The sequence below is a fragment of the Alkaliphilus hydrothermalis genome (assembly GCF_016908555.1).
GTDB classification, from domain to species: Bacteria; Bacillota; Clostridia; order Peptostreptococcales; family Natronincolaceae; genus Alkaliphilus; species Alkaliphilus hydrothermalis.
This window is the reverse complement of record NZ_JAFBEE010000005.1, coordinates 1-170,046: the sequence shown is the minus strand read 5'-3', so window position 1 is coordinate 170,046 and position 170,046 is coordinate 1. Positions and strand designations below refer to the sequence as shown.

The 170,046-nt window shown below is 36.3% G+C and carries 171 protein-coding genes, 1 tRNA gene, 1 other RNA gene, 1 pseudogene, 1 CRISPR repeat array and 1 other annotated feature; of the genes and pseudogenes, 163 read left to right on the top strand and 11 right to left on the bottom strand.

Going from position 1 to position 170,046, the window contains the following annotated elements; genetic code table 11:
- The first annotated feature begins 168 nt into the window (after window positions 1-168).
- Both JOC73_RS05845 and JOC73_RS05840 read left to right on the top strand, forming a co-directional pair.
- Complete coding sequence (locus tag JOC73_RS05845; protein WP_204401104.1) at window positions 169-870, top strand: lysophospholipid acyltransferase family protein; 702 nt, start codon at window positions 169-171, stop codon at window positions 868-870.
- A 124-nt stretch (window positions 871-994) separates the two neighbouring features.
- The gene (locus JOC73_RS05840; protein WP_204401102.1) at window positions 995-1,780 is read left to right on the top strand and encodes an REP-associated tyrosine transposase; all 786 of its coding nucleotides are present in this window, start codon (window positions 995-997) and stop codon (window positions 1,778-1,780) included.
- Window positions 1,781-1,924: 144 nt separating this feature from the next.
- Here the strand turns inward: JOC73_RS05840 and rpsT are convergent, their stop codons facing one another.
- Window positions 1,925-2,188 carry a 30S ribosomal protein S20 gene (gene rpsT, locus JOC73_RS05835; RefSeq protein WP_204401100.1) on the bottom strand — a complete coding sequence of 88 codons (264 nt, stop codon included), beginning with the start codon at window positions 2,186-2,188 and terminating at the stop codon, window positions 1,925-1,927.
- Between the two features lie 360 nt (window positions 2,189-2,548).
- Between rpsT and gpr the strand changes: the two genes are divergently transcribed.
- The 10 genes from gpr (at window position 2,549) to dnaJ (ending at window position 13,690) form a co-directional block, all read left to right on the top strand.
- Window positions 2,549-3,538 carry a GPR endopeptidase gene (gene gpr / locus JOC73_RS05830; RefSeq protein ID WP_204401098.1) on the top strand — a complete coding sequence of 330 codons (990 nt, stop codon included), beginning with the start codon at window positions 2,549-2,551 and terminating at the stop codon, window positions 3,536-3,538.
- A gap of 144 nt (window positions 3,539-3,682) precedes the next feature.
- A complete protein-coding gene (gene spoIIP, locus JOC73_RS05825) occupies window positions 3,683-5,005 on the top strand; it encodes a stage II sporulation protein P (RefSeq protein ID WP_204401096.1) in 1,323 nt (440 codons plus the stop codon).
- A gap of 78 nt (window positions 5,006-5,083) precedes the next feature.
- Window positions 5,084-5,401 (top strand): hypothetical protein, encoded by a 318-nt coding sequence (locus JOC73_RS05820; protein ID WP_204401094.1) that lies wholly within the window; start codon window positions 5,084-5,086, stop codon window positions 5,399-5,401.
- 100 nt (window positions 5,402-5,501) lie between these two features.
- Window positions 5,502-7,310: a translation elongation factor 4 gene (gene lepA, locus JOC73_RS05815; RefSeq protein WP_204401092.1), complete on the top strand. Its 1,809-nt coding sequence runs from the start codon at window positions 5,502-5,504 to the stop codon at window positions 7,308-7,310.
- Between the two features lie 205 nt (window positions 7,311-7,515).
- The gene (gene hemW / locus JOC73_RS05810) at window positions 7,516-8,652 is read left to right on the top strand and encodes a radical SAM family heme chaperone HemW (protein ID WP_204401090.1); all 1,137 of its coding nucleotides are present in this window, start codon (window positions 7,516-7,518) and stop codon (window positions 8,650-8,652) included.
- Between the two features lie 116 nt (window positions 8,653-8,768).
- Window positions 8,769-9,794, top strand: a complete 1,026-nt coding sequence (gene hrcA, locus JOC73_RS05805; protein WP_204401088.1) for a heat-inducible transcriptional repressor HrcA — start codon at window positions 8,769-8,771, stop codon at window positions 9,792-9,794.
- Window positions 9,795-9,888: 94 nt separating this feature from the next.
- The gene (gene grpE, locus JOC73_RS05800) at window positions 9,889-10,464 is read left to right on the top strand and encodes a nucleotide exchange factor GrpE (protein ID WP_204401086.1); all 576 of its coding nucleotides are present in this window, start codon (window positions 9,889-9,891) and stop codon (window positions 10,462-10,464) included.
- Between the two features lie 62 nt (window positions 10,465-10,526).
- Window positions 10,527-12,353 (top strand): molecular chaperone DnaK, encoded by a 1,827-nt coding sequence (dnaK, locus tag JOC73_RS05795; RefSeq protein WP_204401084.1) that lies wholly within the window; start codon window positions 10,527-10,529, stop codon window positions 12,351-12,353.
- A gap of 62 nt (window positions 12,354-12,415) precedes the next feature.
- Window positions 12,416-12,559: a hypothetical protein gene (locus tag JOC73_RS05790; RefSeq protein ID WP_204401082.1), complete on the top strand. Its 144-nt coding sequence runs from the start codon at window positions 12,416-12,418 to the stop codon at window positions 12,557-12,559.
- On the top strand, window positions 12,560-13,690 hold the full coding sequence (gene dnaJ, locus JOC73_RS05785) for a molecular chaperone DnaJ (protein WP_204401080.1): 1,131 nt from the start codon (window positions 12,560-12,562) through the stop codon (window positions 13,688-13,690). It abuts the gene before it with no gap.
- Here the strand turns inward: dnaJ and JOC73_RS05780 are convergent.
- A complete protein-coding gene (locus tag JOC73_RS05780; protein ID WP_204401078.1) occupies window positions 13,687-14,004 on the bottom strand; it encodes a hypothetical protein in 318 nt (105 codons plus the stop codon). The genes dnaJ and JOC73_RS05780 overlap by 4 nt on opposite strands.
- A gap of 180 nt (window positions 14,005-14,184) precedes the next feature.
- On the opposite strand from JOC73_RS05780, the gene prmA reads away from it, so the two are divergent.
- The 31 genes from prmA (at window position 14,185) to rpoD (ending at window position 44,761) form a co-directional block, all read left to right on the top strand.
- Window positions 14,185-15,141, top strand: a complete 957-nt coding sequence (gene prmA / locus JOC73_RS05775) for a 50S ribosomal protein L11 methyltransferase (protein ID WP_204401076.1) — start codon at window positions 14,185-14,187, stop codon at window positions 15,139-15,141.
- Window positions 15,134-15,895, top strand: coding sequence for a 16S rRNA (uracil(1498)-N(3))-methyltransferase (locus tag JOC73_RS05770; RefSeq protein ID WP_204401074.1), 762 nt, complete (start codon window positions 15,134-15,136; stop codon window positions 15,893-15,895). Before prmA ends, JOC73_RS05770 begins: the two co-directional genes overlap by 8 nt.
- On the top strand, window positions 15,895-17,196 hold the full coding sequence (gene mtaB, locus JOC73_RS05765) for a tRNA (N(6)-L-threonylcarbamoyladenosine(37)-C(2))-methylthiotransferase MtaB (protein ID WP_204401072.1): 1,302 nt from the start codon (window positions 15,895-15,897) through the stop codon (window positions 17,194-17,196). The genes JOC73_RS05770 and mtaB overlap by 1 nt, the downstream gene beginning before the upstream one ends.
- A gap of 80 nt (window positions 17,197-17,276) precedes the next feature.
- Complete coding sequence (locus tag JOC73_RS05760; RefSeq protein ID WP_204401070.1) at window positions 17,277-17,624, top strand: histidine triad nucleotide-binding protein; 348 nt, start codon at window positions 17,277-17,279, stop codon at window positions 17,622-17,624.
- Between the two features lie 129 nt (window positions 17,625-17,753).
- A complete protein-coding gene (rpsU, locus tag JOC73_RS05755; protein ID WP_204401068.1) occupies window positions 17,754-17,936 on the top strand; it encodes a 30S ribosomal protein S21 in 183 nt (60 codons plus the stop codon).
- A 32-nt stretch (window positions 17,937-17,968) separates the two neighbouring features.
- Window positions 17,969-18,415, top strand: coding sequence for a GatB/YqeY domain-containing protein (locus JOC73_RS05750; RefSeq protein WP_204401066.1), 447 nt, complete (start codon window positions 17,969-17,971; stop codon window positions 18,413-18,415).
- Window positions 18,416-18,541: 126 nt separating this feature from the next.
- On the top strand, window positions 18,542-19,636 hold the full coding sequence (locus JOC73_RS05745) for an endonuclease/exonuclease/phosphatase family protein (RefSeq protein WP_204401064.1): 1,095 nt from the start codon (window positions 18,542-18,544) through the stop codon (window positions 19,634-19,636).
- A 548-nt stretch (window positions 19,637-20,184) separates the two neighbouring features.
- Complete coding sequence (locus tag JOC73_RS05740) at window positions 20,185-21,474, top strand: NfeD family protein (protein ID WP_204401062.1); 1,290 nt, start codon at window positions 20,185-20,187, stop codon at window positions 21,472-21,474.
- Window positions 21,475-21,485: 11 nt separating this feature from the next.
- Window positions 21,486-22,487 carry a flotillin-like protein FloA gene (gene floA, locus JOC73_RS05735; protein WP_204401061.1) on the top strand — a complete coding sequence of 334 codons (1,002 nt, stop codon included), beginning with the start codon at window positions 21,486-21,488 and terminating at the stop codon, window positions 22,485-22,487.
- 28 nt (window positions 22,488-22,515) lie between these two features.
- A complete protein-coding gene (locus JOC73_RS05730; protein WP_204401059.1) occupies window positions 22,516-23,049 on the top strand; it encodes a hypothetical protein in 534 nt (177 codons plus the stop codon).
- 210 nt (window positions 23,050-23,259) lie between these two features.
- Window positions 23,260-23,535 (top strand): sporulation protein YqfC, encoded by a 276-nt coding sequence (gene yqfC / locus JOC73_RS05725; protein ID WP_204401057.1) that lies wholly within the window; start codon window positions 23,260-23,262, stop codon window positions 23,533-23,535.
- A gap of 39 nt (window positions 23,536-23,574) precedes the next feature.
- Window positions 23,575-24,744 (top strand): sporulation protein YqfD, encoded by a 1,170-nt coding sequence (gene yqfD / locus JOC73_RS05720; RefSeq protein ID WP_207755058.1) that lies wholly within the window; start codon window positions 23,575-23,577, stop codon window positions 24,742-24,744.
- Between the two features lie 3 nt (window positions 24,745-24,747).
- Complete coding sequence (locus JOC73_RS05715) at window positions 24,748-25,761, top strand: PhoH family protein (protein ID WP_204401055.1); 1,014 nt, start codon at window positions 24,748-24,750, stop codon at window positions 25,759-25,761.
- 24 nt (window positions 25,762-25,785) lie between these two features.
- The gene (locus JOC73_RS05710) at window positions 25,786-27,894 is read left to right on the top strand and encodes an HD family phosphohydrolase (RefSeq protein WP_204401053.1); all 2,109 of its coding nucleotides are present in this window, start codon (window positions 25,786-25,788) and stop codon (window positions 27,892-27,894) included.
- Window positions 27,878-28,333, top strand: coding sequence for an rRNA maturation RNase YbeY (gene ybeY / locus JOC73_RS05705; protein ID WP_204401051.1), 456 nt, complete (start codon window positions 27,878-27,880; stop codon window positions 28,331-28,333). Before JOC73_RS05710 ends, ybeY begins: the two co-directional genes overlap by 17 nt.
- Before the next feature lie 14 nt (window positions 28,334-28,347).
- Window positions 28,348-29,046 carry a diacylglycerol kinase gene (locus JOC73_RS05700; RefSeq protein WP_204401049.1) on the top strand — a complete coding sequence of 233 codons (699 nt, stop codon included), beginning with the start codon at window positions 28,348-28,350 and terminating at the stop codon, window positions 29,044-29,046.
- A gap of 36 nt (window positions 29,047-29,082) precedes the next feature.
- Window positions 29,083-29,679, top strand: coding sequence for a DUF502 domain-containing protein (locus JOC73_RS05695; RefSeq protein ID WP_204401047.1), 597 nt, complete (start codon window positions 29,083-29,085; stop codon window positions 29,677-29,679).
- Between the two features lie 42 nt (window positions 29,680-29,721).
- Window positions 29,722-30,834 (top strand): DUF3048 domain-containing protein, encoded by a 1,113-nt coding sequence (locus JOC73_RS05690; protein WP_204401045.1) that lies wholly within the window; start codon window positions 29,722-29,724, stop codon window positions 30,832-30,834.
- A 32-nt stretch (window positions 30,835-30,866) separates the two neighbouring features.
- Complete coding sequence (locus tag JOC73_RS05685; RefSeq protein WP_204401043.1) at window positions 30,867-31,277, top strand: cytidine deaminase; 411 nt, start codon at window positions 30,867-30,869, stop codon at window positions 31,275-31,277.
- Between the two features lies 1 nt (window position 31,278).
- Window positions 31,279-32,166: a GTPase Era gene (gene era / locus JOC73_RS05680; RefSeq protein ID WP_204401041.1), complete on the top strand. Its 888-nt coding sequence runs from the start codon at window positions 31,279-31,281 to the stop codon at window positions 32,164-32,166.
- Window positions 32,167-32,388: 222 nt separating this feature from the next.
- On the top strand, window positions 32,389-32,532 hold the full coding sequence (locus tag JOC73_RS05675; protein ID WP_204401040.1) for a YqzL family protein: 144 nt from the start codon (window positions 32,389-32,391) through the stop codon (window positions 32,530-32,532).
- 42 nt (window positions 32,533-32,574) lie between these two features.
- The gene (recO, locus tag JOC73_RS05670) at window positions 32,575-33,327 is read left to right on the top strand and encodes a DNA repair protein RecO (RefSeq protein ID WP_204401038.1); all 753 of its coding nucleotides are present in this window, start codon (window positions 32,575-32,577) and stop codon (window positions 33,325-33,327) included.
- Between the two features lie 16 nt (window positions 33,328-33,343).
- Window positions 33,344-33,886: a DUF4342 domain-containing protein gene (locus JOC73_RS05665; RefSeq protein ID WP_204401036.1), complete on the top strand. Its 543-nt coding sequence runs from the start codon at window positions 33,344-33,346 to the stop codon at window positions 33,884-33,886.
- A gap of 55 nt (window positions 33,887-33,941) precedes the next feature.
- Window positions 33,942-34,112, top strand: a binding site (T-box leader).
- 65 nt (window positions 34,113-34,177) lie between these two features.
- The gene (locus tag JOC73_RS05660; protein WP_204401034.1) at window positions 34,178-35,566 is read left to right on the top strand and encodes a glycine--tRNA ligase; all 1,389 of its coding nucleotides are present in this window, start codon (window positions 34,178-34,180) and stop codon (window positions 35,564-35,566) included.
- A gap of 149 nt (window positions 35,567-35,715) precedes the next feature.
- Window positions 35,716-36,354 carry a helix-turn-helix transcriptional regulator gene (locus JOC73_RS05655; RefSeq protein ID WP_204401031.1) on the top strand — a complete coding sequence of 213 codons (639 nt, stop codon included), beginning with the start codon at window positions 35,716-35,718 and terminating at the stop codon, window positions 36,352-36,354.
- 10 nt (window positions 36,355-36,364) lie between these two features.
- Window positions 36,365-37,207: a pyruvate, water dikinase regulatory protein gene (locus JOC73_RS05650; RefSeq protein ID WP_204401029.1), complete on the top strand. Its 843-nt coding sequence runs from the start codon at window positions 36,365-36,367 to the stop codon at window positions 37,205-37,207.
- Window positions 37,208-37,238: 31 nt separating this feature from the next.
- Window positions 37,239-39,863, top strand: coding sequence for a pyruvate, phosphate dikinase (gene ppdK, locus JOC73_RS05645; RefSeq protein WP_204401027.1), 2,625 nt, complete (start codon window positions 37,239-37,241; stop codon window positions 39,861-39,863).
- Between the two features lie 269 nt (window positions 39,864-40,132).
- Window positions 40,133-41,146 carry a deoxyguanosinetriphosphate triphosphohydrolase gene (locus JOC73_RS05640; protein ID WP_204401025.1) on the top strand — a complete coding sequence of 338 codons (1,014 nt, stop codon included), beginning with the start codon at window positions 40,133-40,135 and terminating at the stop codon, window positions 41,144-41,146.
- A 116-nt stretch (window positions 41,147-41,262) separates the two neighbouring features.
- Window positions 41,263-41,709 carry a YaiI/YqxD family protein gene (locus tag JOC73_RS05635; RefSeq protein WP_204401023.1) on the top strand — a complete coding sequence of 149 codons (447 nt, stop codon included), beginning with the start codon at window positions 41,263-41,265 and terminating at the stop codon, window positions 41,707-41,709.
- Between the two features lie 85 nt (window positions 41,710-41,794).
- Complete coding sequence (dnaG, locus tag JOC73_RS05630; protein WP_204401021.1) at window positions 41,795-43,612, top strand: DNA primase; 1,818 nt, start codon at window positions 41,795-41,797, stop codon at window positions 43,610-43,612.
- Between the two features lie 18 nt (window positions 43,613-43,630).
- Window positions 43,631-44,761 (top strand): RNA polymerase sigma factor RpoD, encoded by a 1,131-nt coding sequence (gene rpoD, locus JOC73_RS05625; RefSeq protein ID WP_204401019.1) that lies wholly within the window; start codon window positions 43,631-43,633, stop codon window positions 44,759-44,761.
- A gap of 44 nt (window positions 44,762-44,805) precedes the next feature.
- Here the strand turns inward: rpoD and JOC73_RS05620 are convergent, their stop codons facing one another.
- Window positions 44,806-45,006, bottom strand: coding sequence for a hypothetical protein (locus tag JOC73_RS05620; protein WP_204401017.1), 201 nt, complete (start codon window positions 45,004-45,006; stop codon window positions 44,806-44,808).
- Between the two features lie 96 nt (window positions 45,007-45,102).
- Between JOC73_RS05620 and JOC73_RS05615 the strand changes: the two genes are divergently transcribed.
- From JOC73_RS05615 to JOC73_RS05600, 4 genes are all read left to right on the top strand, one after another.
- Window positions 45,103-45,804: a tRNA (adenine(22)-N(1))-methyltransferase gene (locus JOC73_RS05615; RefSeq protein WP_204401015.1), complete on the top strand. Its 702-nt coding sequence runs from the start codon at window positions 45,103-45,105 to the stop codon at window positions 45,802-45,804.
- Window positions 45,789-46,907 carry a Nif3-like dinuclear metal center hexameric protein gene (locus JOC73_RS05610; protein WP_204401013.1) on the top strand — a complete coding sequence of 373 codons (1,119 nt, stop codon included), beginning with the start codon at window positions 45,789-45,791 and terminating at the stop codon, window positions 46,905-46,907. Before JOC73_RS05615 ends, JOC73_RS05610 begins: the two co-directional genes overlap by 16 nt.
- 92 nt (window positions 46,908-46,999) lie before the next feature.
- Window positions 47,000-47,374, top strand: an RNA gene (rnpB, locus tag JOC73_RS05605) — RNase P RNA component class A.
- Between the two features lie 140 nt (window positions 47,375-47,514).
- Complete coding sequence (locus JOC73_RS05600; RefSeq protein ID WP_204401011.1) at window positions 47,515-49,527, top strand: MASE3 domain-containing sensor histidine kinase; 2,013 nt, start codon at window positions 47,515-47,517, stop codon at window positions 49,525-49,527.
- Between the two features lie 288 nt (window positions 49,528-49,815).
- Here JOC73_RS05600 and JOC73_RS05595 read toward each other — a convergent pair whose 3' ends face one another.
- The gene (locus tag JOC73_RS05595; RefSeq protein WP_204401009.1) at window positions 49,816-50,073 is read right to left on the bottom strand and encodes a hypothetical protein; all 258 of its coding nucleotides are present in this window, start codon (window positions 50,071-50,073) and stop codon (window positions 49,816-49,818) included.
- A 149-nt stretch (window positions 50,074-50,222) separates the two neighbouring features.
- Window positions 50,223-51,902, bottom strand: coding sequence for a flavin monoamine oxidase family protein (locus JOC73_RS05590; RefSeq protein ID WP_204401007.1), 1,680 nt, complete (start codon window positions 51,900-51,902; stop codon window positions 50,223-50,225).
- A 237-nt stretch (window positions 51,903-52,139) separates the two neighbouring features.
- Here JOC73_RS05590 and JOC73_RS05585 point away from each other — a divergent pair, with 237 nt between their 5' ends.
- The 18 genes from JOC73_RS05585 to pduL all read left to right on the top strand — a co-directional run bounded on the left by JOC73_RS05585 (window position 52,140) and on the right by pduL (window position 69,639).
- Entirely contained in the window at window positions 52,140-52,640 is a 501-nt protein-coding gene (locus JOC73_RS05585) for a hypothetical protein (protein ID WP_204401005.1), read from the top strand.
- A gap of 552 nt (window positions 52,641-53,192) precedes the next feature.
- Complete coding sequence (locus JOC73_RS05580) at window positions 53,193-55,004, top strand: ABC transporter substrate-binding protein (protein WP_204401003.1); 1,812 nt, start codon at window positions 53,193-53,195, stop codon at window positions 55,002-55,004.
- 89 nt (window positions 55,005-55,093) lie between these two features.
- Complete coding sequence (locus JOC73_RS05575) at window positions 55,094-56,119, top strand: ABC transporter permease (protein WP_204401001.1); 1,026 nt, start codon at window positions 55,094-55,096, stop codon at window positions 56,117-56,119.
- The gene (locus JOC73_RS05570; RefSeq protein ID WP_204400999.1) at window positions 56,119-57,141 is read left to right on the top strand and encodes an ABC transporter permease; all 1,023 of its coding nucleotides are present in this window, start codon (window positions 56,119-56,121) and stop codon (window positions 57,139-57,141) included. The genes JOC73_RS05575 and JOC73_RS05570 overlap by 1 nt, the downstream gene beginning before the upstream one ends.
- The gene (locus JOC73_RS05565; protein WP_204400997.1) at window positions 57,142-58,134 is read left to right on the top strand and encodes an ABC transporter ATP-binding protein; all 993 of its coding nucleotides are present in this window, start codon (window positions 57,142-57,144) and stop codon (window positions 58,132-58,134) included. It begins immediately after the preceding gene.
- The gene (locus JOC73_RS05560) at window positions 58,127-59,305 is read left to right on the top strand and encodes an ABC transporter ATP-binding protein (RefSeq protein WP_204400995.1); all 1,179 of its coding nucleotides are present in this window, start codon (window positions 58,127-58,129) and stop codon (window positions 59,303-59,305) included. The genes JOC73_RS05565 and JOC73_RS05560 overlap by 8 nt, the downstream gene beginning before the upstream one ends.
- Window positions 59,302-59,514, top strand: coding sequence for a hypothetical protein (locus JOC73_RS05555; protein WP_204400994.1), 213 nt, complete (start codon window positions 59,302-59,304; stop codon window positions 59,512-59,514). The genes JOC73_RS05560 and JOC73_RS05555 overlap by 4 nt, the downstream gene beginning before the upstream one ends.
- A 766-nt stretch (window positions 59,515-60,280) precedes the next feature.
- Window positions 60,281-61,834 carry a glutathione ABC transporter substrate-binding protein gene (locus tag JOC73_RS05550; RefSeq protein ID WP_204400993.1) on the top strand — a complete coding sequence of 518 codons (1,554 nt, stop codon included), beginning with the start codon at window positions 60,281-60,283 and terminating at the stop codon, window positions 61,832-61,834.
- Window positions 61,835-61,943: 109 nt separating this feature from the next.
- Window positions 61,944-62,870 carry a nickel ABC transporter permease gene (gene nikB, locus JOC73_RS05545; protein ID WP_204400992.1) on the top strand — a complete coding sequence of 309 codons (927 nt, stop codon included), beginning with the start codon at window positions 61,944-61,946 and terminating at the stop codon, window positions 62,868-62,870.
- A gap of 26 nt (window positions 62,871-62,896) precedes the next feature.
- Window positions 62,897-63,796, top strand: coding sequence for an ABC transporter permease (locus tag JOC73_RS05540; protein ID WP_204400991.1), 900 nt, complete (start codon window positions 62,897-62,899; stop codon window positions 63,794-63,796).
- A 26-nt stretch (window positions 63,797-63,822) separates the two neighbouring features.
- Entirely contained in the window at window positions 63,823-64,803 is a 981-nt protein-coding gene (locus JOC73_RS05535) for an ABC transporter ATP-binding protein (RefSeq protein ID WP_204400990.1), read from the top strand.
- 20 nt (window positions 64,804-64,823) lie between these two features.
- The gene (locus JOC73_RS05530; RefSeq protein ID WP_204400989.1) at window positions 64,824-65,795 is read left to right on the top strand and encodes an ABC transporter ATP-binding protein; all 972 of its coding nucleotides are present in this window, start codon (window positions 64,824-64,826) and stop codon (window positions 65,793-65,795) included.
- A 231-nt stretch (window positions 65,796-66,026) separates the two neighbouring features.
- Window positions 66,027-66,560: a cob(I)yrinic acid a,c-diamide adenosyltransferase gene (locus tag JOC73_RS05525; RefSeq protein ID WP_204400988.1), complete on the top strand. Its 534-nt coding sequence runs from the start codon at window positions 66,027-66,029 to the stop codon at window positions 66,558-66,560.
- Between the two features lie 114 nt (window positions 66,561-66,674).
- Window positions 66,675-67,202, top strand: a complete 528-nt coding sequence (hpt, locus tag JOC73_RS05520; RefSeq protein WP_204400986.1) for a hypoxanthine phosphoribosyltransferase — start codon at window positions 66,675-66,677, stop codon at window positions 67,200-67,202.
- 77 nt (window positions 67,203-67,279) lie between these two features.
- Window positions 67,280-67,444, top strand: a complete 165-nt coding sequence (locus JOC73_RS05515) for a hypothetical protein (RefSeq protein ID WP_204400984.1) — start codon at window positions 67,280-67,282, stop codon at window positions 67,442-67,444.
- 115 nt (window positions 67,445-67,559) lie between these two features.
- A complete protein-coding gene (locus tag JOC73_RS05510; protein ID WP_204400981.1) occupies window positions 67,560-67,823 on the top strand; it encodes a YkuS family protein in 264 nt (87 codons plus the stop codon).
- A gap of 123 nt (window positions 67,824-67,946) precedes the next feature.
- Window positions 67,947-68,957: a restriction endonuclease gene (locus tag JOC73_RS05505; RefSeq protein WP_204400979.1), complete on the top strand. Its 1,011-nt coding sequence runs from the start codon at window positions 67,947-67,949 to the stop codon at window positions 68,955-68,957.
- 103 nt (window positions 68,958-69,060) lie between these two features.
- Window positions 69,061-69,639: a phosphate propanoyltransferase gene (gene pduL, locus JOC73_RS05500; protein ID WP_204400976.1), complete on the top strand. Its 579-nt coding sequence runs from the start codon at window positions 69,061-69,063 to the stop codon at window positions 69,637-69,639.
- Between the two features lie 87 nt (window positions 69,640-69,726).
- Here pduL and ychF read toward each other — a convergent pair whose 3' ends face one another.
- Window positions 69,727-70,821, bottom strand: a complete 1,095-nt coding sequence (gene ychF / locus JOC73_RS05495) for a redox-regulated ATPase YchF (protein WP_204400974.1) — start codon at window positions 70,819-70,821, stop codon at window positions 69,727-69,729.
- A gap of 476 nt (window positions 70,822-71,297) precedes the next feature.
- On the opposite strand from ychF, the gene JOC73_RS05490 reads away from it, so the two are divergent.
- From JOC73_RS05490 to JOC73_RS05285, 42 genes are all read left to right on the top strand, one after another.
- Complete coding sequence (locus tag JOC73_RS05490; RefSeq protein ID WP_204400972.1) at window positions 71,298-71,822, top strand: YhcN/YlaJ family sporulation lipoprotein; 525 nt, start codon at window positions 71,298-71,300, stop codon at window positions 71,820-71,822.
- Between the two features lie 130 nt (window positions 71,823-71,952).
- The gene (locus JOC73_RS05485; protein ID WP_204400970.1) at window positions 71,953-73,098 is read left to right on the top strand and encodes a CbiX/SirB N-terminal domain-containing protein; all 1,146 of its coding nucleotides are present in this window, start codon (window positions 71,953-71,955) and stop codon (window positions 73,096-73,098) included.
- Window positions 73,099-73,154: 56 nt separating this feature from the next.
- A complete protein-coding gene (gene yfmF, locus JOC73_RS05480) occupies window positions 73,155-74,423 on the top strand; it encodes an EF-P 5-aminopentanol modification-associated protein YfmF (RefSeq protein ID WP_204400968.1) in 1,269 nt (422 codons plus the stop codon).
- Window positions 74,424-74,435: 12 nt separating this feature from the next.
- The gene (gene yfmH, locus JOC73_RS05475; RefSeq protein ID WP_204400967.1) at window positions 74,436-75,719 is read left to right on the top strand and encodes an EF-P 5-aminopentanol modification-associated protein YfmH; all 1,284 of its coding nucleotides are present in this window, start codon (window positions 74,436-74,438) and stop codon (window positions 75,717-75,719) included.
- A 205-nt stretch (window positions 75,720-75,924) separates the two neighbouring features.
- On the top strand, window positions 75,925-76,659 hold the full coding sequence (lgt, locus tag JOC73_RS05470; protein WP_204400965.1) for a prolipoprotein diacylglyceryl transferase: 735 nt from the start codon (window positions 75,925-75,927) through the stop codon (window positions 76,657-76,659).
- 173 nt (window positions 76,660-76,832) lie between these two features.
- Window positions 76,833-76,973: an aspartyl-phosphate phosphatase Spo0E family protein gene (locus tag JOC73_RS05465; protein ID WP_204400963.1), complete on the top strand. Its 141-nt coding sequence runs from the start codon at window positions 76,833-76,835 to the stop codon at window positions 76,971-76,973.
- Between the two features lie 273 nt (window positions 76,974-77,246).
- Window positions 77,247-77,678 carry a division/cell wall cluster transcriptional repressor MraZ gene (gene mraZ / locus JOC73_RS05460; RefSeq protein ID WP_204400961.1) on the top strand — a complete coding sequence of 144 codons (432 nt, stop codon included), beginning with the start codon at window positions 77,247-77,249 and terminating at the stop codon, window positions 77,676-77,678.
- Window positions 77,679-77,713: 35 nt separating this feature from the next.
- Window positions 77,714-78,649 carry a 16S rRNA (cytosine(1402)-N(4))-methyltransferase RsmH gene (gene rsmH, locus JOC73_RS05455; RefSeq protein WP_204400959.1) on the top strand — a complete coding sequence of 312 codons (936 nt, stop codon included), beginning with the start codon at window positions 77,714-77,716 and terminating at the stop codon, window positions 78,647-78,649.
- Window positions 78,650-78,682: 33 nt separating this feature from the next.
- The gene (locus JOC73_RS05450) at window positions 78,683-79,180 is read left to right on the top strand and encodes a cell division protein FtsL (RefSeq protein WP_204400957.1); all 498 of its coding nucleotides are present in this window, start codon (window positions 78,683-78,685) and stop codon (window positions 79,178-79,180) included.
- Between the two features lie 14 nt (window positions 79,181-79,194).
- Window positions 79,195-81,384 (top strand): stage V sporulation protein D, encoded by a 2,190-nt coding sequence (locus JOC73_RS05445; protein WP_204400955.1) that lies wholly within the window; start codon window positions 79,195-79,197, stop codon window positions 81,382-81,384.
- A 148-nt stretch (window positions 81,385-81,532) separates the two neighbouring features.
- Entirely contained in the window at window positions 81,533-82,999 is a 1,467-nt protein-coding gene (locus tag JOC73_RS05440; RefSeq protein WP_330613119.1) for a UDP-N-acetylmuramoyl-L-alanyl-D-glutamate--2,6-diaminopimelate ligase, read from the top strand.
- The gene (locus tag JOC73_RS05435; protein ID WP_204400951.1) at window positions 82,996-84,384 is read left to right on the top strand and encodes a UDP-N-acetylmuramoyl-tripeptide--D-alanyl-D-alanine ligase; all 1,389 of its coding nucleotides are present in this window, start codon (window positions 82,996-82,998) and stop codon (window positions 84,382-84,384) included. Before JOC73_RS05440 ends, JOC73_RS05435 begins: the two co-directional genes overlap by 4 nt.
- 4 nt (window positions 84,385-84,388) lie before the next feature.
- Window positions 84,389-85,384 carry a phospho-N-acetylmuramoyl-pentapeptide-transferase gene (mraY, locus tag JOC73_RS05430; RefSeq protein WP_243427863.1) on the top strand — a complete coding sequence of 332 codons (996 nt, stop codon included), beginning with the start codon at window positions 84,389-84,391 and terminating at the stop codon, window positions 85,382-85,384.
- A gap of 15 nt (window positions 85,385-85,399) precedes the next feature.
- The gene (murD, locus tag JOC73_RS05425; RefSeq protein ID WP_204400949.1) at window positions 85,400-86,767 is read left to right on the top strand and encodes a UDP-N-acetylmuramoyl-L-alanine--D-glutamate ligase; all 1,368 of its coding nucleotides are present in this window, start codon (window positions 85,400-85,402) and stop codon (window positions 86,765-86,767) included.
- Window position 86,768: 1 nt separating this feature from the next.
- Window positions 86,769-87,887, top strand: coding sequence for a putative lipid II flippase FtsW (gene ftsW, locus JOC73_RS05420; protein WP_204400947.1), 1,119 nt, complete (start codon window positions 86,769-86,771; stop codon window positions 87,885-87,887).
- Between the two features lie 4 nt (window positions 87,888-87,891).
- Window positions 87,892-88,989 carry an undecaprenyldiphospho-muramoylpentapeptide beta-N-acetylglucosaminyltransferase gene (gene murG, locus JOC73_RS05415; protein WP_204400945.1) on the top strand — a complete coding sequence of 366 codons (1,098 nt, stop codon included), beginning with the start codon at window positions 87,892-87,894 and terminating at the stop codon, window positions 88,987-88,989.
- Between the two features lie 118 nt (window positions 88,990-89,107).
- On the top strand, window positions 89,108-90,358 hold the full coding sequence (gene murA, locus JOC73_RS05410; RefSeq protein ID WP_204400944.1) for a UDP-N-acetylglucosamine 1-carboxyvinyltransferase: 1,251 nt from the start codon (window positions 89,108-89,110) through the stop codon (window positions 90,356-90,358).
- Window positions 90,359-90,457: 99 nt separating this feature from the next.
- Window positions 90,458-91,231 carry a cell division protein FtsQ/DivIB gene (locus tag JOC73_RS05405; RefSeq protein ID WP_204400943.1) on the top strand — a complete coding sequence of 258 codons (774 nt, stop codon included), beginning with the start codon at window positions 90,458-90,460 and terminating at the stop codon, window positions 91,229-91,231.
- A gap of 11 nt (window positions 91,232-91,242) precedes the next feature.
- Window positions 91,243-91,968: a DUF881 domain-containing protein gene (locus JOC73_RS05400; protein WP_204400942.1), complete on the top strand. Its 726-nt coding sequence runs from the start codon at window positions 91,243-91,245 to the stop codon at window positions 91,966-91,968.
- A 23-nt stretch (window positions 91,969-91,991) separates the two neighbouring features.
- Complete coding sequence (locus JOC73_RS05395) at window positions 91,992-92,714, top strand: DUF881 domain-containing protein (RefSeq protein ID WP_204400941.1); 723 nt, start codon at window positions 91,992-91,994, stop codon at window positions 92,712-92,714.
- 2 nt (window positions 92,715-92,716) lie between these two features.
- Window positions 92,717-93,061, top strand: a complete 345-nt coding sequence (locus tag JOC73_RS05390) for a small basic family protein (protein ID WP_204400940.1) — start codon at window positions 92,717-92,719, stop codon at window positions 93,059-93,061.
- Window positions 93,062-93,315: 254 nt separating this feature from the next.
- Complete coding sequence (gene ftsZ, locus JOC73_RS05385; protein ID WP_204400939.1) at window positions 93,316-94,413, top strand: cell division protein FtsZ; 1,098 nt, start codon at window positions 93,316-93,318, stop codon at window positions 94,411-94,413.
- A gap of 305 nt (window positions 94,414-94,718) precedes the next feature.
- A complete protein-coding gene (gene spoIIGA, locus JOC73_RS05380) occupies window positions 94,719-95,609 on the top strand; it encodes a sigma-E processing peptidase SpoIIGA (RefSeq protein ID WP_204400938.1) in 891 nt (296 codons plus the stop codon).
- 33 nt (window positions 95,610-95,642) lie between these two features.
- Window positions 95,643-96,377 carry an RNA polymerase sporulation sigma factor SigE gene (gene sigE / locus JOC73_RS05375; protein ID WP_204400937.1) on the top strand — a complete coding sequence of 245 codons (735 nt, stop codon included), beginning with the start codon at window positions 95,643-95,645 and terminating at the stop codon, window positions 96,375-96,377.
- A gap of 275 nt (window positions 96,378-96,652) precedes the next feature.
- Window positions 96,653-97,426 carry an RNA polymerase sporulation sigma factor SigG gene (gene sigG / locus JOC73_RS05370; RefSeq protein WP_204400936.1) on the top strand — a complete coding sequence of 258 codons (774 nt, stop codon included), beginning with the start codon at window positions 96,653-96,655 and terminating at the stop codon, window positions 97,424-97,426.
- A gap of 166 nt (window positions 97,427-97,592) precedes the next feature.
- Window positions 97,593-97,958, top strand: coding sequence for a YlmC/YmxH family sporulation protein (locus tag JOC73_RS05365; protein ID WP_204400935.1), 366 nt, complete (start codon window positions 97,593-97,595; stop codon window positions 97,956-97,958).
- Between the two features lie 87 nt (window positions 97,959-98,045).
- The gene (gene nrdR, locus JOC73_RS05360) at window positions 98,046-98,507 is read left to right on the top strand and encodes a transcriptional regulator NrdR (protein ID WP_204400934.1); all 462 of its coding nucleotides are present in this window, start codon (window positions 98,046-98,048) and stop codon (window positions 98,505-98,507) included.
- A gap of 70 nt (window positions 98,508-98,577) precedes the next feature.
- Window positions 98,578-99,393 (top strand): peptidoglycan editing factor PgeF, encoded by an 816-nt coding sequence (gene pgeF, locus JOC73_RS05355; protein WP_204400933.1) that lies wholly within the window; start codon window positions 98,578-98,580, stop codon window positions 99,391-99,393.
- A gap of 11 nt (window positions 99,394-99,404) precedes the next feature.
- Window positions 99,405-100,097 carry a response regulator gene (locus JOC73_RS05350; protein ID WP_204400932.1) on the top strand — a complete coding sequence of 231 codons (693 nt, stop codon included), beginning with the start codon at window positions 99,405-99,407 and terminating at the stop codon, window positions 100,095-100,097.
- 8 nt (window positions 100,098-100,105) lie between these two features.
- Window positions 100,106-101,863 carry a two-component system histidine kinase PnpS gene (pnpS, locus tag JOC73_RS05345; RefSeq protein WP_204400930.1) on the top strand — a complete coding sequence of 586 codons (1,758 nt, stop codon included), beginning with the start codon at window positions 100,106-100,108 and terminating at the stop codon, window positions 101,861-101,863.
- Between the two features lie 209 nt (window positions 101,864-102,072).
- A complete protein-coding gene (locus JOC73_RS05340) occupies window positions 102,073-102,825 on the top strand; it encodes a DUF1614 domain-containing protein (RefSeq protein ID WP_204400928.1) in 753 nt (250 codons plus the stop codon).
- Entirely contained in the window at window positions 102,815-104,011 is a 1,197-nt protein-coding gene (gene spoIIP, locus JOC73_RS05335; RefSeq protein ID WP_204400926.1) for a stage II sporulation protein P, read from the top strand. Before JOC73_RS05340 ends, spoIIP (JOC73_RS05335) begins: the two co-directional genes overlap by 11 nt.
- A 15-nt stretch (window positions 104,012-104,026) precedes the next feature.
- A complete protein-coding gene (locus tag JOC73_RS05330) occupies window positions 104,027-104,953 on the top strand; it encodes a YIEGIA family protein (protein WP_204400924.1) in 927 nt (308 codons plus the stop codon).
- Window positions 104,954-105,148: a capping complex subunit for YIEGIA gene (locus tag JOC73_RS05325; protein ID WP_204400922.1), complete on the top strand. Its 195-nt coding sequence runs from the start codon at window positions 104,954-104,956 to the stop codon at window positions 105,146-105,148.
- An 11-nt stretch (window positions 105,149-105,159) separates the two neighbouring features.
- Window positions 105,160-105,522, top strand: a complete 363-nt coding sequence (locus JOC73_RS05320; protein ID WP_204400920.1) for a DUF3189 family protein — start codon at window positions 105,160-105,162, stop codon at window positions 105,520-105,522.
- Window positions 105,506-105,973 (top strand): DUF3189 family protein, encoded by a 468-nt coding sequence (locus JOC73_RS05315; protein WP_204400918.1) that lies wholly within the window; start codon window positions 105,506-105,508, stop codon window positions 105,971-105,973. The genes JOC73_RS05320 and JOC73_RS05315 overlap by 17 nt, the downstream gene beginning before the upstream one ends.
- Window positions 105,974-106,069: 96 nt before the next feature.
- Entirely contained in the window at window positions 106,070-107,434 is a 1,365-nt protein-coding gene (locus JOC73_RS05310) for a DUF512 domain-containing protein (protein WP_330613125.1), read from the top strand.
- 16 nt (window positions 107,435-107,450) lie between these two features.
- On the top strand, window positions 107,451-108,782 hold the full coding sequence (der, locus tag JOC73_RS05305; RefSeq protein ID WP_204401116.1) for a ribosome biogenesis GTPase Der: 1,332 nt from the start codon (window positions 107,451-107,453) through the stop codon (window positions 108,780-108,782).
- Window position 108,783: 1 nt separating this feature from the next.
- Window positions 108,784-109,371 (top strand): glycerol-3-phosphate 1-O-acyltransferase PlsY, encoded by a 588-nt coding sequence (gene plsY / locus JOC73_RS05300; RefSeq protein WP_204400914.1) that lies wholly within the window; start codon window positions 108,784-108,786, stop codon window positions 109,369-109,371.
- Between the two features lie 13 nt (window positions 109,372-109,384).
- The gene (locus tag JOC73_RS05295) at window positions 109,385-110,416 is read left to right on the top strand and encodes an NAD(P)H-dependent glycerol-3-phosphate dehydrogenase (protein ID WP_204400912.1); all 1,032 of its coding nucleotides are present in this window, start codon (window positions 109,385-109,387) and stop codon (window positions 110,414-110,416) included.
- A gap of 606 nt (window positions 110,417-111,022) precedes the next feature.
- The gene (spoIVA, locus tag JOC73_RS05290; protein WP_204400910.1) at window positions 111,023-112,501 is read left to right on the top strand and encodes a stage IV sporulation protein A; all 1,479 of its coding nucleotides are present in this window, start codon (window positions 111,023-111,025) and stop codon (window positions 112,499-112,501) included.
- A 204-nt stretch (window positions 112,502-112,705) separates the two neighbouring features.
- Window positions 112,706-112,782 (top strand) — tRNA-Pro (locus tag JOC73_RS05285).
- Window positions 112,783-112,825: 43 nt separating this feature from the next.
- On the opposite strand, the gene JOC73_RS15500 is transcribed toward JOC73_RS05285, so the two are convergent.
- Entirely contained in the window at window positions 112,826-112,951 is a 126-nt protein-coding gene (locus JOC73_RS15500; RefSeq protein ID WP_204400908.1) for a VanZ family protein, read from the bottom strand.
- Between the two features lie 267 nt (window positions 112,952-113,218).
- Between JOC73_RS15500 and JOC73_RS05275 the strand changes: the two genes are divergently transcribed.
- The 4 genes from JOC73_RS05275 to JOC73_RS05260 all read left to right on the top strand — a co-directional run bounded on the left by JOC73_RS05275 (window position 113,219) and on the right by JOC73_RS05260 (window position 117,392).
- Entirely contained in the window at window positions 113,219-114,640 is a 1,422-nt protein-coding gene (locus JOC73_RS05275; protein WP_204400906.1) for a M28 family metallopeptidase, read from the top strand.
- Window positions 114,641-114,749: 109 nt separating this feature from the next.
- The gene (locus JOC73_RS05270; RefSeq protein ID WP_204400904.1) at window positions 114,750-115,280 is read left to right on the top strand and encodes a phospholipase D-like domain-containing protein; all 531 of its coding nucleotides are present in this window, start codon (window positions 114,750-114,752) and stop codon (window positions 115,278-115,280) included.
- Between the two features lie 92 nt (window positions 115,281-115,372).
- Entirely contained in the window at window positions 115,373-115,990 is a 618-nt protein-coding gene (locus JOC73_RS05265; RefSeq protein WP_204400902.1) for an IS607 family transposase, read from the top strand.
- 4 nt (window positions 115,991-115,994) lie between these two features.
- Window positions 115,995-117,392: a zinc ribbon domain-containing protein gene (locus JOC73_RS05260; RefSeq protein WP_204400900.1), complete on the top strand. Its 1,398-nt coding sequence runs from the start codon at window positions 115,995-115,997 to the stop codon at window positions 117,390-117,392.
- 394 nt (window positions 117,393-117,786) lie between these two features.
- On the opposite strand, the gene JOC73_RS05255 is transcribed toward JOC73_RS05260, so the two are convergent.
- Window positions 117,787-118,992, bottom strand: coding sequence for an FAD-dependent oxidoreductase (locus JOC73_RS05255; RefSeq protein ID WP_204400898.1), 1,206 nt, complete (start codon window positions 118,990-118,992; stop codon window positions 117,787-117,789).
- 239 nt (window positions 118,993-119,231) lie between these two features.
- Window positions 119,232-120,227, bottom strand: coding sequence for a helix-turn-helix domain-containing protein (locus tag JOC73_RS05250; RefSeq protein ID WP_204400896.1), 996 nt, complete (start codon window positions 120,225-120,227; stop codon window positions 119,232-119,234).
- 328 nt (window positions 120,228-120,555) lie between these two features.
- Here JOC73_RS05250 and hypB point away from each other — a divergent pair, with 328 nt between their 5' ends.
- The 31 genes and pseudogenes from hypB (at window position 120,556) to JOC73_RS05095 (ending at window position 145,771) form a co-directional block, all read left to right on the top strand.
- Complete coding sequence (hypB, locus tag JOC73_RS05245) at window positions 120,556-121,221, top strand: hydrogenase nickel incorporation protein HypB (protein ID WP_204400894.1); 666 nt, start codon at window positions 120,556-120,558, stop codon at window positions 121,219-121,221.
- A complete protein-coding gene (locus JOC73_RS05240) occupies window positions 121,221-123,995 on the top strand; it encodes an FAD-dependent oxidoreductase (protein WP_204400892.1) in 2,775 nt (924 codons plus the stop codon). Before hypB ends, JOC73_RS05240 begins: the two co-directional genes overlap by 1 nt.
- Before the next feature lie 31 nt (window positions 123,996-124,026).
- On the top strand, window positions 124,027-124,368 hold the full coding sequence (locus JOC73_RS05235) for a hydrogenase maturation nickel metallochaperone HypA/HybF (RefSeq protein ID WP_204400890.1): 342 nt from the start codon (window positions 124,027-124,029) through the stop codon (window positions 124,366-124,368).
- Between the two features lie 33 nt (window positions 124,369-124,401).
- Window positions 124,402-125,328 (top strand): DUF5692 family protein, encoded by a 927-nt coding sequence (locus JOC73_RS05230; RefSeq protein WP_204400888.1) that lies wholly within the window; start codon window positions 124,402-124,404, stop codon window positions 125,326-125,328.
- Window positions 125,329-125,495: 167 nt separating this feature from the next.
- Entirely contained in the window at window positions 125,496-126,236 is a 741-nt protein-coding gene (locus JOC73_RS05225; protein WP_204400886.1) for a flavodoxin family protein, read from the top strand.
- A gap of 129 nt (window positions 126,237-126,365) precedes the next feature.
- Window positions 126,366-126,620, top strand: a complete 255-nt coding sequence (locus JOC73_RS05220; protein ID WP_204400884.1) for a TIGR03905 family TSCPD domain-containing protein — start codon at window positions 126,366-126,368, stop codon at window positions 126,618-126,620.
- Window positions 126,621-126,911: 291 nt separating this feature from the next.
- Complete coding sequence (locus JOC73_RS05215; protein WP_204400882.1) at window positions 126,912-127,376, top strand: C-GCAxxG-C-C family (seleno)protein; 465 nt, start codon at window positions 126,912-126,914, stop codon at window positions 127,374-127,376.
- A 14-nt stretch (window positions 127,377-127,390) separates the two neighbouring features.
- A complete protein-coding gene (locus tag JOC73_RS05210; protein ID WP_204400880.1) occupies window positions 127,391-128,326 on the top strand; it encodes a TDT family transporter in 936 nt (311 codons plus the stop codon).
- A gap of 254 nt (window positions 128,327-128,580) precedes the next feature.
- A complete protein-coding gene (locus tag JOC73_RS05205) occupies window positions 128,581-130,032 on the top strand; it encodes an aminoacyl-histidine dipeptidase (RefSeq protein WP_204400878.1) in 1,452 nt (483 codons plus the stop codon).
- Between the two features lie 172 nt (window positions 130,033-130,204).
- Entirely contained in the window at window positions 130,205-130,615 is a 411-nt protein-coding gene (gene mntA / locus JOC73_RS05200) for a type VII toxin-antitoxin system MntA family adenylyltransferase antitoxin (protein ID WP_204400876.1), read from the top strand.
- Entirely contained in the window at window positions 130,605-131,024 is a 420-nt protein-coding gene (hepT, locus tag JOC73_RS05195) for a type VII toxin-antitoxin system HepT family RNase toxin (RefSeq protein ID WP_204400874.1), read from the top strand. Before mntA ends, hepT begins: the two co-directional genes overlap by 11 nt.
- A gap of 95 nt (window positions 131,025-131,119) precedes the next feature.
- Window positions 131,120-131,392, top strand: coding sequence for a Ger(x)C family spore germination C-terminal domain-containing protein (locus JOC73_RS05190; protein ID WP_204400872.1), 273 nt, complete (start codon window positions 131,120-131,122; stop codon window positions 131,390-131,392).
- Window positions 131,393-131,461: 69 nt separating this feature from the next.
- A complete protein-coding gene (locus tag JOC73_RS05185) occupies window positions 131,462-131,659 on the top strand; it encodes a tautomerase family protein (RefSeq protein WP_204400870.1) in 198 nt (65 codons plus the stop codon).
- 141 nt (window positions 131,660-131,800) lie between these two features.
- On the top strand, window positions 131,801-132,226 hold the full coding sequence (locus JOC73_RS05180; RefSeq protein WP_204400868.1) for a hypothetical protein: 426 nt from the start codon (window positions 131,801-131,803) through the stop codon (window positions 132,224-132,226).
- A 530-nt stretch (window positions 132,227-132,756) separates the two neighbouring features.
- Window positions 132,757-133,158: a hypothetical protein gene (locus tag JOC73_RS05175; protein ID WP_243427862.1), complete on the top strand. Its 402-nt coding sequence runs from the start codon at window positions 132,757-132,759 to the stop codon at window positions 133,156-133,158.
- A gap of 152 nt (window positions 133,159-133,310) precedes the next feature.
- Complete coding sequence (locus JOC73_RS05170) at window positions 133,311-134,603, top strand: HlyD family efflux transporter periplasmic adaptor subunit (RefSeq protein ID WP_204400866.1); 1,293 nt, start codon at window positions 133,311-133,313, stop codon at window positions 134,601-134,603.
- Window positions 134,604-134,625: 22 nt separating this feature from the next.
- Window positions 134,626-135,303 carry a YggS family pyridoxal phosphate-dependent enzyme gene (locus JOC73_RS05165; protein WP_204400864.1) on the top strand — a complete coding sequence of 226 codons (678 nt, stop codon included), beginning with the start codon at window positions 134,626-134,628 and terminating at the stop codon, window positions 135,301-135,303.
- Window positions 135,304-135,332: 29 nt separating this feature from the next.
- On the top strand, window positions 135,333-135,773 hold the full coding sequence (locus JOC73_RS05160) for a cell division protein SepF (protein WP_204400861.1): 441 nt from the start codon (window positions 135,333-135,335) through the stop codon (window positions 135,771-135,773).
- An 18-nt stretch (window positions 135,774-135,791) separates the two neighbouring features.
- Complete coding sequence (locus JOC73_RS05155) at window positions 135,792-136,082, top strand: YggT family protein (protein ID WP_207755057.1); 291 nt, start codon at window positions 135,792-135,794, stop codon at window positions 136,080-136,082.
- A 6-nt stretch (window positions 136,083-136,088) separates the two neighbouring features.
- Entirely contained in the window at window positions 136,089-136,889 is an 801-nt protein-coding gene (locus JOC73_RS05150; protein WP_204401110.1) for a YlmH family RNA-binding protein, read from the top strand.
- 18 nt (window positions 136,890-136,907) lie between these two features.
- On the top strand, window positions 136,908-137,369 hold the full coding sequence (locus JOC73_RS05145) for a DivIVA domain-containing protein (RefSeq protein ID WP_204400859.1): 462 nt from the start codon (window positions 136,908-136,910) through the stop codon (window positions 137,367-137,369).
- A gap of 199 nt (window positions 137,370-137,568) precedes the next feature.
- Window positions 137,569-138,270 (top strand): 5'-methylthioadenosine/adenosylhomocysteine nucleosidase, encoded by a 702-nt coding sequence (locus tag JOC73_RS05140; protein WP_204400857.1) that lies wholly within the window; start codon window positions 137,569-137,571, stop codon window positions 138,268-138,270.
- Window positions 138,271-138,288: 18 nt separating this feature from the next.
- Window positions 138,289-139,122: pseudogene (locus tag JOC73_RS05135) on the top strand (bifunctional 3-deoxy-7-phosphoheptulonate synthase/chorismate mutase); the annotation flags it as partial.
- A 185-nt stretch (window positions 139,123-139,307) separates the two neighbouring features.
- Window positions 139,308-140,024, top strand: coding sequence for a TraR/DksA C4-type zinc finger protein (locus JOC73_RS05130; RefSeq protein ID WP_204400853.1), 717 nt, complete (start codon window positions 139,308-139,310; stop codon window positions 140,022-140,024).
- Window positions 140,025-140,153: 129 nt separating this feature from the next.
- Complete coding sequence (gene lspA, locus JOC73_RS05125; RefSeq protein WP_204400851.1) at window positions 140,154-140,603, top strand: signal peptidase II; 450 nt, start codon at window positions 140,154-140,156, stop codon at window positions 140,601-140,603.
- A gap of 1 nt (window position 140,604) precedes the next feature.
- On the top strand, window positions 140,605-141,540 hold the full coding sequence (locus tag JOC73_RS05120; RefSeq protein ID WP_204400849.1) for an RluA family pseudouridine synthase: 936 nt from the start codon (window positions 140,605-140,607) through the stop codon (window positions 141,538-141,540).
- A 245-nt stretch (window positions 141,541-141,785) separates the two neighbouring features.
- Entirely contained in the window at window positions 141,786-142,319 is a 534-nt protein-coding gene (gene pyrR / locus JOC73_RS05115; RefSeq protein WP_204401108.1) for a bifunctional pyr operon transcriptional regulator/uracil phosphoribosyltransferase PyrR, read from the top strand.
- A gap of 98 nt (window positions 142,320-142,417) precedes the next feature.
- Window positions 142,418-143,662, top strand: a complete 1,245-nt coding sequence (locus JOC73_RS05110) for a uracil-xanthine permease family protein (RefSeq protein ID WP_243427861.1) — start codon at window positions 142,418-142,420, stop codon at window positions 143,660-143,662.
- A gap of 266 nt (window positions 143,663-143,928) precedes the next feature.
- On the top strand, window positions 143,929-144,402 hold the full coding sequence (locus JOC73_RS05105; protein WP_204400847.1) for a DUF2975 domain-containing protein: 474 nt from the start codon (window positions 143,929-143,931) through the stop codon (window positions 144,400-144,402).
- Between the two features lie 10 nt (window positions 144,403-144,412).
- The gene (locus JOC73_RS05100) at window positions 144,413-144,631 is read left to right on the top strand and encodes a helix-turn-helix domain-containing protein (RefSeq protein WP_204400845.1); all 219 of its coding nucleotides are present in this window, start codon (window positions 144,413-144,415) and stop codon (window positions 144,629-144,631) included.
- A gap of 72 nt (window positions 144,632-144,703) precedes the next feature.
- Window positions 144,704-145,771, top strand: coding sequence for an FAD-binding protein (locus JOC73_RS05095; RefSeq protein ID WP_204400843.1), 1,068 nt, complete (start codon window positions 144,704-144,706; stop codon window positions 145,769-145,771).
- Here JOC73_RS05095 and JOC73_RS05090 read toward each other — a convergent pair.
- Both JOC73_RS05090 and JOC73_RS05085 read right to left on the bottom strand, forming a co-directional pair.
- Window positions 145,713-145,976: a hypothetical protein gene (locus JOC73_RS05090; protein WP_204400842.1), complete on the bottom strand. Its 264-nt coding sequence runs from the start codon at window positions 145,974-145,976 to the stop codon at window positions 145,713-145,715. The genes JOC73_RS05095 and JOC73_RS05090 overlap by 59 nt on opposite strands.
- Window positions 145,977-146,048: 72 nt before the next feature.
- Window positions 146,049-147,818: an Rqc2 family fibronectin-binding protein gene (locus JOC73_RS05085; protein ID WP_204400840.1), complete on the bottom strand. Its 1,770-nt coding sequence runs from the start codon at window positions 147,816-147,818 to the stop codon at window positions 146,049-146,051.
- Between the two features lie 492 nt (window positions 147,819-148,310).
- On the opposite strand from JOC73_RS05085, the gene dapF reads away from it, so the two are divergent.
- From dapF to cas2, 21 genes are all read left to right on the top strand, one after another.
- A complete protein-coding gene (gene dapF, locus JOC73_RS05080) occupies window positions 148,311-149,153 on the top strand; it encodes a diaminopimelate epimerase (RefSeq protein WP_204400839.1) in 843 nt (280 codons plus the stop codon).
- 97 nt (window positions 149,154-149,250) lie between these two features.
- Window positions 149,251-150,132, top strand: a complete 882-nt coding sequence (locus tag JOC73_RS05075; RefSeq protein ID WP_204400838.1) for a YicC/YloC family endoribonuclease — start codon at window positions 149,251-149,253, stop codon at window positions 150,130-150,132.
- 14 nt (window positions 150,133-150,146) lie between these two features.
- Window positions 150,147-150,428: an extracellular matrix/biofilm regulator RemA gene (gene remA / locus JOC73_RS05070; RefSeq protein ID WP_204400836.1), complete on the top strand. Its 282-nt coding sequence runs from the start codon at window positions 150,147-150,149 to the stop codon at window positions 150,426-150,428.
- A gap of 13 nt (window positions 150,429-150,441) precedes the next feature.
- Window positions 150,442-151,047, top strand: a complete 606-nt coding sequence (gene gmk / locus JOC73_RS05065) for a guanylate kinase (protein ID WP_334297437.1) — start codon at window positions 150,442-150,444, stop codon at window positions 151,045-151,047.
- A 15-nt stretch (window positions 151,048-151,062) separates the two neighbouring features.
- Window positions 151,063-151,353, top strand: coding sequence for a DNA-directed RNA polymerase subunit omega (gene rpoZ, locus JOC73_RS05060; RefSeq protein WP_204400832.1), 291 nt, complete (start codon window positions 151,063-151,065; stop codon window positions 151,351-151,353).
- Window positions 151,354-151,390: 37 nt separating this feature from the next.
- A complete protein-coding gene (coaBC, locus tag JOC73_RS05055; RefSeq protein ID WP_204400830.1) occupies window positions 151,391-152,581 on the top strand; it encodes a bifunctional phosphopantothenoylcysteine decarboxylase/phosphopantothenate--cysteine ligase CoaBC in 1,191 nt (396 codons plus the stop codon).
- Window positions 152,582-152,733: 152 nt separating this feature from the next.
- The gene (gene priA, locus JOC73_RS05050; RefSeq protein WP_204400828.1) at window positions 152,734-155,223 is read left to right on the top strand and encodes a primosomal protein N'; all 2,490 of its coding nucleotides are present in this window, start codon (window positions 152,734-152,736) and stop codon (window positions 155,221-155,223) included.
- A 16-nt stretch (window positions 155,224-155,239) separates the two neighbouring features.
- On the top strand, window positions 155,240-155,680 hold the full coding sequence (gene def, locus JOC73_RS05045; protein ID WP_204400826.1) for a peptide deformylase: 441 nt from the start codon (window positions 155,240-155,242) through the stop codon (window positions 155,678-155,680).
- Between the two features lie 15 nt (window positions 155,681-155,695).
- Window positions 155,696-156,640, top strand: a complete 945-nt coding sequence (gene fmt, locus JOC73_RS05040) for a methionyl-tRNA formyltransferase (RefSeq protein WP_204400824.1) — start codon at window positions 155,696-155,698, stop codon at window positions 156,638-156,640.
- Between the two features lie 64 nt (window positions 156,641-156,704).
- Window positions 156,705-157,403, top strand: a complete 699-nt coding sequence (locus tag JOC73_RS05035) for a DUF116 domain-containing protein (protein ID WP_204400822.1) — start codon at window positions 156,705-156,707, stop codon at window positions 157,401-157,403.
- Window positions 157,404-157,407: 4 nt separating this feature from the next.
- Entirely contained in the window at window positions 157,408-158,097 is a 690-nt protein-coding gene (locus JOC73_RS05030; protein ID WP_204400820.1) for a zinc metallopeptidase, read from the top strand.
- Window positions 158,098-158,637: 540 nt separating this feature from the next.
- A complete protein-coding gene (locus JOC73_RS15275; RefSeq protein WP_279381027.1) occupies window positions 158,638-158,769 on the top strand; it encodes a hypothetical protein in 132 nt (43 codons plus the stop codon).
- A 58-nt stretch (window positions 158,770-158,827) separates the two neighbouring features.
- Window positions 158,828-159,313, top strand: a complete 486-nt coding sequence (locus JOC73_RS05025; protein ID WP_204400818.1) for a hypothetical protein — start codon at window positions 158,828-158,830, stop codon at window positions 159,311-159,313.
- 450 nt (window positions 159,314-159,763) lie between these two features.
- On the top strand, window positions 159,764-160,456 hold the full coding sequence (gene cas6 / locus JOC73_RS05020; protein ID WP_204400816.1) for a CRISPR-associated endoribonuclease Cas6: 693 nt from the start codon (window positions 159,764-159,766) through the stop codon (window positions 160,454-160,456).
- Between the two features lie 12 nt (window positions 160,457-160,468).
- Entirely contained in the window at window positions 160,469-162,187 is a 1,719-nt protein-coding gene (cas8b, locus tag JOC73_RS05015) for a type I-B CRISPR-associated protein Cas8b/Csh1 (protein ID WP_204400815.1), read from the top strand.
- 15 nt (window positions 162,188-162,202) lie between these two features.
- Window positions 162,203-163,159: a type I CRISPR-associated protein Cas7 gene (locus JOC73_RS05010; RefSeq protein WP_204400813.1), complete on the top strand. Its 957-nt coding sequence runs from the start codon at window positions 162,203-162,205 to the stop codon at window positions 163,157-163,159.
- 2 nt (window positions 163,160-163,161) lie between these two features.
- Entirely contained in the window at window positions 163,162-163,908 is a 747-nt protein-coding gene (cas5b, locus tag JOC73_RS05005) for a type I-B CRISPR-associated protein Cas5b (protein ID WP_204400812.1), read from the top strand.
- A gap of 59 nt (window positions 163,909-163,967) precedes the next feature.
- Window positions 163,968-166,550, top strand: coding sequence for a CRISPR-associated helicase Cas3' (cas3, locus tag JOC73_RS05000; protein WP_204400810.1), 2,583 nt, complete (start codon window positions 163,968-163,970; stop codon window positions 166,548-166,550).
- Window positions 166,551-166,559: 9 nt separating this feature from the next.
- Entirely contained in the window at window positions 166,560-167,051 is a 492-nt protein-coding gene (locus JOC73_RS04995; RefSeq protein WP_204400808.1) for a CRISPR-associated protein Cas4, read from the top strand.
- Between the two features lie 9 nt (window positions 167,052-167,060).
- Window positions 167,061-168,059, top strand: a complete 999-nt coding sequence (gene cas1b, locus JOC73_RS04990; protein WP_204400806.1) for a type I-B CRISPR-associated endonuclease Cas1b — start codon at window positions 167,061-167,063, stop codon at window positions 168,057-168,059.
- Complete coding sequence (gene cas2, locus JOC73_RS04985; protein WP_204400804.1) at window positions 168,060-168,350, top strand: CRISPR-associated endonuclease Cas2; 291 nt, start codon at window positions 168,060-168,062, stop codon at window positions 168,348-168,350. It begins immediately after the preceding gene.
- 190 nt (window positions 168,351-168,540) lie between these two features.
- Window positions 168,541-169,935: a CRISPR direct-repeat array (repeat unit 30 nt; unit sequence CTTGAACCTCAACATAGGATGTATTTAAAT).
- Between the last annotated feature and the right edge of the window lie 111 nt (window positions 169,936-170,046).

Genomic DNA, 170,046 nt, shown 5'->3' with positions numbered 1-170,046 from the left:
GTTATGTAAATGGTGAAGTGAAGAGCCGGATGCCTTAATAGGGCAAGTCCGGTTCTGTGAGGGGTTGGAATTGCAAGGTTCCAGCCTACTCGATTGTTTGACTCCTTAGCTCCTTTATGGAGTATTTTATGTACAAGGTTATACTACTAAAGGGAGGAAAGAAATTAAATGAGCCTATTATTAAAGTTTCTCGCAATGGCATCAAGTATTGCACCAAAAAAAATAAGAGTTGAAGCGACAAATAAAATTCTGGATCGTACGATTAAGAAATATGGTAATATAGAAATTTTGAATAAAGATATAGTAGAAGCTAGAAGAGGTATACCCACTGTCTATATAGGTAATCACCTCAGTAATATTGATGGTGTATTACTTAATAATCTTCTTAAGGATAACGATATAGCTTTTATGGCAGGAGTGAAATTGAGCAAGAATCCCCTGACAAAGTTGGTTATGGATACTGTTAATACGATCCCTATCGAGCCAAATTCTCCTGATAAAAAAGCTCTAAAAAAAGCCGTTGAACATTTATCTAAGGGAGGTTCTTTGTTTATCTTTCCTGAGGGGACCAGAAGTAGAACTGGAGCTATGATTGAGTCTCGAAAAGGATTTTTGCTAATTGCTAAAATGGCAAATGTAGATATAGTACCTATTGGACTAGAGGGTACAGAAAAACTGCTCCCAATTAAAGGGGATATGGGTAGGGAAAGTTTTCAATATGCTGATGTAAAGATTATTGTAGGTAAGCCCTTCTCTATTTTAGAAAAGACAGAGGCAAATAAAGATGACTGGACTAATATTGCTAATAGAAATGCCATGGGGAAGATAGCTGAATTGATTGACAATAAATATAGGGGCGTTTATAAGTAAACAGGAGTCAAAGGGGACTAGGAGTCAAAGGGGACGGTTCCTTTGACTTTTTTACTATATATGGTATATTATACTCATAAATAATATGTAAATAAACTTATAGAAAATTGGTGGGGGGATATATATGCCTAGAAAAGCAAGAGTATATGGCAATACAGGCATCTATCATGTAATTATGAGAGGAAATGAAAGGAAGTTAATTTTTCATGATGATGAGGATCGGGAAAGATTTCTAATGATTATGGAGCAAAAGAAAAAGTTTAAAGAGTTTAAGCTATATGCCTATTGTTTAATGGACAACCATATACATTTATTAATAAAAGAGGAAGAGGACAATATCTCTAGGATCATGAAAAGAATAAACACTAGCTATGCCACCTATTACAATAAAAAATATGAAAGGATAGGGCATGTATTTCAAGATAGATATAAAAGTGAGGCAGTGGAAGATGATACCTATTTATTGGAAGTGTTACGATACATCCATAACAATCCAGTAAAAGCAAATATTGTAAATATGCCCCTAAAATATCCATGGAGTAGTTTTAATATTTATTGTGGGAAGGGAGTAGATCAATATAATTTAATGGAAGTTGATGAAGTATTAGGAATATATTCTGAGGATAGGGTTAAGGCTATTGATCTTATGATTGATTTCACCAGTATGCAGGATAGTAAGAATTTTTTAGATATAATAGAAGATGATGAAGGCAAAAAGGCTGAAGAAAAAAAGATACATGAAATAATAGAAGTTTTTTTGAAAAAGGAAGATAAAGCTTATGAGGAAGTTAAGAATAATAAACATCTAAGAAATGAGTTAATTAAAGAATTTAAACAAAGAACAAATAGCTCTATCAGAACAATAGCTAGAGTATCGGGAATAGATCGCAATAGCGTACAAAAGATATAAAAAAGTCAAAAAGAACCGTCCCCTCTGACTCTTCGTCCCCTCTGACTCTTCGTCCCCTCTGACTCTTCTGACTTTAAATAAAAAAAGCGTACATATGTACGCTTTTTTATATAAAACCCGAGACACGGTTTTTTGTATGTGGGATTAAACAGCCTTGTTTAATCTAACAGCTAATCTAGAAACTTTTCTAGAAGCTTTAGACTTATGAATTACACCCTTGGCAGCAGCTTGATGTAATTTCTTTTCTACAAATCTTAACTTTGCTTTAGCGTCTTCTAAGTTTCCAGCTGCAACAGCCTCTTCGAATCTTCTAATAGCAGTTTTAAGTGCAGACTTGATCATTCTGTTTCTTGCAGTTTTTTTAGCGATAACTTTAATTCTCTTTTGTGCTGATTTGATATTTGCCAATATGTTCACCCCCTTACGTGGTCAGTAACATTGTAATTTTATCAGAAATAAAGACAAAATGCAATAAAAAATAATGATAATAGTTTTATTTCCATAAAGGAAAACAACTATACTATTTTTAGCTATTCTAGGCAATTTATTATGTTAAAAATACGATTTTAAGTAATAATATATTGAAGATCTGCAAATGTTCTCTATTCCTAAAGTCAAAATCAATAAATACTTTTTAATATTATCTTTTTATTGGAACAAAGTCAATGAAAAAAATCTATTTGAAATAATTTAATCCATTTTTTCCAATACTAAATATAATAAAATTTACTTATTGGCATTTTATAATCTAGTATATGAGGTGATTAAATGGAAGAAAGAATAGAGCTTCAAATTAGAACTGACCTCGCTATGGAGGCACGGGAGCTTTACCAAGAGGAGAAGAAGCAGGAGATACAAGGGGTTGCCGTAGAGCAAGAGGACATAAAAGATGTAACAATCACAAGGGTAGAGGTTTTAAATGATGAGGCTGCCAAAATCATGGGAAAGCCAAAGGGAAGTTACATCACTTTAGAAAGTGGCGCTTTAAGAAGGGCAGATGCTGACTTGAAGGATGAAGTCAGCCAATTATTAGCAAAGGAATTAAGGGCACTAGTAGGGAATAAAAGACATATTAAAGCCCTAGTAGTTGGACTAGGAAATTGGAATGTTACGCCAGATGCCTTAGGGCCGAAGGTTGTTTCAAAGGTTTTTGTAACTAGACATTTATTTCAATTCTATAAAAAAGATAAAGATGATGATTTAGCAGAAATCAGTGCAGTTTCACCGGGGGTAATGGGGACTACAGGTGTGGAGACTGGTGAAATTATCAAAGGAATTGTGGATAACGTTAGACCTGACATCGTTATTGCAGTGGATGCTTTGGCATCTAGGAAAATGGAAAGGGTAAATGCCACTATTCAAATTTCCAACACTGGAATTAGTCCCGGGTCCGGTTTAGGAAATAAAAGAAAGGCTTTGAATCAAGAGAATTTAGGGGTACCAGTAATCGCCATTGGGGTTCCAACAGTAGTGGATGCTGCCACAATGACCAACGATACGATTTCAATGGTAATTGAAGCCTTTACCCGTCAATCCAATAAGGGTACAGAGTTTTATAAAATGCTTCAAGAGTTAAAGGATGATGAAAAATATAGCTTGATTCGAGAAATTCTAGAACCCTACAATGCAAATGTAATGGTCACACCAAAAGACATTGATGAAGTCGTATTAAATCTCTCTCAAATCATTGCCAATGGCATTAATATTGCTCTTCATCCTGGAATAGACTTAAAGGACGTAAATCGTTATATACATTAGTTACAATCCACCCTAAAATAAGTTGAGGGATCCCGCAGTACATTAGCTCTTATACATAGCTAATATAAAAGCAATCCCTCAAGTCATAATTTAAGCATCCCCTTCATAAGTATTTATATATTACTATAAAGGTGGGTGCTTAAGTTGTCTAACTTACAGAAAAAACTAGTGAGGGATTATCAAAACATTATTATACTGGTGCTTCTATTGGCTGTCTTTTTTTCACTGGGGAGATTAATTTTTGAGCAGAGGGCCCTAGCCGCCAGTAATCAGTTGGAGGCAATCCCAAAAGAAAAGATATCCAAAACAGTTGAGACGGACAAACAAGGAGAATTTTTACAAAGAGCAATCAATCATGTATTTCCTGCAGGAGGGTCTGCTGATGGAAAAGGCCCCATTGAAGCAATCAAAGGAATATATGAGTCTGTAATGAATAATGTGTTTTTTATTGACTTAAGTAATCCCTATACTTTTGTAAGGTCACAACTACCGGGGATTAATACATATAACAAGATGCTGGCATTACAACTTGAATATACTGATACTTCAGATGAGTCGACACCTGTTTCTATTCCCAATATCGTGTTTGAGAATATAGATGGGACAGAAGAAACGGATAAAACAGATAATGTGAAGGAAATCGGTGGGTCCAATGGAGACTCAACAGAGGTTAGTCAAGAGCAAGTAGGGGATCGAGACGACCAAAGTGAATTGGAGGAAGGGATTTATGTACCTGGTACAGAAGAAGTTGCGGTGATAGATAGCTTGACTCTCGAAGGCGAACTGTCATTAGAAAATTTACCTATTGTTCCTGAAAAAATTAAATTTGAGAAGGATAAACCCCATATTTTGATTTATCATGCCCATGGTTCAGAATCATATCTGCCTGCCACTGAAGATAACTTCCATAGTACTAGAAAACAGTATACAGTCATCGCTGCAGGGGAAATCATAAAAAAAGAGTTAGAAAAACAGGGTTTTAATGTTATCCATGAAACTACTTTCCATAGTTACCCATCGAAAAATGGTTCTTATGCCCGTTCTTTAGTAACGGCTAGTGAAATTCTTAAAAAAAATCCTAGTATTAAAGTTGTCTTAGATCTTCATAGGGATGGATACGATAATGTAGATTCCAGTCCCCATAGAGAGAGCATTATAAAAAATAATCAAGTAGTATTCAATAATTTGAAAATGACAAAGTTTCAATTTGTAATAGGTCCAGAGAATCCAAATCGCAAGAAGTTAGAAGACTTTGCCCATTATGTAAAAACAATCAGTGATTATAGGTATCCTGGATTAAGTAAACCAGTATTAGTGAAACCCTATGGGAAATTTAATCAATTTTTAGTAGATCATTATGCTCTGTTGGAACTAGGAAGTAATGTAAATACAATTGAAGAAGCAAAACTCTCAGCTCAATATTTTGCAGAAGTATTTGCAGAAGCGTTAAAATTATTGGAGGAATAAAAAATAAAAAATTAAATAAAAAGCGTTTATAAAATTAGCCTTTGGTCAAAACTACCAATGGTGATGAGAATGAGTCGAATGGAAAAAAAAAGAAGGCTTAAGAAAGATAAACGCTACGTCAATTTGATTCTAATGCTATTGCTCTTTGTTTTGATATCTGGAATTGTGGCAACTGACTATGCCCTAAGGGATATGATGGCACTTTTCGATGGAGGCCGATTATTTACCTATCAGCAACAGGGAAACCTTCACCACTTTGAGGTTTTTGGCGATCAATTCTACATAGATCAAGAGCAAGTGGTGGCAGGTGTAAAACGTTCTATCCAATGGGGAAAAGTCTATGGAGGGAATGTGATAGAAAAAGTGAAGCAACTAATCATGAAAATGTCGGGATAACCGACATTTTTTTGTAAATATTAATAGATAGACTACCAACCAAAGATGGTTTGTGATATAATTTATAAAGTTACGCAAGAAAAAAGGAGGATTTCACCTTATGCCAAGTGATAGACAGAAGAAAATTAGAAATTTCTCTATCATTGCCCATATTGATCATGGTAAATCTACCTTGGCCGATAGACTGATCGAATTTACAGGACTAGTAAGTCAACGGGAAATGCAGGATCAATTATTAGATAACATGGATTTAGAGAGGGAACGGGGAATTACAATTAAACTTCAAACCATTAAGTTAGCCTATAAAGCTAAGGATGGGGAAGTATATTACTTAAACCTAATTGATACTCCCGGTCACGTGGACTTTACATATGAGGTTTCTCGAAGTTTGGCAGCCTGTGAAGGGGCAATCCTAGTGGTGGATGCTGCCCAAGGAATAGAAGCTCAGACCTTAGCAAATGTGTATCTAGCATTGGAGCAGGATTTAGAAATTATACCAGTTATAAATAAAATTGATTTACCTAGTGCAAGACCTGATGAAATAAAGAAGGAAATAGAGGACATTATTGGACTAGACGCCAGTGATGCACCTTTGATCTCAGCTAAAGAAGGTCTTAATATTACAGATGTATTGGAGGCTATTGTTGCAAAGGTTCCATCACCTAAGGATGACGAAGATGCACCTCTAAAGGCCTTAATCTTTGACTCTTATTATGACAACTACAAGGGTGTAGTAGCCTATATCCGTGTAGTGGAAGGAAGCATCAAAAAGGGTATGAAGATTAAAATGATGGCTACCAATAAAACCTTTGAAGTAGTAGAGGTAGGGGTACTATCTCCTGGACAAGTTCCTCAAGCAGAATTAAAGGCGGGTGACGTTGGATATGTTGCCGCAAGTATTAAGGATGTAAGAAACTGTCGTGTTGGAGATACCATCACCAATGCAGAAAATCCTACACCTCAGCCATTGCCGGGTTATCGAAAGGTGACACCGATGGTGTATTGTGGTATTTATCCTGCTGAGGGACAAAAGTATGAGGATGTAAGGGATGCTCTTGAAAAGCTGCAGGTAAATGATGCAGCCCTAGTGTTTGAACCAGAAACCTCTGTCGCATTAGGTTTCGGTTTTAGATGTGGGTTCTTAGGTTTACTTCATATGGAGATTATTCAAGAACGTCTAGAGCGGGAATTTGACCTTGACATGGTTACTACTGCCCCTAGTGTAATCTATCGGGTCACGAAGACTGATGGGGATGTGGTAATGATCCAAAACCCAGCTAATCTTCCAAAGCCACAGGAAATCCATATGATGGAGGAACCAATCGTTAATGCCCATATTATGGTTCCTACCCAATACACCGGAACTGTAATGGACCTTTGTCAAGAACGACGGGGTGACATGAAGAATATGGAATATATTGATGAAAATAGAGTGACGATTCATTATGAATTACCTCTAAATGAAGTGATTTACGACTTCTTTGATGCTTTAAAATCAAGAACGAAGGGTTATGGTTCTTTAGATTATGAATTTTTGGGTTATCGGGAATCTAAACTAGTTAAATTAGATATATTAATTAATAGTGAGCAGATTGATGCCCTATCCTTTATTGTTCATGAGTCAAAGGCTTACGGCAGAGGAAAGGCGATGTGCGAAAAGTTAAAGGACGAGATCCCAAGACATCAATTCCCAATTCCACTACAGGCGGCTATTGGGCAAAAAATCATCGCTAGAGAAACCATCAAGGCATTACGTAAGGATGTACTTGCTAAATGTTATGGTGGAGATATTACCCGTAAGAAGAAGCTTTTAGAGAAACAGAAGGAAGGTAAGAAGCGTATGAGACAGGTGGGTAATGTAGAAGTACCTCAAAAAGCCTTCATGTCGGTACTAAAGTTAGATGATTAATATTTAATATAGACTAGTAACCTAGCGGAAAAAGCTAAGTTACTAGTTTTCTTTATTATTTTTAAAGTTTGTTGGGAAATTAATTGTGGGAGTAATGATTAACTATTGATTATTAATTATTAACTATTAATTATTAACTATTAATTATTAATTATTGAATATTAAGTAAAATTATGGAATGTTTAAGAAGTAGAGGGGTGAAAACATGAAACCAATCAGTATTTATATACACATTCCTTTTTGTGAAAGGAAATGCTTCTACTGCGACTTTAACTCCTATGGGGGAAAGAAGGAGTTGATACAACCTTATTTAGAAGCTTTATTAAGGGAAATAGATCTATATGAAGAAGAATTAAGGAACTATGAGGTAAAGACGATTTTCTTTGGAGGTGGTACACCTTCCTTGTTAACAGGAGAGCAAATGACTTCCCTCATGAATCGCCTTATAAAAAGATTTCATATTGGGAAAAATCCAGAAATTACGATGGAAATGAACCCAGGGACAGTGACCTATGACCAATTAAAGAAATACTATAATGCAGGAGTTAATCGACTTAGTATTGGTTTGCAAGCATGTCAAGATCACTTATTGGAGAAACTAGGACGAATCCATAATTATCAACAGTTTCTTCAAAATTTAAAAGCAGCCCAAGAGGTAGGTTTTGATAATATCAATGTTGACTTGATGTTTGCCCTACCAGGGCAAAAAATAGAGGACTGGAAAGTTAGTTTAAGAGAAATAACTAATCTAGGAATTCAACATATATCTGCCTATAGTTTGATTTGGGAGGAGGATACCCCTTTTTATGATTGGAATGTAGAGGGAAAGCTAAAGGAATTAGATGAGGAACTTGAGTTGAATATGTATCATGAGGCTATCAATTTCCTACAACAGGAGGGGTATCAGCACTATGAAATCTCTAACTTCTCAAAACCAGGATATCAATGCCAACACAACCTCACCTATTGGCATAATCAATCCTATTTGGGACTAGGGGCAGGAGCCCATTCCTATAGATTATCAAAACGATATAATAATGAAGGTGATGTTTCCACCTACATCAAAATACTCTCAGAGGGGAAACTACCTATAGTGGACATCATTAATAATAGCAGAGAGGACGAAATCAGTGAGACTATGTTCTTAGGCTTAAGATTGATGGAAGGAATCTTAATAAAGGATTTTCAAGAGCGATTTGGAGTTTCTCCACTAGAGATTTATGGGGGGGTATTTGAGAAGCTTATAAAGGAAGGATTAATTACGATTGATGATAAAAGAATTCAATTAACAGCAACAGGGATTGATCTTTCTAATCTTGTTTTTCAAGAAATGTTATTGTAAAGATTCTTATTAGAAAAATTTATAATAACTATTGACAAAAGAAAAATGAAGTGATATTTTAATAGCAGGTAGCATTAGCACTCAACGATATAGAGTGCTAATAACGAGGTGATAAGATGGAGTTAAATGAAAGGAAGCTGAAAATTTTACAGGCAATTGTTCAGGATTATATTCAAACTGCCGAGCCAATAGGCTCTAGAACCCTTACAAAGAGATACAGTATAGGGGTTAGTCCTGCGACTATTAGAAATGAAATGGCTGATTTGGAAGATTTAGGGTATTTAACACAACCCCATACTTCCGCTGGTAGGATTCCTTCTGACAAGGCTTATCGTTTATATGTTGACTATCTATTACAAATGAAAAAAATTGCAACCTTTCAAAGGGATACGATTAAATCAAGTCTGATCAAACGATTTGGAGAACTGGAGGATGTTCTACAATATAGTTCGAAAATTTTGTCTCAGTTAACCAACTATACCTCCATCGCCATGGCACCTCAAATTAAGGGGAGTAAGCTGAAGCATATCCAGCTAGTGCCAATAGGGGATGAACACATCATAGCAATGATTGTGACAGATACAGGGGTGATCAAGAAGCCTCTACTAAAAATATCCGGTGGAATGGACTATGACTTTATGATGAGGGTGTCGACCCTATTAAATGAAAAGCTAACAGGATTAACTATTCAAGACATTGAACAAAAACTAGTGGGGGATCTAAGAAAAGAAGCCCATCAGTTCAGTGATATTATTGATACTGTTGTGCCACAGGTATTTAAAACCCTAGAAGAAATAGACGACTTTGAATTATTCATGAATGGTACAACAAATATCTTTAATTTCCCAGAATTTAGTGATGTTTTAAAGGCAAAGTCATTTCTAACCATGTTAGAGGAAAAGGCTTTGATCACAAATATGATTACTGCATCGGAATCCAACGGAATAAAAATATCTATTGGTAGTGAAAATCCATTCCAAGAGGCGAAGGACTGCAGCCTTGTTACAGCCACCTTCAACCTAGAGGGAAATGTAATGGGATGGTTAAGTGTTATAGGGCCTACAAGGATGGACTACTCCCACGTCATCAGTGTGATGCAACAGATTAGCTCCTATATCAATCAGATCCTAAAGGAAAGATAGATCATTAAAAAGTGCGGGACGTGTCAAAACGTTTTGCACTGACTCTTTTGTATTTTTATCATAAATATTTACAGAAAAAAAGGCGGTGTAATGATTGGAGAAGGAAATTCGAGATGAAAAAGAGTCTCAAGAAATAGAGGAGACACAGGAAACAGCCGATAACAATCTAGAGGCTACTCATGATGTGATGGAGGAAACTGATTTTTCTGAAGAAAATTCACTAGAAGAAGAGCTAAAGAAAAAGGATGCCGAAATCCAAGATTACTTCAACAGACTACAGCGATTACAGGCAGACTTCTCAAACTTTAGAAAAAGAGTAGAGAAGGAAAAAAGTGAAATATATTTATATGCCAATGAGAAAATCGCATTAGACTTACTATCAATCATGGATAATCTAGAAAGAGCTTTAGTAGGAGCTGAAAATGCATCTCCTGAAGATGGCTTGTATCAAGGTATTCAATTGGTAACAAAGCAATTAAAGGAAACTTTATTAAAGCATGATATTGAAGAAATAGATGCTTTAAATCAAGCTTTTGATGCTAATCTTCACCATGCAGTGATGCAGGAGGAGACTGATGCAGAGTCAGATACAGTGATTGAAGTCTATCAAAAGGGCTACAAGATTAATAACCGTATTCTTAGACCTGCAATGGTAAAGGTATCCAAGTAGTATAAATTTGTAAAAAATCTATTAAAAATATAAAACTATTTCATAAGGAGGAAGTATTTACTATGGGTAAAGTTATTGGGATTGACTTAGGAACCACAAACTCATGTGTGGCAGTATTAGAAGGTGGAGAACCAGTTGTTATACCAAATTCAGAAGGTAATAGAACAACTCCATCGGTTGTAGGTTTTGGTAAGGATGGAGAGAGAATCGTAGGGGAACCAGCTAAAAGACAAGCGGTTACAAACCCTGATAGAACAATTATTTCAATTAAAACCCATATGGGTTCTGACCATAAGGTGAAAATTGATGATAAGAATTATACACCACAGGATATTTCTGCTATGATTTTACAAAAATTAAAGGCAGATGCAGAAGCTTACTTAGGAGAGACAGTAACAGATGCAGTAATTACAGTACCAGCATACTTTACAGATAGCCAAAGACAAGCAACTAAGGATGCAGGTAAAATTGCTGGATTAAATGTACAAAGAATTATTAACGAGCCAACAGCAGCTTCTTTAGCTTATGGTCTTGATAAAACTGAGCAACATCAAAAAATTCTTGTTTATGACCTAGGTGGAGGAACATTTGACGTTTCGATCCTTGAATTAGGTGATGGGGTTTTTGAAGTTCTTGCGACTAACGGTAACAACAACTTAGGTGGAGATGACTTTGACCAAGTGGTAATTAATCACATCGCAGAAGAGTTTAAAAAGCAAGAAGGAATTGATTTAAGAGAAGATCGAATGGCTTTACAACGTCTAAAGGAGGCAGCTGAAAAGGCTAAGAAGGAGCTTTCTAGTACAATGACGACTAATATCAATCTTCCCTTCATTACAGCTACTGCAACAGGACCTAAGCATTTAACGATGGATTTAACTAGAGCTAAATTCAATGAAATTACTAGCCATTTAGTAGATAAGACTTTAGAGCCAATGAGAAAAGCTTTATCAGATGCAGGTTTATCATCTGGCGACCTTGATAAGGTAATCTTAGTTGGTGGATCAACCCGTATTCCTGCTGTTCAAGAGGCAGTAAAGAAGATTACTGGTAAAGACCCCCATAAGGGAGTAAACCCTGATGAGTGTGTTGCAGTAGGAGCTTCTATCCAAGCAGGGGTATTAACTGGTGAAGTTAAAGATGTATTATTACTTGACGTTACGCCATTATCCTTAGGTATCGAGACTTTAGGTGGGGTATTCACTAAGTTAATCGAAAGAAATACGACGATTCCATCAAAGAAGAGCCAAATCTTCTCTACAGCTGCTGATAATCAACCTGCAGTTGAGATTCATGTACTACAAGGGGAAAGATCAATGGCTCAAGATAACATTACATTAGGTAGATTCCAATTAACAGGAATTGCACCTGCTCCAAGGGGAATTCCTCAAATTGAAGTTACATTTGATATTGATGCCAACGGTATCGTAAATGTTTCTGCTAAAGACTTAGGTACAGGTCAAGAGCAAAAGATTACGATTACAGCTTCAACTAACTTATCCGACGATGAAATCGAAAAGAAGATAAAAGAGGCTGAACAGTTTGCAGAAGAAGATAAGAAAAAGAAGGAAAAAATCGAAATTAGAAACCAAGCAGACTCTTTAGTATATCAATCTGAAAAAACCTTAAAGGATGCTGAAGATAAGATCAATAAAGATGATGCTGATAAAGTGAAAGAAGAGATTGAAAAACTTAAGAAGGCTATTGAAGCTGATAATTTAGATGAGATGAAAAAAGGTGTTGAAGATTTAACGAATGCCTTCCATGCCATCTCTCAGCAAATGTATCAACAGGAGGCTCCAGAGGGTGGAAATCCAGAGCAAGGTCAAGGGCAAAAGGATGACAATGTTGTTGATGCTGAATTTGAAGAGGTAGATGACGAAAAATAATTCTCCAGGACACCCTTTAGGGTGTCCTGCGATTGTTGATAATTTCAATACTCTCTAGCCTGTTGAAAAAACTATTTAGATTTAAGGAACAAGAGAACACTGCCAATGTTGCGTATAGAACATACGTAAGGGTGCGGTGTTCTTGTAGTGACGAAGAAGATCGGGTTTTTCAGCGGGTGTTACAACTATTGAAAGGCGGTGAGTAGGTGAGTAAGCGTGATTTTTATGAGGTCTTAGGAGTGGAGAAGGGGGCTTCTCCAGAAGAAATTAAAAAAGCCTACCGTAAACTGGCTATGAAGTACCATCCCGACCGTAATCCAGATAATAAAGAGGCTGAAGATAAGTTTAAAGAAGCTAACGAAGCCTATGAAATTCTAAGTGACCCAGAGAAGAAGCAAAGATACGATCAGTTTGGGCATGCAGGAGTTAATGGAAACGGTGGCGGAGGTTTTGAAGGCTTTGGTGGTGGATTTGAGGATATATTTGGTGATATATTTGATATGTTTGGCGGTGGATTTGGTGGTTCTTCCCGTAGAAGGTCTGGTCCCCAAAAAGGAGCAGATATTAAATACGAAAGCAGTATAACTTTTGAAGAAGCAGCTTTTGGTACTGATAAAACAGTGGAATTCCACCGAAACGATAATTGTGATGAATGTAATGGTAGTGGAGCAAAGCCAGGTACATCTAAGAAGACCTGTAGCCATTGTAACGGTAAAGGTGAAATCCGTTATGCCCAAAGAACTCCTTTAGGGCAAATTGTGAATGTAAAAGCTTGTCCCCACTGTCATGGTGAAGGACATATTATAGAAGAACCTTGTCATAAATGTAATGGTAAAGGTAAAGTCAGAAAGAAAAGAAAGCTTAAGGTTAAAATACCTGCTGGAGTGGACACAGGTATGGTAATTCCTATTCGAGGAGAAGGAGAACCTGGTATTAAGGGGGGACCTTCTGGCGATTTCTATGTTGTAATCAAAGTATTACCCCATAAGATATTCCAAAGGGATGGTCTAGATGTCATTTGTGAAATACCAATCACCTTTGTGCAAGCAACGTTAGGGGATGAAATGGAAGTGCCAACCCTAGAGGGTAAAGTAAAATACAAGATTCCAGAGGGCACCCAAAGCGGCACGGTATTCCGACTAAAAGGTAAAGGAATCGTAAGCCCAAGGGGCTATGGAAAAGGCGACCAATATGTAAAAATGATCGTAGAAGTACCAACTAAACTAACAGATAAGCAGAAGGATGCCCTTAGACAATTTGCTTCTGTTAGTGGTGAAGAGGTCCATGAGCAGCGGAAGTCTTTTTTTGATAAGGTAAAGGACGTTTTAAGTAGCTAGTAGCCTGTTGAAAAACTCCTACCTTCTGCGTCACTGCAAATCATCAGCACCCTAACGTATTTCTGCATACGCTTCGGTCGCTGATGATTTTTGCTCCTTGAATTTAAGGATTTTGAACAGGCTAAGCCTATTGAAAAACGCCTACCTTCTGCGTCACTGCAAATCATCAGCACCCTAACGTATTTCTGCATACGCTTCGGTCGCTGATGATTTTTGCTCCTTGAATTTAAGGATTTTGAACAGGCTAAGCCTATTGAAAAACTCCTACCTTCTGCGTCACTGCAAATCATCAGCACCCTAACGTATTTCTGCATACGCTTCGGTCGCTGATGATTTTTGCTCCTTGAATCTAGGGCTTTTGAATAGGCTAGAAAATCACTCTACTTTTGTAGGGTGATTTTTAGCACATTTGAATAAGAATTATTGGGTTTTGAGAATATTTATTGTATAATAGGATAGAACTAATGGGACATTATTTTTAGGGAAGTGATAAGATGAAGTGGATCGAAGTATCAATTAAAACCACAACTGAAGCAGTTGAGGCGGTTTCAAACATTCTTTATAATGCTGGAGTATCTGGGGTAGCCATTGAAGACCCTAATGATTTCTTTCAGCTGAATCAAGATGAAAAGGCCTGGGATTACGTTGATGAAGCCTTTTTACCACCAGATTTTGCCGAGGGAGCAGTTGTAAAGGCATATCTACCAGCTTCAGCAGATTTGTTGGATAAAATCGAGTTAATCAAGGAATTAGTGGCATTTTTACCTAGCTATGGTCTAGATATAGGGCTAGGAGAAGTGACGACTATTGAGGTTAACGAAGAGGATTGGAGTACTTCTTGGAAGCAATACTACAAACCTGTTAAAATCGGTAGCAAGATTCTAATTAAACCAACCTGGGAAGATTACCAGCCGAAAGGTGACGAAATCATCATTGAAATGGACCCAGGTATGGCATTTGGAACAGGAACCCATGAGACAACTATGATGTGTGTAATGGAGTTAGAGGAGCACGTAAAAACAAACTCTAGAGTATTTGACATTGGTTGCGGGAGTGGAATACTAGGAATTGCTGCGGCTAAACTAGGGGCGGAAGAAGTAGTCGCCATAGATTTAGATAAAGTGGCAGTCGAGGTGGCCAGAAGAAACGTATTAGAAAACCATGTGGAGAATGTTGTAATTGTAGAGCATGGGGATTTGATGGAGAAGATTTCGACAAAAGCCGATGTTGTTGTGGCTAATATTATTGCTGACATCATTGTAAGATTAGCAAAGGATATAAAGCATTTCCTAAAGGATGATGGAATTTTTATTTCCTCAGGAATTATTTTAGATAAGATTGAAATGGTTAAAGAAGGATTAATTGAAAATGGATTGGAAATCCTAAAGGTTAAGGAAATGGGAGAGTGGGCAGTAATCGTTTCTAAAATCAAGGGTGGAGCCAATGAATAGATTTTTTGTAGAGGCTTCCCAAATTAATGAGGCTACCAAAGAAATCTTGATTGAAGGTGAAGATGTTAAACACATATCCAAGGTGTTACGCCTGTCGGAGGGTGACAATGTGGAGATTTGTGATGGCATATCCTATGAGTATATAGGAAGGATTAAGAGCATTGATAAGAACAATGTTTTTCTTTCTATAGTCGAAAAAAAAGGAGTGGAAAGGGAAGCGCCGGTAAAGATTACCCTTTATCAAGGGGTCCCAAAAGCTACTAAAATGGATATAATTATACAAAAAACAACTGAAATGGGAATTGCTGAAATAGTTCCAGTAACTACCCAACGGACAGTGGTACAGTTCCACAATGATAAGGATCGGGAGAAGAAAACGGAGCGATGGCAGAAAATTGCTCAAGAGGCTGCTAAGCAAAGTAAACGGGGGATTATTCCTAAAATACATATGCCTATTTCTTTTGGGGAAGCATTGGAACATGGTCTAAAAAATCAACTAAACATAATGGCCTATGAGCTTGAAGAAGAAAAGGGACTTAAATCCCTATTACTTGATGAAAAATACTCAGGTGTAAAAGAAATCGGTATATGGGTAGGTCCAGAAGGTGGCTATTCAGAAACCGAAGTTGCTGATGGCTTGAAAGAAGGGCTTAAGTCCATTACTTTAGGCCCGCGAATATTAAGAACCGAGACAGCTGGTTTTGCTTTATTATCTATGATTATGTACGAGATAGGAGACTTAGGAGGATTCTAGTGAAGAAAGTAGCATTTCATACCTTAGGGTGCAAGGTGAATCAATATGAAACCCAAGCGATGACTGAACTGTTTGAGAAGGCTAATTTTACAGTAGTACCCGATACAGAGACGGCGGATGTTTATGTGATTAATACATGTACGGTTACTAATGTTGGCGATAAGAAGTCAAGGCAGTTTATTCGTAGAGCTAAAAAAAATAATCCATATTCCATTATTGCAGTTGTTGGTTGCTATGCCCAAACAGCTCCTAAAGAAGTGTTAGACATTGAAGGGGTAAATATTGTAGTAGGAACCAATGATCGAGGAAAAATCGTTGAGTATGTAGAAGAATGTGCTGTCGACGAAAAGATTAATGTAGTAGATGACATTATGCAGGTGAAGGAATTTGAAGAACTATCAGTTCAAGAGATTAAAGGAAAGACAAGAGCCTTTTTAAAAATTCAAGAGGGGTGCAACCAATATTGTGCCTACTGTATTATTCCCTATGCTAGAGGACCAATAAGAAGTCGTAGGGCTCCTGAAATCATTAAAGAGGTAAAGACGTTAGTATCAAATGGCTTCCAAGAGGTGGTTTTGACAGGGATTCATGTAGCCTCCTATGGTAAAGACCTAAGAGAAAAAAATGCCTTAATTGAGCTCTTAAAGGAGGTTAATAGGGTAGATGGGTTAAAACGTATTCGACTCAGCTCCCTAGAGCCTACACTGATTACGGAGGAGTTCATTAAGGAATTGGCAGGTCTAGAAAAGATCTGTCCCCACTTCCACTTGTCCCTACAGAGCGGAAGCGACAGTATATTAAAGCGAATGAATCGTAGATATACGACTGAAGAGTATAGACAGATTGTTCATAGAATCAGATGGTATTATCCAAAGATTGCCTTGACAACCGATATCATCGTTGGCTTCCCAGGGGAAACCGATGAGGATTTTGAGACAACCTACAACTTTGTGGAAGAGATGGCCTTTAGTGATATACATGTCTTTAAATTTTCCCCACGAAAAGGTACTCCTGCTGCTGATTTCTCAGATCAGGTTGATGGTATTAAAAAACATCATCGTAGTGAAAAGCTGATTGCCCTTGGTCTAAAAATGAGGGCAGAATATCAAAGTCAGTTTATTGGTGAAGTGAAGGAAGTACTTTTTGAAGCCGCTTCTAAGGACCTTGAAGGATTTTTTGAAGGTTTAACCGATAATTATTTGAAAATTGTGGCTCCATTCCAAGCTGGGCTGGAGGGTCAAATCTGCAATGTTTTGCTGGAGGAGTCAAAAGACGAATATATTACTGGAAAAATCATATAATTTTTTTGAATGAAAAAAGGAATTTTCATTTTTTTGTTGAAATAATTATAGGCAATCAAGTTGGGGTAAGGAGGTGTAGTATGTCAGAATGTATTTTTTGTAAGATTGTTAATGGTGAAATACCAGCTAAAAAAGTATACGAAAATGAAAAAGTTCTAGCTTTTCATGATATTTCTCCAGTAGCACCTATACACCTACTGATCATCCCCAAAAAACATATTCCTTCTGTCCTAGATGTTGAGGCAAAGGATGCTATGGAGATTATGCCGGAGGTTTTTGTTGCAGTATCAAAGTTAGCAAAGGATTTTAAGTTGGAGGATGCAGGTTTTAGGCTTGTCAACAACTGTGGAAGTGATGGCGGACAAACTGTAGCTCATCTTCACTTTCATTTGTTGGGGGGAAGACAATTACAGTGGCCTCCAGGTTAAAATTTATATTGCATAACTTTTTTATTTAATGTATAATAACTAGGTATTGTAGTAATCCCACTAGCAATATAGCATTATGTTGCTATAGATAAAGCACGGTTGGGTGCTAGCGGAGGGAGGGAGAAGTAAATGTCAGAGATTAAAATAAGAGATAATGAATCCTTAGATAGTGCTCTTCGTAGATTTAAAAGACAATGTGCCAAGTCTGGTGTATTATCAGAGGTTAGAAAGAGAGAGCATTACGAAAAGCCTAGCGTAAAGCGTAAGAAAAAAGCTGAGGCTGCTCGTAGAAATAAGGCTAAAAAATTCTAGTGAAAACTAGTACAAAGTAGAGGTGAAGGATAATGTCCCTCAAAGATCAATTAACTAATGATCTAAAAGAAGCAATGAAATCAAAAGATCAGCTTCGAAAAAATGTTATTACGATGGTTCGTGCTGACATTAAGCAAGTCGAAGTAGACAAGAGGGTAGAGCTTGTCAATGAAGATATCATCGACATAATTGCTAAACAAGTTAAGCAGAGAAGAGATAGTCTTGAAGAGTTTACAAAGGGAGGCCGTGAAGACCTAGCTGAGCAAGCTCAACAGGAAGTTAATATTCTTTTAACTTACTTGCCAAAACAAATGTCAGAGGAAGAAATCGTAAAGCTTGTAAGTGAGACAATTCAAGAAGTTGGCGCCAACTCCATGAAGGATATGGGTAAGGTAATGGCTGCAATTGTACCTAAAACAAAGGGCAAGGCAGATGGAAAACTAGTTAATGAAATTGTTAAAAAATACTTACAATCATAAATATAACAACCCGAGAAAGAAATTTCTCGGGTTTTGTTGCTTTTTGGTAAAAGTTTCAAATAGGTTAGGCTCCTTTTACATGATATAATTGAATTATCTAAACATTCTACCAACGGGGGACTACTTATGGTTAAAATCAGAAAAATCGCTGTCGTAATGATTGTTCTAATAGGATTTGGATTAGTAACGAAGGCCTCATCCCATGGCGGTATGGAGGTTATTAAATATGTTGATAGTCAAGGGGTATCCCACATAGAAATACAAACTCCTAAGGACATAGATCATTTAATTTTGGAGATACTTGATAATACTAATGAAATGACCCACTATTTTATTTTAGAGCATCCCTTAATTAAGACAAATGATATGGGTATTCAGCTAAACCATTTTTATATTACTAAACGAATGGCGAATTTTGATAAGTTTAGTAAAATCAGAATCTATCCTCAAAACAACTCAGGGAAAATATATGAGATGAAGGAGCTGGAGAGTATTCAAATGACTCTAGACAAGGAAAGTTCGGTAGGAGAAAAAAAGCTAAAAATCATGACCTACAATATTCACCACGGGAAAAGTTTATCCCGTAGAAATACACTAAACAAGATGACGGAAATTATAAAAGATAGTGGTGTTGAGATTGTTGGGCTGCAAGAAGTAGATAGTGGAATGGCTAGGTCAAAGTTTATTAATCAAATGAAATATCTGGGAAATCAGTTATCGATGAATTTTGTATTTGGTGTCAACTTAAATATTGCTACAGGAAAATACGGTAACGGAATATTAAGCGTATATCCGATAGAGTCTTCAGAAAATATAGCCCTCCCCAGTGGTCGTGAGCCAAGGGGACTATTAAGCAGTGTGATTAATGTAGATGGTAAAAAAATTCATTTCTTAGTGACCCACCTGGGATTAAATCAACAGGAACGCAGCAAACAGATAGATGTGATTCTCAAGTATATTCAAACCCTCCCCCACGATGTTATTTTGGTGGGAGACTTTAATGCAGGCTCAGAATACAGGGAAATGAGGGAATTAACGAAGAAAATGGTGGATGCGTCAGAAGAAATGGATATGGGGGATATCCCAACCTTTGATCTCCCCATGCTTTCGCGAAGAATTGATTTCATTTTCGTAGACCCAAATCTGAAGGTGAAAAGCTACAATGTGATTAGGAGTAGGGCTTCCGATCATTACCCCATATATAGCGAAATAACCCTGTAGGCTGTTGAAAATACCTCATCTTCTTCGTCACGGCGAAAGACCAGCACTCTCGCGTATTATTTCATACGCGACGACCGCTGGTCTTTCTTGTTCCTCGAATCTGAGGCATTTTGAACAGCCTAGTCACCTGTTGAAAATACCTCATCTTCTTCGTCACGGCGAAAGACCAGCACTCTCGCGTATTATTTCATACGCGACGACCGCTGGTCTTACTTGTTCCTCGAATCTGAGGCATTTTGAACAGCCTAGTCACCCGTTGAAAACTCCTCATCTTCTTCTTCACGGCGAAAGACCAGCATTCTCGCATATTGCTTAGCCGCGACGACCGCTGGTCTTTCTTGTTCCTCGAATCTGAGGCATTTTGAACAGCCTAGTCACCCGTTGAAAACACCTCATCTTCTTCGTCACGGCGAAAGACCAGCATTCTCCCGTATTGCTTATACGGGACGACCGCTGGATTTTTAAAACAATATTTTTTTACATATAATTTAGTTTAAGAAGGGAAAATATGCATATACATAGAATAGGTATATAAAGGAGGTGTTTGGATGGTAAAAAATAGGTTGTTAATAATATTATTATTTTGTTTTCTGTTGGTTCTTCCTGTTAGTGGGATGCAGGATCAGGAAAATGTACACGTAATTCCAGTAAAGGGAGAGATAAATTCTGCTCTTTTTCAATACGTAGAGAAGAGCTTGGAGGAGGTTGCTGAGGACCCCAATGTAAAGGCTGTAATTTTTGACATTGATACATATGGTGGTTTGATTACTGCAGCAGTGGATATCAGTGAGGCAATTGTTAATGCTAAAATTCCTACGATTTCCTTTGTAAATACGAAGGCTGAATCGGCAGGAGTACTTATAACCATTTCAGCTGATCACATTGCCATGGCTCCAGGGGGAACAATTGGCTCGGCAGAGCCCATTCCCAATACAGAAAAAAGTCTTTCCTTCTGGGCTGGAAAACTTCGTACTGTTGCCCAATTAAAGGGGCGAGATTCACAACTTGTTGTCTCTATGGCGGATTCCAATATAGAAATCCCTGAGGTGATTGAAAAGGGAAGATTGCTTAATTTAACTACCCAAGAGGCAGCTGATTTAGAGTTTACTGATGTAGTTGCATCTGATTATGAAGGAGTACTTAATGGGCTAAATATAAGCTATAGGGATATTGTTACGGTGAATACACCAGCAAGAGTAAAAATTGCTCAGATACTAACTAGTTCCTACTTGATGCCTCTGCTTTTAGCAGTAGGTTTTATTGGTTTAGTAATAGAATTGTTTGCTCCAGGATTTGGAGTAGGGGGTACCATTAGTCTTTTAGCCTTTGGATTATACTTTGGAGGTAGTATTTTAGCGGGATATGCCAGCGGAGGTATTATTTTGATTTTCCTTGTAGGGATCATCCTATTGACAATAGAGGCCTTTGCTCCAGGATTTGGGGTGGCAGGTGTAGGAGGTATTGTCGCCATTGTTGCCAGTATCATCATGTCCTCCAATAGTCTAGCTGCGGCAATTACATCTCTGTTGATTGCCTTTGTACTTACTGTAATTGCATTTGTTTTGTTATTGAAATATGGTCCTAAAAACCGATTCTTTGATAAAATTGTATTGGGAACACAAGCAAAGACAGAGCTGGGATATACTTCAAATATAGAGTATAAGCATTATCTTGGGGAAACAGGAGTTGTGAAAACTTTCCTTAGACCAGCAGGAACTATCGAAATTAATGGAGAATTATTAGATGTAGTGACAGAAGGTGCTTTTGTTGAAGCGGGTGTCACTGTTAAAATCATCAAGGTAGAAGGCAGAAAAATTGTAGTACGAAAAATAGATTAGGAGGGGTTTAGATGACAGGATTAGTGTCAATAGTTATTTTGGTGGCAGTTGTATTTATTCTTTTATCAGTATTTTTAAGCTTTGTACCATTAGGGTTATGGTTTACCGCTTACTTCTCGGGAGTAAGAGTAGGAATCGGTACATTAATCGGTATGCGTTTTAGAAGGGTTCAACCAATTAGAATTGTAAACCCATTAATCAAGGCAACAAAGGCAGGTCTAGATTTAAACATTGATAAGCTAGAGGGGCATTACTTAGCAGGTGGGGATGTAAATAGTGTAATAGACGCTTTAATCGCTGCTCAAAGGGCTGAAATTAACCTTGAGTTTGAGAGGGCAGCTGCAATCGATCTTGCAGGACGTGAAGTGCTTCAAGCAGTACAGGTAAGTGTTAATCCTAAGGTGATAGAAACTCCTAAGATCGCCGCTGTTGCTAAAGATGGTATTGAGGTAATGGTAAAGGCTAGGGTAACTGTAAGAGCCAATATTGAGCGTCTAGTAGGGGGAGCTGGAGAAGAGACGATTATCGCCAGAGTAGGTGAAGGGATCGTTACAACAGTTGGTTCTGCCGACAGTCATAAGGCAGTATTAGAAAACCCAGATTTGATTTCAAGAACAGTATTAACTAAAGGATTAGATGCAGGGACAGCTTATGAAATTTTATCGATTGATATTGCCGACATTGATATCGGAAGAAATATAGGTGCGCAACTTCAGACAGACCAGGCTGAGGCGGATAAGCGAATCGCTCAAGCGAAAGCAGAGGAAAGAAGAGCAATGGCGGTTGCTAAGGAACAGGAAATGATTGCTGCTGTTCAAGAAATGAGGGCTAAGGTAGTTGAAGCTGAGGCAGAAGTACCAAAGGCTATGGCAACTGCTTTAAGAGAAGGAAAGTTAGGTGTATTAGACTATTATAATATGAAAAACACATTAGCAGATACCAACATGAGGGAAGCTATTGCAGGAGCCACAAAAGAAGATACTGCTACAAAGGGCTATGATAATAAAAAATAAGAAGGCCTAACGTAAAGGATGTGATTCAATGAGTTGGGAAAGTATAATTGGTTTTATAGCCATTGCCTTGATTAGTTCCATATTTAATAAAGGAAAAAATCAAACCACCCAAAGAAGAACTTCAAATGACCGTAGGTCTCCGAACCCTTCGAGGCCGATGGAAGCTCCCAACAATAATTCTTCTAGACCTACAGTTGGAGGCGATAGACCTGTTAGTCAGCAGTCACCCAAGAAGTCCAGCAAGACAGTTGGGTTGGAGGAAATGATTCGAGAGTTACAGAAAAATATGGGTGATGTATTCAATCAATCTACTGCCAGGGAAGAAATCCAACAGGAAAAAGCTACAAAAGCAGTAGAAGAAGAAAAAATTAAAAAAAGAATAAAAGATGTAAAATCTCTTAAGGAAGTAGTGTCAGTAAGTAATCAATCTACAGTTAGTCCTATACTGGAAAATGAGATAGGAAGAGGGAATGTAGGTAAAGTAAAATTTAATCGCCACTCAATACTTCAAGGACTTATTATGTCGGAGGTATTAGAAAAACCCAAAAGTCTACGAAGATAGTTTTAATATAGCCAGCAGCCTTACGTATTTCTGGATACGCTATGGTCGCTGGCTTTTACTGTACCATGAGCATAAACTTTTATAAGCGATTGTTTATTGCCTTTATTAGCGACCTTCAGGTGGAGCCACGAGCTCCACCTTTATTTTTTAGGGAGAAGGTCTATAAAGGATGAAATTTGCATAAAAATTTATAGATAGGAGGTGTGCCGAATGAAAAAATCTGATGAAATTAAAAAGAGTATAGCAGACCTATTGGAACTTCCACAGGATATCATGTTAGATCTTCCAAAAATTACAGTGGTGGGCAACCTTCAAATTTATATTGAGAATCATAAGGGAATACTGGAGTATTCCTCAACTAGGATTAGAATCTATACTAAATGTGGAGTTTTAAGAATCATTGGGAAAAATTTATTGCTAAAAAATATTGTTGTTGAAGAGATTGTAATAACAGGTGAAATCAACGGAGTGGAATTTATGGATTAGGGAGTGGGTCAGGTGTTAATACTGAGACTATGGAATTATATGAGGGGTTATGTTATCATTAGAATAGAAGGACTCTATCTAGAAAAGTTTATTAATTATTGTATTGAAAGAGAGATTTATTTATGGAACATAAAGCGAGTAAATTATACCACCCTAGAGGCATGTGTAGGCATTAGGGGATTTAAGTCTTTGCGTAGGGTTGCCAGAAGAGCTGGTTGTAAAGTTTATCTTTCACAGAAAAATGGATATCCTTTTTGGGCCCATAAAATTAAAAAACGTAAAATGCTTTTAGTAGGAGCATTTTTTTCGTTAATGCTACTAATATTTTCATCTACTTTTATATACAATGTGGATGTAATAGGAAATGAACGCATTAGTGAGGATGCAATACTTGAGTATCTACAAGAGACGGGTCTAAAGCCAGGAACTAATCGATATGCAGTGGACCTAAGGGAAATGGAAAATTTCCTATTGGTGGAATTCCCTGAGTTGGCATGGGTGGGAATAGACCTAAGTGGTGTGTATGCTAGGGTAGAGGTGGTGGAGAAGGTGGCCCCGCCCCCTAAAATAGACAAAGATACACCTACAGACTTGGTTGCTACTAAAAATGGTGTAATTGATCGGGTAATAGCCCGTAATGGTGATGCTATGGTAAAAAAGGGAGATATCGTCGAGGTAGGAGATTTATTGGTTACTGGAATTGTATCCCGTCAGTATATGGAGAACCCTCTGTATGTCCACGCCTATGGAGAAGTGTATGCAAAGACCTATTATGAAGCAAATAAATCTATGTACTTAGTAGAGATTAATAAACATAAAACAGGAGAGAAATTCAGTAGGAGAGCCTTAAAATTTGGGGAGATTCAATTATCTTTAGGAGGAAATAATCTACCCTTTACAGATTATATTGTAGAACAAACTAATAAAAGTCTTTCCCTATGGAGGAATATAAAGCTACCTGTCGAAATCATTTTAGAGAACTATTACGAAGTGGTTGAGGTAGAGGAGCATATAGAGGTGGAAGCGGCTAAAGAAATGATGCATAAAGAAGCGGTGGAAGAATTAATGAATCAAATACCTCTAGAAGGGGAAATAATTCAGACTAAAGTTGATTTTAAACAGGAAGGGAATACCCTTAAGGGAAAATTCATAATTGAGGTATTAGAAGATATCGCCCAACAAAAGAAAATAATAACCGAGGAGGATTAACTTTTGAACAAAAATACATTCCAGAAAAAAATAAAAGTGGAGAATACTGAATTTACCAGAGAACTATTTGGTAACTTTGATGAAAATATTAACCTAATTAATAAGCGTCTTTCGGTGGATATTGTTCTGAGGGAAGAGGAAATTATTATTATTGGTGAAGAAGATGCTGTAGATTGTGGAGCAAAGTTAATTGCGGAATTAAAGGAAATTTATAAAAAAGGTGAAGGACTGACCAGTCAAACCATCAGCTATGCCATCAACCTTCTGATGGAGGGGAAAGAGGATCAAGCTAAGGAATTGGCTGGTGATGTCATCTTCATGACAGATAAGGGAAAGCCCATTAAGCCAAAAACCCTTGGACAAAAGGAATATGTATCCCTTATTGAGAACAAAGACTTAACCTTTGGAATAGGGCCAGCCGGTACTGGTAAGACCTACTTGGCAGTTGCTATGGCGGTGAAGGCCTTTAGAAATGAACAGGTAAATAGAATCATTTTGACTAGACCAGCTGTAGAGGCAGGAGAGAGCTTGGGTTTTCTGCCTGGGGATTTAAAGGACAAGGTTGATCCATATCTTAGACCCCTTTATGATGGACTATATGACATTCTAGGGGTGGAAAAATTTCAAAAATACATGGAGCGGGGAATGATTGAAGTTGCGCCCCTTGCTTATATGAGGGGTAGAACATTGGATTACTCCTTCATCATTTTAGATGAAGCCCAAAATACCACAAGGGAACAAATGAAGATGTTTCTTACTAGACTAGGTTATGGCTCTAAGGCTGTTGTTACTGGTGATATCACTCAGGTGGACTTGCCTAGGGGTAAATACTCTGGATTAAAGCATGCAGCTGATGTGCTAAAGAATGTGGACGAAATCGGTTTTAGTTATTTATCTGATAAAGACGTTGTAAGACACCATTTAGTACAGAAGATTATTAAAGCCTATGAAGTGGCTGAAATAAAGCAGGAAATGAAACCGGAGAAGAAGGACTCAAGCAAAAATAAAATCAAATAAGGCTTAGTCTTAGGAGGAATCCATATGGGAAAATATAAAAATATTAAGATTCGCCTTCAGCAGGGTTATGTAAAGATGCGAAAACAAAGAAAAATGCAACAAATTTTACTGGCGCTTTTTTTCTTTACATGTATTTTTGCTATTTTAATAACCAGTTTAAGGCCAGAAAAACTGAATCTAACGGTAGGACAACGGACACCAGCAGATATTTATTCTCCTAAAGAAATAGAGGATAAATGGGAGACAGAGAGGCTGAAGGAGATTGCCGTTGAAGGAGTGGAGTTGAAGTACAAACAGGACCCATCCTATCATCATGAGGTAAAAAAGGATGTTGAGAAGTTCTTTGTATTTTTATATAAAGTTAGGGAGTCTGAAGGTATGTCAAAGAGTGAAAGGAAAACTGCTCTTTCTGACAATGAATTGAATATTTCTGGAGATGTACTGGATATTGCCCTAAATGCCCCTATTGAAAAACTAGAGTATTTAGAAAATTATATATATCAAATAGTTGCACAAAATATGAGTAATGGTATTAAAATAGAAGACTTACAAAAAGAAAAAAGTAATATCAGGGCATTTATTGAGAGCCTAGAGGATTTTGATGATGGGTTGGTGGATTTAGGAACTGCAATCATCAATGCCACCATTAGACCTAATAAATTTTTAGATATAGAAGCGACAGAGCAAAAAAGACAAGAAGTACGGGAAAGCGTTGAAAGAGTCATGATTCGTAAAGGTGATATTATCCTGAGGGAGGGAGAAGTTGTAACGGCTGATCGCATGAGCCTTCTAAAGGATTTAGGCTTGTTGACGACAAATAGCAAACTGGACATTATGCTCTATGCTGGTATAGCACTACTGGTTTTGGTACTAGAGCTTATTGTCATTGCATATATAACTGTCTTCAACAAGGAGTTGCTAAACAAAGTGGGGATATTATGGATGATTGCTCTGATATTTGTATCCGTCACCATCATCTCCAAAGTGTTATCAAGTATCTCCATCTTTTTAATGCCTGTGGCAGCTGCTGCTATGCTTTGGGCAATACTTACGGATGCAAGACTTTCCTTAATTTTAAATTTAGCCTTGATACTATTAGTATCCGTGATTACTGGAAATGACATCACCTTTATCTTTATGGCATTGGTGGGGGGCACAGTAGGTATATTTAGCGTTTTAAATACCCAACAAAGGGGAAGTATATTTATCTCGGGCTTTATGGTGAGTTTGGCCCAAGTTATGACTGTAATGGGCTTTGGATTAATTAATAGTAGTGAGGTGGCTGGGGTTTTAGCAATCGCCTTCTACGGCATATTAAATGGTCTTTTTTGTGCCATCTTAACAGTGGGTTCATTACCCCTATGGGAATCTGTATTTGATGTTGTAACGCCTTTAAAACTATTAGAACTATCAAATCCAAACCATCCATTGTTGAAGAAGTTATTGATTGAAGCACCAGGGACCTATCACCATAGTATTATCGTAGGAAACCTCAGTGAAGCAGCAACCGGTGCTGTTGGAGGAAATGCTTTATTAGCAAGAACTGGAGCTTTTTATCATGATGTTGGAAAAACATCCAGACCTTACTTTTTTAAGGAAAATCAATTAACTTCCGAAAATCCCCATGATAAGATTAGTCCTTCACTAAGTAGTATTATTATTACTAGCCATGTGAAGGATGGTCTTGAATTGGCAAAGAAGTATAAATTGCCTCAAGAGATTGCCAATTTCATAGATCAACATCATGGGAACACACTGGTGGCCTATTTCTACCATAAAGCTAAAAATGGGGATAATGGTGATATGATGGAGGAGGAAAGCTTTAGATATAAGGGATTAAAACCGCAAACAAAGGAAACTGCTATTGTGATGCTGGCGGACTCAGTGGAGGCGGCAGTTAGGAGTTTATCGGCTCCAAATAAAGAAAAGATAGAAAAAATGATTAGTAAAATTATTAAAGATAAGTTGGAGGATGATCAGTTGGAGGAAAGTAATTTAACTTTAGGTGAGCTAGAGAAAATCAAGCAAGCCTTTGTAAAGGTTATTTTAGGTATTTTCCATGAGAGGATTGAATATCCTGATTTAGACATAAAAGAAGTAAAGGGGAGGAGAGCCCATGAATCTAATAATTGATGATCGACAAGAGGTGATGGAAGTTAGCGAAGAACTACTTCAATTACTGACGAAGGCGATGGAGGCTAGTTTAAAACATGAAGGATGGGACCCTGATTTCGAGGTAAGTTTATCACTGGTAAACAATGAGGAAATACAGGATTTGAATAAAAATTATCGAGGTAAGGATTATGCCACTGATGTTCTCTCTTTTCCTATGGTGGATGATGATTTCCCTATTGGAGAAGAAAAGCTCTTAGGTGACATTGTTATATCGGTGGAAAAAGCCCTAGAGCAAGCAGAAGAGTATGGCCATAGCTTTGAACGAGAAATGTCATTTTTAACAGTTCATAGCATGTTTCATCTAATGGGGTATGACCATGAAGATGAAGAGAGTGAAGGGAAAATGAGGGGCAAAGAGGAAGCTGTATTAAAGCAAATCGGCCAAGTACGGGAATAAATGGGGTTGGATCAATGAGGGTAAGAAAATTAATTGATAGCTTGAATTATGCAATTGAGGGCATTATATATGCCCTCAAAACCCAAAGAAATATGAAGATCCACTTTGCTGTAACCATTATTATACTAATTTTCAGCTTGTTTTTTGAGCTTAGTCGGGTGGAGTTTTTGATATTACTTTTGACTATATCCTTGGTGATTATAGCGGAAATGATCAATACTTCTATTGAAAGCGCCATTGACTTAATTACAGACCAGTATCATATCTTTGCAAAGATAGCAAAAAATGTTGCTGCAGGGGCTGTATTGATCGCAGCCGTCAATTCTATTTTTGTTGCATATTTTATATTCTTTCAAAGAATTAATCCCTACACCCAATGGGTATTGCATTCTGTAAGGCAATCCCCCATACATATTACTTTTATCGTATTTGTGATAGTAATCTTTGCGACAATTAGTCTAAAGGCTTATTTTGGAAGAGGAACACCTCTGCAGGGAGGGATGCCAAGTGGTCATGCGGCACTGGCTTTTTCTTTAGCGACATCTATTTCTTTTATCTCAGAAAGTACCTTTATTGCAACCTTATCTCTTCTAATGGCATTACTGGTTTGTCAGAGTCGGATTGAAGGGAAAATCCATAGCTTATTTGAAGTGATTGTAGGGGCTTTATTGGGTACAATAATAACAGTAATCTTTTTTCAGTTGTTTGGTTAATAGATGTTATTATGAGAAGGAAGTGGGTGAGGTCTTTTGTGGAAGGAAATACGTAACACGCTCATAACGGGACTATTGGTGATTTTACCAATGGCTTTAACTGCGATAGTGATTCTTTGGCTATTCAATCGAGTCGATATTGTCTTTAGACAACCAATAGAAAATATTATTGGGTTCAGGATTTATGGATTGGGGGTATTAATTACCCTTTTCTTAATCTTTATTGTAGGTTTATTGGCTAGAAACTACTCTGGAAACAAGTTAATCAATTTTACAGAACTGGTTTTAGAGCGAATTCCGCTGGTTAGAACGGTTTATTTTTCAATTAAACAACTGACTGAAACAATTTATGGAAGTAAGCATACAGCTTTTCGGAAGGCTGTACTGGTGGAATACCCGTCCCCAGGGCGATATTCAATAGCTTTTGTCACCTCTGATGGCTCAGAAGAGATTGTTGAAAAAACTGGGGAGGATGTAGTTGGGTTATTTATACCAACCACTCCAAATCCAACTTCTGGAGTATACATCATGATACCCAAAAAGGAAACAATACCACTGGAAATGTCGGTGGAACAAGCAATCAAACTAGTGATCTCTGGGGGAATAGTGAAGCCTGATCAGAAAAAATACTAATATAAATACACTAAAGAAAAACAAGAGAGAGGGTTGAGACAAATGAGGGGAGTTTTAAAGAAAAGTACTATTGCTTTGTTGATACTGTTAATGATTATTGGCATAAGTGGATGTAGGGCTGATAAGAATCTTTCTCAAGAAGAAAACCAAGGAGCAGAAGTAGTGGTGATTGAGGACCCCCAAGAAGATAAGGATAAAGAAATGAATGAAGAAACTCAAAAATTAGAAGGGTTTGAAATTAATCCATTGACGGGCTTATATATTGACGAGGAAGTGGCTAAAAGGAGACCTGTAGCCATCATGATCAATAACTTGAAAAAAGCAATACCCCAAAGTGGAATATCTCAAGCTGATGTGATATATGAGACTTTGGCAGAGGGAAACATTACCAGATTATTAGCTGTTTTTCAAGATTTTGATGCAGAGAAAATCGGTCCAGTAAGAAGTGCTAGACACTACTATATTGACTTAGCCTTCAATCATGATGCCATCTACATACATTATGGTGGTAGCCCACAAGCCTATGCTGCTGCATCCGATTGGAGGTCTGATAACTTAAATGGACTGTCCTATTTAGATGAGATCATGTGTTGGAGGGATCCTGTTAGAAAAAAACAAAAGGGAATGTATGAACATAGTGTATATACCAATGCAGAGAAGATTATGAAGGCTTGGGATGTTGTAAAGTATCGTAAGGAAGCTAAAGGGGAAGCGCAGGGGATGTTTGTTTTCAGCGAAGAAGAGCGTCAAATGGAGGGGAAAAAAGCTGAAAAGGTGGCGCTTCCCTTTACTAGTAAAATTACAACAAATTTTGAATACGATCCAGGGTCTGGATTATATAAAAGAATTCAGTTTAATCAACCCCATATTGATGAAATGAATAATCAACAGCTAATGACGAAAAATATAATTGTACAATATACGGAGATTAAGCATATTGCTGGTGATAAGGCAGGTAGGAGAGATGTCAAAACCATTGGTGAGGGGAAGGGGATGTATATTACCAATGGAACAGCTGTGCCTATTTCATGGAGCAAGGCAAATCATCAAGCTCCGACCATCTACAAAGACGAAAATGGAAATCATTTAGAAATGAATAAAGGGAAGACGTGGATTATCATCTTCCCAAGTAATAGACAAATCAAATTACAGTAATCTTCTAAATGTAAGTCAAGGAGGCAGAAAAAATGGAATATAAAGAGTTAATGGCAATGGCCATCGAGGCAAAGAAAAATGCTTATGTACCCTACTCTAACTTTCATGTGGGGGCAGCACTTTTAACGAAGTCTGGAAAGGTCTATACAGGCTGTAATATTGAATGTGCATCATATGGAGGTACAAATTGCGCTGAAAGAACGGCGATCTTTAAGGCGGTATCTGAAGGCGAAAAGGAATTTGAAGCGATTGCAGTAACAGGTGACGATGATGCTTATACGTATCCATGTGGGATTTGCAGACAGGTAATGGTTGAATTTGGAAAAAAAATAAAAGTAATCGTTGGAAAAAATGAAGATGAGTACAGGGTATATACGGTGGAGGATTTATTACCCCACTCCTTTACCCCAGAAGACTTAGGACATGAATGTGGAGGCTGCTAAAATGAATTTCAAATCAGGATTTGTAACAATAATTGGACGACCAAATGTAGGAAAATCTACTTTAATGAATCAAATTATCGGAGAAAAAATCGCAATTATTTCTGATAAGCCCCAGACAACAAGAAATAAGATTCAATGTGTCTACACAAATGAAAACTATCAAATTGTTTTCTTAGACACACCGGGAATCCATAAACCTAAACATAAACTAGGGGACTATATGGTGAAGGTTGCTAAAGACTCCCTTAGGGAAGTGGATTGTGTTTTGTTTGTGGTGGATGAAGGAAACAGTATTGGACCTGGAGACCGCTTCATCATGGAGCAGTTACAGGGAATTAAGACTCCTATTATCCTAGTAATGAATAAGATAGATAAAATGACTCAAGAGGAATTTAACAAACTTTATGAAGCATATAAAGCAACGGGGTTATTTGCTGACATAGTAGGAATATCAGCTATCGAAGGAGCCAATCTTCATTCTTTGGTACAAAAAATTTCTAATTACTTACCCGAGGGACCACAATATTTCCCAGGTGATATGATTACAGATCAACCTGAAAGAATTATTGTAGGGGAGATTATTCGCGAAAAAATTCTCCACTACACAGAACAGGAAATTCCCCATGGAGTAGCCGTGGAGGTATCTTTAATGAAAACGCGACCAGATAAAGATATTATCGATATCAATGCTACTATTTATTGTGAGAGAAAAAGTCACAAAGGTATTATTATAGGTAAAGGTGGAAGAAAGCTTAAGGGAATTGGAAAGAGCGCCCGTGAAGATATAGAAGGCTTACTAGGAACAAAGGTATTTTTAGAACTCTGGGTCAAGGTAAAAGAAGACTGGAGAAACAGCGAAAGCATCCTAAGAGGCTTAGGTTATGAATAAAAGCAGATGGCCCAAATCTCTGATTTGGTGGCAGTCGCTTTGTTAGAAACCGCAATACTCATTTCAATGGTTTTAAATTGAAAAAATGAGTATGGAGAGTTTCTAACATCCTTAATAAGATGGCCCAAATCTCCGATTAACAAAAATTACAATGTATAGTCCTCCCTAAATTACAAAAAATAAGAGTGTATTCTAAGAATACATAAAAAGGGAGGGGACTATATGCTTGTAAATGATTTATGGAAAGTTTTTGAGAGCACAGGTAGTTTGGAGGCATATCTATACTATAAAAGACATCAGGAGATTCTAAAACCTGAAGAGGAGCAGGATTATCCTGTTGCTGTGAATGAAAATATAGTTAAATAATAACTTCTCTTTGTACTTATATGATCTAATGGGGGACATGTAATGCTGATTAAGACCGAAGGCTTTGTTTTGAAAAATAAAAAATATGGTGAAACCGATAGTATGTTAACCATCTTTACCCGTAAAATTGGCAAAATTAATGCTATTGCAAAGGGTGCCCGCAAGCCAAAGAGTACCTTCCTGGCAGGCATTCAACCTTTTTGTTATAGCGATTTTGTATTTTATAAAGGGAAAAGTAGTCTATATAATTTAAGCCAATGTGATGCTAGAGAGATTTTTTATTGCATTCGGGAGGATTTAGATGCCCTAACCTATGGGGCTTACCTTTTGGAATTGGTGGAGGCAGTCACCAATGAGGGACAGACCAACAACCGACTTTTTAATCTTTTAGGTAAGACCCTTTCAATGCTGGCAAACAAAGATCAAAAAGACTTTGAGCTTCAAACCGTCGTTAGGGCTTTTGAAGTAAATCTATTGGCTTACTCAGGCTTCAAACCCCATGTCCATAGTTGTGTAAATTGTAATCAATCAAATTTTAAACAAATTAAGTTTAGTCACGAAGAAGGGGGAATACTTTGCCCCAAGTGCTTTACGGTGGATCCATTTGCTTCAAAAATTTCAGAAACAACAGTCAGACTAGCAAATTATTTATTAAATAAGGATATACTAGAAATACAGAAGTTAAAGGTTAATGAAGCTTTAAATAATGAATTAAAATTAATATTAAAGAAGTACATCATGGTACACATTAATAAATACCAATTTAAAAGTTTAGACATGTTGGATAAACTATAATAAGGAGTTGAAGGCAATGGACATTAATCTTGAAAAAATTGATACCATCAGAGAGCGTGCTGGAGTATCCTACAGAGTGGCAAAGGAAGTATTAGAAAAGCATAATGGAGACTTAGTGGAGGCTTTAATTGACCTGGAAGAACAGGAAAATGGTAAAAATTGGACTGAATCCATGAATGTAATGGGAAATGAAGTGATTGAAAAGCTGAAGAGGGTCATTAAAAAAGGTAATGTTACTAGAGTAATCTTAAAGAAGGATGGAAATGTTTTATTGAATATTCCTGTAACAGCAGGTGCCATAGGTGTTGTATTAGCTCCATTGGTTTCCATCGTTGGCGTTTCAGCTGCATTGGCTTCTAGAGCCACCATAGAAATCGTAAAGGATAACGGAGATATTGTAGACATTAATGACATTGCAGAGGAGAAAATTAATGATGTTAGAAATAAATTCTCTAAGCAAAAAGACAATGTAGTAGATGAAGCAGAAAATTTCAAAGAAGATGTTACTGAAGATATTGAAGAAACCTTAGATGATCTTAACAATGGTTCGGATTACTAAAAAAATCTTGACAAAAGAAGAATTATTTGTTAAATTATATATCAAATTAATATTTTAATGGGCTGTGAGGAAGAGGAGTAATTGTTTTAACTGGTTTAGCGAGCTGGAGATGGTGGGAGTCCAGTGCAGAAGAATCAATGAAGGGCGCTTCTGAGCTTAATATACTAAGGGGGTCCAATGGACCAACTAGGGTGGAACCGCGGAAGTAAAGTCTTTCGTCCCTAAGTTTTATGGGATGGGGGGCTTTTTTTATTTTTAAAAAATTTGAATAGGAAAATGGAGGGAGCTAATATGTCAACGGAAGTAACAATGGAGAAAATTGTATCTTTGGCTAAGAATAGAGGTTTTGTATTTCCAGGGTCTGAGATTTATGGAGGCTTAGCGAATACTTGGGATTATGGTCCTCTTGGAGTGGAACTTAAAAATAACGTTAAAAAGGCTTGGTGGAAGAAGTTTATCCAGCAAAGTCCCTATAACGTAGGTTTGGATTCAGCTATTTTAATGAATCCTCAAACATGGGTGGCTTCAGGTCACGTGGGTGGTTTTAATGACCCATTAATGGATTGTAAAAAGTGTAAGGCTAGATTTAGGGCGGATCAATTAATAGAAAACTTCGCAGCATCCCGAAATCAAGACATTAATGTTGAAGGTTGGGAAAACAAGCAAATGAAGGAATACATAGAGGAGAATAAAATTGTTTGTCCTGAATGCGGAGAATTAGAATATACAGATATTCGTCAGTTTAATCTAATGTTTAAAACCTTCCAAGGGGTTACGGAGGATAGTAGTACTGAAATTTTCTTAAGACCTGAGACTGCCCAAGGGATCTTTGTTAACTTCAAGAACGTTCAAAGAACTTCCCGCAAAAAAGTACCCTTTGGTATTGGTCAAATTGGTAAGTCCTTTAGAAATGAGATTACACCAGGTAACTTTACTTTTAGAACAAGAGAGTTTGAGCAAATGGAGTTAGAATTTTTCTGTAAGCCAGGAGAAGATATTGAGTGGTTCAACTATTGGAGCGATTTCTGTAAGAACTGGTTACTTAACCTTGGTATGAGGGAAGAAAGTATCAGAGTAAGGGAGCATGACCAAGAGGAGTTATCCCACTATAGTAACGCCACAAGTGATATTGAATATAGATTCCCATTTGGTTGGGGTGAGCTATGGGGAATAGCTGACAGAACTGATTTTGACCTAAAGAAGCATAGTGAACATTCAGGGGTTGATTTCACCTACATAGACCCGGTAACCAATGAGCGATATGTTCCTTATTGTATTGAACCGTCTGTAGGGGTAGACCGTGTTGCCCTTGCCTTCCTAGTGGATTCCTATCGAGAAGAAGAGGTGGGAGAGAATGATACTAGAGTTGTATTAAAATTACATCCTGCATTAGCCCCCATCAAGGCAGCAGTACTTCCATTAACTAAAAAGTTAAAGGATGAAACCCTTAAGGTATATGAACAATTATCAGAGAAGTTCACTGTGGATTATGATGATGCTGGTAGTATTGGTAAAAGATATAGAAGACATGACGAAATTGGTACTCCCTTCTGTATTACCTTTGATTTTGATTCTCTAGAAGACAATAGTGTGACAATTAGACATAGGGATAGTATGGAGCAGGAACGAATTGCAATTGATCAATTAGAGGCTTATTTAGAAGAAAAGATGAGATTCTAATCCATAAAAACAGCTGGAATTATTTTCAGCTGTTTTCTTTTTCATAGAAGGTGCAGAATATTACTAATAAGTGGCTATGGAAAAATTCATAAAAATATGGTAAATTAGTATATAATATAACATATATATTAATAGTGTAGCACAAAGGGGTGATTAATATCGAATTATCAAAGAGACAACAGCAGATCATCGAAATCGTTAAGGAGCAAGAACCGATTACCAGTGAACAAATTGCCAAACTACTGAATGTCACAAGGGCAACCCTAAGACCTGATTTGGCAATTCTAACAATGTCGGGTATTTTAGATGCTCGTCCAAAGGTTGGGTACTTCTACTCGGGGAAATCTGAAGCTAATTTATTTACCCAACAGATTAAGAATGTAAAGGTTTCCGATATTATGTCAGTGCCTTCTATTGTATCAGAGGAGACGCCAGTATATGAAGCCATCGTCACATTGTTTTTAGAGGATGTAGGGACCATTTTTGTTGTCTCTAAGGGGTCTTTAGTGGGGGTTGTGTCCCGAAAAGACTTCCTAAAGAGTGCCATCGGAGGAATTGATATTAATAAAGTACCAGTAGGTATGATTATGACGAGAAAACCTAACATTATTACAGTTATGGGGGATGAAAATGCCCTTCATGCCGCAGTAAAAATCATAGAACATGAAGTTGATAGTCTTCCAGTGGTGGAAAAAACTATGGTGGAAGATAAAGAACATCTAAAAGTGGTGGGAAAAGTATCAAAGAGCAATATCACAAAGCTTTTTGTGGAGCTATGTAAAGATTAGGAGGGAAAAAATGAAACAAGAGAATTTAGTGATCTATGTTTTATCAGATTCAATTGGTGAAACTGGTGAACAAGTAGCAAAGGCAGGAATTAGTCAATTTAATATTGAGGATTATGAAATTAGGAGATTTCCCTTCATAACTGAAAAATCTCAGATAGAAGAAATAATGATAGAAGCCAAGGAAGAAAAGGCAGTAATCGTTTTTACAATGGTTGTGGAGGATTTAAGAAATCTATTAATAGAAGCAGCAGGAAAGGCTAATATACCTGTTATTGATATCATGACACCTATTATTAACTCAATGGGTTCGGCGATTGGGATGTCGCCCCGTCGAGAACCAGGCTTGATTCGACGATTGGACGAAAAATACTTCAAGAAGGTGGAGGCAATAGAATTTGCGGTAAAATATGACGATGGGAAAGACCCACGGGGATTGAAAAAGGCTGATATTGTACTGGTGGGGATTTCCCGTACCTCAAAGACACCCCTAAGCATGTATCTGGCCCATAAAAATTTAAAGGTTGCCAATGTTCCATTAGTCCCAGAGGTGAATCCCCCAAAGGAGCTTTTTGAAGTAAATCCAAAAAAAATAATTGGGTTGACTACAAATCCATTAAAACTGATTGAAATTCGTCAAGAACGTTTGAAGGCTTTAGGGTTGAAGCATGAAGCCAACTATGCTAGTATGGAGAGAATTTTAGCAGAAATAGATTATGCTGAAAAAATAATGAAAAAGGTTAATTGTCCTGTAATAGATGTATCCTGCAAGGCAGTAGAAGAAAGTGCCAGTATTATATTGGAAATTTTTAAGGAAATCGGATATAAGTTTAATAATGGAGTTAGTAAATATTAATGGATAGATACATTTATGGAGGTGTAAATAGATGAAAAAGTTTATCTACGATTTTAGAGAGGGTAATATGTCAATGAAACCTTTACTGGGAGGTAAGGGGGCTAACTTAGCAGAAATGACGAGAATAGGATTACCAGTACCTCCAGGCTTTACAGTCACTACTGAAGCATGTCATGAATATTACATAAAGGGAGCCAAGCTTTGGGATGAGCTAATTAATCAGATATTTCAACAATTGAAAGTGCTGGAAGAAGTAACAGGGAAAAGGTTCGGAGGTATAAATCACCCCCTATTAGTATCAGTTCGTTCGGGGGCTGTGGTTTCAATGCCGGGAATGATGGATACCATCTTAAATTTGGGTTTAAATGATGATTCGGTGGAGGGTCTAGTTAATGCCACCAACAATGCAAGGTTTGCCTTTGATAGTTATCGGAGGTTTATTCAGATGTTCGGAGACGTGGTATTGGGGGTAAAAAAATATAAATTTGACACAGCCTTAGAAAAAAGAAAGAATGAAAGGGGATATCAGCAGGATACCGAATTGACTTCTGAAGATTTAAAAGGCCTAGTGGGAGATTTTAAGAATATTATTCGTAAAGAAACAGGAAATGACTTTCCACAGGATGTAAAAAAACAGCTTCAAATGGCAGTGGAGGCGGTATTTAAGTCGTGGAATAACCCAAGAGCAAATGTTTATCGAAAAATACATGATATACCAGACAGTTTGGGTACAGCTGTAAACATTCAATCGATGGTATTTGGAAATATGGGGAATACCTCAGGTACAGGAGTTGCCTTCACAAGAAATCCTGCCAATGGAGAGAAGAAGCTCTATGGAGAATTTTTGCTGAATGCCCAAGGAGAAGATGTAGTGGCAGGAATCCGTACACCAAAGGAAATTAGCGACCTTGAGGAGAAATTACCAACGGTTTTTCAACAATTTTTAAAGATATCTGACCTATTGGAAAAACATTATCGGGATATGCAGGATATCGAATTTACCATTGAAAAGGGTGTCCTGTACATCCTACAGACCAGAAGTGGTAAACGAAATACCCTGGCAGCCATCAATATTGCAGTAGACATGGTGGCAGAAAAACTAATTACAGAAAAAGAAGCTGTCATGAGGGTGGAACCACAACAATTGGAACAATTACTTCATCCTACTTTTGATGATGAGGCTTTAAGCAGAGCAGAGTTAATAACTAGAGGTTTACCAGCGTCATCGGGGGCAGCAACAGGAAGGGTTTATTTTACCCCAGAAGATGCTGTAAAGGCAAAAAATGCTGGAGACAAGGTTATTCTAGTAAGACATGAAACATCCCCAGAGGATATTGAGGGAATGGTGGCATCGGAGGGAATACTGACAGCTCGAGGTGGTATGACCTCCCATGCAGCAGTAGTGGCCCGTGGAATGGGTAAATGTTGTGTAGCCGGTGCAGGAGAAGTGAAGATAGACCAAGGGCTTAAATTAATTAAGGTACGGGATTTAGTATTTAGAGAAGGGGATTTTATCTCCTTAAATGGTCTAAATGGAGAGGTCTATGGGGGAAAAATTCTTACTAAAGAGCCTCAACTCACCGGTAATTTTCAGACTCTGATGAAATGGGCTGATGGTTTTAGAATATTGAAGGTTAGAACCAATGCTGATACAAGTAGGGAATCAAAACAAGCCTTGATCTTTGGAGCTGAGGGAATTGGGTTATGTAGGACGGAGCATATGTTCTTTGAAGAAACCCGTATCCCTGTTGTTAGGCAAATGATTTTAGCAAGAACCCTAGAACAAAGGAGAGATGCTTTAGAAAAACTACTGCCCATCCAAAGAAAAGACTTTATGGAGATTTTTGAAGTTATGGGGACTTTACCCGTTACAATACGTCTATTGGACCCACCTTTACATGAGTTTTTACCCCACGATGAAAAGGATATTAAGGAATTAGCTCAAAGTATGGAGATGTCTTACCATGTTTTAAAGGAAGTAGTAAAGGATTTGGATGAATTTAATCCTATGTTGGGGCATCGGGGCTGCAGATTAGCAGTAACCTATCCAGAAATCTATCAGATGCAGGCTAGAGCCATTATAGAAGCCGCTGTAGAGATTAAGGAGAAAAGTAACATTGATGTAAAGCCAGAAATTATGGTGCCATTAGTGGGGGAAATTAAAGAATTAAAGTACATTAAGCAAATTATTGTTCAGACGATTGAAGAGGTAATGGCGGAACATGAAGTCAAAATAGATTATTTAATAGGTACGATGATTGAGATACCCAGGGCCGCCATTACAGCCGACGAAATCGCCGAAGAGGCAGAGTTCTTTTCCTTTGGTACAAATGATTTGACCCAATTGACCTATGGTTTTTCAAGGGATGATGCAGGAGCCTTTATTAAAGAGTACCTAAACAAAAACCTATTAGAAAAGGACCCCTTTCAGCAAATAGATCGAAAAGGGGTGGGTAAACTGATGGAAATTGCCGTTGATTTAGGTCGCAGTGTCAAACCAAACATTAAAATGGGCATCTGTGGAGAGCATGGGGGAGATCCAAACTCCATTGAGTTTTGTCATCTACTAAAGTTGGATTATGTATCCTGTTCCCCCTATAGGGTGCCGATCGCTCGATTGGCAGCTGCCCATGCGGCGATAAAAAACGAAGAATAAATTATCGTAGATTGAGGATAGTGTATACGACCCAGCGAACTTATGATATGGATTTTTTTATCATATCAAGTTTAGCTGGGTTTTTGTTTATAATTTTGCTTGATTTTGTACATAATACAAAAAATGAAAAATGTCAAGGTATAAAAACTAAAAGAATGTAAAAAGTATGTAGGGACGGAGAAAAAATGTTCGGTTTAAAAGGATTTTTGTAATGAGTAGAGTATATATAATATATAGAAAGTATTAATATTCATTAAGGAGAATATCTTATGGTTAAAAACCTGAGGGAAGTTACTGAAGCCTTTGAAACTGAATATTTGTCAGAATTCGCGCAACCCAGTAGAAAATCAGTGGGTCGAAGAGAGGCGGAGGAAGAATGTGATATTAGAACCGCCTATCAACGGGATCGAGATCGTATTATACATTGTAAATCATTTAGGGCATTGAAGGAAAAGACACAGGTGTTTATTGTAAAGGATGATTTCTTTAGGACCCGCTTGAGTCACACCTTTGAGGTCAGTCAAATTTCTAGGACCATTGCTAGAGCCTTGAAGCTCAACGAAGATTTAGTAGAGGCAATCGCCCTGGGCCACGATTTAGGGCATACTTGTTTTGGACATGGGGGAGAGGATGTACTAAATCAAATCACAGGTCATTTTCGACATAATGAGCAGAGTTTAAGGATTGTGGACGTATTGGAAAGGGACGGCAGAGGACTAAACTTAACGGAGGAGGTTAGGGACGGCATTCTAAATCATACAGGACTAGGCATTCCTACAACAATGGAGGGAAAGCTGGTGAGGATTGCCGATCGGATCACTTACCTATGTCATGATATTCAAGATAGTGTCAGTGCGGGCATACTCAAGGAAAATGATATTCCGAGGAAGTTTTTAGCTGTTTTAGGGGATGCCCATAGTAGGCGAGTTAATACCTTTGTAAAAGATATGATACTGGAAACTTCTTTGCAAATTCAAAAAGGTAATCACTTTGATATATATCAAAGTGATCTAATTCGTGAGGTAATGCATGAGTTAAGGAACTTTATGTTTAAAAATGTTTATCATGCAGAAGTATGTTCAATAGAAAAAGAAAAAGCTAGCTTTATTGTAACAACATTATTCGAGTATTTTATGGAAAACCCCCATGAAATGCCTAAAGAGTATTGTGCTAGGCTGGAGAAGGAGGAAAAAAAGAGGGTAGTGACGGACTTAATCGCTGGATCCACGGATGCTTATGCTATTCGAGTATTTCAGACGAAGTTTATACCTTCACCAAAGTAAGGTGATAACCTACGGTTGAATTAATTTTCTGAATTCATTTTTTTTAAGAGCTGGGAAGGAATTGGCGAGATTTATGTCGAATAAAGTTTTCCAAGCCCAATAAAAGGGGAATTATTATGAGAATGATTGTAGACGCAGATGCCTGTCCAGTGAAAGAAATCATTGCAGGTTTATGTGCAAAATATGGCATTAAACTAATTTTTATTCATAGTCTAGATCATATTTCTAGTCAATATAATGATGTTGAGAAAATAATCGTTGATAAGGGATTTCAGTCTGCAGATATGGCTATCGTGAACAATGCTCAAAGAGGTGATTTAGTTATTACAGCAGACATTGGATTGGCGGCTATGGTCATTGGAAGAGGAGCTTTTGTGTTGAATCCCTGGGGGGGATTTTATACTCCAGAAAATATAGATCAACATTTACATCAGAGATATCTCAATCAAAAAATTCTTTCAGCCAAAGGACGGTTGAAGGGACCTTCTAAAAGAAATAAAGAAGATGATAAAAAGTTTGCTGGTATTTTAGAGGATTTTTTGAACAAATCCGAGAAAAACTAGAAGAATACACGAAAATCTTAAAACGCTAGAAGGAGATTAAGAATTAAAACAGAACTAAATAAAGAAAGAAAATTTAGGTGATTATATGGGAGGCTTTTTTCCAGACGAGATTATTGATGAAATAAAAGATCGAAACAATATAGTGGATATCATTGCCCAATATATACAAGTTAAGGCATCGGGAGGAGCTACCTATAAAGCTCTTTGTCCTTTCCATAATGAAAAAACCCCATCCTTTGTAATCAATTCCCAAAAACAAATATTTAAATGTTTTGGTTGTGGTGAGGGGGGAGATGTTATTGGCTTCATTATGAAAATGGAGAATCTCGACTTTATTGATGCCATCAAATTATTAGCTGAAAGGTCTAATATCCACTTAGAGGAACTAAACAACTCTGAAGAATTAAAGAAGGATATTCAACAAAAGGTGTTGTATTTTGATATACATAAAAAAGCAGCAATCTATTATTATAACAATTTAACAAAAGGGAAAAATCCAGCTTTAAATTATCTTTCTAAAAGAGGATTAACACCTAAGATCATTAAGTCCTTTGGGATTGGCTATGCTTATAATAGTTGGAAAGATTTAATGAATTATTTAGTTAATGAAGGATATCAAATTCAAGATATTGAAAAATGTGGACTGATTCTAAAGAATAAAGATGGAACTGATTATTATGATCGCTTTAGAAATCGAGTCATTTTCCCTATTTTTGATATTAGGGGCAATGTTATTGGATTTGGTGGAAGAGTGTTGGATGATTCACTACCTAAGTATTTAAACTCGCCAGAAACGCCAGTGTTTAACAAAAGTAGCACCATCTATGGACTAAACTTTGCCCGTAAACATATTACTGATGGGAAAATCATTTTAGTAGAAGGTTACATGGATGTAATTGCCTTATGTCAAAGGGGTTTTAACAATGTAGTAGCAGCCCTAGGGACTTCACTAACAAAATATCATGCTCAGATATTAAAAAAGTATAGTTCTGAAGTCATTATAGCCTTTGATGGAGACGAAGCAGGCATAAAAGCAACTCTTCGTAGTGTTGATATCATGAAGGAAGTTGGTTTAAACTGTAAAGTATTATTACTTCCCTCCAATAAGGATCCAGATGATTTTATAAAGGAAATGGGGAAGTATGCATTTCAGAATCAATTGGACAAGGCGGTTAGCCCAATTGATCTTAAAATCATTCAAGCGAAAAAGAAGTTCAATTTAGACAAACCAGAGGGGAAAATTGATTTTGTAAAGGAACTGGCTGAGATTCTAAAACAAATTAAAAGTCCTGTCGAAAGGGAAGTGTATGTTCAAAAAATTGAAAAAGAGATCGGTGTCTCCCAACAAGCAATTCATATGGAGATATACGGAAATAAAGGAACAACACCTTTTGATAAGAATCCAAAGTATAGTTCTAGCTACAAAAGAGATAATAAATATATAGAAGCAGTACCGCCAGTTGAACAAAAGGGGCATTTGACGGCTGAAAAGCAATTAATCAAGTTAATGCTGGTGAAGCCGGATGTTCGACCTCTGATTATTAAGAAGGTACAGCCAGAGGATTTTTCATTAGGCAAACATCAAATAATCGTTGAATATATAGTTGATCATTATCAATGGGGCCCACAAGAAATCGTAAAAGGACTCCCCCAGTTGCAACAGGATATAGAGAATATATTACAAATCGATATAGAACATATAAATATAGCAAAAACTCTAGAGAAATATGTAGTTAACATGAAAAGATTTAAGCTTATGTATCAAGCTAAGGAGCTTCAACATCAACAAAAAGTATTGAAGGAAAATAAGAAATTAGATCAGGAAGAGGTTGAGAAGGAATTGCTTAAAATCGGCATGGAGATTGTGAGAATTAACACTGAAATACAGAGACTACAGCTTTAATGAAGGGAGGGGACTTATTTGAAGGAATCAACGGAAGCAAAAAAGGAAAGTGTGAAAAAATTAATAGAAAAAGCTAAAAAAAGAGGAATGATTACTTATACCGAAATAATGGATACATTTGAGGAGATTAATATTGATAAAGATCAGATAGAAGAACTATATGATCATCTAGCCTCTCTTGGTATAGAAGTAGTTGGTGAAAAGGACGAAGATATAGATTTAGAGGATATTGATGTTGACGTAGAAATAGATTCAGTGGATATAGAAGAAGAGCCCATCGAAGAAAATATTGAAGATGATGCCGCATTATTAAAAGGGATCAATATAGATGACCCTGTAAGAATGTACCTAAAGGAAATAGGTAAGGTGCCTCTACTAACTGGAGATGAAGAAATTGAATTAGCTAAGAAAATGGAGGCGGGTAGTGAAATAGCTAAAAAAAGACTTGTTGAGGCCAACCTTCGTTTAGTAGTAAGTATTGCAAAACGATATGTAGGCAGAGGAATGTTATTCTTAGACTTAATTCAAGAAGGTAATCTAGGATTAATTAAAGCAGTTGAGAAATTCGATTACAGAAAAGGATATAAGTTCAGTACTTATGCCACATGGTGGATTAGACAGGCCATCACAAGAGCTATAGCAGACCAAGCTAGAACAATTAGAATACCTGTTCATATGGTGGAAACCATTAATAAGCTCATTCGAGTTTCAAGACAATTATTACAAGAGTTAGGAAGAGAGCCTAAGCCTGATGAAATTGCTAAAGAAATGGATTTATCAGAGGATAAGGTTAGAGAAATATTAAAAATTGCTCAAGAGCCAGTTTCTTTAGAAACACCAATCGGAGAAGAAGAAGATAGCCATTTAGGAGACTTTATACCAGATGACGATGCTCCAGCACCTGCTGAAGCTGCAGCCTTCTCTTTATTGAAGGAACAGTTAATAGAAGTGTTAGATACATTAACTCCTAGGGAACAAAAAGTGCTTCGTTTACGTTTTGGATTAGATGATGGTAGAGCTAGAACATTAGAAGAAGTAGGAAAGAAGTTTGATGTTACCCGGGAGCGTATTCGACAGATAGAAGCTAAAGCCCTTAGGAAATTAAGGCATCCAAGCCGAAGTAAAAAGTTAAAGGATTATTTAGAATAAAAATAAGAAAGATAGATTCGCTTAGAGCGAATCTATTTGACTTTCTACCAATATTGCTTTTGTTTAGCATATTCGATCTTTTTCCTTTTCTCTTCATTGGTTTCTTGCTCATCGATTTGATCTTGAAGGGTGTGCATGACTTGATCAGCTTCTTCTTCCCATTCTTGGGTACGGCCACCCCATTTAAAATGAACCATTTCATTAGGTGAGACGATTTCTTTCTCTTTCTTTTTGATATGTGGCATAGTTTAGCCTCCTCATGGAAGTTTGGTTTAAAAACTAGCTTTATTGGAGAAAAATAAAAGATCTTATATTTAGTCTGAAATAAAGGAGACAATAATATGCAGGTAAAATTAACCCCAAGACTGGAGAAGATAGCTAGTCTTGTTGAAAATCACAGTAGAGTAGCTGATATAGGCACAGATCACGGATATATTCCCTTATATCTTTTACAAAATAGGATTAGTTCTTTTGCCATAGCCAGTGATGTCAATAAAAAGCCTTTGGAAAGTGCTGAAGCAAATATCAAAATTTATGGGTATGGTGGGAAAATCGAAACTAGATTAGGTGGAGGTTTGGCTACTTTAAGGCCAGGGGAAGTTGACACCATCATCATAGCTGGGATGGGAGGCCTCTTAATATCAGATATTTTAGAGGAAGCCCAAGATATTGTAGAGTCAACTAAAACCTTTATTCTACAGCCAATGCAGGCCCAAGAGGAGTTAAGAAGATATCTTGTAAAAAATGGTTTTTGCATTAAGCTAGATCAATTGGTGAAGGAGGATCATCGTATTTATGAGATTATCGTTGCTGAAAAAGGGACGCAAACAGTAGAAAAGGATATTTTCTACACTGTAGGCTTTCATCTTAAAAGCAATCCATTACCTTTAGCTGAGGAATTTATTCAACGGAAAATGATGATTTATGAAAAAATCATGAATGATATTAAGGGATTAACATCAGATGGTGCTAAAGAAAAGTATGGGATGGCACATGATATGTTTAATGAATTAAGGGAGGTTATGGCATGGCTGAAAGAGTAAAGGACATTATACAGATTATTGAAAACTTGGCTCCAAAGTCTGCAGCTGAATCGTGGGATAAGGTTGGATTACAGGTGGGAAGCCCACAGGATACGATCAAAAAAGTGCTTGTATGTTTGGATGTTACAGATGATGTCATGGAAGAAGCTATTGAAAATGAAGTGAACTTAATCATCTCCCATCATCCATTTCTGTTTAAACCCCTCAAGCATATCTTGAAGGAAGATTCCAAAGGAAAAATTGTCTATCAGGCAATCAAAAATAATATAGCCCTTTATTGCTGCCATACTAATATAGATGTGGTCATGGGGGGCTTAAATGATCAGGTGGCAATGAAGCTGGGCCTCAGTAATATAAAGATATTACAGGTGACTGGACAACAGGAGTACTATAAGATTGTTGTCTTTGTACCTGAGGGTTATGAGGAAAAAGTAGCTACTGCTTTAGCAGAAACAGGGGCAGGGCATATTGGCAACTATAGCCACTGTAGCTTTAGAAGTGATGGAACAGGAACATTTATGCCATTAGAGGGTACCGATCCCTTTATTGGGAACATTGGTGAATTAGAAAAGGTAAAGGAAATTAGACTTGAGACTATCATCAAAAAAGAAGATTTATCTAAATCCTTAAAATCAATGATGGAGGCCCATCCCTACGAAGAGGTGGCATATGATGTCTATCCATTGATTAATGCTGAAGCAAACAGGGGAATTGGTCGAGTAGGAGTACTGGATAATCCCCTACAGTTGTCTATTTTAATTGAGGATGTCAAAAAGATATTAGATATAGATAAAGTGAAATTTTGCGGTGATGTAAATCATCAAATAGAAAAAGTAGCAGTAGTAAATGGTAGTGGAGCGGATTTAATATTTGATGCCATCGGAGCAAAATGTGATTGTCTCATCACAGGAGATTTAAAATATCATGAAGCCCAGATTGCTTTAGAGAATGGGTTGAATGTCATCGATGCGGGGCATTTTGAAACGGAAGCTCTTTTCGTAGATTGGATGGTGGCGTTTTTAACTGAGGGATGTAAAGAGAAGGGGTTAGATATTGATGTGATTCCATCTAATAGGAATATAAATCCGTTCCAATATTTATAGGGCACTAAAAAGAATATAATTACAAAATATGGATTTTGACATCCATCCGTTTTTATGTTATTATTGTATCTCAGCAGGACAACAGAATATTGTGAGTAAGTCAGATGGTCGCGGACACAGTTTTACTGTGGACGAGGAAAGTCCGAGCTCCATAGAGCAGGGTGCTGGGTAATACCCAGTGGAGGCGACTCCAAGGAAAGTGCAACAGAGAGATACCGCCCTTTATTTTAGCAAGGTTGTTGACTTTGCTTTATATAAGGGGTAAGGGTGGAAAGGTGAGGTAAGAGCTCACCAGCAACTAGGCGACTGGTTGGCTATGTAAACCCCATCTGGAGCAAGACCAAGTAGGGACAATGGTAGCGGCTGCTCGTCGCGTCCCGTGGTAGGTTGCTTGAGCCGTCTGGTAACAGCCGGCCTAGATAGATGACCGTCAGATACAGAACTCGGCTTATAGATTTGCTCGCATAATATTGTGTCTATAAAACACTACCTTTTGGGTGGTGTTTTTTTTGTTACAGCATATACAAAATCTTTCATATAATGATATAATTACAATTGTATGTAATCTATGGGAAATAGTAATCTTACTTAGGAGAGTGTATTTTAAATGATAAACCGACTGGAGCCCAGGGGCTGGATAAGCACGAATTATAACTTTTTAACTAAGCTAAAAGAAATATACTTGATCGCCTTATTAGTTATAGGACTAATTTTATTGGGGATTGCAAATTATCTATTGTTTCACACAATTGTAGAATTAATTGGTGTAATAACATACACAGGAATATTTATTGGACTGTATAACGCTTATGTAATAAAAAAAGATACCTACATGTTGTATATTTCTCTATGTGCTATTCTAGTGGTGGGGTTTGATTTTATCCATATCATTTCATACGAGGGGATTGGCATATTATCTAATCTTACAGAGGATTTACACTTTAAAACCTGGTTAGTTGCTAGAATAATAGAGAGCACTACTTTACTATTTGTCGTCAGTGGCACTAATAGAGATAAAAATCAGAATCTAAGAATGTTGGCCCACATGACGTTTTTGATCTTGTTTACTTTATTACTATTCTTTTATAATAATTTCCCGAAGACTTATGTTAATAATATTGGAGTAACAATGATTGATCGGATTAGTACTTATTCTATTGTGATGTTTTTAGTGATGTGCCTTATTCAAGTCATGAAAAATAAAGAAACCTTTGGGGAATATAATCGAACTCTGGTCATTACATTATCTGTCAAGATGTTTGAATTGCTCGTATTTTATATCTTTATTGAGTACACAAACTCAGTCTTGTATTTAACTCATGTACTCAAGGTATTATCTTATTATCTTTTATATAAGATTGTAATTAGTGTATGCATACTGAGTCCATATAGAGAACTAAAAATGAGCGAAGAACGGTATAGAACTATTGTAGAAGCATCCTATAACGGCATTATCATTCAAACAGGTGGAAAAATTGAGTACTCAAACTCTAAACTTTTGGAAATTATGGGTTATACAGATGCAGCTGAAGTATTAGGTAATAGCGTTTCTGATTTCATTATAGAAGATCATATAGAGTGTTGTTCAGTCCTAGATTACACAAACGAAGTGTTGAAACGACAGAAAAAATTACCTTCTATTGAAAAAAAGCTAAGAAGAAAAGATGGTAAGACAGTTGATATAAGATTGACAGGAATTCATTTTCCAACACCACTTAAAAATTCTATTCTATTGACAATAAAGGATATAACAGAAATAAAAGAAACACAACAACTGAAAGAACTTATTCAAGAAGAACAAAGGTTATTGAGGGAAGCCTTGGAAATGGATCGAATAAAAACTGAGTTCTTCTCCAATTTATCCCATGAGTTAAGGACACCACTAAATATTTTATTAGGGAGTATACAATTACTCGAAGGGGGTAGCCTTTATGATAATAAAGAGCTATGTCATTCACAATTACAGAAGAGAATTCATGTCATGAAGCAAAACTGTTATCGATTGCTAAGATTAATTAATAATATGTTAGACTTAACTAAATTCGATTCTGGGTACCTACATATGAATTTTACAGATTGCAATATCATAAGCACTATTGAGGATATAACTTTGTCTGTAGTTGATTTCGCTAGGAACAAAGAGATAGAGATTGTGTTTGATACTGAGATTGAGGAAAGTATTATCTCCTGTGATTTAGATAAGTTAGAAAGGGTGGTATTAAACTTACTCTCAAATGCTATAAAATTTACCAATCCCTCTGGCAAAATATATGTGAGTATTAAGGACGAAGTTGAAACAATAGCAATCTCTGTGAAGGATACAGGTATAGGAATACCAGCCAATAAACTAAATAATATTTTTGATAGATTTAGACAAGTAGATTCGTCATTACATAGAAGAAATGAAGGAAGCGGGATAGGATTATCCCTGGTGAAGATCCTTATAGAGGCCCATGGTGGAAGGATTATTGTGAAGAGCAAGCCAGATATAGGTAGTGAATTTATTGTTAAGTTACCAGTAAGAAGCTTAGACGTGAAGGATTCATCAAACAACATTGTGGACTATCACAGTAATAATATTGAGAAAATTAAGGTTGAATTTTCGGATATTTATTTCTAAACTCATAAGCATTAAAGTGACAATCTTCAATTTATACTAAAGGTCATTCAACAAGAGTGGCAGACATGGCAATTATGTTGAGAAAAAAATAGGCATGAAGGATGGGGAATTAGAGCTTGATTTCAAAAAGCTAATCATGAAAATGTAGCCAGAGACATTGCTCCATAATATAAAAAATTTATTATTACTATTATATTACTAGATTATAAGATTACATATTAAGACCATATGTTAAGATCAAATAATAAAAACATTTTAAAACCCACTAACCTATATTGGATGTGGGTTTTAAAATACTGTCCCTCCGTCTTGGAAAGAAATAACAAAATTCAATTGTGTAGTAGGGTTGATATAGATTCTCAAATCCACTCCTGAGGACAGTCTTCGGGTACCTGGGGAAAATATTAGGTCGAAGGGAATACCGGCTTTAATTAACAATGATGTTGCAGCATAGATTTGAGCTAGCTGCAGATTATCTGAATTTGTAATTCGCTTAAAAATATCCGTAGAAAGAAGTGTTATGATTTCTTTTTCAAAATTGGCCATAGACATCATTCCTTATCACTAAGTATTGTTGTATGATATACTACATTGTATGAAAACAGACCACCAAAGTGCAGATGAAAAGAAAAAAGGACCCTAAACTAATAGGTCCGATATTGCTCTCTAGCAATCATTGCCTTCTAATAAAAGGATTAGAAGGGAGTACAACTTCTACAAGATTGAGCAATGCTATTGGCCGCCTCCATCCCTGTTTGAAGTGCTCCTTGCATCCAAGCTCTAGATACAGAAACATGTTCTCCAGCGAAAAATACTCGACCACTATATTCAGGTTGTTGACTATTCCATAAAAATAGACGATGCTGTTGAGGATTATAAAAGGTAAAGCCCCCCAATGACCAAGGATGGTTATTCCATTGGAGTGTTTTATGATCTATGGCAATACCATCTAAATAAAAAGGAGACAGACCGTGGACTTTTTCCACTTGCCGCTTCACGATTTCTGGAATCTCATCATCTTTAAAATTGCCTAATCTAACAGAATCTTGAGTCCAATTATAGGAAGCTGTAATTACTCCAGGTTTTTGTGGAGCTGGAAAATCTGTGGTGTGGGGATTATACCAGATACTATTAATCACTAAATCAGTTGTTGAGCCGCCCCCCATGATTCTTTCTTCAGGAGGGCCCTCCTCCCAAAATTGTTTGCTAAAAAGGAAAACAGTCTTTTGAGCTGCGGACATATTTTGAAGCCTAATAGCCTGCATTTTCTCAGAACTAAACTGTGGACATAAACCCAAAAGACGAAGGTTGGAAAAAGGTATGGCACAAACAACATAGTCAAAAACTTCTTCTTGGAAATCTTGCGACCCCACTGACTTAAAATAAACTGATACTGATTTTTTTTCATCCCATTGTTTTAACCCAGTTACTTGGTGGCCAAATCTAAAATTAATTTTGCCGATAGCATCTTTAGGTATCTGTGGACCATATTCATTTGGGCTGTCATTAGCCAGTGAATTATAAAATGCTTCGGGGAGCTTAGATAAACCTCCATTAATCTCGTAGAGATAAGAAAAATTAGCAGGATAGATTTCAGCTAGTTGTTCAAAATAGCTGTTGTCAAGAAACGATCCAATAAAGGGATTAATGCTACTGAGCATAGAGATAGCTCCTTCGCTTAATCCTTCTTTTTCCATAATTTCACGGGCACTTAGTGCATCAGCAAGATTAATTTCTGGAGAGTACGCCTTTTTTACTTGCAGGATTTCTTTCCGAGTTTCTGGTGTTAGGGATAATAGATATGTTTCAAAAGCTTTAGCCTCTAACTCTGGCCAAGGGGTTTGGGCCTCCTGAGGAGTTAAGTCAAATTGTGGATAAATCCATCTTTGTACAGCCTCTGGATTGTTTCGTACCCTAATCCCTCTAACATAAATATATGTACTTTCTTCATTTTGTACAAATGGTCTAGTATTCAAACCAAATAGGTCAATGTAATGCCAAGTAGTCTGATGAGCTACAGAGAATCTCATTGGACCAAGCTCGCCATAAAGGCCTTTTTTTCTATCAAAATAATGAGTATAAACTCTACCACCTACTCGACATTCCTCAGCCTCGAAGATAGTAATGTTAAAACCAAGCTTTCTTAACTCAAATGCTGCTGATAAACCTGCTAATCCTCCTCCTAAAACAGCAACTCTGATATTTTTGCAAGAACCTGGGGGAGCGATACTCGTTATATCGGCAGGTGGGTTTAATAATTCTACAATATTAGGAAAGTCTTCTGATCGATGGTTTTCCTTCAGTACATACTGGAGAAGCTGTAGTCTCTCTTCCTTCGTTGGATTTAAGGGTTGAAAAGGGCCTAAAACATCCATATTATATCTCCTTTCAATTGTAAAGAATTATTAAATTATATGAATAAAAAAATAAAAATACGCCATCATAGAATTTAATACTAAAATTATAAAAAAATATTGCTATTTAAGACTTACATATTGTAATGTTAATCACTTCGGTTATAGTACTAAATCCGACAATGATTGCTATGACATGCTGGTACGGAATATGGTATAATGATAGTTAAGTAAGAATAGGTAGGTGATGATAACGTGATGAAGAAATACGTAATCCCTTTAATTATTAGTTTAACGTTCATATTACTTATAGTAGGATGTACTAGAGATGAAATTGGTGATCAAACTACCATTGATGAAGATCAAAATATGTTAGCGCCCAGCAGACAAGAGAATAAACTAGAAAAGATTAATCTAGAAGACTTAGAGGAAAAACTACTGGGCTCTGTAGGAATAGAATTAAAAAATACAGATAATCAAGCAATTGGACTGTTGAAGGAAAGGGAACATATTGTCTCTTTTATTGAAGAATTGTTTCAATACCCCCAGCAGGAAAAATTACCAAATGATTCCAGTAAAGATGCTGTCATAGGTCCAATCAACTTCTATTTCAATGAGGAAGAGGGGATTTATGGAATTGTTAAGAATGGTTATATCTATATTGAAGGATATTATTTTTTAATGTCAGACCGAGATGCAGCGAAAATTGAAAATTTGTTTTCAAAAAGTATAATTGAAGCGCCTGTTAGTGGAAACTAGCAGGCGTTTTAAAATTCTTAAGTAAAAGCACGAATACAAAAGTAAAACAAGCATATTAATTAAAAGAGTATAAGAATTAAGAGGATAAATAAAAAACTTATAAGAAGGCAGGATTTTAATGAAGAATATAGAAAATATCATATATAAAAAATTTTCAGCACATTTTATGTTTTAGCATATTTGCACAATGGTATATAAAAAATTGACAACTAGGCAGAATATGATAATTATATTAACAATAATTAATATTTCGAAATATAGTTGAAATTTTTGAATATTTCTAATACAATATAAAAAAGTCGAAATAGTCAGAATGTTGAGAGAGATAATAATTTAATAATTCATAAAAAAAAATTTTTGCTAAAAAAGAGGAAATTTTTAAAAAAGGTAGAATTATTAATAATATAAGTTTATTGAAAATTTAAGCTAAACTTAATATTGAGAAGTTTTAGGAAAACCATTTACTTAATAGTTTATCAAGTTACTAATAGAGAGTGGGGGGAACTCCTCATTTCTATTAATATAAAAATCATTAAAGGGGGAAAAAGAAGAATGAAGAAAAAAATGATTTTACTCTTAGTTTTTACTTTAGTGGCTTCAATGTTCCTAGCAGCATGTGCTCCTAAAGAACCAACCTCAGTTGATCAAGGAACACCAACAGAGGAAGCAAAGCCTGAGAACTTAAGACCGCTTGTAGTTGGATCAGCAGATTTTAATGGTGACTTCCACACTGGTTGGACGAACTCAACTTATGATAAAAACATTAGACAATTAGTATGGGGATTCGGTTTGATGACTGATAACCCTGCTGGTGAGGTTATTGATTCTCCACTTGTAGAAGAGAAAACTGTAAGTGAAGACTTGTCTACATGGACATTTAAAATCAAAGAAGGTGTTAAATTCCATAACGGTGAAGAATTAACAGTTAGCGACATTAAGTTCACTTATGAATTCTATATGGATAAGGAAGCTTTAGAAGCAACTGGTGCTACTTCAAACTTTAACGAATACATTGACACTATCACGATTGATGAAGCAGCTAATACAATTACCTTCAAGTTAAACAAGGTTATCTACACAACTGATTCATCTATATTCTATGAAACATGGATTTTAGCAGAAGATATGATTACTGAAGGTGCGACTGCTGCAAGTCAAACTGTTCAAGAGTATGTAAAGGCCAACATTAGTAACCCAATTGGTTACGGGCCATACGTATTTGTTGAGTATAAAGAGTCTGAATACGTAAAATTAAAGGCTAACCCAGATTATATTGGTAATGCTCCAGCAATTAAAGAAATTATTGTTAAGCATACACCAAGCGAAACTGAATTAGACCAGTTATTATTAGGTGAAGTTGATATGTTATTTGCTTTGGGTGAGGCAGAAAAAATTGATCCTGTTTTAGCAGATGACAAATTTGCATCAAACAACTACTTCAGACATGGTGGTGGTACTATGGTACTACACACTGACTATGAAGCTTTCCAATTAACAGAAGTACGTCAAGCCTTTGCTTACGCCTTCAACAGACCTAAGGTTATTGAATTATTCTTAGGTAAATACGGTGTTGCATCTCAAGGTCCTTACTCTAAAAACCATTGGATGATGTATGAAGACAACGAAAAGGATCTTATTGGTACAGCTGCAGAAGGTAAATTTGAAAAATCGTTAACAAATTATGATATTGTTGATGCAAATGGTAAGTTTGATGAAGCTGCAAATATTGCTAAAGCCCATGAATTATTAGATATCGCAGTTGCAAAGACTGATGGTGAATATGCCAACTTAACAGGTAATGCTGACAGTGGATATATGTGGAAGGGAGAACCATTAAATATTAAGATCGCCCTTACTACTTTCTGGTCTGACACTTATCACTTAACATGGAACGAAGAGTATGTATCAAAATTAGGTTTTGGTGTTACAATCGTTGGTTTAGACTGGCCGATTATGTATGGACACTGGACTGGTAACACAACTGAAGAAAGACAATACCATGCATACGTAGGCGGTATCGGTTATGTAATTAAAGACAACCCAAGAGCCAACTACGGTGTAGATAAAATCAAAGATTGGGGTCACCCATCAAGTAACGGCCCTCGTTTCACAGGTGGATCAACTTTCACTGCTGAAGAGTGGGATCAATTAATGATAGATATTGAAAATACTCATCCAATCACAGGAAGAGATCAATACAGAGAATTGTGGAGAGAATATGTTAAGACATTTAACAAAGAAGTACCAGTTATCCCAGTTTACTCTAACCAATACTTCGACTTATACACTGGAGACTTAGAGAACTTTAGTACAAATGCATTATGGCCATGGACTAGAGCTATCCTTGATGCAAACTGGAAGTAATTTAGTTAATTAAAAGTATGATTAGGGTTAAGACCACTATCTAATCCTTAGATAGTGGTCTCATTTTAAGAGGTGAGGTGACTGACTTAATGGAAAACAACAGAGGATCTAAGACGATCTTTGAGGTGATAACTCCGTATGCAACTTATTTAGGCAAACGCTTAATTTCAATAATCCCGGTATTATTGTTAATATCATTGGTAATTTTTGCATTAATTAGTATGATGCCTGGTGATCCAATTATGGCTATGCTGGATCCAGAAAAAACAGCTACCATGACAACTGAAGAGAGAAATGCTTATGTGGAGACCATGAGGGCCTTCATGGGTTATGATAAGCCGCCAGTGCAAAGATACTTTATTTGGTTAAGAGACACCTTCTTAGAAGGGGAATTTGGATATTCTATTAGATTTAACAAACCAGTTAATCAGATCATTGGGGGCTATATAGCACGCTCCTTTGAAGTAAATATTATTGGGTTCTTTTTTGCATTTCTAATTTCAATTCCAATTGGAATTACAGCTGCAGTAAAGAAAAACAAGCTGTATGACAAAACCCTTACTGTTCTTACAATTGTAGGTATTTCATTACCATCCTTCTTCTTAGCCTTATTGCTAATAATGCTATTTGTAGTTATATTGAAATTGTTACCCTTCTCGGGGATGTCAGATCCTAGAGGTGTGATACCGGACTGGAAGTACTTGGTCTTACCAGTAACGGTGGTTGTATTAACATCTCTACCAAGTTTAACTAGATATGTTCGAGCAGCAATGATTGAAGTGTTAAAATCTGATTATGTTAGAACTGCAAGAGCAAAGGGTTTGACAGAAAAGGTAGTTATTTATAGACATGCATTCCAAAATGCATTGATTCCTGTCGTAACACTAGTAGGGATGTGGATACCAGCATTATTCGGAGGCTCAATAGTTGTAGAAAGAATATTTGCTTATCCAGGAATGGGTTATTTACTGAGTGAGGCCTATAACTACAAGGATAGAGCAATTATACAAACAGCATTACTATTCTTTGGTATGCTTACATTATTAGGTAACGTGTTTATTGATGTTGGTTATATGGTTGTTGATCCAAGAATTAGAGAAGGGAAGGTGAAATAATGTCTGCAATTACAGAACAAAGTAAAGGATTCAGCAAGGACGATGAAGTCATTCTTTCGCCTACGCAACAGATTATTATTAAGTTTAAAAACAATAAACTAGCTATGTTTGGATTTTGGTTATTCGTTTCGATTGTTTCTGTAGTAGTGGTGACACATTTTTATACAAAATTCACTGGCTATGACTTTTCAGCTACTCACCCGGAATTAAAGAATCTACCTCCAAGCTGGCAACACCCATTTGGTACTGATAGATATGGTAGAAATACATTTGTACGTGTGCTAGAAGGTGGATGGATTTCATTACAAGTAGGGTTCTTATCTACAATTATGGCTGTGACCATTGGAGTTACAATGGGCGCTATCTCTGGCTATTTTGGTGGTAAAATTGATGCACTTATCATGAGAATTGTTGAGGTGATCTATTCATTCCCATTTTTAGCAATAGCCTATATTATTTCTGCAATTTTTAGAGATAGACCTGCTGAATTTAGATTATTTGTTATCATCGGAATCCTCGGGTTTATAAGGTGGACAGGACTAGCCAGATTAGTACGTGGTCAGATTTTATCCTTAAAAGAGCAGGAGTTTATTCTAGCAGCTAAAGCCCTAGGTATTAAAAAACGTAATCAGATTATGAGACATCTTATTCCTAATGTAATGGCAATGGTTGTTGTTTCTGGAACCCTTACATTTGCCAATGCTATTTTAGGGGAAGCATTTTTATCCTTCTTAGGATTATCGGTAACAGAACCTATTCCTACTTGGGGAGCATTGTTGGCAAAGGCTTCTTCAAACAGTACCTCTTTAAGGTCTTTCTGGTGGATTTGGGTATTCCCTGGTACAATGCTATTTATGTTTATTATGAGTATCAACTTAATTGGTGAAGGTTTAAGGGATGCGATAGATCCTAAGGCTGAATTCACTACCAAGGAAGAGAAGAAAGCTGCCAAAGAAAGACGTAAAGCACAGAAAAAAGCAGCTAAAGAAGGAAAATTAGTTAGTAAAGGAGGAGCGATGTAAATGAATAACAAATTACTTGAGGTTAAGAATTTACACACTTACTTTTTTACAAATAAAGGTACTGTGAAGGCTGTTCAAGGGGTAGACTTTACTATAGAAGCCGGCAAAACTCTGGGTATCGTAGGAGAGTCTGGCTCAGGTAAATCCGTAACATCATTTAGTATATTAAATTTATTAGATCATCCAGGTAAAATTGTTGATGGTGAGATTAATTTTAATGGTAAGAATCTTGTAGGAATAAAAGAACAGGAAATGAGACATATTCGTGGAAATGATATTTCTATGATTTTCCAAGAGCCGATGACATCTCTTAATCCAGTTCATCGTATCGGTAGACAAATTAGTGAGCCTATCATGCTACACCAAGGAAAATCGAAAAAAGAAGCTTGGGATGCTGCGGTTGAACTTTTAAGAGAAGTTAAAATACCTAATCCAGAAAGCGTTGTTTACAATTATCCTTTCCAATTATCTGGTGGTATGAGACAGCGTGTTATGATTGCAATGGCACTGGCATGTGAACCGAAGCTGTTGATTGCTGATGAACCAACAACTGCATTGGATGTTACGATTCAAGCACAGATATTTAAGCTGATGAACGATCTTAAGAGAATTCATAATACAGCAATCATATTCATTACCCACGACTTAGGAGCCATAGCAGAGCTGGCGGATGATGTTGCGGTTATGTATACAGGTGAAATCGTAGAGAGAGCTCCTGTAGATACTATTTTTGATAGAGAAAGTAAGTATTCACATCCTTATAAGGAAGGGCTGTTAAAATCAATTCCTTTGCTGGATGAAAAAGTTGAACGTTTAGACCAAATTAAAGGAAGTGTACCTCACCCATTGAAATTACCAAAAGGCTGTAGATTTTCAACCCGTTGTGAATATTCTACTGATAAATGTGTAAATGAGAAACCTGAATTGGTTGAGGTAGCAAGTGGACATTTAATAAGATGTTTTTATCCAGAAACGGGGTGTAGAAATGCCTAAGGTATTATTAGAAACCAAAGGAATAAAACAATATTTTCCAACTGGCAAGAGAAGAAATGAAAAGAAAAATCTAAAGAGATTATCTGAGAAAGCTGTAAAAATTTATAAAAATGATTATCCTACTGAAAACCCTCAGTTAAAAGAGAAGGATTTATTAAATCTTATCTTGGAGCAATTTAAAGAAGGTAAAAAATTTAGTGATGAACTAAATGCTACCCTAACTGAATATGAAGCTCGTTCAAATGTTCATGGTGAAAGGTTATATGTTAGAGCAAATGATGGCATTGATTTGGCTATTTTCGAAGGTGAGACTGTTGGTTTAGTTGGAGAATCTGGTTGCGGTAAATCTACACTAGGTAGAACAATCCTAAAGCTATACGAACCAACTGAAGGTGAAATCTTCTTTAATGGAGAAGATATTACGAAGTACTCCTCCAATAAGATGATGCCCCTTAGACGAGAAATGCAAATCATTTTTCAAGATCCATATTCTGCATTGAATCCAAGGATGACTGTTGGAGAGATTATTGGAGAAGCACTTCTTGAGCATGGAGTTTTTAAGAGTAGAAATGATGATTTTGAAAACTACGTTAAAGAAATAATGAAAACATGTGGATTGGAAGACTATATGATTTATAGATACCCCCATGAATTTTCTGGTGGACAACGTCAAAGAATAGGGATTGCCCGTGCACTTGCACTAAAACCTAAATTTATTGTTTGTGATGAGGCAGTATCAGCCCTTGACGTTTCTATCCAATCCCAAATAATAAATTTATTAAAAGACTTACAAAAAGAATTCGGACTTGCTTACCTTTTCATATCCCATGATTTATCAGTTGTTAAGCATATCAGTGATAGAATTGGGGTAATGTATTTGGGAGATATGGTTGAATTTTCAGATAAGGATAGTTTATATGAAAATCCATTACATCCATATACAAAAGCTTTATTGTCAGCGATTCCGGAGACAGATTTACAAAAATCTAGAAGCAAGAAAAAGATTATTTTAGAAGGGGATATTCCTTCTAATGTTATAGTTCCTACTGGCTGTAAATTCCATACAAGATGCCCTATTGCGAAAAACATATGTAAACGTGATATACCTGAGTTTAGAGAAGTAGAAAAAGGACATTTTGTGGCTTGTCATTTCAGTGGTGCGGAAATATGATGCTTTTAAATAGCTTCGACAAAGGTTTTAAATCAAGAAGAAGAAAGTCACAGGAAGAAAAGGAAGAGTTGAAACAACTCTTGGGTAAAACTGACTTTGAAAATGGAGACTTCCTTGCATTGATTATTGCAGCTTTGGTAACCCTTGTACCAGTAGTATTAATTATGTTATTAATATACTATGGGGTTTCGATGTATTTCTTTGGTTAATTTTAGTGATATAGATAAAAGGGCAGGTATTTCCTAAAATACTTGCCCTTTTAAAATGGAAAACTATCTATACTGTTTAGATGGATTTGAATTGAATCTTCGTTGTTGTTATATGTTTCCTGTAAATATATCATAGCGAAGATTTGAAAATAGTGCATTATTTTTTGCTTATTGCTAAATACTAGACAAGAAAGTATTCTTAACATTAGATAAATAATGTAACCTATATTTTAGCAATCTAATGAAATTGTAAAATATATTGCTCAATTTATAGGCCTATATAATGTAGTAATCGTCTTAAAATTAAATATTATGGGGAGACCCATGAGTTCTAAAAATGCTACATGTATTATTATACATATTAAAAAAGTTATATATCATTGAGCGTCAAATGAAGTCTAGAGTGAAATGTTGAAGAAAGTCGATAATTCGTGTATTATTGCATCTCTTGCAAGTGCTGGGGAATAGTGGAGGCCTGGTGACGAGGTGATAGGGCGGGAAAATTATTAAGGAAATATCTACAACTTAGTAATACTCTATTTCTCGTTAAATTAAAGAATAATTAGAAAATTAAGAATTAATTAAAAGGTAAATGTTAAATAAAATTCATATTCATTCATAGCCCTTGTCTAATAATTCATTTGAATATATAATATTCTTATAATTAAATCAGATGCCCTACTTCAAGGGATATCAAGTAAAATTTAATTAAAGATTAAAGTTTTTGCCGACGGCAAAAAGAAAAATAAATAAAGGGGGAAACAAAATGAGAAAGAACAAAAAATTATTAACATTATTAAGCATGATGTTAGTACTAGTTTTAGTAGCAGTTGGATGTGGTACATCTACTGAAACACCTGATACTGGTGATGCAACAGGTGAAGTTAAGGATACCCTAATCGTAGGTCAAGGTGCTGACGTAGTATCATTAGACCCACATGCTACTAACGACCAACCATCATCAAGAGTAAGTAAGCAAATTTATAACACACTTGTAAATCAAAATGAAGCTATGGAATTAGAACCAGGATTAGCTGAATCTTGGGAAAAAATTGATGACTTAACTTGGGAATTCAAGTTAAGACAAGGTGTTAAGTTCCACAATGGTGAAGATTTTACAGCAAATGATGTAAAGTTCACTTTATTAAGAGCATTAGAGTCTGCTAAAATCGGACACATTGTTGGTGCTATTAATCCAGAAGGAATCGAAGTTGTAGATAACCATACAATTAAAATAGCTACTAACGAGCCTTTTGCTCCATTATTAGCTCACTTAGCTCATACAGCTGCTGGTATGTTAAATGAAAAGGCAGTTACTGAAGGCGGAGAGAACTACGCACAAAATCCTGTAGGAACTGGACCATTCAAGTTCCAAGAGTGGAAAACTGGTGAAAGTGTTACTTTAACTAGAAATGACGACTACTTTGCTGACAAAGCTAAGGTTAAGACAGTTGTATTCAGAAACATTACTGAAAATACTGCAAGAGTTATTGAGTTAGAAACTGGTGGAATTGACATTGCTTATGACATTCCTCCAACAGAAGTAAGTAGAGTTGAAGAAGATCAAAACTTAGTATTATTAAGAGACGAGTCTTTATCAACAGCTTATATTGGATTTAATGCTGGAAAAGAGCCTTACAATGATGTTAGAGTTAGACAAGCGATTAACTATGCAATTGATACTGATTCAATTGTAGAAGCAGTATACCAAGGTGTTGGTAAAGCAGCTAAAGGACCTTTAGGTACAAACGTATTTGGTGCTCATACTGACTTAGAGCAATATGGCTACAATTTAGAAAAAGCTAAGGAATTAATGAAGGAAGCTGGATACGAAAACGGTTTCAAAGCTACTATCATGACTAACGAAAACCAACAAAGAATGGATATCGCTGAGATTGTTCAAAACCAATTAAGAGATATCAACATTGAAACAGAAGTTCAAGTAGTTGAGTGGGGAACTTACCTTGACGAAACAGCTGCTGGTAAGCATGATATGTTTATCTTAGGATGGACTACAGTAACTGGTGATGCTGACTACGGTTTATACGCTTTATTCCACTCATCTCAATTTGGAGACGCTGGTAATAGAACATTCTGGAGTAATGACAAAGTTGATGAATTACTAGATGCTGCAAGAGTAGAAGCAGATCCTGCTAAAAGAGCAGAATACTACTCAGAAGCACAAGAAATCATCAGAGAAGAAGCACCTTGGGTGTTCACTTACAATGGTGAAAACTTAGCTGGTACAAGAAAGAATGTTAAAGGATTCAAGCAACATCCAGCTGGTCACCACAAGCTTGTTTCAGTTTACTTTGAATAATTTAAATTAAGAATAAAGTTTTATTATTTAACATTCAATATAGGGTCATAACTTTATGGCCCTATATTAATGCTAATAACAGTGGCAAATTTAGGAAGGAGGACATTAAATGCACAAGTATATATTAAGACGTCTTCTTATGCTAGTTCCAGTAATGCTAGGAGTAACCCTTATCGTTTTCACAATGATGCACTTTACACCAGGGGATCCTGCAAAAATTATGTTAGGGGAATCTGCACCGGAAGCGGAAGTAATTAAGTTAAGAGAAGAATTAGGGTTAGATGATCCTTTTTTAGTTCAGTTTGGTAGATATGTATTTAATGCTGTACAAGGGGATATTGGTCGTTCCTATACAACTAATAGACCTGTAGCAATTGAAATTATGGAAAGATTCCCATCAACATTAAAGCTAGCAGCTTTAGGGGTACTGGTATCTGTTTCTCTAGGTATTCCGACGGGGATTATTTCAGCAACGAGACAATACTCACTATTCGATAATATTGCCATGGTGGCAGCTTTATTAGGGGTTTCTATGCCAAACTTCTGGCAAGGTTTAATGCTTATTTTATTCTTCTCAGTACAGTTAAAATGGTTCCCATCATCAGGGTTCTCTACACCTAGCCAAATGGTGCTACCAGCTTTAACATTAGGAACAAGTTCTGCCGCAATTATTACCCGTATGACTCGTTCATCAATGCTTGAGGTTATTAGACAAGATTATATCCGTACTGCTAGAGCTAAAGGACAAGCTGAGTCTATTGTTATTAATAAACATGCTCTAAATAACGCATTAATTCCAATTATTACAGTTATCGGTCTACAGTTCGGTTATCTACTTGGAGGTGCTGTATTAACGGAGTCAATCTTCTCTATTCCAGGAGTAGGTAGGCTAATGGTTGAATCTATTAAGGCAAGAAACTTCCCTGTAGTACAAGGTGGAGTATTATTCATTGCTATTACCTTCAGTTTTGTAAACCTATTAGTTGATATCTTATATGCCTTCGTTGACCCAAGAATTAAATCACAGTATAAGTAAAAACGTTTAGAAAAGGAGGTAGGCATATGTCAAAAATTAAAACTTCTAACAATCAAGAAGAAGTAAAAGCAGTATCTAAAAAGAAGAGAAGTCCATGGGTTGAAGTTTGGAGAAGATTAAGACAAAACAAATCGGCTATGTTTGGACTTGCTATTATCGGATTATTAGTTTTCTGTGCTATATTCGCAGACCTTATAGCTCCTTATGGAATTGACGATCAAGATTTAAGAGCTAGATTCATAACTCCAAGTAGAGACTATTTATTTGGTACCGATAACTTTGGTAGAGATATTTTAAGTCGTATTATCTATGGATCAAGAGTCTCTCTACAGGTAGGATTTATCGCAGTTGGTATATCTGCTTTAACAGGAGGAGCCTTAGGTGCTATCGCTGGTTTCTATGGTGGTAGATTAGATAACGTAATTATGCGTTTCGTTGATATTTTACTTGCAATCCCTGGTATTCTATTGGCGATTTCAATCGTTTCTGCCCTTGGACCTGGATTACAAAACGTTATGATCGCCGTAGGTATTGGATCTATTCCATCCTATGCAAGGATTGTAAGAGCTTCAGTATTATCTTTAAGAGACCAAGAGTTTGTTGAAGCAGCTAAAGCTGTTGGTGCAAATGATTTTAGAATCATTTCAAAGCATATTATTCCTAACTCAATGGCTCCAATCATCGTTCAAGCTACGTTAGGGGTTGCTGGAGCAATTTTATCAGCTGCTGGTCTAAGTTTCATCGGTTTAGGGATTCAGCCTCCAACACCAGAGTGGGGCTCAATGTTATCATCAGGTAGACAATATTTAAGAGATTACTGGCATATTGCAACATTCCCAGGACTTGCGATTATGATTACGATCTTCGCACTAAACCTTCTAGGTGACGGATTAAGAGATGCACTTGATCCTAGACTAAAAAGCTAACTAATTAGGATAGGAGTGTGATAAAGATGAAGGACAACAAAAACTTATTAGAAATTAAAGACTTATCAATTCACTATATAACAGATGATGGTACTGTACGTGCAGTAGAAGAAATGAACTTAGAGATTGGTGTAGGTGAAACTTTAGGACTAGTTGGTGAAACTGGTGCTGGTAAGACTACAACAGCTTTAGGAATCATGAACTTAGTACCAAATCCTCCAGGAAAAATTATAGGTGGAGAAATTGTATTCGAAGGTGAAGATTTAGTAAAGAAATCTCAAAGCGAATTAAGAAAGATTCGTGGTAATAAGATTTCTATGATTTTCCAGGATCCAATGACTTCTCTTAACCCTGTTATGACGGTAGGGGATCAAATCGCAGAGGTAGTTAAGCTGCATCAAAACGTAAATGCTGCAGAGGCTACTGAAAGAGCTATGGAAATGTTAGAAAAAGTAGGTATACCAGGTACAAGACACAAGGATTTTCCACACCAGTTCAGTGGTGGTATGAGACAAAGAGTAGTTATTGCCATTGCTTTAGCATGTAACCCAACATTATTGATTGCTGATGAACCAACTACAGCATTAGACGTTACAATTCAAGCTCAGGTATTAGATTTAATGAGAAACTTAAAGCACGAGTTCAACACTTCAATGATTATGATTACACATGATTTAGGTGTTGTAGCAGAAGTTTGTGATAAGGTAGCTATTATGTACGCTGGTAATGTTATTGAGTATACAGATGTTAAGAGACTTTATACTTCACCAAAGCATCCTTATACAATCGGTTTATTTGGATCAATTCCAGACATTGAATCAGACGAAAGTCGTTTAAAGCCAATTAAAGGTTTAATGCCGGACCCAACAAATATTCCTTCTGGTTGCCCATTCCATCCAAGATGTCCAAAGGCAATGGATATTTGTTCCCAAAGAAAGCCTAAGAATACTGAAGTCGAACCAGGACACTTTGTAAAATGTCTATTATTTGAAAACACAGAAAAATAGTATAAGCGGAGGTGAATGCTATGCAAGAAAGATTACTAGAGGTAAGAAACCTTAAGAAACACTTTAACACAAAGAAAGGGCTACTTCATGCGGTTGATGGAGTGAACTTCTTCATTAATAAAGGTGAGACATTAGGACTAGTAGGTGAGTCTGGATGTGGAAAATCTACAACAGGTAGAGTTGTTCTTAGATTATTAGAAGCAACTGACGGGGAAATTATCTTTGAAGGAAAAGATATTCTACAGTTTAATAAGCAACAGCTTAGAGAAATGAGAAAAGAAATGCAAATAGTATTCCAAGATCCATTTGCATCTCTAAATCCAAGAATGAGCTTATCAGAAATTATTGCTGAGCCACTAGTTGTTAATAAAGTATTTAGTGATAAATTAGAAATGCAAAAACGTGTTAAGGAATTAATGGATACAGTAGGTATAGCTGAAAGATTAACTAACGCATATCCCCATGAGCTAGATGGAGGTAGAAGACAGAGAATCGGTATCGCTAGAGCCTTAGCTTTAAATCCAAAATTCATTGTGCAAGATGAGCCTGTATCAGCACTGGATGTTTCTATCCAAGCACAGATTCTTAACTTAATGGATGACTTACAGGATGAATTTGGTTTAACTTATTTATTTATTTCCCATGACCTAAGTGTTGTTAAGCACGTAAGTGATCGTATTGCTGTAATGTATCTAGGGAAAATCGTTGAATTATCCGACTATAACTCAATGTTTAAGAATCCATTACACCCATATACACAAGCTTTATTATCTGCTATTCCAGTTCCTAGAATCGATATCAAGAGAGAAAGAATTCTTCTTGAGGGAGACGTACCAAGTCCAATTAACCCACCAGAAGGATGTCGTTTCTATGGAAGATGCCAATACAGACAAGAAATTTGTAGACAAAAAACTCCTGAATTAAGGGATATGGGTAACGAAAAGTATGTAGCTTGTCACTTTACAGGTGATTTAAGACCAGCTAGTGAATAATAAGGGCAAAAGCCCTTATTATTTTTTTTGCTTATTTAACTTAACGTAATATAATTATATCATAAACGTAATAAAACACAATACAAATATTGATTTTTCGAATAATTGTTAACTTTACTGACAATTCAATATTTCTAGTTTAGTATATCTTCATCATTGGGTAGAATATAATAGTAAGACATGGACTTTATACTCAATACATAAATACAATTAAAAAGGGAGGCCGTTGCTATGAAGATCTATACTAAAACGGGAGATAAAGGAGAAACTAGCTTATATGATGGAAATAGAGTGAGTAAAGATGATATTAGGGTGGAGAGTTATGGTACGATTGATGAATTAAACTCTACTTTAGGCTTTGCTAGAAACTTTATAGAAGATCATGATGTTATAGAAGTTATTTACAAAATCCAGAGGGAGCTTTTTGATGTTGCTGGGGAGCTGGCTACAAAGGATACGGAGAAGTTTCCCGAAAAAATAAACGAAGATCATATTCATTATTTAGAAAATGTTATTGATAAATATATTAAAAAAGTAGAACAAGTGGATTTATTTATCATTCCTGGTACGAACAAAGCATCGGCATCCCTTCACATAGCCAGGACAATATGCAGGAGGGCAGAAAGAAGAATACTGACGTTAAAGAAGAATGAGCCTGTGGGGGACATATTGATAAAGTACGTAAATAGACTTTCTGATACCATCTACGCTATGGCAAGATATCTAGAGTCGGATTTAAAATACGTACATTATGAAAAAAAATAGCATTTCCAACTAATATAATGCGAATATTTATAACGCACTACAGAAAAAAAGTTCAGTTTGTCCCATCTATATGATATAATAATGCTAGTATTAATATTTACAGGAGGGATTACTATGAGCAAAAAAATAGATCAGGTATTATTTTCAGAAAAAGTTATTGCAGATAAAGTAGAAGAGTTGGGAAAAAGAATCACTTCAGAATATAGTAAGGATGATCAAATAATTGTTATTGGGGTACTAAAAGGTGCTAATATTTTTCTAGGGGATTTAGTAAGAAAGATAGATCTTCCACTAAGTATTGATTTTATGGCGGTATCAAGCTATGGTAACTCCACTACTAGTTCTGGTATTGTTAGAATATTAAAGGATTTGGATTTAGAGATAGAGGGAAAGCATATCCTTATCATTGAGGATATTGTTGATACAGGATTAACGTTAAAATACTTAACTGAGAACCTAAAATCCCGCAACGTAGCTAGTCTAAAAATCTGTACTTTATTAGATAAACCCCTTAGAAGAAAATGTGACCTACACATTGATTATGTTGGATTTGAAATACCCGATGCATTTATAGTCGGATACGGAATAGACTATGCTGAGAAGTTTAGGAACTTACCCTATATAGCAACCATAAAAGAATAATTAATTTTAATCTCCTTGAATAGACTTACTTATATTTCTCCATACTATTAGTAAAGTCATTTAAGGAGGTAATTACAATGGGTAATTTTGAAGAGGTAAAGCAACGATTTATGCAGGCTGATGTAGATGGAAAGATTGAAATTTATACAACAACACAAGGATTATCAGTCGATCAATTTAAAGAATTATTAAAGCATTTTCCTCTGCAACATTTAGATAAACTTGAAAGAGCAATGGGATAAATTTAATATTAATCTAAACCAATTAGTCTCCTGATATATAGGGAGACTTTTATATTTTCCTCGAGGGTATATCTTCGAAACAAAGAGCAAATCCTAATAAAGGAGGTGTAGTCGTATGGGAAGAAAGATAATTGCGGTGCAAGAAGGTCTTCATGAAGTTGCTGAACTACTAAAAAGTGAAGGGTTTCAAGTAACAAGTGTCGATGACAGTTCAAACCCCATAGATATCATTATTTATTCCACTACTGATGATGAGTATATTGCCCACAATGACACTGGGATGATTAACTTATCTTCTAACAACAAGTTTGTTAGGATGTTGAATGTTGATGAAGTAGGGATTAACAATATACTTAGCGCTGTAGAAGAACTAGAGTAGAAGATTAGAAGTGATCCCGCCTGATTGTTTAAAATTAGGTGGGTTTATTCATTTTTATACTATTTTGAATAAGTTTCTATAAATTGGCAACAGTATAAAATAGATAAGATTGGGGGAATAAAAATGAGTAAAACAAAGGATGTATTAGAATTCTTATTAAAGCAAGTAAGGAGTTATAACCAAGATCGCTCCACCAGTAGGAGATTTAGAAATTACTATCTGAGTAGTAAAGAAGATACAAGAGGAGATATAGCTAAGGTTATAGATTATGCTATATCAAGAATTATGGTTTTTTTTATGGTCTTCATTGGTATATTTATTAAGTCAAAAAAGTTATCTCTAGCTATAGTGATAGCTGCCGTAGTAGTTACCATATATCATATTCTTTCCATTAAAGCACGGTATAAAAAACTAGAAGCTATGAAGCGACAAAAGAGAAGAACCATTGCATGTCAAAAAATCTATCAAGAATTAATGAACTATACAGTAGATGAGTTAAAGCGATATGTGATCAATATATTTACTAAGGCAGGATTTACTAGCTTCAATCATCGGGTTAGTAGTCATAAGGTTATTACATATGATGGGATATATAATGGACAAAATATTTTAATGTCTACTTATATTAATAAAACAGATTACTTTGTTGAGTTAAAAGAATTAAAAGAATTTATATCTTTAATGAAGGGTTCGGATATTAAGAACGGTATAATCATGACGTCATCTGATTTTACAAATGACTGTTATCAATATGTTGAGAACTTAGAAAAAAAAGCAAAGTTAAAAATTCTGTTACTCAATAAGGACCTGATGTTTCACATGATTGAAAAGAATGATTTGTTTCCTTCAGATGAGGAGATAGATGAGATTGTAGAGAACAAAATCAGTAGAAAAGAATTGATTTGGAAGAAATATAAGGCATCCTTTTTAGCTAATAGAAAATCTAAGGGGTACTTTATTTTAACTTTATTCCTATTTGTAACAGGCCCTTACACGCCGTATCCTCTATATTATATGACAGTAGGTGGGATTACTCTTGCGTTAACCATCATCACACTAGCTATGCGTATGATGTATAAGAAAGATGATCAAGATACCTGGGAGCACTTAAACGACATGATGAAGGAATTATGATAATTTTTTGTCGAAGTGTGATGTTTATGTTTGATTTATCTAGTAAAAACCTGTATAATGTACATTGTTGTTTCAAATTAATTGATATTTAGGAGGAATAAAGATGGCAAATAATATGTTACCGGTGGCAATGTCCAATAGACATCTACATTTAAGTGAAGAAGATATTAATGTGCTATTTGGCAAAGGGTACCAATTAACCACATTTAAGGACTTATCACAACCAGGACAGTACGCCACCAATGAAAAAGTTGATGTTGTAGGACCAAAGGGAACTTTAAAGGGTGTTAGAGTTTTAGGACCTGCTAGAAAGCAAACTCAAATCGAAATTTCTTTAACTGATTCTTTTGTTCTTGGGATTAAACCACCAGTTAGAGATTCTGGAGATCTTGCAGGAAGTCCAGGTGTTAAAATTGTGGGACCTAATGGAGAAGTAGAATTATCAGAGGGAGTAATCATTGCATCTAGACATATCCATATGCATACTGATGATGCTGCAAAGTTTAACGTAATAGACAAAGAAAAGGTAAGTATTAGAACTTCTGGAGACAGAGCTGTAGTCTTTGAGAATGTTCTAGTACGTGTACATCCCACATATGCTTTAGAAATGCATGTAGATATGGATGAAGGTAATGGCGCTGGTATTAAAAATGGAGATATGGTTGAGTTAGTTAAGGCATAAAAATCCCCCTTAATACAAAGATAAACCCAAGTAATCATCACAGCAAATATATGGTGATTACTTGGGTTTTTTAGTTAACTGATATTGTTAGACATTAAAGCGGAACAGAATAACATCTCCATCCTTAACGATATATTCTTTTCCTTCTAAACGAACCCAGCCCTTATCCTTCGCAGCTGAATGGCTTCCAGCAGCAACAAGATCATCAAAGGCAACAACTTCTGCCCGAATAAAACCTCTCTCAAAGTCAGAATGAATCTTACCAGCAGCCTGAGGTGCCTTTAGACCGTTTTTAATCGTCCATGCTCGCACTTCTTTTGGACCGGCAGTGAGATAACTTATCAAACCTAATAAAGAGTAGGAAGCCTTAATTAAACGGTCTAAACCTGACTCACTTAAACCTAACTCTTCTAAGAACATAGACTTCTCTTCATCTTCAAGCTCAGAGATTTCAGCCTCAATTTTTGCGCAGATGGTTACTACCTCAGCATTTTCAGTGGTAGCAAGTTCTTTTACTTGAGCTACATGGGAGTTATCCGCCCCAAGGTTTTGGATATCATTTTCGTCAACATTGGTAACGTAGATGATGGGTTTAGTGGATAACAGGTTAAAACCTCTGATCATCATTGCTTCTTCATCAGTTAATTCAATGCTTCTAGCAGATTTCCCGTCTTCAAGAGCTTCTCTAATTCTTTTTAATAAATCTAACTCAGGTAACAAGGACTTATCACTTTTAGCTAACTTTTCTTGTTTCTGGATTCTTTTTTCAACCATTTCCAAATCTGAAAAAATCAATTCTAAATTAATAGTTTCAATATCCCTTAAAGGATTCACATCACCATCTACGTGGGTAATATTAGAATCCTCAAAGCAACGGACAACATGGAGTATAGCAGAAACCTCGCGGATATGAGATAAGAATTTATTTCCTAAACCTTCACCTTTACTGGCGCCCCTTACAAGACCTGCGATATCATAAAACTCGATGGCAGCAGGAATAACTTTCTCTGATGAATGCATGTCCCTTAAAACGGTTAGCCTTTCATCAGGTACAGCTACAACTCCTACATTTGGCTCAATCGTACAGAAAGGGTAGTTTGCAGATTCTGCACCTGCCTGCGTAATCGCATTAAATAATGTACTTTTCCCTACATTTGGCAAACCAACAATGCCCAACTTCATTTCAATCTTCCTCTCTCTTCCTTATAATCAATGAAATATAGTCTAGTTTACATACACGTAAAATTATACCTTATTCTGTAACAATAGGCAACAAAGAAGCCAGCATTTATTTCTTGCTAGCTTCGCTGTAGTTAATAAAGATAAAACTAATTATAAACTTTCTAATACATAATAAGGATAGGAAAAACATTAATACTAAACCGAGTTTGAAAACAAAGAACTTCTTCATTGTTCTTTTAAATAGTCGATTAATTAGTATTAGGTCTAACATGTGAAAATCCTCCTTTATTAAAGACGTCTGATAGTCTTTAGTTAATTATTAATAATAATAGTATGTACATAAATGAAGACGACATTGCATTTTTAAGAATTAAAGTTGTAAAAATATAAGTAATCCATATTTTAACAAGTCTTTACAAGAAACTTAGGTTATAAAAAATAAAACAAGAGACAAAATAATGTTAGGAGGTGGACATATGAAAAAAATCTTAAGTATTTTTTTATGCTGTCTTTTAGTATTTGTATTTGCAACTGGTTGCCGACCAGCCGAAAGACCTGTACCACAGGATCCTATGGACCCGAATAGACCAATGGCTCCCGATCAAAGAGTAGAGGAAGTTAACCCTTATGACCCTAATGTAAGGGCTCCTAGAGAAGAAATTGGTCAAGACTTAAATATTAGAGCTGACAGAATTGTAAATGAAATTGTTAAACTTAATGAAGTTAAAAGTGCAACAGTTGTCATTACTGATAAGACAGCTTTAGTAGGGGTCAATTTAAAAGAGAACATTGATGGAGAAATGACTACAGAATCAAAAAAGAAGATAGAAAACGTCGTAAGGCGTACAGATTCAGAGATTGATAGAGTATCTGTATCTGCCGACCCTGAAATTTTTGATAGTATCGAGAATATTGTAAGGGAGACAGGACGAGGCAGACCTTTGAGCTCATTCGGTGACGAGATTGAAGATATTGTCAGAAGAATCACTCCAGGAGCATAGTAGGATAAAACGATAAAGGAGAAGCTACGTGGCTTCTCCTTTATCGTTTTGCATATTTTACTAACCCCAATCATTTTCCTACCCTAATTATCATATGTTTTAAGAAGACAAGGATTAAGGAGGCAAGATAATGGTTCCGATGATTTTCTTAATGATTAGCATATTATTGGGTATGATTTGCGGGGGTAACATTGATAAATTATTTTTAATTCTTTCTGGATTTCTATTATACAGATATTGTTTTTATAAAGGCCAAATGTGGAAGGATAAATATAAACAATACTTAATAGGACTGTTGACAGGGTATTTATTAGTAATCGTTTTAATTTTATGTTTGCAATATAGGGTACAAGATAAGGATATTGCTATTAATTACGTTGAAAATCAAAAAACTGCAATAGTACTGGTATTAGAAGGCGAGCCTGCTACCTATAATTTACCAATGGCAATTAAAAATTTTCGACAAAAAAATAAATTAAGTTTCATTAATTTGCCCTTCCAGCTATATAAAAATAAATATAACTATAGCAAAATTAGTAGTATAAACACTGACTATTACTATGACTATTTTGAAGAAGAAATAAAAAAAGAAATGGAGTATCAGTACCCTATTTACATTGCATATTTATACAATCGTCCCTACATGAAGGAGGTATTACAGGAGGCTATACAGGAGGGCAATGACAAACTGATGATTGTCCCTGTCTTACTGTCGGAATCCAAAAGCTTTCAATTAATGAATGAAGTTATAAAAGAAGTAAATCCTTTACAGTATAAAGTTAAAATAAAGAATTCTTTCCCTTTGTGGGATAGTGAAGCCCTCGCCCAATCTTTTGTAGATAAGATTTCACAGCAAGTCAATGTTAAAGAGAAAAGTAGAGTAGGAATCCTACTGGTGGGAGAACATGATCTAAAGGATATAAACTCAAATCAAAATATAAAGCAAGAAATTTTATTTAAAGAAAAAGTAAAAGATTTATTGATAAAGGAAGGATATTCAGAGCCTCAAATAAGATTGACCCCATTAAAAGCAAAAGAAATACATATGCAACTTGAAAGATTATTTGAATATGGAATAAAAGAAGTGGTAGTGATGCAGGTTTCATCAGCAACAGAGAATATTGAGAACCGCATGATTATTAGTCAAGCCATAGATGATGCAGAGGTTCCTCAGTATGTAAGTATAAATTTTAGTAGTGGTTGGCTTTATAATGATACTCTAATATTGGAGTTAGTAAGAAGAATTCAATTACTAAATATTCAAAATTGGGATTAAGAAAACTGTAAAGAAGCATACTATTGTAATGAAGGATAAATCAAGGAGGGAAGCCAATGATTAAGCATATGAAGGAGGAAATCCTTAAAGGAGTAAACCTGCATACCTTATATGTGGATAAGTTTAAGACGAACTTAATAAAGCTATATTTTCAGAGACCTTTAAACCAAGAGGAATCAACCTTAAATGGGCTATTACCAATGGTGTTGCAAAGGGGTACAGAGAGCTTTCAGTCTTCAAAAAAACTATCAAAGGAGCTGGAGTATCTTTATGGAGCCTTCTTAGATAGTAGTGTATTAAAAAAAGGCGAACGACACATTATCGATTTTACTTTAGGTACAGCTGACTTGAGATTTGTTGAGGACCAAAATCTACTAAATGACTCACTGAAACTATTAAATGAGGTCATTAATAAACCTCTTGTAGAAAATGGGTGCTTTAAAACCGAGTATGTACAACAGGAAAAGAATAATCTAGAAAAACGTATCAAAGCTAGATTGAATGATAAGAGCAAATATGCAGTCGAGCGGTGTGTTGAAGAAATGTGTAGTGGGGAGAATTTTAGGTTGTATGAGCTGGGAAGAATAGAGGACTTAGAAGCAATTAACGAAAAAAATCTCTATGAATATTACCAACAGGTTTTGGAGACTAGCCCCATAGAAGTCGTAGTAGTAAGCAACCTTCAGCATGACGTGGTGAAGGATGCCATCTTAGATAAAATCCAGTATAAACGAGGTAAGTTGGTGGATATTCCACGGGAAAAAACTGATTCTGTTCCTAAAGAAGTTAAAAAAGTTACGGAGAAAATGGAGATCAATCAAGGCAAATTAACGTTGGGCTATCGAACTAATATTCCCTATGAAGATCCATCGTATCCTGCCCTAATGGTATACACAAATTTACTAGGTGGAGGACCCTACTCAAAATTATTTTTAAAGGTTAGAGAAGAAAGAAGTTTATGTTATTATATCTACTCTAGAATGGAGAAATTCAAATCCCTCATGCTGATTAGTTGTGGAATAGAAGTCAGTAAATATGACGAGACAGTAAAGGTGATTCAAGCGCAGTTAGAGGAAATAAAGAAGGGCAATATCAGTGATGAAGAGATGGAAAATACTAAAAAAGCCATGATTAACTCTGTCAAAAGTATGGGGGATAACTCAAATGCTTTAGCGGATTTCTACTATGGTCAAGCCATCACTAAGCAATTTATAGCACCTGAAGAACTGATTGATCTAATCAAAGGTGTAAAAAAAGAAGAGGTGGCTGCAGTAGGTGAGAAGATTATGCTGGATACCATCTATTTCTTAGAAAATAAACAGTAAGGAGGTATAGGGATGACTTATGATCAAATAAATGGCGAATTAGTAAAGGAAATAATCTATAGAAAAAAGTTGGATAATGGTTTAGAAGTATTTTTTCTTCCTAAGGAAGGCTATGCCAAACAATATGCCTCCTTCTCAACTAAATTTGGTTCCAATGATTTGAAATTCAGTAAGAATGGACAGGATATGGTGGAGGTATCAGAGGGGATCGCCCACTTTTTAGAGCATAAACTATTTGAAGAACCCGAGGGAAATGCCTTCGACCGTTTCGCAGCCTTGGGAGCTAACGTAAATGCCTTTACAAATTTTAATATTACAGCCTACTATTTCACCAGTACAGACTATTTTTATGAAAATTTACAACACCTCATTGACTTTGTCCAGAATCCTTATTTTACTGATGAGAATGTGGAAAAGGAAAAAGGAATCATTGGGCAGGAAATTAAAATGTATCAAGATAATCCCCAGTGGAAGGTGTTTTTTAATTTCCTAAAGGGGATGTATCGTGAACATCCAGTAAAGAATGATATTGCAGGAACTGTTGAGAGTATCACGGCAACGACAAAGGAGGATTTATATAGTTGTTATGAAACATTCTATCATCCCTCCAATATGGTGTTATTCATTGCTGGCGATTTAGATAAAGAAAAGGTTTTTGAGGCCGTTGAGGAAAGCTTTCATTCTAAGGAAGTAAAAGAAATAGTAAAGATTCAAAAGAGTATGCCAATAGAACCACCAGAAATCTCAGAAGCTTTAGTAGAAGAGAAATTATCAGTATCTACACCTTTATTTAATCTTGGGTATAAGGATACGCTAGTAGGAATGCGGGGTATGGAATTACTAAAGAAGGAAGTAACCATGAGGCTACTATTAGATATCATCTTTGGGAAAAGCTCGCCCTTATTTGAAAAACTATACGATGAAGGACTAGTGGATCCATCCTTTAACGCTGATTTTATTAGTGAAGTAGACTATGGACATAGTATCATCAGCGGACAGTCGACAGACCCTAAATTAGTGAAAAACTACATTAATGAACATATAAGTCAATTAAAGGAAACAGGGGTCCAGAGGGATGAATTTGAAAGAATCAAAAGAAAGCAGATTGGAGATAATTTGAGCTTTTTCAACTCAATAGAATATACTGGAAATTCCTTTGTATCCTATTACTTTAAGGACATCAATTATCTAGAATATATTGAGGTGCTTAAGAGTATTACCCTAGAGGAGGTACAGTCCTTCTTGAGGAAACATTTTGATGAGTCAAAACAGGTCTTATCCATTATAAAACCATAGTTTGACAATAGAATCAGAATTCAATATAATTGACATAGTTGCTGGCAACAGCAACTATACTTTTTTATGGAAATAAGAGGCTGCGAAATGAATAAAAATACTATACTAGGTATATTTATACATTTATTTCTAAAAAATACTGAATAAAGTATAAGAAGTTAGTACTATATACCTAGTTATTAAGTTTTTAAGGAGGAGTATAATCATGAATCCCATTGCTTTTGAAATTTTCGGTATTGCTGTTGGCTGGTATGGTATCCTGATTGGCTTGGGTATGCTACTAGGGGTTATTGTGGCTAGCTATAGGGCTAAAAAAGAGGGTTTGCCAGAGGATATTGTTATTGACTTGGCTATTTACGCAGTACCCATTGCAGTAATTGGTGCAAGGCTTTATTACGTAATTTTTAATTGGGGTTACTATGTTAAATATCCTAATGAAATCATCAACATTCGTCAAGGTGGGTTAGCAATCCACGGAGCTATAATTGCAGGGGTATTGACAGGGTACATATTTTGTCGTATTAAGAACATTTACTTCTGGAAATTAGCGGACATATGCGCTCCAAGTATCATATTGGGTCAAGCTATTGGTAGGTGGGGGAATTATATTAATCAAGAAGCCCATGGTGGACCGACAGATCTTCCTTGGGGGATTTTGGTTAATGGAGTAAAGGTGCATCCCACATTTTTATATGAGTCCCTATGGAATTTTGGAGTCTTTATATTTTTATTAACTTATTCAAAAAAGAAAAAATTTGAAGGCGATATTTTTATTTTATATTTAATTTTATATTCAGTAGCAAGATTTTTTATAGAAGGTTTAAGGACTGATAGTCTGATGATTGGGCCCTTAAGAACCGCCCAAGTGATTAGTATAATCACGATTATAGGGGCTGTATCAGTTAGACAATTTTTCTTGAGAAAAAGGATAATAAACTAAAAACAGGAAAAAATATGTTTTATTATACAATTATGGAGAATTTTAAAGAAAAAACTAGAATATCATTGAATATTATTTAAAAACATGTCTAAATCCCCTTTGACAAATTATATGGTTTTATTTGATAATATAAAAAGTCACTAATGATAAGAACGATTATTGGGGTGAGAATTATGTTAGAACAGGAAATAGCAGTTTTGAGAAAGCGATTAAATGAACTAATTGATGGTCAAGAGGATTATAAGAAAATCTATGATCTTAGTACTCAGTTAGATTTATTAATCGTTGCTTACTACAGAAAAATAGGAGTATAGCAAGCTATCATAATATGGATTAATGACATTAGACTAATAACAGAGCTGCCTAATTATTTTTTAGGCAGTTTTTTTTTGTCTTTTTTAGTTTTTTTTTGTAAAATCCCATAACTTATCTATTTTATTAATAACTAGACTAGAAGTACTAAGTTTTAAAAAAGAAATTAATATTTTTAAAAATAGGGAGGATTTTCAAAAAAGGGATAGAAATATATGAAAAGTGGTATGAAGTGGTATGAAGTGGGATAAAAACCCCTAAGGTGGGATGAAGGTATGTTTTTCGGTGAATATAATCATACAATAGATATGAAGGGTAGAGTCAGTGTACCTGCTAAATTTAGAGAGCAGTTGGGGGAATCCTTTATTCTGACAAAAGGATTAGACAACTGTCTATTCATTTACCCACAAACCGAATGGAAAATATTAGAAGAAAAACTTAAACAGCTACCTTTAACCAACAAAGATGCTAGGGCCTTTGTAAGATTCTTCTTTTCTGGAGCTACTGAATGCGAACTAGACAATCAGGGAAGAATAAGGATTCCAAACAACTTAAGAGAATATGCTCATTTAGAAAAGGAGGCTGTGATGATTGGGGTTGCCACAAGAATAGAAGTGTGGAGTCAAAATCAATGGGAAGCATACAATAGCGATGAGAATTTAAGCTATGATGAAATAGCTTCGAAAATGGCACAACTAGGAATTTAAGTGGAATTAGGACTAAAGGACGAAGGTGATGAAAAATGGATTTTAGACACGTATCGGTATTGCTGGAAGAGTCAATAGAAAATTTAAATATAAAAAGTAATGGCATTTATGTTGATGGAACCCTTGGAGGTGCAGGTCATTCCAGTGAGATTGTAAAACGATTAGGGGATGATGGATTATTGATTGGTATTGACCAAGATGAAAATGCCATCAAGGCAGCTACTGAAAAACTAAAAGAACAGTTTCACAAGGTTAAATTAGTTCGTAATAACTTTAGAAACCTTGGGGAAGTGTTACAGGGGCTAGGAATTGAAAAAATTGATGGTTTACTATTGGATTTAGGTGTGTCCTCCCACCAACTGGACGAAGCCGAGAGGGGTTTTTCCTATATGCACGATGCACCATTGGACATGAGGATGGACAATCGCAATCCATTATCGGCATTGGAAGTAGTAAATGATTATAGCGAAGGTGAGCTAGAAAGAATTATCAAGGAGTATGGAGAGGAACGATGGGCAAAAAGGATTGCCTCCTTTATTGTAAAGGAGAGGGAGAAGGAAGAAATCCGTACAACCCATCAGTTGGTGGAGGTCATCAAAAAGGCCATTCCAAAAGGTGCTAGGATAGACGGTCCCCATCCGGCAAAGCGAACTTTTCAAGCAATTAGGATAGAAGTCAATGAAGAATTAGATATTATTGAAGACACGATAAAGGATGCAGTAAAATATCTAGCTCCAGGGGGGAGAATTTGTATCATTACCTTCCACTCCCTAGAGGATCGAATTGTAAAAAATGCCTTTAAAAAGCTCCATAATCCATGTATTTGTCCACCTAAAATGCCTATCTGTCAGTGTGGGGGTAAACAAATGCTTGAAATTATCACAAGAAAGCCCATTGTATCAGATGTGGGGGAATTAGAGGACAATCCAAGGGCAAGAAGTGCAAAACTAAGGGTGGCAGAAAAGGTTTAGAAATGTTCTAAAAGACAGAAGGGGTGAATAAATTTGGAAGTAGCAAGAAAAGATTATTATCAACTCCAGGAGCCACAGGAACAGCTCCAAAGGCAACCCAAGAAACAAAAGAAAAAAGCACCTAAGAGTTACCGGTTTGAAAAGGTTATGGCTACAGCAGGAATTGTAACCATTTTGGTGTTGAGCTTATCTTTACTTCTAAGATATGCATCCATTACAGAAGCAAGACACGATGTCCATGGCCTTAGTAAGCAATTGGAGCAGTTGGAGAATCAAAGGGAAAAGCTAAAGGTAGAAATGGAGAAAGTATCAAAGTCAATGACCATTGAAGCCGCAGCAAAAGAAAGATTAAACATGCAATATCCTAGTAAAGAGCAAGTCTTCTATGTTGCTGTTGATCCAACAAAGGTGGCCCTTATGAACAATGAGATTGACAAAAAGATTAACGAAGGAGAGGTAATTGGGTTAAATACTAACCTAAACCCCCTCAAGAAAATGTTTCATAAAATAAGTGGTATGTTTAACATTTAAAGGAGGAGAAGCTTTTGTCTCAGCCTAGTATATCTAGTAAAAAGAGATTATTGTTTATTTTTGTAGTTTCCACCTTGGCAATTTTCTCACTCATTATTCGCTTAGGATGGATTCAGATTGTAGAAGGAGAATGGTACAAAGAAAAGGCAAACGCTCAACAAACGAGGGATATTCCAATCCCTGCGAAAAGGGGTATCATTTACGACAGAAATGGTAAAGAGCTTGCCATTAGTGCCAGCAACAGTACTGTATGGGCAAAACCTAAGGAAATAAAAAATGTTGAAGAAACAGCTGAAAGTTTGGCAGAGATATTAGATTTAGATGAAGAAGAACTAAAGAAGGATCTACAGAAAAGTTATGGATTAGTTAGAGTTGCTAGATGGATTGATGATGATCTTGCAAGTAAAGTACGACAGGCAAATCTTAAAGGGGTTTGGCTGGCAGAGGATAATAAAAGGCATTATCCCTTTGGTAACTTTGCATCCTTTATTTTAGGTCATACTTCTGATGATAATGAAGGGCTGGCAGGAATAGAACTGGAGTACAATAAATATCTAAAGGGTTACCCCGGAAGATGGATTAAAAATACGGATGGGGCAGGCCGACAGCTGGCATTTAGTACGGAAAGATATCATCCGCCAGAAAATGGATTGAATGTGGTACTTACAATAGATGAGGTCATACAGCATTTTACAGAAAAGGCTGTAGAAAATGCATTGGAGATTAATGATGCTACTCGTGTTAAGGCAATTGTAATGGATGTAAAGACGGGGGATATTTTAGCAATGTCAGCAAAGCCTGACTATGACCCCAATAATCCAAGAACCCCTCTAGATGAAGAATTGGCAAAAGCATTAGAGGAAATGGATAATGAAGAAAAGTTAAAAACTTGGTTTGGGATGTGGCGAAATCCAATCATAAATGACACATATGAACCAGGTTCTACCTTCAAGTTGATTACAACAGCCATAGCCCTAGAGGAGGCAGTGTCTACCCCAGAGTCAAGATATTATTCCTCAGGAACCATTAATGTTGCTGGAAGAACCATAAAGTGTTGGCGACATTACAATCCCCATGGTGATCAAAGTTTAACAGAGGCGGTACAGAACTCCTGCAACCCAGTCTTCGTAATGTTGGCAGAGAAATTTGGGGTGGGAACCTTTTACAACTACCTAGATGCCTTTGGATTTACCAGTATAACAGATATAGATTTGCCAGGAGAAACAGGTTCCATCATGTATAATGAGTCATTAGTCGGACCAGTGGAATTGGCCACTATGTCCTTTGGTCAGAGTATTTCTGTAACCCCGATGCAATTGATTACTGCGATATCTGCCATTGCAAATGATGGAAACCTTATGCAACCTAAAATTGTAAAAGAATTAGTTGATAATGATGGTAAAGTTGTTCAAAGATTTGAGAATACAATGATTCGTCAAGTAATTTCTAAGAAAACCTCAGAGGAAATGAGGGAGATAATGGAGTCGGTTGTATCGGAAGGTTCAGGAAAAGCAGCCTATATACCAGGATATAGAGTTGGTGGTAAGACAGGGACAGCACAAAAAGTAAAGGATGGAGTGTACGCCCAAGGGTTATATGTTGCCTCCTTCATCGGAATAGCGCCGGCAGATGATCCAGAACTAGCTGTATTAGTAATCGTTGATGAACCAAAGGGCTTTAGTACTTTTGGAAGTTTGACTGCTGGACCGGTAGTGAAGGAAATACTAGAAGAAAGCTTAAGGTATTTAGATATAAAACCAAAGTACACAGCAGAAGAAGAAGAGAAATTAGTTAAAGCAGATATTGTTGTGCCAGAGGTTAGACAAATGACAGTGAAGGAAGCTTCAAAAGTTTTAAATGAAAGCAAACTGCTTTACAATGTTGAGACTGAGCATGATCATGATCATGGAGACCATGAGGAAGATGATGCAATTGTTGTTGATATGTTCCCAAAACCTGGGGCATCAGTACCAGAAAATTCAATCATTCTATTGTATACGAAACATGATGAAAATGCCTCGACAGTGAAGGTTCCAGATTTGAAAGGAAAAACCATAAGAGAAGTAAATAACATACTTAGCAATTTAGGATTAAGACTTAAAATCAGTGGTAGTGGCTTAGTAGCTAAACAGCAGCCTGAAGCTGATTCAGTGGTGGAACCGGGAACTGTGATCAGTGTCGAGTTTATGACAAATTCTCAATAATTTAATACTAGTAAATGTAAGCTAAAGGTCTTATAATGTAAGGGGCAACTAAAATTAAGGTACAAAGTCTTAATTTGAAGTTGCCTTTTAAAAAGTTATTAAATGGCAATAATAGCAAATAAGGATATAGAAGGAGATGGTGGGAATCGTGAAGTTACAGGAATTGTTGGACTACATTGAAATAGACGACGTAAAGGGTGACACCAATCAAACGATTGAGGGAATTTACTACAACTCTCAAAAAGTTACTCCCAATAGCCTTTTTATCTGCATCAAAGGGTTTAAAACCGATGGACATTTGTATGTGGAGGATGCAATAAAAAGAGGAGCAGTGGCAATTCTTTGTGAAGATATAGTAGAAACTGGTAAAGCAACTATGATTAAAGTTAAAAACACAAGAAAAACAATGGCAGCTATTGCCAATAAATTCTTCGATTTTCCTAGCAAATCAATTGATTTAGTTGGAGTAACTGGAACTAATGGAAAGACGTCTGTTACATATATGATTAAGAGTATTTTAGAGAAGAGTGGAAGGAAAACTGGGCTGATTGGAACAATTGCCACCTTGGTGGATGGAGAAAAAATTGATGCTACGAGGACAACACCGGAGTCCTTAGACTTACAAAAACTGTTCAAGAAGATGAAAAATGTAGGGATAGATTCCTGTGTGATGGAGGTATCCTCCCATTCTTTGGATTTGGAAAGGGTTGAGGAGATTACTTATAAAGTTGGGGTATTTACCAACTTATCGCCAGATCATTTAGACTTCCACAAAGATTTAATGAGCTATCGGGAAGCCAAGAAGAAGCTTTTTTATAAAACAAGCTTATGCAATGTCATCAACATAGATGATGCAGATGGTAAAGTGATTGGTAAGGAAGTAAAAAAACTCGACGTTCCCCTCCTCACATATGGAATTGAGGAAGAAGCAGATTATGTTGCAAAAAATATAAAAATGAGTTTTAAAGAAGTAACCTTTGATGTGGTGGGACCAAACTTTAATGAAACAATTACCCTGGGAATACCTGTAAAATTTGCCATATATAATGCTTTAGCAGCAATCGTAAGCTGTCACGTGCTAAAGGTTCCTGCAAAAGAAATTGTGGAAGCGCTAGAGGAGTTCAAGGGAGTACCAGGACGATTTGAAATGGTAAAGGAAATTGAAAAGTTCTCGGTTATTGTTGATTATGCCCATACTCCTGATGCATTGGAAAATGTTCTAAAAGCAGCAAAAGGATTTGCAAAAGACAAGAGGGTAATCACAGTCTTCGGCTGTGGTGGAGATCGAGACCAAACTAAAAGACCAGTGATGGGGCAAATCTCTGGAGAGTTAAGTGATTTGACCATCATAACCTCCGATAATCCTAGAACAGAGGACCCTAAAAAGATTTTATTGATGGTGGAGGAAGGAATTGGCAAGACAAATGGAAAGTATGAAGTAATAGAAGATAGAAGAGAAGCCATAAAATATGCCCTTAAAGATGCTACAGAAGGGGATATTGTCATCATTGCAGGTAAAGGACATGAGAAGACTCAAGTGATTGGGCAAGAGGTCTTAGTATTTGATGATGAACAGGTTGCAATTGAAATTGCAAGGGAGGAAGGTCTAATATGAAGCAATTATCAATAGATTGGGTTACAAGTGCCTGTGGCGGAAAATTAATTCAGCAAGGCAGTAGAAATGAGATTTTTACCATTTCTACAGACTCAAGAACCAATCAAGAAGGAGCACTATTCATTCCTTTAGTTGGTGAAAATTTCGACGGACATCGATTCATTTCCCAGGCAATAGAAAAAGGAGCAATTGCAGTATTGAAGGCAAAGGATTTTGAGCTTGATTTTAGACTAGAATCGGTAAATATTATTGAAGTTGAGGATACGCTAGTAGCCCTAAAGGAAATCAGTCGCCACTACCGCCAATTATTCAATATTCCTTTTGTGGGGGTAACAGGCAGTACAGGAAAAACAACTACAAAGGATTTAATCAGTAGCGTACTTGCAGCTAAATTTAATGTCCTAAAGAATGTTGGGAACTTCAACAATCAAATAGGTCTTCCTATGACACTGTTTAATCTTGAGGCAGAACATCAAATGGGTATTCTTGAAATGGGAATGTCCTCCTTTGGAGAAATTGAAAGCCTAGTTGAGCTTGTTAGACCTAATATTGCAGTCATCACCAATATAGGAATGTCTCATATTGAGAATCTAGGAAGTAAAGAAGGAATCCTGAAGGCAAAAATGGAAATTGCTACTTATTTAAAGAAGGAAGATTACCTTCTGCTTAATGGTGACGACGAATATCTTAAGAATTTAAGAGGTCAAGAGAGCTCCTACGATAAAATATTTTTTGGTATTTCAAAGGAGAATGACTTCTATCCTAATGCTGTAGAGGACCTAGGAGAGGCTGGCTTTAAAATTGTTCTTACAATAAAGGAAGAAGCAAAAACCTTTTCTATTAAATACCCTGGATTACACAATGTGTATAATGGACTTGTTGCAATTTGGATTGGACTCCATAATGGTATGACTCCAGATGAAATACAGAAGGGTTTAGATGGCTACATACCAACCAAGATGAGACTGGAGATTGTTAATTTGCCTAAGCTAAAAGTCATCAACGATGCCTATAATGCAAGTCCAGACTCCATGAAGGCAGCCATAACTGTATTAAAGAGTATTGAAGGAAAAAGAAAAATTGCCATCTTAGGGAACATCCTAGAGATGGGAAGTTTTGCAGAGGAAGGACACCGAATAGTTGGGGAATTTGTAGCTCAAACAGGAATTGATATACTGATAACAGTTGGCACTGCAGCGAAATGGATTGCTGAAGAAGCTAAGGATATAGGAATTGGAATTAAAGAAATTTATTCAGTGGAAAATAACAATGGAGCAATAGAACTACTAGAGGGAGTAATGGAAGAGAAGGATGTCATTTTGGTAAAAGGCTCCAGGGGAATGAAAATGGAAGAAATTATTAACTATATACAAGAGAGGAGCTAGCACCATGATGCAACACAAGCAGTTGATTTATACCATTATCATAGGATTCGCAATAACATTAATATTGGGGCCCTTGGTAATCCCCTACTTAAAGAGATTAAAAGTTGGGCAGACCATTCGGGAAGAAGGCCCCCAGAGCCATTTGTCTAAAAGTGGAACGCCTACAATAGGTGGTATTATCATTATACTCTCAATACTTATAACATCTGTTACAGCAGGGGTAATGAATAGAGACTTAATAGTGGCATTACTTGCAACTGTTGCTTTTGGGATTATCGGATTTATTGATGATTTTATTAAGGTTGTATTAAAGAGGTCCCTTGGATTAAGGGCTTATCAAAAAATCATTCTTCAGATGATGGTAGCAATCATGTTGGCAATATATCAGTCTAATGTTTCCTCAGCAGGAACGAGGATATTAATTCCTTTTGTGGATGGAAGTTTCAACTTGGGTAATATTGTGATTCCTCAGTACCTTGATTTGGGAATCCTGTATATACCCTTTATTGTGTTTGTGGTAATTGCAACAGTAAATAGTGCAAACTTGACGGATGGATTAGATGGACTTGCGGCTGGTGTAACTCTTGTTATAGCTGCTTTTTTCAGTTTAATTGCCTTGAATTGGGGACAGCCAAGCCTTGCTATTTTTGCAGGTGCAGTGACAGGAGCTTGTCTTGGATTTTTAAGGTTTAACTCTTATCCAGCTCAGGTATTTATGGGGGACACAGGTTCCTTAGCATTGGGAGGAGCAATTGCCACGGTGGCGATTTTAATGAATGTCTCCTTAATCATCCCAATTGTTGGAGGAATTTATTTTGCAGAATCCTTATCTGTAATTTTACAAGTTGCTTCATATAAGCTAACAGGTAAACGTATATTTAAAATGAGTCCTCTACATCACCACTTTGAATTAAGCGGTTGGCCAGAAACTCGAGTTGTTATTGTCTTTTGGATCGTTACAGTTATTTTATGTTTAGTTGGAATTATAGCCTTGGGCTAAGAAAGAAGGTATCGTATGAAATTAAAAGATAAAGTAGTTTTTGTAATAGGCTTAGCAGTAACGGGAGTCCCTTTAGTAAAAGTACTTTCAAAGCTAGGAGCAAAAATTATCGTAAATGATTTAAAGTCTGAGGAGCAACTAGTAGACACTTTAAAGGAATTAGAAGGAATAGAGGCAAGCTATATCCTAGGAAAACACCCTGAAGATATAAAACAATTAGGTGGCATCGACTTGGTAGTGGCATCACCAGGAGTACCATTGGATATTCCTTTTATACAATACTTTAGGGATGAAAATATTGAAATCATTGGTGAGATAGAGTTGGCATACAGACTTGCTTCAGCCCAGGTAGTAGCCATTACAGGAACCAATGGAAAAACCACAACCACTGCATTGACGGGTGAAATCTTCAAGCATGGGGGAAAAAACACCTTTGTTGTTGGAAATATTGGAGTTGCCGCCATATCAAAGGCACTAGAAACAACCCCTAATGATTTTATGGTAATGGAGGTTAGCAGTTTTCAGCTGGAAAGTGTAGTGGAGTTCCATCCAAAGGTGGCGGCTCTTTTAAATCTAACGCCAGATCATCTAAATCGTCACAAGACAATGGAAAATTATTTAGAAGCAAAGTTAAATATTTTTCAAAATCAAAGCTCTGGGGACTATGCAGTTGTTAATTATGACAATCAAACAGTTAGAGATGCCAGTAATCGACTAAAGGCGAAGAAAATCTATTTCAGTAGGAAAGAAATTCTATCTGAAGGGGTTTTTGTGGAAGATGGTAATATTGTTGTCTTGCTAGATGGAAGAAAAGAGAGGGTCTTAGCAGCAAATGAAATCAAAATGCCTGGAGACCATAACCTTGAGAACGCATTAGCAGCTACAGCGATGGCTTTCCTGGTTGGAATTAATGTTGAAAGCATTGCAGAATCCCTAAGGACATTTGGAGGAGTAGAGCATAGAACTGAATATGTTGGAGAAGTAAATGGCGTGGCTTTTATTAACGATTCTAAAGGAACAAATCCTGATGCATCCATCAACGCAGTAAAGGGGATCAAAGCACCAATCATCCTTCTAGCAGGGGGGATGGATAAGGGTAATGATTACACGGAATTCATTGAAGCCTTTAATGGTAAAGTGAAAAAAATGGTGGTATATGGAGAAACAGCTGAAAAAATATATGAAACTGCTAAGGGTCTAAATTTCCACCAAGTAACAAAGGTGAAGGATTTAGAAGAAGCTGTGAAGCTAGCTTATGGAGTTGCGACAGAGGGAGATACAATTTTATTATCCCCAGCCTGCGCCAGCTGGGATATGTATAAGAATTTTGAAGAAAGAGGTAAGCACTTTAAAGAAATCGTTTCAAATATAAGGAGGGCTTAACATGGCAAAAAAGAATCCATATGATTCCACCATTATTTTATCAGTGGCAAGTTTAGTCGTAATGGGAATTATTATGGTGTTTAGCTCTAGCTTTTCCTATGCATTGGTGAATATGAATGACGGTTACTTCTTTTTAAAAAGGGTTGTAATCTGGGCACTAATAGGAACCTTTGCTATGAATTTTTGTGCTAGATTTTCCTATTGGAATTGGAAGAAGTTAGCTAATTTGATTGTACTGGTCAGTATTGCTTTACTAATTTTAGTATTAACTCCTGCCGGTACGAGAATTAATGGAGCACAGCGATGGCTTGGAGTTGGCTCTATTTCAGTAATGCCTTCGGAAATTGCTAAATTTGCAGCAATTATCTTTGTTTCCACCAGTATCACAAGGAAAAAAGAAAAGATGCAAAGTTTTGTTTATGGGGTGCTTCCCTACTTGCTATTCATCGGGCTATTTTTTGGGTTGATTTATATGCAACCTGATTTTAGTACCGCCTTTGTTGTTTCAGTAGTGATTATGTCGTTGATTTTTGTTGGAGGAATGAAATTATCCCATTTTATCGGGTTAGCCTCAGCAGGGTTTGGTGCTGTAGCCTCCATGATCGGCTATATATTCATGAGTGGAAAAGGTTATAAAGCAGCCAGGATTACGGCATTTCTTGATCCTTGGGCAGATCCAAGTAATACAGGGTTCCAAGCTGTACAGTCCCTTCTTGCCTTAGGTTCAGGTGGGTTATTTGGTAGAGGATTAGGAAGGAGTGTCCAGAAGCATTTCTATTTGCCGGAACCACAAAATGACTTTATCTTTGCCATTATTGGTGAAGAACTAGGATTTATTGGCGGAGCAACGATTCTTCTACTATTCATTGTCCTCATTTGGAGGGGAATACGGATTGCCATCAATGCGCCAGACTTATTTAGCTGTCTATTAGCCACAGGTTTTGTCTCTATGGTGGCGGTACAGGTTATTATTAATATAGCTGTTGCAACGTCCTCAATGCCTGTTACAGGGATGCCCCTACCCTTCATAAGCTTTGGGGGAAATTCCCTTGTTATTTTCATGGCCTTGTCGGGGATCTTACTAAATATATCTAGACATACCAACCTTGATAGGAGTTGAAAATATGAAGGTAGTCATCAGTGGTGGTGGTACAGGTGGTCATATCTATCCCGCGATTGCCATTGCCAATAAAATTAAAGAAGAAAATCCTAAGGCGGAAATTTTATTTATCGGAACGGAAAAGGGGCTAGAAAGTGATATTGTCCCTAAAGCTGGGTATAAAATTAAACATATTCCCGTCAGTTACTTAAAAAGAAAGATATCCCTTCATAACCTTAAGAGTGGTGGGCTTCTTTTAAAGGGGTTGATGGAGGCTCGAAGGATTTTGAAGGATTTTAAGCCAGATGTTGTTGTGGGTACTGGTGGATTTGTATGCGGACCAGTACTATTTATTGCAGCAAAACTAAAGATTAAGACCCTGATCCATGAGTCAAATGTGTTTCCAGGGCTGACTAATCGAATTTTAGCCCGATATGTTGATGTGATAGCGGTTAGTTTTGATGATGCAAAGAAATACTTTAAAGATCTTAATAAGATTATCGTTACTGGCAATCCTATCAGAGAAGATTTCTTGAAAGTCACAGAAGCAGAGGCATTGATTAAATATCCAAAGCACCCCAATAAACCTTTAATATTAGTGGTGGGGGGCAGTGGTGGCTCTGCAAAATTAAACAATGCTGTTATTCAATTACTAGAGAAACATCCTAACGACCAATTTGAATTGTTGTGGGCCACAGGGAAAAATCACTATTCAAAGGTGATGGATAGTTTACCTAAAAGCAGTTCAACAATAGAAAAGCATCGAATAGTTCCATATATTAATGATATGCCCTATGCATTAAAAGCCTGTGACCTAATTATCACCAGTGCTGGTGCAATGCTTTTATCGGAATTGACTGCAGCAGGTAAAGCCTCTATCCTAATTCCCAAGGCCCATACTGCAGAAAATCATCAAGAGTATAATGCGAGAGCTTTAGCTGATAAAGGGGCAGCGATTATGATTAAGGAAAATAACCTTACGGGGGAATCCCTGTACAATGGCATAGACAAAATTCTTCAACATTCCGATGGACTTGATAAAATGAAACTGGCCAGCAGGCAGCAGGCAAGGGTAGAGGGGAATGAAAAAATTTACGAAGCCATTGTTAAGCTATTGAGATGATAAAAATTGAGGAACACCTCCAGAGATCCTGCATAATATGTTTATATATTTGCTGTTTTTATTAGCGGGCAACTACTTTAAATATATACCATAATGAAACTCTGGAGGTGACTTAATAGTGAGTAAATATGTAATCGTTGGAGGAAATAAATTATCCGGTGAAGTTAGAGTAGGCGGGGCTAAAAATTCTGTTCTTCCAATTATGGCTGCAACTGTTTTAAATGGTAAGTTAAACGTGCTTCATGACATACCAGAACTATCGGACGTTATTGTTATGACAAAAATATTAAGGTCAATAGGGTGTAGTGTAAAAAGAGAGGGGTCATCCTTAGTAGTTGACTCTAGTGAAATGAATGGCTGTGAGATACCTGAGGATTTAGTGCGGGAAATGAGGTCCTCTATTATTTTCCTTGGTGCTGTATTAGCGAGGTATGGAAAGGTTATCATCAGTTATCCAGGTGGTTGCGAAATTGGACCTAGACCTATTGATCTTCATTTGAGATCTTTAAGGGAAATGGGGGCTAATATTACTGAAAAACATGGATTCCTATTCTGTGAAGCGAAGGAGTTACGGGGGGCTGAAATACAACTGGATTTCCCAAGTGTAGGTGCAACGGAAAATATTATGTTGGCAGCTGTTTTTGCAAAGGGAACGACGATAATACGAAACGCTGCTAGAGAACCCGAGATTATTGATCTTGCAAATTTCATTAATTCCATGGGTGGAAAAATTTCTGGTGCTGGAAGTGCTACTGTCTCCATCGAAGGGGTAACAGAGCTGGAGGAAGTAGAGCATCAAATTATCCCAGATCGTATCGTAGCTGGGACTTATCTAGCTGCTGCAGCTATTACCAGAGGAAGTATCATGTTAAATAATGTAATTCCTGAACATTTACAATCTATTTTATATAAACTAAAAGAATGTGGTTGCCATGTAGTATGTAAAAATAATACAATAAGATTAGATGCACCTGATAAATTGATTGCAATTGATTCAATTAAGACATTACCTTATCCAGGATACCCCACCGATATGCAATCCCAAATGATGGCTCTAATGACTGTCAGCGATGGAATTAGCGTGTTTATAGAAACTATTTTTGAGAATCGATTTAAACATTCGGAGGAACTGATGAGGATGGGGGCAAATATCAAGGTGGATGGTAGAGTTGCCATCGTTAAAGGTGTTAATAAATTGACAGGAGCCACTGTTAATGCTAAAGACCTACGGGGTGGAGCAGCTCTAATACTTGCAGCATTGGCGGCAGAGGGAAAAACAGTCGTTGAAAAGGGGCATCATATAGAACGGGGTTATGATTACTTAGATGAAGTTCTGAGATCTGTTGGAGCTGATATTCAACGAATTTAGCTCCATAGATTACCAACGATGATTTTGTGGGATAGCAGTCTTAGACTGCTATTCATTTTGGAGAAACTGTGGACAAGTGATGAAGGTAGGGGATGAAAAATGAGTGATTATGAAGCGGTTAAAAAGCGTAAGTTAAGAAAAAGAAAAATACAGAAGGCAATCACCTCAATATTATTGATTATTGTTTTTATCCTTTGGGGAATTTATGCCCTACTTCAATCAGACTTTTTTAATTTAAAAGACGTAGTTATATTAGAGAATAATACCTTAAAACAAGAGGATGTTTTTCAAATATCGAAGTTGGGGATGGGACGAAACATTCTTAAATACAATTTAGGGGAGATTAAAGAAAATGTGGAGGCCCATCCCTATATTAAAGAAGCCTACGTTGAGAGGAAATTACCTGGAAAAATAACGATTAAAGTGAAAGAAAGAAGCGAGTATGCTATAATGGCATATATGGGCTCTTACTTATATATTGATCAAGAAGGGGTTGTGTTGGGGGTAAAGGACAATGGACTAACGCAACAAATACCGTTAATTACTGGAGCTAAATTTAATACCCTAAAGGTAGGGGAAAAGGCAGATTTAGTGAATACAGAAGATGTAATAAAGGTTCTAAAGTTACTGGAGGCAGCTAATTTATCAGAAATGATGGATACGATTTCTGAAATCAACATTTCTGAATCAGCTAATTTTAGACTAATCACCTTTGATGGGATAGAGGTCCAGTTAGGGAAAGCAGAAAACCCGGCCTATCTCATGCTTGCCCTCAAGGAAGTACTAGTTAATCTATATACAATTAATCGAAGAGATGTTATTATTGACATGAGGTACGAAGGGCATATTACAGTGAAGGATCGAAACATCTAGGAGGATAAAAAATGAAGGATATAAAGGGGAAACTAGCCTTAGGCCTGGTTTGTTTAGTTTTAGGTTTAATTATTTCTATGCAATTTAAGACGGTGCGAAATACGACTGATGGTGGTTTTTTGTCCACCCAAAGAGCCCAACAATTAACTGTAGAACTTAAGCGAGTGAGGACTGAAAAGGATCGCTTAAATAAGGAAATGGTGGAACTAGATCGCCGATTAAAGGAATATGAACAAAGTGAAGTAGATGAGAGTTTCATAATTAAAAACCTAAAAAATGACTTGCAAAAATACCAAATTTTATCGGGGTATAGTTCTGTAGAGGGTGATGGTATTGTAATTACCTTAGAGGATGCGCCTACAGAATATCCAACTGAAGGTAGTTTCTTGCAATATAATTATGAATACATGTTGGATATTATCAATAAGCTGAATGCCGCTGGTGCAGAAGCCATTGCTATTAATGACCAAAGATATATGGCTACGACAGAGATTTACTATACCTCGAATGCTTTGTATATTAATTCTGTACCAACTAATCCTCCATATCAAATCATGGCAATAGGAAATCCAGAAACCTTGGAGGCAGCTATGAATATGAGATTTGGGGTCGTGTGGAATATTAAGGAAATGGGTTTGATAAACATCAATGTAAAAAAACAGAATTCCATTGAGCTTCCTCGGTATACAAAAGTCACTAATTTTAAATTTGCTAAGCCATTGGATATTGGTCAGTAGTGAATAAAGGTGGGTAACGAATCATGAAAAAAATCTATAACAACGGGATTATGCTGATAATCTTTATGATATTGGGATTTGTTTTAACCATTCAATTGATGAATATGAATGAGGATTATAGTTTTGTTAGTCTAAAGACAATGTCGGATCTTCAAAATGAAGTTAACAAAGAAAAGGCAGAATTGGAAAATCTACTGGGACTGTTGAGGGATAAAAAAAACCGGTTAGAAGAATACCAAAAAGCCAGTGAAAATGAAGTAAGTATTGTAGAAGTACTCCACAGTGAAATAAATAAGCTTAAGCTATACAGTGGTTTTGTTGATTTGGAAGGTTCTGGTATAATTGTTAAATTGAGTGATGCAGAGCGGGAAATGTATGAATGGGAAGACCCAGTAAACCTAATTATCCATGAAGAAGATGTGGTGGCTATCCTTAATGAATTACGTTTTGCTGGGGCAGAGGCGATATCCATTAATGGACAGCGGATTATTTCAAATACAAAGATCAAGTGTGCAGGTCCCACCATCACTATAGATGAACATACCTACGGTCAACCGTTTATTATTAAGGCAATTGGAGATCCGGCTACATTAGAAGCTGCTGTGAAGTCCCCCGAATCCCATGGATACATGCTCAGTGAATTCTATGGAATCATCGTCGAATCACAGACAAGTCCTAGGGTAAGAATTCCTAAGCATACTGGAAGCGTTTCTACTCAATATATTAAATTAAAGGAAGGTGAATAAAAATGATTATAGCCTTAATCGGATTAGTGATCGGAATTGTCTTAGGACTTTATTTGCCGATAGAATATCCAACCACCTATTCATTATATATTTCAGTTGCAATCTTAGCGGCCCTTGACTCAGTTTTTGGAGCATTGAGGTCAAATATGGAAAACAAATTTAATACAGAGATTTTTGTTTCAGGTTTTTTTGGAAATGCAATTTTAGCTGGAATTCTAGCATATATTGGGGATCGAATAGGAGTACCTCTTTATTATGCAGCAATATTTGCATTTGGAAATCGATTATTCCAAAACTTTGCCATGATTAGGAGATATTTAATCGTTGAAAGAAAAAAATTATCATAATCCATAAATATCCTAAATAATTAAGAGGAAATTTGTTATTTTTGTTGAATTAGTTAATAGTATTATTATTTTAAATTATCATCATTAACTTGAACCTTATCAGCTGTAAAATACTTTTAAACCTATTGTAAATTTAGTACTTTAGCCTATAGCTATTATGATTGCTGTATGTTAAAGTAAAAAATAGGACAAGTAATCTAATGCTACGATCAAACAACTATAAAAGCTTATATACATAACAAGGGGGTAATACTGTGTTAGAATTTGATGTAGATATGGAACAATTTGCTCATATCAAAGTAATCGGTGTTGGCGGTGGTGGAAATAATGCCGTTAATCGTATGATTGAGTCTGGTTTAAAGGGCGTTGAATTTATCGCTGTTAATACAGATAAACAAGCTTTATACACTTCTAAAGCTGAACATAAAATACAAATTGGTGAAAAACTTACTAAGGGATTAGGAGCTGGTGCTAATCCAGAGGTGGGGCGTAAGGCTGCTGAAGAAAGTAGAGAGGATATTTGTAAGCTACTTCAAGGTTCTGATATGGTATTTGTAACTGCAGGTATGGGTGGTGGAACAGGTACTGGGGCAGCGCCTATTGTAGCAGAAGTAGCAAAGGAAATGGGCATTTTAACTGTAGGGGTAGTAACAAAGCCCTTTACATTTGAAGGTAAAAGAAGATTAACCCATGCAGAACAAGGAATTGAAGAGTTAAAGGGAAGAGTAGATACTTTAGTGACAATTCCGAATGATCGATTATTACAGGTAATTGAGAAGAAGACAACTATGTTAGAGGCCTTTAGAATTGCTGACGATATATTGAAGCAAGGGGTTCAAGGTATTTCAGACTTAATCGCTGTACCAGGACTAGTAAATCTTGACTTTGCCGATGTTAAAACAATCATGTTGGAGCAGGGTCTAGCCCATATGGGAATCGGCCGTGCCAGTGGAGAAAATCGTGCGGTAGAGGCGGCGAAGCAGGCAATCCACAGTCCTTTGTTAGAGACTTCAATAAAAGGAGCTAAGGGTGTATTATTAAATATCACTGGTGGCTCAGGATTAGGATTATTTGAAGTTAATGAAGCAGCTGAATTAGTAACTGAGGCAGCCGATGAAGATGCAAATATTATCTTTGGTGCTGTAATCAATGAAGAACTTAAGGATGAAATTAGAATCACAGTTATTGCTACTGGATTTGAGAAGGGCTTTTTAGCTGACGTAGACAAGCAAGGGAAGCTATTGATTTCTGAATCTGCTAAAGATGCTAAAGAAGTAGCGGCTGCAGGTTGTGAAGAAAAAGTAAAAGCTGATGATTTAGATATACCAATTTTCCTAAGAAGAAAAAAATAGATGTGAGTTAAAGCTCAGGGATCAGCCCCTGGGCTTATTTTGTGGACTTTTCCAACAGCCATCATCTCCCTCCGATAAGAACAGTTGTATAATAATTTAGTAAAATTAGTAGAATAATACCTTATAGACCAATTAAAACAGAGGATTAGACTGTCCTTTGGTTTTTTTATGGACTTTTTTAGAAGAATTTCGACTTCATAAAATGACAGAAAACTAGCTTGATTTTTTATATAATATACATAAAGTTAATCTCAAGTGAATATGTGTATAGTAGTATATAATTTGTCCCTCTTGGGGGTGTAAAAATGATTGTTTATGCTGAATATGTTTTTCTTGAAAATTTCATAATGAATTTTATTATATTATCCCTAACAGCTAAGTTTGGGAAAGTAGAATCTAGGAAGCTTAGGTTGGTATTGGCATCATCAATGGGGGCTTTATATGCCTTTATACTATTTTTTCCTTCACTTCATTTCATGTATTCAATGTTGATGAAGGTGGCATGCTCCATGTTAATTATTATTGTGGGATTTTCCCCCTATAGATTCAGGGATTTCTTTCGTTTACTAGGAATCTTTTATCTTATTACACTGATTTTTGGGGGAGCGGCATTCGCATTATTTTATTTTACTAGCTTTAATGGCATTATCAGTAATGGGATTTTTTATACAACAAATATATCCTTAAAAAATATTATGCTATCCTGTGGTTTTGCTTATATGTTGGTGAATTTCTGCTGGGGTTATATCCAAAAACAATTATCCAGAGAAAAAATCTATACCAATGTAAAAATAGAAATGAATGGAGAACTGGTGGAGCTGAAGGGATTAGTGGATACAGGAAACTCTCTAAAGGACCCCATTACAAGTTATCCCGTTATGATCGTGGAATATGATGCAGTTCTAAAACTATTTCCAGAGTATCTTAAAAATGCCTTCATTGGCTCAAAGTTTCCTAACTTTGATGAAATAACAATGCTACTACACAATACCCCCTGGATGACTAGATTAAGATTCATTCCTTTTCAAGCCCTTGGTACAGAAAATGGAATGTTGGTGGGATTCAAGCCTGATTCTGTAGTGATCGAAAGGGAATCTGATCTAAAAAACGTTCAAGAGATCATAATCGCAATTTATAGTAAGCGGCTTTCTAAAACAGGCGATTATAGAGCATTATTACATCCAGATTTAGTATAAAAACTATTAGAAGACTTTGAGGAGGTTTGCAAAGTGAAATTATTCTTGTCAAAATGTAGATTGGTGATTAGGTACTATCTTATAAAATTAAAGCGAAAATTAAATATATTTGAAGAAGAGAGTGTATTTTACATTGGAGGTAGTGAAGCATTACCCCCACCCTTGACCAATGAAGAAGAAATGTACTTAATTGCAAAGCTAAGGGATGATGAAAGTACTGTAAGAACCATCTTGATTGAGAGGAATCTTCGCTTAGTAGTCTATATAGCAAGAAAATTTGAGAATACTGGTGTAGGGGTTGAAGATTTAATTTCCATTGGCACTATAGGTCTAATAAAAGCTGTCAATACCTTTAATCCAGATAAAAATATTAAATTAGCCACCTATGCATCTAGGTGTATAGAAAATGAAATCCTGATGTATCTGAGAAGAAATAATAAGGTAAGGATGGAGGTCTCCTTTGATGAGCCCCTAAACATAGATTGGGATGGCAACGAATTACTATTATCGGACATACTGGGAACAGAAAATGACATTATTTATAAGTTTTTAGAAGAAGAAGTAGATAAAGAACTATTAAAAATTGCACTAAATAAATTATCAAAAAGAGAAAAGAAAATAATGGAGCTTCGTTTTGGATTATTTTCTGGGCAAGAAAAAACTCAAAAAGAAGTAGCTGATATTTTGGGAATCTCCCAGTCCTACATATCTAGATTGGAAAAGAGAATCGTTGTTCGACTACAAAAAGAAATCAATCGGATGGTCTAAAGCTATTATACAAGCCAATAAACTGATTGAAGGACAGAAAAGCCAGTCACCACTAAAAGCGTATATAAAAATACGCAAGGGTGCTGGCTTTTTGCTGTGGTGAAGATGATTAGTTTTGATGGCTTAAATCGTCTATCAATGGAGGATTTTTTATAGTATAAATTACCAATAGAATCTTTACTTGAGGACTCTCTATATTCGTATAAAAAAGAACAATCCGTCAATAATTAAAATAGTAAAGGGGTAATTCATTGTGAAAGGACTGAAATTTTACTATGCACATAAACAAAGTAGAAATTTGCGGAGTGAATACATCAGAATTACCAGTGTTAACAAATCAACATATGCGAAAGCTCTTTGATCGAATCCACAAGGGGGATAATTCAGCCCGTGAAGAATTTATTCAAGGGAATTTAAGATTAGTGTTAAGTGTGATTCAGCGGTTTAATAATCGAGGAGAGCACGTTGATGATTTGTTTCAGGTGGGATGTATAGGATTGATGAAGGCTATTGATAATTTTGATTTAAGTCAAAATGTTAGATTTTCTACCTATGCTGTACCGATGATTATTGGGGAGATTAGAAGATACTTGAGGGACAACAACTCAATACGGGTGAGTCGCTCTCTTAGAGATACTGCCTACAAGGCACTACAGGTAAGGGATCAATTGACAAATAAGCATGGGAAGGAACCTACAGTAACGGAGATTGCAAAACAACTGGAGATTCCCAGAGAAGATGTAGTTTTTGCCCTAGATGCCATTCAAGACCCTGTATCACTATTTGAGCCGATTTACCATGATAGTGGTGATACTATCTTTGTCATGGACCAAGTCAGTGATGAAAAAAGCGAAGATGAATGTTGGATTGACAATATAGCCTTAAATGAGGCCATGAGACGATTAAATGATCGTGAAAAACTAATACTATCCCTTCGTTTCTTTGAAGGAAGGACCCAAATGGAGGTTGCCGATGAAATTGGCATCTCCCAAGCCCAAGTCTCAAGATTAGAAAAAACGGCATTGAAGCATATGAGGAAGTTTATTTAGTCACCCTGTTGGGTGGCTTTTTAAAATTACTTTTCTAATTTAGTCATAAATCCTTAGACAAGTCTATAAATATATATATAAATAAAAAGCAAGTTCCATGTATAGAGTCGTCAAAACTTGGTCTGAATATTGTCGGATTGAATGGGATAGATTAGGAGGGATATTTATGTTGAGGGCATCGGATTTAACACAAAAGGAAGTCATTAACACCACCGATGGTAAAAGAATCGGCATGATCATGGATTTAGAGGTGGATTTGGCAAAGGGGAGAGTAAATGCCATTATCATTCCTGGGACAGGAAAGTTTTTAGGCTTATTTGGTAAAGAGGTGGAATATGAGATTAGTTGGGATCAGATCAAAAAAATAGGCGAAGATGTTATCTTAGTGGAAATGAAAAATACTGTAGAGCCCCAAGCCTATAATCAAAGTCATAATCAAAGCATCAATCAAAGATTTAGAGGGGAAGAGCCTAAAAAAGTAGTGCTGGAGCCAGAATTTATAAGAAAAGAGATAACAAAGGACGATAAATAATTAAAAATATTAGACATTGCAAATGTTGTATATTATAATGAAACCATGTAAGATAAAGCATTTCGGCTGAAATGAGGGGGGGATTTTATGAATTGTCCATTTTGTGTACATCAGGAGTCAAAGGTGGTGGATTCCAGACCTACCGATGAAGGACAGGCGATTAGAAGAAGACGAGAATGTATAGCTTGTGGCAAAAGATTTACCACCTATGAAAAAGTAGAAGAATTACCTTTAATCGTAGTTAAAAAGGGTGGTGACCGTGAGGCCTTTAACCGAAATAAAATGATGAATGGTATTATAAGGGCCTGTGAAAAGAGACCTGTAGCCCTTAGTAAAATAGAGCATATGGTGGAAGAAATAGAAAAACATCTGTACAACTCTATGGAAAAAGAAGTTACTACAGAGTTAATCGGTCGCTTAGTAATGGACAAAATAAAAGACATAGATGAGGTGGCTTATGTTAGATTTGCCTCCGTCTATAGGGAATTCAAGGATATTAATACATTTATGGATGAATTGATGAAATTATTAAAGGACAAAAAAGATTAATAGGATTTTAGGGGGGCAAGGGTTTTTCGCTTGTCCTTTTTTGTGAAGTTATTTAAGGGAGGAAAGAAAAATGGACTTTAAGATAATAGAAAAAGATGGAGTAAAAGTAGTCAAATTTAAAAGGATAGAGGAAATTCCCTTTGTGAGACATGGCTTTAGTACTCGGATAGGGGGAGTCAGTCCAGAGCCCTTTAATCAACTGAATCTAGGGCGACTAACTCCAGATAGTCCCCATAACATTATCGAGAATACAAAACGTTTTAGTAAAGCAGTAGGGGTTAACTTTGACGACCTTGTGGCATCTGACCAAGTACATAAGGATCAGGTGAAGGTGGTGACAGCAGAGGATAAAGGAAAGGGATTTACTAGAGATATGGATTTCGACAGTATTGATGCATTGATTACAAATGAAAGAGGAGTTCCTTTGATTACATACTTTGCCGACTGTGTACCGTTATTGATGGTGGACCCCCATCAAAAAGCTGTAGGATTGGCCCATGCTGGATGGTCTGGGACTGTTTTAAAAATAGGACAGAAAACAGTGATGAAAATGCTGGAGGAATATCAATCAAGACTTGAGGATATAATTGTTGTCATAGGTCCTTCTATAGGTCAATGCTGTTACGAGGTCTCGGAGGATGTTGTTGAAAAATTTAACATGAATTTTACAGATACTTCAACCTTTGTTATTGCAAAGGATGGAGGTAAATATATGCTTGATTTATGGGAGGCCAACCGTGTAGCCCTAAAGGAAATCGGAATTCAAGATAGAAATATAGTAAAGAGTAGAATTTGTACTGGATGTAACACCGACCTATACTTTTCTCATCGGTTTGAGAAGGGGAATACAGGAAGGATGGCATCCATCATTGAAATAATCCTATAGGAGGTGCTGAGATGGCTCAAAAGAAAATCTTAGTAGTGGATGATGAGGAGCATATCTTAGAGTTAATAAAGTTTAACCTTGAAAAGAATGGTTTTGAAGTCACCACAAAAGACAATGGAGAGGAATGTATCCAATTCCTAAGGGAAATCCCTGTGGACCTAGTGGTATTGGATTTAATGTTACCAGGAATTGACGGTCTCGAGGTATGTAAAAAAATTAGGACAATAGATGGTCTGGCAAAGCTTCCTATTATTATGCTGACTGCCAGAAGTGAAGAAACTGATCGGATCCTTGGGTTGGAGTTGGGGGCAGATGACTACATGGCAAAGCCCTTTAGTGTGAGGGAGTTAGTTGCTAGAATCAAGGCTGTTCTTAGAAGGACAGAGGATCAGCAGCCAACGGTTAAAAATACCCTGTTGAAGGTTAAGGACCTCGTAATGGATACGGAAAAACATGAAGTTAGGATAGGTAGTGAAAAGATCGAACTTACTTTAAAGGAATTTGAATTATTGAAGATTCTTATTGAAAATAGAGGGAAAGTATTATCTAGAAATCTACTATTGGACGAAGTGTGGGGATATGACTATTTTGGAGAAACAAGAACCGTTGATGTCCATATCAGACACCTGAGAAAGAAAATCGGAGACGATGAGACAGGAGAATATATTGAAACCATCCGTGGCGTGGGCTACAAAATGAAGTAGGTGGAAATATGCAAAGAAAAATTTTTGGAGCCTTTTTTATCATTTTGTTACTAGGGATATTTTTGACTGGCTTTTTAAATCTTAGCCTAATTCGCTCAAGTCATTTAAGGGAACTGGAAAATCGGCTCGTTACCAATGGTTTATTAATTGAACAATTCCTTAGGGAACATGACGGTGAAATTACTGAAAAAGAACTAAGGAGAATTGCTGAAGAATATGGAAAAAGAATCAATGCAAGAATAACGCTGATTGATGATCGAGGTGCCGTACTGGCAGATACTCGAGCTAAAGAAGAAGAAATGGAAAACCACGCAGAAAGAGAAGAAGTAAAGGCTGCCCTAGAAGGAAACACTGGAAAGGCTATTCGGGAGAGCGTGACGGTAAATGAGGAAATGTTTTATGTGGCGATTCCGGTGAGCTTCCAACAGAGTGACTTGAGGGTAATCCGTCTGGCAGTCAACCTAAGGCAAATACAACAGATAAATCGAACTCTCTTCTACTATATTGGTATTTCTATTTTAGTAGGTCTACTGGCATCCCTTATGTTGGCCTATCGTTTTATTCATAAGATTATGGAGCCCATTAGAGACATGACGGAAGGTACGAAAAAAATTGCCAATGGGGGCTTTGACAAAAGAATAGAGGTCAGCAGCGACGATGAAATTGGAGAACTGGCAGATAACTTTAATCATATGGCGGAACGCTTAAAAGTGACCATAGGACAGCTATCAGAAAATAATACTAAGTTTAAGGCCTTGCTTACCAGTATGAAGAATCCCATCGTAGCAGTTGATAATAAGCATCGTTTGATTCTTCTCAATCCAGCTGCAGAGGAATTATTCCAGATTAGAATGGAAGATACCCTAGGTAAGCATATATTAGAGGTGGTTCGCAACAATGTTTTAGATGATCATTTAAAGGAAATCTTTGAAAATAATCTTGAAACCCAAATTGAGATTAGCACCCATGAGCCCGAAAAAATACTTAAAATCTATTCGAACCCCATCAAGCTAGAGGAGGATCCAAACAAGATTATTGGAATTGTAGCATTAATAGAGGATGTAACAGAAATTCGACGATTGGAAAAAATGCGTTCTGACTTTGTGGCAAATGTGTCCCACGAGTTGAAAACCCCTTTAACCTCCATCAGTGGATTTGTGGAGACTTTGAAATCTGGGGCGATAGATGATGAAGACACAAAACAGAGATTTTTAGATATTATTGATATAGAAACAGAACGATTGACACGGCTCATAGATGACATCCTTACCCTATCTGAAATCGAAAATATTCAAGCCAGAATGGTGCGACAGGCAATTTCCACCAGCGATGTATTATCTGAGATTGGGGAAATCATGAGACCAATTGCTGCCAACAAAGAGATTGAATTGTTAACCCAAATTGAAGCTAATCTACCAATCATTACAGGAAATGGAGACTGGTTTAAGCAGATGCTCATTAATCTAGTGGACAATGCCATAAAGTACACTCAAAATGGAGGGAAAGTCTACTTAAATGCCTACCAAAAATATAGCAACATTATTATAACTGTCAAAGATACAGGCATTGGAATACCAAAAAAAGACATTCCCCGATTGTTCGAACGATTCTATCGGGTGGATAAGGCGAGGACAAGGAAGGTTGGCGGAACAGGTCTTGGACTGGCCATTGTAAAACACATTGTTTTATCTTTAAATGGAAGAATTAAAGTGAATAGTGATGTTGGCAAAGGAACCGAGTTTATTGTAGTGATTCCAGTTAAGTAGGTTTTAAAATGTAAAAAAATATAAAGTTAAATTAAATAGACCAAAAATTTATTGACTTTGGCGACTACTTCAGAAGGAATATATTAATGAATTTATTAATATCTTCCTTCTTTTTTTATGGCCTCCTTTCTCGTATAGTTTTCCTTCCCCGAGGGCAAGATAAGGGAAATTAAGGTTATAACAAATCTAGCAATTAAGGAGGAGTTTTAATGTCTATAGGAATGATTTTTCTGGTAGGTATATCTGTCCTCATCTTCATGGGATTGGCAGAGAGAGTGCTGGATCGTTTAAGATTAAGTGATAAAGCAGCTATATTGATCATTATAGCCATCATCATCTCAACGGTATTCATCCCTAATATTGAACTAACTGATAAAGTTTCAATCAATATAGGTGGATTTGTGATACCCTTGGCTTTAGCAATTTACTTATTCGTAAAAGCAGAGACTGGAAAAGAAAAGCTTCGAGCAGTGATTGCTGCATTAGTATCTGGGGGAATAATCTATAGTGTACAACACTGGGTGCTTCCTGCAGAGCCTGAAGCCATGACGATTGACCCTAACTATGTATACGCTCTATTGGGCGGTTTGACAGCCTATATTATAGGACGTTCTAGAAGGGCAGCCTTTATCGCTGGAGTTGTTGGAGTAATCATTGCCGATGTGATCCAGATGGTCATCAATGCCTATACAAATATACCATCACCGACTAGATTTGGTGGGGCAGGTGGAGTAGACACCACAGTAATAGCTGGTATTTTAGCGGTGCTAATAGCTGAAATAGTAGGAGAAACAAGGGAGAGACTCCAAGGTGGGACAGCAAAGAAAAGGCTACACTTTGATAAAGGACATTTTGTGAGTACATTAGGACAAGAAGAAACTGAAGAAGCAAAGAAAAAAATTACAAAATTAGATAATGTAATCCACATTAGAGATGAGGAAGGTGACGGGGATGAAAAATAAAAAAAGAATTTTAGTGGTTAGTCTATTAGTCTTTTTATTAACCTTTACCATGGCACCTGTTTCCTATGGGGATGATTGGTATGAGGATTATGGAAGTCATTATAAAGTCTATAACGTCAAAGATAATAAGCTAATATTTGAGACTGCACGACTTGTATATAAGGGTGACCAATACATGAGTGGGGACAACAAGCTCTATCAAGTTATCCGAGTAAATAAAGATAAGAAAACAGCCTATGCAGAGTTTATTAGAGATGTTGAGTTACCTAAAATAGATAAGGTTGCAATGGAGGAGTTTGTTTTGGCACTTCGTAGTAATGAGGGCTTAGCTGCTTTAGTGGCAGAGGAAAAGGCTAGAAAAGTAGGAATCTATACTACTCATTCAGCTGAGTCTTATGTTCCCACCGACGGAACAGAGAGTAATATTGAAGGTGGAGGAATTAAAGATGTAGCGGCAAAATTAGCAGAGAATTTTAAGAAAATCGGTGTAGAGGGAGTATATGATAACACCGACCACGTACCCCATGATGCTGGTGCTTATAAAAGGTCAAGAAGAACAGCAGTACAGTTGCTAAGGGAGCAACAACCAAATGCTTTGTTTGATGTCCATCGTGATGCAATTCCAGCAGAACAATACCTAACTGAGCTTAACGGAGAACCAGCTTCAAAGGTTCGATTAGTAATTGGAAGAAGAAACCAAAACTTCAAAGCCAATGAAGAAACGGCTCAAAAGATAAAAGCAGTAGGTGACGAAATGTATCCAGGTCTCATCAAGGATATATTCTATGCAAAAGGAGACTACAATCAAGACTTAACGCCAAGGGCAATGCTATTTGAAATGGGAAGCTTTGAACATAGTCGACAAAGGGCAGAAAAGTCTACTGGTCCTTTATCTGAGGTTCTAGCAACAGTAGTTTTTGGGGGAACTTTTGAAGCAAATAAAAGTGAAGGTAAAGGCGAAGGAGCAGCTGGCGATCAAAAAGGTGGAGAAAAGAAACAGGTAACACCTCAAGAAGATAGTAATGAAGGCTCTGGTATGGGAATTGCAGCCCTTTTAGCAGTACTAGGTGGTGGAGGATTGGCCTTCCTATTCTTAAGTAGTGGTGGTAAGGAGTGGAAATCAAAAATTTCCAATTTTAAACAAGAATTCAACAGTTTCCTAGGTAGAAAAAGAAAAAGAAAGTAGATAGGTGGGGAAATTTTGAATGATTATTTTGTATTAATTGTAACAGCTTTAGTGATGGGAACAACCGCCAGGATGCTGATGATGAGGGTGGATTATAGACAATATCCTACTTATCCTCAATCCTACCTTGGACATTTCACCTTAGGGGTGATTGCGGCTGGTTTGGGGGCAGTGGCAATACCAGCTATTGCCGAGAAGGAATACGTGGCGATTACCTTCTTGGCTTTAGCTGCACAGCAGTTTAGGGATGTTCGAAATATGGAAAGACAAAGTCTAGATAATATAGAGGTTACAGAGCTGGTACCTAGAGGCACAGCCTATATTGAAGATATAGCCAAAGCTTTTGAGGCAAGGAACTACCTTGCACTATTGGCTTCCTTAGCTACAGGAATTGGTTATTTTATAGGAGAAACCTTCAAAGTTCCTATCATATTAAGAATCCTAATAGGGGTAGTATTTGGGGTAATTACAATTGTTTTTTTAACTAATATGCTAAAGGGCTATTTTGTTGGGGATATTGCAGAAGTAAGGCCTGCGGAAATCAAATTCGATGGCCCCCTGCTGACGGTGGCAGGGGTAGTCATTATGAATATTGGATTAAAGGAATCCCAAAAAATTTATTTAGAACAGGGTTTGGCCGTTGAAATAGTTCCTAATCACGAAGAGGCTATGGTCATTTTATCTAATATAGGGCAAAGACAAGCTATACAGCATCATAGTTCAATCCAGCTGGGAATTCGTAAGGATGTTGACGAGCCGGACTTTACCCCTATTGCAAGAAGAAACCCTAAGAATGGAAATATCGTTATGGCAATCGTGACAATGGAGCCTAATGAAAAATACTTACTGGATGTGGTGAAGCGGACACCAGTACTGGAATCTGCCAAGAGAAAGGCACTGGATGTTGCCATTACGACTAAAGCAGAGAGGGTGGGAAAATAGATGGAGTTTGGTATTACCGATTTGATCATCGCAGTGGTGACAACCAATAAAGATATGGTAAGTAGTTCCATGACCCCTGTCTTCTATGCTGAGGATGATGAGCACAAGGAACGGTTAGCCCTCCTAATTTCTAAGACCACCATGGGGATGGTTCACGATCTAGAATCAGGTACCTATATCATAGTAAAGCACTAGGATGGGATCACATGAAAATTATCTATATCTTTAGAAATAATGACTATGCAGCTATTTTAGCTGCATATATTCATTTAAAAATCAATATTCCTCCAAATCTTGAACAGGCCCCTCTAAAAAAAATGAAGTTGTATTATATGGGAGTAGACGAAGAGCAAAGGCAAGTCTATTTATTAAAATATAGTATGAAAAAGCATATCTTGATGAATATCCTTCATGGAGTAGGAAACATTTTTAATGAAGGAATTAGAATTATTGAGTTAAAAAGGTTTGACGGTTTTTTAAACAATGTCTATGCTAGATATACTAATCAATACAAAATGAAAAAATACAGAAAGGAACTAGAGGACTATATCCATGAAAATAATCTATAGCTGTTATGGTGGGGCCCATACTTCAATCGTGGCAGCAGCTATTCATATAGGGCTCTTACCCTTAGATCAAACTCCATCAATAGACAAAGTAGCTGCCATCCCTTATTATGATATGACAGACTCTATAGACATAGGCAGGCCGATTTTTATGGGATTGGACGAAAATGAAAATGAAGTCTTTGTAATGGGGATGGGGGCCTATAGAAAAGAGTCGGCTGATTTAGTATACCAATTTGCCAATGAAGTATACGGTGGATGCAATGGAAGAGTATTAATTGTGAATTCTATCGCATTAATCAATCTTCCCATCAGAATAGGTGGTTTCTTATCAAGGAAACTAAAACTGGTATCCATAGGAAAGCCCATTACGATCTATGGAATACAGAAAAAGTACGGGTCTTTTGTAAAATTAGTCAACAATGTAAAAGAAACGATTTTATGCCAATCTTGACCCTGTTGAAATAGAGTGGTATTATTATTTGATGGGGATGATAAAATAAAAATTAAATTTATAATTAATAATTAATAATTAATAATGCTCTAACTTATAATTATTATAAATTTAAATGATAAAGTAGGTGTTTTTTTGAAGGAAGTAGAAATAAAAAATATAATCAGTGCTGTTGAGACTGACAGTATCGCTGAGGAAGTAGGTATAGAAGTTGGCGATAAACTGATTAGTATAAATGGACAGCCTATAGAAGATATTATAGAATATAAATTTTATTTGGCAGATGAATATCTAGAAATCGTAATCGAGAAGCCCGATGGTGAGGAATGGTTGATTGAAGTAGACAAGGAGTATGATGAGGATCTTGGAATTGATTTTGATAATCCCATCCTTAGTCATATGAAAAGCTGTTCCAACAAATGTATCTTCTGCTTTATAGATCAGCTCCCCATGAACATGAGGGAAAGTCTATATTTCAAAGATGATGATTCAAGATTATCCTTCCTGCATGGTAACTATATTACCCTTACCAATATGAAGGAAGAGGATATTAAGAAGATTATACAGTATCGTATTAGCCCCATCAATATCTCAGTACATACAACCAATGGAGAGCTAAGAAAAAAGATGCTGAACAATCGATTTGCAGGCAACATTATGGAGACCCTTGAGAGACTAGCAGAAAATCACATTTCTATGAATTGTCAAATCGTTCTTTGTCCTGGCTTTAATGATGGGGAAGAACTAGACAAGACCCTAGAGGATTTAGGGAAATTAAGTGATGCTGTAGATAGTGTTGCAGTAGTACCTGTTGGACTTACCCGCTATCGGGAAGAGTTGGTGGAAATCAATCCATTTACTAAGGAAACTGCCAATGAAACTATTCAGCAGATTGAAAAATGGCAACAGTATTTCAAACCTAAGATTCACCGAAACTTTGTTTATGCCTCCGATGAGTTTTATATTACAGCCCAAAAGGAATTCCCAGACTATGAAGAATATGATGGGTTCCCTCAGTTGGAAAATGGCGTAGGCATGATGGTGGACTTTGCTGAATCCTTCCATGGGGCTGTAGCGGACTTATCAGATGATTTAAAGATAGATCAAACAGTTACTGTAGTCACCAGTACATTAGCTGAAGACTATATGAATGAATTAGGGAAGGCTTTAATGGAAAAGGTAGAGGGTTTGAAGGTTAATGTGATTTGTGTAAAAAATGACTTTTTTGGTGGTCATGTATCCGTCAGTGGACTTTTAACTGGTGGAGATATATTAAAGAGTATTCAAGGGAAAGACCTTGGGGTGAAAATTATTGTAGGAGAAAATATGTTGAAATCAGGAGAGCCAGTTTTCTTGGATGATGTCACGATAGACGAGTTACAGGAAAAAACTGGGGTGCCTGTAAAAATAAGCCCCATAGATGGAAGAGAATTTGTTGAAACAATATTAGATGGAATCTAAAGATGAGGTGAAGAATATGGCTAAACCCGTAGTAGCAGTTGTGGGAAGACCAAATGTAGGTAAGTCAACATTATTTAATCGTATTGCAGGAAAACGTATTTCAATTGTAGAAGATGAACCAGGAGTAACTAGAGACCGTATTTATACAGAGGTGGAATGGTTAGATTGGAAATTCACGCTGATTGATACTGGTGGTATTGAGCCGGAATCCCAAGAGCTTATTCCTGCCCAAATGAGAAGACAGGCAGAACTAGCGATGGAGACGGCTGATGTAATTGTTTTTATGGTGGATGGTAGAGATGGATTGACCTCCTCCGATAGGGAAGTGGCATCAATGCTAAGAAAATCCCATAAGCCGATTGTATTAACCCTTAATAAAGTAGATAATCCAGGACAAGGCCCCTCAGAGCATTTTTATGAGTTCTATGAATTAGGATTGGGAGAGCCTATCGAAATTTCCTCGGCATTAGCATTAGGGATCGGTGACTTATTAGATGAGGTAGTAGAGCATTTCCCAGACCATGCTAAGCTGGAGGAGGATGACGAAAAGATTAAGGTTGCCATCATTGGAAAGCCAAATGTAGGCAAATCCTCCATCATCAATCGTATTTTAGGGGAAAATAGAGTAATCGTAAGTGATATCGCTGGAACAACAAGAGATGCCATTGATACGCCTTTTACCGATGGGGAAGATCATTATGTATTGATTGATACAGCTGGGATTAGAAGAAGAAGTAGAATCAAGGAAAATATTGAAAAATACAGTGTTATCCGTTCCTTTACGGCTGTTGAGAGGGCAGATGTTTGTCTATTGGTAATCGACGCAGCAGAAGGAGTAACGGAGCAGGATAAGAAAATAGCCGGATACAGCCATGAAAATGGCAAGGGTATGATTATTGTAGTTAACAAGTGGGACGTGATTGAGAAGGATAATCATACCATGAATAAATTTATCAAAATGATTCGTGATGAATTAAGCTATCTTGAATATGCACCAATTATGTTTGTGTCTGCATTAACAGGACAAAGGATGAATACAATTTTAGATAAAGTAAAATACGTAGCAAATCAAAATGCTATGAGGATTCCTACAGGTAGTTTAAATGAGATTATCGGTGAGGCAACATTGTTAAATCAACCGCCTTCTGATAAGGGTAAACGACTTAAGATTTTCTATGCAACCCAGGCTACAGTTAAACCACCAACCTTCATATTGTTTATCAATGATAAGGAATTGATGCATTTCTCTTATCAACGTTATATAGAAAATAGAATCCGTGAAAATTATGGATTTGAAGGCACACCAATCAGATTTATTTTAAGGGAAAAAGCTAAGGGGGATCAATAAAGTGCAACAGTGGTGGGTTATTTTATTAGCATATTTAATAGGTAATTTTGCTACTTCATTTATTGTAGGTAAGCTAGGAGCCAATATAGACATTAGGAACCATGGCAGTGGCAATGCTGGTTCCACCAATGTCTTTAGAACATTGGGATTAAAGGCCGGTATCATCACCTTCTTAGGGGATTCTTTGAAGGGTGTGGCGGCTGTATTTCTAGGCAGACACTTTGGAGGAGAGCAACTGGCCCTCCTAACAGGTTTGGCTGCCATTATTGGTCATAATTGGCCTGCTCTGTTGAAATTTAAAGGGGGGAAAGGAATCGCCACCACCATAGGTGTGATGGTGGTGATTCAGCCCTTAGCTTCAGCCATTGTCATTTTGTTTGGCAGTATTATTTTATTTCGTTATAGGTATGTATCCTTAGCATCCGTGACGGCTATATCCTTATTGCCAGTGATTTTATATTTTTTTGAAGGAACTCATTATTTATTTTTTGGCTTAGTATTAGCAGGGATGGCAATATATCGTCACAGAGAGAACATCCAAAGATTAATGAAGGGTACAGAACGTAAAATTAGCAAAAAATCAAGATAAAGGGGAGTTTTTAATGAATTATTCTTCAATAGCAGTCCTTGGGGCAGGAAGCTGGGGAACAGCACTGGCACTTGTACTACAAGGAAAGGGACATCGTGTTAACTTGTGGATGAGGGATATCAAGCAATACGAGGAAATGCTAGAGAAAAGGGAAAACTGTCGCTATCTACCTAATGTACATATCCCAGAGGAGTTGTATCTTTCAACAGATTTAGAAAAGGCTATTTTAGATGTTGATGTGATTTTGATGTCGGTTCCTACCCAATCGGTTAGAAGTGTTTTCATGAAGATTGCACCAATAGTTAAACCCCATCAAATCATCGTAAATACGTCAAAAGGGCTAGAGCAGAATACGCTTTTAAGAATCTCAGAAGTAATAGACGAGATATTACCAGGGCAACCATTTGTAACATTATCAGGACCTTCCCATGCGGAAGAAGTGTGTAAAGAGATGCCAACTACAGTGGCAGTTGCATCAAAATCAAGGAGTCATGCAGAATATATACAGGACTTATTTATAACTCCATCCTTTAGGGTATATACCAATCCAGATCTAGTAGGAGTAGAGCTGGGGGGAGCATTAAAGAACGTTATCGCTTTCGGAGCAGGAATCACCGATGGATTAGGCTTCGGTGATAATGCAAAAGCAGCCCTAATGACGAGAGGGATTCGCGAAATCGCTAGATTAGGTAAAGCAATGGGGGGAAATCTTGCCACCTTTGCAGGACTATCAGGGATCGGAGACCTAATCGTAACCTGCACCAGTATGCATAGTAGAAATCGTCGTGCGGGTATCCTCGTAGGTCAAGGAAAAACCCTAGAAGAGACCCTAAAGGAAATAGGAATGGTAGTGGAGGGAATCACCACGACAAAGGCTGCTTTTCAATTAGCAAAGGAATATAATATTGAAATGCCCATCACAGAGGAGATTTATAATATCCTCTATGAAGGAACCAATGCAAAAGATGCAGTCACTAATTTAATGACTAGGAATCGAACCCATGAGATGGAGGAAGTGGTGGAAACTGAGAACCTTAACTGGTAAGCAGCCATCAGGCTGTTGAAAAGCCACCACCTTCTTCGTCACTGCGAAAGCCCAGCACTCTCGCGTATTACTTATACGCAACGATCGCTGGGCTTTCTTGTTCCTTGAATCTGGAGGCTTTTGAACAGCCTGATATTGATACTGAAAAGCCACCACCTTCTTCGTCACTGGCGAAAGACCAGCATTCTCGCGTATTTCTTATACGCGGCGTTCGCTAGTTCTTTTTGTTCCTCGAATCTAAGGTATTTTGAACAGTCTGATGTTGATACTGAAAAGCCACCACCTTCTTCGTCACTGGCGAAAGACCAGCATTCTCGAGTATTACATAGCCGGGACGACCGCTGGTCTTTCTTGTTCCTTGTACGAATATAATATAAATATAGGATACTAGAATTCAGTCATTTTGATTGAATTCTTTTTTTCTTATTTTCCTTGAAAATTGGGGATATGAAAGAAATATTAGGCATAATTTGGTTAGTAAAAAAATATAAAGTATTAAGCAGCTTAAAAGGTGGATTAGTCATATTCTCATGGTATAATCATATATTTATAATGTTAAGCATGTATAAAGTTATACATATAGATACTAAAAGGAGGGAAAATTGAATGGAAGGCTATGACATTTACAAAGATATAGCACAACGGACACAGGGAGACATATATATTGGTGTTGTAGGTCCTGTTAGAACTGGTAAATCTACTCTAATTAAAAGAGTAATGGACTTATTTGTTCTACCCAATATAGAGAATTCCTACAAAAAAGAACGGGCTAAGGATGAATTACCCCAAAGCGGTACTGGTAAAACAATCACAACTACAGAGCCAAAATTCGTTCCAAATGAAGCAGTAGAATTGATGTTAAAGGAAAACGCTAGTTTTAAAATGAGAATGATTGACTGTGTAGGATATTTAGTAGACGGTGCTTTGGGGCATCAAGAGGATGGTAAGCCTCGTATGGTAAATACACCTTGGTTTGAGAAGCAAATCCCCTTTGAGGAAGCTGCTGAAATAGGTACTCGTAAAGTAATCAAAGAACATTCCACCATTGGAATCGTTGTGACAACTGACGGATCTATTACAGAAATTGACAGAGGTAGCTACATACAAGCTGAGGAAAGAGTCATTCAAGAATTAAAGGAAATTAATAAGCCTTTTGTCATCGTTCTGAATAGTAGAACTCCAGATGCGGAGGCTACCCACGAGTTGAAGCTTCAGTTAGAGGAAAAATATCAAGTGCCAGTTGTGATTAAGGATGTTGCAAAGCTAAACACTAATGGAATCCACGAAATTCTAGAAGAAATCCTGTTCCAATTCCCAGTAACAGAGGTCAATATTAATCTTCCAGGCTGGTTGGAGACAATAGAGTCTTCCCATTGGTTAAAGGCTTCTATCTTAAATGAAATCAAGGAAGCTGCCGCTGAAATGAAATGTTTAAGAGATGTAGATAGAATGGTAAATCGTTTGAAGGATATTGAAAATGTCAAGAAGGCAGGCTTAGAAAACATCAAGATGGGTGAAGGTACTGCTTTGATTGATTTAATGACTTTAGATAATCTATTCTATAAAGTATTAGAAGAAAAAACAGGCTACAACATTGAGGGTGATCATCAATTAATTGGCTTAATGATGGAATTATCAAAGGCTAAGAGGGAGTATGACAAGATTGACAAAGCCTTAAGGGATGTTAAAAATATTGGCTATGGTCTAGTACCTCCAGCATTGGATGAGTTGACTCTAGAAGAACCAGAAATCTTTAAGCATGGTAATCAGTTTGGAGTTAAGCTTCGAGCAAATGCACCATCTTTACACTTCATTAGAGCCGATATTGCTACAGAGGTATCTCCAATAGTAGGTACTGAAAAGCAAAGTGAAGAGCTAGTGAAATATTTATTGGATGAATTTGAACAAAGTCCAGAGGCAATTTGGCAGACCAATATGTTTGGTAAGTCCCTTCATGACATGGTGAAGGAGCAGTTACAGAACAAACTGTACATGATGCCAGAGGATACTAGAATCAAACTTCAAAGAACCCTTCAAAAGATCATCAATGACGGTAGTGGTGGATTGATTGCCATTATTCTGTAGGGCGAAAATAGTATAAATAAGAACAGCAACAGCCTCAAATATATGAATTAATTGAGGCTGTTGTTTTAATATACACCGAATATTTTACCTGATAATGGTCATAATCTACATAGAGGTACAATATAAGATTTTAAAGGAAAAAGGGTTGACAAAACACCGGTTTCTGCATAAAATATAAAAGTACCCTTGAAACAAACTTAATATCTGGCTGTGGCGCAGTTTGGTAGCGCGCCAGACTGGGGGTCTGGAGGTCGCAGGTTCAAGTCCTGTCAGCCAGACCAGTGAGGAAACCTTGTATTCTAATGAATGCAGGGTTTTTTGTTTTTAAATACCAATCATGTCAATGGCTACATTAATGAGACTACCAAATCTTCCATCAACAAAGGATTGTCGGTATTCATCAAGGGATGCGAAGATATAAATTATAATCCTAACAAATATATATATCAATCAATTTATTTCAATCAATATAGGATTGAATAATAATAATATCTCCATGGTCCAACTATTGGATTCGGTATTATCTATGATTTTTAAAGCCATCAGTATATTATGATACGGGGGATTTTTTTCATCTAATTATTATTAATGCTTATATTTTATTTGTAGGTTTAAAAAGGAAAAAGAGTAATATAAATAGAATTAACAATAATTAGTATTACATCTAAGCATTTGAGAGTAAGGATAAAATCTATTTGGATAAGGGGGAGAAAAATTATGTTAAAGAGATATTTAAAATCTATGGGGCTTTTATTAGTCCTAATGATGGTCTTATCTTCATTTACAGGCTGTACATCAACAAATACAGGTCAACAATTAGTTAAGGGGCAATATCAAAATATTGACGTTAGCTCTATTGATATAGAGAAAACCCTAGGGATCATTCAAGAGTTTAGTTCTGAGAAATATAAGGGGAGATTAGCAGGGACACCAGAAAATGATATGATCGTAGACTATATCGCCAACTACTTTAAAGAAATTGGTCTAGAAAGTCCTAATCAATTAGTTGATTATCGTCAACCCTTTAATCAATCGGTACTTTTTACAGATCGTACCCCTACCATAAGAATAGAAGATGCCAATGGGAATACAACTACGGAGTTTAAATATCTAATGGACTATAGGATATTGAACATATGGCAGGGGGTAAAGATTAAAGGTACTGCTACCGGAGAAATGGTACTGATAGATGATAAAAAGCAGCTCAATAAAGATAACCAAGAGCTGGAGGGGAAAGTACTACTAATCGATGCTGCCCTTGTTGATAATCAAAACATAGCCCATGATTTATTAGGGGATGTTTTAAAACTTGATAAATCCATCAAGGGGATCATTTTTAATCACGACAATAGAAGAAATGCTTCCTCATATTTGGTCAGTACTGTTACCTCCTATGGTGTTGAGGCGGCTGATAATGAAGAGGGCCCTGTTGTAGCCATGGTGACAAATGATGTGTTTGAGGAATTTAAAAAGGCACAGCAGGAAGACTTAAAAGTATATTTGGAAGTTGACTTTAGTTGTAGAGACGTTGAAGTATCAAATGTAGTTGGAGTAATCCCAGGGCAAGATGAAGCGTTAAAGGATGAGTATATCATCATCACTGGGCACTTTGACCATGTAGGGGATAATAAAGATGGAACCTACCAACCGGGGGCCTTAGACAATGCTTCTGGTACTGCGGCTATGATGGAGATTGCAAGAGTACTAAAGGAAAATAAAGTAACTCCAAAGAAAACCATCGTTTTCATTGGATTCAATGGGGAAGAAGAGGGCCTCTATGGCTCTCAGCATTATGCTTATAACAATCCTATTTTTCCTTTAGAAAACAGTACAGTCATCAATATGGATATGGTGGGCTCTGACGACATTATACCATTGACTATTGGTGGTAGCTCAAGAGAACTAACAATAGAATTAGTTGAATTGGCAAAAGAAATGGGGATGGAGGTGGATACCTCCACAGATATCGGCAGTGACCAAAGACCCTTTAATAAAAAGAGTGTTCAGGCAGTTACTTTGATCCATAGGGACTTGGAAAAGATACATACCTATATGGATGATATGACTAATGTAGATGGAGTTAGACTGGCTGAGGTCATTCGACTGGTGTTGAGGTATATTGATGGGGAAGGGTATTAGAAAAGAGGGCGGTTGTGAAACTAATAAAAGGACAATATGAACAAGTCATCAGCAAGGAATTAAATGAAGAGTTAAGGAACAACGTAGAGGATTTGGATGTCTATAGGAAATGATCGACCATACAGATGCCAATAAAATTCTTTCTACCTATTTAGTATACATCTTTAAGAAGGGATTAAATTATTACAAATCCTCTAAGGAAGACCTATCAAGACAAATTGAGATAGCAAATAAATTGATTGGGGTATTTTCAGAAGTCATAGAAGATGAAGAATTTCAAAACTACGCAATAGATGAAACAAATCTTTTAAGAGGAATTTTCGATAAGGAAATTATTAAAAAAGACCTACGGGAGATTCAACCCCTTACATCTATTGGAAAGAGTTCGTTATTTACTGGATCAAATAATGAACCTACTGTGTATAGCGAACTTAATAATGAAATCGCTACAGCTGATCGGGTGGATTTGTTGGTATCTTTTATAAAGTTTAGTGGGTTACGGCTAATTATGGAATCCTTAATACAACATACTAAAACGAAAAAACTAAGGATTTTAACCACATCCTATATGGGGGCGACAGACTTTAAAGCCATAAAAATGTTGGCGGAACTCCCAAACACAGAGATAGTTAGTAGCTAAATAAAATCTGTGTAAATCTACTTAAATCTATTGTTTTAATCCTAAGAATTTGATATAATGTTCTTAGGATTTTTATTTTAGGAGTTGATATTATGTTATTAACCATCGGAAAAGCAGCTAAAGAAGTAGGAGTTAGTGTTGACACTTTGCGCAGATGGGAGCGTGAAAATAAAATTAAAGCTCACAGAACAGCAGGAGGTCATAGACGATATGACTTAGATGAAGTGAAAAACTATATAAATGGAAAGAAGAAAAATGCAAAAAAAATAACTTTGATATATGCTAGAGTGTCCACACCTGCTAGAAAAAACGATTTAGAAAATCAAGTTCAAAAATTAGAACTATTTTGTGCTGCTAAAGGATGGACTTATAAAATTATAAAAGATATAGGCTCTGGGCTAAACTATAATAAAAAAGGCTTGCAAGAGTTGCTAAAATTAATAGAAACTAATCAATTAGAGAGAATAGTTTTAAATTATAAAGATAGGCTGCTTAGGTTTGGAAGTGAAATTGTTTTTGAAATGTGTAAATATCACAATGTAGAAGTGATTGTGCTAAATGAGACCGAACAAAAAACTTATGAAGAAGAATTAGTTGAAGATGTACTTTCAATAATAACAGTCTTTTCAGCAAAGCTATATGGAAGCAGAAGTCACAAAAATAAAAATATAGTTAAGGAATCAAAGAAGCTATTTAAAGAAGGAGAATAAGCATATGATAACTGTAGTAAAGTGCATAAAGCAACATAGTCTACAAATCGAAAACATAGATGAGTTGAAAGATATAGCTACACGCTATGTTGCAGTTAAGAACTATGTCTACTCTAGGTATGCAGGTATAAATAGCTTACTCATTTTAAATAATGCAAAAAAAGAAATTCGTGATGTTTGGGTAAAAGCAAAATTCGCAGAGCAGTGGTGTCTTCCTGCAAGGTATTGGAAAATGGCTCTTGATGAAGCTATTGCAAATATTAAAACAGAATGGGCCAATATCAAGCTAAGGGTTAAATCAGTGACCTTAAAAAATGAAAACCTTACAGAAGATGAAAGGTCCTTTATTCTGTATGTAATCAAAGCTGATAAGCTATTATTCAGTATCTTAAAACATAAATCAATAGAAAAAACCAAGAAAATAGAAAAATTAGTTATTAGAGAAAAATACATATATAGCCTAATTCGTAGGTATGTTAGAAAATATAAAGGCAAAGTACCTTATTCATATAATAAGCGAAGCTTTATGATAGATGCAGATATGTATAGCTATAAAAAAGATAAGAATGGGCTATATATTGAAATTATGGGACTTGACCGAGGAAAAAGGATAAAAGTTAAATTAAAAGATGAAAATATTCACAAAGGAAATCTAAGGATAATATTAAATGACGACACTTTAGAAATTCATAGGCCTAAAAAAGTTAAAGCCAATAAAAATTGGTCAGAAGACAAAGTTATAGGTCTTGATAAAGGATATAAAACTTTAATAGCAACATCAGAAGGTAAGTTTTACGGAGAGGATTTAAATGATTTACTCTCTAAGGAAACTGAAAGATTAAGTGAGGTTAATGCTAAAAGAAATAAATACTATGCCTTACATAAAACTTATATTGAAGAAGGTAAAACTAAAAAAGCTGAGAATATTCTTAAATTCAACTTAGGAAAAAAGAAATATAATAAGCTAAAAAATAGACATGAATCAGTAACTAAAAGCTATATAAATCAAGAGTTAAATAGATTTTTTATAAGTGACAAACCTTCTGAAATAGTGATTGAAGATTTAACATTTGTAAGTTGGGAAAAGAAATTTCCAAAACATATCAAAAGAAAGCTTTCTTCTTGGATTAAAGGATATATAAATGAAAGGCTTAATTATAAAGCAGAATTAAATTGTGTTTTAGTAACTAAAATAAATCCTGCCTATACTTCTCAAATATGTAGTATTTGTAGTGCTTTTGGTGAAAGAGTTGGGGAAGTTTTTACCTGTGCTAATTGTGGAAAAACTCACGCTGATACAAATGCAGGGGTGAATATAAAAAACAGAAAAAATGATAAAGAGATTACCTTATACACACCATATAAAAAGGTTAAAAAGATATTAGAAGATAGAATTGCTTAAATAAATACTTAAATAAATACTATTTCATTACAAGTATAACCAACCTACTTGTAGGCGTTATGCTTTACTAGATTAGCTAGGGGTGAAGTAAACATTAAATAAAAAACCAAACGGTTGTGGGAAGTAAATTACTATTTACACTGGCTCAACCAAGACTTCATGCCCTTGCGGTATAGAAGAGCGAAATATTGAAAAACCTATGTAAATCTAAAGCAATACATAGACTTACATAGGTTTGGATAGCCAGGCGGCTTTACCAAGGGAATTAAATTACTAGAAGTATATTAAAAAACACAATCCAGTAGAGGGATAAAAATACAAGCCTCTACTGGATTTATTGTACCCACCATTAGGTTTTGTGGATTTGCTTTACACGTCACTCTTTGCCGGTAAGTCAATCCAAATTGATAGAATCCAAAAACTCCTTTATGGAAATATATAGATTTGAGATCATCGGCTTCGAAACCAAAGACCCGATTAAGCAGATATTGCTTTCTTTTTGTCTTTCTAAAATCTCTCTATAAAAATCTTCAGTCAGGTTATTAATCTTTAGGTGGGGGAATATGAACCATTGCTTTGCAGTGATTAGATGCTTGACTTTAATACCCGAAGCTTCAATATCTTTAGTAATGCTGGTTACAAGCTCCTTGTTGACGTATCCGTAGGCATAAGCCACAAGTATGGTTTTGTTGCTTTGCTTGAAGGTGTGGAAGAACTGAATCTTTTCCTTTTCACCCAGATTTGCTTTAAAGTAGGTGGTTACGATATTTTTGTTTTCAACGTCATAAGCACAGACCATATAAGGATTCGTATCTATTTTTTTCATCAACCGATTGTATAGTTCATCCTTAATGACATTCTTAGGAAGCTTCGTGGTAACGATGACCTTATCGTAGAGATCATGTCCATATTCTGTTTCAACCTTAACCTTGCCCCCTACATTTTCAATATTTTTAACTTCAATATTATAGCGGATATCAGAAATGTTTTTGCTGAGCTTGTAGATGATTTCAGAAAATCCTTTGTTTATGAATATGAGCTTTTGCCCTTTTATAAATGAGTTAATGGTATCAAAACTAAAAATATGGAGTCCATAATAGGCAGGGAGTTGGTGGATATCTCCAAAACCAAAAGAAGATAAATGGGGACCCACCACCTCAATCAAGGTATTCAAGTCATTATTCTTAAGAAATTGATATAATGAAATCATTAGTCGCTTGTCGATATGACTATAATTAGTTTTTTTAAGAGAAGGAAAAGAAGAGTCAATAATTGTTCTTAATTTTTCAAGCTCATCGATCAGTAATAGTACATTCTCTCTGGAAACATGTTCAACTTTACATAAATCCTCATCCAAGAAATTTCTATAGGTAACCCTTTCCGTATACTTAACATCCAGTTCTATTAAAAGCTCCTTAATATGTTTTGAAAAACAAAAAACAGTCCCTAGGTCAATGTAGTGATCTTTACTTACAATAGTTCTACAATGTCCTCCTATATATTCTTGTTTTTCATATACAGTCACATCTACTCCTTTTTTTTCCAGTAGATAGGCTGCCAGCATACCACTAAATCCTGCTCCAACTATGGCATATCGCATTTTAATGTCTATACCCCCTTATACAATGAACATAGAAAAAATCAATACACACAGCATCCTTCCCTATAAAGCAAACTATTTTCCATCCGACCCAGAGCCTTTATTTTCTAGCCTGTTCAAAAATCTTTATATTCGAGGAACAATGAAAGCCAGCCAGCGCAGCGTATACAGAAATACGTAAGGATGCTGGCTTTTTGCAGTGACGAAGAAGATAAGGGTTTTTCAACAGGCTAAATATTTTAATATTCTCTTTCGATATAAGCCCAAAGGGGCAAAACCATTTCTGAATCTATAGCTTTTACATGGTAACCAATGGGTGAATATAGAACACCATCGTAATCCTGCTGTTGATGGATATTGTAATTCCTAATGTATTTTTGTAGACCAATCTTAAGATCCTTAAAAGAAGTACCGCTATGAACAAAGGGCATCAGATAAGACAGACAACCGTGAGTATAATCTTCTCTATGTTTTTTAATCATATCTAAGGTATTACAGGAATCCTGCTCCTTTAAGAGATGAATATCAATTTCAAGTCCGTGACTTTGCAGTATCTCGTATATCTTATTAATAAAAGAATCATTTTTTTTGTCCATGATTTTGTTATCTTGAAGAAAACAAAGGTGTTTGGCATCAAGGTTTAAATGTTGAGCAACGGGAATTGCCACAGCTGTTAAGATATCCTCAAAGATCTCCATTGAAAGGGAGCTGTATAATCTAGTACAGGCAATTCTGCTTTTGAAATCGAAAATCGTATACTCATAAACGGGGCCGATGCCTTCAAAACAACCGCAAAATGTAGTCCAAAACAGCCAACCCTCACCACTTTTTATACTGTTAAAATCAGGCAAATCAGTAGTAATGTTTTTTTGCCTTTTATTTGAAAAGCGTATTCTTTTAGATCGGGTGGTCAAATTGTTTCGTTTCATAACGTTGTATACAGCTGACTCGCTGATATGATGATCAATCTTCTCCAATAGGTACTTTATTTCCCTAGGGCCATAATTAGGATGCTTTCTAATAAGATTTAAAATTGTCGACTCTACTTCGGTCTTTGTTTTATTAACTGGAGTAAAGTTTTTCTTAATATCATCAAGGCCACTGATACCAAAGCTTTTGTACCTTTGTAGCCAACGGTAGTAAAGGGTTCTTGAGATGCCATATTTTCTACATGTCAAAGCAATACCCTGCTTTTGACCTTCAGTAATAATCGTAAATTTTAGATCCCGATCCATTTTCATCACCCAATAAAATCTTAGCATACAACGGAGTTTTGTACAACAAGAGAGATGTTTTAAAAAATTTTACTTTAGGGATATGTTTACAACTTTTTTTAATATACCAATGAATTTTCTGTAAATTAAATTATTCATCAAATAGAGAGTAGGTGTAAACAGAAAGGTAAAGTAGAAATAGCTATATTTAATAGAAAATACTTGAGTTGTTTGCAAAAAGTTGCTTTGATATAATTATAACAAAGTATATATATTAAATTTTCTGAAAATATCAGAAAGACATCCCACCAGAGAAATCTTAAGGAAAATCCATAAGGAGGACGGGAAAATGAGCCAATTAAAAGTATTTTCAATCAAAAAAAACATTCACGAAGACAACAAAAAAGTGGCAAATGAAACCAGGGAATATCTAAAAAGCCACAATGCCTTCCTAATCAATATAATGTCATCACCAGGAAGCGGTAAAACAACAACCCTAGTAGCTACAATCAATGGTTTAAAAGAAGAGATGAAGATTGGTGTAATTGAGGCAGATGTGGATTCAGACGTAGACGCACAAGCAGTGCAAAATGCTGGAGCTAAGGCAGTACAAATGCACACGGGAGGTTTATGTCATCTGGATGCAACCATGACTAGAGGCGGTATTGACCAATTGGAGATAGAAGATTTAGACCTTGTGTTTTTAGAAAATATAGGTAACTTAATTTGCCCAGTAGGTTACGATACAGGCGCAATGAAGAATGTTGCCATCCTAAGTGTTCCAGAAGGTGATGATAAGCCTCTAAAATACCCCCAGATATTTGGTAAAGTAGATTTACTGATCGTCAGCAAAATTGATGTGATGGATTATTTCGACTTTAGCATGGAGTGTCTAGAAGAAAGAGTACGGAAATTAAATAAAGATATAAAGATCATTCCCATATCTTCAAAAACAGGAGAAGGGATAGAAGATTGGCTTAACTGGATTAGAGAACAAGTAAAGGAGATGAGCTAATGGGGGCAAAACAACAAAAAACCAACTTCAACAAATCAACGAGGTTCAACTTTGCATTAACATGGGCAGATGTAGACGGGAGAAAATACAGACAAGAAATTTTAGATCTTGCCAACAAAATAGGGAGAACAAAGGCAGGGACCAGCAGAGAGGCGATTCCCTTTGGGCCAGAATACTATGCTTTAGAACCAATCCTAGACCCGTACCAAGCAAAAATTGCAATGCACTTGGAATTCAGAAAAAAATTAAGTGCTAGCGATGTGGCAGAATCATCAGGAGAACCCTACGACAAAGTAAGTAAAACACTAGAGTATCTTGCTTGGGCAGGATTGGCATTTGTTAACACTATAGATGGGGTAGACATGTACTGGCAAGACATATTTGTACCTGGACACCTGGAGATGATCAATAACAACAAAGAATTGGTTGAAAAATATCCGGCAGTAGCAGAAGCATTCTACTATTTTGGTAGCAAAAAAGGGCCAATGGCAGCAGGAATTATGCCGGTAGGTGGAGGCCCCATGAGGGTGTTGCCAATAGAAAGATCTATTGATGGAAACACAAGAAAAGCCACATACGAAGAGCTCTCCAAGCATCTAAATGAAGCCACCGTATTCTCAGTATCCGACTGCTCCTGTAGAACCTCAAGGGAAGCCATGGGGGAAGGATGTGGTCACCTAAAAGAAGAAATGTGTATCCAACTGGATCATGCGGCGGAATATTACATAAAAACAGGTCGAGGTAGAGAAATCACAAGAGAAGAAGCATTTGAAATAATTCGAAAAGCAGAAGACAACGGGTTGATGCATTCCATACCAAATCTTGACGAACCAGGACACACCCATGCCATCTGTAACTGTTGTGGATGTGGATGTTATGCAATGAGATTGGCAAATGAATATCTAAACAATGACATAGTAAGATCCAACTACAAATCAGTAGTAGACGAAGCAAAATGCGTAGCCTGTGGAGAATGTGTAGACGTCTGTCCTACCAATGCCTTAAGACTAGGACAAAAACTTTGCTCAAAGGAACCATTAGACGAGACCATTACCAAAGTGACACCAAGAAATACAGAATGGTTAGAAGACAAATGGAACAGCGAATACAGAGTAAATAGAAAAAACACACTAGATTCTGGTACAGCACCATGTATCACAAAATGTCCAGCCCACATTCCAGTACAGGGCTACATTAAGCTGGCATCACAGGGAAAATACAATGATGCTCTAGAGCTAATAAAAAAACATAATCCACTGCCGGCAGTATGTGGTCGTATATGTCCAAGGTTGTGTGAAGAAGATTGTACCCGTGGAGATTTCGACGAAGCAGTAGCAGTAGATGACGTAAAGAAATTCATTGCAGAAAAAGACTTGGAAACAACAACAAGATACATTCCCAAAAAGAGACACAATTACAACGACAAAAAGATAGCCATCATTGGGTCAGGGCCATCGGGACTAACATGCGCATATGACCTTGCCTTAGATGGATACGATATCACAGTATTCGAGAAGGAGAAGAAACTAGGAGGAATGTTAGCCTTAGGGATACCATCCTACAGACTAGAAAAAGCCGTAGTAGAAGCGGAAATAGATGTAATTAAAGAAATGGGGGTGGATTTCCAGACCGGAGTAGAAGTTGGAAAAGATCTCACCATACAAGACCTAAGAAATCAGGGATACAATGCGTTTTATATTGCTATAGGGGCACAGTCGGGAAGAAAACTTGGAATCGAAGGAGAAGAAGCAACAGAAGTAATAAGTGGAGTAGACTTCCTAAGAAAAATAAATCTGGGAGAAGAAACAGGAGTAGAGGGAAGAGTGGTGGTATTAGGTGGCGGAAACGTCGCCATAGATGTAGCTAGAACCTCAGTGAGGCTTAAAAATGTCAAAGAAACACAATTATTCTGTCTAGAAGCAAGAGCAAATATGCCAGCCCACAAGGAAGAAGTAGAAGAAGCACTGGAAGAAGAAGTACGGATCAACAACTCTTGGGGTCCAACAAGAATCATTATCGAAAATGGAAAGGTAACAGCTGTGGAGTTCAAAAAATGCCAATCCACCTTCGATGAAGAAGGAAGATTCAACCCAAAATATGATGAGACTGATAAAAAAATAGTTCCATGTGATTACGTTCTATTAGCAGTAGGGCAAACATACGTTTATGGCAACTTGCTACAAGGAGAAGAAGTAAAGCTGACAAACAGAAATACCATCGAAGTAGACCCAAGAACACTACAAACATCTAAAAAAGATATTTTTGCAGGAGGTGATGTTGCCAGTGGTCCAAGATTGGCCATCGATGCCATAGCAGCAGGAAAAGAAGCAGCAGTATCAATCCACAGATTTGTGCAAAAGGGACAATCGCTTGTATTTGGAAGAGATACACATTCATATGCCCTATTGAACAAAGAAAACCTCGATGACAGAATCGACTACGACGGAACCGAAAGACAAAGAATCAAACACGTAGACGGCAAAGTTTCAAAGACAACCTTCAAAGACCTAAGGGGAACATTGACAGAAGAACAGATCAAAAAGGAAACTGCTAGATGCCTAAGTTGTGGAGCTACTAAAGCAGATGAATACTTATGTGTTGGCTGTGGAGCCTGTACACTAAGATGTAAATTTGATGCGATAAAATTAGAACGAATTTACGACGTGAAGGGTTATGAACTTGACGATTTACCAAAAGCAGTAATCAAAAAAGCTATAGTAAGGAAAGCGAAAATAGCACTGAACAAAATAAATCCATTTACAGAGACCAGATAAGAGATCAACTTTCAATTGGAGGAGTTTTATAATGCATGAATTGGGAATTGTGTTTGAGGTGATTAAAATAGTAGATGGTGTCGTTAAGGAAAATAGCCTTACTAAAGTAGATAAAATTGTACTGGAAATAGGGCAGTTGTCCCAGGCTATTCCCAGATTTATTGAAGAGTGTTATCCAGCAGCAGTGGGTGGGACTGATTATGAGGAAACAAAGCTTGAAATCATTCCCCTACCTGCTAATGGGCAGTGCAATTTATGTGGCGAGATATACAATATTATTACCCATAGGAAAATATGCCCCAGTTGTGATATGAATGATTTTAGGCTCATCTCTGGGCAGGAGTTTAATATTAAGGAAATTGTCGCTTATTAAAGGGAAGTACTAAATTAAGAAGGGGGAGTTGTTGTGGGATTTTTATATGAAGGTCTATCAATTTCAAGCTTTTTAGGATTTGTAGCATTTATAGGGGTGTTCTTGTTTCTGAATGAAATAACTAGAAAATCCAAGATAGTGTCTATAGTGGCATTTTGCGTGCTACCTGTTGTATTGGCAGTAGGGGTCTATCTAGGAATCTTGGGCTCACCTACTGGGAAGAACTGGTTTCCATGGGTAAAGGTTGTGTCTGCACTTGCTGGCGTGTATGGTTTTATGTTGATACGTTTTACGAAATTGGGTGAGAAACGATTTGCAGCACTGTTTCCAGTAACGATTTTATCCCTAAATATTGCTGAGGCTGTTTATAGGGAATTTGAGGTCTTTGCCACTTACAAAACCTTAACGGTGGATGCCGGGGGAGTAATGGTGCTTGGAGGTATGTGGAATATTTTAAATGCTATTGCGGGTATATTATGTATCCTTACCTTGACTGGATTTGGAGGCATAAGGGTTTCAAAGGATCAGTCGAGGGATATGATTTGGCCTGACATGACTTGGATGTATATCATAGGCTATACATTATGGAATTATGCCTATGTTTACAACTGTATTTCAACTAGATCCATGTATGCAGGGCTAGGGATTCTCCTAGCAGCTATCATTGCTGAGTTTATCTTTAAGCGGGGGGCCTGGTTGCAACATAGAGCTCAGATACTATCTCTTTATGCTATGTTTTCCTTATCGGTGGATTTCCAAAGTGTGTCATATTTTCAGGTTTTCCCTACTTACAAAGAAAGCATGTTGATGTCAATTAGTGTCCTTTCATTGGTATTTAATATAGGTGTATTCCTGTATATGATGTACGTAGTTGTAAAGTATAAAAAGAATCCACTAAAGGACGAAATAAACACAAACACAGAGTATTACAAGAAGACCCTAGCAACAAATAATTTATAGGAAAAAGTTCCTAATCTACTGTAAAGGTGGGTTAGGAACTTTTTTAAAAGAGACAGTTTCTTTTTTCACCCTCAGCAGGAAAATAACCTCCAAAATAGAAACATATATATAACAATGAATATAGACAACATATCTAAACAAAAGCTAGATACAGGGAGTGATTATAGATGAATAAAAAAGTAATCGCCATCAACAGTAGTAAAAGAAAAAGAAACACCCATCAGCTATTGGAACAACTGAAAAATCAGCTAAAAGAAAAGCATATAGAAGTAGAAATCCTAAACCTATTCGACTATGAAATACAGGAATGTATAGGCTGTGAGGTCTGCCTAAGAAAAGGAAATTGCAGCCTAAAGGATGACCATAGCTTACTTATGAAAAAGCTAACAGAATATGATGGTTTAGTCCTCAGCACCCCCGTCTACATGGGGAATGTCAGTGGAAAGCTAAAGGTCTTTGTAGATCGAACCTGCAAATGGTTCCACCGTCCAGAGTTGGTGGGGATACCTGTCCTCAGTGTAGCCACCACATCAGCATCTGGGCTGGGGGATACCTTCAAGACCCTAGAGTCGGTTGCTATCCAATGGGGAGCCTTTCCCACAGACCGTATTGCTAGGCAGGTAAAGGACCTACACATATCCCTAGAAGAAAAGGAATACCGACAGTTCCTAAAGCATCTTAACCAACCAAAGTCAAAATACAAGCCCAGCATGAAGCAGGTCATTCATTTCCAAGTCCAAAAGGTACTGGCGGAAAAAGTCCTCCCCATAGACAAAGACTACTGGCAACAGCAGGGGTGGACAGATAAAGGATATTTCTATGATTCAAAGGCTGCATTAACCACTAAAGCCTTCGGGAATCTCTTCTACCGTTTCCTTTCCAGTCGAGTGAAGAAGGTAGGAGAGTAGTAGGAATATATCCCAGAACAGTTTGACATTATCCCCAAAATCTATTAAAATATCCAGTGGATTAATTACAATCAAGCAAAGATCATCATCCATTAGATATTAGTAAAACACTAGAAAAGGGGAAATCAAATGTACGTATACACAACTAGAGGAATCTGCGCAAAGCAAATCAGCTTCAACATCGACAATGGAGCAGTTACAAATGTAACCTTCTATGGGGGATGTAATGGCAATCTAAAAGGAATCTCTAAATTAGTAGAAGGGATGCCCGTTGAAGAAGCCATTGAGAGGCTTCGTGGAATCACCTGTGGAGGTAAGCTTTCTTCATGTCCAGATCAGCTTGCAAGAGCGATAGAAGAGGGTACAACTAGACAAGTCGGCTAATCAGACTGTTGAAAAGCCCTCATCTTCTTCGTTACTGCCAAAGACCAGCATTCTTGCGTATTACCTATACGCTACGACCGCTGGTCTTTCTTGTTCCATGTTTTTAAACATGAAATAGTTCAATTTGTATAACTATGGGCTTGCTTCTTGAGCAAAATCCATAGCCTTTATCAATACAAGCCCCTCAAAACATAGATATATTCAATTATTATTCCAACATCTTCTATGATATAATAGGTTATGTGAAAATTTTAATTATTTATTTATGGTCAATAAAGGGAGGATGAAATGATGAAAAAGGAAATTAATATTACTAAAATTAGACAAGATGCTGAGGAACTGTTTAGAAAAGGAGACTTCTACTGTTCTGAAGCGATTGTGTATTCTATTAAAAACAACCTAGAAATAAATATGCCCGATGAGATGGTGGCAATGGCATCTGGTTTCCCAGTAGGCATAGGTAAATCAAAATGTGTCTGTGGTGCAGTTTCAGGAGGTATTTTATCCCTTGGTTACTTCTTTGGTAGAACAAAAGGGGGAGACCCAAAGGTTGCAAAAACCCTTGAGTTAGCCAATGAACTGCAGGAAAGCTTTAAGAATAATCACAAGGTATTGTGTTGTAAAATCCTAACTAAAGGCATGGATATGGCTTCTGGAGAACATAAGACCCAATGCATATCCTTCACTGGGGAAATTGCCCAAAAATCAGCTGAAATCATTGCTAGAGAATTAGAACTTACAATGATTAAGGAATAATGGAGAGATTAATGATGAAAAGAGTGATAAATAAAACACCAATCCCTATGGCGGGATTAATGTTGGCATCAGCAGCAACAGGAAATCTTGTTTTATCCTATGGAAACATCTACAGAAACCTTTTTGGTGGAGTAGCAGCAATATTACTGATATTATTGCTGGCAAAATTAGTGATGAATCCAAAGGCATTGAAGGAGGGTTTTGAAAATCCCGTGGTAGCCAGTGTAACACCAACCTTGTCTATGGGAATTATGATTTTATCTACCTACTTAAAGCCCTATGTAGCATCTGTAGCATATGGTGCTTGGATTTTAGGATTAGTACTACACTGTATTCTGATAGCCTGTTTTACAAAAAAGTATCTTTTTAATTTCAATATAAAAAAGGTTTTTCCAAGCTACTTTGTTGTCTATGTGGGCATTGTAGTAGGAAGCGTTACCGCCCCTGCATATAACTTAGCAAAGTTAGGAGAATATATTTTCTGGTTTGGACTTGTGTCTTACTTGGCTCTATTACCCATCGTAATCTATCGAGTAGTAAAGGTTAAAGAAATACCAGAGCCAGCCAGTCCAACCCTAATCATCTTTGCTGCTCCTGCAAGCCTTTGTTTAGCTGGCTACTTAAACACTTTTGCAGTAAAAAGTATAGGGATGGTCGGATTTTTAACTACTTTATCTTTAACAATGTTAGTGGTGGCATTAGTGTGTATGCCAAGGCTATTGAAATTGAAGTTTTACCCCAGTTATTCTGCCTTTACCTTTCCCCTTGTGATTAGTGCCATTGCCATTAAACTGACTAACGGATTTTTAATAAAGACTGGAAGAGGGATTCCTGCTTTGAATTATATAGTCAAAATAGAGGAATTTATGGCAGTTGCTATTGTCACTTATGTTTTGGCAAGATACATAGTTTTCTTATTTGCAAAGGATGAGCAAAAGGCTATAGCATAATTATTGATCAATAAATAAGCTATTTAGCTTTACAACAATAAAAAATGTCCCAAAGGGGCATTTTTTTATGGTTAAATTCCTTATATTATAAATGTAATGACGAAAAAAATAATAAAAGGCGTAATTTCTTAGAAGGAAAATCTATAAAAAAAGATAAAATAAAGAGTACAGGTTTTAATAGAGGGAGCACTATATTAAAAGGAACAAAGGATTCAGCCTAAGAATATAAAACCATAGTAAAGGAGTAGTTTAACATGAGTGTTTTAGCAGGATTAAGCCCAGAAGGTGTATTTAGAAATTTTGAGGAGCTAACGAAGATCCCTAGAGAATCAGGTAATGAAAAGGCTGTCAGTGATTATTTAGTGGAGTTTGCAAAAAAGAATGATTTAGAAGTAATCCAAGAGGAATGTCTAAATGTCATCATCAAAAAAACAGGAACAAAGGGATATGAAAATGCCCCTACAGTGATTTTGCAAGGGCATATGGATATGGTTTGTATCAAAAGAGACGATTTAGACTTTGACTTTACAAAAGACCCTATTCCAGTAGTGGTGGATGGAGATTGGATTAAGACAGATGGCACTACCCTAGGGGCTGATAATGGGATTGCAGTTGCTATGGCAATGGCTATATTAGAGTCCAATGATATTCCCCATCCTCCATTGGTGGCATTGATCACTGTTGCTGAGGAAACAGGAATGGATGGAGTAGTCAGTCTAAAGCCTGAAAATATTTCCGGGAACATTTTAATCAATATCGACTCTGAGGAAGAAGGAGTCTTATTAGCTTCCTGTGCTGGTGGCGTCAATAACATAGCCCATCTACCTATTGAATGGTCTCAATTAGATGGACAAAAAGAAGCATATCAAATCTCCATCAAAGATCTAATGGGGGGACACTCTGGTATAGAAATCAATAAAAATAGAGCCAGTGCCATCAAGCTATTGGGAAGATTGTTGGAAGCAATCAATAAAAATATCAAGTTTGACCTTGCCAAGGCAAAGGGTGGAGAAAAAATGAATGCCATTCCAAAGACAGCCGATGCCATTGTCTCGATTGATCCACAGGACAAGGAAAAACTAGAAGAAATCGTGAAGCAATATCAAGGAATTTTTTCCAGTGAATTTGAAGTAGCTGATCCAAATATTAAGATTGATCTAAAAAAAGTTGATAAGGTTGAAAAAATCTTCAGTGAAAAGACTAAGAGCAGCTTAATCAGCCTACTTAGATTGATTCCTTTTGGTGTACAGACAATGAGCGCCAGTATTAAAGGACTAGTAGAAAGTTCCAACAATATTGGAATTTTAGCAACTGAGGAAAATGAAGTGATTATCAATAGTGCATTAAGAAGCTCTGTTAGAACCCTAAAGGATGAAATGAACAGTAGAATCGAAGCAATTTGTAATTTGACCGGTGCAAATATGGAATTGGTTGCCGACTATCCTGAGTGGCAATTTAAAGTGGACTCCCCCATCAGAGATTTAATGAAGGAAGTCTATCAAGATATGTATGGTAAGGAAGTTAAAGTTGATGCCATCCATGCAGGTCTTGAATGTGGATTTCTAAAGGATAAAGTGGGAGACATAGATATGATCTCCATGGGGCCAAATATGCATGATGTTCATACACCAAATGAGCGATTAAGTATTTCTTCAACTAAGAATGTATTTGAGTTCCTTTGTGAGACTTTGAAGAGATTGAAGTAATTCAAGAAATAAAGAAATAAAGAATTAAAGTATTAAATTATTAGAGAAATTGAAGAATAGATAATAAGAGCCATGGGTGATGTGCCTGTGGCTTTTGTGTATTCAAAAGAGGGATTTATTGTAATTTGCCGAATTAAGAGATACAATGGATATAAGGGTAGGAGATGAGAGCATGAATTTAATTTTTACTTTAAAGGAATATCTACAACAAAATACAAACATCATATTTTCATATCTTTTTGGCTCCTATGCTAGAGGTGACTTTAATTCCTTCAGTGATATTGATGTAGCAGTCTACTTAAAGAACCAAAATATAAGTATAGGAGACTATAAAAAGATTCGACAGGAATTAATGGATTTAACTCAAAAAGATGTTGACCTTGTAATATTAAATGAAGCAACACCACTTGTTAAGCATTTAGTGATCCAAGAAAAGATTCTTATTTTTTCAAAATCTAAAGATATTGAAAGAGAATTTATTGTCAAGGCATTGTTTGAATACAATGATATGAAGCCCTATTTAGACTTAGCCTATAAGAATATGATTCATCGAGTAAGGAGGGAACTAGAGGATGGTAATTGAAGAAGTAATTAAAAAGAGAATGCAAAAGTTAGCACAATCATTAGATAAAATAGCTAGGTATAGAGATCTTAGCTATGATGAATTTCTACAGGATGATATAGCACAGGATATTGTTGAGTATAATTTGCTTATTGCCATCAATATGATTACAGATATGGCTACTCATATAGTGTTAGATAATAATATAGGTAACCCTAACACAATGGGGGAGGCTTTTGAAATATTAAGTAAAGAACGGTATATTACAGTAGACGAAGCTGCTACCTACAAACAAATGGTTGGTTTTAGAAATATTTTATCTCATGAGTACGTCAAAATTAATAAAAAAGTTGTCTACGACATAATGAAGTCCAATTTGAAAGATTTTAAAAAATTTATCTTGTTTGTTAATGATAATTTTTTACAATAATATATTAGATGCCTAAAAGGGCATCTTTTTGTTTTAGTCTTTTTATTTTCCTACAAAAACCACAATCTAAGAATTTTTACTGTCTTTAGGAGGAGATGAGGAGAGTACCCGATAACACCTATGATCGTAAATTTTTACAGAGAATTGAAGAGGGTGCTAATCAGAAGCTGCAAGACGAAATTAAGGATACTGTAAGTTATGTACAACAGGAATTTGGAGCAGATATTTTTCATTTCAATGTAGTCATGCAACGCTATGCCCCGGAAGAGTGGGAAGAGGTAAAAGATGACTGGCATGAGCTTTTCCCCTACGTGGATGTTCAGGTTACAGTGAAATCAGAAATTAAAATGACGGGCTTAATAAAATAGCAAAGTTTAATTGTAGCCCACCAATAATAGTGGTAAAATATTCATATAAAACAAAGGAGGGCGTTATGTATGCCATTTATCTCAGTAGAAATTGGAAAACTGACATTAGAACAAAAGGAAGCACTAATCAAAGCCTACACAGAGGCAACAGTAGAAATCGCAAAGGTACCACCAGAAGCAGTTTTAATGTTCATTAATGAACATGAGCTAGAGAATATCGGTCTTGGGGGCATTTCCTTAGCTGAAAAATTTGGAAAAAAGAAATAGAAACCCCAGCATCCTTGAGTATTATTGAAAAGACTTCATGATCTTCCTAGTTATGCTTTCTCTGCCACTATTTACAGCTAACATTCCTTGATAAAGACCTTTATAATGGAAAAGAGAAGCATGATGAAAGGAAGAGGACGTATGGCAAAAGCGAAAAGAGTAGTAGCTGTTTCACTGGTATGTATGATGTTATTTGGTACTGGAATTTACGCATCTCAACAGGGGTTGTACCAGACGGTCGTTGATAGATTAATGTCCATAAGGGATACATATATTACAAAGGACTCCCAGTTGGTACAGGACGGAGTAAATGCACAAGCGGATCTTGTAACCTATGTTGAGGAAGTTGAGTCAGGCTTGAAAAATGATTTAGACCAGTATGAAACAGAGCAAGTAGAGGAAGCAAGAAAGCAGATTCAAAACAGAGTTAATGAAGTAAAGAACAGGGTAGCAGCAGAAAAAGGAAAAATTTTAAAAGAAATCAAGGATGAAATCAAAAATAAGATTGATAAAGACCTTGAAAAGGAATTAATGGAGTTGGAAAAGGCCTTAGAAAAGAATAATTAATTATGTTAACCCAGATATTAACGGATTCATACCGTAGTATCTGGGTTTTTCTTGGTTAGAAGAAGAAAGTTAAAAAAATACCTTCGACAACGACTTTCGACAACAATTTCCCACAAATACTAGTATACTTATGGGGTCAGTTGCTTGTCCTCATGATGTATAATTTATAAATCCTGCAAATATAATGGCAAAGAGGAAGATGAAAAACCTGTAAAAGGAATTGATTTATATGTTAAAAAGAAGCTCCAAGAAAAATTTGGATCAAATGATTCATATACAAAGTCAATCAATGGATGTATACTTTATATTTAGTGTATTTCAATGGATATTAGAATTTTCACTATTACTAGGTTGTGCATACGGTTTTTTAATGCTTTTTGTAGAGTTATAATAATGTATTGGGTATAGAATTGAAAAATAGATAGGTTGAAATATCCAATCCATGAAAAAACTGAAAAATAGCTTAAAATTACCTAGCAGGAGTGGTATAATAGGAGTATAGTAGGACAAATACATTATCCATAATAGATATGAAAAAGGAAGTGGTAGGAAAGATGAGTAATTATCTAGTAAAACCATTGATTACATTGCTTCTTGTATGTTTTATCGGCTACTTTCTTGTGGTCATAAAGGAAAAGTTTTATTTAAAAAACCATATCATATTAATTGATCATGAGGTAGAACCAGACCTATTGGAAAACATCGATATCAAACATTTTATGCTGGGGGCAACGGAAATCATGGCAGGAGACGAGGTAAAAATTAAAATGGATAATCTAGCCAGTGTGAGGGGAACAGTTTTGGGGATTATAAAGCAAGAAAATAGTATTGCCCTTTTAACCAACACAAAAGGAGTAACCAACCTAAAGGTGAGTTCCATAAGAAAACTTAAGGTGATTAGCCGGTATGGAAAATTTTTTGCTAAGTTTTAAATATTCTTACATATAATTCCTCCTAAATGGAGGTTTTTCTTTTGAGATAGGCAGATTAGGACCATAGCATCAAAAAATAAAGAAATTAAAGGAAGGACTTTTATAGTGAATGAAGAATTATTTATACATAGCTATTGATGGTAGGTGATGGGATGCAGACTAAGAAGAAAAGAAAACGAAAGCAAAGAGGCTATGGTAGGTTGATCGTAATCTCAATCATTAGCTTGTACTTTTTATCCAGAGTTTTTCCGATACTGGGGACTAGTAGTGAAAAAACATTAATAGTGGAATATGGTAAAATAGAGAACGCCATCTCGGCTACAGGGTACATCGCTAGGGAAGAGAAGGTATTTACCAATACTGGAGTAGGTGAAGTAAAGTACTTTGTTAAGGAAGGTGAAAAGGTTTCTAAGGGACAAAAGTTAGCAGAAGTCTACTTAGAAAATCTTGATGATAAATATCTTGAAGATTTGGAGATAATTAATCATAGAATTGCCAGTATCCAACAAAAACAAGATGAAAAACCAATTTTCCAAAGGGATATCGATAAATTAGATCAAGAAATTAATGCAGTTCTTAGTAAAATCCAACAGGATGTCCAACAGGGGGAATACAAAAACCTTTCTGTCCATAAAAAAGAACTAAAAAAATTAGCTGAAAAGCAAAATGTCATAAATGGGGATAGTAGCTTTGCTGGTAGAAGTCTAAGTCAACTTGAGGAGGAGAAGGAATTAATAGAGGCGAAAATCAAGACATCCTTAGATGTAATCTATAGCGATTATCCAGGATTTATTGCATTTGGACAAGATGGTTTTGAGGAGATTCTAAACTTAAAGGCAATAGAAGCCATGAAGGTTGAGGATTTAGAAACCATCAAAAAAAATATCGAAAAGATTTCTGATAAAGACAAAGATGAAGATAAGGGCTTGTTGAGAATCATCAATAGTCATCAGTGGAGCATTATTTTTAAAGTAGAAACAGAAAAACTTGAGGGTGTAAAAGAAGGTAGGGAAGTTGATGTTAGACCTCAAGGGAATGACCGGGGGTATAAAGCCCGTGTTAGAAAAATCATTTCTCAAGATCAAGAGAGTCTAGTTATTTTGGATCTTACGGAGTTGGTGGAGGGTTTTTACCATAACCGTACCATAGATATAGATGTTATTTTCAACACAAAGGAGGGGATTATCCTACCCAACAAAGCTATTTTGGAAAAGGATGGGGAAAAGGGAGTCTATCGTGTTGAAATTAATGGAATGGTAAAGTTTGTTCCCATAAAGATTAAGAGTAACAACAGAGAGTATACTATCGTCCATGATGGAACTTTTGATCAAGTAAAGACGGATGATAAGGGTGAAAAGAAAAACGTCAAGGTTAATACCATTCAATTATATGATGAAATAGTAGTAGATGCTGAAAAAGTAAAAGAAGGGAATAGGATGAGGTAGTAAAGGAAGAGGAGGTTATCTATTGAACATAGCAGCAAACTTAAAACATACAAGAGAAATCATCGAAGAATCAGCTAATGCTAATAATCGAACTTCTGAGGATATCATTTTAGTTGCAGTCACCAAAACAGCATCAACTGAAGAAATGCAGGAATTAATTGATTTAGGGGTAACCCATGTTGGAGAAAGTAAAGTACAGGAAATCACAAGAAAATATGAAATCCTTGGGGACCAAGTCAAATGGCATATGATTGGGCACCTGCAGAAAAATAAAGTGAAATATATTGTTGATAAGGTGGAGTATATCCATTCATTAGACTCTTATGAATTAGCGTTAGAGATAGAAAAAAGGGCAGGAAGGATTAATCGAAGGGTGAAATGTCTAATGGAGGTAAATATTTCAGGAGAAGAAAGTAAATACGGTCTTGCTCCGTCAGCGGTAAAATCAATGTTAGAAAAATTTGCAGAGTTCCAACATGTCACTATTGTAGGTTTAATGACAATGGCTCCTTATGTGGAGGACCCAGAGGAGACAAGACAATACTTTAGAGGGTTAAAATTATTAGCGGATGAAGTCCGAGATATGAATCTAAAAAATATCAGTATGGATTATCTCTCAATGGGAATGTCCAATGATTTTCAAGTAGCAATAGAAGAAGGCGCCAATATGGTGAGGGTGGGAAGTAAGCTATTTACATAAACATATGAGAAATAATGGGAGGTCATGATATGTCAGCAAAATTAATGGATAAAGTTAAATATTTCATTGGCTTAGATGTATTTGAAGAGGATGAGGAAGAGGTAGTGGATGAATCTCAACAAGACTCTGAGGAGCTCTATTCGGTTGTAAATAAGAAAAATAAGGTAGTTAACATTCATACGAAGTCTCAAATGAAGGTAATTATTTATGAGCCAAGTAGCTTTGATGAGGCTCCAAGTATTGTTGATAACTTAAAAAATAGAAAGCCAGTCATTATCAATCTTGAGAGTATTGATCAGGATTTAGCTAAAAAATTCTTTGATTTCTTAAACGGTGCAATCTATGCTCTAGATGGCAACATCCAAAAAGTATCAGCAGGAATCTTTATTTTAGCACCTAATAATGTTGATATTGGAGGGAATATTAAAGAAGAACTAAAAAACAAAGGGGTATTCCCTTGGCAGAAATAATATAGGAGGTTGATATAGTTGCCTTTATCAGTAAGTATCATAGAAGCATTGAATTATCTTGTGAGGTTCATAGAATTGTTGGTTTTTGTAAGAATAATTTTCAGTTGGATTAATCCTAATCCCCACAATCCAATAGTAGCCTTTGTGTATAATGTTACAGAACCCATCTTAGGACCTGTAAGAAACTTAATTTATAACAAACTGGGCTACAGTGGTATGATTGACTTTTCACCTATTGTAGCAATATTTTTATTAAATATTATATATGGCCGATTAGTGTTACCACTACTTATTTCACTGTTGTTTTAGGTGATGATGGTGGATAAGGAAAAATTAATTCAGCATATAGAAGACCCAGTATTGAAGCAAGCAATGATTAAGGTATTGGATAAAGCCCAGACTGTGTTAAAGAGCCATGAAATAAAGGCGACAGATTTCTTGACACCCCATCAAGTCCAGTATGGGAAAAAACTTTTAGCTACCCTCCATGGGATTAGTTGCTACAGTACGGGGGGCTATGAAGGAGCAGAAAGACAGGTACTGGTGATATTTCCAGATTATTTGGATGAAAGTAGTGTGGAGGCCCCCATTGTAGCATTAGAAGCCACTGGGAGCACACAATTTCATTCAATTAATCACCGTGATTATTTAGGCTCTATACTTGGGTTGGGATTAAAACGGGAAAAAATTGGAGATTTTTTACTCCATGAAGAAGACCAAAAACATTTTTGTCATATGGTCCTCCATGAAGAATTAAAGGACTTCATTCTATTTAATCTTGAAAAGGTAGGGAATGTAAAGGTGGATTTAAAAGAAATTGCCTTAGACACCATTATTCCTCCAGAAATAAAGTATCAAGAATTCGTTAGTAATATATCTTCACTTAGATTAGATGCTGTTTTGGGGGGAGGCTTCAAGCTCTCTAGAAGTGATGCCCAAAGTCTAATCTCAAAGGAATTTGTAAGTGTTAATTGGGAGACGATTAAAAAGAACTTTTACGAGACTTCAGAGGGAGACGTTATTTCCGTAAGGGGAAAGGGTAGGATTCACATCGTCTCTATTGGTGGAACAACTAAGAGCGGCAGAATAAAGATTACAATGAAAAAACCAATATAACATAGGGAGGGGATTCATATGATAACACCCTTAGACATACAAAACAAAGAGTTTAAAAAGGGAATGAGGGGCTATAAAGAGGACGAGGTGGATGAGTTCTTAGATGTAGTAATGGTGGACTACGAAAAACTCTACAAAGAAAATATGGAGTTGAAGGATAAGGTAGAAAGGGTTAATCAACAAATAGAGCAATACAAAAACATAGAAGAAACATTGAAAAACACGTTGGTAGTGGCTCAAAATGCCGCTGAAGATGTGAAGGCCAATGCCATAAAGCAAGCTGAGCTGATTCTTCAAGAATCTGAGGGCCGTGGTAAAGAAATAATCGAGAAGGCTAATAAAGAAGTGGAAAAAATTAGGGCAGAGTATGAAGATGTAAAAAAGCATATGCAAATATTTAAAACTCGATACAAAACCCTCCTTCAATCTCAAATCGATGCTGTTTTAGATGCATGTGATGAGATTAGTGGGGAAGAATAATTACTGAATACTAGTTAGCAATATAAAAAAAGTCTCCAATAGGAGGCTTTTAATTTTGCCTATGGAAATAATTACTTAACCTTTTCAAGCTAGTGTTGTATAATAGGGTTGGCGATGTTTTTACAATAGATAAAAGCCCTTATTAGGACAGGTTTTCTATTTCATTAATAACAGGGCAAGATATAGAGGAGGAACACAAATGAGTATAATAGGCATTATAGGAGCTATGGATGAAGAAATTGAAATGCTTAAGGAAGTAATGGAGATTAAAGAAACAAAAGAAATCGCCAATATGAAATTCTATATTGGTGCATTAGAAAGCAAACAAGTGATTCTAGTAAGATGTGGAATCGGGAAAGTTAATGCAGCCATCTGTACACAGGTTTTAGTTGGTCAATTGGGAGCAACTTCTGTTATTAATACAGGCGTAGCAGGGGCCATTCATGACGATTTAGAGGTATTGGATGTTGTAATCTCTTCTGATGTGCAACAGCATGACTTCGATGTAACTGGGTTTGGATATCCCATAGGTGAAATTCCAAGAATGGATACATCCATCTTCCCTGCCGATGAAAAATTAGCGCAATTAGCTTTGGAAGGAGCAAAGGAAGCTCTAGAAAATCAAAAGGCTTTAATGGGAAGAATTGTTTCTGGAGATATTTTCGTGAGTAGCAGTGACTTAAAGGAAAAAATCTGGGAATCATTTGGAGGCTTCTGTACTGAAATGGAAGGGGCAGCTATTGGACATGCTTGTTATGTAAATGGTGTACCTTTTGTAATTATTAGAGCCATGTCTGATAAAGCAGATGGTTCTGCCCATGACAACTTCAATGAGTTTATGCACCAAGCAGCAATTCACTCAAAGGAGATTGTAAAATATATCTTAAGACGATTAAACTAATATAAATTAAACAAGAAGGAAGATAAAATGAAATTAAGGCTGATTAACAAGAAAGACAATAATGACTATAAAACTGTTCGAGTAGGTAATATTGAAATAGGTGGAGAACAACTGATTATGATGGCGGGCCCCTGCGCCATTGAAAGTAAAGAGCAGATGCTTGCTTCTGCTAAAGCTGTAAAGGAAGCAGGAGGACATATTCTCAGGGGAGGCGCATTTAAGCCTAGAACATCTCCCTATTCTTTTCAAGGGCTAGGGGAAGAAGGCCTAGAGATTTTAAAGGAAGTTGGTGAACACTATCAACTCCCTGTCATCTCTGAGGTAATGGATCCTCGAGATGTAGAGATGATTAGTCGATACGTAGACGTTATCCAAATCGGAACAAGAAATATGCAAAACTTTAGTCTGCTGAAGGAAGCAGGTAGAGCCAACAAACCTATTTTGCTAAAAAGAGGAATGGCGGCTACGATAGAGGATTGGCTGATGGCGGCTGAGTACATCGCAGCTGAAGGAAACCAAGACATTATCTTATGTGAAAGAGGTATCCGTACCTTTGAGAACTACACAAGAAACACATTAGATATAGCAGCTGTACCCATCATCAAAAGCCTAACTTACCTACCAATAATTGTAGACCCTAGTCACGGTACAGGCAGAAGAGAACTGGTGGCACCAATGGCAAAGGCGGCTATAGCGGCAGGTGTGGATGGACTTATGGTAGAAATTCATCCCAGTCCCTGCGATGCTTTATCCGATGGTCCTCAATCCTTAGAACTCCCAGAGTTTGCAGACCTAATGGTGGAAACACAAGAGCTTCATAAAATGATTAAAAATGTTCACTATCTAAAATAGGTTTTCAAAGAAATAGTTATATAATATATAGGGGTTTGCTAAAAAGCAGACCCTTTTCAATAGAACTTAAAATGTATGTCCTCTAAGCAAATAAAATCAATGAAAAAGGTAAAAATAAAAGCAGATGGCAGAAATTCTTGATTTGATGGCACTGCCTACACCACCAACAGTTAGGAGGATTACATTTGAACCCACAAAAATTAGAACACTTTAAAAAACGACTATTAGATGAAAAAAAAGAAGTAATGGAAACCCTAGAACGTATGGAAGAACATCATGGTACCCATGCATCCCTTAGGGAATATACAGAGGAATTATCCGCCTATGACAATCATCCTGCTGATTTAGGAACAGAGATGTTTATGGTGGAGATGCAAAATAACTTAGAGAATAATGAAAAATATAGGGTAAGGGAAATCGAGAGGGCATTAGAGAAAATGGATAATGGAACCTATGGGGAATGTGATATCTGTGGCTCCCACATAGATGAAGATCGTTTGGAAATTATGCCTGAAGCCCACATTTGCATAGCGTGTGCAGATAAGAAATTACCTATGGACGCCTTTAATGCCGACAGAGGTAGACCAGTGGAGGAAGAATTGCTCTACCCACCATTCGAAAGAACAAACATGGACGGAGAGGACTATACAGGATTTGATGGAGAAGACTCCTATCAAGCGGTTGCAAAGTATAATCAAGTTAAAAATGATCCATCTGAGGAAGGAATTAATATGATGGGAGTCTATGATGTTCATCCAGTTGGAACGGTAGAAGAAACTGATGAAATTACAGAGCTAGAGTATTACAATCAACTTTATACAGGCGATATGGATAGAAAATTTCATTCTAATGCCAGTATAAAACTGGAGGATGTTAAAAAATCCTACAAGGAAAGGGATTAATCAGCTTAATAATCGTTAATGCTATAGGAAAAAGATACAAGTAAAATGTATCTTTTTCCTTTTCATAATGTTATAATCAGAATCAATAAAGACTATGCTAATGAAAAGTGAAGTAAAGGGGGAGCAATAATGAACCTAATCATAATAATAGTTGTCTTAGCTTTAGACCAATTAAGTAAGTTGTGGGCAGTAAATCGATTACAGGCATTAGGAAGTGTACCAGTTATAGAAAACATTTTTCATTTGACCTATGTGGAAAATAGAGGGGCTGCCTTTGGAATGCTTCAGAATCAACAGTTGTTTTTTATCATAACCACCTCAATAATTATCGTTGGGGCATTGGTCTTTATGTACAAAAATAAGAGAATGCACCTATCATTAAAAATAGGTTTAAATCTTGTGGTGGCAGGAGCAATAGGCAATTTCATAGACAGAATCAGACTTGGTTTTGTAGTCGACTTTTTCGATTTTAGAGTTTGGCCAGTTTTCAATATTGCCGATTGTGCGGTTGTAGTAGGAGCCATTGTTATTTCCTATGTAATATTAAAATATGATTCAATAACACCTGAGGAGAGGTAAAGTGGAAAAAGAAAAAATATTTGTATCAGAAGAGGAAGAAGGCGTAAGACTGGATGTATTTGTGGCTGAAGCCTTTGAAGAATACAGTCGAAGCTACATTCAAAAGCTAATAAAGGATAAAATGGTAACAGTCAATGGGAAGGAAGAAAAAAGTAAATACCTAGTAAAGGTGGGGGACGAAATAGAAATGAATATTCCACCAGCAGAGGAACTGGATGTTGTGGCTCAAAATATTCCCCTTGATATTGTATATGAAGATAATGATTTATTAGTAATCAATAAGCCTAAGAGTATGGTGGTACATCCTGCACCGGGCAACTACGAAGGAACTCTAGTAAATGCCCTATTATACCATTGTAAAGGTCAATTATCCTCCATCAATGGGGTGATCCGACCAGGGATTGTCCATAGAATAGACAAAGACACTACGGGACTACTGGTGGTGGCTAAAAATGACCATTCCCACAGAAGCTTGGCAGCTCAATTAAAAGAACATACCATCACTAGAAAATACCATGCCATTACAATGGGGAATATAAAGGAAAATGCAGCAGTAATAGACGCCCCCATAGGACGTCATCCAGTAGATCGTCTAAAGCAGGCAGTGATCCAAGATGGTAGACATGCAGTCACCCACATTAAAGTATTGGAAAGATTTATTGATTATTCTTACATAGAGGCTCAGTTGGAAACAGGTAGAACCCATCAAATAAGAGTACACCTTTCTTATATCAGACACCCTCTACTAGGGGATGATATTTATGGAACGAAAAACTCAAAGTTCAATCTACAGGGGCAGGTATTACATGCCAAGACCCTAGGTTTCATTCATCCCACTACAGGAGCGTATATGGAGTTTGATGCTCCACTACCAGCCTATTTCAATAAGCTGTTGGATGTTATTCGTCTAAAAACAAAAAAGCAAGAAAATCAATAAATTACTAGTTTTATTATGTTTACATGATTACTAACCTATGTTATACTAAATACAATTGAAAAATGGAATACCTTTAAATTAGTCCCGTGAGGCTGTAAGGAAAAAATTCGTGATATGCTAAAATCATAATTTTTAGTGTGTTGAAGAATACTATCTCTTACTAGCCAGTAAGAGATTTTTTTATGGTGATTTCCAAGTATGATTGTGGACAAGTATGGGTGGAGGTGAAAAGCTAAGTGGCAGAGATGGATAAAAAAGTTCAAATATTAGATGACAAGGGCATTGGAAGAGCCATTACTAGAATTGCCCATGAAATATTAGAAAAGAACAAAGGTGCTAAAAATATAGTCTTAGTAGGGATCAAGACCAGAGGAGTACCTCTAGCAGAAAGATTGGCAGAAAAAATTAGCCAGATTGAAGAAATAGAGGTTCCAGTCGGTAATTTAGATATTACCCTATACAGGGATGATTTGTCTGAGATTGACCAAGACCCTGTACTACATGGTTCTCAAATACCTGTAGATGTTGCTGGTAAGGTAGTTATTTTAGTAGATGACGTGCTATACACGGGAAGAACCGTTAGAGCAGCCTTAGATGCCCTTATTGATATTGGTAGACCTAAAGTAATACAACTGGCGGTGTTGGTGGATAGAGGGCATAGGGAACTACCCATTAGGGCAGACTATGTAGGAAAGAATGTACCTACCTCCACGAATGAAGTTGTAAAGGTTAGATTGCACGAAACCGATGACGAGAATATGGTGATTATTGAAAATTAATGATACATCAATCTTTTAAATCAGTCCTGCGAGGCTGGCAAGGAGGGCATACAGACATCAATTGTAGCCTCCTCTAAAAACTAAAGGGGGAATTAAAAATGGAAGAAAGAATGACTGCAGTAAAGGATATTGCATTATCAAGAAAGTTTATCTTAGCGCTACAACATATTTTAGCAATGTTTGGGGCAACAGTACTTGTTCCAATGCTAACAGGCTTAAACCCATCGGTGGCTTTACTTTCAGCAGGAGCAGGAACACTACTTTTTCACCTTGTGACAAAGGGTAGAGTGCCAGTATTCCTAGGTTCAAGCTTTGCCTTTATTGCAGTAATCGTAGAAGTTCGAGATCAACTTGGCGGATTAGAGTATGCTCAAGGTGGAATCATTGTAGCAGGTTTACTCTATGTAATCATGGCCCTATTAGTAAAAGTATTTGGGTTGCAAAAAGTAAAATCCTTCTTCCCACCAATCGTAACAGGTCCTATGATCGTAGTGATAGGTTTAAATCTTAGCCCAATCGCAATCGGAATGGCAGCTTCAAACTGGACCTTAGCAATCATTGTATTATCAACTGTATTATTAGTTTCTTTATATGCTAAAGGATTCTTCAAATTATTACCGATATTAATTGCTGTAACTGTAGGATATATCGCATCAATCGTATTAGGAGCAATTGATTTAGCAGACTTATCTTTAAAGTTAAGTGAAGCAAATCTATTTGCCTTCCCAGCAGTAACAGCACCAAAGTTTCATTTATCGGCAATACTAACCATCGCACCAATCGTATTGGTTGTTTTCATGGAGCATATCGGGGACATTACTACGAACAGTGCTGTAGTAGGCGATGATTTCATGAAAAATCCTGGTCTTCACAGAACACTTCTAGGAGACGGTATTGCAACAATGTTTGCAGGATTTGTTGGAGGTCCAGCAAATACAACTTATGGTGAAAACACAGGAGTTTTAGCAGTAACAAAGGTATATGACCCATCAATCATTAGATTAGCAGCAGCTTTAACTCTAGGATTATCCTTTATCGGTAAGTTTGCTGTAATCCTTCAGTCTATCCCAACGGCAGTTATGGGTGGGATTAGTATCGTATTATTCGGTATGATTGCAAGTGTTGGTATGAGAACAATCGTAGAAGCTGAAATAGATTTCTCAGAAAATAGAAACCTTTTAATCGCAGCCCTTATCCTTGTAATCGGAATTGGTACAGCAGTAGCTAAAGATGCAGCAGGTAATGCCATTGGTCTAACAATTGTAGAAGGTATCAAATTAAGCGGATTAAGCTTGGCAGCGATTGTAGGAATCCTAGCAAATAAGATCTTACCACAAAAATAATAATATATAGTATATATTAAATTGACTTAAGTAATTTCAATAGACGATTACCTTAAAAATTAAAAAGCCTCTAATACCTCAGAAATGGTATTAGGGGCTTTTGTTGTTGATGGAGCTTGTAAATGATATGATCTAAGTGATAAGAGTATATTAGATGAATATATTATGTTGCAATAAAAAAACACTAAAATTCGATAATTATTTATTGTAAAACAATAAATGTTATGCTAAAATCAAATTACATAAAATATGTGAGGTGGTTTTTTATGAAACGTGAAACACTTTTTTTGAAGATAGCTCTTGTTTTAATAGGACTCCCAATTTTTGCTTTAGCTATGTTTATATTGCCGATAATCGCTAGAGAAGCAGCAATATATTACCCTGCTTATTTAGTATATTCTATTATAGGAAGTATTTATATAACAGCGATTCCCTTCTATTTTGCTTTGTATCAGGCCTATAAGCTTTTAAGCTATATTGATAAAAACAATGCCTTCTCAGAATTATCGGTAAAATCTTTGAAGTATATAAAATACTGTGCCACCATGATTGGGTGCATATATGGGGCAGGTATGCCATTCTTTTATTACATTGGGGAAAAAGATGACGCTCCAGGGCTCATCTTAATTGGAATAGTCTTTACTATTGCTCCAGTTGTCATTGCGGTCTTTGCTGCTGTTCTTCAAAAATTATTACAAAATGCCATAGATATAAAACAAGACAATGATTTAACGATTTGAGGTGAATAACATGGCGATTATAATCAATATTGATGTGATGCTGGCTAGAAGAAAAATGAGCGTAACAGAACTTACTGAAAAGGTGGGCATCACCATGGCGAACCTTTCTATATTGAAAAATGGAAAGGCAAAGGCCATCAGGTTTTCAACACTAGAGGCAATATGCAAAGCTTTGGATTGCCAACCGGGGGATATTCTAGAATACAAAGATGACGACGAAACCCCTTGACAATTTGATGAAATGTAAAATCAAGTAAATATAAGATTTATTGTTCCTACATTGTTTTAGGAGGTTAGACTCATGTATGATGTTGTTATAATAGGGGCTGGCCCTGCTGGTTCTACCCTTGCCCGATTAATTGGAGATAAATATAAGGTATTGTTGATTGATAAACGGGACTTGGAAAACGAGAACTCCAACAATAGAATAAATAAATGCTGTGGAGGATTATTAGCCCCAGACGCCCAGAAAATGATTGCAAAGTTGGGGTTGGGGATACCAAAAGACGTTTTAGTTGATCCGCAGCTTTTTGCTGTAAAAACCATTGACTTATCAAATAACATAGAAAGGCTCTATCAAAGATTTTATTACAACATGGATAGGGAAAAGTTTGATAGATGGTTGGTTTCTATACTTCCTGTTGGTGTTGATAAAAAATTTAATGCAATTTTTAAACACTATACGGAGATCTCAGGAGGCTATGAAGTTACATTTACCCATAATAGGCGAGAGTTATCTACTAAGACAAGGCTGATCGTGGGGGCTGATGGTGCCCTTTCAAAGATTAGAAAATCCATCAGTATATATAGGAATACGCTAAATACACCTGAAAAGTATGTCTCAATACAGGAATGGTTTGAGTGTTCAGAAAGAATGCCTTATTTTACTGCAATTTTTGATGAAGAAGTAAGTGATTTTTATTCTTGGATCATACCTAAAGAGAATTATATATTATTAGGTGCGGCCCTTAGACCTAGGGATAACACTAGAGAAAAGTATGAACAATTAAAATCAAAGCTAAAACAGTTTGGCTTTAACTTGGAACACAGAGTAAAAACAGAGGGCGCCTTCATTAATCGAACTAAGAAACTCTCTCAGCTCTATGCTGGAAGGGATGGTATAGCCTTAGTTGGTGAAGCTGCTGGAGCCATTAGTCCCAGCTCAGCAGAGGGATTCAGCTACGCAATGAAAAGTGCATTGTACTTAGCCGAAAGTCTAGATGAGGGCATAGATGGATTTATGGATAGATACATCAAGAAGGTGAAGGGGATTAAAACAAACTTACTCATGAAAAATTTAAAATCCCCAGCTATGTATAATCCACGGTTGAGATATATGGCCATGAAGTCGGGACTCCAAAGCATCTAGCCTGTTGAAAAGCCATCATCTTCTTCGTCACTTCAATAAGCCAGCACTCTCGCGTATTATATATACGCCACGGTCGCTGAGGTTTCTTGTTCCTTGAATCTAAGGCATTTTGAACAGACTGGTGATTAATGACTTTGTCAATAATCACAACATAGTCCAAGGACTCTGTTTTAGCCTGTTGAAAAGCCATCATCTTCTTCGTCACTGCAAAACCTCAGCATCCTTGCGTATTACATATACGCTACGGTCGCTGAGGTTTCTTGTTCCTTGAATTTAGTTATATTTCCTTAACTTCTCTTATGTTAGTTAAATCTCCATCCACATAAACTGTTTGGAATTGATCATAGATTACCATTCCTGGCTTTGCACCACTGGGCTTTCGGACATTCTTTCTCAAGGTATAGTCTACAGGTACTTTCGTAGAGTTTTTACCTTTGCTGTAGTAGGCTGCTAGGGTGGCGGCTTCTAAAAGGGCTTGGTCTGTATACTCCCCATCATTTAGTTTTAAAATCGTATGGGAGCCAGCCATATCCTTCACATGTAGCCATAGGTCAGTTTTGCTGGAGACTTTAAAAGTAAGCTCATCATTTTGTATGTTGTTTTTACCTACATAGATCTCAAATCCATCTGAGGAGAGATATTTTAAGTAGGTGGATTTCTTACTTTGTTGATTATTCTTCTTGCCAACTTTTCGTTTTAAATAGCCTGTTTCAATCAACTCCCGCTGAATTTCCTCGATATCAGAAGGGTGGGTAACGTTTTCTATACTAATCAAAATCTGCTCAAGATAATTAATTTCCTCCTGTGAGATTTCGATTTGGTGGGCCACCTCAGTCATGGCTGTTTTGTATTTATTATATTGCTTAAAATACTTTTGGGCATTTTGAGCAGGGGTCAATTTATTGTCTAAAGAAATAGTAATCTCCTTCATTTCAGGGTCATAATAGTCGATCACAGATACTTCCGATGCCTTGTCCTTCAGTAAATGGATATTGGCTGTCAGTAAATCCCCATAGATTTTACATTCCTCAGCCTTCTCAGCCTTATCTAAATCCTTATGTAGATTTTCAATCTTATTGTTGAGTCTTTCAAGCTTCAAAGAGATATTTTTTCGTAGGTCTTGAGTTCTTTGCTTCATTCGTTCCTTGGAATCTCGATATTTATAGAAATCATCCAATAGCTCACTGATGGTTTCAAACTTTTCTGCCCGATAATAGGAAAGATGCTCCATAGGTAGGACGTTGAAATCCACATATTTGTCCTTGGCGTCATCGATGTAAATAGCAGGGTAGAAATTACCCTCCCCTACATTGTCCATCATAGTTTTGAAGGAGTGATACAGGGCAGCGAAATCCTTGTCCTCTAGGGCTAACAAAGGTCTATCCTCAGGGATATTAGCCCTGTAGCATATTTCTCTAGCCACAAGTGGCGAAATTCCTGTAAAGGTGGTGTATATCCCTTTAAAAGCAGGTGGCTGAAGATTTTGCTTTAGTGCCTCTGTAAAAGCCTCCATGCCTGCCACTTCCAGCGGATTAAATTTATCTTGAGATGGGGGTAATTGGTAGGTCAGGCCCGGTAGCACTTGCCTTTGTCTACTGACATCAAAGGATACTCGCTTAATGGAGTCTAATATTTTATTGGTTTCAGCATCTACACAGATGATATTACTATGTTTCCCCATCATTTCTATGATGAGATATTTTTGTTTTAACACATTTAATTCGTCATAGGATTCAATCACAAATTTAATCATCCGCTCAAAGCTTGGTTGCTCCACAGCGATGATCCTACCCCCTTGAAGGTGTTTTCTTAAAAGCATACAAAAGTTTGGGGGAGCTATGGGGTTTTCCTTTGCAATATTGGTGAAATGAACCCTTGTATATTGACTGCTGGAAGACAGCAATAGCTTTTGATTTTTACCTTGACTCCTTATGGAGATCATTAATTCATCCATCTCTGGTTGGTGGACTTTCTCAATCTTGTTTCCTACCAACAAAGACGACATTTCCTTTACGATTGATGCTACTACAATTCCATCTAAGGCCATGGGAATCCCTCCTATCAGTAAATAATATATCCCAATGCACTGTAGTCTATAATTAAGCTACATTAATTACATCATACATTATTTAGTCAAAAAATGCCAATGCAATCAAGCTGATTGATATTAATCTATCCAAAATTAATATCCAATTTAATATTTTAAACTAGACGTTATATCAAACGAAAAAATTATGATAGATATTAATAAATTTTAATAATTAGAAGGAAATTATGGATTTCGATTGAATACTTTAACGTAAGCCTATATAATGATTTAAATATGTGGTTGATATAATATTTTGCTAGAACAAAGTCTTCCTTCGGAAGATTTAATTGATGACTTATGTTGAAACTCATTTACGAAAAAGTTCTCTTTTATATTATTTTAATGTAGAACTTTCCTATTTGTTATAATAAAAGGAACTTCAATAAAATTCAAATCATAAAATGCCAGTGAAATGGGTATAAGATAAGAAAACGTTTAAGGGGTGGGGAAATGAATATTCCTTTTAAAAAAATGCACGGAGCTGGAAATGACTTCGTGGTTATAAAGCTGGAGGAGCTCCCCGAGGGCATTAGCTTAAGTGATTTTGCCGCAAAGAGCTGTCATAGACATTTTGGGATAGGGGCTGACGGGATATTGGTTGTGGCACCATCAGAGGTTGCCGATACAAAAATGATCTATTACAATAGTGACGGCTCCCTTGCCAATATGTGTGGAAATGGAATTCGTTGTTTTGCCAAGTTTGTACATGATGAAGGTATTGTTAAGCAAGATCAGTTTTCAGTGGAGACCCTTGCTGGGGTTCTGTTATTGGAGGTAAAGGGTGGCGATTGCGGGGTAGAGGCTGTTAAGGTGAATATGGGACACATGATTTTCGAGCCAAGTCAAATTCCAGTTGCCACAACGAAGGACCGGTTTATTAAAGAAGCTTTGGAGATCGACGGAGAATATTTTGAAGTTTCCACTGTTTTGATGGGGGTACCCCATACTGTGATTTTTTCCCAACAGTTGAATATTGAATATATTAAGAAATATGGCCCAATGATTGAAAAACACCACCTATTCCCTAAAAAAACCAACGTAAATTTTGCTAAAATAATAGACAGAGGACATATACAAGTAAAGACATGGGAAAGGGGAGCAGGTTACACCCTGGCCTGTGGTACTGGAGTCACCAGTGTTTGTGGTATTGCCCATCATCTAGATTATGTGGACGGGGACGTTACCGTGGATGCTGATGGTGGTAGACTACGGATTACGATTACAAGAAATGATGAAATTTTCATGGAGGGACCAGCTACGGATATATGTCGCGGAATTTTTTTTATGAAATAAAGTAGAAATTCTAACTTTAACTTGTCACGTTGTCAATAGAAGGATAAAATAATATAAGAGTCATTAGGAATTAATGATAGAATGGAAGGATGATTAAATGCTAACCAGTATGACAGGCTTCGGAAGAGGTGAATCTCAAACTGAAAATAGAAAGTTTTTGGTAGAATTAAAGTCCCTTAACCATCGTTATATGGATGTCAGTATTAAGATGCCCAAAATTTTTACATACTTAGAAGAACAGATTAGACAAACAATTAAGGACTATGTTAAGCGTGGTAGAGTAGAGGTTTTCATAACCTATGAGAATTTAGGAGATACTGAGGTTAAGGTAGTAGCAGATTTACCGCTAGCCCAGCAATATTTTAATGCCTTAAAGGATTTAAAGGACAATATCCCTGCTAGGGATGATGTGTCCATCTCTCTTATTGCCAAGTATCCAGATGTGATAAGAGTTGAAAAGAAGGAGTTAGATGAAGATGAAACGTGGAACTGTCTATCGGAAGCCCTAAACAATGGACTGAACAAGTTGATGGAAATGAGACGCGTAGAAGGAGCCCAATTGAAGGAGGATCTAATAAAGCGTCTTGGTATCATCGAAGGATATATTAAAGAGGTGGAGGAAAGAAGTCCTCAAATCATTATAGAATACAGACAAAGATTAAATGAAAGAATAAGAGAATTACTTGAGGATGCCCACAATGTAGATGATAGTCGTATCTTGATGGAAGTGGCCCTATTTGCAGATAAGAGTAACATAACAGAAGAAATTGTTCGCTTTGAAAGTCATATCAAACAGTTTCTAATAACATTAGAGGAAAACGACTCCATTGGAAGAAAATTAGACTTCATTATTCAAGAAATGAATCGAGAAGTCAATACGATTGGCTCGAAGGCTAATAATCTAACAGTTACAAATATAGTGGTTAATATGAAAAGCGAATTAGAAAAAATGAGGGAACAAGTACAAAACATCGAATAAAAGGGGAGAAATTAATGGGTATAAAATTGATCAATATAGGCTTTGGGAATATCGTCTCAGGAAATAGAATAGTCGCTATCGTAAGCCCTGAATCAGCTCCAATAAAGCGAATCATTCAAGAGGCAAGAGATAGGGGGATGTTGATTGATGCCACCTATGGTAGAAGAACAAGGGCGGTAATCGTTACTGATAGTGACCATGTGATCCTATCTGCTGTACAACCTGAAACAGTTGCCCACCGACTAAGCTCAAAGGAAACACCTAAAGAAAATGATGAGGTAAACGATGAAGAATAGCTAGAAAGAGGAGATTTTTATGGGAACCGGTTTATTGTTAGTAGTTTCAGGACCATCTGGAGCTGGTAAAGGATCTATCTGTAAAAAATTAATAGAAACTAATCCCCAGATTAAGGTTTCAGTGTCTGCCACCACAAGAAAAGCTAGAGAAGGTGAAGTAGATGGTGTAAATTATTTCTTTATTGAAAAGGGAAAATTTGAAACCATGCTGGAGCAGGATGAATTTTTAGAGTATGCAAAGGTATATGATAATTATTATGGGACTCCCAAGAAATATGTATTAGAAAATCTAAAAAAAGGCAATGATGTTCTACTAGAAATTGATATTGAAGGAGCCCTTCAAATTAAGGAAAAGTTTGAAGAAGGGGTGTTTATCTTTATTCTTCCCCCATCAATGGAGGAACTGAAGAATAGAATAGTAGGTAGAGGAACAGAAACTGCTGAAGATATCGACAAGCGTTATGGCTCTGCCATGGATGAAATCAAGCAAGTAATTAAATATGACTATGCTGTCATTAATGATGATTTGACGAGGGCTAAAGGGGATGTTGAAGCCATTATCACAGCAGAGAAATGTAAATTAATGCGGGTTTACGAAGATATTCAAACAAGATTTTAATAAGGAGATGATTTTATGTTATATCCATCAACTAATGATTTAATGGAAAAGGTTGACAGTCGTTATACACTGGTATTGGCAGCAGCAAAGAGGGCAAGACAGCTTATTGACGGAGACGAAATCACAGTTCGAGCAAGATCCAATAAGCCAGTATCTATTGCTACACAGGAAATTCATGAGGGCAAGATTACTTACACCCGTACAACTGGCGAAAAGGAATTAGTTGAATCTAAGGAAGCCATGAGGGAAGCCAACGAAGGAAGAGAATACCAAGATATTCAAGAAGAGGGAATTAATCACGAATAAGTATAATTATTCATATAAAACGTAAGAAGGTGAAGGGATGCTAACGGGAAAAAATATTGTAGTGGGTGTATCTGGTGGAATTGCAGCCTACAAGGCCTGTGATATTGTTAGTCGATTGAGAAAACTAGGTGCTGAAATTAATGTAATCTTGACTGAGTCTGCGGCTGAGTTTGTACAGCCCCAAACCTTTCAAGCATTGACTTCTAATCCTGTAACCATAGATATGTTTGAAACCCCTCGATATTGGGACATAGAACATATTAGTCTAGCTCAAAAAGCCGATATATTGTTGGTGGCTCCTGCCACTGCAAATATTATTGGCAAGGTTGCCAATGGGATAGCAGATGATATGCTTTCCACCACCATTATGGCATCTACAGCAAAGGTTATCTTTGCTCCTGCCATGAATACAAAAATGTTTGAGAATGTGATTGTTCAAGAGAATATTAAAAAGTTGAGGGAACTGGGATATTACTTCATAGACCCAGCCTCAGGGCGATTAGCCTGTGGAGACCTAGGGGTAGGAAAACTAGCCGACCCTGAGAAGATCGTCGAGGATGTTCTAGCCCTAGCCCTGCCAAAGCAGGACCTACAGGGAAAAAACATCCTAGTGACGGCAGGACCTACAGTAGAAGCCATTGATCCAGTGAGATTTCTTAGTAATAGATCCTCTGGAAAAATGGGATATGCCATCGCGGAAGCAGCCCAAGCAAGGGGCGCAAAGGTGACTTTAGTATCAGGGCCCACCCACCTAAAAACACCAACTGGGGTAAAATTGATCTCAACCACATCCGCCATCAGTATGTATGAAGCTGTGTTGGAACATTTTTCTCAACAGGACATTGTCATCAAGGCGGCAGCAGTAGGGGACTATAGACCAGAGAATCCTTCTGCTGTTAAGATCAAAAAGCAGGAGGGGAACTTATCCATCAATCTTGTGAGGAATCCTGATATCCTACTGGAATTAGGAAAGAAAAAAGAACATCAAATATTAGTAGGTTTTGCGGCTGAGACCAACAACCTGCTGGAATACGCTAAAGGAAAGCTAGAGAAGAAAAATGCTGACCTGATGGTGGCAAATGATGTATCCCAAGAGGGGGCAGGCTTTGGAACAGACACCAACACTGTCCATATCATAGATCGACAAGGTAAGGAAATAAAGATAGAACGGGCCTCAAAGCTGGAAGTAGCCCATAAAATATTGGATAAAACTTTAGAGTTAAAGTAGTATAGGGGACTGTGAAAACCAGTCCTTTTCTTTTTTCTAGCCTGTTGAAAAGCACCTATCTTCTTCGTCACTGCGAAACTCCAGCACCCTAAACTCAGGACTTTGTTCTTTCGTGGAATTCTGATATAATTATTGATTAGGAGGTGTGGAAAGTGCAGTCAAATTATATTATTGCTCAAGTAATTGTCGACCAAAATAGTCATCAAACAGATCGGATATTTGACTATATTATCCCCGCCCATTTACAACAGGATATCTGTAAAGGTATGAGGGTAGTTGTTCCCTTTGGAAAAGGTAACAAAAGACTAGAGGCATACATTCTAAATATTGATAAAAAGAAGATAGATGGCAGTAGGTATAAGGAAATCATAGAAGCCATTGATTACGAAGCAATCCTTTCAGAGGAACAAATAAAAATGATTCTATGGATGAAAAATAAATACTTATGCAAGTACATAGAAGCTATCCATTGTTTAATCCCTACAGGGATTGTTCAAAAGGAACGGAAAATGATTAATTTGATAGACCAAAACTGGAGGACAAGAATAGCCCCATCTCAAAATAAGCAAAGGGCTATACTGGAGGTATTAGAAGCACAAGGTGGTGGTACGCAACCCCTTGAAAACTTGGAGAAGGAAGTAAATTTTAAAGAAATCTATTCTACCATCAAAAACCTAGCAGCGGAAAAAATCATTGAAATTCAGTATGATTTATCCTCAAGGATAAAGGTAAAGACAGAGGAATATGCAGAACTCAAAGTATCCCATGAAGCGGTGGAGGGAGTATTGCTCCAGCTAAAGGGGGCAAAAAAACAAGCTGAAATACTGAATTTCCTAAAGGATATGGGAAGATACCAAACGACAGCAATGTTAAAGGAATTAAAGACCACCCGTGGGCCTTTAAAGGCTGTAGTGGAGAAGGGTTTTGTGGAATTGATGGAGGAAGAAATTCATCGGGATCCCTTTGCAAATTCAGAAGTGACTTCCTTTCCAAAGCTCAACCCAACACCAGAGCAACAACAGGTAATTGATGAAATCAGCTTTGCCCTACAAGAGAATAAACCTGAAACCTATCTGATTCATGGAATCACCGGTAGTGGAAAGACAGAAATTTATCTTAGACTAATCGAAGAAGTCATCAGCCAAGGAAAACAAGGAATTGTACTGGTACCAGAAATCTCCTTGACTCCTCAGACGGTGGAGCGATTTAGAGGAAGGTTTGGTGAAGGAATTGCCCTCCTTCATAGTAGTCTTTCAGAAGGGGAACGCTATGATGAATGGCGGCGGATATCAGAGGGGAAGGTTAATATCGTTATTGGAGCTAGATCGGCAGTGTTCGCACCCCTGAAAAACCTTGGAATTATCATTATCGATGAAGAACATGAATACACCTATAAATCGGAGCAAAATCCCAAATACCACGCGGCAGAGATTGCAGCATATCGTAGTACCCATGAAGGAGCAGTTGTCATCCTTGGCTCAGCAACCCCATCTTTGGAAAGCTACTACAAGACAGAAGTGGGTACAGTTCATTTAATGACCCTTAAGAAAAGACCTCAACAGTCGAAGCTCCCAAAAGTTGAAGTCGTTGATATGAAAAGAGAGTTGGAGGAAGGAAATCAGGGAATATTAAGTAGGCGACTGATGACCTTGGTAAATGAAAATTTAAAGAATAAAAAGCAAACAATCTTGTTTTTGAATAGAAGAGGATTCTCAACCTTTGTATCCTGCAAAGGCTGTGGCCATGTGGTGAAATGCCAACATTGTGATATATCCATGACCCTTCATATGCCTCAAAATCATTTGAAGTGTCATTATTGTGGTGAAAGGCAATTCTCTCCTTCGGTTTGTCCTGAATGTGGTAGTGAAACCATTAAATTTATGGGGGCAGGAACCCAAAGGCTAGAAAAAATGATTGAAGAATTATTCCCTACAGCTAAAATTGGTAGAATGGATGTGGATTCCACCAGTCAAAAAGGATCCCATGCCAAAATTTTAGGGAGTTTTAGAAGGGGAGAAATCGATATTTTAATCGGAACCCAAATGATTTCAAAGGGGCTGGATTTCCCCAATGTAACCCTTGTGGGAATTATTTCAGTAGATGCAACTTTGAATCTACCAGACTTTAGGGGAGCAGAAAAAACCTTCCAGTTAATTACTCAAGTTGCAGGGAGGGCAGGGCGGGGCATGGAGGAAGGGTTAGTCATCCTGCAAACCCTTGATCCCAACCACTACAGTATAAGAACAGCCTCAAGGCATGACTATGGCGATTTCTATAAGGAAGAAATCATGATCAGGCGGGAATTTGAATATCCCCCATTTACAAATTTGATTAGTATTAATTTTAGTGGAAAAAAAGAAAATGAAGTAGCTGCATATGCTGAAAAAATGGCTAATATGATAAAGTATGTACTACAGGGCAAGGGCTGTATCAAGATCAATGATGTTCTCTTGGGACCAAATGAATCGGTCATTTCTAGAATAAATCAAAGATATCGCTTTCAGATTATCCTAAAGGATCAACATACGGACTTCAGTCTCTTAAAAGGGATCGCAAAGTATTTCTTTATACAGCACCGAGAAAAATATGTACCAAAATCTATCGCAGTGAGTATTGATACAAATCCATATAATATGATGTAGCAGGGAGGAAAATATTATGGCAATTAGAATGATTAGAAAAGATGATGATCCAGTTTTAAGAAAGATTTCAAAGGTAGTGGATAAGTTTGATAACAAACTTCACGTCCTACTGGAGGATATGGTAGAAACCATGTACGATGCAGATGGAGTGGGACTTGCGGCACCTCAAATAGGGCTTTTAAAAAGGATTGTTGTGATAGATGTTGGAGATGGAATAGTTGAATTAATCAATCCTGAAATCATAGAAGAAAAGGGTAAACAAACAGGAGACGAAGGTTGCTTGAGTCTACCTGGGGAAACTGGAAAGGTAACTAGGCCAGAATACGTGAAAGTAAAGGCTCAAGACCGTAGTGGCAATGAAATCATTGTTGAGGGATGGGATTTGATGGCTAGGGCTGTATGCCATGAGGTGGACCACTTAAATGGCGTTTTATTTACTGATCACGTAAAAGAATAGAGTAGAGGTGAGTTGATGAGAGTTATATTTATGGGAACACCAGATTTTGCAGTTCCATGTCTACAGAGATTAATTGATAGAAACAATGAAATATTGGCTGTATTTACCCAGCCTGACAAACCAAAGGGTAGGGGGAAAAAAATGACAATGCCTCCTGTAAAGGAGTTGGCAGTGGAAAAAGATATCCCTGTTTATCAGCCTGCAAAGCTCAAGACTCCAGAAATGACGGAATTGATACGGGAAATGAAGCCGGATATCATTATCGTAGTTGCCTATGGTCACCTTTTATCAAAGGAGATATTAGACATACCGCCCTTTGGTTGTGTAAATGTCCATGCTTCTCTGTTGCCTGCCTATCGGGGTTCTGCTCCAATCCATTGGGCAATTATCAATGGAGAGAAGGTAACTGGTAATACCACTATGTACATGGATGTCGGTATGGATACTGGAGACATGATCCTAAAGGAAGAACTGGAAATCGGTGAAAACGAAACCACAGGAGAACTCCATGACCGCCTATCGATGATGGGGGCAGAACTTTTGATGAAGACATTGACCCTCATTGAAAAGGGCGAAGTAGAGCGGGAAAAGCAAAATGAAGAAGAAGCCACCTATGCCCCTATGATGAGTAAAGAAGTAGGGAAGATCCAATGGGAGAAGTCGGCTACTGAAATAAGAAATCTAATCCGAGGAACAAATCCTTGGCCTTCAGCCTTCACAGCCTATGGAGATAAGGTGATGAAAATCTGGAGAGCTAGAGTGGAGAGTAGTGAAAAAATATATCAACCAGGAAAAATCATTAAAGTTAATAAAGAAGAGGTATTTGTGGGGACAGGAAAGGACATCCTAGTAATACAAGAGCTACAGTTTAGTGGTGGTAAACGTCTAGCAGTGAAGGATTTCCTAGTGGGTAACAGTATTGTAGAGGATATTATTTTAGGAGAGGATTCCAATAATTAATCAAATCATAACTAAAGACAAAACTGAAAAAAAACTCCTGTATGTACTTGTTGTTATTTTTGCCATGGTGGCGCTATTGATAGGACTTTTGATGCTGGTTTCCTTAAAGGATCATGTAAGTATCTTTAGAAGCTTTGTTTTTGCATTACTGCTACTTCTTTGGGTATTGGGAGCTCTATTGCTCACAACCATATTATCAATTTTATGGTTGTGGAATAATGAGGCAATTCCAAAGCCTTTAGGGAATATAGTGGGTTTTAGTATCCCCTTCTTTTATCCCATGATGGTGATTTTAGGAAAGGGATTGAAGATTGATAAAACCACCATTAGACGTGCCTATACTTTAATTAACAATAAGCTGGTAATGGCGACTAAGTATCGTTTCAAGGGAAAAGATATTTTAATATTAACTCCCCATTGTCTACAAAAATCCCATTGTCCCCATAAAATTACCCACGATGTAGACAATTGCAAAAAGTGTGGGCTTTGTAGCGTCGATAAACTCTTAGATTTGAGGGATCAATATGGAGTGCATTTTAGGGTAGTGACAGGAGGTACTTTAGCCAGGAAACTCATCCTTGAGAGTAGACCAAAAGCTATTGTTGCTATAGCCTGTGAGAGGGACTTGGTAGGGGGGCTGATGGATATTAAAAAGTTACCTATTCTGGCGATTATCAATAAAAGACCTGAGGGTCCCTGCGTCAATACCCATGTGGATTTAGATGAAGTAGAGAAGGCCATCAAACATTTTATAAAGGAGTGATTATATGTATCCATTTTTTTATGACTCAAGTATTATTTATTTAATTCCTGCAATAATATTTGCTATGTATGCTCAAAGCAAGGTAAGGTCTTCATTTGCAAAGTATTTAAAGATAGGTACTCAAAAAGGCTACACTGGGTATGATGTCGCTAGAACTTTATTAGACAAAAATGGACTAAGGGATGTACCCGTGGAGCTAGTTAAGGGACATCTATCAGACCACTATGACCCAAGAAGTAAAAAGCTAAGATTATCCAAAGATGTATATCAGCGTAGTTCCATTGCCTCTGTCAGTGTTGCAGCCCATGAGGTGGGTCATGCCATCCAACATTCTCAAGGATATTTACCACTAACCATCAGGGGTGCATTAGTTCCATTGGCGAATTTTGGTTCAAAGGCAGCTTGGATATTCGTATTAGGAGGCTTTTTCCTACAAAGTCTGCAGCTAATCGACCTAGGTATTCTACTATATGGTGCAGCAGTATTATTTACAGTGATTACGTTACCTGTAGAGTTTAATGCCAGCAGTAGGGCAATGACACTATTAGATGAATATGGATTTATCACCAGAGAAGAATACGCTCCAGCCAAAAAGGTTTTAAATGCTGCTGCATTGACGTACCTTGCGGCTATGGCAACGGCTTTGGCTCAGTTGTTTAGGTTGATTGTTCTAAGAAATAGTCGTCGTGACTAACCTGTAGCCTGTTGAAAATACCTTATCTTCTTCGTCACCGCAAAAGATCAGCATTCTTGCGTATTACGTATACGCCACGATCGCTGATCTTTTTTGTTCCTTGAATCTAAAGCATTTTGAACAGGCTACTAAACGCCTGTTGAAAATACCTTATCTTCTTCGTCACCGCAAAAGATCAGCATTCTTGCGTATTACGTATACGCCACGATCGCTGATCTTTTTTGTTCCTTGAATCTAAAGCATTTTGAACAGGCTACTAAACGCCTGTTGAAAATACCTTATCTTCTTCGTCACCGCAAAAGATCAGCATTCTTGCGTATTACGTATACGCCACGATCGCTGATCTTTTTTTGTTCCTTGAATCTAAAGCATTTTGAACAGGCTACTAAACGCCTGTTGAAAATACCTTATCTTCTTCGTCACTTCAAAAGATCAGCATTGATGCGTATTGCATATACGCCACCATCGCTGATCTTTTTTGTTCCGTTAGTTCTACTGTGATTTTTAAAGACAATTGGGTATAAATTTAAATAGGATATAATGGAAATCGTTGAGAATGCAACTGCTAAAAATGCATATAATATAGATACAAGAAAATCAAAAGGTTTTAACTCCATTAATAGAACAAATGAACATAAAACAGTATATAATGGAATTAATAAAGAATTTTAAAGAAGATGCGGAAAACAATTGATACATACGTTAAAAAACATTGGGGGTAGGTGGTTGAATGAAGGATAAAATTAAAAAATTTAAACAGCATTGGGGTGTGATGGTGGCATTGATTTTCTTGATCGGCGTTTTGAGTTATTCTTTGAGGGTAAGCAGTTACGGTAAGTATGAATATGTCCTAGATGACATCAATCAACTCCTTCAATTATCTGTTGTAGACCTATCTATGGAAGATAGCATAGTGGAAGGGATTGATGGGGTAGTACCTACTAAAATTTATGTAAAAAGCAAAGAATCACTAAAATTAAGCTATTCAATATCGGAAGATATTATAAAAAGATACCAGAATGAGCCTATTGATTATAACGGTCCAGTAACGGAAATTTACTTCGGAGATTATGTCATTATTTATCAGGGAATCGTAACTTTGAAAAAAATAGATGAGCACGGGAATCTAGTTACGATTAAATCAGCCTCACCAGCAGGAGAAGAAATCAGTGGCAAAATTCGTGAGCTGGAGAAGATGATTAGAAAAGAAGAGTAGAAAAAAGAGAAAAAGAGAAAAAGAGAATAGGTTATAGAAAGGAATATTGTCTGTATCTTTGATAGATACAGATTTTTTGTGTTTTGTAAGTAATTAAAGGACTTTAATATTTAAATTATCCAATTATTAATTTTTCCTTTCTGAGTGTTTTCTTGACAAAACATCTTGTCAGAAAAGCAGAATATTCTATTAATCATTTAATAATATTTGAAGTATCTTTTAAAGATAGAGCAAGTAATTGACTCGTTATATATTTTTACTGGCCGAACTTAAGATAAATTAGCAGGTTACTTATTGAATCTAAGGGATATGTCAGGATATTTGACTAAAGATTGAATATATACATTTGTGTATTAAAAAAGTTGAATAGAAATCTTACAGAAAAGAGGATAAATTGGAAAAATGTAGAATGCTATAGATGTATCTTATATAAAATCGGGGGTGAAAATAATGAAAGTTTTTGAATTAACATTTAAAGTTTATTTACTGAAGAATATACAATCAAATATTGCTCTAGTAAAAATAGCTGAGTTAATTGACAACTCGTTGTCCCATAATGATGTTTTAATAGAGTTTCATAATGCTAATAAATTTAAAAATTATTCCTTTAACTCTTTATTTAAGATTGAAGAAGATCATATCTACAAGGAGGGTAATATCTACTCTGTAAAGATCAGAACAGTTGATGATAGATTGGCGGAATACTTTACTATCAATCTAGCCCATGAATATACAGATTATATCAAAGGACTGACGATAGATTGTAGGGTATTGAAAAAGAAGCTGATAGAGAAGGTCTATAGTATAACCCCCACCATCATTAAAACTGAAGAAGGATATTGGCAGGGAAAATTAACTTTAGAAGAATTTGAAAATAGGTTAAAAGAAAACTTAATTAAAAAATATAATGATTACTTTGGAACTAAGATAGATGAGAATTTTGATTTGTTTCATAGGATAGAGTTAAACAACAGAAAGCCTGTAGCTTCTTCATACAAGAATGTAAAGCTTCTAGGGGATAAATTGACATTATATATTGACGAAAATGAAATAGCACAGGAGTTAGCTTATTTTTCTTTAGGAACAGGCATAGGAGAAATGAATGCTAGAGGTTACGGATTCATGAATTATAAATGCTTCTAAGGGGGTGAGGATTTGTTATCTGATGTGATTAAGGTATTTGAGCAGGAATACAAGAAGTATGGGGATAAATATATTACAGATAAGTATATACCCGATGATGGAGAGTATATAATTGTAGACTCCAAAAATGGTGAATTTAAAATCTTAGATCGGATTCTAGTTAAGAAGGATAAGAAAACAAAGGAAATAGATACTTCTAATCCATATTTTGAATTTATCCAAAGAGCAGACTACATGAGTAAATACTTAGACTCCAATAAGGCTATAGCAGATAAAAATATTCATAGTAATAATTATCTAACTTTTTTTATAAAGAAAGAAAACTTACATAATGGCAAAATAAACAACGATACTATAGAGAAGTATTACGAAATATTAAGAAATCCATTAATCAAGTATGGTAAGAAGTCTAACTCAAAGAAATTGTACTTATCAGTGGAGAAAAAGTATGGAAAACCAGACAAGGATAGAATAGATAGAATCGAAAATTGGATGAAGAATAACATATTTAGCCTAACTAGTTCTGATAGTAAAGACAAAACATATTTGAAGATATTCTTTTTATATGATTCTATGATTTATGAACAAGAAAGTGAGCGTTATATCCTAGTCAATATTTATAATAGTAACGACTATAACGTGGAAATAGAAGAAATTACCTATGGACTTCCAAATGATAATATGGGGCTAAATTCTAAAAAGCCATATTTAGAGAATAAAAGTAGAAAAAATTCCATTCCATACTTAATTTCTAGCGAAGCGGCACTAATACAGAGAAAATTTTTCGACTATTTAGGTACACAAGTAGCAGTGGGTAAAAATAATATCTATATAGATATAGAAGAAAATAGTATGAATCCTTATGGCAATGATGAAACCCCTGGTAAGGATATTCATGGTGGTTATTATATTAGGTTAAAAAAAGGGAAGGAAATAGAAATTATTGATTTTGATGTGATTGGACTTTATAAACCCAATATTAATCCTATAAATATAGATAATGTATTGGAGCTTAAAAAGTCAAATATGCAATATCATCAAGTACATAGCCTAACGACCTTAAAAAACATAATCAATGAGGTTTTTTTTAGTAAGTATTTAGCTAATAACTATTTTACAGATGCTAAGGATATAAAGATTAATAATAACTCCTTAAAAAGGAATCTATTATTATCAAGAACAGCTTTGTTTGCTTGGTTCTATAAAGGGAATGACTCCTATGTATGGAAGGTTCTAAATGCCAGTAGCTTAGACTTAGTAAAGGGGTCAATTGTTAATGGGTATTTACCAAAGGCAGGGGAACAGTTTAATTTAAGGTGCGGGTTAAAAGTATATTTTGAAGGGGGAGAGCCTATGGCAGATCTATTGATGGATGTTAAAAACTCTTTAAGACTTAAAATTAATAAAAATGAGACAGAGAAAATTGAAGGGGATAATGAATATTATTTTGCTGTTGGACAACTGGTGAGTTTTTTCATTTCTCTCAGTAAAGGGAGAAATAAAGTACATTCACTGGCGAATCCAGTAATTAATGCTAGAACTGATGAGAAAATAAAACTGGAACTTAAAAAACTCTATAAGAAATATAATTATACTATTAGTACAGGGTCCAATCGATTTAAAAACTTATTTGCTATGGTTGCTGCTTATGTACCAGAGGAAAAAGTTAAGGATGATTTGATTATTGCTGGTTATTTACATAGCAACTTAGTTTATGAGAAATCAGAATAAGGAGGGTAAAGGATTATGAATAAAAGAGTATATGGTGTTTTAGGAATAGTATCAAGAATGAGTAATTGGAACGCTGACTTTACAGGGTATCCAAAGACAACCTCAAACGGTGATGTATTTGGTAGTGATAAGGCTTTTAAATATCCTATAAAAAAAATGTGGGAACAACAGGGGAAAAAGGTCTTATACATTAAGTCCATGAAGTTTAATGAGCCTAAGAAGGGTGAAACAGAACTTATACCTAGATCATTAAAAGAAAGATATGAATATATTTTTGATGTAGAGGATCTTAAAAAAGATAAGGATACAAGAAATGTAATCACCAATTTATTTACAGCAGTGGACGTTAAGAACTTTGGTGCTACCTTTGCTGAAGAAGGAAATAATATTTCAATAACTGGGGCCGTACAAATCGGTCAAGGTTTCAACAAATATGATGAAACCCATGCAGAAGAACAACAAATTCTATCACCCTTTAGAGATGCGTCAAAAAAAGAAGGGAAGAATAACGAAGATAAAGAAGAGGCTAAGTCCTCTACCCTAGGGACTAAAATCGTAAGCGATGAAGCCCACTATTTCTATCCATTTGCAATCAATCCAACGGTATATGATGAATTTAAGAGTCTTGATTTGACGGAGGGATATACAGAAGAGGACTACATGAGCTTCAAAAAAGCTTCCTTGGTGGCGGCCACATCCTTTAGTACAAATGCTAAACTCGGTTGTGAAAATGAGTTTGCACTGTTTATAGAAACAGAAATAGACCTATATCTCCCAGATTTATCTCAATACATTACTTTTGAGAAGAGAGAAGGCAAAAATATAATCACTATTAATTGTGATGAACTTCTGAATGAATTGCAGGAGAGGATTTACAATATAGAGATCTACTACAATCCTTACACAACTACTGTAGAGACAGCCATTAAAGGGGCAAAAAAATATAATATATTTACCCTTAAAGAGGTGTAAAAATGAAGGTATTAAAATTTACTCTAGGTGGAAGGACTGCTTTCTTCAAAAAGCCTGATGTTAATAGCTATTACTATTTCACTTATGGGAATATCCATAGAGTAGCAATTCTAGGTATCTTAGGGGCAATTTTAGGATATAAGGGTTATAACCAACAAACTGAGGAGAAGACAGTTTATCCAGAATTTTACCAAAAGTTAAAGGATGTAAAATTAGGTATAGTACCTAGAAATGATAAAGGATATATTGCAAAAAAAGTGCAGGTATTCAATAATTCTGTTGGATATGCTTCAAAAGAGCAGGGGGGGAACCTAATCGTTAAAGAGCAATGGTTAGAAAACCCTAAATGGGATATATACCTTCTTGTGGAAGATGCCATAGGGAAGGAACTATGCCAAAGAATGGTAGAGAAACGATTTAAGTATATACCCTACTTAGGAAAAAATGACCATGGGGCAGATATTACGGATGTGGAAGTTATTAATCCTCAAGAACTCATCAGTAGTGATAGGGTAGATAGTTTGATCATGAAGGATTGTTTTAATTATCAAGTGGTGGAGTTGGATCCATTTGATATAGAGGCAAATAATGAAAGCATCTTTAAGTATCAAGAAATGTTACCGATAGCTTTAGAGGAAACGACCAATAAATATGAGTTAGAATCCTTCGTACTGACTAATGCACCACTAGAGCTAAAAAAAGGTTCTCTTATATATCAGTGTAATAATAAAATAATATTTTTCTTTTAAATTAGGAGGGGCATCCCTCCTATTTATATAGGCTTCTTAAATAGAGAGGTGACAGTTATATGTATTTTGATGGTGTTGATAAAATTGAACTAGGACAGATAATATTGAATCGTGACACAATGTATGCCCATGTTTTAGATGATAGAAAGGAAACTTTAGAAGAGCATGGGGAACTAGCTACGGAATACTTGTATAAAATTGTTGAAGATAAACAACTTAGCTCTATCCTCCTTAATATTGAGAATGGGCTGATGGAAGATTGTAGTGATGAGGGGAGAAAGCTATATCGTGAGATGCTCTTAAATACCATCTATTTACATGATATAGGGAAAATAAATTGTAATTTTCAGTATAATAAAATGAGAAATAAACTATTTAAAGGAAAAAAAGGGTTGAAGTATAATAATTCCAATCATTCTATGCTTTCTTCTTTAATTTATCTAAACCATTATTTTAATAAAATACGAAGTTTACCTAATAAGAAAGACAAAAGCACCCTTGCAATATTTCTAGTATTAAACGCTTATATTATATCTAAACATCATGGCTCTCTTGACAGTCTACAGGAATTTCAAGATAAACTATTAGATGAAGATAGGGAGGGTTGCAGACTATATACTCAAGAACTGACTATGTTTAATGAAATCTACCAAGAACCAATCGTATTTGCATGTAATAAAAATATATTATCAAATATTTTTGGGGCAGTTAAAGAGACATTGAAGAAACAGGAGGAGAATGTGGGCTTCTATATGTACATGTTTATCTATGAAAGGCTTTTAGCCTCTTTGCTACTTTCTTGCGATTACTACGCTACTTCACAATTTAAAAATGGTAAACAAATAGAGTATATAGGCAAAGTACAAGATATCAATAAGTTTTATGATGTCTTTAAAAATACTTCAATATATAAAGGGATAAGGGACTATCAAAATAAGAGTTATGGTAAAAAAACTAGCTTTCATGACATTAGCAATATTAATGTTTTACGAAATGAACTGTTTCTTGAAGCGGAGGAGAACTTGCTTAAGAATATTGATAAGAATATATTCTACCTAGAAGCTCCAACTGGCAGTGGTAAAAGTAATGTTGGTTTTAATTTAAGCCTCAAAATATTGGAAGCAGCCTCAAAAATGAACAAGATTTTTTATGTCTATCCCTTTAATACCCTCATTGAACAAAATATTAATACTTTGGGAAAACTCTTTGGGAATAATGGTATTATGGAGGATATAGCTGTTATAAATTCAGTAGTCCCAATTAAGACAAGGGCGAAAAAACCTGAAGAAGATAGTGACCTTATAGACGTCGATTATGAGAAGTCTTTGTTGGATAGACAGTTCCTTCACTATCCTATGGTACTGACTACCCATGTCAGTATGTTTAATTATCTCTTTGGAACATCCAAAAATGATCTTTTTCCCCTTTATCAATTATGTAATAGTGTTATCATCTTAGATGAAATTCAAAGTTATAAAAATGGTATATGGAAGGAAATTATAACATTTTTAAATTATTACGCAGAAGCATTGAATATTAAGTTTATAATCATGTCTGCTACTCTGCCTAATCTAAGCAAGTTGATAGATCAAGAAACAGATACAGTAAACCTAATAGAAGATAGAGAAAAATATTTTAGTAATCCAATCTTTAAAGATAGGGTAAAATTAGATTTTTCTTTACTAGAGATTAAGGAAGAAATGATAGAGGCACTGTTAAGTCATGTTGTAGAAACTGCAAAGGGTACTGACGGGAATATATTAATTGAATTCATCACTAAGAAATCAGCCATGATTTTTTTTAAGAAACTCATAGACTATAAGGAAACAATGCCAGCCATAGAAACAAAGGAAATTTTACTTATTACAGGGGATGACAATAGTATTGATCGGAGAAATATTATTGATAAAGTAAAAGGTAATAGAAATATCATTTTGATAGCAACCCAAGTCATTGAAGCAGGTGTTGATATTGATATGGATATTGGGTATAAGGATATATCAATGTTAGATGCGGAGGAACAGTTTTTAGGGAGGATTAATCGATCCTGTCTAAAGGATAACTGTAGGGTGTTTTTCTTTAACTTGGATGAAGCCTCTATGGTATATAAAGGGGACGTTAGGAAAGAGAAAAATATAACCTTGGTTGCAGAAAATATTAGAGATATATTATTGAATAAAAATTTCTCAGTATTTTACGATTATGTTTTGGAAGTTCTAAATGATAAAGCTGACAAACTAAATGATAATAACTTCAAGAATTTTATAACTGGTACTATCGGTGAATTGGCATTCACTAAGGTAAAAGAAAGAATGACATTAATAGATGAAAGTTTTGAATATAGTGTTTTTCTTAACAGAACTATCCTCGTAGGGGAAGAGGATAGTCTAGTGGGAGAAGAAGTATGGGAGGAATACGTTGCTTTGTTAAAGGATAGTAAAATGGGTTATAGTGAGAAAAAAGTTAAATTGTCTAAAGCATTGGCTAACATGAAATACTTTATATATAAAGTAAAAAGTAATCACTTTACATATGAAGATCAAGCTGGGGATATTTATTATATTGGTGATGGAGAAAAATATTTTGTTAATGGGAAGTTTGATCGGGAAAATTTTGATAAGGGGATAGGGGATTTTATCTAGGAGGTACTTATGAGGGCTAATGGTACATTAATAAATTATTATTTTCATTGTAAAAGACAATGTTGGCTACATGGGAATAGAATTAACTTAGAAGATAATAGTGAGGATGTTAAGATTGGTAAGGCTATTCATGAGGTAAAGAAAGAAAAAAATAAAATGACTGAATTAAGCATTGATCATATCAAGATTGATAAGCTTAGTCAAGATTACTTGACAGAGGTAAAGAAGTCGGATGCAGATGTAGAGGCTGCTAAATGGCAAACATTATTTTATCTAAAGATATTAAGAGATAAAGGGATTGAAAGAAAGGGTAAGTTAGAGTTTGTTGAAAAAAACAAAGTTAAAGATACAATCTACGTTGAACTCAATGAGAAAATATTAATAGAACTAGAAGAAGTAGTTAAAAATATTGATGTATTGCTCCTGGAGGATCAAGCCCCAAAAACTATTGATAAACCATCATGTAAGAAATGTGCGTATTTTGAATATTGTTATATTTAGGAGGGAAATATGGGAAGTACAAGATATATAACTTCGATGGGTGAGTTAACGAGGAAGGATAATTCCATTTGCTTTAGAAAGGATAATAGAAATGTGTACATACCTGTAGAGAACACAAAAGAAATTTTTTGCATGTCTGAAATAAGCATAAACACCAAGCTCTTAGATTTTTTATCTCAAAACAATATAATTGTACATTTTTTTAATTATTATGAGGGATATTCAGGTACATTTTATCCAAGAGAACACTATATTAGTGGTAAAATTCTTGTGAAACAGGTGGAGGCATATAACACTAGAAGATTGATTATCGCCAAGGCAATTGTGAACGGAATTGCTAATAATATCTATGAAGTGCTGTATCACTATTATAAGCATAACAAAAAGGAAGTTAAAGTTACAATAGATTGGATTAAGAATGACATGCAAAGCAACCTAGATTATGGGGAATCTATTCAACAGGTGATGCAGGTGGAGGGAGAACTTTGGCAAAGGTTTTATGGGGATTTTAAGCATATACTACCAGAAGATTTTGTTATGAATAAAAGGGTAAAAAGACCACCAGACAATCCTATAAATGCTTTGGTTTCCTTTGGGAATACGCTTTTATATGGAAAATCAATCACCGCTATATATAACACTCACCTAGATCAAAGAATAAGTTTTTTACACTCACCTGCAGAGAGAAGATTTTCTCTTAGTCTAGATATTAGTGAAGCCTTTAAGCCTATTTTGGTGTTTAAGACAATCTTTGATTTGGTGAATAATAAGAAGATTCAAGTAAGTAAGCATTTTGATAAAAAAGTAAATTATTGTTTGCTAAATGATGAAGGTAGAAAAATTTTTATTACTGCCTTTGAGGAAAGACTGGAAAGTGTGTTTCTTCATCAAAAATTAAATAGGAAAGTAACCTATAAAACAGCAATAAAACTGGATTGTTATAAGCTTATAAAATTTATCTTAGAAGATAAAGAATTCAGGCCTTTTAGTATGAAGGAGAAAATTTAGATGAAGAAAAATTTAAATTATAACTATGCTTTTCTTTTTTATGATGTTAAAGTAGAAAGGGTAAATAAAGTTTTTAAAATATGCAAAAAGTATCTATCTCATTTTCAAAAATCTGTCTTTAGGGGCGAGATTACTCCCTCAAATCTAATACTACTAAAAAAAGATTTGAATAAAATTATTGATCAGCAGGAGGATTTTGTCTGTATAATAAAATTGTTGAACAATAATGTATTCGGAGAAGAGGTTTTGGGAAATAAGCAAAATGATACAGGAGAAGACTTGATTATTTGATTGGAGCACCTAAAATTACCAGGCTATTTCTTTCGTGAAATTAAGCAAAGTTAAGTGATTACAATGGTTCGAAATGTTTTTGAATTTGATTTTTAAATCTTAATTTTCTCTTGGTAAAAAACTAGAACATTATTGATTTTGCAATATGATTGAACCAACTTATCAAAACAAGAATGGCTTGTTTGCAGTGCTTGAACCTCAACATAGGATGTATTTAAATCTGACTACATGAATGAAGGCAAGGCTGTATTTATCTTGAACCTCAACATAGGATGTATTTAAATTTAAGCATAGCAATGAAGTTAGAGACACTCTGTTGCCTTGAACCTCAACATAGGATGTATTTAAATTAAGCTAGATATTACTTTTAAATTCCACTACCTTACTTGAACCTCAACATAGGATGTATTTAAATCTTTTACCTGCACCTTGTGGACCTCCTACGATTTTGGCTTGAACCTCAACATAGGATGTATTTAAATTTTGGTTCTATATCTCTTATAATCCCTAGCATATTGCTTGAACCTCAACATAGGATGTATTTAAATGATGTACTAAGCATTATTAAAAACCTCCCTTATCCTTGAACCTCAACATAGGATGTATTTAAATTTGGGTCCTTAAAATCCTTCTGGGGCATCATAATCTTGAACCTCAACATAGGATGTATTTAAATATGAGGATCAGGCTCAAATAGTTAAACTAATCTTCTTGAACCTCAACATAGGATGTATTTAAATCAGTTCCCGTAGACGTTTTATATGTAAATTTTCTCTTGAACCTCAACATAGGATGTATTTAAATTCCTTTCTGTTAGAGTTAATTATGATACTATCATCTTGAACCTCAACATAGGATGTATTTAAATTGCTCTAGCATATCAAGTCTCCTAAAGGTCTCTAATCTTGAACCTCAACATAGGATGTATTTAAATTCTACATCATCCTTCCTATGTTATACAAGCCATCTTGAACCTCAACATAGGATGTATTTAAATTCCCACCACCTAATCCAACTATAGGCAACGTTTCTCTTGAACCTCAACATAGGATGTATTTAAATCGAGAACCAACAGACGATGACGACCTCATATAGATGCTTGAACCTCAACATAGGATGTATTTAAATATCATCACCTCAGATATATTATATCCAAAAAATAACTTGAACCTCAACATAGGATGTATTTAAATTTAAGCATAGCAATGAAGTTAGAGACACTCTGTTGCTTGAACCTCAACATAGGATGTATTTAAATTGTTCGTCACCTGCCATAATCTTCATAAATCCTTTACTTGAACCTCAACATAGGATGTATTTAAATATCGAAAGCTGACGGAGCAGAAGCAGCTGCTAAGACCTTGAACCTCAACATAGGATGTATTTAAATTAAAGATCTGCTACTATCAGCATCGTAACTACTTCTTGAACCTCAACATAGGATGTATTTAAATAAGTGACCTACTAGGCATATGCCAACCGATTGCGTCTTGAACCTCAACATAGGATGTATTTAAATGTGAAATCCCCACTAATAATTGGTAAGGATACGCCACTTGAACCTCAACATAGGATGTATTTAAATACCTCATAGCGAATTGTTGTAACTGGCAAGTGTTTTTGGCGAAATTTTGGCAAATAATTTTCCTGAGATTTTTCCAGTTTCACCGCCTTAATGTTTTAACTTACTAAAATA

Coding starts and splice junctions, on each gene's coding strand:
- JOC73_RS05845 (WP_204401104.1), top strand. CDS start 169: ATGAGCCTATTATTAAAGTTTCTCGCAATGGCATCAAGTATTGCACCA.
- JOC73_RS05840 (WP_204401102.1), top strand. CDS start 995: ATGCCTAGAAAAGCAAGAGTATATGGCAATACAGGCATCTATCATGTA.
- gpr (WP_204401098.1), top strand. CDS start 2,549: ATGGAAGAAAGAATAGAGCTTCAAATTAGAACTGACCTCGCTATGGAG.
- JOC73_RS05820 (WP_204401094.1), top strand. CDS start 5,084: ATGGAAAAAAAAAGAAGGCTTAAGAAAGATAAACGCTACGTCAATTTG.
- lepA (WP_204401092.1), top strand. CDS start 5,502: ATGCCAAGTGATAGACAGAAGAAAATTAGAAATTTCTCTATCATTGCC.
- hemW (WP_204401090.1), top strand. CDS start 7,516: ATGAAACCAATCAGTATTTATATACACATTCCTTTTTGTGAAAGGAAA.
- hrcA (WP_204401088.1), top strand. CDS start 8,769: ATGGAGTTAAATGAAAGGAAGCTGAAAATTTTACAGGCAATTGTTCAG.
- dnaK (WP_204401084.1), top strand. CDS start 10,527: ATGGGTAAAGTTATTGGGATTGACTTAGGAACCACAAACTCATGTGTG.
- JOC73_RS05780 (WP_204401078.1), bottom strand. CDS start 14,004: ATGCAGAAATACGTTAGGGTGCTGATGATTTGCAGTGACGCAGAAGGT.
- prmA (WP_204401076.1), top strand. CDS start 14,185: ATGAAGTGGATCGAAGTATCAATTAAAACCACAACTGAAGCAGTTGAG.
- JOC73_RS05770 (WP_204401074.1), top strand. CDS start 15,134: ATGAATAGATTTTTTGTAGAGGCTTCCCAAATTAATGAGGCTACCAAA.
- JOC73_RS05760 (WP_204401070.1), top strand. CDS start 17,277: ATGTCAGAATGTATTTTTTGTAAGATTGTTAATGGTGAAATACCAGCT.
- rpsU (WP_204401068.1), top strand. CDS start 17,754: ATGTCAGAGATTAAAATAAGAGATAATGAATCCTTAGATAGTGCTCTT.
- JOC73_RS05750 (WP_204401066.1), top strand. CDS start 17,969: ATGTCCCTCAAAGATCAATTAACTAATGATCTAAAAGAAGCAATGAAA.
- JOC73_RS05745 (WP_204401064.1), top strand. CDS start 18,542: ATGGTTAAAATCAGAAAAATCGCTGTCGTAATGATTGTTCTAATAGGA.
- JOC73_RS05740 (WP_204401062.1), top strand. CDS start 20,185: ATGGTAAAAAATAGGTTGTTAATAATATTATTATTTTGTTTTCTGTTG.
- floA (WP_204401061.1), top strand. CDS start 21,486: ATGACAGGATTAGTGTCAATAGTTATTTTGGTGGCAGTTGTATTTATT.
- JOC73_RS05730 (WP_204401059.1), top strand. CDS start 22,516: ATGAGTTGGGAAAGTATAATTGGTTTTATAGCCATTGCCTTGATTAGT.
- yqfC (WP_204401057.1), top strand. CDS start 23,260: ATGAAAAAATCTGATGAAATTAAAAAGAGTATAGCAGACCTATTGGAA.
- yqfD (WP_207755058.1), top strand. CDS start 23,575: ATGAGGGGTTATGTTATCATTAGAATAGAAGGACTCTATCTAGAAAAG.
- JOC73_RS05710 (WP_204401053.1), top strand. CDS start 25,786: ATGGGAAAATATAAAAATATTAAGATTCGCCTTCAGCAGGGTTATGTA.
- ybeY (WP_204401051.1), top strand. CDS start 27,878: ATGAATCTAATAATTGATGATCGACAAGAGGTGATGGAAGTTAGCGAA.
- JOC73_RS05700 (WP_204401049.1), top strand. CDS start 28,348: ATGAGGGTAAGAAAATTAATTGATAGCTTGAATTATGCAATTGAGGGC.
- JOC73_RS05690 (WP_204401045.1), top strand. CDS start 29,722: ATGAGGGGAGTTTTAAAGAAAAGTACTATTGCTTTGTTGATACTGTTA.
- JOC73_RS05685 (WP_204401043.1), top strand. CDS start 30,867: ATGGAATATAAAGAGTTAATGGCAATGGCCATCGAGGCAAAGAAAAAT.
- era (WP_204401041.1), top strand. CDS start 31,279: ATGAATTTCAAATCAGGATTTGTAACAATAATTGGACGACCAAATGTA.
- JOC73_RS05675 (WP_204401040.1), top strand. CDS start 32,389: ATGCTTGTAAATGATTTATGGAAAGTTTTTGAGAGCACAGGTAGTTTG.
- recO (WP_204401038.1), top strand. CDS start 32,575: ATGCTGATTAAGACCGAAGGCTTTGTTTTGAAAAATAAAAAATATGGT.
- JOC73_RS05665 (WP_204401036.1), top strand. CDS start 33,344: ATGGACATTAATCTTGAAAAAATTGATACCATCAGAGAGCGTGCTGGA.
- JOC73_RS05660 (WP_204401034.1), top strand. CDS start 34,178: ATGTCAACGGAAGTAACAATGGAGAAAATTGTATCTTTGGCTAAGAAT.
- JOC73_RS05650 (WP_204401029.1), top strand. CDS start 36,365: ATGAAACAAGAGAATTTAGTGATCTATGTTTTATCAGATTCAATTGGT.
- ppdK (WP_204401027.1), top strand. CDS start 37,239: ATGAAAAAGTTTATCTACGATTTTAGAGAGGGTAATATGTCAATGAAA.
- JOC73_RS05640 (WP_204401025.1), top strand. CDS start 40,133: ATGGTTAAAAACCTGAGGGAAGTTACTGAAGCCTTTGAAACTGAATAT.
- JOC73_RS05635 (WP_204401023.1), top strand. CDS start 41,263: ATGAGAATGATTGTAGACGCAGATGCCTGTCCAGTGAAAGAAATCATT.
- dnaG (WP_204401021.1), top strand. CDS start 41,795: ATGGGAGGCTTTTTTCCAGACGAGATTATTGATGAAATAAAAGATCGA.
- JOC73_RS05620 (WP_204401017.1), bottom strand. CDS start 45,006: ATGCCACATATCAAAAAGAAAGAGAAAGAAATCGTCTCACCTAATGAA.
- JOC73_RS05615 (WP_204401015.1), top strand. CDS start 45,103: ATGCAGGTAAAATTAACCCCAAGACTGGAGAAGATAGCTAGTCTTGTT.
- JOC73_RS05610 (WP_204401013.1), top strand. CDS start 45,789: ATGGCTGAAAGAGTAAAGGACATTATACAGATTATTGAAAACTTGGCT.
- JOC73_RS05600 (WP_204401011.1), top strand. CDS start 47,515: ATGATAAACCGACTGGAGCCCAGGGGCTGGATAAGCACGAATTATAAC.
- JOC73_RS05595 (WP_204401009.1), bottom strand. CDS start 50,073: ATGGCCAATTTTGAAAAAGAAATCATAACACTTCTTTCTACGGATATT.
- JOC73_RS05590 (WP_204401007.1), bottom strand. CDS start 51,902: ATGGATGTTTTAGGCCCTTTTCAACCCTTAAATCCAACGAAGGAAGAG.
- JOC73_RS05585 (WP_204401005.1), top strand. CDS start 52,140: ATGAAGAAATACGTAATCCCTTTAATTATTAGTTTAACGTTCATATTA.
- JOC73_RS05580 (WP_204401003.1), top strand. CDS start 53,193: ATGAAGAAAAAAATGATTTTACTCTTAGTTTTTACTTTAGTGGCTTCA.
- JOC73_RS05575 (WP_204401001.1), top strand. CDS start 55,094: ATGGAAAACAACAGAGGATCTAAGACGATCTTTGAGGTGATAACTCCG.
- JOC73_RS05570 (WP_204400999.1), top strand. CDS start 56,119: ATGTCTGCAATTACAGAACAAAGTAAAGGATTCAGCAAGGACGATGAA.
- JOC73_RS05565 (WP_204400997.1), top strand. CDS start 57,142: ATGAATAACAAATTACTTGAGGTTAAGAATTTACACACTTACTTTTTT.
- JOC73_RS05560 (WP_204400995.1), top strand. CDS start 58,127: ATGCCTAAGGTATTATTAGAAACCAAAGGAATAAAACAATATTTTCCA.
- JOC73_RS05555 (WP_204400994.1), top strand. CDS start 59,302: ATGATGCTTTTAAATAGCTTCGACAAAGGTTTTAAATCAAGAAGAAGA.
- JOC73_RS05550 (WP_204400993.1), top strand. CDS start 60,281: ATGAGAAAGAACAAAAAATTATTAACATTATTAAGCATGATGTTAGTA.
- nikB (WP_204400992.1), top strand. CDS start 61,944: ATGCACAAGTATATATTAAGACGTCTTCTTATGCTAGTTCCAGTAATG.
- JOC73_RS05540 (WP_204400991.1), top strand. CDS start 62,897: ATGTCAAAAATTAAAACTTCTAACAATCAAGAAGAAGTAAAAGCAGTA.
- JOC73_RS05535 (WP_204400990.1), top strand. CDS start 63,823: ATGAAGGACAACAAAAACTTATTAGAAATTAAAGACTTATCAATTCAC.
- JOC73_RS05530 (WP_204400989.1), top strand. CDS start 64,824: ATGCAAGAAAGATTACTAGAGGTAAGAAACCTTAAGAAACACTTTAAC.
- JOC73_RS05525 (WP_204400988.1), top strand. CDS start 66,027: ATGAAGATCTATACTAAAACGGGAGATAAAGGAGAAACTAGCTTATAT.
- hpt (WP_204400986.1), top strand. CDS start 66,675: ATGAGCAAAAAAATAGATCAGGTATTATTTTCAGAAAAAGTTATTGCA.
- JOC73_RS05515 (WP_204400984.1), top strand. CDS start 67,280: ATGGGTAATTTTGAAGAGGTAAAGCAACGATTTATGCAGGCTGATGTA.
- JOC73_RS05510 (WP_204400981.1), top strand. CDS start 67,560: ATGGGAAGAAAGATAATTGCGGTGCAAGAAGGTCTTCATGAAGTTGCT.
- JOC73_RS05505 (WP_204400979.1), top strand. CDS start 67,947: ATGAGTAAAACAAAGGATGTATTAGAATTCTTATTAAAGCAAGTAAGG.
- pduL (WP_204400976.1), top strand. CDS start 69,061: ATGGCAAATAATATGTTACCGGTGGCAATGTCCAATAGACATCTACAT.
- ychF (WP_204400974.1), bottom strand. CDS start 70,821: ATGAAGTTGGGCATTGTTGGTTTGCCAAATGTAGGGAAAAGTACATTA.
- JOC73_RS05490 (WP_204400972.1), top strand. CDS start 71,298: ATGAAAAAAATCTTAAGTATTTTTTTATGCTGTCTTTTAGTATTTGTA.
- JOC73_RS05485 (WP_204400970.1), top strand. CDS start 71,953: ATGGTTCCGATGATTTTCTTAATGATTAGCATATTATTGGGTATGATT.
- yfmF (WP_204400968.1), top strand. CDS start 73,155: ATGATTAAGCATATGAAGGAGGAAATCCTTAAAGGAGTAAACCTGCAT.
- yfmH (WP_204400967.1), top strand. CDS start 74,436: ATGACTTATGATCAAATAAATGGCGAATTAGTAAAGGAAATAATCTAT.
- lgt (WP_204400965.1), top strand. CDS start 75,925: ATGAATCCCATTGCTTTTGAAATTTTCGGTATTGCTGTTGGCTGGTAT.
- JOC73_RS05465 (WP_204400963.1), top strand. CDS start 76,833: ATGTTAGAACAGGAAATAGCAGTTTTGAGAAAGCGATTAAATGAACTA.
- mraZ (WP_204400961.1), top strand. CDS start 77,247: ATGTTTTTCGGTGAATATAATCATACAATAGATATGAAGGGTAGAGTC.
- rsmH (WP_204400959.1), top strand. CDS start 77,714: ATGGATTTTAGACACGTATCGGTATTGCTGGAAGAGTCAATAGAAAAT.
- JOC73_RS05435 (WP_204400951.1), top strand. CDS start 82,996: ATGAAGCAATTATCAATAGATTGGGTTACAAGTGCCTGTGGCGGAAAA.
- mraY (WP_243427863.1), top strand. CDS start 84,389: ATGATGCAACACAAGCAGTTGATTTATACCATTATCATAGGATTCGCA.
- murD (WP_204400949.1), top strand. CDS start 85,400: ATGAAATTAAAAGATAAAGTAGTTTTTGTAATAGGCTTAGCAGTAACG.
- ftsW (WP_204400947.1), top strand. CDS start 86,769: ATGGCAAAAAAGAATCCATATGATTCCACCATTATTTTATCAGTGGCA.
- murG (WP_204400945.1), top strand. CDS start 87,892: ATGAAGGTAGTCATCAGTGGTGGTGGTACAGGTGGTCATATCTATCCC.
- JOC73_RS05405 (WP_204400943.1), top strand. CDS start 90,458: ATGAGTGATTATGAAGCGGTTAAAAAGCGTAAGTTAAGAAAAAGAAAA.
- JOC73_RS05400 (WP_204400942.1), top strand. CDS start 91,243: ATGAAGGATATAAAGGGGAAACTAGCCTTAGGCCTGGTTTGTTTAGTT.
- JOC73_RS05395 (WP_204400941.1), top strand. CDS start 91,992: ATGAAAAAAATCTATAACAACGGGATTATGCTGATAATCTTTATGATA.
- JOC73_RS05390 (WP_204400940.1), top strand. CDS start 92,717: ATGATTATAGCCTTAATCGGATTAGTGATCGGAATTGTCTTAGGACTT.
- spoIIGA (WP_204400938.1), top strand. CDS start 94,719: ATGATTGTTTATGCTGAATATGTTTTTCTTGAAAATTTCATAATGAAT.
- sigG (WP_204400936.1), top strand. CDS start 96,653: ATGCACATAAACAAAGTAGAAATTTGCGGAGTGAATACATCAGAATTA.
- JOC73_RS05365 (WP_204400935.1), top strand. CDS start 97,593: ATGTTGAGGGCATCGGATTTAACACAAAAGGAAGTCATTAACACCACC.
- nrdR (WP_204400934.1), top strand. CDS start 98,046: ATGAATTGTCCATTTTGTGTACATCAGGAGTCAAAGGTGGTGGATTCC.
- pgeF (WP_204400933.1), top strand. CDS start 98,578: ATGGACTTTAAGATAATAGAAAAAGATGGAGTAAAAGTAGTCAAATTT.
- JOC73_RS05350 (WP_204400932.1), top strand. CDS start 99,405: ATGGCTCAAAAGAAAATCTTAGTAGTGGATGATGAGGAGCATATCTTA.
- pnpS (WP_204400930.1), top strand. CDS start 100,106: ATGCAAAGAAAAATTTTTGGAGCCTTTTTTATCATTTTGTTACTAGGG.
- JOC73_RS05340 (WP_204400928.1), top strand. CDS start 102,073: ATGTCTATAGGAATGATTTTTCTGGTAGGTATATCTGTCCTCATCTTC.
- spoIIP (WP_204400926.1), top strand. CDS start 102,815: ATGAAAAATAAAAAAAGAATTTTAGTGGTTAGTCTATTAGTCTTTTTA.
- JOC73_RS05325 (WP_204400922.1), top strand. CDS start 104,954: ATGGAGTTTGGTATTACCGATTTGATCATCGCAGTGGTGACAACCAAT.
- JOC73_RS05320 (WP_204400920.1), top strand. CDS start 105,160: ATGAAAATTATCTATATCTTTAGAAATAATGACTATGCAGCTATTTTA.
- JOC73_RS05315 (WP_204400918.1), top strand. CDS start 105,506: ATGAAAATAATCTATAGCTGTTATGGTGGGGCCCATACTTCAATCGTG.
- der (WP_204401116.1), top strand. CDS start 107,451: ATGGCTAAACCCGTAGTAGCAGTTGTGGGAAGACCAAATGTAGGTAAG.
- JOC73_RS05295 (WP_204400912.1), top strand. CDS start 109,385: ATGAATTATTCTTCAATAGCAGTCCTTGGGGCAGGAAGCTGGGGAACA.
- spoIVA (WP_204400910.1), top strand. CDS start 111,023: ATGGAAGGCTATGACATTTACAAAGATATAGCACAACGGACACAGGGA.
- JOC73_RS05275 (WP_204400906.1), top strand. CDS start 113,219: ATGTTAAAGAGATATTTAAAATCTATGGGGCTTTTATTAGTCCTAATG.
- JOC73_RS05270 (WP_204400904.1), top strand. CDS start 114,750: ATGATCGACCATACAGATGCCAATAAAATTCTTTCTACCTATTTAGTA.
- JOC73_RS05265 (WP_204400902.1), top strand. CDS start 115,373: ATGTTATTAACCATCGGAAAAGCAGCTAAAGAAGTAGGAGTTAGTGTT.
- JOC73_RS05260 (WP_204400900.1), top strand. CDS start 115,995: ATGATAACTGTAGTAAAGTGCATAAAGCAACATAGTCTACAAATCGAA.
- JOC73_RS05255 (WP_204400898.1), bottom strand. CDS start 118,992: ATGCGATATGCCATAGTTGGAGCAGGATTTAGTGGTATGCTGGCAGCC.
- JOC73_RS05250 (WP_204400896.1), bottom strand. CDS start 120,227: ATGGATCGGGATCTAAAATTTACGATTATTACTGAAGGTCAAAAGCAG.
- hypB (WP_204400894.1), top strand. CDS start 120,556: ATGAGCCAATTAAAAGTATTTTCAATCAAAAAAAACATTCACGAAGAC.
- JOC73_RS05240 (WP_204400892.1), top strand. CDS start 121,221: ATGGGGGCAAAACAACAAAAAACCAACTTCAACAAATCAACGAGGTTC.
- JOC73_RS05235 (WP_204400890.1), top strand. CDS start 124,027: ATGCATGAATTGGGAATTGTGTTTGAGGTGATTAAAATAGTAGATGGT.
- JOC73_RS05225 (WP_204400886.1), top strand. CDS start 125,496: ATGAATAAAAAAGTAATCGCCATCAACAGTAGTAAAAGAAAAAGAAAC.
- JOC73_RS05220 (WP_204400884.1), top strand. CDS start 126,366: ATGTACGTATACACAACTAGAGGAATCTGCGCAAAGCAAATCAGCTTC.
- JOC73_RS05215 (WP_204400882.1), top strand. CDS start 126,912: ATGAAAAAGGAAATTAATATTACTAAAATTAGACAAGATGCTGAGGAA.
- JOC73_RS05210 (WP_204400880.1), top strand. CDS start 127,391: ATGAAAAGAGTGATAAATAAAACACCAATCCCTATGGCGGGATTAATG.
- JOC73_RS05205 (WP_204400878.1), top strand. CDS start 128,581: ATGAGTGTTTTAGCAGGATTAAGCCCAGAAGGTGTATTTAGAAATTTT.
- mntA (WP_204400876.1), top strand. CDS start 130,205: ATGAATTTAATTTTTACTTTAAAGGAATATCTACAACAAAATACAAAC.
- hepT (WP_204400874.1), top strand. CDS start 130,605: ATGGTAATTGAAGAAGTAATTAAAAAGAGAATGCAAAAGTTAGCACAA.
- JOC73_RS05190 (WP_204400872.1), top strand. CDS start 131,120: ATGAGGAGAGTACCCGATAACACCTATGATCGTAAATTTTTACAGAGA.
- JOC73_RS05185 (WP_204400870.1), top strand. CDS start 131,462: ATGCCATTTATCTCAGTAGAAATTGGAAAACTGACATTAGAACAAAAG.
- JOC73_RS05180 (WP_204400868.1), top strand. CDS start 131,801: ATGGCAAAAGCGAAAAGAGTAGTAGCTGTTTCACTGGTATGTATGATG.
- JOC73_RS05175 (WP_243427862.1), top strand. CDS start 132,757: ATGAAAAAGGAAGTGGTAGGAAAGATGAGTAATTATCTAGTAAAACCA.
- JOC73_RS05170 (WP_204400866.1), top strand. CDS start 133,311: ATGCAGACTAAGAAGAAAAGAAAACGAAAGCAAAGAGGCTATGGTAGG.
- JOC73_RS05160 (WP_204400861.1), top strand. CDS start 135,333: ATGTCAGCAAAATTAATGGATAAAGTTAAATATTTCATTGGCTTAGAT.
- JOC73_RS05150 (WP_204401110.1), top strand. CDS start 136,089: ATGGTGGATAAGGAAAAATTAATTCAGCATATAGAAGACCCAGTATTG.
- JOC73_RS05145 (WP_204400859.1), top strand. CDS start 136,908: ATGATAACACCCTTAGACATACAAAACAAAGAGTTTAAAAAGGGAATG.
- JOC73_RS05140 (WP_204400857.1), top strand. CDS start 137,569: ATGAGTATAATAGGCATTATAGGAGCTATGGATGAAGAAATTGAAATG.
- lspA (WP_204400851.1), top strand. CDS start 140,154: ATGAACCTAATCATAATAATAGTTGTCTTAGCTTTAGACCAATTAAGT.
- pyrR (WP_204401108.1), top strand. CDS start 141,786: ATGGATAAAAAAGTTCAAATATTAGATGACAAGGGCATTGGAAGAGCC.
- JOC73_RS05110 (WP_243427861.1), top strand. CDS start 142,418: ATGGAAGAAAGAATGACTGCAGTAAAGGATATTGCATTATCAAGAAAG.
- JOC73_RS05105 (WP_204400847.1), top strand. CDS start 143,929: ATGAAACGTGAAACACTTTTTTTGAAGATAGCTCTTGTTTTAATAGGA.
- JOC73_RS05100 (WP_204400845.1), top strand. CDS start 144,413: ATGGCGATTATAATCAATATTGATGTGATGCTGGCTAGAAGAAAAATG.
- JOC73_RS05095 (WP_204400843.1), top strand. CDS start 144,704: ATGTATGATGTTGTTATAATAGGGGCTGGCCCTGCTGGTTCTACCCTT.
- JOC73_RS05085 (WP_204400840.1), bottom strand. CDS start 147,818: ATGGCCTTAGATGGAATTGTAGTAGCATCAATCGTAAAGGAAATGTCG.
- dapF (WP_204400839.1), top strand. CDS start 148,311: ATGAATATTCCTTTTAAAAAAATGCACGGAGCTGGAAATGACTTCGTG.
- JOC73_RS05075 (WP_204400838.1), top strand. CDS start 149,251: ATGCTAACCAGTATGACAGGCTTCGGAAGAGGTGAATCTCAAACTGAA.
- remA (WP_204400836.1), top strand. CDS start 150,147: ATGGGTATAAAATTGATCAATATAGGCTTTGGGAATATCGTCTCAGGA.
- rpoZ (WP_204400832.1), top strand. CDS start 151,063: ATGTTATATCCATCAACTAATGATTTAATGGAAAAGGTTGACAGTCGT.
- coaBC (WP_204400830.1), top strand. CDS start 151,391: ATGCTAACGGGAAAAAATATTGTAGTGGGTGTATCTGGTGGAATTGCA.
- def (WP_204400826.1), top strand. CDS start 155,240: ATGGCAATTAGAATGATTAGAAAAGATGATGATCCAGTTTTAAGAAAG.
- fmt (WP_204400824.1), top strand. CDS start 155,696: ATGAGAGTTATATTTATGGGAACACCAGATTTTGCAGTTCCATGTCTA.
- JOC73_RS05035 (WP_204400822.1), top strand. CDS start 156,705: ATGGTGGCGCTATTGATAGGACTTTTGATGCTGGTTTCCTTAAAGGAT.
- JOC73_RS05030 (WP_204400820.1), top strand. CDS start 157,408: ATGTATCCATTTTTTTATGACTCAAGTATTATTTATTTAATTCCTGCA.
- JOC73_RS15275 (WP_279381027.1), top strand. CDS start 158,638: ATGGAAATCGTTGAGAATGCAACTGCTAAAAATGCATATAATATAGAT.
- JOC73_RS05025 (WP_204400818.1), top strand. CDS start 158,828: ATGAAGGATAAAATTAAAAAATTTAAACAGCATTGGGGTGTGATGGTG.
- cas6 (WP_204400816.1), top strand. CDS start 159,764: ATGAAAGTTTTTGAATTAACATTTAAAGTTTATTTACTGAAGAATATA.
- JOC73_RS05010 (WP_204400813.1), top strand. CDS start 162,203: ATGAATAAAAGAGTATATGGTGTTTTAGGAATAGTATCAAGAATGAGT.
- cas5b (WP_204400812.1), top strand. CDS start 163,162: ATGAAGGTATTAAAATTTACTCTAGGTGGAAGGACTGCTTTCTTCAAA.
- cas3 (WP_204400810.1), top strand. CDS start 163,968: ATGTATTTTGATGGTGTTGATAAAATTGAACTAGGACAGATAATATTG.
- JOC73_RS04995 (WP_204400808.1), top strand. CDS start 166,560: ATGAGGGCTAATGGTACATTAATAAATTATTATTTTCATTGTAAAAGA.
- cas1b (WP_204400806.1), top strand. CDS start 167,061: ATGGGAAGTACAAGATATATAACTTCGATGGGTGAGTTAACGAGGAAG.
- cas2 (WP_204400804.1), top strand. CDS start 168,060: ATGAAGAAAAATTTAAATTATAACTATGCTTTTCTTTTTTATGATGTT.